Consider the following 213,464-nt stretch of genomic DNA (forward strand, 5'->3'; position numbering starts at 1 on the left):
ACGGATGCGTGTAAGTCATCGCGTAGTGATTCGACAACATCACGAACACCACCGGCAACGTGAAATATGTGTTGTGCACTGAACGCTGCTTGCCACGCTTGCCATAAATGGCGTTGGGCACTTCACCCTTGAGCATCGCGGCGACCATCTTGCGCTGGCCGGGGATGATCACGAAAAACACGTTGGCCGACATGATGGTTGCGAGCGTCGCGCCCGTAATCAAATAAGCAGCGCGTCCGGCAAAAACATGACATGCCAACCACGCGGCGATGATCACGTAAGCGCCAACGCAAATCCCGAGCAACCGGTCGCGATTCCCAAGCAAACGGCACAGCGAGTCGTAGACAATCCAGCCGGCGAGCAAGAACCCCAACGCCGCCGAAACTGCAACGACAGGCCCCATGTCGAGCACGTTTTTATCGATGAGATATGTGCTCGGCGAAAACAGATACAACACCATGAACAGGCCGAAACCGGACATCCACGTGGTGTAAGAGGGCCACTTCGACCAGTGCAGATCCTCGGGCATATTCTCCGGCGCGACGGTGTACTTCTGCATGTTGTAGAAGCCGCCGCCGTGCACGTGCCACAACTCGCCGAACACGCCGCGCTTTGTCGCGGCGGGATCTTTAGCGGGTTTCAAGCTGTTATCGAGCGCCACGAAATAGAAGGACTCGCCAATCCACGCGATCGCCACGATCACGTGCAGCCAGCGCAACGCGAGATTCAGCCAGTCAACAATAAAACCTTGCATGAAACGTCTCCACCACGAATTCTTTAATCAAGCCTCGAAGGCCAGCTCTTGAACGAAACTCCAACGAACCTCAGCTCCCGCGATACGTGCTGTATGCCCAAGGCGATACAAGCAGCGGCACGTGATAGTGCGACGAGGCATCCGCAATGCCGAAGCGCAGCACCACGCGATCCACAAAACGCGGTTCGGGCAGCGTCACGCCATTGGCTGCAAAGTAATCGCCGGCATGAAATACGAGTTCGTATTCGCCGGTGACGAACGCATCGTCTTGAAGCAGCGGTGCGTCGCAGCGACCGTCAGAGTTGGTGTGCGTGGTGAGAAGAGGGCGCCGGGTATCGCCGGCGAGAACGAAGAGTTCGACTTTGATGCCGGCGCCGGGACGGCCGTGCGCGGTATCGAGTACGTGGGTTGTTAGCTTGCCCATTCGCGTTGTCCTTGTAGTGTGCGAGGAGCGGCTGCGCATCGAACCGTCTGGAACAGACTTGAGCGGCGGATCGAGGCTCCACAAACGTGGCTACATACCCGTCGGCGTGAGTGGATGCGCGCCGTGTTCAGCATTGTAAAAAGTTGCAGTGACCGTGACGCGCGCGATAAGCAAGATAATCCGCAGCACATGAGCGAAAACCCTGAAACCGACGTTACAGCGTTCAGTCGTTCCAACCCTTTTTCATCGCTTCCCGCCGATGCTACCCGCGCCAAAATTCACGATCATATTGAGTCTGTGAAGACAACTATGGCGGCCTTCGCATTGTCAGCGGTTTTTTGGCTGGTGACAGTTGTGCCTTGCACAGCGCGGCTGGCTGGCATCCCGAAGACGGCGATCGACGCTGGGTAACCGGGTAAATGCGTGAGGTTGAGTGATATCTTCGCGCCCTCGGAAAACAGTGAAGTAGCGGAGATCGACATGCAACAGAAGCAAAAAACCTTGCTGGTGAAGAATGCGCAGGTGCTCGTGACCATGGACGACGCACGCCGCGAGATTCGCGATGGCGCATTGTTCATCGAAGGGAACCGGATCGTGGCCGTCGGTCCGACGAGTGAATTGCCGCAGGAAGCGGATGAAGTGCTCGACATGTCGGGCCACCTGGTGATTCCGGGTCTCGTCAACACGCATCACCATATGTATCAGAGCCTGACGCGCGCCGTGCCGGCTGCGCAAAATGCCGAGCTGTTCGGCTGGCTCACCAGTTTGTACGAGATCTGGGCGAACCTGACGCCCGAGATGATCGAAGTATCGACGCTGACGGCCATGGCCGAGTTGCTGCTTTCGGGCTGCACCACGTCGAGCGATCATCTCTACATTTATCCGAATGGCGCACGGCTCGATGACAGCATTGCGTCGGCACAGCAGATCGGCATGCGGTTTCACGCGGCGCGCGGCAGCATGAGCGTCGGGCAGAAGGATGGCGGATTGCCGCCTGATTCGGTCGTCGAGAAGGAAGACGCGATCCTTGCGGACACGCAACGCCTGATCGAAACCTATAACGACGAAGGCCGTTACGCCATGCTGCGCGTGGTCGTGGCGCCGTGTTCGCCGTTCTCGGTGAGCCGCGAACTGATGCGCGATTCGGCGCTGCTGGCTCGTGAATATGGGGTATCGATGCATACGCATCTGGCCGAAAACGTGAACGACGTGAGCTACAGCCGTGAGAAGTTCGGCATGTCGCCGGCCGAGTATGCAGAGGATCTCGGCTGGGTCGGGCCGGACGTATGGCACGCCCATTGTGTGCAGCTGGACCGCGCGGGTATCGAACTGTTTGGGCGCACGGGGACGGGCGTCGCGCATTGTCCGTGTTCGAATATGCGGCTGGCATCGGGCATTGCCCCCATTCGTTCGATGCGCGATGCGGGCGTGAGCGTGGGAATCGGCGTGGATGGATCGGCATCGAATGATGGCGCGCAAATGATCGCCGAAGTGCGGCAAGCGATGTTGCTGCAACGCGTGGGTTTCGGGCCGGACGCCATGAGCGCGCGCGAAGCCCTGGAAATCGCGACCCTAGGTGGCGCCAAAGTGCTGGGCCGCGACGACATAGGCGCGTTGGCCCCCGGCATGGCAGCGGATTTTGTGTCCTTTGATTTACGCCATCACGCGTTTGCGGGCGCATTGCACGATCCTGTTGCCGCGCTGGTTTTTTGCGCGCCGTCGCAGGTATCTACAAGTGTTATCGATGGGAAAGTGGTCGTGCGTCACGGTCAATTGACGACCGTCGATCTGGGTCCGATCGTCGAGCGTCATAACCTGCTGGCGGGAAAGCTGATGGAAATGGCCCGCTAGCAATCAAGGCACATCGATCAACGAGCGCGTCGCATCGGCGACGAGGTGACGGAGCCACCGCACTTCGTCGGAGTAATGGCAGCGCTCGTGCCACAACTGGTAGTACTGCATCGGCGGAAAGTCGAGCGGCGCGGGCACTACGGTCAGCGGAAGGAACTTCGCGTAGTGATCGGCGAAAAGCCGCGTGGTCGTGAACACCAGATCCGACTTGATCAGCACGTACGGCGCGAGATTGAAGTAGGGCAGCGTGACGACTACATGGCGCTTCAGGCGCTCGCGGGCGAGATGGACATCGATTGCGCCGCGCTGACCAACTGAATACGGCGTCGGCGCGAGATGGGGCGCGTTCAGATATTGATCGAGCGTAAGCGCGCCGCGCCTTGCAAACGGATGATTGGAACTGACAAGGCACACGATCTTGTCGACAAAAAGATTCGAGAGATGCAGTTGTTCCGGCGGCTCGGGCCAGTTGCCCACCACGATATCCAGCTTGCCTTCTTCCAGCGCGAGTTCGTAGTCGAAAGCGGGACCAAGCGAATGGAATTCGAGCGTGGCGTTAGGCGCGGCGATCCGGAACCGCTCGACTACGGTAGGCACGAACAGCACGTTCAGGTAATCCGGACAACCAATCCGGTAACACCGCACGGACGTGGATGGTTCGAAATTATGTTGCTGGACCTTGATGCGTTCAATTTCACGCAGCGCGTTTTGCGTGGGTTCGAGCAGGCGCAGACCGTATTCGGTCGGGACCATGCCGGCCTTGCCGCGCACGAGCAGCGGATCGCCGGTGATATCGCGCAGACGTCTGAGCGCCGCGCTGATGGCCGGTTGCGACTGATTCAACTTCACGGCCGCGCGCGTGACGCTGCGTTCCATGAGGAGGGTGTGCAGGACGCGTAACAAGTAAGTATCGATTGCTTCGCGTTGCTGACTCATGTTTTCTCCAATATACGGTCTAGCTGATAGACCAGGGTGCGGGACATATTGTTTTTAATATGACACATTTATGGCGTCAAGCCAGGCATACCCCGAGCGCGTTCGTTGCAAGCGCTGCAATGGCGGGTTGTTGCTTGAAAGTGACTTCGGAGTGAACTTATCGCGCGCACTATTTTGAGCAATCGACGCCCCGCACCGTTTTGGGTATCTTTTCCTCGCAGACTGCATGTTTCCGTTGCTGTCATACCGGTCACCCCGGTTTTGCGCAATTTCCGCACTTTCTGAGTCCATATGGGCGACGCTATTTCCTCATCCATTCAGCCCGGCGACGCACGTGTTCCGCGCCTCGCGTTACGCGGCATCAGCAAGCAGTATCCCGCCGTCAAGGCCAATGACGACGTAACGCTCGTCGTCGAACCGGGCGAAATCCACGCGGTGCTCGGCGAAAACGGCGCCGGCAAATCGACGCTGATGAAGATCATCTACGGCGCGGTGCGGCCGGACGAGGGCGAGATCCAGTGGAACGGCGAGACGGTCGAGATCGGCAGTCCGGCGGCGGCGAGGAAGCTGGGTATCGGCATGGTGTTCCAGCACTTCTCGCTGTTCGATACGCTGACGGTCGGCGAGAACATCGCATTGGCGCTTGACGATAAATTCGACCTGAAGAGCTTGAGCAAGCGTATTCGCGAGGTGTCGGCCGATTACGGACTCGATGTCGATCCGCAACGGCACGTGCACAGTCTTGCGGTCGGCGAACGGCAACGCGTAGAGATCGTCCGATGCCTGCTGCAAAACCCGCGTCTGTTGATCATGGACGAACCCACATCCGTGCTCACGCCGCAAGCGGTGAAAAAGCTCTTTACGGTGCTTCGCCGGCTGGCGTCCGAGGGATGCAGCATTCTCTACATCAGTCACAAACTCGATGAAATCCAGGCGCTGTGCCAGACCGCGACGGTCATGCGCGGCGGCCGCGTAACGGGAAGTGTCGATCCACGCAAGGAAACGCACGCATCGCTCGCGCAACTGATGGTCGGGCATTCGCTGCCCGATTACACGCGCCGCGCACACACTCCGGGCGAAGTGAAACTCGCAGTGAAGAACCTGTCGGTGGAAAGCGCCGATCCGTTCGGCACGTCGCTCAAGGATGTTTCGTTTGCGGTGCACGCAGGCGAGATCTTCGGCATTGCGGGTGTATCAGGTAACGGACAGGCTGAGTTGCTGGCCGCGCTCTCAGGCGAGATCCGCGACAAAAACATCGCGCCCGATGCCATCACGATCGTCGGCCAGCCCGCCGCGCGATACCGCGCCGGCGGCCGGCGCGCGCTCGGCTTCGCCTTCGTGCCTGAAGAACGGCTCGGACGCGGCGCGGTGCCGGCCATGTCGCTCGCAGAAAACGCGCTCTTGACCGGGCATCGCGAACACATGGTGCGCGGAGGCTGGATCAGCACGAAGTCGATGCGCGCGTTCGCCGACCGCTGCATCAGCGCCTTCGATGTCCGCTGCGGCGGCAATGGCGCGCTTGCGCAAAGCCTGTCGGGCGGGAACTTGCAGAAGTTCATCGTGGGCCGCGAGATCTTGCAGGAGCCCAAGGTGCTCGTCGTCGCGCAACCGACATGGGGCGTCGATGTCGGCGCCGCCGGTTTTATCCGGCAACAACTGCTCGACCTGGCCGCGCGCGGCGTGGCGATCCTGGTGATATCGGAGGAACTGGAAGAACTCTTCGATATCTGCGACCGCCTCGCTGTTCTGGCTCGCGGCAAACTTTCTCCGGTCCGTGAAACCGGTCTTACCAACGCAGAAGAAATCGGCCTCTTCATGGCCGGTCTCTTCGATGGCAATCGCGCCGACCCCGTCGCCCTCGACACCACGGCACCGACATCATGAATTTTCCGTATCGACTCGAAGCGCGGCCGACGCCGTCGCGCGCCATGCAACTCGCCGTGCCGGTGGTGGCCGCCGTGCTGACGCTGATTATCGGCTTCCTGATTTTTACGTTCGTTGGGCAAGACCCCTTGCGCGCGATGCACGGGTTTTTTATCGAACCGTTGTCTAACGTGAATGGTTGGTCCGAGCTTGTCTTGAAGGCTTCGCCGCTGTGTCTGATCGCGCTGGGTTTGGCGGTTGGGTATCGGGCGAACGTGTGGAACATCGGCGCGGAAGGGCAGATGCTGCTTGGCGGGATCGTCGCGGGTGGCATCGCGATTCATCTCCCCGATGCCACTGGCTGGTGGATCCTCCCGCTGATGATGATCGGCGGCGTGATCGGCGGCATGGTGTGGGCCGCGATTCCCGCGTTGCTCAAAAGCCGTTTCAACACCAACGAAATCCTGACGAGCCTGATGCTCACGTACGTCGCCACGCAGTTGCTGATCTATCTGGTGAGCGGTCCGTGGCGCGACCCGGAAGGCATGAACTTCCCCATCTCCGCCATGTTCAGCGATGCCGCCCAATTCCCGCGTCTCTACAGCGACTGGGGCTGGGCGTGGCTGAAGGGAACGCGGATCAATGCATCGGTGTTTCTGACGGTGATCGCGATCCCGCTCGTGTGGTTGTTCATGCGCAAGAGCTTCGCGGGGTATCGCATGAACGTCGGCGGTCTCGCGCCGCTGGCCGCACGCTACGCCGGTTTCTCCGATAAAAAAGCCATCTGGACGTCGCTGCTTTTGAGCGGCGGCCTGGCGGGGCTGGCCGGCATGGGCGAAGTCGCGGGGCCGATCGGACAATTGCAGGCCGGATGGTCGCCGGGGTATGGCTTCACCGCGATCATCGTCGTGTTTGTCGGACGCTTGCATCCGGTCGGGATCGTGCTGGCGAGTCTTCTGATGGCGCTGCTTTATCTCGGCGGCGAAGCGGTACAGACGTCGTTGCAGCTGCCGCAGGCGCTCGCCGGCGTGTTCCAGGGATTGCTGCTGTTTTGTCTTCTGGGCGCGGATTTGTTCGTCAACTATCGGGTGCGCCGGCGGGTCGTCGCGCACGCGCATTCCTAGATAAATACATGGACATCAATCAAGCCAGTTCGCTTGCATCCAGTGCGGTCGTCGCGGCCATTCCATTGATGTACGCCGGCGCCGGCGAACTCGTCGCGGAGAAGTCGGGCGTGTTGAACCTCGGCGTGGAAGGCATGATGCTGATGGGCGCCGTCACCGGATACGCCGTGACCGCAATCACCGGCAACCCGTGGCTGGGGATCTTGGGCGCGGTCGTCGCGGGCGTACTCATGTCGCTCGTGTTCGCGTTCCTCACCATCACCATGCTCGCCAATCAGGTCGCGACGGGTTTATCGCTGACAATATTCGGGATCGGATTTTCGGCTTATATCGGCAAGCCTTATACGTCGGCAGCGGTGCGCGCTTCCATCGACGTTCTGCCGATACCCGGTCTCGCCTCCATTCCCGTCATCGGGCCGGCTTTTTTCATGTTGACGCCATTGGGATATCTCGCGTTCATCATGTTCGGCGTGATCGGCTGGTTCCTCTACAAGACGCGCGCCGGGCTCGTGCTGCGTTCGGTCGGCGAGTCGCCATCGGTGGCGCATTCGGTCGGCTTTCCCGTGGTCGGCGTGCGCTATGCCGCGACGCTATTCGGCGGCGGCATGGCGGGCATCGCCGGCGGCTATTACTCGATCGTCTACCTGCACTTGTGGCAAGAGCAGTTGACCTCCGGTCGCGGCTGGATCGCGCTCGCGCTGGTCGTGTTCGCGACGTGGCGGCCGGGCAGATTGCTTATCGGCGCGTTGCTGTTCGGCGCCGTGATGGCGCTGCAGTTTTACGCCCAGGCCATTGGCGTGCCGGTTCCGACCCAATTTCTCGCGATGCTGCCGTACCTTGCGACCATCGTCGTGCTGGTGCTGATCTCGCGCAATCCGAACACGATCAAGCTCAACGCACCGGCGTCCCTTGGCAAGCCGTTTTTCGCGGCGAGCTGAGCGCCGGTTATTTGATTCCTTGCACCACGATTTTCATAAACAACATCGACACATCGACAGGAGAATCACGATGAAAAAAAGCTGGCTGAACACGTTGGGCGCGGCGGGCGCTGTGGGCACAATGCTCGCGCTCTCGGCCACGATGGTTGCTGCCCCGGCGCGGGCCGCCGATGCACCCGGCATTGCGTTCGTGTATCTCTCCAATCCCGGCGATGCAGGCTGGACCTTTGCCCACGATGCCGGCACGAAGGAGATCGAAGCCAAATACGGCAACAAGATCAAGATCACGCGGGTGGAAAACGTGCCGGAATCGGCGGACTCCGAGCGTGTGTTTCGCGACCTCGCCGCCAAGGGCAACAAGGTGATTCTGGGAACGAGCTTCGGGTACCAGGACTTCGAACTGAAAGTGGCGCGCGATTATCCGGACATCACTTTTCTGACCGCGACGGGTTACAAGAAGGCGAAAAACTTCGGCGTCTACGATAACCGCATGTATCAGGGCGCATACCTCGCGGGTGTCGCGGCCGGTTATGTGACGAAGACGAATACGCTGGGATTCGTGGCATCGGTGCCTATTCCTGAAGTGATCCGCAACATCAACGCGTACACCCTGGGCGCGCGCTCAGTGAATCCCAAGATTCATACGAAGGTCATCTGGATTAACAGCTGGTTCGATCCGGGCAAGGAAAAGCAGGCGGCGGAAACGCTGATTGGACAGGGCGCCGATGTCCTGTTGCAGAACACCGATTCGAACGCGACGCTGGCGACTGCCGCCGAGAAAAAGGTGTACGCATTCGGCTGGGATTCGAACATGAAGAAATTCGGTCCGAGCGCGCATCTGGGTTCGGTGGTGTCGCACTGGGGCGTCTACTACAACACGATGGTAGAGCAGCTTCTGGCGGGGAAGGTCAAGACCGATCCGGTGTGGCTGGGCATGCCGCAGAAGGCGGTTGATATCGAAGACATGAATACGGCCGTAGTCCCCGCCAAAGCGATGCAGGCAGTCCAGGCGAAGCGCGAGGAACTGCAAGGCGGCAAATGGGATGTCTTCATGGGGCCGGTCAAGGACCAGACGGGCGCGGTGAAGATCGAAGCCGGCAAGAATCTGACCGATCCGGAATTGCAGCGCATCAACTGGTATGTAGAAGGCGTGGACGGCGCGTTGCCGAAGTAAGCCGACGCTCGACTGTTAGCAAGAGTTACTTGTTGCGTGTCAACATTCACGTCACATGAAAAGGCCGCGCTCTGGATGGAGCGCGGCCTTTGTTGTCTGCGTCGCGATTAATCTTAATCGTCGATTCGCAGTCCAACTTTAAGGGTTACTTGCCAGTAGGCTACCTTGCCATCTTCGATCTGGCCACGGGTCTCGGTGACCTGGAACCAATGCAGGTTGCGGAGTGTTTTCGATGCTTTTTCCAGCGCGACGCGCACGGCATCGTCGCTGGATTGGGTGGAGGAGCCTGTCAGTTCGATTTGCTTGTAGACGTGATCGGTCATGGGTTCTCCTGGTTTTGTTCGGCTTTTCCGCTGGGCGGGCTTGAGTTGCGCTTAAGTGTTTCAGCAAGTCTTGAGCCTAGGGGAGGGGAGCTGGCGCTGGGGCAGGTGGGTTGATGCTGGGTTGCTGCTGCTTGGGCTTTCGCGCGTTCTGTCTTAGTTGTTCTCTTTAGCACTATTAGCCACTGTGCGTGGCGGCACTTCATTTCTTTGTCCAACGGCGACAAAGAAACGAAGCAAAGAAAACGCCTCTCCACAATCGGCTCATAAGTGTCCCCAGCGTGCAGTGACAACGTTTTGGTACCCCAAAAGCACGCTTGGCGAATAACCGTGAACACTTGAAACCCTCCCCCTCCGTTCACGGATACCCACACGCTTCGCCACCAGTGTGGGAATCCGTTAATACGAAAATCTAGCCTACGCATAACAACTGAATAGCCCACAACAGGTTCAAGCACCTTGAACCCAAAGCCTCGCTACCGGCGCGGCCGACCCTTTATTTTGGGCGCTAGCGCGCGCAGCGCGGAAGCCTGGTTAACGGATTCCCACACTGGTGGCGAAGCGTGTGGGTTGCCTTTGACGGAGGGGGAGGGTTTCAACAGGACGAGGTTATGCGCTGAGCGTGCTTTTGGGGTCCCAAATCGTTGTCACTGCACGCTTAGGACACTTATGTGCCAATTGTTGGAAGGCGTTTTCTTTGCTTCGTTTCTTTTTCGCCGTTGGAAAAAGAAATGAAGTCCCGCCACGGACAGTGGCTAATAGTGCTAAAAAAGTCAGCCAGGACGGAACGCGCGAAGACCTTAAAAGCAGAACCCCCGTCCCAAGTGCCAACGCTACCTTAACCTTGATGCAGCATCTCCCGCATCCTGCCGCCGCGCCCCCCGCCTCGCGCGGGAACTCGCCGTTGCGCCGAACTCGCTCAAAATCTGCGTCCGTGCCCGGCTGGCAAAAACCAAAAACCCAAACCCGTTAGCCTCATACCAATACCCGCCGTTCTCAAGTCCATCAAGCGGCTGCTCCAGCGCATTGGTAATGCACTCAATACACCGCCTGTGCAATTCCTCTACCGCCGGGTACGGCGGCTGCGCGCCCCGCACGCTGCACAAAAGCACATCGAGCCCCGGCAGGACGTGCGCGTACAACACCGGTTCATCCTGGGCGCGAGCACGTGCGATCTTCGTATCGAGTTGGCCGAACGGCTTGAAATGCCTAAGCACGGCGAGGAAAGACTCGTCGCCATCGACCTTCGCGCGTCTACGCTTTTTCGGGAAGGACATAAAAATTCGCCTGAAAAAGAATTGCAAAAAACGCTGCGTCCTCATGCGGCCACTCCCGTCTGGCGGGCCGCTCGTTTGTCTGGACACGTCGATCTTTTATAGCACATCGAAGTGGTGGATTCACGGCGATTCAGGATAAGGGCGCCGCACCCGGGTCACTCGACCTCTCGTGCAACGCCGCACGAATCTTGCCGAAAACCCTGCTGCGGCTCGCATGGCATTCATGTCTCAATAATAGACCTACGAAACGCCGCTGCGCCAAAAATCGCAAGGAAAATTCAAGCGAATGTCACGAACCGGCATCGCCGCAACAGTGCATACAGAAAACAAAAAACCCGCGGCTATCAGCGCGGGCTTTTGTGTATCAGCCCTGAATCAACCCAGGACGCCAATTGAAAAAACGGCTTCAGACGCGCGGCGAACCCTTCAGAGAGTCGCGGATCTCACGCAGCAACAACACGTCTTCCGGCGTTGCGGGAGCCGGCGCAGCCGGTTCGTTCTTGCGCAAGCTGTTGATGAACTTGACCATCAGGAAAATGATGAACGCCAGGATGATGAAGTTGATCAACACCGTAATGAACGACCCGTAGCCGAACACGGCGACACCCGCAGTCTGCAAGTCTTTGTACGAACCGGGATTACCCTTGAATGTCGGCGGTATCTCACCCAGCTTGACGAACAGGTTCGAAAAATCGAGCCCGCCGGTTGCCAGCCCGACGACCGGCATGATCAGATCCTTCACGATCGAATTGACGATGGTAGAAAACGCGCCGCCGATAATCACACCGACTGCCAGATCCATCACGTTGCCCTTGAGGGCGAAGGCCTTGAATTCCTGAATCATGCTCATGCGTTGCTTCCTCCGTTTAAGTTCATAAGAATCGGCAGCAAGGGATGTGCCATTTGAATCGGATCTAAACGATCGTCCGAAACGCTGCTGCAACCGGACTGGCGCGGTTCGGAACACCATTAATTGAAACGGATAATGACAATGATAGCGAATCGATTGCGTGCCCGTCCCCGGTTTTTTTAAGCGATAGGCCGATCAGACAGGGTTTCTGCGTGATCCTCAGGATTTCTCCGGGGGCGCCGCCTTTACGCGTCCGGTGGCGATTGCCTGTACGAACGCGGCGTGATCGGCAACGGTCTGCGTGCCGTAACTCTCGGCCCATCGCGCGTACGCGGCGTCCAGCCGGTCCGAGCTGCCGCAATAACCGGCAATCAGCGCGGCATCGCCCGTACGGGCATGGGCGCGTGCAAGCAACAAGCCAAGACACCACGCGTAGAAATCGAACGTGGCGCCATGCAACCAGTCGACGGGGATTGATCCGCGCATGTTTTTCATCTGCCGGACATAAAAGTCGCGCCCCGAAATGGTCGTCCATCCAAGCAACGGGTCCGACGAACTTTGCAAAAGACGCTGCCCGTGCACGACGCGCCGTCCCTGATGATTGAACGGCTCGGGCATGGCGGGCACGAAGGGCGCAGCGGCCGGCACGATGCCTTCCTTCACCTGCATGAACAACGGATCGCCGTGCGCGCGCCCGAGCAGCAACAGCAAATATGCCCGCGTTCCCACACTGCCGACGCCGACCACCCGATGCGCGACATCGACAACGTCGTAGCGCTCGAGCATCGTGCGCCACTCGCCGGCGATTGTTTGCGTGTACCCGCGCAATCCTTCGATCACATGGTTCGTCTCGGCTTTGTCGAGCCGCGTGAGAATTGGCGGATCGTCGCGAAATCGCCAGCTCTTTCCGTCCGGTTCCGCGACGCGCGCAAGCATGGTCGCGTGGCTGCGCTTCGTCGCCCGCTCGACGGCTTTCGCGATCGTCGCTTTTTCGGCGGAATCGAGCGTGACGGGCGCTTCGATATGCAGGACACTCGCGTAGGAACGCATCTGCCAGAGGTCGTACGCGGGTATCTGCCATAACGCCGCCATCGTCGTCCGATAACCCGCGCAGGCAGAACGCACGGCGCGTTCGCGGCCACTCGCATCCACGCTGTTCTCCCGCGCCGCCACGTTGATGCTCGCCGTCAGCCGCCTCAGGTCCCATTCCCACGGCGAAACAATGGTTTCATCGAAATCGTTCAGATCGAACACCACGTCTTGCCGCGGCGTGCGAAAGAGGCCGAAATTGTTGAGATGCGCGTCGCCGTCGATCATCACGTGATGCCCAATGGACGGCGTTCTTGCCAGATCCCAGGCCATCACGCTCGCCGCGCCGCGCAGGAACGCAAACGGTGAAACCGCCATGCGCGCCATGCGCAGCGGTACGAGCCGCTCCTGCCGGCCCGCGTTGTTCGCGAGCACGCGCTCGACCGGGTCGGGACGATCGCGTTCGGCCTGCGGTCCGGCATGGGCGTCGAAGGGAATGGTATCGCGCAACGATCGGCCGAGCGCCCGGCTTTCGTCGGCGGTACCGTTCGAAGAACTGGCCGGCGCAGTCGTCGCGGAGACGGAGCGAGTGGGCAAAGGAAGGCCTCGTGATGGACGTAAATGAACCACGCTCTGAGCACGATGCGCGCCATCCCCGGTCGGACTACGGCGAATAACGGGCACGCAACCTGCTAAGAATTACTTCCCATGGGCGATGCCGGGCGACGCAATCCGGAACTCGACTAATTCCGGTGCCTAAACGTTTCCCGAGGACACCCGAACTCAAGCTACACGCATGAACTTCTGAATGCATCACCTCTAATACCTGGACACTCGCATACATGGCTCACGATATCCGCATTGCCGAAGGTTCGCCGTTTCCGCTGGGCGCAACCTGGGACGGCGAGGGCGTCAATTTCGCATTGTTCTCTGCGAACGCCTCGAAAGTCGAACTCTGCCTCTTCGATCAAACCGGCGAAAAGGAACTCGAGCGCATCGAATTGCCGGAATACACCGATGAAGTCTTCCACGTCTACCTGTTTGGACTGAAACCGGGCGCTGTCTATGGATATCGCGTGCATGGTCCGTACGAACCGGAAAACGGGCATCGATTCAATCCAAACAAGCTGTTGCTCGATCCGTACGCGAAGGCGCATGTTGGCGAGCTGAAATGGGATCCGGCGGTCTTCGGCTATACGCTCGATGACGACGGCGAAGACCTGAGTTTCGATGAACGTGACAGCGCACCGTTCATGCAAAAGTGCCAGGTCGTCGACCAGAGCTTTTCGTGGGTTCACCCGACGCGCGTTCGCGTGCCCTGGGAACAGACCATCTTCTACGAAACCCACGTACGCGGTTATACGAAGCGTCATCCGGCCGTGCCGGAACATTTGCGCGGCACGTTCGAGGGTCTCGGCACGAAGGAAGTGATCGAGCACATCAAGAGCCTCGGCGTGACTTCGGTCGAACTGCTGCCCATTCATGCGTTCGTGAACGACAGCCATCTCACCGACAAAGGTCTCACCAACTATTGGGGATACAACACCATCGGCTTTTTCGCCGCCGATCCGCGCTTTTTCGCTCAGGGCCCGGGCGCGATCTCCGAATTGAAGCAGATGATCGACCGTTTCCACGAAGCCGGCCTCGAAGTCATCCTCGACGTGGTCTACAACCACACGGCCGAAGGCAACGAACGCGGCCCGACGCTCTCGTTCAAGGGTATCGACAACGCTTCATACTATCGTCTGCCTGACGACAAGCGCTACTACATCAACGATACCGGCACGGGCAACACGCTCAACCTCTCGCATCCGCGCGTGTTGCAGATGGTCACCGACAGCCTGCGTTACTGGGTCACGGAGATGAACGTCGATGGATTCCGTTTCGATCTCGCGACCATCCTTGGCCGTGAGCCCTACGGTTTCGACGAAGGCGGCGGTTTCCTCGACAGTTGCCGGCAGGACCCGATCCTCTCCAGCGTCAAACTCATTGCCGAACCGTGGGATTGCGGCCCCGGCGGTTATCAGGTCGGCGGTTTTCCGCCGGGCTGGGCCGAATGGAACGACAAATATCGCGACACCGTGCGCGAGTTCTGGAAGGGCGAGGAGGGCGTGGCGGCAGAACTCGCCACGCGCATCACGGGCTCGGGTGACAAGTTCAACCACCGCGGACGCCGCCCGTGGGCGAGCGTGAACTTCATCACCGCGCACGACGGCTTCACGTTGAACGATCTCGTCTCGTACAACGAGAAGCACAACGAGGCGAACGGCGAGGACAACAACGACGGAAGCTCCGACAACCGCTCGTGGAATTGCGGCGTGGAAGGTCCGACCGACGATCCTGAAATCCGCGCGCTGCGCGAACGTCAGAAACGCAACATGCTGGCGACGTTGCTGTTCTCGCAAGGCACACCGATGATCCTCGCCGGCGACGAATTCGGCCGTACGCAGCAAGGCAACAACAATGCGTACTGCCAGGACGACGACATCAGTTGGGTGAATTGGGATATCGATGAAGACGGCCGCGCCCTCAACGATTTCGCGCGCAAGCTCACAACCTTGCGCCATACGTTGCCAGTGCTGCGTCGTGGCCGTTTCCTGACTGGCGAGTTCCACGAAGACCTGCAGGTCGCCGACGTCAAATGGTTCAGCCCATCGGGCGACGAACTTACGCCCGAGCAATGGGACGATCCGGCGATGCGCTGCTTTGGCCTGGTTATCGATGGCCGCGCCCAGGCAACCGGCATTCGACGCCCGGCATCGGACGCGACGTTGTTGTTGGTTGTCAACGCGCATCACGACGTGGTCGATTACACGCTGCCGGAAATTCCCGGGAGCGACCAGTGGAGTTGCCTGATCGATACCAACGCCCCAATTCGCGAAGAACTCGAAGACTTCGATTCGGGCGGCGTGTACCAGGTGACCGGACGTTCGTTGTTGTTGTTCGCGCTGCACGCGCGCGGCGCAACGAAGCGCATCTTCAAGCGCCTTGAAGAAGCGCTGACGGACGAGGTCGAGCCGGAAGGCGGCAACACGATCTGACGAGCGGGGCAGGCACGTTCCTGCGAGAGGCGGGGCGCAACGGCTATCATGCGGGTCATGAACTTTATCCAGCCGTTGCCGCCCCGTTTCTGCTCGCTCCTTTCGATCATTCCGCGTGTCCATCATCGCGCCCGTAGAACATGATGTTGGCGGCGCTTTTGCATGTCGCCGATTGGGATCAACTCGAGCGGATCTGGGAATTCGTCGTCGGCTTCTTCAAATTCCTGTGGGCGCTGCTGAGGTTTCTCGGCGGCGGATAAATAAAAAAAACGCTGGGCGATTCGCATCGTCCAGCGTTTTTTGTTTGGCGCACCACAAACGGCTCAGCTGTTGTTATCCCAGTTGCCTGAATCGTTGCTGCCGAGATCGACGCCACCGCCACCGTCGCTCCAGTCGTTGGAGCCATTGCCGAAATCCAGGCCGCCGCCATTGTTGTTGCCGCCGCCGCGGCGACGCAATTCGTCATCGACATCCACCGGAACATCGCGTTCGATCACGCGTTCCCGACCACCGCCGGAAAGCGCTTCACCGAGCAAAACGCCGCCCAGCAAACCGCCCAGGCCGCCACCAAAACCGCCGCCGCCTTGCTGCACGATGACCTGCGGTTGTTGCTGCGGATAAGGCGAATAAGGCGGCTGTCCTGGCGGCGTGCGCCCAAAACGCTCGGCTTCCTGCGCGTAGACCGACTGGTTGTCGTTCGGGTTTGCAGCCGGCGCCGCCGCACGAGGATCGGGCCGTCCTTCCGAACGCGCCCGCACGCTGTCGATCTGATTCGACAAATCCTCGATCGCGTAGGGCGGCACGGGATTTTTCGAATTCGACAACGCTTCTACCATCTGCCGCAACTGAGTCTCGATGCCTTCGACTTCCTTGAGCATCGCTTCGTGACCCGGTTGCGTCGATAAACGCACATCAAGCTTGAGCGAGCGGACATCGTTGAGCAATTCCGTGGCGCGCTTGAGTTGCGTGCGGCGATCGGTATCGGCCTGACCGTCTTCATTCGAACGCGCGCGTTTCAGACCCCAGCGCAACACAAGCGCAATCCCGGCGATCACGAACGCGAGCAGCACCCACATGCCCATGGACGGGCCATGTTTTTCCGGCGCCGCTACCGCGCCCTGGTTGAACGGATTGCGCGTCACCGATGTCACCGCATTGCCCGAGCGCTCCTGGCTCACATTCGCCGATGAATTCACGCGTTCAGCATCGGAGCGAATCCGCGCTTCCGTGGCATTAAAGCGCGACGGATCGGTGAACTTGATTGCGGGGTCGAGCGTCTTCGCCTGTTGAATCTGAGCGAGCGCGTCGGCCGAGCGGCCTTCACGATCGAGCACCTGAGCGTACAAATAGTGCGCCTTGGCGTTGTTAGGATGCGCCTGGATCACTTCGTTCAACTGGGACTCGGCCTGGCTCCAGTTGCCTTGCGTCATCGACTGCTCGATCTGGCCGGCGCTCGGAACGGCAAACGCCGCAGCCGAAACCAGCATCAGCGATGCAGCCACTGCCATCACATATTTTTTCATCAGCGGACCGGGGCGTTCGCACCCGTCTCCATTTCGTGCGACATGTCGATGCAATATCCGGATGTTGCCCGCAACAGCTCGATGAGTTTTATCGGCCGTTGCGTCGTGGAACGTATTAACTATCTATACGACCAGGCGGCGCAAGTTTCGCGCCGTCTACATTGAACCAGCTATTGCGCCGGCGTATTGATCTGCTTCTTCAGCGCTTCAAGGCGGTCTTCAACAGACGGTCCGCGGGTGAGCGCCGCGAGTTTGTCTTCGAGCGCTTTGCCGCTCTTTTGATCGGCCGAATTCAGCCGGGCATCGGAACGTGCATTAGACAGTTGCACCTTGTCTTCCAGCTTTTGAAAGTCTTCCGACAGGTTCTTTCCGCCAATCCCGCCAAGCGCCGTTGCCGCCACGTCTTTTGCGGTCGCGATCTGCTGCTTCGCCTGCAGGATGTTCGAGCGCGAATTGAGCTCGTTGCGGCGCTGGCGCATATCCTCGATTTGCTGCTTGAGATGATCCGTCGACGGCACCAAAGTCGCCAGTTCGCCGGCCAAGGCGTCACGCTCCGATTCGGCATTGGCTTGCGCGCTCAACGCTTCGCGGGCCAGCGCTTCGTCGCCGCCTTGCAGCGCACGTTTGGCGCCTTCCTCGTACTTCTTGGCTTTTTCGGCCGCAACATCGCGCTTGCTTTGCTGCGTGGCGACCTGTGCCTCGATTTCGATCAGCGAGTTCTCCGCTTTCGCGATGCTGTCGTCAAGTTCGCGCACGATCTGACGAGCGTCTCGCGACGGGTCCTGCACGGTGTCGGCGGCGTCGTTCAGCAGGCCCTTGACGGTGCGCGAGATGGAATCCAAAAGCGACATGAGTTTCCTCCTGAAAAATGATTCGGGTGCCTTGGGGTCTTTCAGAGAACCCTTTGGCAAGCCGTACTGCAACGTTCATGAACATTCGATGAACGCATACTTTAAAGTTGCTCGAACGCGGCACGCATTGCGCCGCGCGTCGGTTAAGTCGGGCCGGGCGCGCTAATTGCAAGCTCGCCGATACACTTTGTTGCGAGCTTCTCCGCCGGTCCATGGCGCGCGTTACTTGACGGTGTACCCTGGCCAGCGCATTAGAACATGCACCGGCTTAAACCGGGCTTAACAAGCTCGGCAATCATCACGGTACACCATGCGCGCCCGTACGGAAAATTCACGCTTCCATCACGCTTTACTTCACGTATCGGATCGCTCATGTCGAAGACGTTGATTGTCGCGTTCGCTGTTACCGCTGTCGTGTTCCTGGTTCTCGACGCCATCTGGCTCGGCGTGATCTCGCGAAACATCTATCAGCGCGAAATAGGGGCGCTGCTGCTGCCGAAACCGAACTTCGGCGCGGCAGCGATTTTCTATGTAATTTACATAATAGGGATGGTCTATTTCTGCGCCGTGCCGGGCATAGCGGAAAACAGCGTCATGCGCGGATTGATCAGCGGCGCGCTGTTCGGGGTAGTCGCATACGCAACATACGACCTGACAAACCTGGCGACGCTCAAGGGCTGGAGCACGACGCTCGTTTTCATCGATATTGCGTGGGGCGCCTTTGCAAGCGCAGTTGCAACTGCCGCCGCCGTAGCCGTGACCACGCGGGTTGCGGCTGTTACCTGAGACGCTCGCGGTCAGGAACGTCCCGAAAGGGACGCGTCTTCGTCGGATGGGTCCGAAGCGTCAGATACGTCAGATACGTCCGATGCATTCGAAGCGTCTGTCGGCGCAAGACCCTCTGCCTTTTCCGCCGCCAACGTGCGTTTGCTTGCTTCTCTTGCGACGTGTGCTGCGTCCCGCGCTTCGCGCGCGGCGGCGCGTTCGGCAACCTGCCTAAGCGCGACATTCAGCGGATCGGGCGTTTTCGGTGCGCGAAGCTTGTCGACGAGACCCGCTACTTTGACCTGCTCACTAGTTGCATTGAAGCCGAGGACAGCGCGCCGCATGAGTTCGCTGACGCTGATGCCCAGGCCATCAGCCGTGCTGGTGATCGCAAGTTTCTGCGCCGGGGTCACGAATACAACGATACGTTCGCTGGGTTTGGTAGTCATGAGCGCCTCACATGCAGGGGCCACGCAAGCACGGCCGGTCGACATCCGTCAGCAGCACGACAGCGGCACGCAAATGTGCGCCGCCGCCGTGGAGTCAGGCAAAATCGCGCAATCAATGCTTCCATCATATCGGTTTGACGCGACCGCGTGCTTGCATGCATGTACCAGCGCGGCGTCTTCGAGACAGGTGCAAGAGAGGCGATGCATCAACAACTTGCATTCTGCAGATGAGAGTGCTAAATCCGCGCTCGGAGCGCTGTGCGGCAGCGCGCGCAGTGCACGAAAAAGCGGAAACGCTTTCCGATTTGTCTGGGGAACCCTTCTTCTTACAATGGATTTACTTACAAAAAAATCGGGCTTTGCCCGGTGCTCGACCCTCAAATTCTTTAAAATGCGCTGTCATTCCGTGCGGGGCTGTAGCCGTTGCAGTTTTTCTTACAACGCCATAACAACCTCGCCACAGGAACGCGCGGCTCGTCCGGGGACATCGGCGTGCAACGTAGCGGTTCAACGCAAACCTGAACCGCTGCCTCATCGATGATGACGACGGCTGCACATTCGGCTTCAAGGCGCAAAGGGCCCATGGCTCTCTGAAAGCCTCAACATTCATCGTCACGCGGCGGGTTGGCGTGGCGCACCGGGCGCCCCAGAAGCGCACCGTTCAAATCCAGTCATGCCAATCATCAAACGACCTAATTCCTCGAACACGCCACGCGATGACCGGGATCAAGACGGTCCCTACCGATACCGCCAACCCTCCGACCGCAAACCCGCCAGGCCATCCATAGTTTTGCGCCTGATGCTGTGGTTCGTCGGGCTGATCGCCGTGATGGCCGTCGTGGGCGCGTTGATCGTGGGCTACGCGCTGGTGGTGATGGGGCCGAACCTGCCGTCGCTCGATGCAATCACCGATTACCGGCCGAAAGTGCCGTTGCGCATCTATACCGCGGATCATGTGCTGATTGGGGAGTTCGGCGAGGAACGGCGACGCATCGCGCGTTTCGATGAGATCCCGGATCAAATGAAAAAGGCCGTGCTCGCGATCGAGGATTACCGCTTCTATGAACATGGCGGCGTGGATTTCATCGGCATTGCGCGCGCGGGCGTGAGCGATATCCTGCACGGCGGCGCATCGCAGGGCGCGAGCACGATCACCATGCAGGTCGCGCGCAACTTCTTCCTCTCCAGCGAAAAGACCTATACGCGCAAGATCTACGAGATGCTGCTTGCGTACAAGATCGAACGCGCGCTCACCAAGGACCAGATCCTCGAGCTGTACATGAACCAGATTTATCTGGGCGAGCGCTCGTATGGATTTGCATCGGCGGCGCGGGTCTATTTCGGCAAGGACCTGAAGGACCTCACGCTTGCCGAATGCGCGATGCTCGCAGGCTTGCCGAAGGCGCCGTCGGCGTATAACCCGGTAGTCAATCCGAAGCGCGCGAAGATTCGTCAGCAATACATCCTGAAGCGCATGCTCGACCTGAAGTTCATCACGCAAGAGCAGTTCGATCAGGCGAGCGCCGAGGAACTTCATGCGCGCGTGGCGGGCACCGAGTACAGCGTGCACGCGGAATACGTCGCGGAAATGGTGCGGCAGATGATGTACGCGCAGTACAAGGACGAGACCTATACGCGTGGTTTCTCGGTGACGACGACCATCGATTCCGCCGATCAGGACGCGGCCTACCGTGCGGTCCGTAAAGGCGTGATGGATTACGAGCGACGCCATGGGTATCGCGGGCCGGAAGGCTTCGTCAACTTGCCGGCAAATCCGGATGATCGCGATGAAGCCATCGACGACGCGCTCGCCGATCACCCGGACAACGGCGACATCATCGCGGGCGTGGTGACGTCGGTGAATCCGAAGCAGGTCGTGGTGGAATTCGTCAATGCCGATCCGGCAACGGTCACCGGCGACGGCTTGCGATTTGTCGCAACCGGTTTGCGTAGCAACGCGCCGCAAGCAGTGAAGATCAAGCCGGGTTCCATTGTGCGTGTGATGAAGGACGCAAAGGAAAACTGGACGATCACGCAGTTGCCGCAAGTGGAGGGCGCGCTCGTTTCGCTCGTGCCGCAGGACGGCGCGATCCGCGCGCTGATTGGCGGCTTCGACTACAACAAGAACAAGTTCAATCACGTGACGCAAGCCTGGCGTCAACCGGGCTCGAGCTTCAAGCCGTTTATCTATTCGGCATCGCTGGAAAAGGGGCTTGGACCGGCAACGATCATCAACGACGCGCCGCTGTATTTCCCGCCAACGTCGCCCGGTCAGCAAGCGTGGGAACCGAAGGACGACGATCAGCCCGACGGCCCCATGTCCATGCGCACGGCGCTGCAGAAGTCGAAGAACCTGGTGTCGATCCGGATTCTTTCGTTCATCGGCACGAAGTACGCGCAGGATTACGTCACGCAAAAATTCGGTTTCGATGCCGATAAAACCCCGCCGTACCTGCCGCTTGCATTGGGCGCGGGTCTAGTCACGCCGTTGCAACTCGCGGGCGGTTATTCGGTGTTCGCCAATGGCGGCTCACGGATCAATCCGTACCTGATCGGTGAAATCGCCGATGCACGCGGCACGGTGATATCGCGTGCGAATCCGCTGCTCGCAGGCAACAACGCGCCGCAAACGCTCGAACCGCGCAATGCTTACGTAATGAACAGCTTGCTGCATTCGGTCGCAACCGCCGGCACGGGCTCGGGCACGAACGTGCTCAAGCGCAATGACCTGCAAGGCAAGACAGGTACGACCAACGACGCGAAGGACGGCTGGTTCGCCGGTTACCAGCATCAACTCGTTGCGGTCGCCTGGATGGGTTACGACCAGCCGAAGTCGCTTGGCGGCCGCGAGTTCGGCGCGCAGCTTGCACTGCCGATCTGGGTCGAGTTCATGCAGCGCGCGCTCGCCAAGATCCCGCAGCAGCCGATGGAAATGCCCGATGGCCTGACGAGTGTCGACGGAGAACTTTTCTTCGCCGATAAAACCCCGGGCAATGGGTTCGTTGCGAGTATCGGCATGGATACGGCGAATCCGGCCGAAGGTTCCAGCGACGCCGTGGGTGGTGTCGGCCCAAGCGGCATGACGCCGCCGCCACCGCCGCCGGACGTTGCGCCGGCCGAGCGCCAGGAGATCATGAATCTCTTCAAGGGGCATTGACCGAGTTCTGAGCCCTTAAAAAAAAACGCGCCGCAATCTGATTGCGGCGCGTTTTTTTAATGGCGTTGCGAGCTTACTTGCCGACTGTCGATGCCGGCTTCACTGCGCATTGTGTATCGATAGTCGATTGATCCGCGAACGTCAGCTTGAGCGGAATCGTGGTGCCGACCTTCAGCGGCTTGGGCGCGTCCTCCAGCATCAGGTGATAGCCGCTCGGCGCGAACGCGAGCGTGCCGTGCGCGGGCACATCGGCAGAATCGACCATCGCCATGGTCGACGTGCTGCCGTTGCTGCTGGACTTATGCAACATCGCCATGCCGAACGCAGGGGTTTCGGCGCCGGTGAGCGTGGCGGGTTTATCGCCATTATTCGATACCACGAAATATCCGGACGACGGCAGGCTCGCCGGCATCAGGCGGACCCAGCAATCGTGGGCGGTGAGCGTGGCGGCTTGCGTATTCGAGAATGCCACTGCGCTCACTGCAAGCAAACCAGCGCGTATCAGTGTTTGTTTTTTCATGGTTGTGCTGCTCACTTCACGTTGAAAAGATAATGACCTTGCGTACGATGCCCGTCTTCGGCCACCGCGGTCCATTCCACCTGGTACGCGCCGGTCTTGAGGTCGCCGAGCGCTACGCTTATATGCTTCTTGTTGCTGGTATCGACGGCTGACTTTGCGCTGTTGACCTGCTTGCCTGCTGCATCGACAACAATCAGCGTGCTGAATGTCGGTTCCAGGCCTTCGGAGAAATCGATTGCGACTTCATGCGGTGCTTCGACGGTGGCGTCGGGCGCCGGGGTTTGCTGCTTTGGAAGCGCGTGGGCCATGGCGAATTGAGCCGTGGCAAGAAGGGCTGCTGCAAGCGCGCCGCGCGTGGCGAACCTTGCGACGTTTGAAATAGACGAGTTCATGCTGATCCTGTTTGCGCGAGAGAAAGCGCCGGCCATCGGCCGGCGGCAGTGCGGAAAATCAGACCAAGAAGGGCGGCGCCCTGGGTTGCGCCGCGAACAAGGGCGCAAACGGTGCAACCGGTTGAGGCGCAGCGTTGACTGGAACGATTGCCGCAGCAACATGCGCGGGCAGGGTGTTGATCGAAGGCGGGGCCGCAGGGGAGTGTGCTGTGAAGTTGCAGTAACCGCACGCGTCCCAATGACCTGCGATCGAGCGATGCGCAGGCGGGTGCTCGGACGGCAGGTTAGCAACTTGCGTCCGGAATTCCGTTATCGCGGAACAATGCGCGCTGAAGATCGCGTTTGCGCGAGCACTGGATACAAGCGCTTGCGACACAGCCGGCGCGAGCGTTGTCATCAGAATGGCGAGCAATCCGATGAGGCTGCCGAACTTGCGGACGAGGCGACGGCGCATGAGTCTGACGATGGCTTCCAAAGCGAATGAGCCGTCGATTATGCCACGCGTGTCAAAGGGAATTTGTGCGCTTGCGTTGTGTCCGCTGCGGCTAAACGCGGCATGGACAAACCTCGGCCAAGGCCTTCGACGAGGGCTTGTTGCGGTCGCGCGGCCTCAAACGAAAAAAGCCCGGAGAACCGGGCTTTCAACTTTTAATCTTGGTTGCGGGGATAGGATTTGAACCTATGACCTTCGGGTTATGAGCCCGACGAGCTGCCAGACTGCTCCACCCCGCGAAAAAGATTATAGGGGAACGGGCGCCGCAGTGCAACATGTTTGTCACGCTCGATTGCTCGATGAAGCCAAGCAAATAAAAACGCGGCGGCATACCTCCTTGCAGAGACATGCCGCCGCGCTTAAGTCGCTTGCGTCAGGAACGCTTGATCGTTGCTTAGAAGCCGAACGCGAAACCTGCGCCGCCTGTGGATTCTTCGCCGGTCGTCGAACCGCCGATCGTCAGAACCATGTTGGTGCCGAAGCGCTTCTGGAAGCCGACCGCGATAGCAGCCTTGTCACGATAAACACCCGTGCCGGCCGCAAAGCGATTGTCCTTGTCGGAGATTGCTGCCGCACTGCCCGCCATCATTGCCATCGCGCTGCTCATTGCGCCAACGCTGTTGATGTGGTTGTTCTGAATCGAGAGGCTGCTGTTCATGTCGGCGCGAAGTGCGTCGGTGTAACCCTTCGCCGACTTCACACCCGTGTTCACGGACTGCTGCATCTGGTTCACGTTGACTGCATCGGTGCCGTCCGTACCGGCGGCGACATTCGTGATCTGACGCTGACCGCCCGCCGCTGATGTACCGACGGACACCGAATTCGCACGGTCCGCGACCGAACCCGAGCCGAGCGCAACCGAGTTCTTCGCCGTAGCCGATGCATTCGCGCCGACCGCAACCGCATTCGCGCCGCTCGCCACCGACGATGCGCCCGAAGCCACTGCGTTTGTGCCGGAAGCCACTGCGTTCGCACCCGATGCAACCGAATGCGTGCCGCTCGACGTTGCCGCTTCCGTGTCGCGGCTGCCATCGGCGGAGAACATTGGGTTGTATGCGCCGTTGGCGAGGTTGGTGACGCGGCTGATCATGTCGTTGATCTGACCAAGGTTGACCGCGTCCATCGTGTTCGTGCCTGCTGCCACGTTATGCAAGGCCGTACCTGATTCATTGCCGTTACCGAGCGTTGCGTTGCTGTAATCCGGCGTGCCGTCCGCGTTGGTGTCGTACTTGATCGCGGCTGCGCTCAGCGTGCTCACGCTATTCGATACCGCGTTGAGCTGCCCGACGTTGGCTGCATCGGTCGTTGCCGTGCCTGCTGCGACGTTCGTGATCTGACGCTCGCTGCCTGCTGCACCGACCGATACCGAGTTGTCGCGATCCGCGACCGAGTTCGAACCGAGTGCCACCGAGTTCTTGCCCGACGATACAGCCGCGCCGCCGATTGCCACCGAATCCGCGCCGGTCGCCGATGAATCGGCGAGCATCGAGTTCGAGTGGAAGTACTTGATGCCGCCGCCGTTGCTGATGTTGTTCGTGAAGTCTTGCAGCGCGGAGACGTTCTTGTTCGTTGCGAACAACTGCGAGCCATTTACGGCGTCCGTGCTGTCTTCTGCCAATTCACCGGCTTTGACGTTCGTCAACAACGTCGGCCCCTTCGCCGATGTGCCGCCGAGCGTGATCTGCTCGTAGTTCGGCTTGCCGTTTTCGTCTGTGTCGTACTTGACTGCGAAGCTGTCGAGCGTGCCGAGGTTATCGGAAACAGCGGTCAACTGGCCAACGTTGACTGCGTCCGTCGATGCTGTACCCGCCGCGACGTTGGTCACCTGGCGTTCCTTACCTGCCGCGCCAACGGATACCGTATTGGCGCGATCAGCCACCGAGTTCGAGCCAAGCGCCACCGCGTTGTTCGCCGATGCCACCGCTGCGCCGCCGACTGCCACTGAATCCGTGCCCGTCGCCGATGAATCGGCGAGCTTCGAGTTCGTATGGAAGTACTTGATGCCGCCGCCGTTGTTGATGTTGCCTGCGAACGTCTCGAGCGAGCCAACGCGCTGATTGGTCGAATAGAGCTGCGAGCCGTTGATGGCGTCCGTGCTGGTCGAGCTCAGGTCACCAATTTTCAGGTTCGTGAGTTTGGTCGGATTGGACGCGCTGGCGCCGCCGAGCGTCACGCTTTGATAGTTCACCGAGCCATCAGCATTGGCGTCGTATTTGACGGCCGAATCGGAGACGGTGTTGAGCTGGGCAACGTTGACTGCGTCGGTGAACGCCATGCCTGCTGCCACGTTGGTGATCTGGCGTTCCTTGCCAGCCGCACCGACCGAGACCGTATTTGCGCGGGTCGCAGCGGAGTTGGCGCCGATCGCGATCGAATTGTCCGCCGATGCAACCGCTGCGCCGCCAATAGCAACCGCATCCGCGCCCGTCGCCGATGAATCGGCAAGTGTCGAGTTCGAATGGAAGTACTTGATGCCGCCGCCGTTGTTGATATTGGTGGCGAAGGTTTCGAGCGAGCCGACGCGCGTGTTCGTTGCGTTCAACTGCGAGCCGTTGACAGCGTCGGTGCTGGTCGTGCTCAAAGCACCCGCGGCAACGTTTGAAATCGTCACGAGTTTCGATGTGCCGACGCCGCCGAGCGTGACGTGCGACTTGTCGGTTGTGTCGTAGGCGACCTTGTTGTTGAGTTCGGAATCGATCTTGGAAATGGCGGCGCCGACAGTGCTCGACTGTGCGCCCGCAACCGTGTACGACGGTGCCTGAACCGTGCCGTCTGCGTTGACCTTTGCTCCGCCGCCAAGGAGCGAAGTCACGTTCTGAAGCTGTGTCACGTTGACTGCGTCGTAGGCTTGCGTGCCCGCGGCGACGTTCGTGATTTGGCGCTGACTTGCAGCCGAGCCGACCGACACTGTATTGGCGCGATCAGTCGCTGAACCGGCGCCCACTGCCACCGAGTTCTCAAATGCCGCCGTTGCCGATGCGCCCAGTGCAACCGCGTTGGCGGCCGTCACAGACGACTTCGAGCCGATGGCCACGCCTGCTGCTGCGTTCGAAACTGTGCCGGACAAGTTGACGGAGTCGTTCGAATCCGATGTTCCCGCTCCGCCGTACGGGTTAAAGGCGAAAGAGTGCGCGGAATTCACCATGTCGCCGGTGTCTGGAGCAAGCAAGACGCTCGTAGTCGATGCGCTGTCGATCGACACCGCGTTACTGCCGATAGCAATAGACGATATACCCGCATTGACGATTTGTGAACCAATTGAGATCGCATCGTCTGCCGTGCTTTGATTCTTGGAACCGATGGCGATGGACTCGTTCGGACCACTGGATACGGCCTGGTAACCGATTGCCGTGGTGTTGATTCCGCTCGATACAGATCCGGCGCCAATCGCGGTGGCGTTTGTTCCGGATGCAATCGAATCAACACCGCTCGATTTGACGTGGAAGTATTTGCCGGAGCTGTCGGAGAGTGCCGTCAGTGCGTCTCCAACATTGGTGTAATTCGTTCCCTTGATGGAATACGTCGGGCCGGTGACGGAACCATCTGCGTTAAACGAGCTTGTGCCGCCCAGCGCGTTGACAAGCGGCGTAAGCTGGCTGACGTTGACCGCATCATTCGCTTGCGTGCCGCGTGCGACTTGCACGAGTTGACGCTGCGTGGCCGAGTTGCCAATTGAAACCGTATTCGCGCGATCAGCTACAGCGCTCATGCCGATCGCGGTCGATGCTGTCGCCGAAGCGGTAGCGTGCGAGCCAAGGGCCGTGGATTGGAGTCCTGATGCTTTTGATAGCGCACCAAAACCGGAAGCGCTCGATGCATTCGCGGTCGCATTTGATCCAACCGCCACACTGCCGAGACTTCCTCCGTCGTTATGTACAGCACCGCTGGATGCTACCGCATTGGCTCCAATACTGATGTCGTTCACACCAGTCGCTCTAGCGCGGCTGCCGAGAGCGACACCAAAATCATTGCTTGCAGCTGTGCCAACCCCAATCGCAATTCCGTTGTTGACGTCTGAATCGTCGACTTGCCCGCCGTCAAGCGTGACAGAGGCGGACACGCCACTTGCTGCTCCCAATGTAACTGCCGACGCGAGCACGGCCTTGGCCAAGCGGCCGGTCCCTTTACCGCGCGCAGCTGCGGTCTCCGACACCGCGACCCAAGCGCCGATCGATTCATTCCAGACGGACTTATAAACCTTGTTCATTTTGCATTCCTGCGTAGAGTTAATTCGGATCCTTGACTCAAACACGCTGAGAGATCTGGCTGAAGCTGCGTGTCGAGCGAGAGCCGGTGTCGAATCCGAACGGACCCGCCGATGGCTGCGTGGACTAGGTTTGAACTCTAATTAGTGAGATGGAATGCCCTAATGAGAAAGCTCCTAAATCGTAATCCGGTGAAAGATAAACAACAAAATCAGGGCCCCGAATTAATGAGATAGAACGTGGACCGTGAATAAAGGTTAACTATCGTTGAGCTATTGGGCGAATCCCGAACAAGAAAGAGACGAAACTCAATGGTCGTCACGAAGCATTTCGATGACGCGCCTACACAGTTTCCTTTCCCAAGTCATGTCACAATTTGTGCGGTCGCTTCGACCATCGAATTCTTTGCAATGGAAATATCGCTTATGAACATCGCTCAAGATCTGCAAACGATCGCTCACCAAGAGAAGACCCTTGTGTTTCCCCATTTCGATTCTGATCGCGCGTGGCAGATCGGCTCCCAGCTTCGCGAGATGGCAGTGGCGCGGGGCGCTGCAATGGTGATCGACGTCCGCACCTTCGGCCAGCCGCTCTTTTTTGCCGCCCTCGACGGCACCACGCCCGATAACGTTCGCTGGGCGCAACGCAAGGCGCGCACGGTCGAGCACTTCCGCGTGAGTTCGTACGCCGTTGGTCTTGGATTGCAACAGGCATCCACAACGCTCGCCGATAAATACAGTCTCCCCGCGGCGGAGTTTGCATCTCATGGCGGCGCGTTTCCGCTGACGGTGAAGGGGGCGGGCGTGATTGGCGTGGTGACAGTGTCGGGCTTGCCGCAGCGCAAGGATCACGAGTTTGTGGTCGAGGCGCTGTGCGCGGTGCTTGGTCACGACGCAAGCACGCTCGCGTTTCAATCGGACAAGGTGTAAAGCGATGCGAACTTCCGCTTATGCACTGCTCGCGATCGCGATCGTTGCCGAGGTCGTGGCGACATCGGCTTTACGGGCGTCGGACGGGTTTTCGCGGCTCGTGCCGTCGGTGATCGTGGTGATCGGCTACGGCATCTCGTTTTATCTGCTTTCGCTGACACTGAAGTCATTGCCCGTCGGCATCGTCTATGCAGTGTGGTCAGGAGCGGGCATTGTGCTGATCACGCTCGTCGCCGCGCTTCTGTTCAAGCAGATCCCCGATCTGCCCGCCGTCCTCGGTATGGGCCTGATCGTGGCGGGCGTGATCGTGTTGAACGTGTTTTCGAAGGTCAGCGCGCACTAGCAGTTCGCTGCGGTGGCCGAGATGCTTTAATTGCAGCGAACAACCATCGAACGATTTTTTACATTTGCCGATATCACGTTCGTAATGCCGCCGCCGGTCGGCCCGCCTTCCTCGTTGTCCTTCGATACGATCGTGTACCCGGTCGCACCGCACTTGTCGCCGGCCATGACGTAGCAGCTTGCCCACGTCGTGCTGGCATCCGCGCCGCTGCAGTTGATGGCGTAGCCGGACTGACCATCGGGAAGATGGATCAGGGATGCATCGTTGGACGATGCACAGCCGCCAAGGCCGAAAACGCCTGCGGCGCAAAGCGCGAGGCCTGCCGGCAGCGCGCGCGCCCAAATCTTGTTAGGCGACATGCGCCATGCGAATTGCGTCATTCTGTTCCTTTGTGACCAGTGGCCAAGTCGTTTCCTGCGCGCATTTTCCCACACGCCGATACCTTCAGGAAAAAGCGCTGTCTTTGATGTACATCAAATAACGTTCCGAACGTGGCTGGCGCGGGCCTTGCGGAGTCAAAGCAGCCTTATCTTTTTACATTCGGCATCGCACGAGCGCTGGAAGAAAATGCAACCGGATGCAACCAGCAAGAACTAATTGCAGGGCAGCGGACCTTACGGTATTCATGGACATCGAAAAGACGTTTAAAAAACTACGAGAGGACAACCATGGCAGAACGCGTTACAGGCCCGTATCGCGGGTATTACATCAGTGCTGCGGCACGTCTGACGCCAACCACCGAGCAGGCTGACGAGCCCATCTACGTGGGTACTGTCAGCGTTGCGCAGGGCGGCCCCGACAACGTGCACCGATTCGAGACCATGGTCGATCTCGGCGACTCACAGCGCTTTGCGACTGAGGACGACGCGCTTGGCCGGGTCGAGGAGGCAGCGCGCGTGTACATTGACAAGTTGTTGCAAAACACCTGATGCGCACGCTCAACATCCGTCACCCGGCAATGCGCTGCGTGGCCGAGGCGCTGCTGGATCTTTTTCCGAGCGGCGCGGATATCAGCGAAATCGGCACCGACGCGAAGCCCTGTCTTTTCGTGAGCTGGCGCACGACCGGTACGGCCGGCCAGCCGGGCAATATTGCATGGGGCGTTCACTACCGTTTCGAAGCCGAGGCGTTGAGCCTCTTCGACCTTGCCCCCGAACCTGCCCAGCAGCGGTTTTGCGCACAGGTAAGGGACATGAGCCGCCACCTCAAATTCGATTACGCCGACCCGGACGCCCTCTCGCTAAAGATCGTGGAGGTCGAGGCCGAGATGGTCCGCGAGTGCATGAGCGCGGCGTAGCGCCGGGGTAGACCGCCTCCATGCGCTGCGAGTACTATCGATGTCGTTTCTGTTCCTGCGTCTGAGGCAATCATGAACATCCAGTTTCCGGCCGACGCGCCCGCATATCGCGATACCAATCTCACCGTGGTGTTTCCTGCGCTGGTCGACGGCGAGCGCGTGCCGTGCGCAATCTCCGTGGAAGCACTCGAAGATCATTTCGGCGTGGAGAGCTACGACAGCAACGGCTGGATTCGCGCCTTCGACGCCGCCCGCCCGAAAATCGAAGCGGTCGCGCGCGAGCATTTGTCGATCACTCGAGGCGCGCCAGTGCTGTTGAAAAGCGGACATTTTCCTCCCGGCGCGGTGTCTTCCTGAACACCGTTCACGTTTGAATTGACTTGACCGTCATCTCGCGGAAAATGCGTTGATGGCCAGTTCCAAACACCATCTGTCCGATCAGCCGCTGCTTCGCAGCCATATCCTCGACGCCGCGCGTTCAATCGTCGTGCGTCAGGGGTTCGACGCGCTCTCCATGCGCAAGCTCGCGGACGTTGTCGGTTATTCGCCCGCGTCGCTTTATCTGCATTTCTCGGGACGCGACGCAATCGCTCACGCGCTGGGCGCCGAAGGCCATGCCGGGTTGCTTGCTGCGCTGCATTCGTACGATTCGACTTTGGATGCCGTCGAACGCGTCAAATCGATGGCGCATGCGTATGTCGAGTTCGGAAGGGCGCATCCGGAGGTGTATCGGCTGATTTATATGCAGAACGCCGCTTATTCCGAGGCTATATTCAATGATGCGTCGGCGTCCGGCGAGACCGCGCTTTCCGTTTTTGCACACGCGCTGGATGTTATTGGGCCCGCGCCTGGGCCCGCACCGCTTTCCGCCGAAACCTTATGGGCGGCCTTGCATGGCATCGTGTCGCTGAGCTTGACCGCTTCGAAGTATCTTTCCGCGCCGGCGGACGTCCTTATCGATTCAACGCTCGATCTTTGTTTGTCCGGCGTCAAGAAAAAACCCGTGCGCCGGCAACCGGGCGCGCGCGCCGGCTGACGATCGCCGCCATACTTTCCAGTTCTCCTGATCCACCGAACTTGTATTCCATATGACCGAGACAATCGAAGAAATCCGTATCGAACGCGCGCAGGGCATTGGTTTTATCGCGCTGAACCGGCCGAAGGCGCTCAACGCGCTGTCCACGCCGATGATCCACGCCATCCGCCGCGCGCTCGAATCCTGGCGCAACGATGACTCCGTGCATGCAGTGGTCGTCTACAGCCCGCATCCTCGTGCGTTTTGCGCGGGTGGAGACATCCGGTTTCTCTATCAGTCGGCAAAAGCGGGTGAGCAAGCCGCCATCGACGAATTTTTCACCGATGAATACCAGCTGAATCACGCGATCTTCACGTATCCGAAGCCGTATGTCGCGTTGCTCAACGGCGTGGTAATGGGCGGCGGCATGGGGATTTCCCAGGGCGCGCGGCATACGGGCGGTTTGCTGGTCGTGACCGAATCCACGCGGATGGCGATGCCGGAGACGCGTATCGGTTTGTTTCCGGATGTCGGCGTGAGCTGGTTTCTTGCGCGCACGCCGGGCGCGATCGGGCGTTACCTGGCGGCCACGGGCGCGACCATCGATGCCGCCGATGCCCTCTACGCCAATCTCGCCGATGTCTACATGGACGAAGGCGCGCTCGCCAGCCTCGTGGATACGCTCAAGCAGAAGCGCTTTGCGTCGGGCGCCGAGGTGGTGAAGTTTATAGAAGGAGAAGGGCGTGCGGACGCGGGCAAGACGAGCGAGCTTGAGGCGAATCGCGCGTATATCGACACACATTTTGCATCGGGGAATGGTGCGGCGTGCCTGAAATCGCTGGAGAACGCCACGAACGGCGCCGAACGCGAATGGGCGGCGCATACGGCGGCCGAGTTACGTGAGCGTTCGCCGTTGTCCATCGACATGTCGCTGGAACTGATCGACCGCGCCAAAACCTCGACCATGGCCGAGACGCTCCGGCGCGACCTAGGCTTGACGCGCGCGACGTTCGACCATGGCGATGTGATGGAAGGTATCCGGGCGCGCATTGTCGATAAGGACAATCAGCCCGTGTGGAAAGTGACGCGCGTGGAGGACGTGACACGTGAAGCGGTGCTGCGGATGTACGAAAGTCCATGGGCCGCGGCCGATCATCCGCTTGCTGGCCTGGCGGATTAATCCGCGTCGCTGCCGGCTGTGAAGGCGCGCATGAAAACGAGCGCGCCCCAGCCCCACATCGCATTCGATGCAAACCCGAGCGCCAGTCTCGGCATCATGTTGCCGCTAGGCCAGACGCCGCGCAGCGGATCGAGCACGAATACGCTCGCGGCCGTCAGCACGATACCCCCGAACACCAAGGCGCCGATCCATGGCGCGGTGCGGTCGGGCGCGACACGCAGCAGCCACGCCATCAGAATGCCGAAGAATCCGCTCCACAAAGCTGCCACGATGAATTCGGGGATGCCCAGCGGCAGGAACGGGGCGGTGGAGTAACCGGCTGCATCGATAACGCCGGCCGCGTGCAAGATCGCAATTGTCGATTCACGGAAAAACAGGGCGGCGAGAAAGCCCGCGACGAACGGCAGAATGACTTTTTGCATTGAAAAAACACCGCTTGAGACGCGAGCCGCGGCCGCGCCAATTTTTTAGAGTGGCGTCATTATAGGGTCGGGCATGCCGCTTAATGGTGCAATCGGGGGCGCCTTTGCGGTGGATGCAACGGAGTCCTTGCCGCTCTACTTGGCGATCGCGTCGCTAGCCGGATTGTTGTGCAGCATCCTGTTGCTGTTGGCAGGCAACGCCGGTCGTTTTGTCGGCATGTTGTCGGGGTTGTTGGGTCGAGCGCTTTCTGAATCAGATGCCGATGGCGGCTTGACCATCGAAGCGGAGTCGGCGGGCTTGGCGGTCTGTGCTTGTGCGGCGGCCATGAAGAATGCTGCCGCGAGCGTAAGGCCAAACGAGGTTATGAAGGCGCGGGATTTCATGTGTATCTCCAGGGCGGCGCGTGTTTTGATCGAGCGTGGAGAGCGCTGCCGGTTGCTTTTGTGACAGCGCGGAACGCAGAAGATTCGTTTCGGCACCGAGGATCGCGGATCCCGGTGCCATTCCAGGCGTTACTGTAAAATTAGGTATCTGGCGCAAAAACTGCGCCCCACGCCCCGAACTCAGCAGTTTTCATGTCAATAGCATCAAAAATCAGCCCCCGCCGCGTCAGCGTGGCCCCGATGATGGACTGGACCGACCGGCATTGTCGTTCGCTCCATCGCATGATCTCGCGCCACACGTGGCTTTACACGGAGATGGTTACGACTGGCGCCTTGCTGCACGGTGACGTTGCACGCCATCTGGCGTTCACACCCGGCGAAGCGCCTGTCGCGTTGCAGCTCGGCGGCAGCGAGCCGGCCGATCTCGCCCATAGCGCGAAGCTCGGCGAACAATGGGGATACGACGAAATCAACCTGAATTGCGGCTGTCCTTCCGAGCGCGTCCAGCGGGGTGCGTTCGGCGCGTGCCTGATGAACGAGCCGCAACTCGTTGCCGATTGCGTGAAAGCGATGCGCGATGCGGTATCGATTCCGGTCACCGTCAAACACCGGATTGGTGTGGATGCGGTCGAGGATTACGCGTTCGTCCGCGACTTCGTGGGTACGGTTGCCGACGCGGGTTGTGAAGTGTTTATCGTCCATGCGCGCAACGCGATCCTCAAAGGCTTGAGCCCCAAGGAAAACCGCGAGATTCCGCCGCTGAAGTATGAATACGCCTATCAGTTGAAGCGTGATTTTCCGCATCTGGAAATTTCGATCAACGGTGGCATCAAAACGCTCGATGAAGTCGAGGAGCACCTCAAGCACGTCGATGGCGTCATGCTTGGGCGCGAGGCGTATCACAATCCGTATGTGCTGGCCGGTGTGGATTCGCGGTTCTATGGCGCTTCGACGGCCATTCGTTCCCGTGAAGAGATCGAGGCGGGGCTGATCGAATACGCACGTGCTGAAGTGGCGCGCGGAACGTATCTTGGTAGCATCACGCGGCACGCGCTGGGTTTGTATCGTGGCGCGGCGGGTGCGCGCGGCTGGCGTCGGGTGCTGTCCGACAGCCGTCGGCTTGCAACCGGCGATCTGGCCATCTTCGATGAAGCACGCACGCATCTACGGGAATCTGCCGAATTGATCGAATAAGGGACTAGGCAAACCGAATCTTTGTTCGTATAATCTCGTTTCTCGATTCAGCAAGCCTGTTTTTGGTGCGCCAGAGAGGAAGTAAGTCAGTGGTGGCTGTAGCTCAGTTGGTAGAGTCCAGGATTGTGATTCCTGTTGTCGTGGGTTCGAGCCCCATCAGCCACCCCAAAGGTTTTAAAAGCGGGCACTGTGAGAAATCGCAGTGCCCGTTTTCATTTTGAGGCACGGGTTTTTCCCTTGTGCCCACTCACCTCGGCCCCCGCATCCCGGTGCAAGCTGAACAAGTCAGCCACGCCCAGCAGTCCCACCGCCGCCACGATCAGAAACGCGACGCTGAAATCCGCCGGAGTCACCGTCTGCGAATCGTGGCCATGCATCCATTCGGCCAGCCTCAGCGCGATCGCCCCCAACGCGACGCCCACCCCCATCGTCAGTTGAAACAGCGTGCTCGATAACGCCGATGCACCGCTCATCTGCGCCTTGGGGACATCGGCAAAGCTGAGCGTGTTGAGCGCAGTGAATTGCAGCGAGCGCGACAATCCGCTCGCGAACAGGACAACGACGATGATCCACGTCGGCGTCGTGGGCGCGATCAGGCTCATTACCGCCAGCGATATCGCCGCGATCACCCCATTCACGAGCAGCACGGAACGAAAGCCGTAACGCCGGACGATGGGCGTGGTGACGAGTTTCATCAATAAATTGCCGGCGAAGACGGACAAGGTCAGCAGCCCAGATTGAAACGCATTCAGCCCGAAACCAACCTGGAACATCAGCGGCAGCAGGAAAGGCACGGCGCTGATCGATACGCGAAAGAGCGACCCGCCGCCCATCGCGACGGCGAAGGTCTTGATCTTCAATGACTTGAGATCGACGACAGGTTCCGGTGTACGCCGCAGATGCAACCACGCGCCTGCGCTCGCCAGCACGCCGGTAGCAATCAGCGCGCTTGCAAAGGCCCACGGCGTGCCGTTTCGGCCGATGAGTTCCATCGCGTAAAGGAGGGTCGTGCACGCCAGACCGCACAGAACGAAGCCCAGGAAGTCGAAACGGCGGCCGGCCTGTTCGCGGGTGTTGTCCAGGTAACGAAGCGCAAGCGCGAGACCAATGATTCCCAGCGGCAGATTCAGATAAAAGATCCATCGCCAGGACGAGTATGTCGTGATGAAACCGCCCAGAGGCGGACCGATCACCGGCGCGACGAGACCGGGCCACGTGATGATCGAGATCGCGCGCATCAGACCGTCCTTGGGCGTCGCGCGCAGCACGGCGAGCCGGCCGACGGGCACCATCATCGCGCCGCCAATACCCTGAAGCACGCGCGCGGCGGTGAACATCGGCAAGGTGGATGTGAGGCCGCATAGCACCGACGCCACCGTGAACACGGCTATGGCGCTGCCGAATATGGTGCGCAAACCGAAGCGGTCGGCGGCCCAGCCGCTAATGGGGATAAACACGGCGAGCGTCAGCAAATACGACGTGATGCCCAGGCTCAGGTCCACTGGATGCAGCCCGAACGACTGCGCCATCTGCGGCAGCGCAGTCGCGATGATCGTGCCGTCCAGGTTCTCCATGAAGAACGTGGCCGCGACCAGCATCACGATAACGGACGATCCGCGCGGGTTTGTCGGCTGCGATGCGTCGCGGGTGAGGTTGGGGGCCTGCATTGAAGGCATTCTCCTGCGGCACGAATGTAAGCCAATAAAATATGAACGGAAAGTTTTCCGTCAGGAAAGCGCGATGAACGCGCGAGGCGCTGCAGCAAGGCCCGCGCTATGGTAGCTTCGGCGTCTGGCTCAATGCCTTAAAACCTGAACACAACCATGGGGAAGCGCGCGATGGAGTACCGGAAACTCGGTGGAACGGATGTCAACGTCAGCCTGATCGGACTGGGCACGATGACCTGGGGCGAACAGAACACGGAAGCCGAAGCGCACGCGCAAATCGATGCCGCGCTCAGCGCCGGCATCAACCTGATCGACGCCGCCGAAATGTATCCGGTGCCGCCGCGCCCCGAAACGCAAGGGCGCACGGAAGAGTACATCGGCACCTGGCTGCATGCGCATCCGGCCGAACGCGAGAAGATCGTGCTGGCCACGAAAATCGCCGGTCCGGCGCGTCAGCCGCACAACCCGCGTCATATTCGCGGTGAGAGCAATCAGTTCGACCGAAAGAACCTGACGGAAGCCATCCATTCCAGCCTCGCCCGGCTGCAGACGGATTACATCGATTTGTATCAGCTGCACTGGCCGGACCGCAGCACGATGACGTTCGGACGCGCGAACTATCCTTGGATCGAAGACGAATACACGGTGCCTATCGAGGAGACGTTGAGCGTGCTTGGCGAGTTCGTGAAGGCGGGCAAGATCCGGCACGTGGGGGTATCGAACGAGACGCCTTGGGGTGTCTCGCAGTTCCTCAACGCTGCCGATAAACTCAAGCTGCCGCGCATTGTCAGCATCCAGAATCCGTATAGCCTCGTGAACCGCACATTCGAAGCAGGGCTCTCCGAATTCACGCACAAGGAAGGAGTCGGCCTGCTCGCGTATTCGCCGATGGCCTTTGGCTGGCTGTCCGGCAAGTACGAAGGCGGCGCGCGCCCGGATGGCGCGCGCATCACGCTGTTCGAGCGTTTTCAGCGCTACAGCAAGCCGCATGCAGTGAAGGCGGTCAGCGCCTATGTGGAACTTGCCCGGCGTCACGGCCTGAGCCCGGCGCAGCTTTCGCTGGCGTTCGTCAACAGCCGGCCGTTCACGACCAGCACGCTGATCGGTGCGACTTCGCTTGCGCAATTGCAGGAAAATATCGGCAGTGTGGATGTCAAATTGTCCGATGAGATCCTCGCGGAAATCGATGCCATTCACGAGCGTCAGCCCAATCCCGCGCCTTGATCGGTTCACCGAAAAGTGTCACGTGCGGCCGTTACGCTGGATGGTAGCGGCTGTTCAGCAACTACGAAAAATTACTGTTTGGGTTCGTTTTTGCATGGTTTCAAGCGTAGAGTTGTTGTCTCAATCCGTGTCGTAATCGTCTGTCATAAGCCGCGCCGAGCCTTTGGCGGCGCGCGCTTCGCTGTTCTTTGGTGACGCGCCAGTTCTCATGGCACTACACTTGCTCGAAGGACCCGGTTGCCCGCTGTGGCGCCTCTCGTGCCTCAGCGCGCCCCACGCAAAAGGAGTCGTCGCTCATGCCGCAAACCCCCTCGAATTCGTCCGATCTCGACACCCTCGCCATCAACACCATCCGCACGCTGTCCATGGACGCGGTGCAAAAAGCCAATTCGGGACACCCCGGAACGCCCATGGCCCTCGCGCCGGTCGGGTTTCATCTATGGCAAAACCATCTGCGATATGACCCGGCTGAACCGCTGTGGCCCAATCGCGACCGTTTTGTGTTGTCGGTCGGTCATGCCTCCATGCTGCTTTATTCGCTGCTGCATCTGACCGGCGTAAAGGCCGTCGACCATGCCGGCAATCCGACGGGCGCTCCAGCGGTATCGCTGGATGACATCAAGCATTTCCGGCAACTTGACAGCAAGACGCCGGGCCATCCGGAATACCGGATGACAACGGGCGTCGAAACCACCACCGGTCCGCTCGGGCAGGGTCTCGGTAATAGCGTGGGGATGGCGATGGCCGCGCGCTGGTACGAGGCGCATTTCAACAAGCCGGACGCAAAGATTTTCGACTATCACGTGTACACGCTTTGTGGCGATGGCGACATGATGGAAGGCATCTCGCACGAAGCGGCATCGATGGCCGGACACCTGAAGTTGTCCAACCTGATCTGGATCTACGACAGCAACCGCGTGACTATCGAAGGGCATACGGATCTGGCGTATAGCGACGACGTGGAAACACGTTTCAAGGGATACCACTGGAATACGCTCCATGTGGACGACGCCAACGACGCCGGCGCGCTCGAAGCCGCGTTGAACCAGGCGAAGGCCAGCACCGACAAGCCGACGCTGATCGTGGTGAAGAGCATCATCGGCTGGGGCGCGCCGCATAAACAGGACACGTCGGCGGCGCATGGCGAGCCGCTCGGCGTGGATGAAATCAAGCTCGCGAAGAAGTTCTATGGCTGGCCGGAAGACGCGAGCTTCCTGGTGCCGGACGGCGTGTACGCGCACTTCAATGAAGGCTTCGGTGCACGCGGGAAAGCAGCGCGCGAAGCTTGGCAGAAGAGCTTCGATGAATACTCGAAGAAATATCCCGAACTGGCGAAGGAGTTTGCGCAGATCGAAGAGCACGAGTTGCCGGAAGGCTGGGACGCGGACATTCCGGTTTTCGATGCCGACGCCAAAGGGGTTGCTTCGCGCGAATCGTCAGGCAAGGTCTTGAATGCGATCGCGAAACGTATTCCGTGGATGATCGGCGGCTCGGCAGACTTGTCGCCATCGACGAAAACCGATCTGAAATTCGAGGGCGCGGGAAGCTTCGAGTACGACAACTACGCCGGCCGGAACCTGCATTTCGGCATTCGCGAACACGTGATGGGCGCGATCTGCAACGGACTTGCTTTGTCGAACCTGCGTCCTTACGGCTCGACTTTCCTGATTTTCAGCGACTACATGAAGCCGCCGATCCGTCTCTCGGCGATCATGGAAGTACCCGTGGTTTATGTGTTCACGCACGATTCCATTGGTGTGGGCGAGGATGGTCCGACGCACCAGCCGATCGAACAACTTGCCTCATTGCGCGGCGTACCAGGCTTGAGCACGTTCCGTCCGGGCGATGCCAACGAGGTCGGCGAAGCGTGGCGCTTCGCGTTGAAGCAACCGCAGACGCCGGCTTGTATCGTGGTGTCGCGTCAGCCGATGCCAACCTTCGACCGCTCGAAATATGCGTCGGCGAAGGGCGTGCACAAGGGCGCCTACATTCTCGCCGATGCCGACAACGGCAAGAAGCCCGAAGTCATCCTGATGGGCACGGGTACGGAAGTTGGCGTGTGTGTCGAAACATACGAGAAGCTCAAGGCCGAAGGTATTTCCGCGCGCGTGGTGTCCATGCCGTCGTGGGATGTGTTCGAGAAGCAGGACATGGCGTACAAGGAGTCGGTGTTGCCGCCGGACGTGCACGCGCGTGTGTGCGTGGAGCAAGCAGGGTCGCTCGGCTGGGATCGATATGTCGGGCGTCTCGGTTCGGAGATCGTGATGCATACGTTCGGGGCATCAGCGCCGCTCGCCGACTTGAAGAAGAAGTTTGGCTTTACACCGGACCATGTCTACGAAGAAGCCAAGAAGCAAATCGAACGCGTCAAAACCAGCCATAAGGAGTAAGCGGCCATGCAGATAGGAATCGTTGGACTGGGCAGGATGGGCGCGAACATCGCGCGTCGTCTCATGCGAGGCAATCAGACCTGCGTGGTCTACGACCATAACCCGGACGCAACGCAGGCCGTGGTCGCCGACGGCGCGACGGGCTCGAGCAATCTGGGCGATCTCGTACAGAAACTCGCCGCGCCGCGCACGGTCTGGCTGATGCTGCCGGCCGGCAAGATCACCGAAGATTCCATGAACGACCTGTACGAGATTCTGGAAGCGGGTGACACGATCATCGACGGCGGCAACAGCTTTTATAAAGACGACATCATTCACGCGGCGAAGCTCAAGCAAAAGGGCATTCATTTCGTCGATGTGGGTACGTCGGGTGGCGTCTGGGGACTGGAACGCGGCTATTGCATGATGATTGGCGGCGAGAAAGACGTGGTGCAGCGCCTTGATCCGATCTTCTCCGTGCTCGCACCGGGACGCGGCGACATTCCCGAAACGCCCAACCGCGAAGGCCGCGATGCGCGCGTTGAGAACGGCTACATGTATGTCGGCCCGGTTGGCTCGGGGCACTTCGTGAAGATGGTGCACAACGGCATCGAGTACGGTCTGATGCAGGCGTATGCCGAAGGCTTCGACATCCTGAAGCACAAGTCGTCGACGGATCTGCCGGAAGCGCAGCGCTACGACCTCGATCTCGCCGATGTGGCCGAAGTCTGGCGGCGTGGCAGCGTGGTGTCGTCGTGGCTGCTGGATTTGACGGCGGGCGCGCTGGCAGGGAACGTCACGCTCGATAAGTATTCGAGCGAAGTCGCCGATAGTGGCGAAGGGCGCTGGACCATCGAGGCGGCGATCGAGGAAGCAGTGCCGGCGCAGGTCTTGTCGGCGGCGCTTTACACGCGCTTCCGTTCTCGCGATGGCAACTCGTTCGCCGACCGGATGTTATCGGCAATGCGATTCGGCTTCGGCGGTCACAAGGAGTTCACGCCGGGTTTGAAGTGACCTTAACGTAGAAGTTGAAAAGCCGCTCATGCGTAAGCCGAGCGGCTTTTTTTGGTCATCGCATCATGCGTCGCCGGAACAGAAACGCGCAGATGAAAAACGGGATGATTGCATAAGCCACGAGCACTGCAATATGCAGGATGAGTTGCTCGGGCGGCCGATCCAGCATCGCAGGGCGGATCAACGCAACCGCGTGCGACAGCGGCAGCAACAACGACACGTGCTGAGCAAGCGCCGGCAACTGCGTCAACGGAAAAAACACGCCGGAAAGCAGCAACATGGGCGTGAGCGCGAGCGTCTGGTAAAACATGAAAAAGTCATAGCTCGGCGCGAGCGCGGTCACGATCATCGCCGTGCTTGAAAACGCCAGGCCGGTCAGGACGATTACCGGCAATGCGTAGAGCATCGAGGGGAAACTCGCGTAACCCAGCACGCCCGCGACCAGCATGATCGCAACACCCGAAAGCACCGATTTGCTCGCGGCCCAGACAACTTCGGCCAGCACAATATCGCCGAGCGTCAAAGGCGTATGCATGATCGCCTCCCACGTGCGCTGGACGTGCATGCGGGAGAAGCCGGAATACATGGCTTCGAAACTCGCCGACATCATTACGCTCGACGCCACCGTGCCCGCCGCCAGGAACGCGATGTACGACACGCCGTCCACGTGTCCGACCATCAGTCCAAGTCCGAGGCCGAGTCCGAACAGATAGATCATGGGGTCGGCGAGATTGCCGAACATCGAGGCGATCGCGAGCTTTCTCCACACAAGATAGTTGCGCCGCCAGACCGAAATCCAGTTTGTCGCGTTCGCCGGCATGGACGACAGGAACGGCTCGTGGTCGGGCTTCTGCACTGGCTTTTGTACAGTGCGCGAGGGAACGTTCGCGGCGTTGGTTTGCGGTTTGCTCGACATCGACTAGTCCACCATCTCGCGCCCGGTCAGGCGCAAAAACACGTCTTCAAGATTCGCCGGCCTGTGCAGATAGCGCACGCCCGGACGGCCCTTTACCCGCTGATGCACGGGCGCGGGGTCATCGACATAACAAAACAGCGTTTCGCCGCTGATTTCCATCCGGCCCACGAAAGGCGTGAGTTCATCGCGCAATGCTTGCGGATCGGGGCCGTAGATCTCGATTACGTCGCAGCCGATCACGCGTTCGATCAGCTCGTCCGGCTTGCCTTCCGCGACCTTGCGCCCTTCCTCGATCACACATAGCCGGTCGCAAAGCCTTTCGGCCTCTTCCATGAAGTGCGTAGTGAGAAGAATGGTCTTGCCGCGCGAAAGCAGCGAGCGCAACCGCTCCCAGATAAGGTGACGCGCTTGAGGATCTAGACCGGTGGTGGGTTCGTCCATGACGAGGACATCGGGGTCGTTCACGAGCGCACGCGCGAGCGTCAGCCGCCGCTTCATCCCGCCCGACAACTCGCCGACCCGCGCGTTCGCCTTGCTTTCCAGGCGCGCAAATTCCAGCAGTGACGGAACGACGTCCTCGATTTCGCCCCCGCTCATGCCGAAATACCGGCCGAAGATCAGCAAGTTTTCTCGCACGGTGAAATCGGGGTCGAGATTGTCGAATTGCGGAACAACGCCCACGCGCCGCCGCGCGTAGCGCGCTCGGGACGGGATGGGTTCATCGACCAGGCGAATCGTGCCGGCATCCGGCGCAGCAAGCCCGAGCAGCATCTTGAGCGTGGTTGTCTTGCCCGCGCCGTTGGGCCCGAGCAGGCCGAAGCACTCGCCGGGCTGCACATGAAACGACAGTCCGTCGACTACGGTCTTGTCGCCATAGTGCTTCCGGACATCGATAAATTCGATGGCCGGACTTACCAGCGTGTCCTGGGATAAAACTGCTGCGTCTGCCATGCGTTAGAACTCGGCGTCGGGTCAGGAAACAAGCTGACTAGTTTAATCGATTGCACCAGCGCGGCGCGTCGTTGGACGCGACGTGCACTGCGTGTGCGCATGCGGGCTATTTGGCGGTCCCTAAACGGCTTGCCAGAAATAGTGGTGATCGTCTGTATCGCATGCCCATCAAGGGATTGCGGGTGCTGGCACGCTGCGCGCTTCGGGATTTTCCAACGAAGCACATGCATTAGCGTTTTCCATCGTTGCAAGCGGTTTGGCGACGCACCATGATGACGGCAACGCGACCGGGGTTTTGCCACTTACTTTGCACGGGGCACGACCCGCAACACGTTGACGATTGTTTTTTCGATGCCCTTTGCTGCCACGAGCAGCGCGGAGAACCACCATGGCAAGCTACCGAAAAATTCTGCTGTGCTACGACGGCTCCCGCGAAGGTCGAAAGGCGCTACGCGACGGCGCCAACCTCGCGCTCGAGCTGAAAGCTGAAACGCACTTGCTGGCTGTCGTCGATATGCGCTCCAGCATTGCGCAAAGCGCGGGCCTTCTCACCGATATGGCTTGCGGGCGCTTCGAAGACGCGGCCCGCGACATCCTGCGCGAAGGCGTGGAGTGGCTGACCGAGCGTGGAGTACACGCCGAGGGTCATTTTGCGTTTGGCCATCCTATCGATGAAATTGCCGGACTTGCGCAAAGCCTGCAGGTCGATCTTGTGGTTGTGGGACATCGTTGCCGCACAGGCCTCGCCCGGTGGTGGATGGGCGCTGGCAACACGCCGCTGATGGACCGCGTGTCGTGCAGTATTTTAGTGGCGGTTTCGCCGACTGGATCTACTGCCGAACAGGAAGATGCAGCACATGCCGCAGTGCCTGTGAAGGCCGAAGTCAACGTGTGAAACGACACGGCCGGGTTTGTCGGTTCAAGTCCCGCTCAACTCGATACCCACGAGCTTCCACGAGAATAGGCCATAGCGCCTGAGGACGGCTGAATAGCGCGCGTCTCCAGCGCCGTGCTGGTAATTCACCGCGAACGTGTCGAAGCTTCTATAGCCTGCCGTGGTTGCAGGCGGTTGTTTTGGCGCGGGCTGAGCCGGCGCGCTGGCAACGGGCGGTGGCGTTTGCGGAGAGCCTGGCGCTGTTCCAGCGTTTGCGGAATCCGCCGAAGGCGGGGCTGGCGGTTTTTCACCAGGATCGCCTCGCGGTGGCATGCCGTTCAGGATTGCTGCTACGCCATCTGGCGTGGCGTACGAATCCACGAGTGGCCCGATCAGCGCGGCGCCGATCATTGCGCCTAGCAGCGCTAGCGGATTGCCGCTTTTTTGTACATCGATCTTGCGCGTGAGCAGTTGCCCGACCTGTTCCTTCAGGCTCTCCCGCAGCAGCGGAAAATCGACATAGGTGTTGACTGTTTCGGCGTCACGTGCATCGGCGGCGCGTTTCATCCTGTCGAGCGCGATATAAGGTGATGCATAAAGCAGCCCGAGCACGGCGATGAGCGCAATCACGATCACTGCGGCGAAAACCGCTTTGCTGGTACGAGACATTCGCGATGGAGCCTTTGTGCAATTGAGGTGGGTTACTGCAAATAATCCCATTAACAATCTCAATTGACCGTGCCGCCGCAAAATCTATCCCTCAAACTCACCAGCAACGGGAATCACCCGCACGTCACGCGAGCAGACCGCCCTCGACACCCGCACGTTCTTCGTCGATACAACGGTCGATCATGCGCGACACCGCATCAATATTCCCAACCATAATTACGCGCGACTCACTGCGATAAACCCGCACCGGTGCACGACGCTCGGCTTGCGCGTGCACCGACGAATTTAGTGACACCCGTGCGAACGCCGGTTGCCGTGATGGCAGGACGGGCGGTTCATCGAACATGTCTGGCGTGTTCGTGTCCTTGCGCGTCTTGCAAGAAATCAATGCACGCAAATGGCGGAAGCGACCAAATTCGCGAAATTGCCGGAACGAAAGCGGCGAGCGCGCTACGGGCGCAAAGGAAGCGGACGCAGCCGATAAAAACGAGGCAGAAAACAGACGGGCAAATCGTTCCATGATGTTTCTCCGTGGACAATAGGGCGCGCGCCGGCTCATCGCGGATGCAATGTCCGTCACGCTTTATAAGGCCGGAAATTCAACCGCAGTGCGGCCGGAAGCGAGAGCACCCGCCGCCGCAATGCGGATCAGAAAACAGCATTCAAGACGCAAGAACCGGAACGCGGCCAACAAGTCGGCGGCGCCCGAAACACATCACAACTCGCCGGATCGAATCAGTCCGACAGCAATACCTTCCAGTGCGAATTCATCGCTGCCCGACGCCACGAAAATGTTTTCGTAATCCGGATTCTCAGCAATCAACTCGACCCCATCCGGGCGACGCTTCCAGCGCTTGACCGTCACGTCGTCGCCAAGCCGCGCGACAACGATCTGACCGTCTTTGGCCTCGTTCTTCTTTTGCACCGCAAGCAGGTCACCGTCGAAGATGCCTGCGTCGCGCATGGACAGCCCGCGAACCTTCAGCAGATAGTCGGGTTTGCTGGAGAACAGCGCCGGATCACAGGCGAAATGCTGCGAGATATGTTCTTGCGCGAGGATCGGACTACCCGCGGCCACGCGCCCGACCAGCGGCAAGGACAATTGCATGATGCTCGCATGCGGCAGCGTGAATTGATGAGGGCCGTCATCAGGACCTGGCAGGTTTAACAGCCGAATGCCGCGTGACGAGCCCGCCGCCAGCTCGATCACCCCTTTACGCGCCAACGCACGAAGATGCTCCTCTGCTGAGTTGGCCGAACTGAAGCCGAGTTCTGCCGCGATCTCGGCGCGCGTGGGCGGAAAGCCGGTGCGCTCGATCGCGCGCTGGATCAGTTCGAACACCTCTTGTTGCCGCGCGGTCAGTTTGCTCATCTTGGTCACGTGTCTTAGCCTCTTGTCTAATCGATCATCCACTGTATGGATGAACAGATGCCTGTAGTTTTATACAGTATTCGGCGCTTTTCAAGCTTTACTTTAAGTTCGGCGTCTCCGGCGCCACACAAGAGCCCGAAACGCGACGCTCCAACACCCGTTTACCGGTCGCAACGCCGCTTCCAGCCTTCATTAGCACTTTTTGATCTAAAAGCATGAAGAACAATTATTTTTAATAATGAAAGCCCGTCGATAGACTCGGCCCATCCAACACCATAAGACGGAGAACGGGGAATGCTGAGTCGGAATACGGGATGGGGCGCGCGCGCGAGAAAACTGCTGGCAACGGCCGTGATTGGCGCTGCGTCCGGGGTAGGCATGATCGCGCAAGCGCACGCCGATACGTCGTTTCTCAATGTGTCGTACGACCCGACGCGTGAGCTGTATCAGGACTTCAATCAGGCTTTCGGCAAGAAATGGAAAGCCGAGACGGGCGAGACCGTTACGTTCAAGCAATCGCACGGCGGCTCGGGTGGTCAGGCGCGCTCCGTTCTCGACGGCTTGCAAGCCGACGTGGTGACTTTGGCGCTGGCTTACGACATCGATGCATTGTCGGCCAAGGGTCTCGTCGCGCAGGACTGGCAAAAGCGTTTGCCGGATAACGCGTCGCCGTACACATCGACGATCGTGTTTCTCGTTCGCAAGGGCAATCCGAAGCAGATCAAGGACTGGCCGGATCTGCTCAAGCCGGGTGTATCGATTGTGACGCCGAATCCCAAGACCTCGGGCGGCGCGCGCTGGAACTATCTCGCGGCGTGGGCGTATGCGGAACATCTGCCAGGCGGCAACGCAACGACCGCCAAGGATTTCGTGACGAAGCTATACAAGAACGCCGGCGTGCTGGATTCGGGCGCGCGTGGCGCCACGACGAGCTTTGTGCAGCGCGGCCAGGGCGACGTGCTGATTGCCTGGGAAAACGAGGCATTCCTGTCGTTGAAGGAATTCGGTTCGGACAAGTTCGAGATCGTGGTGCCGTCGGTGAGCATCCTGGCCGAGCCGCCGGTTTCGGTTGTCGACAAGGTCGTCGATCGTCATGGCACGCGCAAGCTTGCCGAGGCGTATCTCAAGTACTTATATAGCGAGGAAGGTCAGGAGATCGCGGCGCGCAACTTCTATCGCCCGCGTTCGACAGCCGTTCCGGCCGCACTCACCAAGCAGTTCCCGAAGATCAAGCTGTACACCATCGACGATTCGTTCGGCGGCTGGACGAAGGCGCAAAAGACCCATTTCGCCGATGGCGGCGTGTTCGATTCGATCTACCAGCCGCAGTAATAGCGGTGGCAGTGAAGGTATGAAATACAGCATCGCCTGCGTTCATCCGCTCGCGATGCTGTAGTCGTAAAAAGCCGCAAGAAACCAGAAACACCACCACGGCCGCACAGACGGTCAGAACCCCGAAGCGCCGTCCCCGCGACGCAACGGTACTGGATGATGGACGCATGACAACTTTCACTTTCCGCAAGCCCAGCGCGCTGCCGGGCTTCGGCCTGACACTTGGCGTCACGGTGGCGTATCTGAGCCTCGTGGTGCTGATCCCGCTCGCCGCGACTTTTGCCAAGACGGCCACGCTCGACTGGGCGACGTTCGTTCGTGCGGTCACGTCGCCGCGTGTGCTGGCGTCGTACCGGCTGACATTTTCCGCGGCGCTTGGCGGCGCGCTGATCAATGCCGTGTTCGGCTTTCTGGTCGCCTGGGTCCTCGTGCGATACACGTTCCCGTTCAAACGTATCGTGGACGCCGTGGTCGATTTGCCGTTTGCGTTGCCTACTTCCGTCGCGGGCATTGCGCTGGCCGCCGTGTATGCGCCCAATGGCTGGATCGGACAATTTCTTGCGCCGCTCGGGCTAAAAGTGGCGTTTACGCCGCTGGGCGTGCTGGTGGCGCTGACGTTCATCGGCTTGCCGTTCGTTGTGCGGACCGTGCAGCCGGTGCTCGAAGACTTCGAGCGCGAACAGGAAGAGGCGGCCGCGTGCCTTGGCGCGACCCGCTGGCTGACTTTCCGCCGCGTGGTCCTGCCGTCGCTTTTCCCCGCGCTTCTGACTGGCTTCGCGCTCGCCTTTGCGCGAGCGCTGGGTGAGTACGGATCGGTGATTTTTATCGCGGGCAACGTGCCGATGAAATCAGAGATCACCTCGCTCTTGATCATCACGAAGCTCGAACAATACGACTACGCGGGTGCCACGGCGATTGCCGTGGTCATGCTGTGCGTGTCGTTCCTGATGCTGCTTCTCATCAACACGCTGCAATGGTTTCTCCAGCGGCGCACGAGCCGCGGCGGCGCGGGTCCGGCGCCTGCGGTGGCGGGTTCGCTCCATGTCGATGGAGCCAAAGCATGAGCAGCGTCAACCAGAAAGCCGCGGATATTGCCGCGCTGCGCGCCATCGAACACAAGCTCGATCCGGTCACCGAACCGCGTGTCGTACGCTGGATCTTGACGACGATCGCGCTGGTTTTTCTGGCGCTGTTTCTCGTCGTGCCGCTTGCCGCCGTGTTTGCGCAGGCCTTCGCCAAAGGCGTGGCGTATTACTTCGATTCGTTGAAGGACCCGGACGCGTGGTCCGCGATCAAGCTCACGCTGATCACCGCAGCCATAGCCGTGCCGCTGAACGTGGTGTTCGGCCTGTCTGCATCGTGGGCGATCGCCAAGTTCGAGTTTCGCGGCAAGGCGTTTCTCACCACGCTGATCGACTTGCCGTTTTCGGTCTCGCCGGTCGTCTCGGGCCTCATCTACGTGCTGATGTTCGGCGCGCAGGGCTGGTTCGGGCCCTGGCTCATCGACCATAACGTGCAGATTATCTTTGCCGTGCCGGGCATCGTGCTCGCAACGATCTTCGTCACGTTCCCGTTCGTTGCGCGGGAGCTGATCCCGCTGATGCAGGCGCAAGGCAACGACGAGGAAGAGGCGGCGCACGTACTCGGCGCATCGGGCTGGCAGATTTTCCGGCGCGTGACGCTGCCCAACGTGAAGTGGGGTTTGCTGTACGGCGTGATTCTCTGTAACGCCCGCGCGATGGGCGAGTTCGGCGCCGTGTCCGTGGTCTCGGGCCACATTCGCGGCCAGACCGACACCATGCCGCTGCACGTAGAGATCCTCTACAACGAATATAACTTCTCGGCGGCGTTCGCCGTGGCCTCGCTGCTGGCGCTGCTTGCGCTCGTCACGCTCGGCCTGAAACTGATCGCCGAAAACCGCATGGCGAAGTCGATAGAAGCCGCGCAAGCCCAGCCCGCCGATGTCCCGGCCGCGGCTTCACTCCAGAACTAGAAGGCGAGGATCACCATGAGCATCATCGTTCGCAATTTGCAGAAGCGCTTTGGCGATTTCGTCGCGCTGGATAACGTCTCCCTCGACTTCCCGGCGGGTGAACTGGTTGCGTTGCTTGGACCTTCCGGTTGTGGCAAGACCACGCTATTGCGCGTGATCGCGGGACTCGAATACGCCGATGCAGGCTCGGTCGTGCTGAACGGCGAGGACGTCGCGGCGGTCGGCGCGCGCGAGCGTCAGGTCGGCTTCGTGTTCCAGCATTACGCGCTGTTCCGCCATATGACCGTGTTTGAAAACGTCGCGTTTGGCCTGCGCGTGAAGCCGCGCAAGGAACGGCCGTCCGAAGCGGTGATCCGCGAGAAAGTGCATGAGTTGCTGAAACTTGTGCAGCTCGACTGGCTGGCGCAACGGTTTCCATCGGAATTGTCGGGTGGACAGCGGCAGCGGATCGCGTTGGCGCGTGCTCTCGCCGTCGAACCGAAAGTGCTGTTGCTCGACGAACCGTTCGGCGCGCTCGATGCCAAGGTTCGCAAGGAGCTGCGCAGCTGGCTGCGCCGTTTGCACGACGACCTGCATATCTCGACCATTTTCGTCACGCACGACCAAGAAGAAGCGCTCGAAGTCGCCGACCGGATCGTGGTGCTCAACCGTGGACATGTGGAGCAGGTCGGCAGTCCGCAAGATGTCTACGATCACCCGCAAACGTCGTTCGTGTACGAGTTTCTGGGGGCGGCCAATCGTCTGAAAGGCACCGTCGATGCACAAGGTTTCGTGGCGCAAGGCGCCGCTCAACCGATCGCCACTGAAGCGAATTTCGCCGGTCCCGCCGTCGCCTACGTGCGGCCGCACGACCTCACGCTGTTCCCGACGGCGTCGGGTCATCGCGATGGCATCGTGGTCGACGTCCGCCGTGTCGTGACACTCGGCGGTTCCGTGCGCGTGGACCTGGAAGGCACGGAAGGCAACGTGCTCGAAGCCGAGCTGGATCGCGAGACGTGGCGTGGTTTGAACCTGAACATAGGCGATGGCGTGACCGCCGTCCCGCGCGTGCTGCGCGTGTTCCCGGCACATTAAGACTACCCAAGAAGAGAGGCTGACATGAACTTCCAGCAACTGCGTTTCGTCCGCGAGGCCGTGCGCCAGAACATGAACCTGACCGAAGTCGCGAACGTGCTGTACACGTCGCAGTCGGGTGTATCGAAGCAGATCAAGGATCTCGAGGATGAACTCGGCGTCGATATCTTCATCCGTCGCGGCAAGCGTCTGACGGGCCTGACCGAGCCGGGCAAGGAAGTGCATCAGGTAATCGAGCGCATGTTGCTCGATGCCGAAAACCTGCGCCGCGTCGCACGCCAGTTTGCCGATCAGGACAACGGCCATCTGGTGGTTGCGACCACGCACACGCAGGCGCGCTATGCGTTGCCGAAAGTCATTCGCCAGTTCACCGAGGTGTTCCCGAAGGTCCATCTCGCGCTGCGCCAGGGCAGCCCGCAGCAGATCGCGCAGATGATCATCAACGGCGAAGCGGATATCGGTATTTCGACGGAAGCGCTCGACCGGTATCCAGATATCGTCACGTTCCCGTGCTATTCGTGGCATCACACGGTGGTCGTGCCGAAGGGGCATCCGCTGGTCGGCCGCGAAAACCTCACGCTCGATGAAATCGCCGAATATCCAATCGTCACGTACGACAACGACTTCACTGGCCGTTCGCACGTCGACCAGGCGTTCGCCAAAGTGGGCGCAATGCCGGACGTGGTGCTGACCGCCATCGACGCCGACGTGATCAAGACGTACGTGGAACTGGGCATGGGAATCGGCATCGTGGCTGCGATGGCCTTTGACGAGAAACGCGATACCGAACTCGTCGCGCTCGACACGCAGCATCTGTTCGAAGCAAGCACCACGCGCGTCGGTTTGCGCAAAGGCGCGTTCCTTCGGGCGTACGCATACAAGCTGATCGAGATGTTCGCACCGCAACTCGACGAAGCGCAGATCGCGGCGCAGTTGCGCGAGGCTGCTTAAAACTCGCTCCGGGCACGCTCCGCTACAATTGCGGCCATGAACTCTCTACACACTTCATTGCCGCAGATCGCCGTCCTTGCTACCGGTGGAACCATCGCGGGCGAGGCGGGCGATGCCGCGAAAACGTCGGGTTACAAGGCTGGTGTTGTCGGCGTCGAAAAATTGCTCGACGCCGTGCCGTCCTTGTCGCAAATCGCGCGGATTCACGCGGAGCAGGTGGCGAGCATCGACAGCAAGGACATGACGCCGGCGCTCTGGGCGACGTTGTGCACACGCGTGAATGCGTTGCTCGGGCAGGACGATATCGACGGCGTCGTCATCACTCACGGCACGGATACGCTCGAAGAAACCGCGTATTTGCTGCATCTGACGGTCAAGAGCGACAAGCCGGTCGTGCTTACGGCGGCCATGCGGCCATCGACTGCGCTATCCGCCGACGGTCCGCTCAACCTGCTCAACGCAGTCACAGTGGCGGCACACAAGGGATCATGGAAGCAGGGCGTGCTGGTGGCGTTCAACAACCAGATCCATAGCGGACGCGACATTACAAAAACCAGCACCTACGCCGTCGATGCCTTCCGGTCTCCAGAAGGCGGCGCGCTCGGCTGGGTGCAGGACGGTCAGGTCGAATATCAGCGCGCGGTCGTCAGGCCGCATACATTAAATACGCCGTTCCGGATCGCGGCTGAGTTGCCTGTGGTCGAGATCGTGGCGAGTTACGCAGGGGCATCGCGCGTGGCGATCGATGCTTTGGTCGCGGCCGGTGCACAAGGGCTTGTGATTGCCGGCACGGGAAACGGCTCGATCCATTCGACGATGCAACAGGCCGTTGCCGATGCCGCAAAGCAGGGCGTGGCAGTCGTGCGTTCGTCGCGGGTCGGTTCGGGACACGTGATGCGCAACGGCGCCGCGCCGGACGACGCTCTAGGTTCAATCACGGCGGGAAGCCTGAACCCGTACAAGGCCCGCGTGTTGTTGATGCTTGCACTCGCCGCGGGTATCGCGCCAAAAGACCTGCAAAGCGTTTTCGATAACTACTGACAACAAAAAAACGCGAACCTCGGTTCGCGTTTTTCGTCAACTCATCAACTGTTTCAGGCCAGCGGCGGAATGCGCAAAACCTGGCCCGGGTAAATCTTGTCGGCGCTCTTGAGCATCGGCTTATTGGCTTCGAAGATCACGTCGTGTTTCGCGCCATTGCCGTAATACTTGTCCGCGATTTTCCAGAGATTGTCGCCTGCGGCCACCGTATGGAACTGCGAGACCGGCGTGGGATTCAGCACGGTCAGGTGATCGTCAACCTTGTCCACGTGCTGTACGTTGCCTGCCGCGACCAGGATCTTTTCCTTGGTCGCCTGATCGGCGGCCTGGCCGCTGACCGTGACGGTGTGCGAAGCGCCATCGTAGGCGACTTGCAGGTTGTCCGCGGTGAGTCCCTGATTGCGGATATACGCCGCAATGGCGTCGCCCGCCGTCTTGTTCAACGCCGCGACGTCCGGCGCTGCCGGTGCGGCCGAAGCGGTTGTCGATACCGCGCCGAACAACTTCTCGCCCGCTTCCTTGATGAAACTGAACATGCCCATGTTCCAACTCCTGTATTAAACCATTGAGACGGCCCGATAAAGCCGAGCCTCTTAGTCGCTTAAGGTCAGGCCAAGTTCGCGGCGTTCAATGGAGGAGTTGTAATACTGTGTCGATGAGCACTTCTTGAAACGAAAAAAAGATCCGGCAGGCGGACACCCGGCAATGACGTCTGACCGACCAAGGCTTCCACGTCACTGCCGGGCGCCGCTAGACGGACCCAACGTTATTGCACTTCTTGCAACCCACCGGAGATCAGCCGGTTTTCAGCAATTCACTTTCCTTCGGTAACCTGATGATTCGACATCAGTTCCAGCGCCCGAACCATGCCCGAGTGATCCCATTCGCGTCCGCCATTGGCCACGCAGACGCTGAACAATTGTTGCGCGCTTGCCGTGTGCGGCAATGCGAGCCCGAGCTTCTTGGCGCTTTCCAATGCCAGGTTCAAGTCTTTCTGATGCAGCTCGATCCGAAAGCCCGGGTTGAACGTGCGCTTGGTCATGCGCTCGCCGTGCACTTCCAGAATCCGCGACGCCGCGAAGCCGCCCATCAACGCTTTGCGCACGCGCTCGGGATCGGCGCCTGACTTCGATGCAAACAGCAGCGCTTCACCGACAGCCTCGATGTTCAGCGCCACGATGATCTGATTGGCGACCTTGCACGTTTGTCCCGCACCGTTATCGCCGATGAGCGTGATGTTCTTGCCCATCACATCGAACAAAGGTTTTGCGCGTTCGAACGCGGTTTCGGGGCCGCCGACCATGATCGTGAGCGTCGCTTCACGCGCGCCGACTTCGCCGCCGGAGACGGGTGCATCGAGGTAATCGCAGCCCAGTGCGTTGATCTTTTTGGCGAACGCCTGCGTTTCGAGCGGGGAGATCGAGCTCATGTCGATCACGAGCTGGCCTTTCTCGAGGCCCTTCGCTACACCGTCGTCGGCGAAGAGGACGTTCGCCACATCGGGCGTGTCCGGAACCATCAACACGATGATCTCGCTGCCGCGCGCGACTTCGGTCGAATTGCCGACCACCGTGCCGAGCGAACGCAGATCGTCGGGCACCGGATATGCGCCGTTCAGGACGAGCGTGTGGCCCGCTTTCTTCAGGTTGCGCGCCATGTGGGCGCCCATGATGCCAAGTCCGATAAAACCGATTGTTGCCATTACGTGTGTCTCCTCCAATTATCGGGTCGCGGCTTTATGCAACCGCGCGAAGTTCGTTCAACCATCCGAGGCCCGCTTCGGTCGTCGTACGCGGTTTGTATTCGCAACCGATCCAGCCTTCGTAGCCGACCGAATCCAGCAGGGCGAACAGGAACGGATAGTTGATCTCGCCCGTGCCCGGTTCGTTGCGACCAGGGTTGTCGGCGAGTTGAACATGCGCAATCGAAGGCAGGTTGCGCTTGATCGTCGCCGCCAGTTCGCCTTCCATGCGCTGCATGTGATAGATGTCGTACTGCAGGAACAGGTTGTCCGAACCGACATCGCGAATCACGTCGAGTCCTTCTTGCGATTTATTCAACGCGAAGCCGGGGATATCGAAGTGGTTGCAAGGCTCGACCAAGAGCCTGATACCTTCTTTCTTCAACGCATCGGCCGCGAACTTCAGGTTTTCGACGATCGTCGCGCGCGCTTCTTCACGACTCACCGAAGCCGGCGGAATTCCGACCAGACAATTGAGCTGCGGCACGTTCAACGCTTTGGCGTATTCGATCGCCTTCGTCACGCCTTCGCGAAACTCTTCCTTCCGGTCCGGCAAACACGCAATGCCGCGCTCGCCGCCTTCCCAGTTTCCGGCGGGCAAGTTATGCAACACGATCTGCAGATTGTTGTCGTCCAGCCGCTGACGCAAATCCGCGATGGAATACGGGTAAGGAAACAGGAACTCCACCGCTTCGAAGCCCGCTTCCGCTGCCGCGGCAAAGCGATCGAGGAAGGGCACTTCGTTGAAAAGCATCGTCAGGTTTGCGGCAAAATTAGGCATGGGTTCTACTCTCTCAGGCTTTGTTTCAGGCGTTCGATGTCGACGCAATCGCTGTCGGCGCGTCCTCTTCGTTTTCGGCGAGCGGCTCGAACTCGTTGATGTTGTCGATCTCCGTGCCCATCGCGATGTTCGTCACGCGCTCCAGGATCACTTCCACGATGATCGGCACCCCGAACTCCGCCAGCATGCCTTCCGCTTTGCGAAGGGCCGGCGCCAGATCTTCCGGTTTGAAGACGCGCATTGCCTTGCAGCCCAGACCTTCGGCGACCGCGACGTGATCCACGCCATAACCGTTCAGATCAGGCGCGTTGATGTTCTCGAACGCGAGCTGCACGCAGTAGTCCATATCGAAACCACGTTGTGCCTGGCGAATAAGGCCGAGGTACGAGTTGTTCACGACTACGTGGATATAAGGCAGGCGGAATTGCGCGCCAACGGCAAGCTCTTCGATCATGAACTGGAAGTCGTAGTCGCCGGAGAGCGCGACGATCGACCGTTGCGGGTCCGCAGCGCGCACGCCGAGCGCTGCCGGAATCGTCCAGCCGAGCGGGCCGGCCTGACCGCAGTTGATCCAGTTGCGCGCCTTGTACACGTGCAGGAATTGCGCGCCGGCGATCTGCGACAAGCCGATCGTCGAGATGTAGCACGTGTCGCGGCCAAACACCTTGTTCATCTCTTCGTAGACGCGTTGCGGCTTCATCGGCACGTTGTCGAAGTGCGTCTTGCGATGCATCGTGCGCTTGCGTTCCTGGCACTCGCCAACCCACGTGCCGAGATCCTTCAGCTTGCCCGCGGCCTTCCATTCACGCGCCACTTCAACGAAGAGTTCGAGCGCGAATTTGGCATCGGATACGATTCCGAGATCCGGTCCGAAGACGCGGCCAATCTGCGTCGGTTCAATATCCACGTGCACGAACGTGCGGCCCTTCGTATAAACCTCGACGCTGCCGGTATGCCGGTTCGCCCAGCGATTGCCGATACCCAGCACGAAGTCCGATGCCAACATGTTGGCGTTGCCGTACCGGTGGGCCGTTTGCAAACCGCACATGCCGGCCATCAGCGGATGGTCGTCGGCAATCGCGCCCCAGCTCATCAGCGTCGGGATCACTGGCACGTTCACGAGCTCGGCGAACTCGACCAGCAGATCTTCAGCAGCCGCATTCAATACGCCGCCGCCGGACACGATCAACGGGCGCTCTGAACTCGTCAGCATCGTCAGCGCCTTTTCGACCTGGGCGCGCGTGGCTTTCGGCTTGTAAACGGGCAGGGGTTCGTACGTATCGATATCGAATTCAATTTCGGCGAGCTGCACATCGATAGGCAAGTCCACCAGCACCGGACCCGGACGGCCCGAGCGCATCAGGTGGAACGCCTGCTGGAACACGCGCGGCACGAGCGCCGGTTCGCGCACCGTGACTGCCCACTTGGTCACCGGCTTCGCGATCGATTCGATATCGACGGCCTGGAAGTCTTCTTTATAGAGACGCGAGCGCGGCGCCTGACCCGTGATGGCGAGAATCGGAATCGAATCGGCCTGAGCGGAATACAGACCGGTGATCATGTCCGTTCCGGCCGGTCCCGACGTGCCGATACACACGCCAATGTTTCCCGGCGACGCCCGCGTATAACCTTCAGCCATGTGCGACGCGCCTTCCACGTGCCGCGCCAGCACGTGGCCGATACTGCCGGCCCGCTGCAGCGCGGAGTAGAACGGATTGATTGCAGCGCCCGGAACGCCGAACGCCATCTCGATGCCTTCTTTTTCCAGCACCAGAACGGCTGCGTCTACAGCTCGCATTTTTGTCATGACTGTCTCCATCCACTTTGTGTTTCGCTGCGTCCCGCCATTGCAGAACGTCGTTTAACGGACTTTATGCGTGTGCCGGAGTGTTGATAAGATCAGCCAGAGTCGTTTGATCCGATACAAAAAGTATGGAACGGCTGTGCAACGGAGACAGAAAAATGGATCGCTTCAGGCAAATAGAGACGTTCGTGAAGGTAGCCGAGGCCGGCAGCCTCGCCGCGGCCGCGTTGGAAGAGGGCGTGTCGCCGGTGATTCTGGGGCGGCGTATCGATGCGCTGGAAAAGCGTCTGGGCGTGAAGTTGATGTATCGCTCGACGCGCCGTCTGGTTGTAAGCGAAGAAGGCGCGGCCTTTCTGGAACGCTGCCGTGGGCTTTTGGCCGACTGGAACCAGGCGGAAAACGAACTCGCCGACGGTCAGCGCACCGTCGACGGCCATCTGATCGTCTCGGCGCCCGCCGCTTTCGGGCGAATGCACGTGGCGCCGCACGCCCCTGGTTTTCTCGCCGATAAACCCGCGTTGCAGATGTCGTTCAACCTGAATGACCGCGTGGCCGACCTGATCCGCGAGGGTTACGACCTGTCGATACGGATCGGCGGGGCGGTGGACCAGAATTTCGTGGCGGTGAAACTCGCTGAAAACCATCGCGTGGTCTGCGGCACGCCCGCGTATTTCAAGAAGCACGGCAAACCGAAATTGCTCGATGACCTGCCGCGCCACAATTGCCTTGCCTTCAACCTGCAGGGCGGTCAGAACCGCGGCTGGTACTTCCGCCGCAACGGCAAGCTGGCAACGGTGCGCGTTTCCGGAAACCTTGATTGCAACGACGGCGAATTGCTCCACCGATGGGTCTCCGAAGGCCACGGCCTTGGCTGGCGCTCGACGTGGGAGATCCAGCGGCAACTGGCGGCGGGCGAACTGGAAACGGTACTCGACGAGTTCGCGCTACCGGACTACGACATCCTCGCCGTATATCCGCAACAGCGCTATGTTCCGGCAAAAGTGCGCTACTTCATTGATTATTTGAAGAAAATTTATGCGCAGCCGGATTACTGGAGCCGCGAGCGCTAACGTCTTTCAACCGCACGGGACCGCCGGGGCGCGCCTAAGCCATTGAAAACACAGCGGAACTGAAGCGCGAATCGCCCAAATCAGTTGTACGGGCATCCATATCCGGCTATAATCGCTGGCTTCTCTCTTGCCGCACCGGTCCGACGCCCGGGTGGCTTTATATCCTCAAGGAGTAACAATGCGTCATTACGAAATCGTATTTATCGTGCATCCGGATCAGAGCGAGCAAGTGCCCGCCATGATCGAACGGTACAAAACCACGATCACGTCGCACGGTGGTTCGATCCACCGCATCGAAGACTGGGGCCGCCGTCAGCTGGCTTACATGATCGAGAAACTCGCGAAGGCTCACTACGTGTGCATGAACATCGAATGCAGCCAGGAAACCCTGGAAGAGCTGGAACACGCATTCAAGTTCAACGACGCAGTGCTGCGTCACCTGATCGTCAAGATGAAGAAGGCCGAAACCGGCCCGTCGCCGATGATGAAGGAAGTGCACCGCGAAGAAGCCAAGAAGGCGGCCAGCCAGCCGTCGACTGAAGCGCAGGCTTAAATAGTCGCCTATACCTATTCATAGGCGTCAAGCCACCAGGATTTAAGTGAACCGGCTGCAACTGACAGCAAGCGTCGTGGAACGCGAACCGGTGCGGTACACCCCCGCCGGCGTCCCCATAGCAAGCTGCACGTTGCATCACTGTACGGAAGTCGTCGAAGCGGGCATTCCTCGCCAGATCGAACTGACACTTCCTGCGGTAGCGGCCGGAGCTGCGAGCGGCAAGCTGGAAAGCCTTGCGATGGGCGTCGAAACGCTCTTCACAGGCTTCATGGCCAAGAAAAACCGCAACGCGCGAACCCTGGTGTTTCACATCACAGAATTGCAGGATATTGGAAAGGACTGAACATGCCCCGCCCGACTGGTAAGAAATTCGACAAACGTCGTCAGCAACAAAACCCGCTCTTCAAGCGCAAGAAGTTCTGCCGTTTCACCGCGGCCAATGTCGAGTACATCGACTACAAGGACACGGAAACGCTGAAGGATTTCGTTGGTGAGAACGGCAAGATCACGCCGGCTCGTTTGACTGGAACCAAGGCTCACTACCAACGTCAGCTCGACACGGCTATCAAGCGCGCTCGTTTTCTCGCGCTCCTGCCGTACACCGACCTGCACAAGGCCTAATCAGACGACGCAATAAGGAAAAGCCAAATGCAAATCATTCTTTTGGAAAAAGTCGTCAACCTGGGCAACCTCGGCGACATCGTGAAGGTCAAGGACGGTTACGCACGTAACTTCCTGATCCCGGGCAAGAAGGCTCGCCGTGCAACGAAGGACGCAATCGCGGAATTCGAAGTGCGCCGCGCTGAACTGGAAAAGGTTGCGGCTGAAAAGCTGGCAGCTGCTACGGCTCAAGGCGAAAAGCTGAGCGGCGCAACCGTTCAGATCTCGCAAAAGGCTGGCGTCGACGGTCGTTTGTTCGGTTCGGTGACGAATGCGGACATCGCAGACGCGCTGAAGAAGCAGGGTCTGGCTGAAGTCGAAAAGTCGCAAGTGCGTCTGGCCGACGGCCCGCTGAAGCTGGTTGGCGATCACGCTGTCCAGATCGCGCTGCACACGGACGTGTTGGTTGACGTAACGGTGTCGGTGCTGGGCGAGCACGCTTAAGCTTCCAGCCAGCCGGGTTTTCTCCTGGCGCTGATGCAAAAGCACAGTAGTAAAAGAAGGGCGGGAACCCTCAACGGTTCCCGCCTTTTTTGTTTTTTCCGTCTCCCGCCGCCCCTTCATTTCGCCGATAATTGCTCCCCATGAACGCACCCTCGAAAGATCCGCAAATGGATGCGCTGAAGGTCCCGCCGCATTCCATCGAAGCCGAACAATCCGTCATTGGCGGCTTGTTGCTCGACAACGCCGCGTGGGATCGCATTGCGGACCTGATGTCGCACAGTGATTTCTACCGCTACGACCACAGGATCATCTACGAGGCGATCGGCAAGCTGATCGCGACCACGCGTCCTGCTGACGTGATCACCGTCTACGAGGCGTTGACGAATACGGGCAAGGCGGAGGAAGTTGGCGGTCTTGCCTACCTGAACGCGCTGGCACAGAACACGCCGAGCGCAGCCAACATTCGCCGATACGCGGAAATCGTGCGCGACCGGGCGGTCTTGCGCCGGCTGGTTTCCGTCGCCGACGAGATTTCCGCTGACGCCTTCAATCCACAAGGCAAGGAAGTGCGCCAGTTGCTGGACGAAGCCGAAGCGAAAGTATTTTCGATCGCGGAAAGCGGCGCGCGCGGCACGCAAGGGTTTCTGGAGATCGGCCCGCTTTTGACGGAAGTCGTCGAGCGTATCGATACGCTTTATCACACTGCGAATCCCAGCGATGTCACCGGTACGCCGACCGGTTTTGTCGATCTGGACCGCATGACTTCCGGTATGCACGGCGGTGAGTTGATCATCGTGGCGGGGCGTCCATCGATGGGTAAAACCGCGTTTTCGATGAATATCGGCGAGTACGTGGCAGTCGAATACGGCCTGCCGGTCGCCGTGTTCTCAATGGAAATGCCGGGTACGCAGCTGACCATGCGGATGCTGGGCTCGGTCGGACGTCTTGATCAGCACAGAATGCGCACCGGCCGTCTCACCGACGAAGACTGGCCAAAGCTCACGCACGCGGTGCAGAAAATGAGTGAGGCGCAAATTTTTATCGATGAAACCGGCGGCCTGAACCCGATGGAATTGCGTTCACGTTCACGTCGCCTCGCGCGGCAGTGCGGCAAACTGGGTTTGATCATTGTCGACTACTTGCAGCTGATGTCCGGATCAGGATCGGGTGGCGAAAACCGCGCTACGGAAATTTCCGAAATCTCGCGTTCGCTCAAAAGTCTCGCAAAAGAACTCGATGTCCCCGTCGTTGCGCTATCGCAGCTCAATCGCGGGTTGGAGCAGAGGCCGAACAAGCGCCCGATCATGTCGGATTTGCGCGAATCCGGCGCTATCGAGCAGGATGCGGACGTCATTTTGTTTATCTATCGCGACGAGGTTTACAACCCCGACAGTCCGGACAAAGGCACGGCGGAAATCATCATCGGCAAGCAGCGTAATGGTCCGATCGGCCCGGTACGGCTCACGTTCCAGGGTCAATACACGAAGTTCGAGAATTTTGCCGGCGCGCAGAATTTCTACAGCGACTAAGGAACTAATTGTGCAACCGCACTCGGATTGATACCAATCCAGAGTGCGGTGGCGTTCCCGCGAAGGTACAATGTGGCGGTTTTATGTCAGCGCCACTTTGAGCCACTTTCCGGGATTTTCATGTTCGGTCGATTCATGCCCACCGAGGGCAAATTTTTCGAAATCTTCAATGCGCACGCGAAGTGCATCGTCGACGCGAGCCACGAACTCGAACTGCTGATCGACAACATGGACCAGATGGAAGTCCATAAGCAGAACGTCCAGACGAACGAAAAACGTGCTGACAAACTCACGCACGAAACCATCGACCTGCTGCACAAGACCTTTATCACGCCGCTCGATCGCGACGAAATCCACAAGCTCATCACGACCATGGACGACATCCTGGACCTGATGGAGGACGTCGCCACCGCAATTTCGCTTTACGACGTGCGCGAATCGACCGCGGAAATGAGCCAGTTGGCGCATATTTGCACGGCGACGTCCGAGCGCGTGCAGCAAGCCGTGCAGCTTCTCGCCGACATGAAGCGCGCTAGCGAAATCCTCAAGATTTGCGAAGAAATTGACCGTCTGGAGTCAGACGCGGACCGTGTGCTGCGCTCGGCCATGTCGAAACTCTTCCGCGAAGAGGACAACGTCAAGACGCTGATCAAGTTGAAGGCAATCTACGAGTTGCTGGAAACGATCACCGACAAATGCGAGGATGTTGCGAACATCATCGAAGGCATCGTGTTGGAAAACGCCTGATTTCAGCCGCGCCACTCACCCGATAAACGATGCATTCGATTCAACTCGCCCTCTGGGCTGTCATTACGCTCGTCGTGGTCGCGCTGGTTTTCGACTTCATGAACGGCTTCCACGACGCCGCCAACTCCATTGCAACCGTCGTATCAACCGGCGTGCTGAAACCTCAGCAGGCCGTGGCTTTTGCCGCCGCATTCAACGTCATCGCGTATTTCATCTTCCATTTGAAGGTGGCGGCGACCGTGGGCAAAGGGACTATCGACCCGGCTATCGTCGATCAATATGTGATCTTCGGAGCGCTGGTCGGGGCCATCGGCTGGAACATCATCACGTGGCACTACGGCATTCCGTCGAGTTCATCGCATGCGCTGATTGGCGGTCTGGTGGGTTCGGCCTGGGCCAAGTCCGGCTGGGGTTCGCTCAATATGGACGGCTTACTCAAGACCGTTTCGTTCATTTTTATCTCGCCGCTGCTCGGTTTCGTGCTCGGGTCGCTCTTCATGCTGATCGTCTCGTGGATGTATTTCCGAACGCCTCCATCGAAAGTGGACCGGCGTTTCAGGCGATGGCAACTGGTATCGGCGGGACTTTATAGCTTGGGCCACGGCGGCAACGACGCGCAGAAAACCATCGGCATCATCTGGATGCTGCTGATTGCCGCCGGCTATGCATCGGCTACGGCCGACGCGCCGCCAATCTGGGTGATCGGCGGATGCTATCTTTCGATGGGACTCGGCACCTTGTTCGGCGGCTGGCGCATCGTGCGCACGATGGGGCAGAAGATCACGAAGCTGAAACCCGTCGGTGGGTTTTGTGCGGAATCGGGCGGGGCAATCACGCTGTTCGTGGCGTCGTTTCTTGGGATTCCGGTTTCGACCACGCATACGATTACCGGCGCGATTGTCGGTGTCGGCGCGACGCAGAAATTCAGCGCGGTGCGTTGGGGCGTCGCAGGAAATATTGTCTGGGCGTGGATTTTGACCATTCCAGCGTCGGCCGTAATGGCTGCCGGCGCGTGGTGGCTTGGCCGCCACTTTTTCTGAGCCAACCGGCCAGTCAAGCTTGAAAAACGGGCGATTGATATCGCCCGTTTTCATTTTCAGATCAGCGGTGCGCCAACGCCGTCCATGGGAATGATCGCGCCCGACACATAACTCGCCTGACGGCTCGCCAGGAACAAAGCAACGTTGGCGATTTCTTCAGGGGTTGCGTATCGGCCGAGCGGCACTTTCGCCTGACTCAAGGCCAACGCTTCGTCGCGCGTGATGCCTTGGCGTTTTGCCTCGAGCGCAAGCGACTCCTCCACGCGTTCTGTCAACGTTGCGCCCGGGTTGATCGCGTTGATGCGAATCCCAAGCTTTGCGTAATGATGCGCGAGACCGACCGTGGCCAGCATGAGCGCCGCGTTTGCCGCACCGCCGGCGATATGAATATCGCTCGCAATCTTTCCGCCCATTCCGATGATATTGACCACCGCGCCTGGCGCACTTTTCGGGTCGGCTTTCAGGCGTTCCGCCATCTTCTTGAGCACGGCCTGTTGCGGATAAATGCACGGGAAGTACTTGGCTTCCATCGCGGCCTTGTAGGCGTCGGCGTCGAGCAGATCTGGATCGTAACGTTTCGCCGCGCCCGCGGAGTTCACGAGGATATCGATTGGGCCAAGCGCGCTCGTGGCTTCTTCCACCACGTCCTGCACGCTATGGGGTTCGTGAAGGTCGGCGCGCGCGAGGTGCACGTGGTGGCCGTCTTGCGCCAGTTGTTCGCGGGCGCGTGCGAGGTTCGCTGCATCGCGCGAAACAATCGCGACTCGTGCGCCTTCCGCTGCAAACGCCTTGGCGCACGCGAAGCCAATGCCCTTGCTGCCGCCGGTGATGAGCACGACTTTGCCGGCAAGTCCCAGGTCCATGAGGTCACTCCTTATCGAGGCTGATATCGGTTAGCAACACACGATAGCAGAGGCCACCCGGACGTGCGCGTAGGGGATGTGCTGAAAGGCGCGTGATGCTTCGAGCTTAATAGCTGCCGTTGGCGAACTTCGCGATAGGGTCATCGGAAGAAGCGGGACGCGTGGGTGCGAGCGGATTGGTCGATGCACGCATCACGTGGACGGCCGGGTCCGAAGCAGGAAGACGCGTCGCAGACGATGGCTGTTGTTCCTGCACCGAGCGCACTTGCTGGGCGGCGAGGCGGGCGGTCGGCGGCGGTGGTTCGAAGGCGTCGGCGGCGGCCGCGATAGGGTCCGGTGAGTTCGATGCTGCTGCAATCGCACTGGATTCTGGTTGCGGCTGGCGAGCGGGCGAGATCGCGTTGGCGGCTTGCGCCTGACGTCGAGCGGCGGAGAGCGCGGATGGCGGTGGTTCGAACGGATCAGAGCCTGGATTCGCGCTCGCCGTGACCGGCGACACTGCGCCCGCTGATTGCGCTTGTTGCCGAGCGGCCGATAACGCCGGGGGCGGCGGTTCGAATTGGTCAGAGGCGCTGGCGGTTCTGCTGCCAGTCGCCGCAACTTGCGTTTGCGACGAACGGCTCGGCGTGCCGTCGGCAGGAGCCGGTGACGCCAGATACGTCGGCGAATCGAATGGCGTTGGGGCCGCTTTCGGCGCTGCGACGCGGCGAATGCCATCGAAACGCTTTGCCCAATAGGGGTTCGTGAGGTAATCAAGCCGGACGGTCCCGCCCGTGGATGGCGCGTTCACGAACCGCAGCTTGCCCACGTAAATTCCGACATGCGAATGCGCGCGCCCCGTGGTGTTAAAGAAAATCAGGTCGCCGGGCGCGACCTCGTCCGGTTCGATGGATTCGCCGCGCGAACTCATGTCGGCGGTCGTGCGCGGCAGATTGACCGAAGCCGCGCGGTCGACCACGTACCGAACCAGTCCGCTGCAATCAAAACCAGCTTCCGGCGTATTTCCACCCCAACGATACGGCACGCCGACGAGCGACATCGCCTGGATGGAGATTTCTTCGCGGCCCACGCTGTGATCGACGAAATTCGGGAAGCCGGATGGCTTGGCGAACGTGCGGTTGGCGGCCGTCGTGCCCGATTCGACCGGTGCACGCGATACCCGCTGCGGCGCGCTGGAACACGCGGCAACGAGAAAAGTGAGCAGCAACAGTGACCAGAATCGGCGCATTGGAGAGGGCGAGCGAGCTTGCTCGCCGTGATGACGGTCTCGCGATACTAGCCCGTCAGCCGGGCCTGCGGCAAGTTTTCTTGATAAGTCACTTGAGGTTTACGCTGTAAGTGCGGTTTCAACGGTGACAAAAAACCACAAAAAAAGCCCGGCAAGCGATGCTTGCCGGGCTTTCCAAGTGCACTGACGAATTAAAGGATATCGGAAGCGTAATCAGCCAGACGCGAACGCTCGCCGCGCGCCAGCGTGACGTGCCCGCTATGCGTCCAGCCCTTGAAGCGGTCGACCACGTACGTCAAGCCCGAGCTGCCTTCGGTCAGATAAGGCGTATCGATCTGGGCAATATTGCCCAGGCAGACGATCTTCGTGCCCGGACCTGCCCGGGTGACAAGCGTTTTCATTTGCTTGGGCGTCAGGTTCTGCGCTTCATCGATGATCACGTACTTGTCCACGAACGTCCGTCCGCGCATGAAGTTCATGCTCTTGACCTTCAGGCGTGACCGGATCAGCTCTTGCGTCGCGGCACGACCCCATTCGCCGGCGGCATCGTCTGTTTTCTGCAGGACTTCGAGGTTGTCATCGAATGCGCCCATCCACGGCTGCATTTTTTCCTCTTCGGTGCCCGGCAAAAAGCCGATATCTTCGCCGACCGGAACTGTTGCCCGGGTCACGATGATCTCGTTGTAGCGTTTGTCGTCGAGCACTTGCGCGAGGCCGGCGGCCAGCGCCATCAAAGTCTTGCCCGTACCGGCCTGACCCAGCAGCGTGACGAAATCCACATCCGGGTTCATCAGCAGGTTCAGCGCGAAGTTCTGCTCCCTGTTGCGCGATGTAATACCCCACACGTTGTTCTTGTGATGGCTGTAGTCACGCAGCGTTTGCAGCAGCGCTGTCTTGCCGTTGAGCTCACGCACGATGCCATAGAACGACGGCTCGCCGTTCTGCGGCTCGAAGTACACAAACTCGTTGACCAGCATGGACGCGCATTGCGGACCGGTCACGCGGTAATACGTCGTGCCCGTCTTCGTGTCTTGCCAGCTTTCCATGCCCTTCGCGTGCTTCGTCCAGAAGTCCGAAGGCAGTGCGCGCACGCCGGAATAGAGCAGATCCTTGTCTTCGAGGACCTGATCGTTGAAATAATCTTCTGCGGGCAGGCCAAGCGCGTGGGCCTTGATACGCATGTTGATGTCTTTCGACACCAGCACGACCTGGCGATCCGTGCGTTCCTTTTGCAGCGCGCGGACCACGCCGAGAATTTGGTTATCGGCCTTTCCAACAGGCAAACCCTCAACCGGTTCGATATCCGTCAGCGTGGTCTGGAAATAGAGACGACCGGTTGCATCGCGGTTACCCAGGGCGGAAAGCGGCAATCCAGCCGACATCTCGCCGACGTGAGCGACCAGTGCATCCAGCGTGCGGCTGACCTGGCGCGCATTGCGCGCCACTTCCGACATGCCTTTCTTATGGTTGTCGAGTTCCTCGAGCGTCATCATGGGCAGATAGACGTCGTGCTCCTCGAACCGGAACAGCGATGACGGATCATGCATCAGCACGTTTGTGTCGAGCACGAAGAGCTTGCCGATCTCGTTTTCCGGCTGGCCGCGCTGACGGCGCTTTTGCTGCACGCGCGGTTGCGCGGCGGCTACTACCGGAGTAGCGGGCGCCTCGGAATGCACGCGGGCCTGGACCGGCTGCGTTGTCTCGACCTGTTCGGCCGGTGCTGAAGCCGGCTGCAGCAAGGCTGCGGTCTGCTTGGTGCGACGCGTGCGCGCGGCGGGCGCGGTATCGGAAGCTTCGACGGCCGAGCCTTTCGCGGCATTCGCGAGCGTTTCGCTAGCGATTGCGCGCAACGTGTTTGCTGTGTTTGCGGCAGCTGGGCGCGAAACGCCTACGGGAGCGGCGAAATCGGTGTCGGTCTCGGCGGTGGCCAGATCGCCGTCGCTCGCCTGCTTCTTCGATGTTCGGGCAGGCCGGGCTTTGGCTTTGTATTCTTCAGACGGCAGGAGGTTGCCGAGCTTGACGGGTGCGGTAGGCAAAGGCATGGTTTCCCTCGAAAGGATCGGATCGTATGTCGTGCGTCGCCTGTCGCATCCTGCTGGGTAGGCCTGTAACAAACAGGGCCTGACTTTGATGCAGTTTGCGCCCGGTGACGCGCTTCGGTTTCGAAAACGCCGGTTCGCCTAGATTTCGATCGGCTCCTTGGAAGTTGCGTCCTGAAGATCAAACGGGAGTGGAAACGCGCGGACGGCGCGGCGCGCAGCGGCTGAAGGAGCGTCCGCAAACAAAAAAGCCGCCGTCCCGGACGTTGGGACCAGCGGCTCGACAGCGTCTGCTTCCTGACTCCTTTCGTCCTTCGCGCCGCCCGGGAAATACATAAGTCCCGAGGGTTGCGTGTAGCGGAGACCCGTGCCGGCCGCGGGGATTACCGCGCTACACCGGGCGCTACGTAAAGAGAAATGGAGGAAGGGGCATGCGCTCATTGCGAGTCAATATAACGTGCCTCAAAGCGCTTGTACAGCTTCCACAATCTGCTCGACGTGCCCTGGAACCTTTACGCCACGGAACTCCCGGCGAAGCACGCCGTGGGCGTCGAGAAGGAAGGTCGAACGCTCGATTCCACGCACTTCCTTGCCATACATCTTCTTCATTTTGATGACGCCGAAAAGCGAACAAATGGCTTCGTCGGAGTCGGATACAAGTGTGTAGGGCAGTTCGAGCTTCGCCTTGAAGTTGTCGTGCGATTTCACGCTGTCACGCGATATGCCGATGACTTCAGCGCCTGCCGCCTTGAACCGGTCGTAGAGATCGCGAAATTGCAGGCTTTCGGTCGTGCAGCCCGGCGTGTTGTCCTTCGGATAGAAAAACAGCACGACTTTCTTGCCTTTCAGGCTGGACAGCGAAAAGTCGCCGCCGGTTGCGGGTGCGGTGAAATCGGGAACGGGTTGATCGACTGCGATCGGCACGGAGCTTCTCCTCTTTTTTATCGATGGCGCGTGTCCGGACGCCAGTTTCTGGCGGGCGGGCACGTTGAAACGGTAGTTCGGCGGTCGTGTAGCGGGTGGCGCGGACGAGGGACGCATTTCTGAAAGCCGGTTCCGCTTTTCCGGCGAACACGCTGAGCCGCACAAGGCATCAATCAGGCTGCAGGATCAGTTCGCCCGCGCGGCCGGGAATTTCGCCCCACGAAACAGGGTACGTGGGCAGCGCCGAGCGGTCCAGCGCCGCATGATAGTCGCCCATCGTGCAGAAAGTGTGACCTTGAGCGCTCCAGCCAGCCAGCATTTGCTCGAAAACCGGCGCGAGCTTTTGTCCCTCGAGTTCGGCGTGAAGCGTAAAGACCTGATCGTGATTTTGCTTCGATGTCAGCCCGAGCAGATGCGCGGCCACGTTGCTGACGTCTACGCCGTCGACACCCAGAACCTCATCGAGCGTGGGCAGCGTGGTCGGCATCTGGACGTGGTCCAGGACACGGCCGTCGAGAACAGGAATGTAGGGCGTGTGCCCACGTCCGTCGGACGCGTACTTCATGCCCCAGGCATCGATCTGCTCGAACGCGTAACCGTTCATTTGCCAGCCCGCTGCACCATGCGTGACCGGCGGCGCACCGAAAATCTCGTTGAAACGCGCGTGGCTGCGCTGCATTTGCGCCGCAGTCCACTCGCGATTGCCGGCGCGGACATTGTCCTGCCAGTAGACGTGATCCCACGTATGAATACCGCACTCGAAACCGGCTTCGTGGATGGCGCGCATTTCGGCAACGGCGCGACGCCCGATGTCCGGCCCGGGCAGCAGCACGCCGTACATAAGCGTCTTCACGCCGTAATGCTCGACTACCGACGTTCGCGAGACCTTCTTCAGAAAACCCGGGCGAAACACACGGCGTAGCGCCCAGCCGGTGTGATCGGGTCCGAGACTGAACAGGAAGGTCGCACGGGCGTGATATTTGTCGAGCAGACGCGCCAGATTCGGCACGCCTTCGCGCGTGCCGCGCAATGTGTCGACGTCGATTTTCAGGACGATGCGAGCCACGCGCCGCCCTTAACTCTGGTCTTCAACGAGGCGCCGGGCCGTAGCCACATCGCCGCGATACGCTTCGAAAATCTTGCGCAGCGCGTCGTCCATGGTCGCGACCGGCTTCCAGTCGAGCTCTTCAATCGTGTTGTCGATCTTTGGCACGCGATTCTGCACGTCTTGGTAACCCGCGCCGTAATAAGCGCCCGACGAAGTCTCGACCAGTTGCACGGTCTTCGCGCTCTCCGCGTACTCGCTGATCTCGTTTGCGAGCTTCAGCATCTTGTTCGCGAGCTCGCGCACCGAGAAATTGTTGCTCGGATTGCCGATGTTGTAGATCTTGCCCGTGGCCACGCCGTTCTTGTTCTCGATGATCTTCATCAACGCGCCGATGCCGTCATCGATATCCGTGAATGCACGTTTCTGCGCGCCGCCATCGACCAGACTGATGTTCTCGCCGCGCACGATATGACCGAGGAATTGCGTGACGACGCGCGAGCTGCCTTCCTTCGGCGTGTAGATGGAGTCGAGGCCCGGGCCGATCCAGTTGAACGGGCGAAAGAGCGTGAAGTTCAGGCCTTCCATGCCATAACCCCAGATCACGCGGTCCATCAGTTGCTTCGAGCACGCGTAGATCCAGCGCGGCTTGTTGATCGGGCCGTACGACAGTTGCGACTCTTCCGGATCGAACTGCTCGTCCGTGCACATGCCGTACACCTCGGACGTTGACGGAAACACGAGGTGTTTGCCGTATTTCACAGCGGAACGCACGATCGGCAGATTTGCTTCGAAGTCGAGTTCGAACACGCGCAGCGGCTGTTTGACGTACGTTGCGGGCGTTGCAATCGCGACCAGTGGGAGGATCACATCGCACTTCTTGATGTGATATTCGACCCACTCCTTGTTGATCGTGATGTCGCCTTCGAAGAAATGCATGCGCTCGTGATTCGCGAGGTCGCCCAGGCGATCGCGCTGCATGTCCATACCGAAGACTTCCCAGTCGGTCGTCTCGAGAATGCGCTTGGAAAGGTGGTGGCCAATGAAGCCGTTGACACCCAGGATCAGGACTTTTTTCATGAATGAGGAAGTGATTGAGTGAGTCGGCCGAATTCGGCGGGACTGACGACGCGTTCGCCGCCGGCTGGTGTCTGGCTTTCGTCCACGAATGGTTGCCGTAGTTCACGGATGGCGACGACGCGGCCATCGCCGCATACGCCAAACAGCGCATTATCCTTCACGTGCAGGCCGGGGGGCAAATTCCCGAGTGCCTGCGCGGTATCGGCTGCGATGCCGGGCAGGCCGTTTTCGGGCACGAGCCGGGCTCGTGCAACGATGAAGCGCGCATGGCCAATATCCGTGAATGCGCCCGGATACGGCGGCGCGACCGCGCGGATCAGGTTGTAGACCTGCTGCGCCGGTTTCGTCCAGTCGATGCGCCCATCCTCCGGCTTTCTGCCACCGAAATAGGTGCCTTTGCTAAGGTCGTTCGGCAGATGCGGCGCTTCTCCCGCGATCAGCGCGGGCAACACGCGCCAAAGCGTCTGCTCGGCGGCGACCGTGGTTTTGTCGAAGACCTGGCTCGCAGTGTCGTCCGGGAGAATGGGGACGGGCGTCTGGGCCAGAATCGCCCCGGCGTCGGGTTTAGCGGCCATTTCATGCAACGTCGCGCCGGTTTCCGTTTCACCGTTCAATACGGCCCAGTTGGTGGGAACGCGACCGCGATATTTCGGCAGCAACGAGCCATGCATGTTGTACGCGCCGCGCGCGGCAAGCGCGAGCACGTTGACCGGCAGCATATGCCGGTAGTAGAACGAGAAGATGAAATCCGGCGCGAGCCCGGCGATGGTGGCGTACAACTCGGGCGATTTGGGATCGGTGGGCGTGATCACGTTGATACCGTGATCGGCGGCTACCGATTTCACGCTGCCAAACCAGATGTTTTCGTCTGGATTGTCTTCGTGTGTGACGACCAGCGCCACGTCCACGCCACGCGCGAGCAACACCTGCAGGCAACGCACGCCGACGTTGTGATACGCGAATACGACCGCGCGCGGTTTCATAGAGACGACCTCATGACGGATCGACCTCGCGTGTGATCGCGGCGACGGCTTCCTGGCGCGGCTTGGTGCGCGAAATCTGGCCGTCGCGTTCTTCCAGGATGGTCTGCACCAGGTAACGCGGCCGCGCCCGAACCTGCTGATAAATCCGGCCGATATATTCGCCGAGCAGCCCCAGCGCGAAGATGATCACGCCGAGCATGAAGAACGTGATGGCGAACAGCGTGAACACACCTTCAACTTCCGCACCGAACATGAAGCGCCGGACCAACAGCAGCAGGAAAAGACCCGCAGATCCCACGGAAAGAATCACACCTATAAACGACAACCATTGCAGCGGCACGACCGAGAAGCCGGTCACGAGATCGAAGTTCAGGCGGATCAGGCTGTACAGCGAATACTTCGATTCGCCCGCAAAACGCTCTTCGTGCGCGACATCGATTTCGATGGGATTTTGCGAAAACGTGTAGGCGAGGGCCGGAATGAAGGTGTTGATTTCGCCGCAACGGTTGATGGTATCGATGATATGGCGGCTATAGCCGCGCAGCATGCAGCCCTGGTCAGTCATGCGGATGCGTGTGATGCGTTCGCGCAAGCGGTTCATCAGCCGCGATGCTTTTTTGCGCCAGAAGCTGTCCTGCCGCTGCTGGCGGATCGTGCCAACGTAGTCGTAACCATCGCGCATCTTGGCGAGCAGCTTGCCGATTTCCTCGGGCGGATTCTGCAAGTCCGCGTCGAGCGTAATGACGCTTTCTCCGCGCGACTGCTCGAAACCGGCGAGGATGGCCATGTGCTGGCCGTAATTGCCATTGAGCAGGATCACGCGCGTGGTGTCAGGACGCGCGCGGAATTGCTGCGCGAGCAGCGCCGCGGATTTATCGCGGCTGCCGTCGTTGATGAAGATGACCTCGTACGTTGCACCAAGCGCATCGAGCGCCGGATACAGGCGCGAGAAGAGCGCGGCGAGGCCGTCTTCCTCGTTGTACACCGGGACCACGACCGTCAGTTCGGGTCCGGTCGGCAGAAAATCGGTTTGACTCATATTGGCGATGGTTCCGCTAGATATCCGTGATCAATTGATGCTGCGCCGGCCGCGGCGCGGCTTTTTCTTATTTGGTGTGCGCCGCGCAGATTTCATCTACGGCTTGCACGACCCGCGTGACGTCGTCCTGGGTCATCTGCGTGAAAAGCGGCAAGGTCACCGTCGATGCGCCGTACTTTTCGGCGTGCGGGAACATGCCTTCGTGAAACCCGCGCGCCCGGTACAAGGTGAACAAATGCAGCGCCGGGTAATGCACGCCCGTGCCGATGCCGCGCTCCTTCATCTGCCCCATGAACTCCGAGCGCGTGAGCGACAGCCGTTCGAGCGGTAGGGCAATCTGGAACATATGCCAGTTGCTGTCGGTGAAGTTCTGCACCGGTAGTTGCACGCCCGTGCGCACGGCCGAGCCGTTGGCGAAATTCTCGAAGTATGCGCGCGCCAGTTCACGGCGTTTCTCCGTAAAACGCTCGACGTGCTTCAACTGCCCCAGACCGACGCGAGCGGCGACGTCGGTGAGATTGTATTTGCCACCAAGCAGGTCGCAATCCATACCGTCGAAGCCCGTGCGGGTGATGCCCTGCAGCCGGTACTTTTGCGCAAGAGTCGCTTCTTCCTCGTTGTTCAGGACAAGCGCGCCGCCCTCGATGGACGTGACGTTCTTGTTCGCGTGGAAACTGAACGAAACAATGTCGCCGAACGAGCCGATTTTCTTGCCGCGCCACGTGGAACCGAAGGCTTGCGCCGCGTCTTCGATCACCCGCAATTTGTGCTCGCGCGCAATGCCGTAGAGCCTGTCCATGTCCACGGGCAACCCCGAGAGATACACCGGCAGGATTGCCTTGGTACGCGGCGTGATGGCTTTTTCCAGCAGATCCAAGTCGATATTGCGCGTGACCGGATCGATGTCCGCGAAAACCGGCGTCGCGCCCGTTTCGATAATCACATTGCTGGTCGACACCCAGGTCATTGGCGTGGTGATGACCTCGTCGCCTTCGCCCACGCCCGCAATGCGCAAGCCGATTTCCATGGTCGCGGTGCCGGAGTTGAACGTGCGCACCGGACGGCCACCGCAGTAATCGGACAGTTCGGCTTCGAATTGCGTGTTTTGTGGTCCGGTCGTGATCCAGCCGGAACGGAGTACTTCGGCGACGCCCTGGATCGTCTCTTCGTCAATCTCGGAGCGCACGAACGGCAGGAAAGGCAGCGTTTTGGAGGTCACGTTCTGGGTCATGGAGTCTCTGCGTAAAAAGTGGGACAGCGAGGTGCGGACAATCGCGAAGCCGATGCTAGCTGCGAGTCAACACCACCACGCCAATCAGGATGATGCCGATACCGACCAGACGCTGCATCGACAATATTTCACCAAACAAATACCACGCCGCGAACGCGTTCACTACGTAACCCAATGAAAGCATGGGATAAGCCACAGAAACGTCGACCCGCGATAACCCTACGATCCACACCACGACGCTGAACACATAGCAGGCGAGGCCACCGATGATCGGCCATTGCGTCGCGATCTTCAGGCCGATCGGCACAATGTTCGACGGCGTGAACTCGAAATGCCCAACGTTGTTCACACCGGCTTTGAGCAGCAACTGCGCGCCGGCGTTCAACATGACGCCGGTGATGATGCAAATGAAGGATATAGGGTTCATCGTGGACCGTAATAGTGGTTTTTATCGGCGCATTGCGGTGCAGCATCGTTGTACGAAATGGCCTGTCGAAACGCCGCGCCATTGTTTCAAGGCTGCGGCTTTTCCACAATGACCCGCCGGTCGTCGCGCGCAATCACTTTCATCGGCACGTTTTTCGCGAGCAAGTCGTCATACTGGCCGGGCGGCATTAGTGCGAGAGCATACCGGTCGGCATTCCAGCGCTGAATCCAGGCATCGACGGTCGGCAGCCACTTCTGCGGCTCCGTCGTCACGCCGAACTGCAGCTCGTCGGGCTCCTGGACCATGATCATGGTGTGTCCAAGATAGAACGGCATGGTGTGATCGAGCTTGGCGACCGAGTAGAACGGCGTGTCGGCGGGGAGTCTTGCCATGGCGGCCTTGACGGCCGGCACCAGCTTCACGCCGGAACTTTCGCGGCCGAAGACATCGTGTCCGGTTCCGGCAATCGTCCCGATCAACAGCCAGGCCGCGCCCAACAATACAACGCCCCCGATCGAACTGCGGCGGTTGTACCAGATGGCGGCGAGCGTGACTACGAACGCAACGGCGAGAGCGGCGTACACCCAAAGCTGAAATTCACGGTAAAGGTAGTTGGGTGTATGACCGCTCCCCATTCGACCCAGAAAGATCGCGCCGAATGCCGCGGCGACCAAAAACACAGCGTAGCCGATCAGGTGCCGGCTCCATTGCACGCGCGTCAGCAAGGGCAAATAGATGGCAATCAGCAACGCGATCGATGGAGCGATCGGCAGCGTGTATGACAGAAGTTTTGAATGCGACGCGCTGAAGAACAGGAAGATGAAGGCCGTCCAGACCAGCAGCAACGTGACCGGCGCGAAACCGTTTGGCTGGCGCGGCACTTTCACTGCATGGCGTGCGCTCTGGAAAGCGACAGACAGCCAGGGCAGGAATCCGACAATCAGCACGGGTACGAAATAGTAGAACGCGCCTGGCCGGTTCTGTTCAGGCGTCAGATAGCGCTGGAACTGCTGAACGATGAAAAAGAAGTTCAGAAACTCCGGGTTCTTCATCTGTACGAGGACGAACCAGGGCACGGAGATGATCGCAAACAGAATCAGGCCGCTACCCATGTAAAGGCGCTTCCAGAGGGCCCAGTCGCGCGCGATCAAGGTGTACAGCACCAGAACCGCCCCTGGCAGAATCAACCCGACCAATCCCTTTGACAGTAGCGCGAGCGCCATGCCGGCCCAGCAAAGCCACATCCAGAGCCGTACCCGACTGGCGGGCAGGTTGGGGCACTGGGCGAGCAGCAAGCCGCAAAGCGTCAATTCCATCCAGAAGGACAAACCCATGTCGAGCGTGTCGAAATGGGCCATCAGGTTCCAGTACGGCGAGGTTGCGAGCACGACGGCCGCGCAAAACCCCGTCACGCCGTTGAATACCCGGGCACCGGTATAGCCGATCAAAAGCACGCCGGCAAAGCCTGTCAGTGCTGTATAGAGCCGCGCTTGCCATTCGCCGATCCCAAACCATGCGAACGTCAGCGCGTTTGCCCAGGTTTGCAGCGGCGGTTTTTCGAAATATTTGTAGCCGTTGTAGCGAGGCGTGATCCAGTCGCCGGTCACGAACATTTCGCGGGCCATTTCCGCGTAACGGCCTTCATCGCTCGGAACGAGATGGCGCAGGCCGAGCGGCGCGAACCAGATCACGGCGAGTGCGGCGATCAACAATAGAAGCGAGAGGCGGGTGAGCGGTAGCCGGTAAGGCGTATCGTTCATAGAAGTCGACCTGTCCAGTGCCACTTGTGCGGCGAAAAGCAAATTCAAAAAGGGGCTCGAGTGTGACGCATCGAGACTTAAGGGCGGCTTAGGCAGGCTCCAGATATCAGCATGCATACGCTCGGTGAACACACGCAGGTTCCGCTGCTTCGACACTGTGCACAAGCTGGCCGAATGGGCGGGTAGGTGAAGAAGCGCGCGGCGTTTCGGCTTTTCGTCGAAGAGCGAGGGTCCAGGCCGTTGCGACACAGCCGCCGGGCGGCAGTTTATCGTACTGGGGCACCAATCCCGCGCCTGGGCGTTTGGACGGGGTGTTGAACCGGTTCAGCAAGCGCGGACTATGCTTCGAGCAAGAGCGCGGCCGCGACCCGGCGGCCTTCGGACATCAGAATGTTGTAAGTGCGGCATGCGGCGCCGAAGTCCATCGTTTCAACGCCAATGCGCTGCTGCGTGAGTCTGGCCGTGAGGCGCGGATGGGGGAAACGCAGCCGGGAGCCGCTGCCGAACACGACGACTTCAGGCGCGAGTTCGAGCAACGCATCGAAATTCTCGGGCGTGAGCGCCTCGAATGACGTGACGGGCCACTGGATCACAGGACTTTCCGGCATCACGATGATGCTGCCTTCGTGGCGCTGAAGATTGATCGCGACGTAATCGGCGCCGTAACTCGTGATGGTGTTGAGCGCGCCGCTGGCTTCCTGATGTAATTTCAAATCGATTGTCCGACAAGCGGGTTGATGGCAAGGAGCGACTGCATACATTTGCGAAAGTCACGCTTAATCCGCTAAATTATAACTTTTCAGCCGTTTGCGGGTTGCGAGCCCCGACGGCGCAGTGCTTCGCGTGCCGCCACAAGCAGCTTGCCGACACCCGAAAAAAGGGCGTTTTCCCTTGGCCGAATGGCCAAAAATCACACGTTTGAGCCCAAACCCGCCTTTATCCGGCGCATTTTCGCTAGACTGCCTGTTCTGCGCTGCCTTCCGGAATTTCGAAGTTTCTGCCTGGCATTGGCGCCATGACGTCCACCCGGTCCCATGTCGTTGCCGCATTTCCGACCGGATCTCTTGCGTGGGCGCGATTGCGACCTTGGTGGAATGCTTCGCAGCGCAGGCTGCAATGCCCTTTGTTTGTGTCCTTCGCCGACCTTGGCCGCCGACTGCACCTAATAACCAACAGAGCCTGATTCAAGTAACCGAGTGAGCCTTCCCGCCGTGAAACCGATTCTTAAGTCCAATAAATTACAGAACGTCTGTTATGACATTCGCGGCCCCGTGCTCGAGCATGCGAAGCGTCTCGAGGACGAAGGCCACCGGATCATCAAGCTCAATATCGGCAATCTGGCCTCGTTTGGTTTCGACGCGCCGGACGAGATCATTCAGGACATGATCCGCAATCTGCCGACGTCGTCGGGATATTCGGACTCGAAGGGCGTGTTCGCCGCGCGCAAGGCGATCATGCATTACACGCAGCAAAAGGGCGTGCTTGGCGTGGAGCTGGACGATATCTACATTGGCAATGGCGCGTCCGAATTGATCGTGATGGCCATGCAGGGCTTGCTCAACGACGGCGACGAAGTGCTGCTGCCCGCGCCCGACTATCCGCTCTGGACGGCGGCGGTAAGCCTGTCGTCAGGCACGCCCGTACATTATCTCTGCGACGAATCCGCCGACTGGATGCCCGATCTCGACGACCTGCGCTCGAAGATCACGCCGAACACGAAGGCGCTTGTCATCATCAATCCGAACAACCCGACCGGTGCGCTGTATTCCGACGCGTTGCTGACCGAAATGATCGAGATCGCGCGCAAGCACGGCCTGATCATCTTCGCCGACGAGGTCTACGACAAGATCGTCTACGACGGCCGCAAGCACACAGCGGTCGCGGCGTTGTCCGAGGACGTGCTGACGGTGACGTTCAACAGCTTGTCGAAGAGCTACCGGGCGTGCGGTTATCGTGCGGGCTGGATGTTCATTTCCGGCCTGACGGGCGAAAACCGCCGTGTCGCCAACGACTATATGGAAGGGCTCGGGATTCTCGCGTCCATGCGCCTGTGCGCGAACGTGCCGGGACAGTACGCCATCCAGACGGCGCTGGGGGGGTATCAGAGCATCAACGACCTGATCCTGCCGGGCGGGCGCCTGTTCAAGCAGCGCGAGCTCGCCTACGACATGCTGACGGCCATTCCCGGCGTGAGCTGCGTCAAGCCGCAAGCGGCGCTGTATATGTTCCCGAAGCTCGACCCGAAGATGTACCCGATTGTCGACGACCAGCAATTCATCACGGATCTGTTGCTTGAAGAACGTACGCTGCTCGTGCAGGGCACGGGTTTCAACTGGCCGGCGCCCGATCATTTTCGCGTGGTGTTCCTGCCGAACGTGGACGATCTGGCTGATTCGATCAACCGTATCGCGCGCTTTCTCGATGGTTATCGAAAGCGTCACTCTGTCTAATCCTCTCTTAAAAGACTTACGCTGCAATGGAACCGATCAAAGTTGGCCTGCTGGGCTTCGGCACGGTCGGCAGCGGCACCTTCACGGTGCTGCGCCGCAATCAGGAAGAAATCAAACGGCGCGCCGGACGTGGCATTGAAATTTCGCGCATTGCCGTGCGCACGCCGTCCAAGGTGACGGGCGCCGAGGGTATCGAGATCACGACTGACTTCAATTCAGTGGTGGACGATCCTTCCATCGATATCGTGGCCGAAATGATTGGCGGCACGGGTGTGGCGCGTGACCTGGTGCTGCGCGCGATTGCGAACGGCAAGCACGTGGTGACGGCGAACAAGGCGCTGCTCGCCGTGCACGGCAGCGAGATTTTCGAAGCCGCCAGCAAGAAAGGCGTGATGGTGGCGTTCGAGGCAGCGGTCGCTGGCGGCATCCCGATCATCAAGGCGCTGCGCGAAGGGCTGACGGCCAACCGGATCGAGTACATCGCGGGAATCATCAACGGTACGACGAACTACATTCTCTCGGAAATGCGCGATCGCGGGCTCGATTTCGCGACCGCATTGAAAGCGGCACAGGAACTGGGTTACGCCGAAGCCGACCCGACCTTCGACATTGAAGGCGTGGACGCGGCGCACAAGGTCACGATCATGAGCGCGATCGCGTTCGGTGTGCCCGTGCAATTCGACCGCGCGTATGTGGAAGGCATCAGCAAGCTCGATGCAATCGATATTCGCTATGCCGAAGATCTGGGTTACCGGATCAAGCTGCTGGGTATCGCGCGCCGGACGGAAAAAGGTATCGAATTGCGCACGCATCCCACGCTGATTCCGGAAAAGCGCTTGCTCGCCAACGTGGAAGGCGCAATGAACGCGGTCGTCGTCCATGGTGACGCTGTGGGCACCACGCTTTATTACGGCAAGGGCGCAGGCGCTGAGCCAACGGCGTCGGCGGTGGTCGCGGATCTCGTGGACGTGACACGCCTGCATACTGCGGATCCTGAGCATCGCGTGCCGCATCTGGCCTTTCAGCAGGACAGCCTCGCGAATACGCCGATCCTGCCAATCGAAGAAGTCACGAGCAGCTATTACCTGCGCTTGCGCGTGGCGGATGTGACCGGCGTGCTCGCCAATATCACGCGGATTCTCGCGGACAAGGTGATCTCGATCGATGCCTTGCTGCAGAAGGAATCCGAACACGTCAACGGCGAAGACAAAGGCGAGACCGACATCATCCTGCTCACGCACGAAACGGTCGAAAAGGAAATCAACGCAGCGATCATGCAGATCGAGGCGCTCTCCACGGTGGTTTCGAAGGTAACGAAACTGCGCATGGAAGGAATGAAATAAGGCTTCGAAAATGAACTACATCTCGACCCGCGGCGCCGGAATAGGCGAGCGCCACACTTTCTCGGACATCCTTCTTGGCGGCCTCGCCAAGGACGGCGGCCTTTATTTGCCCGCGGAGTATCCGCGTGTCACGGCGCAGGAACTGGACGCATGGCGCTCGCTGTCTTATGCCGATCTCGCTTACGAGATCCTGCGCAAGTTCAGCGACGATATCCCCGAGGAAGACCTGCGTTCGCTCACACGGCGCACTTATACGGCTAGTACGTACAGCAACGTTCGCGATCACGAAAGCGCTTCGCAGATCACGCCGATCAAGACGCTTGGCGTGGAAAACGGCACGACGCTATCACTGCTGGAGTTGTCCAACGGACCGACGCTCGCGTTCAAGGACATGGCCATGCAGTTGCTCGGCAATCTGTTCGAGTACACGTTGGCCAAGCATGGCGAGACGCTCAACATTCTCGGCGCGACTTCCGGCGACACAGGTAGCGCCGCTGAATATGCGATGCGCGGCAAACAGGGCGTGCGTGTGTTCATGCTTTCGCCGCATCAGAAAATGAGCGCGTTCCAGACTGCACAGATGTTCTCGCTGCAGGACCCGAACATTTACAACCTGGCGGTGGCCGGCAATTTCGATAACTGCCAGGACATCGTCAAGGCTGTATCGAACGATCACGCGTTCAAGGCCGCCAACAAGATCGGCACGGTCAATTCGATCAACTGGGCGCGCGTGGTTGCGCAGGTCGTCTATTACTTCAAGGGCTATTTCGCCGCGACGAAGTCGAACGCCGAATGCGTGTCGTTCACGGTGCCGTCGGGTAATTTCGGCAATGTCTGCGCGGGGCATATTGCGCGGATGATGGGCTTGCCAATCGAGCAACTCGTCGTCGCCACGAACGAAAACGACGTGCTGGACGAATTTTTCCGCACGGGTGTTTATCGTGTGCGTACGGCCGCCGAGACGTATCACACTACGAGCCCGAGCATGGATATCTCGAAGGCATCGAATTTCGAGCGTTTCGTGTTCGATCTGCTCGGCCGCGACCCCACTCGCGTGTTGCAACTTTTCCACGACGTCGAGGAAAAAGGCGGTTTTGATCTGGCAGCAAGCGGAGACTATGCGCGCGTAAAGGAGTTCGGTTTTGTGTCGGGCCGCAGCAGCCATGCGGATCGCGTGGAAACCATTCGCGACGCATTCAACCGATACAACACCATGATCGACACCCACACGGCCGACGGCCTGAAGGTGGCGCGCGAACACCTGAAGCCGGGTATTCCAATGATCGTGCTGGAAACCGCGCAGCCAATCAAATTCGGCGAGACCATCCGGGAAGCCTTGCAGCGCGAGCCGGAACGTCCGGCAGCTTTTATTGGCATGGAAGAATTGCCACAGAAATTCGATATCGTGAGCGCCGACGCGGGCGTGGTGAAGGCGTACATCGCTGAGCGCGTATAGGCTCGGGACACGCGGCGGCGGGCGGTCCGGAGGGCTCCGCCGTCTGATTCCGCTGCAACGCCGCAAATCGTCGCAAAAACTGCTAAAATTGCAGGTTTTTCGCCGTACACCATTCAAAAGGACGCGCTGTGCTGTCTACTGCCAACATCACCATGCAATTCGGGCCGAAGCCCCTCTTCGAGAACATTTCGGTCAAGTTCGGGGAAGGAAATCGCTACGGCCTGATTGGGGCGAACGGCTGCGGCAAATCCACGCTCATGAAAATCCTGGGTGGCGACCTGGAACCGAGCTCGGGCACCGTAATGCTCGAGCCGAACGTGCGCCTGGGTAAATTGCGGCAGGATCAGTTCGCGTATGAAGACATGCGTGTGATCGACGTCGTGATGATGGGTCACACGGAGATGTGGAACGCCATGTCCGAGCGCGACGCCATTTATGCGAACCCGGACGCGACCGACGACGACTACATGCACGCCGCGGAACTCGAAGCGAAGTTCGCGGAATACGACGGCTACACGGCTGAAGCGCGGGCAGGCGAACTGCTTTTGGGAATCGGCATTGCGATCGAAGACCATATGGGACCGATGAGCAACGTCGCGCCAGGCTGGAAGTTGCGCGTGCTGTTGGCTCAGGCCCTGTTTTCGAAGCCGGACGTGCTGCTGCTCGATGAACCGACCAACAACCTGGATATCACCTCAATCCGCTGGCTGGAAGATGTACTGAATCAGTACAACTCGACCATGGTGATCATTTCCCACGATCGGCACTTTTTGAACCAGGTCTGCACGCACATGGCGGACATGGATTACGGCACGCTCAAAGTGTATCCGGGCAATTACGACGACTACATGCTGGCTTCGGCCCAGGCGCGTGAACGTCAGGCCAGCGCGAATCAGAAGGCGAAGGATCGCGTGGCCGATTTGCAGGACTTCGTGCGCCGCTTTTCTGCGAACAAATCGAAGGCGCGCCAGGCAACCAGCCGTGCAAAACAAATCGAAAAGATCAAGATTGAGGAGTTCAAGCCTTCGTCGCGTCAAAACCCGTTCATTCGTTTTGAATTCGAGAAGAAGCTGCACAACATCGCGGTCGTGGCCGACGGCATCACCAAGAAGTACGACCGGACCATCTTCAATCACTTCAACCTGAGCGTGCAACCGGGCGAGCGGATTGCAATCATTGGCGAGAACGGTGCGGGCAAGACCACGCTGCTGCGCGCGCTGAAGGGCGCGATCGAGCTGGACGGCGGCACGGTCAAGTGGGCGGAAAACGCGCTGGTTGGCTACATGCCGCAGGACACGTACGAAGAGTTCCCGAAGGACGAGACGCTGACAGACTGGGTGGATCAGTATCGTCAGGACGGTGATGATGACCAGATGGTGCGCGGGACGCTCGGCCGTCTGCTTTTCAACGCGGACGACATCAAGAAATCAGTGAAGGTGCTCTCGGGTGGCGAAAAAGGCCGCATGATCTGGGGCAAGCTGATGCTCGGCCGTCCGAACGTCTTGTTGATGGATGAGCCGACCAACCACATGGACATGGAATCGATCGAGTCCTTGCAGATCGCGCTCGAGAAGTATGAAGGCACGCTGATTTTCGTGTCGCATGACCGCGAGTTCGTGAACGGATTGGCAAACCGCGTGATCGAAGTGAAAAACGACGGCACGATTCGTGATTTTGGTGGCACATATGAAGAGCTGCTGGCGAGCCAGGGCATTCAGTAAAACTGTAGTCGAGTAGCCACCGCAAACGGCCCGCTTCGTAAGGAAGCGGGCCGTTTGTGTATGTGGAAAGTGAACCCGAAATCCGCAACAAAACAAACCGCAAACACGTTCACTTAAACGAAACACGGCGTAGTTGAACTTGGTTGATAAAACGCAACGTGCGTTTGTCTAACCTCCTGCAAGCTCAAAACTTTTGACGCAGGAGTTGACCCCCACATGACGCCTCTTTCCCCCCTGACCATCCGCGGCCGCACCTTGCTTCCTGTTGTGCAGGGAGGCATGGGCGTTGGCGTGTCCGCGCATCGGCTGGCCGGTTCGGTTGCGAGAGAGGGCGCAATGGGCACGATCGCGAGCATCGACTTGCGTCATCATCATCCCGACCTGATGGAGCAGTGCCGGCAGGACCCGGTTCTCGCAACGCTCGAAGCCGCGAACCAGACAGCGCTGCGCCGGGAAATCATTGCGGCCAAGGAACTCAGCGAAGGCCGTGGCATGGTTGCCGTGAACGTGATGCGTGCGGTCGCTTCCTACGCCGCGGCGGTGCAAACGGCGTGCGAAAGCGGCGCTGATGCCATCGTCATGGGCGCGGGGTTGCCGCTCGATCTGCCGGACATGACCCAAGGCGTCGATATCGCGCTGATCCCCATTCTTTCGGATAGCCGCGGCATTGCGCTGGTGCTCAAGAAGTGGATGAAGAAAAACCGTCTGCCAGACGCCATCGTGATCGAACATCCGGCGCACGCGGGCGGCCATCTAGGCGTGGCGAGCGTGGAGGACATCTCGAGTGAGCGTTTTGATTTCGCGCGCGTGATCGAGGAAACCATGCTGACCTTCGATGCACTCGGCCTCAGCCGCACGCAGATTCCGCTGATCGTGGCGGGGGGCATCGACAGTCACGCCGCCGTTCGTCACTGGCTTGCTGCCGGCGCGTCCGGCGTGCAACTCGGAACGGCGTTCGCTGTGACGGAAGAAGGTGATGCGCATCCGGAATTCAAGCGCATTCTCGCCGATGCAAAACCTGACGACATTGCCGAATTCGTGAGCGTGACCGGTTTGCCGGCGCGCGCCGTAAAGACGCCCTGGCTCGTGAAGTACATGCGTCAGGAAACAAAGATCCGCGAGAAAATCGGCACGACACAGCAAGTATGCGAGACCGGACTCAATTGTCTGGTTGCTTGTGGCTGGCGTGACGGCATCGAGAAATTCGGGCATTTTTGCATCGATGCCCGTCTGTCCGCGGCCCTTCGTGGCGATCGCCAGACCGGGTTGTTCTTTCGCGGACGCGAGGCGCTGCCGTTCGGTTCGGCGATTCGCACCGTGCGCGAATTGCTCGACTTGCTGGTCGCGGATATTCGTCCTGCGGCGCTGCCTGCCTGACGGCGCCTATACAGCCCGGAATCAGGCCTTGTCGCGTGTGAAGCGCATCGCCGAGCCTTCGCGGTTGATGCGCTCCCAGATCGCGCGCTTCTCGTCGTCGCTGAGAAATACCCAATTTGAGACTTCGAAGGCGGTGCGGCCGCAACCCTTGCAGATGTCGTCGAAGAGAGTCGAGCACACGCCAATACACGGGCTGTCGGGTAGATCGTGAAGATTCGATGCCATAAGACGCCTGTAAAGCGGACGCCGCCTATGTCAAAACGGCAGCGCTCGCGCGAAAAGTGAACCCGATTTTACCGCGCAATGCTGTATCCGATACGCGCGATCCAGTGTTGCCGCTGGTTGTAGTCGAGAATGTCTTCGCCGTAACCGTTGAAATATCCCACCCAAAGATAACCGCCCCAGGCGCTGTTGATCAGCTTCGCGAGCGGGTACGTGAACTGGGCATCGACGCTGCCGTATTTTGCTTTGGTCCCTTTGCGCAAGGTCGCCGCGAGTTGCCAGCTTTCCGGGCTGCCATATTTGACAAGCAGGTCCACATAACCGCGATAGTCCTGGATATCTTCGTTGCCGCTCTTCGTGATGTAGTAGTAAATCTTCGGCGATATGGTCAAGTGGTTCGAATTGACATCGCCGAAATCCCAGCTCGGACGTACGAACGCAATGTTGATCGCGCGCGAATCGGCGCCGCTCTTGCCGTTCGATTCATGGCCAATACCCGCCGTCACGCCCATGCGCGACCAGAGCGAACTCTTCCAGCCCGTGTCCTGCAAGTAGTAGAACAATTGCGGCTGATAGCTGGTGTCGCGAAAGGGCGCGGATTCCGCGGACAAGTCCCAGATCGATGTCTGCGTGTAAGCCAGATACAAGTTGTCAAGGAAACTGCGCGAGCGCGGATCGTCGGGCAGCATTAGCCGGTACTTGAAGCTGAACTGGAATTTGGCGAGGTTGTCGCCGTTCTGGCCATCGGCGAAATACATGGGCTCGAACGTCGATAACCGGCCGCTCAACATGCGGTCGCTGGTGGGCGTCGGTACGGCCGATGTATTGGCCGCTGCTTCAGCGCTCGCCAGTTGCTGAGGCGTTTTCGCCTGAGTCTCGGCGGTTTCGGCGGCGACTACTTGAGCCTGCTTCTCGCCGCGATTGAGCACGATCAGCATTGGCGATGAATCGAAACCCACTGGATCGACCTTCACCGTGCCACGGGCCGTTTCAGGCCAGGGCGCCGAGTATCGGACCTTTCTGTACTGACCGGGGCGCAGGGTGAGTTTGTCGGGTACGTTGGCTTCGCGTTCGAGCGCCAGGGGTTTGGGCGGCAGGTCGCCGTTTGTCAGCGTGACGGTCAGGTTGCGAGGGACATCGACAGTGAGAGACTTCTTGTCGTCGTCGCTGTAGAGAAGCGTGAGTTCCAGCGGTTGCTGGGCAGCGGCTTCCCGAACGGGTTGCAGCACCGAGACAGTTGCATGCGCCGTCGCTGCCCAGCAAAGGCCTGCGCCTAGAGCGGCGGCGAGCGGGGTGAAACGGAAAACGCGGGCAATATCGCGCTCGGGCAAGCGGTTGATGAACTGCAATGGGCCTCGGGCCATGAAACGATCGTCCTTGTTGCGTAGATTGGCATCGGGCGCGGCGATGCGGCAAGGGACGACTAAACGATTCTCCTTGCCGTCTTTTAGCGCGGCTCACATCCGCAAAACGTCGCTGCTTGCACGCGTCGCCGGGCATTTCTTACCCGGCGATGGTCGTGGAACGCAGAATTGTAGACGCGATGAGGGTCTATCCCGACGTGCGGTGCAAAAAGGCCAACTAGAGCAAGAAGCGATCCTGGGCGGAAGAAATTGCGTGATTTGGCAACGGGCAATCGCCGGGTTCGACGTGTTTTCAGACGTTCCAGGTTCACACGTCGGTGACCAGCTGCCACAGCAAAGCGACGTTCAGCACCACGATGATTCCGGCACACATCCAGGCGAGTGCGAGCGGAATGCGTTTGACGCGCCAACGGCCCATGAGGCCAGCATCGGAGGCGAAGCGCACGAGGGGAATGACCGCGAGCGGCAACTGCAGGCTCAGCACGACCTGGCTTGCTACCAGCAGCTGGTTGGAACCATGTTCGCCGAATGCACCGACTGCCAGCAGCGCCGGTCCGATTGCGAGCGTGCGGGTGAGGAGTGCCCGCGCCCAACGGGCAATTTTCAGTTGCAGGAATCCTTCCATCACCGCCTGGCCGGCGAGCGTGCCGGTGACGGTCGCGTTCAGCCCACAGGCCAGCAGCGCCGCCGCAAAAATGATGCTTGCCCATTGGCTGCCGACGAGCGGGGCGATCAGGCGGTGTGCATCGGCGAGATCGCTCACGTCGTAGTGACCACTCGCGTGAAAAACGGCCGCCGCTACGATCAACAGCGACGCGTTCACCGTGAAAGCCAGGCTAAGCGATGCGAACGTATCGATGTTCACGCCTTTCATGGCGTCGGAGATGGCTACGTCGTCGCCGTTTTTCGCGTGATCCTTGACCAGCGCCGAGTGCAGGTAGAGGTTGTGCGGCATCACGGTCGCGCCGAGGATACCCGCCGCGAGCCAGATCATGCCGGCATCGCGCAAGAGCGCCGCTGGCGGCGCGAGGCCGGCCAGCGCGCCACGCCAGGATGGATTGGCAAGCGCAAGTTCGACCACGAAGCAAAAGCCCACGAAAAAGATCAACGTGGTGATCACGATTTGCAACGGGCGTTGGCCGCGGCTTTGCAGCGCGAGCATGGCGAAGGTGCCTACGGCGGACATCAGCACCCCGACCGTCAGCGATACCCCCAGAAGCAGTTGCAAGGCCACGGCGCTGCCGACGACTTCGGCGACATCGCACGCAATGATCGCGATCTCGCAGGTGATCCAGAGAAAAACGGTGGTGCGGCGGCTATAGCGCGCGCGGCACAATTGGGCGAGGTCCCGTCCGGTGACAACACCGACTTTCGATGCCACCCATTGCAGCAGCAGCCCCATCAGACTCGCGGCCAGCACCACGCTCAGCAATTGATAGCCGTACTTCGCGCCGCTTCCAAGCGCTGTCGCCCAGTTTCCCGGGTCCATGTAGCCGACTGCGACCAGCGCACCCGCGCCGACGAAGGAAAACCAGCGCCCACGGACACGCGGAGAACCGTCGGGCGGGCCGCCGCGATGATCGAGCTCGGGGATGGGTTCAGACGGCGGGTGGTCCGCAGAGCCGGTCTGGTCGAGAGCGGACGAATTCGTGTTCATGCAGTTCTGGGGCCTCTTTCCGGTACGGGAAAGTGAAGCGGATGAAAAAATGGCGAGTCCTGCGCTTACGTTATTGCGGCCTGCTGCAGCGCGCGCCGCGACAAGCTGTCCAGCAACCACCGTTCCGCTTCAAATAGACCTGGATGGCGCGACAAAAGCCTTTCAATTCGATAACAACGAGAGAACCTACGAATAATGACATTACGCAAGCAAACATGCTTTTAGATTCAATGGCGGCATTGTGGTCTTTACGAAGTTCGTGCAGGGCGACGCGCAGTCTCCAGCCACAACGCATCACCCTGCGCCAGTGCTTGCCGGTAGTGACGCCGTGCCTGTGAACTTTGCGCGACAATTGCTCCCAATTGTTTTTTGGTGCGACGCATTTTGATGATAGTTTTCGTTTTTTTGCAGAGTCTCGATTGAGCTCGCAACACAGGGTTCATTGGGGCGAGGGTGGTCAATGGTCGGCAAGTCGAAAGGACGGAGAAACTGATATGGCAGAAAAATTGGCGGACCAGTTGTCAAAGCGCGCGGGCGCAGCGGCGCTTGCGATGGCCACTCTGGCGACAGCCGGTGCAGTGGCCTTGACGGTGCCCGTGGTGGCATCGGCGAAAGACACGCAGCTCAACGTCTACAACTGGTCGGACTATATTGCCAAGGACACCATTCCGAACTTCGAAAAGCAGTCGGGCGTGAAGGTCAAGTACGACAACTACGACAGCGACGACACGCTGCAGGCCAAACTGCTCACCGGCAATTCGGGCTATGACATCGTGGTTCCGACCAGCAATTACGCAGGCAAGCAGATCGCCGCCGGCATTTTTTCTCCACTCGATAAATCCAAGCTGCCCAACCTCAAATATCTCGATCCGGATCTGATGGCGCTGGTCGCCGGCGCCGATCCGGGCAACCAGTACACGGTGCCCTGGGCGTACGGAACGACGGGTCTCGGCTACAACGTGACCAAAGTCCAGCAGATCCTGGGCAAGAACGTTCCGCTCGATAACTGGGACATCCTGTTCAAGCCGGAGAACATCTCGAAACTGAAGGCGTGCGGCGTGTCTGTGCTCGATGCGCCCGACCAGATGTTCGCGGCGGCGCTGCATTACATCGGCAAGGATCCGATGAGCACGAACCCGGCCGACTATCGCGCCGCGCTCGCAATGCTCAAGAAGATCCGCCCGTACATCACGCAGTTCAACTCGTCGGGTTATATCAACGATCTGGTGGGCGGCGATGTCTGCTTTACCTACGGCTGGTCCGGCGACGTGGTGATCGCCAAGCACCGGGCGGTGGACGCGAAGAAAGCGTTCAAGATCGAGTACTACATCCCGAAGGGCGGCGCGCCAGTGTGGTTCGACGTCATGGCGATCCCGAAGGATGCAAAGAACAAGGAAGCCGCGCTCGAATGGATCAATTACATCGAGACGCCGCAGGTTCACGCCGCGATCACGAACGAGGTGTATTACCCGAGTGCGAACAAGGAAGCGCGCAAATTCGTATCGAAGGACGTGGCGGAAGATCCCGCTGTTTATCCGCCGCAAGACGTGATCAAGACGCTGTTCCTGCTCAAGCCTCTGCCGCCGGAAATCCAGCGTTTGCAGACGCGGTTGTGGACGGAGCTGAAGTCCGGCCGATAAGTCATTGGAGCAGCAAGGCATACGATTCACGCGAGGCCCCCGGTTATCCGGGGGCTTTGTTCGTCGCTGGATCGAATGTCGGTACAGGAGCAGGCGTAGTGGAACGAGGCAGCACGAACGCGCAAATGCGCAGGAGTTGGGCAGCAGATCATGAGTGAGCAGTGGAGCGCGGTGCCTTCCGGGCAAGGTGGTCAAAGCGGTGCGGGAATTCCCAATGGCCGCCGGCCGGAACCCGGCATGCGCAGCCCGGACTGGGCCGAAGAGAACTTTGTACGGATCGTCGATGTCGTCAAGAAGTTCGATGAAACCGTTGCGGTGAAGGGCGTGAATCTGTCGGTGAAGAAAGGCGAGCTGTTCGCGCTCCTCGGCAGTTCCGGTTGCGGCAAGTCCACCTTGCTGCGCATGCTCGCAGGGCTCGAGTCGGTGACATCGGGGCAGATATTGATCGATGGCGAAGATCTTGCGGCCATGCCGCCGTATCGGCGGCCGACGAACATGATGTTCCAGTCGTACGCGCTCTTTCCACATATGTCGGTGGAAGCGAACGTTGCGTTCGGGCTGAAGCAGGAAGGCGTGCGTGGCGCGGAATTGAAGGAGCGCGTGCATGCGACGCTCGAACTCGTGCAAATGGCGCGCTACGCTCAGCGCAAACCGAACCAGTTGTCCGGCGGACAGCAGCAGCGCGTGGCGCTCGCCCGCAGTCTTGTGAAGCGCCCAAAGCTGCTGCTGCTCGACGAACCCATGTCCGCGCTCGACAAACAGATCCGCCAGCGCACGCAGATCGAACTCGTGAATATCCTCGATAAAGTCGGCGTCACGTGCATCATGGTCACGCACGACCAGGAAGAAGCCATGACGATGGCCGGCCGGATCGCGGTGATGAGCGAGGGCGAGATCATCCAGACGGGCACGCCGCACGAAGTCTACGAGTATCCGAATAGTCGTTTCACGGCGGAGTTCATCGGCTCGACCAATCTCTTCGATGGCAACGTGGTCGAGGACGAACCCGATCACGTATTCGTGGAGTCGAAGGACTTGCCTTCGCGCTTGTACGTGAACCACGGGATCACCGGGCCGCTCGGCATGCCGGTCACGATTTCGGTCAGGCCCGAACGCATCGCGCTGACGCGCAAACCGCCCGAAGGCGCTTACAACTGGGGACGCGGCACGATCGCGAATATTGCGTATATGGGCGGCTACACGCTGTATCACGTGAAGCTCGACAGCGGCAAAGTGGTGGTGGCGAACCTGTCGAGCCTGACGATCGGCGAACTCGAATCGCCCACTTGGGACGACGAGGTCTATGTACGCTGGTCGGCGTCGGCTGGCGTGGTGCTCACAGCATGAAGGCGCTGCATTCAATACGGCAACGGTTCGGCTTTTCCGGACGGACGGCAGTGATTGCCGGGCCGTATCTGTGGCTCGTGCTGCTGTTTCTCGTGCCGTTCCTGCTGGTCGTCAAGATCAGTTTCTCCGATTCACGCCTCGGCATTCCGCCTTATACGGAACTGACGGCGTTGAAAGAGGGCGTGCTGAGTATCGCGCTGGATTTCTCGCATTACGCGTTTCTCCTGACGGACAGCCTGTATTTCGCAACGTACATGAACTCGCTGCTGGTCGCGGGGGTATCGACGTTGCTTTGCTTGCTGATTGGCTATCCGATGGCGTATTACATCGCGCGATCGAATCCGGCGACGCGGAATTTGCTGATGATGGCCGTGATGCTGCCGTTCTGGACATCGTTTCTGATACGGGTTTATGCGTGGATCGGGATTCTCAAGAACAACGGTTTGTTGAATAACTTCCTGATGTGGACGGGGATCATTCATTCCCCCATCGAGTTGTATCACACGAATATCGCGGTTTATATCGGCATGGTGTATTCGTATTTACCGTTTCTCGTCATGCCGCTTTATGCGCATCTGGTGAAAATGGATTTGACCTTGCTGGAAGCTGCTTACGATCTTGGCGCGAAGCCCTGGAAAGCGTTCTTGCAGATCACGTTGCCGCTTTCGAAAAACGGGATCATTGCCGGGTGTTTGCTGGTATTCATTCCGGCAGTGGGCGAATACGTGATTCCGGAATTGCTCGGCGGCGCGGATACCTTGATGATTGGCCGCGTGATGTGGAATGAGTTCTTCGATAACGCCGACTGGCCCATGGCGTCTGCCGTCACTTGCGCGATGGTCCTGCTGTTGCTCGTGCCCATGGCGGTGTTCCAGTACTACCAGGCGAAGCAGCTGGAGGAGAAACCATGATCCAGCCCAGCCGCTCGCTCCGCTTTACGTTTCTCGGTATCGGATTCTTGTTTCTCTATATTCCGATCATCAGCTTGGTCGTGTATTCGTTCAACGAATCGCAACTGGTCACGGTGTGGACGGAGTTTTCATTCAAGTGGTATCGCGCGCTGGTCCATGATGAAGAACTGATCAATGCGGCGTGGTTATCGATTCGAATTGCGGTTTTTACGGCGTGTGCGTCGGTTGTGATTGGGACATGGGCCGGTTATGTGCTCGCGCGCATGGGCCGGTTTCGCGGCTTTACCCTGTATGCGGGAATGATCAACGCGCCATTGGTGATTCCCGAGGTGATTCAGGGGATATCGCTGCTATTGCTGTTTGTGGAAATGGCGAAGGTGTTCGGCTGGCCTGCAGGGCGCGGATTATTCACGATCTGGATTGGACATGTGATGCTGTGTATTTCCTACGTCGCGATTATCGTAGAATCGCGGGTCAGGGAATTGAATCCGTCGATTGAAGAAGCAGCGCTCGATCTTGGCGCCACGCCATTAAGAGTGTTTTTCTCGATCACGTTGCCGTTGATATCGCAGGCATTGGTAGCGGGGTGGCTGTTGTCGTTCACGCTTTCTATCGATGACCTCGTGTTGTCCGCGTTCTTGTCCGGACCGGGCTCGACCACGTTGCCGCTGGTGGTGTTTTCGCGCGTCCGGCTCGGGTTGAATCCCGAAATGAACGCGCTTGCCACCTTGTTTATTGCGTTTGTGACGGTTGGCGTGATTGGCGCCAACTACGTCATGCAGAGGAACGAGCGAAAGCGGCTGACCAACGTGCTTTAGCGGTTTTGATCGGCCATCGAAAGATGTTTGTTCAGCGTCGCCGGGTCGGTGTTCGTGCCGCACAGCAGGACCCCGACGCGTTTCCCCTCCAGTGTTTCGCGCAACGGCCCGAGGAGCGCTGCCGTCGCGGCGGCGCATGCCGGCTCCACGGCCAGCTTCAGCTCGTTGAACAGGTGGAGCATGGCGTGGCGCAGGTCGTTGTCGGTGACCGTCACTAGCCGGTCGATATGCCGCCGGCACAGCTCGTAGCTATATTCCTCGGTATGCGGTGCCATCAGTGAATCCGCGATGCTCTGCATTGCGCCCATCTTCACCGTGTGGTTCGCCGCGAAGCTCTGGCCCATTGCATCGGCGCCTTCGGGCTCGACGCCGAATACATGTATGGCCGGATTCGCGAGCCTGAATGCCAGCGATACACCCGCTGCCAGCCCGCCGCCGCCGATGGGCAAGATCACCGCATCGAGATCGGGCGCCTGCGAAGTCCATTCGTAACCCAGCGTGGACGTCCCCAGGACGGTCCGGTATCCGTTGAACGGATGCACGAAATAGCGTCCTTCCTCGGCTTCGATCTTCCGCACGATCTCGAACGCTTCCGCGCCGTTTTCCGCCATCACGACTTCGGCGCCGAAACGCCGGCACAGCGCAATGCGTGCCGGGCTCGCCGTCTTGATCATCACGACCTTCGCGCCGATCTCCAGCCGCATTGCGGCATACGCGACGGCCACAGCATGATTTCCCGCCGATACACACGTCACGCCCGCGTTGCGTTCGCTCTCGGACAACGCCAGGAGATGCGAGAACGCGCCGCGCGTCTTGAACGTGCCGCCAACCTGCAGCAGCTCGAACTTGAAGTTGACCGGCGTGCCTTCGAGGGTGGGGAAGTCGTGACGCTCGAAGGTCGGCGTGCGCGCGACCCACGGCGCGAGCGCCATGTGCTGCCCGGCGATGTCGTCGAGGGTTGGGATCGGCGTGCCGTCGATGGTCTGGTCGGGGTGATGGGCTGTGGACATGGCGATATGCGTGTTTCTATTCCGGCGTTGAGGAGGAACGATTCGAAGCTGCGTTTTTGTCTTCCAGGAAGCTGGACTTGTCCATTCCATTGACAAAAATGCATGCGTCCATCGCCGCTTGCTTGATATGGTCGAGGTAGTCGGGAAGACGGATATTTTCGCTCATACCGGCGCCGCTTCTGCTAACACTTGCTCTCGAAATTTAACCGGGAGATCGCCCGGCGTGAGCAGATCAACGGCCACGCCGAGCACTTCCTCCAATTCCATTTGCAAGCCGCCCAGGTCGAACAGCGTTGCACCGGGGAGGGCGTCGACCAGCAAGTCAAGATCGCTGCCATCCAGATCAGTGCCATGCAGAACGGAGCCGAACACACGCGGGTTAGCTGCGTGAAAACGGCCAAGCGCTTCGCGCACAGTATTGCGTTTCGGATCAAGGGCGGCGGAGGGTCTCATCGTGTCAACGCGCCTGCGCCTCAACCGACATGCTGTGAATGAACTTGCCCAAAAACGCCTCGCAAGCCACGAGCTGTTCCAGCGATACATATTCGTTCGCCTTGTGCGCCTGTTCGATGTTGCCCGGCCCGCACACAATGCTCGGCACGCCGGCCAGCTGAAACAACCCCGCTTCCGTGCCGTACGCAACCTTGCGCTTTTCCTGATTCTCCGTCAGCGCGCGCACGAGCTGCGAGATGGCCGCTTGCTCGGATGCATCCAGCCCCGGCGCCGCTGCAATCTTCGAGAACTCGATCGCCGCGTTGGCGTGTTCCTTTTGCATCTTCGGCAGCAGTTCTTCGCGCGCGTATTTTTCGATGCGCTGATAGATCGGTTCCGGATCGAGCGTCGGCAAGTTGCGGAATTCGAACGCGAAGTTGCATTCCGCCGGCACCGTGTTGATCGCGTTGCCGCCGCTGATCGTGCTCGTTTGCGCGGTGGTGAAGGGCACGTCGTACTGTTCGTCGAACGGACCTTGGGCCCGGAATTCGTCGGCGATATCGCGGATGTAGCAGATCAACCGCGCCGCATATTCGATCGCGTTCAACCCCTTCGGCGTCAACGATGAATGCGCCGCGAACCCGCGCACGCAGCAGTTATAGGCGTTGATCCCCTTGTGCGCGATGATCGGCCGCATGCTCGTCGGCTCGCCGACAATGCAGCCTTCCGGACTCAAGCCGCGCTTTTGCAAATCGGTGATCATCAACGGTGCGCCGGCACAGCCGATTTCTTCATCGAAGGAGAGAGCGAAGTGAATCGGGCGCGCGAGTTTTGTCGCCTGCATCTTCGGCAGCAACGTCAGGGCCGCGCCGATAAACCCCTTCATGTCGCACGTGCCGCGACCGTACAGCAGGCCGTCGCGGACCTCGGGCTTGAACGGATCGCTGTCCCATTTCTGGCCATCGACCGGCACCACGTCCGTGTGTCCCGACAGCACGATGCCGCCGTTCGTCGCGCCGTCATGCGCGGGAACGGTCGCGAACAGATTGGCCCATTTGCCGGTCGGGTCGGTGGTGAGCGTGCTTTCGACGCCCGCCGCGCGCAGCTCGTCGCGCACGGTTTCGATCAGGCCCATGTTCGGGTTGCGGCTGACGGTATCGAAGGAAACGAGCTTCTTGATCCAGGGCAGCGACGCCGGTTCAGAGGAAGGTGTTTGGGCGACGGAAGCCGTCGATTCAGCGATCTGCGACATGACACTCTCCTTGATTTTCAGTTTTCGATGATACCGAAGAACAATAAAAACTAACGCGAAGGCGCGATGGCGGCGGCCGGTTTCTGCTGCCGTACCGGCGCGCCGAGCGCGCGCAACGTTTCCTTGACCGTGGAAATACGCACGGCGAGATCCGGACTACGCACTTCAATGCGCAGCTTGTCCTGGCCCGCGAGCTTGATGTGCTTGTTCTTCTGCACCATCTCGATGATCTTCATTGCATCGATAGGCGGGTTCGGCACGAACTGCAGCGAGATCACGTGCTCGGCGGCATCGATCTTCATGATGCCAAGCGGTTTCGCGGCAAGCCGCAACTTGTGGGTTTCGACCAGCGCGTTCGCTTGCGGCGGCAGCTTCCCAAAACGGTCGATGAGCTCTTCCAGGATCGAGTCGATGGCATCGCTCGATTCGCAATTGGCCATGCGCTTGTACAGCGACAAACGTTCCTGCACGTCGCCGCAATAGTCGGCGGGGAGGATCGCGGGTGCGTGCAGGTTGATCTCGGTCGTGGCGGCGAGCGGCGCGTTCAGGTCCGGCTCGCGGCCTTCCTTCAGCGCGCGCACGGCGTCGTTGAGCATGTCGGTGTAGAGCTGGAAGCCGATCTCGTGGATCTCGCCCGATTGTTTGTCGCCGAGCACTTCGCCCGTGCCGCGAATTTCCAGATCGTGCATCGCGAGATAGAAGCCCGAACCCAGTTCTTCCATTTGCTGGATCGCTTCCAGCCGGCGCTGTGCCTGTTTGGTGAGCGCGGCCGGATCGTGCACGAGCAAGTATGCGTACGCCTGATGGTGCGAGCGCCCGACGCGGCCGCGCAACTGATGCAATTGCGCGAGGCCGAATTTATCGGCGCGATGAATCAGGATTGTGTTCGCACTCGGCACGTCGATCCCGGTTTCGATAATCGTCGTGCACAGCAGCACGTTCGCGCGCTGGCCGACGAAATCGCGCATCACGCGTTCGAGTTCGCGCTCGTGCATTTGTCCATGCGCAACCGCAATGCGTGCTTCGGGCACGAGTTTTTCGAGCATCGAACGGCGGTTCTCGATGGTTTCGACTTCGTTGTGCAGGAAATAAACCTGGCCGCCGCGTTTCAGTTCGCGCAGCATCGCCTCGCGAATCACACCGTCTTCCTCGCGGCGCACGAACGTCTTGATTGCGAGCCGTTTTTGCGGCGCGGTTGCGATGATCGAGAAGTCGCGCAAGCCCTCCAGCGCCATGCCGAGCGTGCGGGGAATCGGCGTCGCGGTGAGCGTGAGGACATCGACTTCCGCGCGTAGCGCCTTCAGCGCTTCCTTCTGGCGCACACCAAAGCGATGTTCCTCGTCGATGATCACGAGGCCCAGCCGCTTGAACACGACATCGCCGGAAAGCAGCTTGTGCGTGCCGATGACGATATCGACGGTGCCGTCGTTGATTGCCTGGATCGATCCCGCCACTTCCTTCGTGCTCTTGAAACGGGACAACTCGGCGATCTTCACGGGCCAGTCGGCGAAGCGGTCGGTGAAGGTGTTCGTGTGCTGTTCGGCGAGCAGGGTGGTCGGCGAGAGAATCGCGACCTGTTTGCCGCCAAGCACCGCAATGAACGCCGCCCGCAGCGCCACTTCCGTCTTGCCGAAACCCACGTCGCCGCACACCAGACGGTCCATCGGCTTGCCACTCGTCATATCGCCGATAACCGCCGCGATCGCCGCGGCCTGATCGGGCGTCTCCTCGAAGCCGAAACTCTCCGCGAACTTCGCGTAGTCGCGCGCTTCGAGCGGGAACGCGTGACCCTGGCGCAGCGCCCGGCGCGCGTAAAGGTTGAGCAATTCGGCGGCGGTATCGCGGATCTGCTGCGCGGCCTTGCGTTTCGCCTTGTCCCACTGGCCGGAGCCAAGCGTATGCAAAGGCGCCGTATCCGGGTCCGCGCCGCTGTAGCGCGAAATCACGTGAAGCTGCGCAACCGGCACGTACAGCTTGGTTTCGTTCTGATACTGCAGATGCAGGAACTCGGTTTCACCTTCGCCGAGATCCATCGAAACGAGACCCATGTAGCGCCCGATCCCGTGCTGCGTATGCACCACAGGGTCGCCGATCTTCAGCTCGGAAAGATCGCGCACCATCGAATCGACGTTGCTTGCCTGTTCCTGGCGGCGTCGTCCGGCGCGGCGCGTGAGCTGTCCGTAAAGCTCGGTCTCCGTGACGATCGAGATGCCTTCGCCGGGCAGGACGAAGCCGTTCGCGAGCGGCGCGACGCCTAGAGAAAACCTGGCGTCGCCGGTGAGCCATTGCTGGAACGTGTCGTCGATCGCGCCGCGCAAGCCGTTGTCGGCGAGAAGCTGCTGGATCGTCTCGCGCCGTCCGGCCGATTCCGTGGCGAGCAACACGCGATTCGGCGTTTGCTCCAGGTAATGGCGCAACGCGAGCAACGGGTCCTCAGCGTGCCGGTCGACGGCAAGACCCGGCAACGGCACCGCCCAGCCGCCTTCGGGCGAGGGCGGAAACTTGATCTGCGCAAACGGTTTGGCGAAGGAAAAGAAATCGTCGTCGGAGAGAAAAAGGCGCTTGGGTTCCAGTAACGGCCGTTCACGGTCATGCGACAGGAAGTTGTAGCGCTGCTTCGTGTCGTTGGTGAAGCGTTTGATGGCCGCGTCCATGTCGCCGACAAACGCCAGTTGCGCGTTCTCGGGCAAATAATGGAAAAGCGTGGCGGTTTCATCGAAGAACAAAGGCAGGGAATACTCGATACCCGCCGCAGGCACGCCGTTGCCGATGTCCTTGTATATCGACGAACGGCTTGGATCGCCCTCGAAAACCTCACGCCAGCGACTGCGGAAGGCAGTGCGGGCGGGTTCATCGAAGGGGAATTCGCGGCCCGGCAGCAGGCGAACGTCGCGAACCGGATACAGGCTGCGCTGCGTATCGGGATCGAAGGCGCGGATGGAATCGACCTGATCGTCGAACAGATCGATCCGGTAGGGCAAAGGCGAGCCCATGGGGAACAGATCCAGCAACGATCCACGCACGCAATATTCGCCCGGACGCACGACCTGACTTACGTGCTCGTAGCCGGCGAGCGTCAACTGGCTCTTGAGTTTCGCCTCGTTGAGCCGCTCGCCCTGCGTGAACGAAAACGTGTACGCTGCCAGAAACGACGCCGGCGGCATCCTGTACAACGCCGTGGTGGCGGGCACGAGCAGGATGTCGCATCTGCCTTCGCCCAGATCGTGCAGCGTTGCGAGACGCGCCGAAACCAGATCTTGATGCGGCGAAAACGTGTCGTACGGAAGTGTTTCCCAGTCGGGCAGCAGCCGCACGCGGGCGTCCGGCGCGAAGAACGGAATTTCGACGGAAAGACGCTGCGAATCCACTGCGCTTGCGCACATGACGACCAGCAATGGGACGTTTTCGCGGTTCGCGAGGTGATAACGCGCGAGCGCAAGGGCGTCCGAGGAACCGGTGGCGCCGTCGAAAACAAAGCGCTGACCGGCCTTGACGAGTGCGATGGGAGACGTTGACTGCAAACTGACGGCTTTTGAGGGCATAAAGTGTGCGGGGAACCGTTCGCGTGCGAAAGTGCATGCGGGACCGGCATGGTCGCGATAGACCTATTATAAAATCCGGGCTTCACTTTTGACTTGGGCGTTTTCAACTCGTGACTTCCCGCCTGTTCGCCCTCATCCCTTGCGCCGGTACCGGCAGCCGTTCCGGCGCACCCATGCCAAAGCAATATCAGACCGTCGGCCGCCATCCGATGCTGCGATATTCGCTCGCCGCCTTCGATGCCTGCTCGGAATTCGCCCAGACGCTCGTGGTCCTGGCGCCGAACGATCACCACTTCGATGACCGCCGTTTCGCCGGCCTGCGGTTTGCCGTGCAACGCTGCGGCGGCGCGAGCCGGCAGGCGTCGGTGTTCAACGGGCTTGCCGCGCTTGCCGGTTTTGGCGCGCGCGACGACGACTGGGTCCTCGTGCACGACGCGGCACGCCCGGGCCTCACGCCCGAAATGGTCCGCAAACTCGTGGGCGAACTAAAGAACGATCCCGTTGGCGGGATTTTGGCGCTGCCGGTGGCGGATACGTTGAAACGCATCGAGGCTGAAGGCGCGGCGCACGACGAAGGGCGCATCGCCCGCACCGAATCGCGCAATGGCTTGTGGCAGGCGCAGACGCCGCAAATGTTCCGGCTCGGCATGTTGCGCGATGCAATCACGCGTGCCCAGCAAGACGGCCACGATCTCACCGATGAAGCCAGCGCCATCGAATGGCTCGGCCATGCGCCGCGTTTGATTCAGGGAAGTTTGCGCAACTTCAAGGTGACCTACCCTGAAGATTTTGCGCTTGCGAGCGCGATGCTGGGCGCTGCCTGATTTTCAATTTGCTCACCCGCTTAACCTTTTAGGATTTATCGATGGATTTCAGAATCGGACAAGGCTACGACGTTCACCAGCTGGTCGAAGGGCGGCCGCTGATTATTGGCGGGGTGACTATTCCCTACGAGCGAGGTTTGCTCGGGCATTCGGACGCCGATGTCCTGCTGCACGCAATCACGGATGCCTTGTTCGGCGCGGCCGCAATGGGCGACATAGGCCGCCATTTCCCCGATACCGATGCCGAATTTTCGGGCGCCGATAGCCGCGTTTTATTGCGCGAGGCGTTTTCGCGGGTTTCGGAGGCGGGCTTCGCGATCATGAACGTCGATTCGACGGTGATTGCCCAGGCGCCGAAGCTCGCGCCGTTTATCGAGGCAATTCGTGCGAATATCGCGGAGGATCTGGAATTGCCCTTGAGTCGCGTGAACGTCAAGGCCAAGACCAATGAGAAGCTGGGCTATCTGGGACGAAAAGAGGGCATTGAAGCGCAGGCGGCGGTGCTGTTGATGCGTACGGGAATTGATGCTTGAACGCTGTTTTTGATAGGCGCGCCGGAGACTCCTCCAGCGCGCTTCTTTGACCTACTTTCCTTCAGCAGTAATCGCCAATTGAGCTGCGACGATCACCGCGGCAATGCGCCCGACATCGCGCAGTTGCGTCGTGCTCATGCCTTCGCCGACGAGATTTTCGTAGTGCGATTTCACGCAGAAATGGCATTTCCCGACAATCGACGCCGCCAGCGCAAACATCTCGAAGCGCCGCTTGTCCAGGCCGCCGTGCGTTGCATAAGCGTTCATCCGCAGGTTGGCAGGCTGCGTTTTCAGATCCGCGTTATCGGCCATTTCCAGATACGGGTACCACACGTTGTTCATGCCCATCAACGCGGCTGCGGTCAACGCGCCGTTCGCTTCTTCGGCAGACAACACGCCCGACTCGCGAATCAGGGCCACGATCTTCGTAGCTTTCGCGGCATAAGCGGCCGCGAGCGCCACGCCCACGGCGTCATTGCCTTCCAACGATGACCGCGCGATCGTTCCGTCTACATTCAGCCGGATGTCCTTTGCATAATCGGGAATCAGTTCTTTAATCGATGCGAGGAATTCCATAAATTTCTCCTATCCAGTAACCGATAAAAAAGCCCGCCGGCTCGAGCTTACTCGCAGTCAGGCGGGCTGGGGCGCTAAGGCATGAAGGCCTCGCCGCCTTGAATGCAACTTACAGCGTCGTACCGCCGACAGCGCGGTTGCACGGGCAGAGTTCGTCTGTTTGCAGTCCGTCAAGAATCCGCAGGACTTCTTCCGGATTGCGGCCGACGTTCAGGTTGTTCACCGAAACGTGCTGAATCACATTGTCCGGATCGATGATGAACGTTGCGCGCAACGCCACGCCGGCTTCCTTGTCGCGCACGCCCAGCTGGTCGATCAATTCGCCCTTTACGTCGCCGAACGAGTAGTGGTTCAGCTTGCTCAGGTCTTTGTGTTCGCGGCGCCATGCCAGTTTCACGAATTCGTTGTCGACGCTGCCGCCGAGCAGCACTGCGTCACGGTCAGCGAAGTCGCTGTTCAGCTTGCCGAACTCGACGATTTCCGTCGGGCAAACGAACGTGAAGTCCTTCGGGTAGAAATACAGGATCTTCCACTTGCCAGGAAACGACTGTTCGGTAATTTCTTCGAATGCCGAAACGCCATTTTCTTCGTGATTGTTGAAACCCGGCTTGGCAGCAGTAACGGTGAAAGCTTCGACTTTATCGCCCACGGTCTTCATATGAATACTCCTGTGCTCGTTGGAAGAAAAACCAAGACTACCTGATCGCTGTAACGCTCACATGACGCAGCATTAACTCAAGGCCGATGAACTGGCGAGAGCGCTGCGTTGAACGAATTCCACTATAGCCCTATTGGGCAATGGTATCAATAGATTTTGACTAACACCCCAAATAGCTTTTAACGAATGGACCGATAGGTATTTGAAACAATGGGGCGCGTCAGGAACGCAGCGTTCGCTTTTCCATAGCCGGGAAGTCGATGGTGACTTCAAAACCGGGAAATGGCGCGCGGTTGCGCAGCCGCAGCGTGCCGCGCTGGCGCGTTACCAACCGCTGCACGATCGCCATGCCCAATCCGGTTCCGTTGGCCTGCGTGCGGGCTGTATCGACGCGATAAAACGGCCGCGTGATCAGCGCGACCTGGTCTTCAGGAATGCCGCGCCCCTCGTCCGTCACTGATAACTCCACACGCCCGTGGTTCACCCGCGTCTGCAGCGTGATGCGCGCGACGTCGTCGGCGGCGCTGCGGCCGTATTTGCGCGCGTTCTCCAGCAGGTTGCCGATCACGCGGCGCACATCGGTTGGATCGCCCTCGATGATCGCGCCCGGCGCAAGCTCGGTTTTCATCACCACGCCTTCTTCGGTCAGGAAGCGCGCGGTCATCTCGCCGCCGATCATAGAAAGGTCCACGGCTTCGGCCATGCGCTGCATTGGCCGCGCGTAGTCGAGAAAACGCCCGATGATCATGTCCATCTGTTCGATGTCATCGACCATCGCGAGTTTCGTCGCTTCGTCGGACGGGCTCATCTCGGTTTCAAGGCGCAGACGCGCGAGCGGCGTGCGCAAGTCGTGCGAGATGCCGGCGAGCATCAGCGCGCGATCGGCGTCGAGTTGCTCGAGGTCCTGCACCATCTGATTGAAACTTCGATTGGTTTCGGCGGCAACACCCATGCCGCGCTCAGGCAACGGCTCGGGCGACTGCCCCGAGCCCACCTTGCGGGCGGCGAGCGCGAGGCGCGCGAACGGCCTGTTGACGAGACTGGTGATGAACGCCGCGCCGAACAGCGACAACGCCAGCGCAAAGATGCCCCAGCCGGCCCATTGCAGGCCTGTGACGGTATCGAGCTGATCCCGGTCGAGCGCGACCCAATAATCGTCGTCGTCGATCTTGAAGCTGATCCACACGCCCGGAATGTCGTTCACCGACTGCGCGATCACCGTGTCGTTGCCAAGGCGCCCCCGTACATCGCGTTCGATCAGCCGGTTCAGTGATTCATCCGGCTGGAGGCGGTATTTATCCGTGGTTTCGCGCGGATACACGCGCACGCCTTCATTGCTCTCAAGATCCTGCAGCAGAGCGCGGCGCAGATCGGGATCGGAATAAAGGAGGGCGGTGCGTGTGAGCTTGACCACGGCGACGAGCTGCAACGCCACGCGCTGCGCGCGCGGCTCGCGCTCGATTACCCGAAAGCTCTGGAACCACGCGGCAATGCTCACCGCGATCAATAGCGCGATAAGGGCGAACGTCCGCCAGAACAGGCCGCCGAACGCGAGCGTCAGTAGCCGCCTGTCAATCCGCATGGGTCGTTGATGCTCGTGCTTGTGGCGCGCATGAAGCGCGTTTGCGAGGACTCAATCAGAACTCAACTGGTACTCAATTCTCAAGCCGCGCCGTCTGGGATGAAGACGTAGCCCAGACCCCACACCGTCTGGATAAACCGCGGGCTGCTCGGATCCGGCTCGATCAGCTTGCGCAAACGGGAAATCTGGACATCGAGACTGCGGTCGAACACTTCGTATTCGCGCCCGCGAGCCAGTTCCATCAGTTTTTCACGTGACAGCGGCGCACGCGGATGCCGCGCGAAAACCTTCAACACGGAAAACTCACCCGTGGTCAAAGGGATTTCCTGACCGTTCTTGGTCAGCGTGCGCGTCGCGAGATTCAGCGCAAACTCACCGAATTCAAACACTTCGGCGGTTTCGGACGGTGCGCCCGGCAATTCCGAGGGCGACTGGCGCCGCAGCACGGCGTGAATTCGCGCTACAAGCTCACGCGGATTGAACGGCTTAGGAAGGTAATCGTCGGCGCCCATTTCGAGGCCGACAATACGATCCACGTCTTCACCCTTCGCCGTGAGCATGATGATCGGCGTGCGGTCGTTGCTGCCGCGCAGACGCCGGCAGATCGACAGGCCGTCTTCCCCCGGCAACATCAGGTCGAGCACGAGCAGGTCGAAACGTTCGCGAACCCAGAGCTTATTCATCGACGGCGCATTTTCAGCGACATAGACATTAAAGCCCTGTTCGCCGAGATAACGCCGTAAAAGATCGCGCAAACGGGGATCGTCGTCGACTACGAGTATTTTTGAGGGATTTTTGGTTTCCATGTCGGCATCTTAGCGCGATTAGAAAGAGGAGCGAGTTTGCGTGAATTATAAGGTAACAGATAGTTACAAAATTTACGGGGACTGTGGCACGGCGTAAAGGTTCTATGCGTACACTCCTTTACCTAAGCCCGTCATTCGGTAGATACTCCATTAGTACAACGATTGCGCGTCAGCATCATGGCGGCATGACCGTCCACCTTGCCTGCCACGCAAGCACGCCAAAGAGCCTGAGACTGTCCGGTTGTCGAGCAATGAAGGGAACAACATGAAGGGAGCGCGGCGGCGCAAACCTGTGCGCAACATGCGCATCATCCGACTAACGCTAATCGCTAGCGCGTTTTACGCCGTGTTTGCCGTGCGCAGTGTTTTCGCACAACCATCCCAATCCTCTAATCGCAATGCGTCGGCTTTTGACCGGCCAGATTCGTCGTGGGCGTCGTCATCGAGTTATTTGAATTCAGATGTTGGTGAGAACCCGAATTCCAGCGGTTCAGGCGGTTCAAATACGCGCGCTCAAAAAAATCGCAGTTTCGATGGCCGGCTTATGCGCGCCCAGCATCGAATGGGAAAACAGCCGGGGAATACCCACGCGCAGCAAATGCCTGTCATGCAACCGCCGCCTGTCGACCCGCAGCCGCCCGAACGTCCTCCGAGGCATGGCGTAATGACCGCCGATGAACGCAGGCTCTTGCGCCAGCACATCGAAGAGGCGGTGCGGGACCTATATAAGCGGTGAGCGCCATCCGTTTGCTGCCTGCCGTTCATAAGGCAGGGACCGGCCTGTGAACCGGCGCGATTTTCTTGCCGCTGCCACCGCGCTCGGCGCCTGCGCTCTTGCGCCGCCGACGCTTGCCATGGCTCGACAATCTGATCTTGAACATCACGGCAAGTTACTGATTCTGGTCGAGCTGAACGGCGGCAACGACGGCTTGAATACCGTCATTCCATTTGCTGATCCGGATTATCTGGCCTTGCGTCCGGGCATCGGTATCCGTCGGGATCTTGTTTTGCAGCTGGACGAGCGCACCGGCCTTCATCCTTCCATGCAGCCGCTGTTGCCTGTCTGGCGCGACGGCCAACTCGCAATCGTGCAGGGCGTCGGTTATCCCGGGCACAACCGCTCGCATTTTCGATCGATGGAAATCTGGGACACCGCGTCGCATGCAGATCAATATCTTCGCGATAGTTGGGTCACGCGTGCGTTCGGTGCGCAAGCGGAGTCGTTTTCGGGCGGCGCTCTTCCGTTTGCAGCCGCAGTCAAGACCGTAATGCAAGCGCTTGCAGCCGGCCAAGCCGTATCGGTGATCCGTTTCACACTCAGCGGCTTCGATACCCATCACAACCAGCCGGTACAACACGCGCGATTGCTCAAGCAGTTATCGGAGGGATTGGTGGCAATACGAGCCGCGCTGATCCAACTCGGCCGCTGGAACGACGCGCTCGTCATGACCTGCGCCGAGTTCGGCCGGTGCGCGCGGGAAAACGAAAGCAGGGGCACCGATCACGGCACGGCCGCGCCACATTTCGTCATGGGCGGGCGCGTGAACGGCGGTTTGCTCGGCGCCGCGCCTCTGCTGAAAGAACTCGACGCCAACGGCAATCTGCCAATGAACGTGGACTTCCGGCAAATCTATGCAACTGTTCTCGGACGTTGGTGGGGCATGGATGCCGGCCCAATCCTCGGCGCCAGGTTCGAGACCTTGCCGCTGCTGCGCGTCTGACCTAGCGAACTCGCCAGGTAATCCACAATTTGCGGATCGGCGTGAGCGCAATGCGCTGATGCAATACCTTGAAATCCTCACGCTCGATTTCATCGAGCAAAGCCAGCGATAACGCCGCATGCGAGCGCACAACGCGCTGAGTCGGACGTTCGTCGGCGGGAATGGCGGCCAGCGCCTGATTGAGCGCGTCGCGGGCACGTCCCGTCTGGAAGCGCATCAGTTCGGTGAACGCGTCGCTGTATTTGCGGTTGATCACGTCGGCCGCCGTGACGCCGAAGCGTTGCAGTTCGTCGATGGGCAAATAAATCCGGCCGTGACGCGCGTCGTCGCCGATATTCTCCACGCGTTCGGCGAGCATCAACGCCGAGCCGAGTGCCATGGCCCAGTTCGGAACATTCTCGGGGTGGCGCGCCGTAGCCCGCGCGATGATCACCGCAAAGGCGCCGCCCGCGTTATCGAGGTAACGCCGAAGACCCGCCCAGTCGATATACCGCGCTTGTTCCAGATCCAGCTCGAAGCCGTCGACCATATTGCCGATAAACCCGCGGCCTTCGTCGTCCAGAACCGGCGTACCGGCCGCATGCGCGGCAATGGCCTTCGTGACCGGGTGTGCCGGCTCGCCGCCGAAGAGGCTCGCAAGTTCCTTCTGCCACCAGGCGTGTTTGGTCCGGCCGATGGTCGGATCGCTCGTCTCCTTGGCCGTTTCCTCGAGTTCGCGACGCAGCGCGTGAAGCGCCGTCAGGAGCGCCTGGCGCGAAGCGGGTGCGCGGCGCAGCGCGTAGTAGGTGCTGGAGCCATCGGGTGCGGCTTTTTGCTGGCAGTAGTCGTCGAAGTTCACGGCAATGAAGTGAAAACGGCGCGAAGCCGATAAAATCCCGCCCAGAAAAAAAGCCATTGAAATTCAATGGCTCTGGCTGTTCTGGCGCAAGGACGTGTAGGGGAGGACGGTTAGTCTGTTATACCGGCGCCGGAACCAGATCGTGCGCAAGTGTTCGGGCGAATTATCGCCCGGATGGGAATGTGCCGCAAGGCGCGCGGGCTCGCTGGGGCAAGCGGGGCGCGACGGCGTCAGGGCCGCGCCACACACGAGAAATACTTAGAATGCCGAATCAAACCCTTGCTTCTTCGGGCTCGCAAATGACATCGAATTTAAGCAGGGTCGTCGGTCCGAAGGTGTTGCTGATCGCCACATCGGCTGCATCACGGCCGCGCGCCATCAGCACGCGCCCGATCCTTGGCGCGTTGTTGCGTGCATCGAAGGTCTGCCAGCTTCCGCCTATATACGCCTCGAACCACGCGGCGAAATCCATGGTGGCGTAGGGCGGCGGCAGACCGACGTCGCTGATGTATCCCGTGCAATAGCGCGCGGGGATGTTCATGGCCCGGCACAATGTCACCGCCAGATGCGCGAAGTCGCGGCAGACACCCTGGCGCTCCTGATGGGCCTCGAACGCGGTTTTCGTCGGCCGCGCGTGCGCGTAATTGAAGACAATATGGTTGTGGACGAAGTCGCAGATTGCCTGCACGCGCGCGCGTCCCGGCGGCGTATTGCCGAACTGTTTCCACGCGACGTCAGAAAGCAGATCGGTTTCGCAATAACGGCTGCCGAGCAGGAACACGAGGCATTCATTGGGTAGTTCTTCCACCGGGTGCTGCTCGCCATTCGGCCCCGGCTGTTCGAATTCGCCGGAAACTTCCAGTAACGCGGAAGTCGACAGCGATATCCGTCCGGTCGGCGCCACCAGCCGGCTGCACAGGTTGCCAAAGCCATCGCGATACTGCGAGATCGGCACCGGCGGATTGACCGTCAGCACGTCTGCGAGCAACACCTGCGGCGCAACGGAAAAATGTGTGTTCAGCATGAGCAGCATTGGTGTCGGTTGCGGACACTCATAGACCAGTTCGTAGCCAACGCGGAGTTTCATGGGAGCTACCTTTTGCTGTGAACTATGAAAGAAGACGTCACTGGTTCTCGGTCACACTGACCTCGACATCGAGGCTGCGAAACGATCCGGGCTCGCCATTCCAGGTTCCCCATAGGGGCAGGGCCTGATGGTGATCCCATGCGACCGCGACGCGGATCAGATGACGATTGCCAATGATGCTGTTTGTCGGGTCGAAATCCACCCAGCCCGCGCCCGGAAGATAAATCTGCAACCACGCGTGCGTGGCGCCGCCGCCGCGCGTGGTGTCGCGTTCCGGCACGAAGATGTAGCCGCTGACAAAGCGCGCCGCCAGACCGAGCGATCGCACCGCATCCATCATCAGCACCGCGAAATCGCGGCAACTGCCGCTGCGCAGGCGCAAGGTATCGGCGGGACGGTTCACGCCTTTTTCAGTGCGCCGGACGTACTTGAAATCGTCGTTGATCTCCTGCGTCATTGCCCGCAAGAGCGCCATCGTTCCGGTACTTTCGCCGGGCGCGAGAAACCGCCGGGCCCACGCGTCGACATCGCCGTCCGGTTCCGGCCGATTGCGCGCGTTGACCAGATCGGATGCCTCCTCGTTCGTGTACGCGAACGGAAACGTGAGGGCATAACGTTCGAGCGCGTAGTCCGGCTGCGGCGACTCGAAATGTTCGAGCGTCACTTCGCTTTCGAAGGTCAGCTCGGTTGCCTGCGTGTCGAACGTGGCGACGGCGACCGAGTTATCGAAGACATCGTGCAGCCAGCGCAGTCGCGCGGGTTCCGGCGTGATCTTCAACTGCGTGGTGACCAGCCGCAGATCGTGGCTGGACCTTGGCCTGAACATCATTCGATGCTCGCCGAAATCGACCGGCTCGGAGTATCGATACACACTCGTATGCCGGACTGTAAAACGTTGCGGCTCGTTCACCTGACGAATCTTCCCAAGTTCACGCTCGCTGGCCGCAGGGTGCTTCCGAGCAACCACACCGCGGCTTTTGCAGCCTGTTTGTTGAAATCCATGGTGGACCCTTTATTGCAGCGGCCGGACGTTCCGGTCGCCAGAATTCAGGATACACGAGACAGTTCTGGCGAAAGAATTCGTTTGTGACCCGATGTGCAGCTAAATGTGCGCGGGAGGAGGGCTACGGCGAGGAGGCGCGTTAGTCCGGCAAATCTGTCTTATGCGGCAACGGGATCGGTAATGCGCGGCAAGTCGATGCGACCAAGGCGCAAGCGCGCGATCAGTGCACCGGTCAGCACAGCCGCGTGCATGCTTGCGCCCGTCGTGGTCGCGGTGGTCGCGGTGGCCGTGGCGGTTGCGGCGCTCAGCGTCAACGCAACGAGCGCCTGGACGTCTTGTCGCGCGATGGCATCGAGTAGTGGTTCGACGCCCTTTTCGACACCCGGCGTGGCATCCGGATGATTGCGCCGTCGATCATCCCGCACGCGATCCTTCGCCCGATGCACGATCTGCCGGCAATGCACCGGGCTGCGGTCAAGAATCCTCGCAATGCTCGCGTAGTCCTTTTCAAACGCCTCGCGCAGCAAAAATGCGACGCTCTCTTCGGCCGACAAGCGCTCAATCACGAGGCGCATTCCGTACGACAAATCGGACGCCTGCTCGGCAAGGGCCTGCACAGAGGGCATTTGTTCATGCGTTTCGAATGCCTCGAGCAGCCGCGAATCCTGCGCGGAACGCCGCAAACGGTCGATGGCCGTCCGTTTGGCAACCGTCGTGAGCCACGCGGCGGGCGTTTCGAGCGTATCGGTGCCCCCGTCCCGCTGATGCAGATGCCACTTCACGAACGTGTCCTGCACGACGTCCTCGGCGTCCGCGCGCACGCCGAGAATCCGGTAGGCCAGCGAAAACAGCCGCGAACGCGACGCCTCGAAAATGGCCAGCTGTGCTGTGTCCCCATGCGATCCGATATCAACGCTCATGCGTTTCTCCTTGTTGCGCTTTGTCGTCCATGACGGTTTATGACGGCCGGCGGGAGGCGAACGTGACAGTCTGCGGCAAAAATATATCCCGGCTGCGAATGTCACGCACGATCGGCGGCGCGCGTCATATCGGGTGGATCTTCCCGTAACCGGAATCACCCAGGAACCGCAAAGCTATGAATCCGCTGAACCTTGGCCTCGTGCCGACCGTTATTGAACAATCCGGGCGTGGCGAACGCGCCTATGACGTCTATTCGCGGCTGCTGCGCGAACGCATCATCTTCATGGTTGGACCGGTGACGGACCAGACGGCGAGTCTCGTCGTCGCGCAATTGCTGTTTCTCGAAGCCGAAAATCCGGAAAAGGACATTTCGCTGTACATCAATTCACCGGGCGGTTCGGTCTATGACGGCATGGCAATTTTCGACACCATGCAATTCATCCGTCCGGATGTATCGACGTTGTGCACGGGTTTCGCTGCGAGCATGGGCACCTTCTTGCTCAACGCCGGCGCGAAGGGCAAACGCTACGCGCTGCCGAACGCGCGCATCATGATCCACCAGCCATCGGGCGGCTCGCAGGGAACGGCGGCGGATATTGCCATTCAAGCGCAAGAGGTGCTGCATCTGCGCCGACGGCTGAACGGGATCATGGCGGAGCGCACGGGGAAAACCGAGGAGGAAGTCGCCCGCGATACCGACCGCGATAATTTCATGTCAGCCGATCAGGCGCGGGACTATGGTTTGATCGACGAGGTGTTGCAGCAGCGGGTTTGAGACGCGTTTTCGGCCTATCCGGCGCCGGAAACGACGAAGCCCCGCAACTTTCGCTGCGGGGCTTCGTTTTCAACCTGGTGCGTGAGGTCGGACTCGAACCGACACGACATTGCTGCCGTCAGGACCTAAACCTGGTGCGTCTACCAATTTCGCCACTCACGCGTGTCTTTTCCGGCGCCGTGCGCTACAAGTGCGCACGCCGCTGAGCCCGGCATTCTAACCGAATTGATAGCCAATGTCTGCAGGACGGCGTTTCGTGCTCTCCCTGCGTCGCGAGATCCGCATTGCGTGCCACGAACGACGTGCCTACAATCGCAACTCATTCTCGTTTGTATCACTTCGACACCTTTTACATCGATGAACCGCACTTCGCGCAATCGCTTCGTTGCATGGCTCGGCATTGCCGCCATGTGGCTTGCCATTGTCGCGCCGGTGGTCAGCCAGACGCTGGCTTCCCGCGAAGCGCGTTTCGATCTCATCGCGGCCCTGTGTTCCGTCGATACCCCCGGTCAAACCCAGACCGCATCGCCGGTTCCCAAAGAACTACAAGCAGAAGAGCACGCCGGACATCACATGTCCGCCGACTCGCTCGATGCCTGCTCGTACTGCGGACTGCTCGCGCACAACGTACCGCTGGCCTCCGCGCCTGCTGCAGCGCTTCTGCGCATCGAACGCGTCACCCGGCTTGCCGCAGAACCGGCCGTACACGCCGTTCATGTCAAGTCGTTCAATGCCGCCTCGCCGCGCGCGCCTCCCGTCGTTTCCTGAAGTCCGTCGTCAGAGCCCGTTTGCCGTGACCTTGCGCGCCGTTTGAGTGCGTGCGTCCGGCCGGCCTCTCGTCCACTCATTCAGGATTTTCTTCGATGCTCAAGCTCCTCAAGCGAGCACGGCAGCCTTCCGGCCGCCGTGCCGCCGTGCGTGCGCGCACGTTCAGTTTTCATCGCCATGCATGCTTGCCGATTTCGCTGATGGCGCCGGCCTTTGCGCTCGCCGCTCCAACTGCGGCCGTGCCGGAATCGCCGTCATCCGATCGGACCGAAGCGGATGCCGTTCAACTCGTGCCCGTGGTCGTTACCAGTTCGGCAAGCCCTTCCGCACGCTCGCCGCTCGACCCGGATTTGCCGTCCACAACCGCCACCGTTACCGCCGAACAGTCGCAATACTGGAACGTGGTGACAGCGGAAGATTTACTGAAATATGTGCCGAACATGGCTGTGCGCAAGCGTTTCATAGGCGATGTGAATTCGCCCATCGCCGTACGCGGCACGAGCAATTCGCAAACGGCACGCGGTCTCGTCTACGCCGATGGCCTCCTGCTCAGCAATTTCCTCGGCAACACGTTCACCTTCGCGCCGCGCTGGTCGATGGTCTTTACAGACAACATCGAACGCACCGATGTGATCTACGGCCCATACTCGGCGCTGTATCCCGGCAATTCGATCGGCGCGACGGTCGCGATCAGCACGCGCATGCCGCAGAAATTTGAAGCCGATGCCCACGTCCAGGCGTTCAGCCAGCATTTCGATTTGTTCGGCGTGAACCGCAGCTTCAACGGGACGAATTCGTCGGCGACCATCGGCGATAAAAACGGCAAGCTCTCCTGGCTCGTCGGCGTCAACCATCTGGAAAACACGGGCCAGCCGCTGCAATTCGCGACGCTGGCGGCATCGAATGTGCCGGCCCGTGCAACCGACCGGCCGGTGACCGGCGCCATTTTCTACAACGACCAGAACAACGCGCGAACCGCGGTTCTGGGCGTGACGGCCGAGGGCATAGAACGGACGTTTCAGGACCAGTTCAAGCTGAAGGTCGCGTATGACTTCACGCCGACGTTGCAAGCGGGTTTTACGGTTGGTTACTGGCATCAGAAATACAACAGCGATACGCAATCGTTTCTTCGCGATGCCGCCGGCAACACCGTTTATAGCGGCCTCGTGAACATCGGCGGCTACGAATACAACGTCCCGGCCGCGACGTTCGCGCCGAGCCAGGGTTCAAGCGAAAACTTCCTGTACGGGTTATCGCTGAAAACGCGCAACGCCACGGGATGGAACGCCGAAGCGGTGGCATCGTATTTCGATATCACGCAGAGCATCGCACGGACCGCGAACTCGGGCGTGCCGGGCGACGGTCCAGGCACGATCGCTTTCGGCGATGGCGCCGGCTGGAAGACGCTCGATTTGCGCACGACGTGGACGCCTGCATCTGCCACGGCCGGACTCGCCGCGCATTGGCTGTCGTTCGGTTACCACTACGACGATTATTTCCTCGACAACGAAACCTACAACACGGCGGCGTGGCGCGACGGCGGCGGGACATCGTTTGCAAATGCTTTTGGCGGACGCACGCAGACGCAAGCCGTCTACGCGCAAGACGCATGGCGCTTCTTGCCGCGCTGGAAGTTCACCTACGGGGCGCGTTACGAGAACTGGAATGCGTACGACGGTTCGCGCGCGATCGGCGCCACGTCACTCAACTACAGCGATGTGAGCCAGAGCCACTGGTCGCCGAAGGCGTCGCTTTCCTTCGATGCCACGCAAGACCTCTTGCTGCGTGCATCGATAGGACGCGCCTACAGATTCCCCACCGTCGGCGAGTTGTTTCAAGGACAGATCACGGGTTTGTCGATCGTCAATAACAACCCGAATCTCAAGCCTGAAGACGATCTCTCGAAGGAGTTGACGGCCGAGTGGACGCACGGAAACGGGGTGTATCGGTTCACGCTGTTTCAGGACGATGTGAAGAACACCTTGTTCAGCCAGACAAACACCACGGTGATTCCGAACATCACCAATTTCCAGAATATCGACAAGGTGCGCTCGCGCGGTATCGAGACGAGTTACGAAGGTCAGGACGTGCTGATTCATGGCCTCGATCTGACTGCGGGGGTCGCCTACACCCAGTCGAAGATCATCGCGAACAGCGGCAACCCGGCGTCCGTGGGCAAGTATTTTTATCGGATTCCGTTGTGGCGCGCGAATGTGGCCGCGACGTGGCGTGCGACGAGCCAGAGCGCCGTGACGGTAGCCGCACGATATTCGGGCCGCGAGTACAACACGCTCACGAACACGGACACGAACCCGAATACCTACGGCGGCACGAGTACGTACACAGTCGTCGACGCCAAGTTCACTTTCCGTCCGACCAAGCGAACCGAGCTTGGAATCGGCGTCGACAACCTCTTCGATCATCGCTATTACGTGTTCCATCCGTATGCGGGACGGACGGTTTATGTCGAAGGGCGTATCGGAATCTAAGCCTCTATAAAAGGACAACTCACATGCAATCCGCTTCTTTTACCGACGCCCGCGTGCTCGCGCGGCATCGAACGCTCTGGCGCTGGCACTTCTATGCCGGCTTGTTTGTCATGCCGTTGTTGCTCGTGCTTGCGATCACCGGCACGTTGTACTGCTTTCAGCCGCAGATCGAGCCGTTGCTATATCACGATCGAATGATCGTCGATACACGCGCCGAGCCGCGTTTGAGCCAGGAAGTTCTGCTTGCGAAAGCGAAGGCCGCCGAGCCAGCCGATGCCACCCCGACGACCGTCGTCATCAACAGCGACGCCCGCCGCAGCGCAGAGTTCGTGTTCAGGCTGCAATCGGGCGGCAGCGAAAGCGTTTATGTCGATCCATATAGCGGCTTGGTGCTCGGACGGCTGAGCGTCGAGAACCGGTTGATGAAGCAGGTCCGCAACATTCATCGCGGCTTGTTGCTCGGCAAGACCGGCGAGATCGTGATGGAGCTGGCCGGTTGCTGGACGCTCGTGATGATTGCAACGGGCATGGCCTTATGGTGGCCAAAAGCACAGCAGAAAGGCGGCCGTTTTGTGCCGCGATTATCGTCGTTGAAGGGGCGCGCGTGGTGGCGGGAATTGCACGCGGTCGGTGGCGCCTGGCTCGCGATCGGCGCGTTGTTTTTCGTGTTGAGCGGCTTGCCGTGGTCGAGCACGTGGGGCAAGCAATTCAAGGCGCTCGCGACATCGGCGCAACTGGGTTATCCGCAAGGGGCGTGGGGTAAGGCGCACGTCCATTCCGCAACCCCCGCGCCGGCGATGAACATGGCCGATCCATCCATGGCCGGCATGAAGATGGATGACCTGCCGCTGCCGCAAACACCCTGGGCGGTCGGCGCCACGCACGTGCCGGACAGCGCCGCCGATGCAACCGCTGCCACTATCCCGCTCGACCAGGTAATCGGAATCGCGGCACAAGCGGGCGTCAAGAGCGGCTACGACATCGCCTTGCCGACCACGCCCCAAGGCGTGTACACGGTCTCCTACTTTCCAGCCGATCCTCAAGATGAACGCACGCTTCATATCGACAGATACAGCGGCCAGATCCTCTCGGACATCGCGTATCGCGATTACGGACGCGTGGCGCAATGGATTTCATACGGGACTTCGCTGCACATGGGACGGTATTTCGGCGTCGCAAATCAGCTGCTTGCATCGGCAATATCGCTTGGGCTCGCCGCCATGACCGTCAGCGGTTTCGTGATGTGGCGCAGACGCAAGCCCGGCCGGGCGGTAGGCGCGCCATCGCGGCCGGTCTTGAACCCGCCGATGCGCGCGTGGGTGATCGGCTTGACGGCGCTCGGCATCGTCTTCCCGCTGATGGGGCTGACGATGCTGGTCGTGTGGTTATCGGATCGCGTGCTGTTCAGTCCGGGAAGGATCGCCAGCACGCGATGATTCAGGACGCCTTCGATCCGAACTTCAAACGCGCCAGTTGCTCGGCTTCGTTGGCGAGCAACGTCGCGGCGTCACGAATGGCGACTTCGAGCGTGATCGGACCGGGCGCAGGCGAAAAGCAGCCGCTGAAATGCTCCGATAACCGCGGCAACGCCGCCGGATCGATTGCGCCCGACAGCAATGACGCTTCGACGCCATGCGCCCGCGCATGCTGGCACGCTATGAACGGCGCCTTGCCATGCAGCGTTTGCACATCCGAGCGTCCTTCGCCGGTGATCAGCCAATGGGCGCCGTCGAGCGCGCCATCGAGACCCACTTCGCGCGCGACCACTTCGGCGCCCGCTTCGAAACTCGCGCCCAGCATGTGCAGCGCGAAGCCGAGACCGCCAGCCGCGCCCGCGCCAGGTTTATCGCGCGCCTCGATGTGAAGCGCCGGTTCCAGCACGTCGGCGAAATGGGCGAGGGCGGCATCGATAGTCGGGATCTGATCGGGCGTCACGCCTTTTTGCGGCCCGAAAATCGCCGTTGCGCCGTGTTCGCCGGTGAGGGGATTGTTCACATCGGACATCCCGGTGAAATCAGCTTCATGCACACGCGCATCGAGCCCCGTTGTATCGATGCGCGCAACTCGCGCAAGTTGCGACGGCACAGGATCGAGCGCGTTGCCGTCTGCATCGAAGAGCTTCAGGCCGAGGCCTACGAGCAACCCTGCGCCGCCATCGTTCGTGCTGCTGCCACCCAGCGCCACGTAGAACTTGCGCACGCCAAGATCCAGCAAGGTGCGAATCGCTTCGCCCATCCCGAGCGTGCTGCGCTCGGCGACCGGCACGGCCATGCCATCCGGGTCTGTGATGCCCACGACTTCCGCCGTCTCCACGATCGCGCTGCCGTCGGCGAGCAGGCCGGTCGCGGCATCGCGCCGTTTCGACGACGCCCCGCGCACGTTGATCACGCGGCGCTCGCCGCCGGCGGCAAGCATGGCGTCGAGCGTGCCTTCGCCGCCATCGGCCATCGGCACGATCCGAATGACAGCATCCGCACGGGCGCGCCGAATGCCGCTCGCAATTGCTTCGGCGACGTGTTCCGCGCTAAGCGATCCCTTAAACGAATCGGGCGCAATGACAACGACAGGGGACGTGGAGGAATGGGAGAGGGGCATATTGTCTCGTGTTATGGAATTTGCTTGAAATCTATCGGCATGGGGCGGATTAATCAAACCTTATGCCTCCTGCGCATGCTTTCGATGCGCGCGGGAAATGGAAGGCACGCCAAGCCGATCGAATCAAAACCTGCCCGTCACACCGTGCCACACCTGAAAAACACGCTGAAAAAGCGCAAAAACGAGTCCGTTTCGACGGTATTTGTACGCGTCTACCCTCAACCGGCGTGGCGCTTGCAAATAGTTTGGTAAAATGTTTGGCTCTGTTGACTCAAACCGGCCTAAGCGGATGTATGCGCGGATGCATGCGCGGTTTCCTGTCCGGCTTGCTGAACGCCTCTGCGAGCCGCTGGCATTTCAGGAACCGTGCAGGAACCGCCAGATGCTGAGCGCCTTGCGCGGCGCGAGATCGAACAAGAACTGACCCGATACACGAACCCGAATACTCGATTTACTCTAGGACGATAGAAGCCATGGCTAACGTTGTTGAAAACCTCGGCAAGCTCGAACGCCGTGTGACGATTTCCCTGCCGAAAGATACGGTGCAAAAGGAAGTGGATTCGCGTATCCGTCAGCTGGCGAAGAACGTGCGCATGCCGGGCTTCCGCCCGGGCAAGGTACCGCTCAAGATGGTCACGCAGCAGTACCAGGGCCAGGTCGAAGCCGAAGTGCTGAGCGACAAGGTCGGCAAGGAATTCTTCGACGTCACGCGTACGGAAAACCTGCGCGTGGCTGGCCAGCCGAGCTTTGCACCGAAGGTTGCCGAAGGCGAAGTCGCTCAAGACTACGCGTTCGACGCAACGTTCGAGGTGTATCCGGAAGTGAAGATCGGCGACGTTGCAACGGCTGAAATCGAGCGCACGGTCACGAACATCTCGGAAGCGGAGATCGACCGCACGCTGGAAATCCTGCGCAAGCAGCGCGTGCATTTCCACGCACGCGGCGAAGGCGGCGAGCATGGCGACGGCGGTGCGGATACGGCAGCCAAGGACGGCGACCGCGTGACCATGGACTTCGTCGGCAAGCTCGACGGCGTGCTGTTCGAAGGCGGCAGCGCTGAAGACTTCACGTTCGTGCTGGGCGAAGGCCGCATGTTGCCGGAATTCGAAACCGCGGCGCTCGGCCTGAAGGTCGGCGAATCGAAGGAATTTGATCTCAAGTTCCCGGACGACTATCACGGCAAGGACGTGGCCGGCAAGACGGCTCAGTTCACCATCACCATGAAGAAGATCGAATGGCCGCATCTGCCGGAAATCGACGCTGACTTTGCCAAGTCGCTCGGCGTGGAAGACGGCGACATCACCAAGATGCGCGGCGAGATCAAGGACAACCTGGAGCGCGAAGCCAAGCGCCGCACGCAGCAAATCGTGAAGAACCAGGTCATGGACGCGCTTCTGAAGATTTCCGAACTCGATGTGCCGAAGGCGCTGGTCGAGCAGGATCAGGAGCGTCTGGTTGAAATGGCTCGCCAGGATCTGCAACAGCGCGGCGTGCCGAACGCGGCCGACGCTCCGATCCCCGCAGAAATGTTCGCTGAACAAGCCGAACGCCGCGTCAAGCTGGGCCTGGTTCTGGCCGAACTAGTCAAGGCAAACGACCTGCAAGCGAAGCCGGAACAGATCCGCGCTGAAGTCGACGAATTCGCGAAAAGCTACGAGGACCCGAAGGAAGTCGTCCGCTGGTATTATTCGAACCAGCAGCGCCTCGCCGAAATGGAAGCGTACGTCGTGGAAAGCAACGTCGTCGAATTCGTGCTCGGCAAGGCACGAGTGAGCGACAAGGAAGTAAGCTTCGAAGAATTGGCCAGCGCGACGGCGCAAGCGTAAGCAGCGTCGGGAAGGCGTGCAGGGCCGTCGGGGTGACGGGCCGGCACGCCTTTTTTGCGTTTATGCAGGATTGACGTTTTCGGCGCCGGTTTGCAAGTCATTGCAAGTCACTGCGTTTGGCCCTATCTAAGGATGTTGCTTGTCGTTCAGTATCCCTATTCCGAACAAGGAAATTGCATGACCTATCGCGCTCAATTACTGGACTCGCTCGCGTCGAACGCGCCGCATGATTTCGAAACCAAGGCGCTGGGTCTGGTGCCGATGGTTGTTGAAACAAGCGGTCGTGGCGAACGTGCCTATGACATCTATTCGCGTCTGCTGAAAGAACGTGTCGTGTTTCTGGTCGGCGAAGTGAACGACCAGACGGCAAACCTGGTGGTCGCACAGTTGCTGTTCCTCGAAAGCGAAAATCCGGACAAGGACATCAGCCTGTATATCAACAGCCCGGGCGGTTCAGTATCGGCCGGCATGGCGATCTACGACACCATGCAATTCGTGAAGCCGGACGTCGCCACGCTGTGCATGGGGCTCGCCGCCAGCATGGGTGCTTTCTTGCTGGCGGCTGGCGCCAAGGGCAAGCGCGTTGCGCTCCCGAACGCTCGCGTGATGATTCATCAGCCGCTGGGTGGCGCACGTGGTCAGGCATCGGATATCGAAATTCAGGCTCGCGAAATCCTGTACCTGAAGGAACGTCTGAATCAGTTGTTGTCGCACCATACTGGTCAGCCGGTCGAGCGTCTTGCACGCGATACCGACCGCGACAACTTCATGTCGGGCGACGACGCGCAGGCTTATGGCCTCGTCGATCAGGTCCTTCACAAGCGTCCTTGAGCTTTACCGCGCCGGGCTCGGGGAATAACCGGTCCGGACGTATCGTTTTGATAAGGTAGGCGTCGCGGATCGGGACTGAAGCGGTCTGGTTCGCGGCGGGGACGCAGCAAGGTAGCCCGGCGCACTATGCTGGAGCCGACGCGCGAAATGGCGTTAAAGCACACGCCACACACGCTTTCACCCACTGCACGTGCCGTTTCTGCGTAGGTGAATTGAGCGGCGTATTATGTAATCGAGTGTCCGGAGGCTCACACATCCATGGCGGACAAAAAAGGTTCAAACAGCGAAAAGCTGTTGTATTGCTCGTTCTGCGGCAAGAGCCAGCACGAGGTCAAGAAGTTGATTGCCGGTCCTTCTGTGTTCATCTGCGATGAATGCATCGACCTGTGCAACGAAATCATTCGCGACGAAGCGGCGGGCGCGGCGGAAGAGGCTGGTCTGACGAAGTCGGATCTGCCGAGTCCGCAGGAGATCAGCGAGATCCTGAATCAGTATGTGATTGGTCAGGACCGCGCCAAGCGCATTCTTGCCGTGGCGGTTTATAACCACTACAAGCGTCTCAAGCATCTCGAGAAGAAAGACGATATCGAGCTATCGAAGAGCAACATCTTGCTTATCGGACCCACGGGTTCGGGCAAGACCTTGCTCGCGCAGACGCTCGCACGCATGCTGAACGTTCCCTTCGTTATTGCAGATGCAACCACGCTCACTGAAGCGGGTTACGTTGGCGAAGACGTCGAGAATATTATTCAGAAACTGCTGCAAAACTGTAACTACGAAGTCGACAAGGCGCAGCGCGGCATTGTTTATATCGACGAAATCGACAAGATCAGCCGCAAGTCGGATAACCCTTCCATCACGCGCGACGTGTCGGGCGAGGGCGTTCAGCAAGCGCTGCTGAAGCTGGTTGAAGGTACGATGGCTTCAGTGCCGCCACAAGGCGGGCGCAAGCACCCGAACCAGGATTTCATCCAGGTCGACACCACCAACATCCTGTTCATTTGCGGCGGCGCGTTTGATGGCCTGGAAAAGGTCATCATCGACCGGACGGAAAAGACAGGAATCGGCTTTGGTGCTAGCGTCAAGAGCAAGATTGATCGCGACGCAGGCGAAGTGCTTCGCGAAGTTGAGCCGGAAGATCTGATCAAGTTTGGTTTGATTCCTGAACTGATCGGCCGTCTGCCAGTTGTCGCTACACTCGGCAAGCTAGACGAAGACGCACTGATCAAGATTCTGACTGAGCCGAAGAACGCGCTGGTGAAGCAGTATCACAAGCTGTTCAACATGGAACGGGTGGATCTGGAGATCCGTCCTGCCGCGTTGCAGGCAATTGCCCTCAAAGCGATTCGCCGCAAGACGGGCGCGCGTGGTTTGCGCTCCATTCTGGAACAGGCGTTGCTGGACGTGATGTACGAGTTGCCGACCATGAAGGGCGTCAGCAAGGTCATTGTGGACGACAACACAATCGACGGCGACGGCAAGCCGCTGTTGATTTACGAAGATACACCGAAGGTAGCAGGTTCTAACTGAGGTTGGGCTGTGTGTCGGCGAAAAGCCGTTCATGGCAACGTGAACGGCTTTTTGTTTATTTTTCGGATATCTTGTGGACGTTACTGACACGTTACTGAGGCGAATTTTTTCGATTCACTGATCTTTTCCCACACGCTTAAGGCTTGCAATCCATTTTGACGGCCTTATTTACGACTGAACTGATTCCACTACTGGGGAAATGAAAATGTCAGGAACCCAACTCCTCCCGCAGGAACGCATTACTCTCCCGCTGCTCCCGCTGCGTGACGTAGTCGTTTTCCCGCACATGGTGATTCCGCTCTTTGTTGGACGACCCAAATCGATCAAGGCCCTCGAAGCTGCGATGGAAGGTGGCAAGCACATCATGCTTGTTGCACAGAAAACCGCCGCGAAAGACGAGCCGACCGAAAAAGACATGTACGAAGTGGGATGTATCGCAAACATCCTGCAAATGCTCAAGCTTCCCGACGGTACCGTTAAGGTGCTCGTGGAAGGCTTGCAGCGTGCCAAGACGCTCACGATCGAAGAACAGGAAACGCAATTTTCCTGCGACGTGATGCCGCTCGAACCCGACCATGCCGACAGCGCCGAAACTGAAGCGCTGCGCCGCGCAATCGTGTCGCAGTTCGATCAATACGTGAAGCTCAACAAGAAGATCCCTCCTGAGATCCTGACGTCGCTGTCGGGCATCGACGAAGCAGGTCGTCTGGCCGATACCATCGCGGCGCATCTGCCGTTGAAGCTCGACCAGAAACAGCACATTCTGGAAATGCTTCCGGTTGTCGAGCGCCTCGAACATCTGCTTGCGCAGCTCGAAGCCGAGATCGACATTCTTCAGGTCGAAAAGCGTATCCGTGGACGCGTGAAGCGTCAGATGGAGAAGAGCCAGCGCGAGTATTATCTGAACGAACAGGTCAAGGCGATCCAGAAGGAATTGGGCGAAGGCGAGGAAGGTGCCGATCTCGAGGAACTCGAGAAGCGCATCACCAACGCGCGCATGCCGAAGGAAGCCAAGAAGAAGGCTGACGCCGAGTTGAAGAAGCTCAAGCTGATGTCGCCGATGTCGGCTGAAGCGACCGTCGTGCGTAACTACATCGACACGTTGATTGGTTTGCCGTGGCGCAAGAAGAGCAAGGTCAACAACGACCTCTCGAATGCGGAACGCGTGCTCGACGAAGATCACTTTGGCCTCGAGAAGGTCAAGGAACGGATCCTCGAGTATCTTGCGGTTCAACAACGGGTAGAGAAGGTCAAGGCGCCTATCCTGTGTCTCGTCGGGCCTCCGGGCGTCGGCAAGACCTCGCTGGGCCAGTCGATCGCGCGTGCAACGAACCGCAAGTTCGTGCGCATGGCGCTTGGCGGCGTGCATGACGAGTCCGAGATTCGCGGTCACCGTCGCACGTACATTGGGTCCATGCCAGGCAAGATCCTGCAAAGCCTCGCGAAAGTCGGCGTGCGCAATCCGCTTTTCCTGCTCGACGAAGTCGACAAGATGGGCATGGATTTCCGCGGCGACCCGGCCTCCGCTCTGCTTGAAGTGCTCGATCCGGAACAGAACCATACGTTCGCCGATCACTACATTGAAGTGGACTTCGACTTGTCGGACGTGATGTTCGTAGCGACGTCGAACTCGCTGAATATTCCGCCGCCGTTGCTCGACCGGATGGAAGTGATTCGCCTGTCGGGTTACACCGAGGACGAGAAGGTCAACATTGCGCAGAAGTATCTGTTGCCTAAACAGACGCGCAATAACGGCCTCAAGGCCGGTGAAATGGATCTCACGGAAGAAGCGATCCGCGACATCATCCGTTACTACACGCGTGAAGCCGGCGTTCGTTCGCTCGAACGCGAAATGTCGAAGATCTGCCGCAAGGTCGTGAAGATGCTTCTGCTGAAGAAGGCGGAAGGCGCGGTCAAGGTCGACGGCAGCAATCTCGACACGTTCCTCGGCGTGCGCAAGACCGACTTCGGTCTGGCCGCGAAGGAGAACCAGGTCGGTCAGGTAACGGGTCTCGCGTGGACGGAAGTGGGCGGCGATTTGCTGACCATCGAAGCCGCGGTGATGCCGGGTAAGGGCAACATCATCCGTACGGGCTCGCTCGGCGACGTGATGAAGGAATCGGTCGAGGCTGCACGCTCGGTGGTGCGTTCACGCTCGCGTCGTCTGGGGGTATCGGATGAGGCGTTCGAGAAGAAGGACATCCACATCCACGTGCCCGAAGGTGCGACGCCGAAGGACGGTCCGTCTGCAGGTATCGCGATGACGACGGCGCTCGTGTCCGTGCTGACCGGTATCCCGGTTCGCGCCGATGTTGCGATGACCGGCGAGATCACGTTGCGTGGCGAAGTGTTGCCTATCGGCGGATTGAAGGAGAAGTTGCTGGCGGCGCATCGCGGCGGCATCAAGCTCGTGCTGATCCCTGAAGAAAACACGAAGGATCTCGCTGAGATTCCGGACAACGTGAAGAACGCGATCGAGATCGTTCCGGTTCGCTGGATCGACAAGGTACTCGAGCTTGCGCTCGAACGTGTTCCTGCCGCATTGCCCGAAGAAGAAGCGAAACCCGCAACACCTGCGGTTGCCGAGAAGAAGGAAGGCCCTGCAACGGGCGAATTCGTAAAGCATTAATGGTGGTTGCTGGTTGAGAAAGTAAAAACCCGCGGGTGCTCCCCGCGGGTTTTTTATTGCGCGCTCGATACGCGAATAATGCGACGCGGATCAGGCTCAATCCCGGTTGACACGCGTGTTTCGGCTACTTCTAATGACCGCCGCATATAGGGCTCAAGCCCTGTGCCGAAAGCAATTGGCTTCTTGAAGCATCGCCCAACCACATACCATCATCGGGGGAGCACAATGAACAAGACAGAACTGATCGACCATATTGCGCAGCAGGCGGATATTTCGAAAGCAGCGGCCGGACGAGCGCTCGAAGCTGTGATCGGCGGCGTGAAGACGACGCTGAAAAAGGGCGGATCGGTAACGCTCGTGGGCTTCGGAACTTTCGCCGTTGGTAAGCGCACCGCGCGCACGGGCCGCAACCCCCGCACGGGCGACGCGATCAAGATCAAGGCCGCGAAGGTCCCCAAATTTCGTGCTGGCAAAGCGCTAAAAGATGCGCTAAACTAGCGGACTCGCTGGGTACGGAACGGTTTTAAAACAGTTTCGAGTCCGGCAGAAACGCACAAAGTTTGCAAAGCGGGGTGCTTAGCTCAGTTGGTAGAGCGGCGCCCTTACAAGGCGTAGGTCGGGAGTTCGAGCCTCTCAGCACCCACCACCGTTTTGCAGGCACAACGTGCATTAAAAAACCCACATGGCTTTTGGCTCTGTGGGTTTTTTGTTTTCCGAAAATCGAGAGCGATGCACGGCATCGCTTCAGTACCGCTCAGTTCAGCCAGGCGGGCTTGATGATACGCGGTCTCCAGCCACCGCTATCGCGCTGACAAATTTCCCGATGATCTGCGCCACCTCGACCGGTGCTTCCAACGGCGACAGGTGGCCCGTTCCAGGCAAGATATGCATTGCCGCGTGCGGAATACGCGGCAGCAGTTCCGTCTGCAGCGTTGCGACAGAATCGACCTGATCGTACTCACCAGAAATGACGATCGTCGGCACGTTGATCGATGTGACCTCCGCGGTAATGTCTTCGCACATCGCCATGTTTGGCCAGGCCGCCTTGGCTTGCGGTGCAGACTTCAGGCTGTCCTCGATGACTTGCTCACGGAGAGCGGCGTCAAGCGGTCTTGCGGTCAGGACATGATCAATGACGAATTCGACTGATTCGCGCGATTGATATGCGCCGGCCAACGTAGCGCGTTGCTCATCCGGAAGGAGTGTTGGAGACGGAGGCGAAGGGGCCACGAGCACGAGGCCTTCGAGTCCGCTTGGCCGACGCGATGCAATGAGTTGAGCGACCTTGCCGCCCATCGAATGGCCGACCAGAACGTAGCGCTGCAGACCCAGCGCCTCGATGACGCCTTCGGCATCGGCGGCAAGATCGGCAATGCTATATCTATCGGCTGGTGCATCGGAAGCACCCCAGCCACGAAAATCCATGGCGACGATTCGATACCGGTCGGCCAACTCGCTCGCCACCCGGTCCCATGTCCGCGACGAGCCTCCGTAGTAATGCAGAAACACCAGCGCCAATTCGCCGCTGCCTTGCTGCGTGACGTGAATCCGCGTGCCGTTCGATCTGATTTTCATTTGCGTGCACCTTCTCCTTTAGCTGACATCCGAATGGTAGATTCAAGGCCACCATTTGATAATTGTCGGAATCGTGTACTCAGTCGATAATCCTGCTATCGAATCAGGGCGCGGGGTAAATGAGCATGGATCGAATGACTAGCCTCGGCGTGTTCGTAGCCGCAGTCGAGGAAGGTAGCTTTGCTGCTGCGGCACGCCGTTTTGGGCTATCGGCAGCAATGGCCGGCAAGCATGTAAGTGCAATCGAGGCGGACGTGAACGCGCGGCTGCTCCAGCGCACCACCCGGCGCTTGAGCCTGACCGATGCCGGCCAGACCTACTACGAGCGCTGTAAGCGGATTCTCGAAGCGTTCGACGAAGCGAATCGCGAGGCGGGAGATTCGCAAGGTACGGCGCGTGGGCTACTGCGCGTTGCGGCACCGGTCACATTTGGCGCCATGCACCTGGGCGGGATTGTTGCGCGTTATCTAGAGGACCATCCGCAAGTGAACGTGGAGGTGACACTCGGCGATCGCTACGTCGACCTGATCGAGGCAGGCGTGGACGTTGCAATCCGGATCGGACGGCTGCAGGACTCGGGACTCGTGACGCGCCGGCTTGCGCCATGCAGGATGGTCATGTGTGCGTCGCCCGCATATCTGGAGCGTCATGCAACGCCCCACATGCCCGAGGACCTGCGAAGCGCGCAGCGACTTGCATTCAGCGAGGCTGTCTCGGCTGATGACTGGACCTTGCTCGATGCGAACAACCACGCGCATGTCGTTAACGGACCATGCCGGGTGGCGGCCAACAATACACAAATGCTGCTCGCCGCCGCGCTCGCCGGAGCCGGCATTGCGTATGGCCCGACCTTCGTATTCGGCGAACACCTCAGGCGGGGCGAACTCGTGGCGCTGCTGCCGGCCTATCGCGCGGCTGATCTGGCGATTCAAGCGGTCTATCCGAGCGCGCGGCGCATACCGCTGAAGGTACGCCGGTTTGTCGATTATCTTGCCGTGACGTTTGGCGATGAACCTCCTTGGGACCGCAGGGAGGGGTTCTAGAAAAGTCGCTGTTGACCGGATGTTCCGGAATCAGGAATTGTATGCAGCGCGCCGGCCACTGGCGGTTCCATTAAAGAGGCCGGAATCGTGTACATGCTAGACGTCACGAGAAGCAGAGAAAAAACGCCGCCAAACGTTTGCGATATATGGAATCGCACGGAAGACAAAGAGCCCTAACGCGCTATCTATCGTCAAGGCTTGGCGTAGATGTCGTTGATGTTGGCGAACGACTGGGTTTCACGACGGAACGTGAGCCGCTCGGTCGCACGTCGGCGCGCAATGAATCTCTGGGTATCCGCACGCCGGCTCGCAGTAACGCTGACCCCCGCCGCAGGGGCTATGATTGCGGGTCCGTTGGCAGGCGTGCCGGTCTGCGCCACCGCGCGCAGCAGCATGTCGCGCGCCTCGGAATCCGAGACGTCGCTTGCCAATGCATCGCCCGCGGCTCGCAGCACGCATGGAGTGTCGCCGGCTTTCTCGCATGCGCGCGCAAGTCCAATCGCCGCGTCCCGGGCAAGTTCGCGCTGAATCAACTCGTTTGTGATTTGCCGGACATCGCCGCGTTTGCTTTCGCTTGCCGGCAACATCGCGAGGCGCGTGCGGGCGTCGCGCAGCTCGCCGCGTAACATCGCGAGCCGGGCGGCATCGATCGTGCCCGTCAGATCGAGCGATGCGGTTTTCGGGCCGAAAGGCACGTCGATCAGGGGATCGGGCGCGAGCCGCGGAATGCTGTTCTGCGCGACAGGCTCTGCTGCCAGTTCCGAGTCTCCACGTCCCGATACTGGGCCGAAGGCAATGTACAAGCCGCCCGCAAGCAACGCGACGAGGGCCGCGCCAATCCCTGCACGCCAAAGCGTGCGGCCGGATTCGCTGCTCGCCGCGCCGGCAGCGTCGGTCTCGTAGGGGGCGGGCTCTTCGACGCTTGGGTAAGCAGAGTCCATCGAAGCGCGCTTCTGCGCGAACCGGTCACGCAACGCGCCTTCACTTGACGCAGGTACGACGGCGGTTGCTGTGGCGGCCGTAATGGCGGAATGCGGCTCGAGTGCCGCGCTGCTTACGGACAGCGCGTTGCAGCGTACGCAAGCGGTATCGGGCGAGTGCAGCGCGTTGCCGCACGTCGGGCAGTAATCAGTCGGATCGATAATGGGCACAGTCGGGTCGCATCAGGAGGCAAAAGCAAATCGCTTAAGACAGATATTAACGGTTTGCGGCGGACGGCGAACGTTCGACTCAAGCATGATCAATGCCGACATGTACTCGGGCGCACACACCAGTACCGCTAAAGGGTTCCCAGCGAGAGACGCGCCAAACCGTAAGAGAACGCCTGTAGAAAATAACCACGCTTTTGAAATTATGTCGCGGCGATTGCACGACGACTTATCGAAGCGTCTCGATTTCCAGCTGTGGAACGTTCACTCGAGGCTCGTGCCGTGGCGTCTGGTCCGTGTGATGAACCGCCAGCGTTTGCCGATGCACGATCCTCTCAAACGCCGCAAGCACGCGCGCGCAAGTAAGTGTCTCGCGCCACCACCTATTTTTCAGGAACGCGCTCGGCACCCATTGCCACGGCAGTACTACTTCGACATTGCCCCAGGCAGGCCGCCATTTCTCTGATACATTCCTGCGCCGGAACACGCTCACCGAAGGAATGCCGAGATTCGACGCAAGATGCCCGATGCCCGAATCATTGCCGATAAACCAGCCGGACTCATACACGTACCCCGCCAGTTCGCTCAGGTCCTGAATCCTCGGCGCGACGATACCCTTTTGCCGCAAGCCTCGCCAACGCTCCCGCTCATGAGGCGCCAGAATGAAAACGACTTCCAGTCCCCGCGCTTTCAGTTGCATCGCGACCTTCATGAAACGGGCAGGTAGCCAGCGCTTGTCGCCTGTGCTCGCTTCCGGATGGATGATGACGCGGTTCGCGTGGCGTCTGTGCACGAGTCCCGCAAGCGCGGTCATGCCGTTATGCGACGTTGCTTCGCGCATGCCGAGCTCGTCGCGGCAGTAATGCATGAAGCGCTCTGCCATCGATCCTTGTCTGTTTCCGTATTCAACGTCATGCAGCGTAATGACACGATCGTGCAGGTCGGCGAGCCTTGGCAGCGGTTGCTGCGGCTGCATTTGAAATACGGCTTCGAATTGCGCGAAGGTTTCCCTGATCTTGCTGTAGTGCGGAAGGGGCAAGATCCGCGCGTGCGGAAACCACGCGCGAAGTGCATGAGCCGGAGCACCGAACACGGTTACATCGATGCCGTGCCTGATCAGATTCTGCACGATCACCATGCAGACGAGCGAATCGCCGATCGCATTCGACATCGAGAATGCCACGCGCCGAAAAGGCAGGAGGCCACGTGAAGGCGTTAAAGCCATCGGGTTTTGCTGGTAGGAATGTTCACGCTGCCTGAATGCCTGAATTCGTCGTTGGGCTGAGAGGGCGCTTCGATTGCGTGTATCGAAACGTTTTTGATCGCAGCGGGACCAACATGATAAGCGCCATTGAGAAAACGCTCACGGGTCACCGCCGACGAACGCCGTGAGGAAGCGAACCAAAAATTATTGTTCAATGAAAATGGCGACTTTTTCCAAGCCCCTAACGTTTGATTTCTTTCATTGCCACTACATGACCATCTATCAGCGACTCAAGGATTTGAATCTGGAATTGCCCGCCGCGCCCAAGCCCGCCGCGTCATACGTGACTGTTGTCGAGGCGTCGAACCTGATCTTCGTTTCGGGGCAAGGGCCGCTTGTCGGGCCGCAGCCGGTTTATACGGGACGTATCGGTGAAACGCTCACGCAGGAGGACGGCTACAAGGCGGCGCGTTTATCAGCGATGAACGCGCTTGCCGCGCTCCATGCCGAGATTGGATTGGACCGTGTGCTGCGGATCGTGAAGCTTACGGGATGGGTCAGCAGCGCCCCCGATTTTTATTTTCAGCATCGCGTGGTCGATGGCGCGTCCGACCTGTTGATCGAACTCTTCGGTGAGAATGGCTTGCATACTCGCTGCGCATTGGGAGTGCATGTTCTGCCGTTCAACATACCGGTCGAAATCGAACTGGTGGCGGCGCTGAAACCAGGGTCGGTTCGAGATGAAGCCTAAAACCATTTGCGGGCTTTCGCGCTGTAAGGTGTGCATCGGTGAACACCCTTAGGACCACGGCCATCCGTGCAAACAACCGCGCTTAACGGTTAGCATGTAGCGCCTCGCCGATAAAAAATACCTGGCATACAGGAGGAGACAAAAGCATGCGCAAGATGCGTTGGATGGTCGTATTTCTTTGCTTCCTTGCTATCGCGATCAACTACATCGATCGTGCAAATCTCGCGGTCGCAGCGCCGCAGATAGAGAAGGCGCTCAATATAGGTCCCGCGCAAATGGGCCTCGTCTTGAGCGGCTTTTTCTGGACCTATGCGTTCATGCAGATGCCGTTCGGCTGGTTCGTCGACAAGATCGGCGGGCGCATTGCATTGCCACTCGCTGTTGGATGGTGGTCCGTGTTCACCGCGCTGACCGCGGCGGCCACGAGCGTGGCCGGCATGTTCGGCTGCCGGCTGATGCTGGGCGTGGGCGAAGCGGGCGCTTACCCCGCATGCGTGAAACTCGTCGCGCAATGGTTCAAGCCGGCGCAGCGCGCGTTCGCAACCAGCATCTTCGATAGTGGTTCGCGGGTCGGCTCGGCGCTTTCCATTCCGGTGGTGGCGCTGATCATCAGCAGCTTCGGCTGGGAAGCATCGTTCATCGCGACAGGCGCGCTCGGCCTTGTATGGGTGCTGGGCTGGTTCGTCATCTATCGCAATCCGTCGCGCGGTGACCTGACGGGTCCCGAAGATGCGGCGCCCGTAATTCGCGAAAAAATACCCGGCCAAAAAATCACGTGGCTTTCGCTCTTCAGGCACCGCACGCTGTGGGGCATGATGCTCGGCTTCTTTTGCCTGAACTTCGTGATCTACTTTTTTATCACGTGGTTTCCGAGTTATCTCGTGCAGACCCGTGGTTTCTCGTTGAAGTCGCTCGGCACGCTCGGCATGATTCCCGCATTGATCTCCATCCCAGGCGGCTGGCTGGGCGGCATTGTTTCCGATGCGCTATACAAGCGCGGCTGGAGCCTCACCAAGGCACGCAAGACCTGCATGGTGGGCGGCATGCTGTTGTCGTCGGTGATCACGGTGTCGGCATTCACGACGAGCACGGCCTTGATGCTTGCGTGTTTCGGCATTGCATATGGGAGCCTGGCGTTCGCGGCGGCCAGCATCTGGTCGCTTCCCGGCGATGTTGCGCCAACGCCGGATCACGTTGCATCGATTGGCGGCATCCAGAACTTTGCTTCGAATCTCGCGGGCATCGTCATCACGACGTTCACCGGTTTCATGGTGCAACTCACGAAGGGCTCGTTCACCGTGCCGCTGGTTGTCGCGGGCGGTTTCTGCGTGCTCGGCGCATTCAGTTACCTGGTGATCGTGGGGAAGGTCGAGCCGCTGCATTTACCCGATGACCCATCGCACGATTTGGCAGCATCGCAAGGTATTGGCGGCCACTGAAAACGCATCTTTTCATCCCGATATAAAAATCTTCGCACCGCCGGAAATTTCGTTATATACTTCGTCCCCGATTGATTGAAACGGTTGCGGAGCAAGGCTGACAAGGGGGTTGTCCAACTTTTCGGCAGATCGCTTTCCGGTTCGGATCATTGAGGTAAGCAGCACAAAATGGAGTGGTAGTTCAGTTGGTTAGAATACCGGCCTGTCACGCCGGGGGTCGCGGGTTCGAGTCCCGTCCGCTCCGCCAACATCTTGTTTCAAGCAGCATCAAAGCAATTTCTCAAAGCCCGCCCATAGCGGGCTTTTTGCTTTGTGCGCGTCCATTGAATAGCCTCGATCGTGGACGGCGGCGATTCGTCATCCAGTATCATTAACGAACCCGGTTAATGACTTCAGCACGATGCCCGACGACCACAAACCCCCGGCTTCAGCGCCGCCTCGCATGGCCGATGTAGCGCGTATTGCCGGGGTCTCCAAGATGACCGTATCGCGAGTCCTCGCCGGCAGGCCGGTGGGCGCCGCCACGCGCGAACGCGTGCTGAGCGTGGTCAACGAACTGGGTTACGTGGCGGACGCGGCGGCGGGGGCTTTGTCGTCGGGGAAATCATCATTTGTCGCGGTACTGGTGCCGTCGCTGTCGAGTTCGAATTTCTCCGATACCGTGCGCGGCATCAACGACGTGATCGAACCGGCCGGCATGCAGTTGCTGCTCGCCAACACGGACTACGAATTGCCGCGTGAGGAGGAACTCGTGCGCGCGATGCTGCGTTATCAGCCGCGCTGCATCGTGCTGACGGGCAGTCATCACACCGTGGAAACGCATTCGTTGCTCGCCCGCGCACGCATTCCGATTATCGAAACATGGGATATGCCGGTCAATCCTATCGACCGCGTCGTGGGGTTTTCTAACGTCGATGCGTCGCGCGCGATGGTGCGTCATCTCTACGAGCGCGGGTATAAGCGCATCGCGTTTGTGAGCAGCGCGTCGAAGCTGGATAGCCGTGGTATCGATCGTCGTCGCGGGTATTTGAAGGAGGTGAAGGCTTCCGGCTGCGAACCGCGCGATATCACCAAAAGCGCGTGGACCACGACCATGGCGCACGGCGTTGCAATGGCGCACGGCGCGGCCGCGTTGCAACAGTTACTCGAACGCTGGCCCGATACCGATGCCGTCATGTGCGCCAGCGACATCCACGCGTTCGGCGCGGTGATGGCGTGTCATCGGCTGGGCTTATCGGTTCCGCGGGATATCGCCATTGCGGGGTTCGGCGACTTCGAAGTCTCGCGGCATTGCTATCCCACCATCACGACCGTTTCAGTCGATGCATACGGTATTGGCCGGGCGACCGGCGAGTCCTTGCTCGCAGCCCTGGACGAAGCAGAAGGCGATGAAAAGCGGGACAAGACGCGCGGCGTAAAGACGACGCGTGCGACGAAGCGCAAACCGTCGCCGCCCGTGGTCGAGATTCACTACGAAGTCGTGCCGCGCGAGAGCACGTAGCGCGCTCGCGCGGTTGCTGTTCGGCTAGTGGTTGTGCCGCGATTCGCCGCGCGTTTCGACAATGTTGAGATACAACGTCGCCGGTTCCAGGCACGCGCCGCTGCCTTGCTGTCCCACCATGCTCCGGTAGATCTCTTCCCACGGCGTCATGTTCTTGAGCACCGGCGGTTTCCACGCCGCACGCCGTTGCGCGAGTTCCGCTTCAGGAATCATCAGATCGACCTTGCGCGTCTTCAGATCGATGCGAATCTTGTCGCCCGAAACGAGCAAAGCAAGCCCGCCGCCAACAGCCGCTTCCGGCGACACATTAAGAATCGAAGGGCTCGCCGACGTCCCGCTTTGCCGGCCATCGCCGAGCGTAGGCAACGTATCGATACCGCGCTTGAGCAACGCCGCCGGCGGCTGCATGTTCACCACTTCTGCGCCGCCCGGGAACCCGACCGGACCACAATTGCGGATGACGAGGATCGAGCGTTCATCGACACCCGTTGCCGGGTCTTCAATGCGCGCGTGATAGTCCTCCGGGCCTTCGAACACGACGACCTTGCCCTCGAACACGTCGGGATGGTCGGGGTCCGCGAGAAAGCGTTTGCGGAAGGCTTCGTCGATCACGCTGACTTTCATCACGGCGCTGTCGAACAAGTTGCCCGAGAGCACCACGTAACCGGCCGATTCCCTCAGCGGGTTTTCATACGCGCGGATGACTTCGCGATCCGGCGCGGGAACCGTGGCCAGATCTTCGGCCAGCGTCTTGCCGGTGACGGTGCGCACGGTTGCGTCCAGGCGGCCGGCGTTGAAGAGTTCCTTCATCACAGCCGGCACGCCGCCTGCGCGATGAAACGCTTCGCCGAGAAACCGTCCCGCCGGCTGGCAATCGACCAGCAGCGGCACCTCGGGCCCGAGCCGTTGCCAGTCTTCCAGCGTATGGTCGATACCCATATGCCGCGCAATCGCGATCATGTGGATCGGACAATTCGATGAAGCGCCAAGCGCCGCCGCCGCGACGACCGCGTTCTCGAAAGCGCCCTTGGTCATGATGTCCGATGGCCGAAGATTCTCGCCGACCATCTCCACAATGCGCTTGCCGGTTGCGTAAGCCATCCATCCACGTTCGCGATGCGGCCCGGGAATCGCCGCGCATCCAGGCAACGACATGCCGAGCGCTTCGGCGAGCGAGTTCATCGAAAGCGCGGTGCCCATGGTGTTGCAATGTCCGACCGACGGCGCCGACGACGCCACCATATCCATGAATCCCGGATAGTCGATCTCGCCCGCCGACAGCCGTTTGCGCGCGTCCCAGATTACCGTGCCGGACCCGGCGAGCTTGCCGTGATACCAGCCGTCGAGCATCGGGCCGCCGGACAGGACGATCGCCGGAATGTTGACCGTCGCTGCCGCCATCAAACATGCGGGCGTGGTTTTATCGCAGCCGGTGGTCAGCACGACGCCATCGATGGGGTAGCCGTGCAGAATCTCCACGAGCCCGAGATAAGCCAGGTTGCGATCGAGCGCGGCGGTCGGCCGTTTGCCGGTTTCCTGGATCGGATGCACGGGGAATTCGAGCGGAATGCCGCCGGCGTCTCGGATGCCGTCGCGTACACGTGTGGCGAGATCGAGATGATGGCGATTGCACGGCGCCAGATCGGAGCCCGTCTGCGCAATGCCGATGATCGGCTTGCCCGACTGCAACTCTTCGCGCGTGATGCCGTAGTTCATGTAGCGCTCGAGATAAAGCGCGGTCATGCCGGGGTCAGAGGGGTCGTCGAACCAGCGGCGGCTGCGAAGACGGTTTTGTGGGGTGTTTGATTGATTCGACATGCTTGTCTGTCCGTTTTAATTGTATGGGGAGTCAGTGATTCGATCGATGCTCAACGCGTGCGAAACTCAGTCACGAGCGGCGCGCCATCGAAAAACGCTTTTAAATTTTCACGCACCAGTTGCGCCATCGCGCCGCGCGTCTCGACGGTCGCGCTGGAGCGGTGTGGCTGCAGCACGACGTTGTCCAGCGTGAAAAATCGCGGATCGATTGACGGCTCGTTCCAGAATACATCCAGCGCGGCGCCGCGAATACGGCATTCGCTTAAGTATTCGAGCAATACGGGTTCATCGACAATACTTCCTCGCGCGATGTTCACCAGGATGCCATTGGGGCCGAGCGCGTCGAACACGTCGCGGCTTACCAATCCCTGACTTTCCCGGTCCGCTGCGGCGCAGATCACGAGAAAGTCCGACTCGCGCGCAAGGGCCACGGCGCTGTCGCAATACGTGTAGTCGACGTCATCGAACCGAACGCGATCGTGATAGGCAACTGTCATGTCGAACGCGGCGGCGCGCCTGGTAAGCGCCCGTCCCACACGGCCGAGCCCGAGGACACCAAGCCGCTTGCCGAACATGCGCGTGGCGAGCGGTATCGCGGCTTTGCCCCATTGAGCGTCGCGCACGATGCGATCGTTTGCGGGGATCTGGCGCGCAATCGAAAGCAGCAGGCCGATGCCCATGTCGGCGACATCGCCGGTCAGCACATCGGGCGTATTCGTCACGCGAATGCCTCGCTTGGCTGCATGCGCGAGATCGATTGCATCGACGCCAACGCCATACGACACGATGATTTCGAGCGCTGGCAACGCGTCGATCAACTCGGCGCTCGCACCGGCTTCACCGTTGGTCGCGAGCGCGCGAATTCTCGAGCCGACTTCTGCGAGCAGTGCGCCGCGATTCGTGCAATCCGACAAGACATGCAGCGTGTAATGACGCTCCAGTTCGGCCATGTCGCGCTCCGGATACCGGACGACTACCAGTAAATCCGTCTTGTGCATGCCATCTCCCCATGTTAGATTTGATTAATGGTTACCGGTAACCATACCGCACGATGAAACGCGTGTCCAGCAGTTGATCATTTCAAGGTAGCGAGACGATGGCGAATTCAAAGGACCGAGCAGAGGGGATTGCCTTCCTCGGGATCGGCTTGATGGGGGAGCGGCAAGCCCGCGTGCTGCTCAAGGCAGGTTACCGGCTGACGGCGTGGAACCGTACCCGCGACAAAGCGGAGCGTTTGCAAGCGGACGGGGCGCGCATTGCGGACTCGCCGGTCGATGCCGTTCGCAATGCCGACATCGTGATTACGATGCTTGCAAACGGCGAGACGGTGCACGACGTCCTGTTCGCTCAAGGCGTGGCGCAGGCGCTGAGCGCTTGCGCGGTCGTCATCGACATGAGTTCGATCCGCCCCGACCAGGCGATCACTCACGCGCGCCTGCTTGCACAACGAGATGTTCAACATATCGATGCCCCCGTTTCAGGCGGCACGAGCGGCGCGGAAAACGCGACGCTCGCGATCATGTGCGGCGGCGATGCACAGGTTTTCGAGCGGGTATCGAATGTGTTGCGCTGCATGGGGCGGCCCGTGCTGATGGGCGCGCACGGTACGGGCCAACTCGCCAAGCTCGCGAATCAGATGATCGTGGGAACGACTATTGGCGTGGTGGCGGAGGCGTTGTCATTGGTCGCGAAGGGCGGCGCGAACCCTGCAATGCTGATCGAAGCGCTCGCAGGCGGTTATGCCGACAGCACCATCCTGCGCATTCACGGCCGCCGCATGGTCGATGAGAATTTCGAGGTCAGCGGCCGGTCGAGCTCGCAACTCAAGGATCTTCACAACGCGTTGCGCGCGGCGCAGGACGCTGGGGCATCAATGCCGTACACGCAACTCAGCGCACAGCTTTTCACGTCTCTCATAGAACAGCACGGCGATATCGATCACAGTGGAATTGTGAAGATCATCGGCGCGCACGCAGCTTAAAACCGCGGCATAAAACCGCTTCATCCCAAACGTCCGCGCGTTCCGACACGGACGAAATACAAATATATAAATAGCCGGGATTCAACCAACCGGCAAACCGATTTGCAAAGGAGACGCAAATGGATTTGCAGCACCCCACGATACCTTCATCGCCGCTCGCCGATACCGCCATCAAGGCGCCGGTTTCTCCACAGCAATTGCGCCGCGCGATCCTGACAGGCGCGGTTGGAAGCGCCCTCGAATACTATGATTTTGCAATCTTCGGACTTGCATCGGCGCTGGTTTTCAGTCACATCTTCTTTCCGGCGCTGGGGGCAAAAGCAGGGCTTCTGGCGAGCTTTGGCACATACGGCGCCGGCTTTCTCGCGCGGCCTTTCGGTGGCCTGTTCTTTGGTTCCATCGGCGACAGGAAGGGGCGCAAGTTCGTTCTGCTCGTGACCATCGCGATCATGGGGGCATCGACCATGTTGATCGGCTTGCTGCCAAGCGGCACGATCGGCGCGATATCGCTGGTTGTTCTCCGGCTCGTGCAAGGGTTCGGCGCCGGCGCGGAACAGGCGGGGGCATCCACTCTCATGGCCGAAGTCGCGCCCGTCAAACAGCGCGGCTTCTTTGCGGCGCTGCCCTTCGTCGGCATCTTCGCGGGGCTGGGTCTCGCGACGGGCACGTTCAGCATCATGCAGCACGTGCTGGGCGAAGAGGCCATCCTGGCCTGGGCGTGGCGCATTCCGTTTGTATCGAGCGTAGTGCTGATCGGCGTCGCGGTCTGGATCCGGTTGCGCTTGCGTGAAAGTCCAACGTTCCTGAGCCTCGAAGGCGCGCACGCCGTCATCAAGTCGCCGATGAAAACCGTCATCACGCACGCGCGCCGTCCCGTGCTTGCCGCCACACTGATGCGCTTCGCCGAGCAGGGCGGATCGACCATCTACACGACGGTGGTCATCGCGTTCCTGGGCGGAACGGTTGCGGCGAAGATGGGCCTGAAACCGTCCGAACTGAGTTCGATCGGCACGACGGGCGCGCTGATCGCGAGCATGGCCAGCGTCATCACCACACCGATGTTCGGCGCGTTGTCGGATCGCATCGGGCGCATTGCGGTGTATCGGGGCGGCGCGATCTTCATGCTGCTGTGGTCGGTGCCGTCGTGGTACATGGTGAGCACGGGCAAGCCGCTATGGGTCGACATCGCGATGTTCGGCGGCCTCGCGCTTGGCGCAAACAGCATGCTCGGCGCGCAATGCGCCCACTTCTCCGAACTCTTCGGCAACCGCTACCGGTATTCGGGCGTGGCGCTCGCGCGCGAACTGGGCGCGGTGCTGTCGGGCGGAATCGCGCCCTTGCTCGGCATCTACCTGATCGGGCTCTCCGATGGCGCGTTCTGGGTCATGGGCATCTACATGGCGGTTTTGTCGGCGATCACGCTGGTCGGCGTGTCCTTATCGACGGAAACGCGCAGGCGCGACCTGACCTTGCTGGACGACGCCGTGCACTGATTTCATTGCGCAAAACGGGCGCAAACCATTGTTGCGAATCCCGTTTTGGCGGGGCGTTTATCGCGGGCAAACAGGGGGCCAGAAGGGCGCGGATGTTATACTTCGCGCGCTTTACAGAGTGCCCGTTCGTTGACCGAGCGTACTTTCGAGGTGCAACGCGGTTCATCGAATCGTGCAACGCCTTGACTGATAAGGCTCACCGGCAGGAGGTCGTACCTCGTCCACACCGGCCGAATTCACGAGAAAGGCGAACTCCGGTTCGCCTTTTTTATTGCCCGCTGCTGTAACATCGGGCGTTTCGTATTAGGCAGAATCGTCACGCATGCTCGACTTTTTCCGTAACCACCAACGCCTGATGATGGCCCTTTTGATCCTGATCGTCGTGCCGGGATTGGGTATCGTGGGTGTCCAGGGTTTCAGCAGTTTCTTCGACGAAAACGCAAACGTCGCCAGCGTCAACGGCCACAAGATCACGCGTGTCGAATACGACGGCGCAATGCGCCAGCAAGTCGATCGCGCGCGTCAGATGCTCGGCGCGCAGTTCGACCCGAAGATGTTCGAATCGCCGCAAATGCGCGCGTCGCTGATCGACAGCCTCGTTCAACAGCGCGTTCTCGCCGACGAAACCCAGCGCCTGCATTTGACCGCATCGGATCAGGCAGTGCGCCGCGCGCTGCTCGCCGACCCGACGATCGCATCGTTGAGAAAGCCCGATGGTTCCATCGACCTGGATCAGTATAAGCAACTGCTCGCCATGCAGGGCATCACGCCCGAGCAATACGACGAGCGCGTACGTTACGGTCTTGCAACCGATCAGCTTCCCTCGAGCATCCAGTCGACCGCGTTCACGTCGAAGACGCTCGCGCAGAGTTTGACCGAGATCGCCGAACAGCGCCGCGACGTGCAGGGCCTCGCGTTCCGCACGGCCGATTACACCGCGAAGATCCAGCCGACCGACGCCCAACTTAAGGCGTATTACGACGCGCATAGCGCAGAATTGAAGACGCCGGAATCGGCAAGCATCCAGTATTTGGTGATGTCCCCGGCGACTTTGGCAACGGCTATCAAGCCCACGGACGCCGATCTCAAGAAGTACTACGACGACAATATCGCGCGCTTCAAGACGCAGGCCGAAGTGCGCGCGAGCCACATCCTGATCACGGCACCGAAGGACGCAAGCGCGGCGGACAAAGCCAAGGCGAAGGCGCAAGCCGACGCGTTGCTAGCGCAAGTGAAGGCGCATCCGGACCAGTTCGCGCAGATTGCGCAGAAGGAATCGCAAGATCCGGGTTCGGCATCGAAGGGCGGCGATCTGGGTTACTTCTCGCACGGCATGATCGCGGGTGGCAAGGCATTCGACGACGCTGCGTTCGGCCTGAAGAAGGGCGAGATCAGCGGCGTGGTGCAGACGGATTTCGGTTATCACATCATCCAGGCAACGGACGTGAAGCCTTCCGCCACTCAGTCGTTCGACGAAGTGAAGGATCAGATCACGCGTGACGTCACTGCTACGCAAGCGGCGAAAAACCTGGCGGAGCAAGCCGAAGGTTTCACGTCGATCGTCTACGAAAAATCGAAGACGCTGCAACCCGCCGCCGATAAATACAAGTTGCAGATCCAGACCGCGACGGTAGGACCGAAGCCCGATCCGAAGTTGCCTGCTGACAGCCCGCTGAACAATCCGAAGGTCCTGAACGCCATCTTCGCAGCGGACGCGGTGAAGGAACGCAACAACACGCAGGCTATCGATATCGGCAACAGCACGCTGATCGCGGCACGTGTGACGGACTACAAGCCATCTGCTGTACCAGCGCTGGATACGATCAAGGACGCTGTGCGCACCAAGGTCATCGCAGAGCAGGCAGCCGAAATGGCGCGCAAGGACGGCGCGGCGAAGCTTGCCGACGTACAGAAATCGAACTCAACGGCTGGTTTTTCATCGGTGGCGAAGGTTTCGCGTAACGACGCCCAGGGCGTTCCGCCCGCGGCGCTCGCTGCAATCTTCAAGGCGGACTCGTCGAAGCTGCCAACCTACGTGGGCGTCGATCTCGGCGCCGACGGTTACGCGATTTATCGTGTGAACGGGATCGAGAAGCCGGAGCCGGTTGCCGCAGACCGTCTGACGGGCGCGCAGCAACAAGTCGCGCAGGTTTATGCGCAGGCTGAGATGGAGTCGTATCTGGATGCTTTGAAGGCGCGCTCGAAGGTAAAGATCAATGCGCCGACCTCGAACGCACCGGCAGAGCAGCCGCAATAAGCTGAACTGAAGGCAGTAATAAAAAAGCCCCGCTGGCCAAAACCAGCGGGGCTTTTTTGCGACTAAATGCGATTTACAGGCAAGCCTGGATGTCGCCGGTGGCGTCGCTGCCACCTGCGCCTGCAGCGCGGAAGCCGACCCATGAACCCGGGCCCGAATAGTTCGGACGCACGACGGCGGCGGCGCCGTTCGGCGGTTGCTGACCCGGAACGTAGACATCGGCTGCCATGTCGTTCGCGAGCGTGTCCTGCGAGACTACTTGTTGCTGTGATTTATCGGCCCATTTCTGCGCGATACATTGTGCGACGACCTTGGGCGGCTGCTGGCTCGTGCCGACCTGGCTGACGTTGGCGGGCGGTTGAGCGGCGCAAGCCGAGATCGCGACGGTCATAGCGAGAATTGGTAAATATTTCACGTTACCTCCTTTCAATGCGCTCACATGCGGAGCCGGGGTTTTTCAGGGTTACGCGAAAATGTGATGCTTCAATCGTGGCCTTTCTTCGCGCATGGCTGAAAGCCGGCTGGACGACGCATGACGGGGTTTAAACGTGAATCGCTTCAAGACGGCTAAATCCCCATCATTTCGATGGCGTGCCCAGCAATGGTCTCAAAACTGGCCAGACGTTGTTCAATAGCAAAGGCTGGGCCTGAGGGGTCGGATGAATTTGATCGGCCTGGAACATCTCGGGCTTGTTCTCTATGCCTGCAAGCAGAAACGGCACGAGCGGCACATGCTTTTCCTTCGATAATTTTTCGTACACGCCATGGAATTTTTGCGAGTAGTCCGGGCCATAGTTAGGCGGAACGTACATGCCGACGAGTAAAACCTTCGCGTTCACGGCCTGCGACTTTTCGATGATCGAGCGCAAGTTGTCTTCGGTGGTGGCAAGCGGGACGCCACGCAAGGCGTCGTTGGCGCCCAGTTCCACGATCACTACCTTCGGCTTGATCCGGTTGAGCGCGGCGGGCAGGCGGGCAAGACCGCCGCTGGTCGTGTCGCCGCTGATGCTTGAATTGGCAACGCTATAATCGAAGCGCTCTTGCGTGAGCTTCTTGCGCATCAGATTGACCCACCCAGTGTCGCGCGGCAGGCCGTATTCCGCAGAGATGCTGTCGCCGAGAACCACAATGGCTGGCGCAGCCGCGGGCGCGGCCATGGCAGTATTAGCCAAGGCATCGGCCGCACGTGCCGGCGCCGTGGCCGCGCATCCGACCATCGCCAGCAGCGCCAATGTGGCGCGTGGTGTCCAGTTCACCTTAAGTCTCTCCATGCCAAACAATATCGAACCAGTCATTGAAGTACGGGGTTTAAGCAAGCGGGTGAAGGACGCGACAGGTGAATTGATCATCCTCGATCAGATCGACCTGTCGATAGAAAAAGGCAGCAGCGTCGCAATCGTCGGCGCGTCAGGCTCAGGCAAGTCTACTTTGCTCGGGCTGCTTGCGGGTTTGGACAGCGCGAGCAGCGGGTCGGTTCGTTTGCTCGGGCGCGACCTCGGAGCATTGAATGAAGACGAGCGGGCGGCGTTACGCAGTGGATCGGTGGGATTCGTGTTCCAGTCGTTCCAGCTGATGCCGCATCTGACCGCGCTGGAAAACGTGATGCTGCCGTTGGAATTGCGAGGCGGCGTACCGCATAAAGAGATCACTTCGCGCGCACGCGATTTGCTCGAACAGGTTGGATTGGGTCAGCGGACCGCGCATTATCCGAAGCTTTTGTCGGGCGGCGAGCAACAACGCGTGGCGCTCGCGCGTGCGTTTGTAACGCACCCGGCCATTCTTTTCGCCGATGAACCCACAGGCAGCCTGGACGCTGCGACGGGTTACGCGATCATCGACCTGATGTTCGAGATGAACAGACGCAACGGCGCGACGCTGATCCTCGTCACACACGACACCGAACTTGCCGAGCGCTGCGATGCGACGGTGACCATTGAAGCCGGGCGAATCGTGAACGGTTTGAGCGTATAAAAACAAAAGGCGTCTCGTGTGAACGAGACGCCTCATACGGCTTAGATGCCCTTCAATGCAGCCTGCGCCCGCGCGATCAACGCCGATGTCGACGAGTCGTGCTTCGCGGGATCGGCCTTCGAACTGGTGATATCGGCTTCAACGACCTTGCCGAGAATCTTGCCCAGTTCCACGCCCCACTGATCGAACGAGTTGATGTCCCAGACCGCGCCCTGGACCAGCACCTTGTGTTCGTACAGCGCGATGACAGCGCCGAGCGTTTCCGGCGTGAGCGCATCTAGGATGATCGTGGTGGTCGGACGGTTGCCCGGGAAGCTCAGATGGGTCGCGAGTTCTTCCTTGCCCGGTCCTGCAACCTTCTTCGCTTCTTCAAGCGTGCGTCCGAGCATCAGCGCTTCACTCTGCGCGAAGCAGTTCGCGAGCAGCTTTGCGTGATGATCGATGAGCGGATGCTCTGGCTTCAGCACCGCGATGAAGTCGACGGGAATCAGCGTCGGGCCCTGATGCAGCATCTGATAAAACGCGTGCTGACCGTTCGTGCCCGGTTCGCCCCAGATCACGGCGGCGGTCGGGTAATCGACCATGGTGCCGTCGAGCCGCGCCGACTTGCCGTTGCTTTCCATCTCGAGTTGCTGGAGATACGACGAGAGATACCGCATGGCTTGCGAATACGGCGCAACCATCACGCTTTGCGACTCGAAGAAATCGCGGTACCAGATGCCAATCATGCCCATCAGCACGGGCAGGTTGCGCTCGAACGGCGCGGTGCGGAAATGCTCGTCCATCGCATGCGCGCCCGCCAGCAGTTTCTCGAAGTTTTCCGGACCGACCGAGATCACGATCGACAAGCCGACAGTCGACCAGAGCGAATAACGGCCGCCGACCCAATCCCACATCTCGAAGACGTTTTCTTTCGCGATGCCGAACTTGACCACTTCCTCCGGATTCGCCGATACACCCACGAAGTGCTTAGACAACGCGTCTTCCGGGCAGCCGCTCTTCACGAACCATTCGCGCATGGAACGCGCGTTCGTCATGGTTTCGAGCGTGGTGAACGTCTTCGATACAACGATGGCCAGCGTCTCTTCGGCGTTGATGTCCTTGAGCACGTTGTAGATGTCGGCGCCATCGACGTTGGAGACAAAATGCGTCTTGATCTCCGGCAGCGCGAGGTGCTGCAACGCATGCACGACCATCTTCGGGCCGAGATCCGATCCGCCAATGCCGATGTTCACCACATGGCGGATGCGCTTGCCGGTGTAGCCGGTCCACGCGCCGTCGCGAACCTTGTTCGCGAACGCGGCCATCTTCGCTTTTTCGGCGCGGATTTCCTTCTGGAATGGCGAGTTGTCGTCGGTGGAACGCAGCGCCGTGTGCAGCACCGCGCGATGTTCCGTCACGTTGACGATATCGCCGGCGAACACCGCGTCGCGCTTCGCGGCGACATTGGCTTGCTGCGCCAGTTCGACCAGCAACTTGAGCGTGGCTTCAGTGATGCGGTTCTTCGAGAAGTCGACGGAAATGCCGCCGCCATCGAAGGTCAGGCGCTCGGCACGTGATGGCTTGGTGTCGTTTTGCGGCGCGAACCAGTCGCGCAGGCGCTCGTCACGGATGGCATCGTAATGCGCCTGGAGCGCCGGCCAGGCAGGAAGCGAATTGAGCGTCATAACGGTCCGTTTGTCAGTGGGTGGCGGAAAGTGTTGATCATCGCGCGCGGCCGGATCGGGTTCACGTCGGTCGCCTCACGCGAAACAACAAGTATAGCCACGATGGATGAACGAATGCTTGCTTGAGCGTCACGGCGTGCTATCGGCCTGCCATGTTTAGTCACGAAGGGTAGAACAGGCGATTAAGGAGGCTACGAACCTTTGGCGCGAGTTCGCCCGCCGTCAGGCCCGCGGGTCCTTGCCCTTCGCCCGTGAGTGTCTCGGCGGCCAGTCCATGCAAATAAACGCCTGCGAGCGCTGCCTCATACGCAGGCAAGCGCTGCGCGAGGAATGCGCCGATCAATCCACCCAGCACGTCGCCAGTGCCGCCAGTTGCCAGCGCGGCGTTGCCCGTCGGATTAACCGATACGCGCCCGTCCGGCGACGCCACGATCGTCCCCGTTCCCTTCAGTACGGCGACCGCCGCAAAACGCGCGGCCAACTGGCGCGCCGCCGCGATCCGGTCGGCCTGGACCTTCTTCACATCGGAGCCCAAAAGCCGCGCCGCCTCCAGCGGATGAGGCGTCAGTACGCACGGATCGCCGCGCGTGCCGCGTTCGGCGACCTTGGCCGCCAGTTTTTCATCGGATGAAATCAGGTTCAGCGCGTCGGCATCGAAGAGTTTGGGGACATCGAGCGCAAGGACGTCGGCCAGCACCTTTTTCGCGCGCTCGCTTTGGCCCATGCCGCAACCCACCGCCAGCGCGTCCATCTTGTCGAGCGAAAACTGGTCGATGTGATGCAGCATCAGTTCCGGATGCGGCGGATCGTAGGGCGGCGAATCCGTGCCGATGAACGCCACGTTGACTTTGCCGGCGCCGCCGTAGAGCGCCATGCGTGCGGCGAGGATGGGCGCGCCGCACATTCCAGTATCTCCGCCAATGACAGCCAGCGTGCCGAACGTGCCTTTGTTGGTCGCGAAGTCGCGCGGCGGAAGATGCGGGCCGAACAATGACGGTGCGTTCAGCACGACCGAGGGTTGCGCGGGCGCATCGACATCAAGATCCGCGATATAAACCTTGCCCGACAAATCGCGCCCGTCGCCGGTGAAATGCCCCGGTTTCCCGCCGATGAACGTGATCGTGTGTGTCGCGCGAACGGCTTGCGCCCGGCCGTCGTTGCTGCGGCTCACGGGCTCGCCGGTGTCGCTCGACAGGCCGCTCGCGATATCGAGCGCGAGCACGTTGCCGGATGCCCTCGAACGTTTCGATAAACGCGCCGCAATGTCCGCGAATACGCCTTCGAGCGGCCGTCCGAGCCCGATGCCGAACATGCCGTCGACAAGCCAGCCGAAGTCATCGAATGAAGGGGGAATGTCTGTTGTGATTTTCACGCCGGCCTGACGGGCTTCGTCGAGCGCCCAGCGGGCGTCGTCGGGCTTGACCTCGACGGGCATGCACACTTCGACATCAATGCCCGATTGTTTCAGGCGCGCCGCCATCACCAGTGCATCACCGCCGTTGTTGCCGGGGCCCGCCGCGATCCACACCGGCCGCTGCGAGCCGCTGTCAACGACGAACTGCGCCGCTGCCGCGCCGGCGCGCGCCATCAGCGTGTTAGCGAGCAACGATGCCGCCGCACGATGTTCGAGCGCGCGGAGTTCGTCGAGCGTCAGGAGGGCGATCGCGCGACCGCACGGTTCAAAGTACGGCGAAGAAGGTGAATTGAAAGCGGAGTCAGTCATGGCGGCAGCGTTGGATAAGTGCTCGGACCCGCCGCAATTATTGCGCCCAAATGGGCCGTCGGGGGCTTATGTCTTCTGTTCCACCTCGACGCCCGCTGCTAGAACCGGTCGAATCTCAACGCCCTGAGCGTTCGTTCGGGCACGTCGGGTTCTTCGTGGGAGATGAGTGCGGCGATCACTTTCGCGGCTCCGCAAGCGATACCCCAGCCTGCCGGGCCATGCCCCGTGTTGATGAATACCCGCCCGTTCGAGGTTGCGCTCACAACAGGCAGTCCATCCGGCGACACCAGCCGGACTCCGTCCCAGGCACGTGCCGCCGACACCTTCGCTGCGCCCGGAATCCAGTCGTGCGTTGCTTGCCCAAGCAGGGCGAGCGCCCGATGCGTGAGGCTCTCGCTCATCGGCTTGCTGGCTTTGGCGATACTCTGCAACACTGCGCCGCCGGTTACGCGCATGCGCTGATTGATCCGCGTCATCGCGATGCGTTTCACGGAATCGACGATTGTCAGGTGAGGTGCGCGTTCTTCGTAAGCGATCGGCGCGGTCAGCGTGTGCAGGCGCAGTGGATGCAAGGGCAGCGACATTCCCAGCGTGGCAAGCAGCGCCGGGGTTCCGGTGCCAGCGGCCACGACAATGGCATCCGCACCGATCAACTCAACCTCGCGCGACTTGCTGCCTTTATCCTGAGCGCTGTAAAGCGGCGCCAGTTCCACAGCGGCGCGCTGCGACTCGGCGCGAATGGCGGTGACTTCGCGGCCCAGCCGGAACTGAACGCCGTCGTCCTCAAGCACTTGCTTGAGCAGCTTCGTGAACAACGGGCAATTGGCCGTGCGCGCGTCGGGCAGCAGCACGCCGCCAGCCAGCGGCGGATCTTCCGGTATGGACGGCTCCGCGGCAACGCACTCCTCGGCGCTGAGCATGCGGTGCGGCGTTTCGAAACTCTGCAGCAACTTGATTGCCGAATCCGCCAGTTCCAGGTCGCGCTCGTTCCGGAAGACGTGCAAGACGCCGGTGCGCTGTTCAAAGTCGAGCGGGAACTCGGCTTCGATCTCCGCGATGACATCGTGGGAAACATCAACGAGCGGTCGCAAGGCGCCGTACTGGGTGGCGAACCGATGCGGATCGTGAAATTCCGTTAGCTTTTTGGCGAAATCACGCGTTTCCGAATCGAAGCCCGGTTTGAACACAACGCCGGTTTTTGCAGCACGGCGCGTCTGCATGAAGGTCGGCCCGAACCAGACGTCGAGCGGTGAGGGCAGGACGGCGCCGCCGTGACCATAGGTCGCGCCTTGGGCGACCGTGGCGTGGCGCTCGACCACGCAGACGCGGTGCCCGGCCGCACGCAACTGATACGCGGTGGCGATGCCGCCAATTCCGCCGCCGATGACAATGACATCCATGATTCGTTTTCGCCCGAAGGCGCAAGACCTTGACTGGTTCGCGAGCCGGTGCCCGCAAGAAGTGCAGGCGACGGGACCATCTGGCCCGGGTTATCGTCCGGGCCGCCCGGATTTCTCGCGGAAGAGGCGAGCCGGCGCATTGATACTGCTTTGGTACACAAGGGACCGGTGCGCCGGTTGGGGAAAGCGCGCCATGATAGCGCCAAACGCTCCTGGCCGGGACGCTGTGGGGCGCCCCAAAACGGCACGACGAGACTGTGAAGGGCGCGGGAGTCCAGGCTTGGCGAGGTTTGCGGCGTGGCGGGCGGGACTGGTCAAAAACTATCCCGTCTTTATTGAGAGATTGCCGCTCGTCGTTCAAACGTTTCACGCATGGCCGCGAGGCCGTTTTCGAGACACTTCCGGGTTATAATCGGGGTCTTCCCATCGCCAAATGCGGCAATCCCGCAAGCGGCTCCGACGTCTTTCGTCCCGACGTCTTCTCAGCACCGTGACAATGGCAAACTTCTCGTGTTTCCCCGGCGCTTCGGCCCTTTCCGATTTCCGTCAAACCCGCCTGCTCGAAACACTGACGCGCATCGACCCGAATATTGTCGGCGTGCGCGGCCAGTTTTTGCATTTCGTGAACTCGGCCGAACCGCTCTCCGATGAAGACAGCAACCGCATCCACGCACTGATGCATTACGGCACGCCGTTCGATGCCGGCAGCGATCGCGGCGCGCACGAAAGCTTCATGGTCGTGCCGCGTTTTGGCACGGTATCGCCGTGGGCGAGCAAAGCGACCGACATTGCGCATCATTGCGGCTTGGCGCAGGTTCGCCGGATCGAGCGCGGTATCGAATACACGGTTCTGCTGAAAAGCGGCTTGCTCGGCACGGGCATTGGCGGCAAGAAGGCGTTGTCCGAACAGGCGCGCGCCGAAGTGGCTGCCGCGCTGCACGACCGCATGACCGAAAGCGTGGCGCCATCGCGTGACCATGCTTTGCATCTGTTCGATGAACTCCCGGCCCAGCCCTTGCAAGCCGTCGATATCCTCGGCCATGGCCGCAGCGCGCTGGAAACGGCAAATGCGGAACTGGGTCTCGCACTCGCCGACGATGAAATCGACTACCTGGTCGATTCGTTCAAGCAGTTGCAGCGCAATCCCACTGACGTCGAACTGATGATGTTCGCGCAGGCCAACAGCGAACATTGCCGTCACAAGATTTTCAACGGGCAGTGGACCATCGACGGCGAGCCGCAGGACATCTCGCTTTTCAACATGATCCGTAACACCGAGAAGCTGAATCACGCCGGCACGATCGTCGCGTATTCGGACAATTCGGCGATCATGGAAGGCGGCACGGCCGAGCGCTGGTTCCCGCGCGGATCGAACGAGCAATACGGGCGCCACACCGAACTCACGCATACGCTGATGAAGGTCGAAACGCATAATCATCCGACCGCCATTTCGCCGTTTGCGGGCGCTGCAACGGGCTCGGGCGGCGAGATCCGCGATGAAGGCGCGACCGGCCGCGGCGCGCGTCCGAAAGCCGGCCTGGCGGGTTTCACGGTTTCAAATCTCGATTTGCCCGATGCACGCCAGCCGTGGGAAAACGCCCGCGACAGCGCAGTGCCGGTGCCGCAGCGCAATCCGTCGGACAAGAATGAGCCCTATGGCCGGCCGGAGCGCATTGCATCGCCGTTGCAGATCATGATCGATGGCCCCATCGGCGCGGCTGCGTTCAACAACGAATTCGGCCGGCCCAATCTGGGCGGTTATTTCCGCGCGTATGAGCAGAACGCAGCGGGGCGCGTGCGCGGTTATCACAAGCCAATCATGATCGCGGGCGGTATCGGCAATATCTCGGACCAGCATACGCACAAGATGGATTTGCCGGCGGGATCGTTGCTGATCCAGATTGGTGGTCCGGGCATGCGGATCGGCATGGGCGGGGGCGCGGCCAGCTCGATGGCGACCGGCGCGAACACCGCGCAACTCGACTTCGATTCCGTGCAGCGCGGCAATCCGGAAATCCAGCGGCGTGCGCAGGAAGTCATCAATGCGTGCTGGCAACTGGGTGCCGAGAACCCGATTCTGAGCATCCACGATGTGGGCGCGGGTGGTTTATCGAATGCGTTCCCTGAACTGGTCGATGGCGCCGATAAAGGCGCGCGGTTCGAATTGCGTCGTGTACAACTGGAAGAATCCGGTTTGTCGCCGCGTGAAATCTGGTCGAACGAAGCGCAGGAACGATACGTCCTGGCAATCGCGCCGGAAAGCCTTCCCGCCTTCGAAGCCATTTGCACGCGCGAACGTTGCCCGGTGGCCGTGGTCGGCGTTGCGACTGAAGAGCGTCAACTGAAGCTTATCGATGAAGAAAAGAACGCCGATCAAGCGCTCGAACCCGTCGATATGCCCATGGAAGTCCTGCTCGGCAAGACGCCCAAGATGCATCGCGATGTAAAGCGCGAAGTGCTGGCGTTCGAACCCGTGGATGTCACCGGACTCGTGTTGTCGGAGATCGCGGTGAGCGTGCTGAAGCATCCCACGGTCGCCAGCAAATCGTTCTTGATCACCATCGGCGACCGGTCGGTGGGCGGCACGACCGCGCGCGACCAGATGGTCGGCCCGTGGCAAGTGCCTGTTGCTGATTGCGCGATCACCACCATGGATTACGCCGGTTTCCGTGGCGAAGCAATGACCATCGCCGAGCGCACGCCGCTCGCCGTGATCGACGCGCCCGCATCGGGCCGCATGGCCGTGGGCGAAGCCGTGACGAACATTGCTTCGGCGCCTATCGAGTCGTTGAACAAGCTGAAGCTCTCCGCTAACTGGATGGCCGCATGCGGCAGCCCCGGCGAAGATGCAGCGTTGTTCGATACCGTCAAAGCGATCGGCATGGAATTGTGCCCGGCGCTTGGAATCAGCATTCCGGTGGGCAAGGATTCGCTGTCGATGCGCACCAAGTGGCAGGACGCGACGGGCGCGGCGAAGGAAGTCGTGTCGCCGGTGTCGCTGATCATCTCGGCGTTCGCGCCGGTCGAAGACGTACGCCGTCAGCTCACGCCGCAATTGCAGCGTGGCACGGACACGGTGCTGATATCCATCGACCTGGGTCGCGGCAAAAACCGTCTCGGCGGCAGCATCCTGGCGCAGGTCACGCAACAGATTGGCGACGCGGTTCCTGACGTCGATGACGCCGAGGACCTCAAGCGTTTCTTCAACGCCATTCAAGCGCTGAACGCTGCGGGCAAGTTGCTCGCGTATCACGATCGTTCCGATGGCGGCCTGTGGGCGACCGTCTGCGAAATGGCGTTTGCGGGGCACGTGGGTGTATCGCTGAACGTGGATATGCTGATCCTCGATCCCAACCACGAATCCGATTATGGCGATGCCAAGGACTGGGCGAAGCAGACCAGTGGGCGTCGTGAGGACCGCACCATTCGCGCGTTGTTCTCCGAGGAACTGGGTGCCGTGATCCAGGTGCGTCTGGCCGATCGCGATGCTGTGCTTGCCGCGTTGCGCGAGCATGGGCTGTCGGCGTGTTCGGAAGTCATCGGCAAGCCGAATGATCGCGATGTCATCGAGATCTATCGTGATGCGAAGAAGGTCTACGATGCGCCGCGCCACGAATTGCAGCGCGCGTGGAGCGAGGTGAGCTGGCGCATTGCGCGGTTACGCGATAACCCCGCGTGTGCCGATGCCGAATACGACGCGTTGCTCGATGCCAACGATCCGGGCATCTCGCCGGTTCTGACGTTTGATCCGGCGCAGGATGTATCGGCGCCGTTCGTCGGCAAGGGCGCGCGTCCGCGTGTCGCGATCCTGCGCGAGCAGGGCGTGAACTCGCATCTGGAAACGGCATACGCGTTCGATCGTTCGGGCTTCGATACCCACGACGTCCACATGAGCGATTTGCTGGAAGGCCGCGTGACGCTGGCCGACTTCGCGGGCGCGGTTGCCTGCGGCGGTTTCTCCTACGGCGACGTGCTGGGCGCAGGCGAAGGCTGGGCCAAGACGATCCGCTTCAATCCGCGTCTTGCAGATATGTTTGCCGAATTCTTCGGCCGGACCGACACGTTTGCGCTGGGTATCTGCAATGGTTGCCAGATGATGAGCAGCCTTGCATCGATGATCCCTGGCGCCGATGCATGGCCCAAGTTCACGCGCAACAAATCGGAGCAGTTCGAGGCGCGGTTTTCATCGGTTGAAGTGCAGAGTTCGCCGTCGATTTTCTTCGCCGGCATGGAAGGTTCGCGACTGCCGGTCGCTGTTGCACATGGTGAAGGCTTTGCGGATTTCTCGCAGCAGGGCGACAAGTCGAACGCTTTGGTCGCGATGCGTTTTGTCGATAACCAAGGCGCCGCGACCGAGCGTTATCCGTTCAATCCGAACGGATCGCCGGAGGGGATTACGTCTGTGACCACGCCCGATGGACGCTTTACGGTGCTGATGCCGCACATGGAACGTGTCCACAGAAATGTGCAGATGAGCTGGACGCCGAACGACTGGACCGCCGATGCCAGCCCGTGGTTGCGCGTGTTCCAGAACGCGCGGCGCTGGGTGGGTTAAGCGCACAAAAAAAGCCGCTCGAAATATCGAGCGGCTTTTTCACTTCTGCACTAGAGCAAGATCATTTGATCGTGGCCTTCTTGCGCAAATCCTCTTCGAACTTGGCCAGCTTCTCTTGCTGAATCTGCTGCGCAATCTGCGCTTTAACCTGCTCCAGCGGCGGCGGAGCGACATCACGAACGTCGTCCAACCGGATGATGTGCCAGCCGAATTGCGTCTTCACCGGTGTATCCGTCATTTCGCCCTTCTTTAGTTTTTCAGCCGCCGCGCCAAACTCCGGCACGTAAGCCTGCGGGCTGGACCAATCAAGATCACCACCGTTCTTGCCGGATCCCGGGTCCTTCGAATACTGCTTCGCCAGATCTTCAAAGCTTGCGCCAGCCTTGATCTTCGCGATCAGGTCCTTGGCCTGCGCTTCATCCTCGACCAGGATGTGATGCAAGTGATATTCCTTGCCGCCGCCAGCTTGCTTGACCATCTCGTCGTAACGCGCCTTGATCTCGGCATCGGTCGGCGCATTCGCCTTCACGTAGTCCTCGATCAACGCCCGCAACACCACCGTCTGCTGGGCCACTGCGATCTGCGCCTTCACGTCAGGACGCGTGGCGATACCGCGTCGCGCCGCTTCCTGCATCAGGATCTCGCGATTGACCAGTTCCTGGCGCACGGCGGCCTGCAATTGCGGCGTGTCCTGCTGGCCTTGCTGAACGAGTTGCGCGACGAGGGCGTCGACGCGGGACTTCGGAATCGGCGTGCCGTTGACCACGGCAATGTTCTGAGCGAAAGCAGGTGCTGCCGCGAACGCGGCCAGCAATACCCAAATACGGGGGTTTTTTAGAATCATCGAGGGTTCCTGATCAGGACGAGGGCTGGAGTTTCTGGAATGAATTGACGGTGTCTCGAAACGTGAGTCCGTAGTAGCGCGCAGGCTTACTCGAACTGGTCTGCAAATTCTTCAGGCGTATAAGCCTTGATGGCAAGGGCATGAATGCCTCGCCGCATCTCGTCGGCCAGCGCATCATACACCAGCCGATGCCGCGCCACGCGTGGCTTCCCGGCGAATCCGGCGGCCACGATAGTCACCGTATAGTGACTTCCCGCCGATGCCCCGGCGTGCCCGGCGTGCGCCGCGCTGTCGTCATCGATATGAACGGATTGTGCATTGAACGCCGCGTTCAGCCGCGCTTCGAGATGCGCAATCTTGCCTTCGGCGGACGCGTTGACGAAGTTATCGGTGGAACCCGGATCGCTCATTTGCCTTCGTCCTCTTTCATGTACTTCGCGAGCCACAAACTCTGCGCGACGATAAACACCAGCAAGCATCCGGTCGCGCCGAACAACTTGAAGTTGACCCATTGATCGGTGGTGTAGTTGTAGGCCACGAACAAATTCACTACGCCTAGGATCGCGAAAAACACGGCCCACGCGAGGTTCAGCTGACCCCAAACGCGATGAGGCAACACGATCTGCTTGCCCATCATCGCTTCGATGAGATTCTTGTTGAAGATGCCCTGCGACACGATCAGCGCTCCTGCGAAGAGCCAGTAGAGCGCGGTGGGTTTCCACTTGATGAACGTATCGTTGTGCAGCACGAGCGTTGCGCCGCCAAATACAACCACCACGCCCAGGCTCACCCACAACATGGGATCGACCTTGCGATGCCGGAACGCAACCCACGCAATCTGCACGAGCGTGGCGACAATCGCGACCGCGGTGGCGGTGTAGATGCCCCAGATCTTGAATGCGACGAAGAAGAGGAGGATCGGAAACAGATCGAACAGAAATTTCATGTCGTTGGGACGGGGAGGGGCATCGATGTGAAAGCGCACGTGCGCCGGACGTGACCGGGATCGAATCGTGTTCGGAGCCGGCCCGGGAAGACGCGCGCGGTTTAGGTGACCGTTAGTAAGTGACCGCTAAATAACCGCTGATCTGACCGTAAGGCGAGGGCACAGAAAAAAGCGGCTTACCGGAGTAAGCCGCGTTGTACTTACTTGGGTTCGAATTGTAGCGCAGCCGAGTTGATGCAGTAGCGCAGGCCGGTTGGCGCAGGACCATCCTCGAAAACGTGGCCCAGATGCGCGCCGCAATTGTTGCACTGGACTTCGATGCGCAACATGCCGTGCGTGCGGTCCGTTTTTTCCTTGACGACTTCGCCGTTGATCGGCTTGAAGTAGCTCGGCCAGCCGCAACCGGCATCGAATTTCGTGTCCGATTCGAACAGCGGTGTGCCGCAGCACACGCAGTCATAAATGCCGCGTTCCGTGTGATCCCAGTATTCGCCCGTAAACGGCCGCTCAGTGGCGGCGTGGCGCGTGACCTGATATTGGATATCGGTCAGTTCCTTTTTGTACGTGGCGTCGTCTTTTTGCAGCGGAGCAGCGGGTTCCTTCGTGAGGTCGTCTCGGTTCATCGTTTATCTCCAGAGCGGTAGAGCGGCTTTGATATCCGGCTCAAGTATTTGGGGGCGGTTTCAGGAAGAACAACTGACTTCCAGATCGCTCGCCCAGTCAGGCGGCAGGCCGGCATAGGCTTCGAATTCGGGTTGTTCACTGAAGGGATGGCGCAGCACGCGTGCCAGCCGTTCGACTTCCGAAAAATCCTTTTCTTTCGCGAGGCGGATGGCGTTTTCGGCCAGATGATTGCGCAGGACGAATTTTGGATTCACGGCGTTCATAGCCGCAGCGCGATCTTCGTCCGTGCGTGTTTCCTCCGACAAACGCTGGCGGTAGTCGTTCGCCCAGACATCGAAAGCGGCGCGGTCGAGGAACAGATCGCGTGCGGGTGCGTCGCCGGATGCATCCGCTTTGCGCAGTTTTGCAAGGTTGCGGAACGTCAGCGTGAAATCCGCGCGATTCGCGTTCATCACTTCGAAGAGGCGGTTGGCGAGTTCATCGTCGCCATCGCGGATCTCGGCTAGGCCGAGTTTTGCGCGCATACGCTGTTCGAGCGCTGGCGCAAACCGGTCGCGAAAGCCTTCGAGAACGCGCTGCGCGTCTTCGATGATCTTGTCGTTGCGAACGGTTTCGTCGTATTGCGGACCGAGCAGCGGCACCAGCGCCTGCGCCAGACAAAACAGGTTCCAATAACCGATCTGCGGCTGCATCTTGTACGCGTACCGGCCTTGCGAATCCGAGTGATTGCAAATATGGTTTGCGTTGAATCCATCGATAAACCCAAACGGACCGTAGTCGATGGTCAGCCCCAGGATCGACATGTTGTCGGTATTCATCACGCCGTGGCAGAAACCGACGGCTTGCCAGTCCGCCATGAGGTCGGCGGTGCGCAAGGTGACTTCGCCGAGAAGCGCGAGGTACGGGTCTTCGGCTTCGCGGCTTTGCGGATAAAACCGGTCGATCACGTGATCGGCGAGCTTGCGCAATTCGTCCACGCGATCGTTCGTGTAGAAATGCTCGAAGTGGCCAAAGCGCACGAAACTTGGCGCCACGCGCGTCACGACGGCCGCCGTTTCCATGGTCTCGCGGCGTATCGGCTGGTCCGAGCCCGTCACGCACAACGCGCGCGTGGTCGGAATCCCAAGATGGTGCATGGCCTCCGAGCACAAATATTCGCGTATGGATGAACGCAGTACCGCGCGGCCATCGCCCATGCGCGAATAGGGCGTGCGTCCCGCGCCTTTAAGCTGCAGTTCGAGCCGTTTGCCGTCGTGTTCGATCTCGCCGAGGCCCATCGCGCGGCCGTCGCCCAGCTGGCCGGCCCAGACGCCGAACTGGTGCCCTGAATAAACCGATGCATACGGCAATTCATCCGCCGGAAGATCGCGCGAGGTATTCCCCGTGAAATATTCGATAAACGCCGGATCCTGGGCGTTTGCCGCATCGAAGCCGAGTTGGGCTGCGGTATCGGCGGAAATGCCGACCAGATATGGTGCGGGCAAAGGCGAGGCGGGCAGGCGGGTGAGGAACGCGGAACCGATCGCCACAAACGAGTCGCGCCGGTCAGTCTCGATGGATTCAATCAGTTCGTTCACAGCGGCGGAGCCAGCCAGTTCGGCTTCTGCAGCGGCACCGACAGCCGTACCGCTTGGGGAAAACGACATATTGAGCACCTCATGGTTAACCGATATTGTAAATCCGCGCCCGCGCCGCTGCAGGAGCGCGCTCTTAGCCTTATGCGCATTGGCTTTGAGACAGAAATCAGATATTGCTGATTTAAGAAAGACTCAGCAAGAAAGACCCAGCATCAAACCCCGTGCATCCGGACTTGTGAGGAACTAGCCCATGACGTCGCCGCTTTTCGGCCAGATGATGGATGTACCGCTGCTCGCTTCATCGCTGATTTCACACGCTTCGCGCCATTTCGGCGATACCGAGATCGTTTCCCGCCGCATTGAAGGCGACATTCATCGATACACCTGGCGAGATTGCGAAAAGCGCGCAAAGCAGCTTGCGCAGGCGCTGATCGGGCTGAATGTGCAGCCGGGCGAACGCATTGGCACGCTGGCCTGGAACGGGTATCGGCATCTGGAGTGCTATTACGGCGTGACCGGCATGGGCGCTGTCTGCCACACGATCAACCCGCGGCTGTTTCCGGATCAGATCGCGTTCATCATCAATCATGCCGACGACGAATACGTCGCCTTCGACATGACCTTCACTGCGCTCGTGGACATCATCGCGCCGCAATGCCCGAACGTGAAAGGCTGGATCGCCCTCGGCGATGAAGCTTGCATCAGCACCCATCTCGCCGATATGGCCACGCCCGTCACGAGCTACGAAACGATGCTCGCGAAACACGATGGCGATTACGAATGGCCCGTACTCGATGAACGCTCGGCATCGTTTCTTTGCTACACATCGGGCACGACGGGCAATCCGAAGGGCGCGCTCTACACGCATCGCTCGACTGTGCTGCACGCGTTCGGCGCGGCGCTTCCGGACGCCATGGCCTGTTCCTCGCGCGACGCAATCTTGCCCGTCGTACCCATGTTCCACGTCAACGCTTGGGGCATTCCGCACGCGGCGCCGCTGGTTGGCGCAAAGCTCGTACTGCCCGGCAATTGTCTCGATGGCAAGTCGCTCTACGAGTTGATGGAAGCCGAAGGCGTGACGTATTCAGCCGGCGTGCCGACCGTCTGGTTCGGTTTGCTGAATTACGTGAAACAGGCGGGCGTGCGCTTCAATACGTTGCAGCGCACGGTCATTGGCGGCTCGGCGTGCCCGCCCGCAATGCTGCGTACCTTCGAAGACGATTATGGCGTCGAGGTCATCCACGCCTGGGGCATGACAGAAATGTCGCCGCTTGGCACGCTCGCCAAGCTCAACTGGAAACAGCGCCAGCGTTCACCGGAAGAACAGCGGCATCTGCGCGAAAAGCAAGGCCACGTGATGTTCGGCGTGGACATGAAAGTCGTCGGCGATGACGGCGCTGAACTCCCGTGGGACGGCAAAGCGTTCGGCGACTTGTACGTGCGCGGGCCGTGGGTCATCGACCGGTATTTCCGGAAGGACGATTCGCCGCTCGTCGATGGCTGGTTTCCAACGGGCGATGTCGCGACCATCGACGCCGATGGTTTCATGCACATCACCGATCGCAGCAAGGACGTGATCAAGTCGGGTGGCGAGTGGATCAGTTCGATCGACCTGGAAAACATCATGATGTCGCATCCGCAGGTCGCGGAGGCGGCGTGCATTGCGTGCTCGCATCCAAAGTGGACGGAGCGGCCGTTGATCGTGGTCGTGCTGCGGCCGGACGCGACCGTCACGCGCGAAGAATTGCTCGCGTACTACGACGGCAAGGTGGCGAAGTGGTGGTGCCCGGATGACGTTGTTTTCGCCGATGAACTCCCCCATACGGCAACCGGCAAGCTGCAGAAGCTGAGGTTGCGCGAGTTGTATCGTGAACATGTGCTGCCGACGGTTGGTGAAAGCGTCGATTAAGTTTTGATTTATCGGGCTGCCGTCGTGCAGCCCTTTTTCCTTCCCGCCTCCTCATCCCGCAGCAACAAAATTGAACGAGCGTTCGTTTTTGTGTATTCTTGCCGGATCGCTCGAATCAAAGCGTCTCGTTTAACGCATCACAATCACAGCAACGCATGAATCAGCGCCTTCCGGCTTTTTGCCGGAAGATAGATGGCGCACCGAATGGAGGAAGACGAAATGGCAGTGGATTACACGACCCGCGACGGCATTGCCGTCATCACGCTGAATAACCCGCCGGTAAATGGTCTCGGGTTTTCCACGCGGCTTGGCATCGTTGAAGGCATCGAGAAAGCGCAGGCCGATGCGTCGGTCAAGGCGATCGTTCTGACGGGCGCCGGCAAGGCGTTTTCCGGCGGCGCCGATATCACCGAATTCAATACGCCGAAAGCGACTCAAGAACCCACGCTGCATACGGTCATCAAGGTCGTGGAAGGCAGCGCCAAGCCTGTTGTCGCAGCAATCCACAGCGTCGCGATGGGTGGCGGCCTCGAGCTTGCGCTTGGCGCGCATTATCGGATTGCGTCGGCGGGGGCGCAGATCGCGCTGCCCGAAGTCAAGCTCGGCCTTCTGCCGGGCGCGGGCGGCACGCAGCGTTTGCCGCGCGCGGTTGGTCTGGAAACGGCGTTGAACATGATCGTGTCGGGCGCGCCGGTGATGTCGGAGAAACTGGCTGCGTCTGGCTTGTTTGACGAGATGGCCGAAGGCGATCTGCTGGACGACGCGATCAAGTTCGCACAGAAAGTTGGCGCGCGGAGCGGACCGCATCCGAAGGTGCGTGAGCGCAAGATCGAGCATCCGAACGCGGAAGGTTTCATTCAGTTCGCGCGCAACATGGTCACGCCGATGGCAAAGAATTTCCCGGCGCCGCTCAAATGTATCGATGCAGTCGCGGCCGGCGTCAAGCTCGGTTTCGATAAAGGCCTGGCCGCCGAACGCGAATGTTTCGTGGCGCTCGTGCAGACGCCAGAAAGCCGCGCATTGCGTCACGCGTTCTTCGGCGAACGCGCGGCGAGCAAGATCCCTGACGTGCCATCGAACACGCCGGTGCGCAAGATCGAACGCGTTGGCGTGATCGGCGCGGGGACGATGGGCGGCGGTATCGCGATGAATTTCATCAACGCCGGCTTGCCGGTGACGCTGCTTGAAACGAAACAGGAAGCGCTCGATCGCGGCCTCGCGACGATTCGCAAGAATTACGAAAGCGCGGTGAAGAAAGGCCGTTTGACGGCCGAAAAGCTCGAAGAAAGGCTTGCGCTGATCACGCCGACTTTGGCATATGACGATCTGAAGGAAGCTGATCTCATAGTCGAAGCTGTGTTCGAGGAACTCGGCGTGAAGGAGCAAGTGTTCTCGAAGCTCGATCAGGTGGCGAAGAAGGGCGCGATTCTGGCATCGAATACATCCACGCTCGATGTCGACAAGATCGCTGCATTCACGAAGCGTCCCGAAGACGTCGTCGGCATGCATTTCTTCAGCCCGGCCAACGTGATGAAGCTGCTCGAAGTGGTGCGCGGCGCGAAAACGTCGAAGGACGTGCTCGCCACCGTCATGCAGCTTGCCAAGAAAATCAAGAAGACGGCCGTGGTTTCGGGCGTCTGCGACGGGTTTATCGGCAACCGGATGATCGAGCAGTATCTGCGTCAGGCGCTGTTCATGCTCGAAGAAGGCGCGCTGCCGGCGCAGGTTGATCGCGCCATCGAAAAATTCGGCTTTGCGATGGGACCGTTCCGCATGAGCGACCTGGCGGGCAATGACATCGGTTGGGCGATTCGCAAGCGCCGGTATCAGGAGAAGCCGGACCTGAAGTATTCGAAGATCGCGGATCGTTTATGCGAGATCGGACGCTTCGGGCAGAAGACCGGCGCGGGCTGGTACGACTACAAGGCCGGTGACCGGACGGCGCATCCATCGAAAATCGTGGACGAGATGATCGTCGCGTATTCGAAGGAACTGGGCGTCGAGCGCCGCAAGATCTCCGATGACGAGATCGTCGAGCGCCTCGTGCTCGCGCTCGTCAACGAAGGCGCGCTGATTCTGGAAGAAGGGATTGCATCGAAGGCATCGGATATCGACATGGTCTATCTGACCGGTTACGGTTTTCCGCTGCACCGCGGCGGCCCGATGTTGTACGCGGATACGATCGGCCTCTACAACGTCGAGCGCGCGATGCGCAAATACGCGGCGCAGCCCAATGGCGATGCATGGAAGCCCGCCGCCCGCGTGACCGAACTGGCAGCGCAAGGCAGTGGTTTCAATAACTGAGAACCGCAAAGCGAGGCATCAATGAAAGGCGCAGACGAAGTCCTGCTCGTGATCGATGTACAGAACGATTTCATGCCGGGAGGCGCGCTGGCCGTGGCTCATGGCGATGAAGTCGTGCCCGTGATCAATCGGCTTGCCGGCAATTTTTCGCATGTTGTCGTGACGCAGGACTGGCATCCGGCGAAGCACGTTTCGTTCGCCGAGCATCACGCCGGGCGCGCGCCTTTCGACATGACCACGCTTGACTACGGCGAGCAGGTTCTGTGGCCGACGCATTGCGTACAGGACACAGACGGCGCGGCGTTGCATCGCGACCTTCACGTGCCACACGCACGGCTTGTGATCCGCAAAGGGCATCACGTGGACGTGGACAGCTACTCGGCGTTCATGGAAGCCGATCGCGTCACGCCGACGGGCCTCACGGGATATCTGCGCGACATTGGCGCGAAGCGCGTGTATTGCTGCGGATTGGCAACGGATTATTGCGTCGCGTGGTCCGCGCTCGATGCTCGCAGCGCGGGGTTTGAGGCCGTTGTCATCGACGACGCCTGCCGCGCGATCGATCTCAATGGATCGCTCGAACGCGCGTGGGCGCAGATGGCGGCGGCGAGTGTGTCGCGGATCAATTCGGCCGAACTGACGCGCTGAACACCATCAACATTATTCGTATTCGAAGTGGAGACAGGAATGACTGACGCGGTAATCGTATCGACGGCACGCACGGGCCTTGCCAAATCCTGGCGCGGCGCATTCAACATGACGCACGGTGCGACGCTCGGCGGCCACGTGACGCAGGCGGCTGTCGCGCGCGCGGGCATCGATCCGGCGCGTGTGGAAGACGTGATCATGGGTTGCGCAAATCCGGAAGGCGCGACGGGGATGAACATCGCGCGGCAGATCGCATTGCGCGCCGGTTTGCCGGTGAGCACGCCGGGCATGACCGTGAACCGCTTTTGCTCATCGGGGCTGCAAACCATCGCGCTCGCCGCGCAGCGCGTGATTGCCGGCGAAGGCGATGTGTACGTGGCAGGCGGCGTGGAATCCATCTCGTGCGTGCAGAACAAGATGAACCAGCACATGCTTTTCGATGGCTGGTTGAAGGAACACAAACCGAGCATCTACTGGTCGATGTTGCAGACCGCCGAGAACGTCGCAAAGCGCTACGAAATCTCGAAGGAACGTCAGGACGAATATGGCGTGCAATCGCAATTGCGCGCGGCGGCTGCCCAGGCTGCGGGAAAATTCAACGACGAGATCGTGCCGATCACCGTGCTCGCCGGCATCGCGGACAAAGCCACGGGGCGCGTCTTCACAAAAGAAGTGACGCTTTCCTCCGATGAAGGCATTCGCGCCGATACGACGCTCGAGGGGGTATCGAAGATACGCACCGCGATGCCTGGCGGCGTGATCACGGCGGGCAATGCGAGCCAGTTTTCCGATGGCGCATCGGCTTGCGTGGTGATGAATGCGTCGGTGGCGGAGAAGGAGGGGTTGCAGCCGCTCGGGATTTTCCGGGGCTTCGCGGTCGCCGGTTGCGAGCCGGATGAGATGGGTATCGGACCGGTGTTCGCCGTGCCCAAATTGTTGAAGAAGGCTGGCCTGAAAGTCAGCGATATCGACTTGTGGGAGTTGAATGAGGCGTTTGCTGTGCAAGTGCTGTATTGCCGCGATACGCTGGGCATTCCGGCAGACCGCTTGAACGTGAACGGCGGCGCGATTGCTGTGGGGCACCCCTATGGCGTGTCGGGCGCAAGGTTGACGGGACACGCGTTGATCGAAGGAAAAAGGCGCGGCGCGAAGTTTGTTGTGGTCACGATGTGCATCGGCGGCGGGCAGGGCGCGGCAGGGTTGTTTGAAGTGGTGTGATAGGGCGGGCGGCTGGGGTTTTTAACCTTGGCCGTTCGGCATATTGCCGGGCGCGAGCCTCCGCCCGACAACAAGCCATCGGATTCATCGGGTGGTTGCAACGTGATTGAGTAGAGGCAACTGGCGCAACCGGATGCAAACAATGAATCCGGCCGAACACCGCGCAAGCGGTCCGCACATAGCCAGAAAACGTTCTCAATCTCATGGCTTTACGTTGTCCAAAGCATTTTCTCGCGGCGTCCAGAGTGCAAACGTGCGCATGATCGTAGACGACGCCAGCGCCAGGGCGTTGTGTATAGCGACATCGCGCTACACGGGGCTCGAATATGTAATCGCCTTTGATATGTTCACGGGCGAGGTGATCGGGCAGCGTTCTGGAGAGCGGGATAGCGCGGGGTTTTCTCCCGCAACACGAGAGGCAGCACTTGATTCGCACCGCAAGCTAAAGGTTATACACAGCCACCCGCAAGACGATCCGCTCTCACCAACGGAGGCCCGGTATCTGGATGAAGCGAGTACCGACTTGTGCTGCAGGGCGTTGGCGAAAAGTCGTGAGTCGCGTGAATTGGTCAGGGACTTCAGACAAGCCACCCATGGGTGGCTTTTTTATTGTTGCGCCCGCCGTGGGTTTTACCTCTGAGTAAGAAGCTCTGGAATCTGTTAATTTTATGCATTGAGCATAAACCCGCGAAACTAACAAACCAAGGTGAGCACGTTGTTACGACACATCGTCATGTGGAAATTGAAGGAAAGCGCCGAGGGTGGCACGCGCGCTGAGAACATCGTCAAGCTGAAGGCGAAACTCGAAAGCTGTCGCAGCATCGTTGCAGGCCAGGGACACTTCGAAGTCGGCGTGGCGCAGGACGGCTACGAAGCCACGTGCGACGTGATCCTTGTCTCCGATTTCGATAACAAGGAAGCGCTCCACGCGTATCAGGTCCATCCGAAACACGTGGCAATCAAGGACTTCGTGGCGGCGGTGCGTGAATCGCGTCAATGCATCGATTACGAAGTCTGAGCCCATGACCGATTCCTCCATGCTTCCCGAAAGCCCGTTCATCGATTCACTTGGGGTTCAACTCATCTCAGCCGAAGACGGCGCGAGCGAAGTGCTGCTGGCGCTGACTCCCACGCACATGAACACATGGGGCATTGCACACGGCGGCGTCACCATGACGCTTGCTGACGTCGCTCTTGCAATGGCTGCGCGCAGTCTGGCGGGCACGGGCATCGGCGTTGTGACGGTCGAAATGAAAGTCAACTTCATGGAACCGGGCCGCGGCGAGCTTCGCGCATTCGCGCGTGTGCTGCATCGGTCAACGACCATGGCGTATTGCGAAGGCGAGATCCGCGACAGCGAAGGACATTTCGTCGCGAAAGCCCTTGGTACGTTCAAATACATGCGTCGTCTTGCCGTCGGCCGCGATATTGCGCAACAACGCCTTCGAACCGATCCGTCGGCGAAACCTGGTCCGAGTGACGCCTGAACTTCACGGGCGTCACAAAGACCGCACAGGAGCATCACGATGTCCGAAAACGCTTCAATCAATCGTCAGATCCTCCTTGTCTCACGTCCAGAGGGCGCGGCGAGCGTCGATAACTTCAAGCTCGTCGAGACGCCCCTTGCGCCGCTCGCCGATGGTCAACTGCGCGTGCGAAACCACTATCTCTCACTTGATCCCTACATGCGCGGCCGTATGGACGACGCAAAGTCGTACGCTGCGGCGCAAGCACTCAACGAGGTGATGGTCGGCGGGACGGTGGGCGAGGTCGTGGAATCGAAAAACCCGAAATTTACGGTCAGTGACAAGGTGGTCGGCACCTACGGCTGGCAGGAATTTGGTACCTCGGATGGCAAGGGTTTGCGCAAGGTCGACGATAGCCACATCCCGCTTTCAGCTTTTCTCGGTTCGGTTGGCATGCCTGGGGTGACGGCATGGCTTGGCTTGAACAAGATCATCGAACCGAAGGCGGGGGAGACGGTGCTCGTCAGCGCAGCGAGCGGCGCGGTGGGAAGCGTGGTCGGCCAGTTGGCCAAGACCGCGGGATGCCGCGCAGTGGGCATCGCGGGTGGTGCGGACAAGTGTCGTTATGTTACGGAAACGCTCGGCTTCGATGCGTGCATCGACTATAAAGCGGGCAATCTGTACGAGGACCTGAAAGCGGCGCTGCCCAATGGTGTGGATGGCTATTTCGAAAACGTCGGCGGCGAAGTGCTCGATGCCGTGTTGCCACGCATGAACGCCTTTGGCCGCATCGCGTTGTGCGGAATGATCGCCACCTACGACGGCTCGCCGATGCCGCTTAAGAAACCCTCGCTTTTGCTCACACAGCGATTGAAGGTTCAGGGGTTCATTGTCAGTGAATCGCCGGAAGTGTGGCCCGAAGCGCTCGCCCAGCTCGGCGGTCTCGTGGCGCAGAAAAAGCTGCAGTATCGCGAAAGCATCGCGCAAGGACTCGAACACGCGCCCGAAGCGTTTCTCGGCTTGCTCAAGGGCAAGAACTTCGGCAAGCAGCTGGTCAAGCTGATCTGAATCCGGATTGCATCGAAGAGGAGACGCAGTGAATCAATTCGACGGCAAAGTGGCGGTGATTACGGGCGCGGGCAGCGGCTTTGGCCGTGAGTTTGCAAAAAAAGGCGCGGCGCTGGGCATGAAGCTCGTGCTTGCCGACATCGATGTAAAAGGACTCGCGGAGACCGTCGACATGGCGCGCGCCTTGGGCGCAGCAGCGCTGGGCGTTCCGACCGACGTCTCCGATGCAAATCAAGTCGATGCCCTGGCACGCACGACAACCGACACTTATGGCGCCGTGCATCTGCTTTTCAATAACGCAGGGGTGGGCGCGGGCGGCTTCGTGTGGGAGAACAGCGCGAACGACTGGGCGTGGGTGTTCGGCGTCAACGTGATGGGCGTGGCGAACGGCGTGCGCGCGTTCACGCCGTTGATGCTCACGCAGAACGAACCGGCGCATATCGTCAATACGGCGTCTGTTGCGGGATTGCTGTCCGCGCCTGCAATGGGCGTGTACAACGCATCGAAGCACGCGGTCGTCGCGCTGACCGAGACGCTTTATCACGACCTGAAGATCGTCGGCGGCCCCGTGGATTGTTCGTTGTTGTGCCCGGCATTCGTTCCCACGGGCATTGCTCAGGCGGAGCGCGCGCGGCCCGAGGAACTGCGTAACGAAGAACCCATGACCACATCGCAACGGATGGCGGTCAAGCAACTTACAAAAGCAGTGGAAGGCGGCAAGCTGAGCGCGAAAGACGTGGCGGAAATCACCTTCGACGCGGTCCGCGAACGCCGGTTTTACGTGCTGACGCATCCGAAGATCCTCGCGTCGGTACAACTGCGGTTCGATGACGTCGCCCAGATGCGTAATCCGACCGATCCGCTTTCATTGAAGCCCGAGGTGCGGGGGCGGGCTTGAGCGCTGGTGTGTCATCATCGCGAGCTTTCAACGTGATCCATTTTCCATGCCGCTGAATCCTGCCATTGCCCAGGTCCTCGAACTCATCGCGAAGGCAAAGCGGCCGCCGTTTCATACGCTGACTGCCGCCGCCGCGCGCGCATCGTACGAACGCAGCGCGCCGATCATCGACATCGCGCCGGCGCCCATGTTCGATATCCAGGATCTCGACATTCCCGTGCGCGACGGCGCATCCATCCGGGCGCGGATTTTCCATCCAGTAGAACCGTCGTGGACGGCCCCGGCGCCGACGCTCGTGTACTTTCATGGCGGCGGTTTCGTAGTGGGCAGTATCGATACCCATGCCGCGCTGTGCCGGCGCCTCGCGGCGGATTCGGGATGCGCGGTGGTATCGGTGGATTACCGGCTCGCGCCCGAGCACAAATTCCCGACCGCCGTCCACGATGCCTTCGACGCCCTTACGTGGCTCCACGCGCAAGCGTCATCCTTGGGTCTCGACAGCGCGCGTTTTGCCGTTGGCGGCGACAGCGCGGGCGGCACGCTTGCCACGGTCTGCGCGGTGCTCGCCCGCGATGCGGGTATCGCCTTGCGTCTGCAATTGCTGATCTACCCGGGCGTGAGCGCGCGCCAGGACACGCGCTCGTACGCGCAATTCGCGGAAGGCCATGTGCTGACGGCGAAAACAGTTCAATGGTTCTTCGAACACTATCTGCGCGATGAAAACGATCGCGACGACTGGCGTTTCGCGCCGCTCGACGCGCGCGGGGAAATGCCATCGTTTGAAGGAATCGCGCCCGCGTGGATCGCCGCCGCCGATCACGACCCGCTCTTCGATGAAAACATCGCCTACGCAGCGAAACTCGAACGTGAGCACGTGGCTGTCGAGCTAGTGCGCTACGAAGGCATGACGCACGAGTTCTTCAAGATGGGCGGCTTGGTGCCGGACGTCGCGAAAGCGCACGCGGACGCGGCGAGTGCGTTACGCCGGTATCTGGGCATCGAAGATTAGGGCGTAATAACGAACCCGTCGTCTCGCACGAAGTTTCCCGGGCGGACGATCTTGTGCGAGCCGTCGTCGTCGCTGAGTTCCTTGATCTGCAGCGTGAGCTGCTCGCCAGCGGATGCAACACGCAACGCAGTCGTGCTCCGCGTCCCATACCCGTCCGACTCGATAAACGCCGCCGACAACACACGCTCACGTTCAATCGAAACACCGGTGGAGGGCAGCAGGGCGTCATCGGCGATATGCGGGTTGCGCATTGTCTCGATCAGCATATCCAGCGATGGCTGAACCTGATCTTCAGCGTGGACCAGATCGCGCAGCGCGTCGCGTTGCGCAACGAGCTTCGGCCACGGCGTATTGAGCAAGCTATTCGATAACCCGTGAATGCCGGCGTCGAGCAGCGCAGGCGGCGCATCGGCGCGATTGCCGTACCACGCCAGTTCGCGCCGCGTGAAATCCCCGACGATCAAATTGAAGCCGTTATACAGATGCCCGTTGCGGGCGACTTGCGAAAGATAATCGAGTGGCTTTAAACGCTCGCCCGAAAGGAAATCGCTCACCAGCGTGCCGCGGGTCGGCGCGCCGGGGCGCACTTCGGACGGCGCCCGGTAGTTTGTCAACGCGGCGAAGCGACCGTCGCGCGTCACGCCCAGCCACGTTCCGCCACCTGTGAGATCGCGCCCGGCAAGCATGTCCGGCGCATCCTTCCACCAGTGCATCGGCACGGTTTCGCGGCTGTAGAACTCATCGCGATTGGCGGCGAGCGTGAGCATCGGACGATTCAGCTTCGACGAACCCGCGTCCGGCTGCCAGTCGAAGACGATCAGACACATGAACGCGCCTCAGACTTCGGTCGGCAAGGCGTACGGCAGCGCCGAGAACTGCAGCGCCGGGCCATCAGCCGCGCCGACATGCACCGATCCGTTTTCCAGCGCCACGAGCTTGATTTCCACCAGCGCATCCACGCCGCCTTCAGGCGCGGCGGCTACGTTGACCACGAGGCCGCAAGGCTGGCCGGGGTCATCGGAGTGGAAAAGTTCGTCGCCGGGTTTGGCCGATTCCACGTGCGCGAGCGATGTCCGCCGCTTGATGGTGCCGCGATACTGGCTACGGGCAACCACTTCCTGCCCCGGATAGCAGCCTTTCTTGAAGTTCACGCCGCCGAGTACGTCGAAATTGACCATTTGCGGGACGAATTGCTCGGAAACCGGCAGCGTGATACGCGGTTCGCCGGCGTGGATGTCGAGCCAGTCCCATACCTCCGCGTTTGCGCGCGTCAGCTTCTTCTCCAGCTCGGCGAGATGCGCATCGACTTCGGCTTTCGGACCAACCCACAGGAAACGCGGGCGGCCGGCGGCGTCGGGAACACGGATCAGCGAACCGAGCGGACCATCCACTTTGACATGCACACCGTCGGGCATGGCATCGAAGAGATGTGACAGCGCGTGGCGTACATCGCCGGCAAAACCCACGGCGGTGAGCGACGGCGTGGCGTCCACCAGCTTGGCTTTTGCGCGCATCACGAACATGGACAGGCGCTTCTGTACCGTGGCCTGCAAGTCGGCGGCGATCATCAGGCGCACCGCGTCCCCCGCACGCCACATCAGGAACGACGCCATCAAACGGCCTTTCGGCGAGCAAAACCCGGCCAGACGCGCCGTCGACGCATCCAGATGCTGGACGTCGTTCGTCAGTTGCGTGTGAAGAAAAGCGGCGGCGTCGTCGCCGGTTGTGTCGATGAAACCGAACTGCGTGAGCGGCGCGAAAATGCCGCCGGTAAGCACAGCTTGAAAAGGAGAACCGGTCGAGGAATTCATGGACCTGACTTGGGCGTGGGCGAACAAGTATTATATGGGTCTTACTTAGAGCGTGTTTCGCATGTCCCTTTTGAAGAAATGTCTGGTCGCGGCGGTCGTCGCGGTCGTGGTTGCAGGTGCGCTCGTCGCGGGCATGTTCAGGTGGGCGAACAGCCCGGTCGACCTGGCCTCGCCCGAACTCGATATCACCATCAAGTCCCACAGTACGCTGAAAAGCGTGAGCATCCAGCTCGATCGCGGCGGCGCCCACATGCGGCCCGAGCTGTTCGTGCTGATGACGCGCGTGCTGGGTCTGTCGTCGCAGCTGAAGTCCGGCAATTACGCGTTCAAGGAGGGCATCACGCCCTACGAGATGCTGCAGAAGATCGCGCGCGGCGACGTGAACGAATACGTGGCGACGATCATCGAAGGATGGACCTTCCAGAAAATGCGCAACGAACTGGACGGCAATCCGGCGCTCCAGCACGACACCGCAGGCATGACAGATACCGATTTGCTGAAAGCCGTCGGCGCGCCGGACGACCTGATCGCGAAGGCAAGCGCGGAGGGCCTGTTCTTCCCCGACACCTATCTCTTCGATAAAGGCACGAGCGATATCGCCGTCTACAAGCGCGCGTACAAGCTGATGCAGATGCGCCTGACCGAAGCCTGGAACACGCGTGCGCAGAACCTGCCGTACAAGACGCCTTATGACGCGCTGATCATGGCGTCGATCGTGGAGAAAGAGACGGGGCGCGCCGCCGACCGGCCTTTGGTTGCGGCCGTTTTCGCTAACCGGCTGCGCATCGGCATGCCGTTGCAGACTGATCCGTCGGTGATCTACGGTTTGGGTTCGGCTTACGGCGGCCGGCTCAAGAAGAAAGATTTACAAACCGACACTCCGTACAATACCTACACGCGCATGGGCCTGCCTCCCGGTCCGATCGCGTTGCCCGGCGTCGCGGCGCTGGCGGCAACGGTCAATCCTGCATCGAGCAGCGCGCTTTATTTCGTGTCGCGCGGCGACGGCAGCAGCTTCTTTTCAGACAATCTCGGCGACCACAACAAGGCCGTCGACAAGTACATCCGGGGACAATGATGGTGCGCGGCAAATTCATCACGTTTGAAGGCATCGACGGGGCGGGTAAGACAACGCACCTCGGGTGGTTCCGCGAGCGTCTGGAAGCGAAGATCGCATCGACTGGCCATTCGGTCGTGATGACGCGCGAACCCGGCGGCACGGCGCTCGGCGAGAGCCTGCGCGAATTGCTGCTCAACCAGCCGATGGACCTCGAAACCGAGGCGCTGCTGATGTTTGCGGCACGCTGCGAACATCTCGCGCAGGTGATCGAACCGGCGCTCGCGCGGGGCGACTGGGTGTTGTCGGATCGTTTTTCCGATGCCACGTTCGCATACCAAGGCGGCGGCCGTGGTTTGCCGCGCGACAAACTGGAAGCACTCGAGCGATGGGTCCAAGGCGGGTTTCAACCGGATCTGACCGTGCTTTTCGATGTTCCTACGAGTGTCGCCAGCGAGCGCCGGGGCGCAGCGCGGGCGCCGGACAAGTTCGAGAGCGAGTCTGATTCCTTCTTCGGCCGCACGAGAGCGGAATACTTGCGGCGAGCGGCGGAATCCCCGGAACGATTTGCAGTGATCGATGCAACGCAGACGGTTTTGGATATTCAGAAAAAACTTGAAGAAGTCGTGTCAAATATTTGATTTGAAAGATTTTTATGAAATTCCTCAAGTTAATTCAAACTCTTAACTTCGTGTCATAAGCTCCTGATTTAAAAAACTTCATGATCTATCCGTGGCAAGCCGATGACTGGGCGCATCTCGATCAACTCCGCGCAAGCTGGCCACACGCGTTGTTGCTACATGGGCGGGCGGGTATCGGCAAATTGCAGTTCGCGCAGCATCTGGCGCAAAGCCTTTTGTGCGAGGCGCCGACCGCAACGCGCGAACCGTGCGGTCACTGCGTCGCTTGCCTTTGGTTCAGCCAGGGAAATCACCCGGACTATCGCGCGGTGCTCCCTGAGGCACTTGCCGGCGAACTGATCAGCGACGACAAGCCGGACGCCGATGAAGGCAAGAAAACCAAGGTCCCGAGCAAGGAAATCAAGATCGACCAGGTCCTTGGCCTGATGAACTTTTTCAGCCTCGGATCGCACCGAGGCGGCGCGCGGGTCGTGTTGATCTATCCGGCCGAATCCATCAACGTGTTCGCTGCCAATGCCTTGCTCAAAACGCTGGAAGAACCGCCCGCGGGCGTGGTGTTCATTCTGGCGACGGCGCGTATCGACCGGTTGTTACCGACCATCATCAGCCGATGCCGCCAATGGCCGATGACCCTCCCGGCTACCGAAGCTTCCGTGGCATGGCTCGCGCAGCAAGGCGTGCAGCAACCTGCGGCGCTGCTCGCAGAAGCAGGCGGTGCGCCGCTGACGGCGCTGGCGCTCGCCAACGACGAAAACCGTGCCCTCCGTGATTTCGCGCTGGCGCAACTGGCAGCGGGTCCCGCCTGCGACGCATTTGCGTGCGGCGAGAACCTGCAGAAACTGCCCGTTCCGATGGTTCTCGGCTGGCTGCAGCGCTGGCTGTACGATTTGCTGGTGCAGAAGACCGCCGGCCGGCCGCGCTATTTCCCGGCGGCGTCGAAGGCACTGGAACGCTGCGCCGCGCAGGTCGATGCGGACCGCTTCTCCCGCTATCAAAAGTTGGTGACGCGTCAGCGCGCGGTCGAAAATCACCCGCTCAACGCACGGCTCGTCTTCGAAGAGCTGTTCCTGGGCTATCGCGACGTGTTCAACGTTGCCTGACCAACCCCTCAACATTCGTAAAACGCACCATGACTCTCAATTTCCGCGACGCCGTTCTCGATGATCTTCCGGGCATCGTGGCTATCTATAACTCCACGGTGCCTTCGCGTCTCGTGACAGCTGACCTTGAACCGGTGACGGTCGAAAGCCGTCTCGCCTGGTTCCACGCTCATGGACCGAAGGCCCGCCCGTTATGGGTCGTGGAAGAAAACGGCGCGGTTGTCGCGTGGCTGAGCTTTTCCGATTTCTATGGCCGTCCGGCCTATCTGCGGACCGCCGAAGTCAGCATCTATCTTCATGAGAACACGCGCGGACGGGGTTTGGGTACCCAACTGCTGGAAGCTGCCTTGCAGCGCGCGCCAGAGCTGGGTATCGATACGTTACTGGGTTTTGTGTTCGGCCATAACGACCCGAGCTTGCGCCTCTTCCGCCGCTTCCAGTTCGATGTCTGGGGCACGCTGCCGCGCGTCGCGGTGCTGGATGGCATCGAGCGCGACCTCGTGATCCTCGGCCGCCGGCTAAGCGCGCCGTCCGCCAGCTAAATCAGAGCTTTATTGGAACCACCACGGAACCACCATGTTCGTCGATTCACATTGCCACATCAATTTCGAGGGTCTCGCCGACCGCCTGCCCGAAGTGCTCAGCAAGATGCGGGAGCTGAAGGTCACGCATGCGCTGTGTGTATCGGTGGATCTGGAAACGCTGCCTTCCGTGCTCAAGATCGCGGAAGAAAACGAGCATATCTATGCATCGGTGGGCGTGCATCCCGACCACGAGGACGCGCAGGAACCGAGCGTGCAGGATCTCGTCGAACTGGCGCGCCATCCGAAAGTGGTCGCGATCGGCGAAACGGGGCTGGATTATTACCGGCTGGAAGGGCGCAGCATCGCCGATATGGAATGGCAGCGCGAACGATTTCGCACGCATATCCGCGCTGCGCACGAGACGGGCAAACCGCTCATCATTCACACGCGTTCGTCGTGGGAGGACACGCTTAGGATCATGGCCGAGGAGCGCGCGAGCGTGCCAGGCGGCGTGATGCATTGCTTTACCGAGTCATGGCACGTCGCGCAAGCCGCGCTTGAACAAGATTTTTACATTTCGCTGTCAGGTATCGTCACGTTCAAGAGCGCGAAGGACGTACAGGATGTCGCGCAGCGCGTGCCGCTCGAGCGTTTGCTGATCGAGACCGACTCGCCTTACCTCGCGCCAGTGCCGTATCGTGGAAAGTCGAATGAACCTGCGTACGTAAGTTATGTCGGACGTTTCATCGCGCAATTGCGAGAAATGCCGGAAGACGCGCTGGCAGCGGCCACGACCCGCAATTTCTTCAAGCTCTTCAAGATCCCCGAGCCTGTAGAAAACTAAGCCGGCCGGACGCCTCCGTTGCACCAATTATTAGATTCAATCAGTAATCCCCAAGGAACACATGCTTAAACTTTCGACGGTTTCATCTTCGACATCTTTCAATCGCCATACATCCGCGCGCGGCCGGACGTGGCGCACGCTGGTTTCCGGCGTGGTTCTGACGGCCGCTGCCATCGCGCAACCGGTTTTTGCAGCGCCCGCCGATTCCATGATCAAGGCAGTGAAATTCGACGACGTGTCTGCCGTCAAAAAGCTGCTGGCGCAGGGCGTGGATCCGAATCTCGTCGATAACACCGGCGCACCGCTGCTCGTGATCGCGGCGCGTGAGAAGTCGGACAAGGTCGGCAAGCTGCTTGCGGAAAATCCGAAGACCGACCTCGAAAAGCTCGACCCCGCCGGCGAAAACGCGATGATGCTCGCTGCGCTCAACGACGACCTCGACTTCGTGAACATGCTGATTTCGAAGGATGCGGAAGTGAACAAGAAGGGCTGGACGCCGCTGCATTACGCCGCGACCAACGGCCATGACGACGTGGTCAAGGTTCTGCTCGACCATTCGGCGTACATCGATTCGGGTTCGCCCAATGGCACCACGCCATTGATGATGGCGGCGCGCGGCGGCCATCTGTCCACGGTCAAGCTGCTGCTCGACGAAGGCGCCGACTTGCGCGTGAAGAATCAGATCGGCATGACCGCAGTGGACTTCGCGAAGCAATATCACGAGAAGGATGTGGCGGAAGGCTTGGCGGCGCGTCTGGCGTCGATGCAGGCAACAGGCGCTGCGGGCGCATCCGGAGCCCCGCAAACCGGTACAAACAGTGCAAAATGACGCACTCGCGGGATGACGGCCGGAAATTCAAACCGGTCGTCTCCTGCAATACGAGGAACAGCTTAAACAAGCCGGGACCAAGCCGAAGGCGCTGCAAAGCGCGGGGAGGGCCACACCCGGCAACCGCCAAACATAAGAAAGGATCATCATGCTGCGGGTTTTAGTCATGGCCGGGGTGCTTGCGTTTCCGCTCAGTGCGGCCGCGTTCACCGGCAACGATCTGAACATGCTTTGCACCAAGACGGACACCGCTTCGCGCAGCGCATGCGCGGCTTACATAGAAGGCGCCGCTGACGGCATCTACAACACAATTGAAGCAATTGGCGGAACGTCCGGCCCGCAGGTTGGACAGTATTTTTGCCTTCCCGTCGATGTAAAACCGCAAGAGTTGACTGACGCGGTGCGCAAATTCATCGCCGACAACCCGGCTCAGGGCAACTTCAACGCGACCACCATGGTTTCGCTCGGGCTTGGCAAAGCCTTTCCGTGCAAGGCGGAGAAGTAAGCGTCTTCAGTTTCACGTCATTTGAATGTCCGCCGGTCGACCGGCGGGCACGGCATTTGCTGCACCGCAATACACCGGTAACGTAGCCGGCTTCCCGCAAAATCCCGTCGTATCCACCTTTTCAAGGCTGATTCCACGACGACGATGATCAATTTCGACTCCTTCGAGCGCATTGCTTCGGCGCCGCTCAACACCTGGCCCGGCGCAATTGTCGTCGCTGCACTTGCCGTGCTGTTTGCCATCGGCGTTCACCGGGTGGGCGCGCGGATTCTCGTGCGTATTGCGCGGCCGTATCCGTTGATGAGCGTGGTGCTGCGTTTCATCGATAAACCCGCGCTCGCGCTTCTCATCATCCTCGCGCTCGGCTTCGTGCTGGTCGAAGCGCCGGATTCGCTGCCTTTTGCCACGGCGCTGCGCGATCTGCTGACCCTTGCGTTGATCGTTGGGCTGACATGGCTCGCCGTGCGTTCGGTCGGCGCTGTCGCCGAAGCACTGGTTCAAGCGCATCCGCTCGACTCCAAAGACAATCTCCAGGCGCGCCGTATCCATACGCAGGCGCGCGTGCTGGCGCGATCCGTGATGGTGGTGATCGTAATCATCGGGTTTGGCGGCGCGTTGATGACGTTTCCGGCCGTGCGGCAGATCGGGGCGAGTTTGCTGGCGTCGGCGGGGGTGGCGGGACTGGTTGCCGGTATTGCCGCAAGGCCCGTGTTGGGTAACCTGATCGCCGGCTTGCAGATCGCATTGTCGCAACCCATCCGGCTCGATGACGTCGTCGTGATCCAGGGCGAATGGGGACGCGTCGAGGAGATCACGGGAACGTACGTATCCGTCCGGATCTGGGACCAGCGGCGCATGATCGTGCCGTTGCAATGGTTTATCGAAAATCCGTTTACCAACTGGACGCGCAATAGTTCGCAGATCATTGGAACGGTGTTTCTCTACGTCGATTACCGCATGCCGATGGCGCCATTGCGCGAAGAACTCGAACGCATATTGGAACACGCGCCGGAATGGGACGGCCGCGTACAAGTGCTTCAAGTCACCGACGCCACTGAAAAGTCGATGCAGATTCGCGTTCTTGTCAGTTCCTTCGATTCCGGCCTGAACTTCGACCTTCGATGCCGCGTGCGCGAAGGTTTGCTGAACTTCGCGCAGGCCGAGTTTCCACAATTCCTGCCGCGTACCCGGGCGGACGTGGCGCCGGAAGGCGAGCACGTCGATTTCGTTGCGCCGCTGGACCGGACGCAGGCGAGCAGCGCGATCCGGCCGCCGGTTCGCGGGACAGCCAACACGGAAGCCGACCCGGTGGCAAGCCGGGGAGAACGGCACGGCCCGGATCCGTCGGCGCATTCGGCGGCATCGACCGCTAAACCGGCGCCCGAACCTGCCGAGCCCGTCGGCAGCGGCGAGCGGCGCTGACCTTCATTTGCCCTCCCGGAAACGCGGACAAAGTTTGAACTGACGCCGCCGCCCAAGGCCAAACTCACTACTATTTCGAGATAGATCCTGAACATCCGGACGTCACGAATCAATAAAAGGGACTGTCAAGCATGAGCCGTCTAGTGGTTGTATCGAACCGAGTTGCGTCACCCACCGAAACCAAAGGCTCCGCCGGCGGCCTCGCCGTTGGGGTGTTCGGCGCGCTGAAGGACAGCGGGGGCGTGTGGTTCGGCTGGAGCGGCGACGTGGTCAGCGACACCGTCGCAAACCAGGGTCCGAAGCTCGAACAGGACGGCGCGGTCACCTTCGCGACCGTTGGCTTGCCCAAAAAAGACTACGACCAGTATTACCGCGGTTTTTCGAACGCGACGCTTTGGCCGGTTTTTCACTATCGAAATGATCTGGCTGTTTACGATCGCGAGGAGTACGCCGGATACAGAAGGGTGAACTCGTGGCTCGCGCATCGCGCAATCAAGCTGCTACAGCCGGACGATGTCATCTGGGTTCACGATTACCATCTGATCCCGTTTGGCGAGGCGCTGCGCTCCGAAGGCGTGACGAACCGAATGGGTTTTTTCCTGCATATCCCGTTTCCATCGCCGCAAATCCTGCTCAACATTCCGCCGCACGAGGAACTGGTCAAGTCACTGTGCTGCTACGACGTCGTGGGTTTCCAGACGCCGGGCGACCAGGCTGCGTTTCATGATTACATCGTGCGCCACGCACACGGCACTGCAACGGCCGACGGCCAGGTTGAAGCGTTCGGCCGCAAGCTGAAAACGGGCGTGTATCGGATCGGCATTTTCCCCGATGAAATCGCCGAACAAGCCAAGCGTGGCGAAGCGCGTCAGGACGTGATGGACCTGAAGCAGAGCCTTGAAGGGCGCAAGCTGATCATGAGCGTGGACCGGCTGGATTACTCGAAAGGACTGGTCGAGCGATTCAAGGCTTTCGAGCATTTTCTGGAAAAGTCTCCGGAATGGCGCGGCAACGTCACGCTCGTGCAGATCGCGCCGCCAACGCGCTCAGATGTCGATACTTACCAGCAGATCCGTCACAACCTCGAATACGAAGCAGGGCGTATCAACGGGCGGTACTCGGGTCTCGACTACACGCCGATTCGCTACATGAACCAGCGTTATGACCGGTGGAAGCTGATGTCGCTCTTCCGCGAATCGCAGATTGGTCTGGTCACGCCGTTGCGCGACGGCATGAACCTCGTCGCGAAGGAGTACGTCGCGGCGCAGAATCCCGACGATCCGGGCGTCCTCGTCCTGTCCCAGTTCGCCGGCGCCGCCGACGAAATGACCGGCGCGGTGATGGTGAATCCCCACGATATTGTTGGGATGAGCGAAGCGATCGGCCGAGCGTTATCGATGCCGCTTGCTGAGCGCCGCGAGCGCTACGAAACCAACATGAAAATGCTCCGCAAGTACGATCTCGGCGTGTGGCGCGACTCGTTTCTAGCCGATTTGCGAGGCGTCGATCAAACCAAACCGGCTTCCAGGAAAAAATAACAACGCGTCTCGACTACAGGCTGCCCGCGCCCAAGTAACGTTGCAAAACGAGTGTTTCGTGACTGTAACAGCGTCATGAAAGTGAAAGTTTTGCCAACATCGGTGCATTCGCGGCCAATAATGCGGGTGTCGTCACTGCGCGTGGAATTTTCGCGCGCGACGACCGGCGACCGTCCTTATCCGGCATTGCACCGGTTAAAGATCACGGCGACGTAAGACCGAGTGGAGACGAGAACAATGAGAATTGCACAAATAGCACCCCTGACCGAGTCGGTGCCGCCAAAGCTTTACGGGGGAACGGAGCGGGTCGTGTCGTACATCACCGAGGCGCTGGTGGAACTCGGGCACGACGTCACGCTGTTCGCTTCAGGCGACTCCCAGACCAAAGCAAAGCTGGAAGCTGTCTGGCCGCGCGCGCTGCGCCTGGACCCGGCTATCCGCGACCGGATCGCGCCGCACATGCTGCTGATGGAAATGGTCCGCCGCCGCGCCGATGACTTCGACGTGCTGCACTTCCACATGGATTACTACTCGTTCTCGCTTTTCAAGCGCCAGGACACGCCGTTCGTGACCACGCTGCATGGGCGGCTAGATCTGCCTGAGCAGCAACCGATATTCAACACATTCAATACGGCGCCAGTGATTTCGATTTCGGATTCGCAGCGCCACCCGTTGCCGCAGGCCAAATGGCTCACGACGGTTTATCACGGGCTGCCGGAAAAGCGCTACATGCCGCAGCCGGTCGAGCAAACCTATCTGGCGTTTCTCGGGCGGATATCGCCGGAAAAACGCGTCGATACCGCCATCCGCATTGCGGGACGTTGCGGCATGAAGATCAAGATCGCGGCAAAGGTCGACTCAGCCGATCGCGAATATTTTGAACGCGAAATCGCGCCGTTGATGGAATTGCCATACGTGGAGTTCATCGGTGAAATTGACGATCACCAGAAAGCCGACTTCCTCTCGGGCGCCCATGCGCTGTTGTTCCCGATCGACTGGCCCGAGCCGTTTGGCCTTGTGATGATCGAATCCATGGCGTGCGGCACGCCGGTCATCGCATTCAACCGCGGAGCGGTGCCGGAAGTGGTGGACGAGGGCGTGTCGGGGTTCATTGTCGAGGACGAGATCGGCGCGGTTGCCGCCGTGAACCGGCTGCACACTATTTCGCGTGCGGGCGTGCGCAAATGCTTCGAGGAGCGCTTCACGTCGCACAGGATGGCACAGCAATATGTGGATGCGTACCAGGCCGTTGTAAGGGCGCAAAAGCGTTCGCGTTTCAAGCTCATCGACAGCGCCACGAGCTAAAAAGAAGTCATAAAGAAAACCGCCGCGCACACGACTTTTCGGGTCGTGCTGCGCGGCGGTTTTTTGCTGCGTTGGTCCTGCAAGCCAGCCTGAAAACTTAGATGGCCAGACGCGAGACCTTCGTGCCTTCCAGCGACAGGTTGGCCATCAGGCCGGCGTTCGTAAGCACGAACACTTCGACCGGCGCGGTTGCCGTCGTGGAATCGATATTGCCGTTTGCGCCCATCTTGACCAGCGCCACCGATGCATCGCCGCCGACCGACCAGCCGTCGGTATTGCGGAATTTGTCGAGTGCGTCCTGCGTCATGAACAGGAAGATGATCGACTTCGATTGCGCACCAGCCTGCAGACCGATGGAACCCGAGGTCGTGCTGTAGTAGCCGACCGAGCTGCCGCCCACTCGCAGCGCGCCCTTGCCGTATTGCGCGCCCACGATAAAGCCTGCCTGGATCACCGACGGGAACACGAGCACGCCACGCGCCTTGCCCACGAGTTCGCGTGAGCCCTTCGCCGTGACATACAGGCGCTGCATGGTCGCATCGATATCCGCGTCGATAGAACGGCGTGCGTCCGAGTCGCCGGCCGTCTTTTGTGCGCCCTGGTTCGACGTCGTCGTGCAACCGGCCAGCGCGAGGCCGCCCATTGCAAGTGCGGCGGTCGATTTGATCATGAAGTTTCGTCTTTGCATCGTTTTCTCCATCGTGGTTTTTTGGGAAACCCCATCTACGAGTGTTCCAGCAGGGCGATTTATAACACAGCAGGTCGTTTAGCAACACCTCGGTGGATCGCGCAAACCCTTGCCCCGCTTGGGCTTCAGCACGATAGCACGATTCGGTGAGGTAATTTTGACCTGGACCGGCCTGCACCTTGGCCGAGCGAGAACCCGCTTGTTTGTGCGAAACATTTGTCGTTCTCGTCAGGCAATTCCCTACTGCGCAAAATCCGCGCCACCTCCGGGAAAAGCACCGAAGTACGGTCAAACTTACCCATGAAAATAAGTTTGATAGCTCCGCTGATTTCCTCGAAAAGATGCTGATGTGTTGTCGCAGCGCAAATGCGTAGTGTCATTGTTTGGCTATGCCCGCAGGCTTGTGTGCCGGATCGTGCGCGGTTTTGGCATCCGTTTTCTTCAAGGGATGCCGCAGCGAACGGCGAATCACACCGATGATCGCGCCTAGCACGAAGAGCGTGATGGCCGGCACGACCCAATACCCGACGAAAGCCGTCCAGAGGTAGCCGAACAGAACGTGTTTGCGGGTTGCATATTGCGCGTTGGCTTGCTGGTCCAGCGCAGTCTTCGAGGCCAGGACGTCTTGTGGACATCCAGCGGTGCGCGCTTCATCGACCGAACCGTGGCAGCGCTGAATGGCGGGCAGGGCGCGCTGGGCGTCGGTGAACGTCCACGTGGAGAGCGTATGTGACAGGTCCGCAGAATCGTAGGCGAGTTGCTCGCGGATTTCATTGGCGGCCACGATCATTACCGGGACCGCCCAGAAAACAATCAGGACCAGCCACCGCCTGAACCAGCGGTTTTTATATCGCCACACCATCCTCGGGCCTCCGTCCGTTGCAATGCTGCAAACCGGCAAGACTGGCGGACCGATGGCGCTTGAGTGTCGTATTTGTGTTGTAGGGCGGGCCGCCTCCGCGTCATCTTATGAGATAAAACGCGTGGCGCGTAGCAGCAGCGTAGGTGCACTGCAATATGATGGGCCGAGGGTTTTCCCGTTTTTTGGGCTATTGGCTCGGCCGTGTTTTTATCGGTGGCTCAATAAAAAAGCCGCGTGCCCGAAGGCCCGCGGCTCTTGCTGCATCGACTTGCGTCACCTCGGCGCGACTAACCCTTGTTGCTCAGACAGTCTTTCATGAACGCCTTGCGTTCATCGCCTTTCTTGCCCGTAGCCGTCTTGTTGCAGGCCGTCATTTTCTGCTGCTGGGTCATGGGTGCAGCTGCAGCAACTGGCGCCGATGAAAGGCAGTCCTTCATATACGCCTTGCGTTCGTCGCCTTTCTTGCCCGCGGCTTGCGTGTTGCAAGTGCTCATTTTCGATTGCTGGCTGTTCTGCGCGAATGCCGGCGTTGCGGCGAAGCTCACGCTTAAGGCGGCTCCCAGTGCCAACGCTGTCATGGTTGCCCGGATCTTCATGGCGATGCTCCCTTTTTAGATGGATGACGTGCTGCGAGGTGACGCCGGTCGTGGATCAAAACTGGCGTATGCCGGACGGCTTTCCGTGTTTCGGCGCCTCATTATGGCAAAAAGCCCTACAAATGCCGTACGGTTTCGTACCGATACAGCATGAAAACCTGCGCTCGCGCGTCGGTCCGGCGGCGCTTGACCAATGTCGCGGTCTTGACGCCACCAAGGTTGTAAGCTTGTGCTTCACGATGACGGCAATTGACTGCCTCAGGCTTACAATTTTCCGATGCACACGCCCCGCTGTGCGCAGACGAAGCTGCGTTGCAGCGTCGCCACATCGTGCCTCGGGCGTGTGGTGTGGTGATTCAAATCGTCGCATCTGCGCTTTAGCCTGAGGCCGTGCGATGCTCCACCCGTCGCCGATCCGCTTGTTCAAACCGTTCCAAGGAGTCGAGTATGTCCAGTCCCTTGTCAGATCACTACAAAGGTTTTGAGATCAGCGTCCAGGCGTTGCGCCGCGCGAAAGAACGCGACGAGCCCGACGACGGTCCGCGCCATTTTGATATTGTCGTGACCATTTCGCGAAGTTCAGCCGGCGAGAGCGGCAGATCGGAAATGTTCGGCGTGCCTGACCAGGAACCGTTCGAAAGTCCTATCGATGCAACACGGGCCGGGATCGACTACGCGCGCAAGATCATCGACAAGCAGGTGGAAGGCCAGTCCGTCGACGAACTCTGAAGGCCGCGTCATGTGAGTGTTTTTTGTGCCTTGGCTCGCTGAAATCAGGGGCATCAGCAATTGCGGCGTACCGGGGAAACGTCCACGCTTCGGGCAATTGCTGTCGGCCAAACGGCTGGCCGGCGCGTTCTAGACGTTCTATGCCGTTTTATCCAACAACTCGAACAATCCAGGAGATTCGTTGCATGAACTCACATGACAAGAACTTGAAACCCGCGCTGCGCCGCCGCTTTCTTGGCGTTGCGCTGTCGATTGGCGCATGTGCCGCGCTGCCGTTATCCATTTACTCGAGCGCCGCCGCCGCGCAAGCCGCGCACAAGCCGAAGGTCGCGCTCGTGATGAAATCCCTCGCGAACGAGTTTTTCCTGACCATGGAAACCGGCGCCAAGGACTACCAGAAACACAATCCGAACCAGTTCGACTTGATCACGAACGGCATCAAGGACGAGACGGATACCGCCAACCAGATTCGCATCGTGGAGCAGATGATCGTCTCCAAGGTCGATGCACTCGTGATCGCCCCGGCTGATTCGAAGGCACTGGTTCCGGTGATCAAGAAGGCGGTGGACGCCGGGATCATTGTGGTGAACATCGACAACAAGCTCGATACCGACGTGCTCAAATCGAAGGATCTGAACGTGCCGTTCGTCGGTCCGGACAATGCCAAGGGCGCGCGTCAGGTGGGTGAGTATCTGGCCAAGCAGAAGCTCAAATCCGGCGATGAGGTCGGCATCATCGAAGGCGTTTCAACGACTACGAATGCGCAGCAGCGCACGGCGGGTTTCAAGCAAGCCATGCAGACTGCAGGCGTGAAGGTGGTCGCATTGCAATCGGGCGATTGGGAAATCGACAAGGGCAACGCGGTTGCATCGCAGATCTTAAACGCTAACCCGAACGTGAAGGCACTGCTTTGCGGCAACGACAACATGGCGATCGGCGCCGTGTCCGCGGTGCGTGCGGCGGGCAAGGCCGGCAAGGTTCAGGTCGTGGGTTACGACAACATCAACGCCATCAAGCCGATGCTCGCCGATGGCCGCGTGCTCGCCACCGCCGATCAATACGCTGCGAAGCAGGCCGTTTTTGGCATCGATACCGCGTTGAAGGCCATTGCCGACCACAAGAAGCAATCGGAACTCTCGGGCGTGGTTGAAACGCCGGTGGACCTCGTTACCAAAAAGTAGTAAGCATCTACGTGAAAAACAGGATTCGTCTGTCGAATTCTGTCTAAAATCTCAAGAACTGGGCATCGCTGCCGATAATTGAAGGCATAGCCAGGTTGGCAAGGCAGCTTTCATCGAACGCTCAGGCGATGCTCAGCATGGTTTTTACTGGCGCGAAAGACCGGGAGACGCTAGCTGGAGTGGCTTGCCTGCAAACGATTGCGGCATGCTCCGCCCAACAAGGCGCCGGTCAGCAGCAGCGGGAAGGCGATGGACACTATTGTGGGAACTGCCCCGGTCTTGACCGTGAGCGGTGTTGGCAAGACCTATGTGGAGCCAGTGCTGACGGGCGTCACGCTGGATCTGCGCGCGGGCGAAGTGCTGGCATTGACCGGCGAAAACGGCGCGGGCAAGAGCACGTTGTCCAAGATTATCGGTGGACTGGTCGATCCAACCACCGGTTCGATGACGCTCGGCGGCGCGCCGTACGCACCGGCGAGCCGCAAGGAAGCCGAGGCGCTCGGCGTGCGCATGGTGATGCAGGAGCTCAATCTCCTGCCGACGCTATCGGTTGCGGAGAACCTGTTCCTCAACCGTTTGCCCCAGCGCAAGGGTCTGAAGTTCGGCTGGATCGACCGTGCTGCGTTGCGCGAGGACGCACACCACGCCATGCAGCAGGTCGGACTGGATGCAATCGATCCCGGCACCTTGGTCGGCGAACTGGGGATCGGGCATCAGCAGATGGTGGAGATCGCGCGCAATTTGATTGGCGATTGCCGCGTGCTGATCCTCGACGAACCCACTGCCATGCTGACGGCGCGCGAAGTCGATCTGCTGTTCGAACAGGTCGAGCGTCTGAAGGAGCGGGGCGTGGCGCTGGTGTACATCTCGCACCGGCTGGAAGAATTGCGGCGGATTGCGGGGCGCGCAGCCGTGTTGCGCGACGGCAAACTGGTTCACATCGACGACATGGCGAACCTGACGAGCGACCGGCTCGTCACGCTGATGGTGGGACGTGACATTGGCGAACGGATCGATCTGGGCGAACGGAAGATCCGGGACGTTGCGCTGAAGGTCGATGGCATGCGCCGCGCCGATGTGGTCCGCGACGTATCGTTCGAAGTGAAAGCCGGCGAGATTTTCGGCATCAGCGGCCTGATTGGCGCGGGCCGTACCGAGCTGATGCGGCTGATCTACGGCGCGGACAAGGCCGATGGCGGCGTGGTATCGGTGGCGCATAAAGGCGCGGCGCTCGCACCGGTGAAGATCGCATCGCCCGCCGACGCCGTGAAGAACGGCATTGCGCTGATCACGGAGGATCGCAAGGGCGAAGGACTGCTTTTGCCGCAGCCGATCGCCGCGAACATTTCGCTCGGGAACATCGGCGCGGTATCGAGCAAGGGTTTTGTCGATGGACGGCGCGAAGCCGCGCTTGCCCAGACGCAGATCGACGCCATGCATATACGCGCGGCGGGCCCGTCGCAGCCGGTGTCGGAGTTGTCGGGCGGCAATCAGCAGAAGGTTGTGATCGGGCGTTGGCTTGCACGCGACTCCACAGTGTTGCTCTTCGATGAACCCACGCGCGGCATCGACGTCGGCGCGAAGTTCGACATCTATGCGTTGATGGGCGCGTTGGCGCTGGAAGGACGCGCGCTGGTGGTGGTATCGAGTGACCTGCGCGAGCTGATGCTGATCTGCGACCGGATTGGCGTGATGTCGGCGGGGCGGATGACCGGAATCTTCGATCGCGATGACTGGACGCAGGACATGCTGCTCGCCGCGGCATTTGCGGGCTACGCAAAACGCGATGAGATTCTTCAGGAGCCCATCGTGCCGGACGCGAAAGCGCCGCCTGCCGAGACGGGTGAAGTCGAACGGTGAACCGGGTCCCGCCTTGCTTGGCATAGCGGGTGCTTGACAGAGATGCCTCGGGCGGAGTTGGGACCGCTCAGTGCTCCGAACGAGCGGATGCATGTCGGACGTTACGTTACGCATTTGCTTGTCTGCGGGCGTAGCGGGTAACAAAGAGAACACTCAGCCGCAGGCTGCGGACGTAGCAACATAAAAAGCCGGCACGGGGATTCACGCCGGCGGACGGCCCAGGAGGGTCGCGAAACCAGAAGGGAACGGGTGCCATCGGGCGGTGGGCTGTCAAGGCCCATGCGCGTTGCGGGTACCAACTAAAAGAGCAAAAGCAAGACCAAAAGTCAGAGAGAAGGACCAAGTATGGCGACGATCAAAGATGTAGCGGCCATTGCGGGCGTTTCGTTCACAACCGTGTCTCATGTGGTGAACAACTCGCGGCCTGTATCGGCTGAAGTCCGGGTCAAAGTCGAGCGTGCAATCCGGGAGCTGGACTACGTGCCTTCGGCGGTAGCGCGTTCCCTCAAGGCGCGCAACACGCTCACCATCGGCTTGCTGGTGCCGAACGCGACCAACCCGTATTTCGCGGAACTGGCGCGCGGCGTGGAAGATGGATGTGCGAAGAACGGCTATTGCATGTTCTTCTGCAATTCCGACGACGACCCCGCCAAACAGCGCAGCTACCTTCGCGTGTTGCAGGAAAAGCGCATCGACGGGCTGGTGATCGCATCGGCGGGAGAAGATGCGGTGCTCGCTCAAAGCCTGGCGGGTGCACGTGAACCCCTGGTGATCCTGGACAGGAACATCGAGGGGGTATCGGCGGATCTGGTGCAGATCGATCATGAGAAAGGCGGATATCTCGCCACGCGTCATTTGCTGCAACTCGGGCATTCGCGCGTTGCCTGCATTACCGGGCCGATCGCCACGGCGGTCAGCGCAATGCGCGTGCACGGCTTTATTCGCGCGATGGCCGAGCGCGGTATCGAGATCGAGCCGAATGCGATTCAGCAGAGCGCATTTTCGGCAACGGGCGGTTATGAAGCCGCGTCGCAACTCTTCGATACGTTGAGGCCGACCGGGATTTTCGCGTGCAACGACATGATGGGCGTCGGCGCATTGCGGGCGGCGGCGGAGCGCGGGATCAACGTGCCGAAGGATTGCTCGATCATCGGATTCGACGACATCGAACTGAGCCGATACACCTATCCGGCCTTGTCGACCGTAGGGCAGTCCGTGCGGGAACTGGGTGAGCTCGCGGCGCAAACGCTGATTGACCGGATTGCCGGAAAGGTGCCGGCGAGCACACGCAGGCGCGTCGTGACGCCGCATATGATCTTGCGGGAATCGACTGGAGTCGTGCCGCAGGGCGAGGTGAGCGAGACCGCGCGCGGGCATTGATCGAAACACGTTGGGCGAAAACGGGCCGGCTTCATGCCGGCCCGTTGCTTTTTGGGCCTTTGCAGAAAAGGCCGCTTCGGAATCGGCGGCAGCTGATTGAAAGCATGATGGCGTTCACCCTATCCAGATAAACACCTACTACATTCGAATATCTGGATCACATTCGTGTCAATCGAGCTCCAAAACTGCACGATCGATTCATCTGATGAAACATCATTTCAAAATTTTCCTAAAGTGCGTGGCTTACACGCCGTAAAACCTGAGCAAGCAGGCGCGTTTGGGTCATCGTGGAAACGAGATGGACCGACCACCGCCGCCGATCATTCAAACACGCGGCTTCAAGGAAAATCATGAACATGAGTCTCACGATCAAGGCCCGTCTCGGTCTTACGATGGCCTTCCTCGGCCTGCTGCTTGTAGCAATCGGCGGCCTGGGCCTTTATGGCATGACGCAGGCGAACCGGGCCTATCGCGACACGTTCGAAAACCAGATGCCCAGCGCGAACGCCGTGAGCAACGCGGAACTCTATTCCGCGCGCGAGCGCCTGGTATTTGATCGCGCAGCCTTTCTGGCCGGCACGCCTGAGGTTGCATCGACCATCGAACGGGGCACGTTGATGCGCTCCAAGGCCGACGGCTTCTGGAAAAAATATTCCGAGCTTCCGGCGGTCGACGCTCACGAGAAACAGCTTGCGGATGCATCGAACGCAAAGCGCCTCGCGCTGCAGAAACTGATCGATGGCGGGTATGAGGCGGTGAGAGCCAACGATCAGGCGCGCATCGTCGAATCGGCCAAGGCCATGCAGGCGACCTACAACGAACTCTCGGGCGCCAACGACGCGCTGCGCAAGTTCCAGTTCGATGCCGCGCGCCAGGGCTATGACGCGGCCCAGGGCGCTGCATCGACGTTCGAAACGCTGAGCCTGACCGCAATCGTGATCGGGCTCGCCGCCGCCGCGTTCTCGTGGTTCGCGCTGCGCCGTGCAATCGGCCGGCCGCTCGACGAAGCGATCGAACATTTCGATGCGATCGCCGCCGGCGACCTGCGCCGTCATGTCAACGTCACGTCCCGCGACGAAATGGGTCTCCTGATGCAGGGCCTTGCGCGCATGCAGACGAGCCTCGTTGCGACGGTGCGTAGTGTGCGCTCGGGCAGCGAATCCATCGCGTCGGCGACCAAGCAGATCGCAGCGGGCAATATCGATTTGTCGTCGCGTACCGAGGAGCAGGCGTCGGCGCTGCAAGAAACGGCGTCGAGCATGGACGAATTGACCGGCACCGTGAAGCAGAACGCCGATAACGCTCGCCAGGCCAGCTCGCTCGCGGCAAACGCGTCGGAGATTGCGAACAAGGGCAGCCGCGTGGTTGCGCAAGTCGTCGGCACGATGGGCGATATCAACCAAAGCTCGGCGAAGATCGCGGACATCATTACGATCATCGAAGGAATCGCGTTCCAGACGAACATTCTTGCGCTCAACGCGGCAGTCGAAGCGGCGCGCGCCGGCGAGGAAGGACGCGGTTTTGCTGTCGTGGCGGGCGAAGTGCGCAGCCTGGCGCAGCGCTCATCGGCGGCGGCGAAGGAGATCAAGGGTCTTATCGATACATCGGTGGAGCGTGTGCAATCAGGCACGTCCCTGGTCGATGAAGCCGGCCGCACGATGGCCGAGATCATCGGCGCCGTGCAGCGCGTGACGGACATCATGGGCGAGATTGCAGCGGCATCGGAAGAGCAAAGCAGTGGTATTGAACAGGTTGCGCGCGCCGTCACGCAAATGGACGAAGTCACGCAGCAGAACGCGGCGCTCGTGGAAGAAGCTGCTGCAGCGGCGCAATCGCTGGAAGATCAGGCGGCGAAGCTGCGCGAAGCCGTGGCCGTGTTCCACCTCAACGATGACGGTTCGGTGGTCGTCGGCGCCGCCCGTACGGCGCCGCGCAATGTGTCGTCGCCGGGCGCGGCGAAATTCCGGCCGTCCGTGGCGCTCAAGGCCAAGCGTGCAACGCCGGCCAAACCCGTGGCTGCAGCGGGGCGGCCGTTGGCAGCGGCCGGTGGGGACTGGGAAACGTTCTAAATCTGGTCTAAATGCAGGCCTGTCGACGCGCCGCGATTTTTTGCGGCGCGTTTTCGTTTGCGGCGCGTTTGGTGCGCGGCGTAGTCGCCGTAAAGCCTCCAGGGGAAGTTTTAAACGATCGTGTGAAATGGGATATCGACGGTGTAATGAGGGCGCGCATCCGATTCGCGGCCATTGCCAACTTCCCCGTACACTGTGCGCTGCATCCGATAACCATTTCAGGACATGCCATGACCGAATCCACTCTTGCTGCGCAACTCGTGCAGGCCCGCCGGCAGCGAACGCTGATCGAGGACCTCGAGTCGGCAGATATTCCGGCCGATGCCAACGCAGCCTACGCCATCCAGCATGAAGTCCTGTCGCTGACGGGCGCCCGGATCGGCGCGTGGAAAGTTGGCGCCCGGTCGCCCGGTGCGCAGGCGAACACGGCGCCTATCGATGCAGAACTCGTTCACACGTCGCCCGCGCGTATCGCGCACGCGTCGTTTTTTCGCGTGCTGATCGAGATGGAAATCGCGTTTCGTTTTTCTTATGCACTGCCTCCGCGCGCCGAAGCTTACAGTCGCAGCGAGGTATTTGCGGCGCTTGGCGGCATGGCGGTCGCGCTCGAAGTCGTCGATAGCCGTTTTGCGCAGTGGCCGAATCTCGCGCCGCTCGCGCAACTGGCCGATTCACAAAACAACGGCGCACTGATCGTAGGCAAAATGGAGCCGTATGAGGTGATTGCGCCGGGCTTCGATTTCTTGTCGCCGCAACTCGAACTGAGCGTTGATGGCGTCTCCATCGTGCCGCCGAGCGCGGGAAATCCGGCTGGAGACCCGCGCGAACTGCTGGTGTGGTTCGTCAATCATTGCAGCACGTACGGCCATACCGTGCAGCCGTTCTGGACGATCACCACCGGTTCTTACACTGGGGCGCGCCGCATTGAAGGGCCGGGGGTGGTCAGCGGGCGCATTGATCGCATTGGCGATATCGAATTGACGCTGGAGTAAGCATTGCGTGCCTCAAGCGCGCATGAACGAAGCTTTAACAGATTTGTAACGCTGCATGCTTTAGCTAATGCAATGTCGAAACCACACCACACGAAGGCACTCGATGAGTGCCTTTTTTTATTGTTTAAATCCCTTTGCGCATCTCGGGTATTGCATCCATGAATGACGTATGTGAGCGCACAAAAGCTGGGGTTACGGCGGTCAACCAATGAGATTGCGAGTCGTTGTGTAAGAAAGAGATCTGCGTAGTGTTGTATCGATGAGAAGGGTTACTGAATGGCGGCGCGCACCATGTTGGTAAAAAGGGCATAGGGTCTGCATCGTTTAGGCTCTGATGCGCGTATATACGCATGCAGCCAGGTAACCGACCCGCCGATACAGATCCTTTATACCGGTGGATAACATGTGGATGAGTCTGTGGATGAGCGGTAGATAAGCGGAGGATAACCGGACGATAAGCAAGAAGCACAAACGCGGCGCGCAACTCGTCTGCGGCAGCAGCAGCCGGGCACTTGGGCTGCTAACGTGTCGCATGGGTCCAGGGCTTGTACAGCAAGGCTGTGCAGCTATTGCCGAAGACGTTTCGCGAGTCGGGATGATGATTGTAGGTGAACGAAAATATTCCACCAAGCTAGGAATACTTCGAAGCAAATCAGCAACGCATTTGCATGAAAAAAAATTCGAATAGGTTTAGGATGAACTGAAGCGATGTTGTTCTGATTAGGCGCGCCGCGCACACATTGCTTTCTGACTTCGGCGAGGAGGTAGCATGGATATCTACAGCAGTTTCGCGACCCGCTTCGAAAAAACCCGCGAGGAGGAATTCTCGCTCGAAGAGTATCTCGCGCTCTGCAAAGACGATCCTGCAACGTATGCAACAGCGGGCGAACGGATGTTGGCGGCTATCGGGGAACCGGAGTCAGTCGACACGCGCACGGACCCGCGTTTATCGCGTGTGTTTGCAAACAAGGTGATCAAGGTGTATCCGGCATTCCGTGAGTTCTACGGAATGGAGGAAGTGATCGAGCAGGTGGTGTCGTACTTCCGGCATGCGGCTCAAGGGCTGGAAGAGAAGAAGCAGATCCTGTATTTGCTGGGTCCTGTCGGCGGCGGCAAGTCATCCATTGCCGAACGTCTGAAGCAACTGGCCGAGCGTGTTCCTTTCTATGCAATCAAGGGTTCACCTGTCAACGAGTCGCCTCTTGGCTTGTTCGACTACGACGAAGACGGTCCCATCCTCGAAGAGCAATACGGCATTCCACGTCGTTACCTCAAAAACATCCTGAGTCCGTGGGCTGTGAAACGCCTACACGAATTCAACGGCGACATCCGCAAGTTCCGCATCGTTCGCCGCTATCCTTCCATCCTTCGTCAGATCGGTATCGCCAAGACCGAACCGGGCGATGAAAACAATCAGGACATCTCGTCGCTCGTCGGCAAGGTCGACATTCGCAAGCTCGAAACCTATTCACAGGACGACGCCGACGCCTACAGCTATTCCGGCGGCTTGTGTCTTGCGAATCAGGGTTTGCTCGAGTTCGTCGAAATGTTCAAGGCGCCAATCAAGGTCTTGCATCCGTTGCTCACCGCGACCCAGGAAGGCAACTTCAAGGGCACGGAAGGCTTTGGTGCAATCCCGTTTGACGGCGTGGTGCTGGCTCACTCGAACGAGTCCGAATGGAAGACGTTCCGCAACAACAAGAATAACGAAGCACTGCTCGATCGTATCTTCGTGGTGAAGGTGCCGTATTGCCTGCGCTATGGCGAAGAGATGAAGATCTACGAGAAGCTGCTGCGTAATTCTTCGCTGACAAACGCCGTGTGCGCGCCGGGCACGTTGAAGATGATGGCGCAGATGGCGGTGCTGACGCGCCTTCATGAGCCGGAGAATTCCAGCCTCTTTTCGAAGATGCAGGTCTATGACGGCGAGAATCTCAAGGACACTGATCCGAAGGCGAAATCGTTCCAGGAGTATCGCGATTTTGCCGGTGTCGATGAAGGCATGAACGGGGTATCGACTCGTTTTGCGTTCAAGATTCTCTCGCGGGTATTCAACTTCGATTCCACCGAAGTTGCAGCCAATCCGGTGCATCTCATGTACGTGCTCGAACAGCAAATTGAACGCGAGCAGTTCCCGCCGGAGACCGAACAGAAATACCTGTCGTTCATCAAGGACGTGCTGGCATCGCGCTATGCCGAATTCATCGGCAAGGAGATTCAGACGGCGTACCTGGAGTCGTATTCCGAGTATGGCCAGAACATCTTTGATCGATATGTGACTTATGCCGATTTCTGGATTCAGGACCAGGAATTCCGCGATCACGATACCGGCGAAAGTTTCGACCGTGCGTCGCTGAATGCGGAACTGGAAAAGATCGAGAAACCTGCCGGCATCAGCAACCCGAAGGATTTCCGCAACGAGATCGTGAATTTCGTACTGCGGGCGCGGGCGGCAAACGGCGGCAAGAATCCGGCGTGGATCAGCTACGAGAAGCTGCGGGTGGTGATCGAGAAGAAGATGTTCTCGAACACCGAAGAGCTCCTGCCGGTGATCTCGTTCAACGCCAAGGGATCGGCTGAAGAACAGCGCAAGCATGAGGATTTCGTCAACCGCATGGTCGCGAAGGGTTACACGCCGAAGCAGGTTCGTCTCCTGTGCGACTGGTATCTGCGGGTTCGCAAGTCATCGTAATGCATGGCAGTGCGTTCAGTCTTGAGCCAAGGAGGCAATCTGTTCCCAAGCGAAACCAGGCAAAACGTGATTGAATCAGTAGTGTGTTGCTAGTTCTATAGTCATATGTTCGCGTGACGCCGGCATCCAGCCGGTGAAACGCGAGCACCTTGGCGAGTGCTGATGGGTTCATAATGAACTACGGACGCGTCGCTTCCTCGCCAATTACGCGGGAGACTGGATGTGCTGCATCAAATCATCGACCGCAGGTTAGCCGGTAAGAACAAGAGCATTGCCAACCGCGAACGCTTTTTGCGTCGTGTCAAAAACTACATCCGCCGCGCGGTGTCGGACGCCGTTCGAGACCGTAGCATCAAGGACATCCAAAGTACGCAAAGCATCACGATTCCGAAGAAGGACATCGCCGAACCGTCGTTCCGGCATGGGCCTGGCGGAAAGCGTGAGCTCGTGCATCCGGGCAACGCCGAATACATTCGCGGCGACAAGATCGCGCGTCCGAATGGCGGCGGAGGCGGCGGCGGTAAGAGCGCAAGCAACGAAGGCGAAGGGCAGGACGACTTCGTGTTCGAGCTTTCGCGCGAAGAATTCATGCAGTATTTCTTCGATGACCTCGAGCTGCCGCGTCTCGTGAAAACCCAGTTGGCCGCAGTGCCGACGTGGAAGAACGTGCGCGCGGGGTTTTCGGCGGAAGGCACGCCGAACAATATCGACGTCGTCCGGTCGCTACGCAGTGCGCTTGGACGCAGGATTGCGCTGGGCTCGCCTTTGTCACGTCAGTTGCACGAGATGGAGCGCCAGCTCGAAGTGCTCCTGGACGAGAAGGGTGACCCCGAAGAGATCGCGCGGCTCGAAGCCGAGATCGTGATCATGAAGGGGCGCATTACGCGGATTCCGTTTATCGATCCGTTCGATTTGCGCTACGTGAACCGGACCAAGCAGCCAACGCCGTCCAGCAAGGCCGTGATGTTCTGCCTGATGGATGTGTCCGGCTCCATGGACGAACAACGCAAGGACCTGTCCAAGCGCTTCTTCATTCTTCTGTACCTGTTCCTGAACCGCAATTACGAGAAGATCGAAGTGGTCTTCATCCGGCATCACACGCGTGCGGAAGAAGTAGACGAAGAAACGTTTTTTCATTCGACGGAAAGTGGCGGCACGGTGGTATCGAGCGCGCTGGAGTTGATGAAGAAGATCATGGACGAGCGTTATTCGCCTTCGGAATGGAACATCTACGGCGCCCAGGCATCTGACGGCGACAACTGGACCGACGATTCACCCAAGTGCCGCAAACTTCTCTCGGAAGACATCCTGCATAAGGTGCGGTATTTCGCGTATATCCAGGTCGCGCCCGAAGAGCAGAACCTCTGGGTCGAATACGCTCATCTGGCTCAAAGCGCGCCGGAACTCGCGATGAAAAAGGTCGAATCGGCTGCGGATATCTATCCGGTCTTTCGCGAACTGTTCGAAAAACAACAGGCGGCTGCATGACGACAAGGCATTTGAACAACGAAGCACGTGGATATCATCTGAAACCTGGCGAAGAACTGAAAGCACAAGACAGCGCGCCGCAAAAGGCCAGGAAGCCGCGCGCGAGCGCGACGCCGGAAGGAGACACCATGAACGTGGCGGAAAAGAGGCCGTTGCCGTGTCCGTCGGACTGGACCTTCGAACTCATCGAGGAGTACGACACCGAGATCGCGCGTGTCGCGCAGCGCTATGGGCTCGACGTCTATCCCATCCAACTCGAGCTCATCAGCGCCGAGCAGATGATGGACGCGTATGCGTCGGTGGGCATGCCGGTGAATTATCGGCACTGGTCCTTCGGCAAGCATTTTCTGTCTACGGAGAAGAGTTACAGACGCGGGCAGATGGGTCTTGCGTACGAGATCGTCATCAACTCGAACCCGTGTATTGCGTACCTGATGGAAGAGAACACGATGACGATGCAAGCGCTCGTCATCGCGCATGCGGCTTACGGGCATAACTCGTTCTTCAAGGGCAACTATCTGTTCAAGTTGTGGACGGATGCGCACGCGATCATCGATTACCTGGTTTATGCGAAGAATTACATCGCGGAATGCGAGGAGCGGCACGGGATTGATCGAGTGGAGGAGTTGCTCGATTCATGCCACGCGCTGATGAACTACGGCGTTGACCGGTACAAGCGGCCGCAGAAATTGTCGCTGGCCAAGGAAGCTGCGGCGCGGCGTGAACGTGAAGCGTATCTGCAATCGCAAGTGAATGAACTCTGGCGCACGTTGCCGAACAAGAAGGCGACGACCACCGAAGAAATCGAAAGCCGATATCCGCCCGAACCGCAGGAAAACCTGCTGTACTTCGCGGAGAAAAATGCGCCCTTGCTCGAACCCTGGGAGCGTGAGGTGATTCGTATCGTGCGCAAGGTCGGGCAGTATTTTTATCCGCAGCGGCAAACGCAGGTCATGAACGAAGGCTGGGCCACGTTCTGGCATTACACGCTGCTCAATACGCTGTATGCGGAAGGCCGGCTTGAGGACGGCTTCATGATGGAGTTCCTCCATTCGCACAGCAACGTGGTGTATCAGCCGCCGGTGACCAAGCAGTATTACAGCGGCATCAATCCGTATGCGCTCGGTTTTTCGATGATGAGCGATATACGCCGAATCTGCGAAAACCCGACGGACGAAGACCGCGAATGGTTTCCTGAGCTTGCCGGCAGCGACTGGCTGGAAGCGCTGCACTACGCCATGCGCAATTTCAAGGACGAGAGTTTTATCGCGCAGTATTTGTCGCCGCATTTGATCCGGGAAATGCGTCTGTTCTCGATTCTCGATGACGACATGCGCGACTCGCTGGAAGTATCGGCAATTCACGACGAAAGCGGGTATCGATACGTGCGGCAGGCGTTATCGCGTCAATACGATATGCATCACCGGGAGCCGAATATCCAGGTGTATTCAGTGAACACGCGGGGTGATCGAAGCCTCACGCTGCGCCATTTCATGACCGATAACCGCCATCTCACCAATGACAGCGAGGAAGTCCTGAAGCACATGGCCCGGCTGTGGCAGTTCGACGTCTACCTTGAAAGCGTCGATGAAAACGGCACGGTCAGGAAACGCTTCGACTGCAAATATACGGGCGCGGAACGGCGTTGAGTCTCGTTGAACGCTTGAACAAAACGGCTCGCTGAATCATTCAGCGAGCCGTTTTTTATTGGCCGTGCACTCAGACCTTATCGATGGTACGCGTCCCTTCAGCCTGTCCTTCTTCGTTTTGCGTGAACAAGTCCCATGCCGCCATGAACAACGCGGCGATCAATGGTCCGATCACGAACCCGTTGATACCGAACAGGCCCATTCCGCCCAAAGTCGAAATCAGGACGACCCAGTCCGGCATTTTCGTGTCCTTGCCAACGAGAATGGGGCGCAAGATGTTATCGACCAGACCGATGATGACCACGCAGAACGCGATCAGGATCACACCTCGCCAGATGTCGCCGGTGAGCAGGAAATAAGCCGCCGCCGGCGCCCAGACGAGCGCGGCGCCGATGGCCGGAAGCAGCGACAGGAACGCCATCAGCACGCCCCAAAGCAACGAGCCCTGGATGCCGAGAAACATGAAGATCATTCCGCCGAGAAAACCCTGGGCGGCGGCAACGGCGATATTGCCCTTCACGGTTGCGCGTACCACGGTCGTGAACTTGGCGATCAGATGCTGTTTGGGCGCTTCATCGAGCGGCAGCGCGCGGCGGATGCGCCGGCCGATTTCACCGCCGTCTCGCAGCAGGAAAAACACCAGATACAGCATCACGCCGAAGCTGATCACGAACTGGAACGTGTTCTGACCGATGCTGAAGGCCTGCGTGGCAACGAACTGGCTGATCGCCGCGGCGCCGTCGGTGAGCCGTTTCTGGATGCTCGGAATATCGGTCAATCCGAAGCGGCCAAGCAGCGTTTGCACGGACTTCGGCAGCGCGTGAATGGCTTCCTGGAAGTACATCGTGAAGTTGGGCTGTCCTGACTTGATTTGCGTATAGGCGAGGCCGATTTCCTGGACCAGCGTGGCCGCAACGAAGCTGAGCGGCAAGATCACGATCACGATTGTCAGGCCAAGCGTTGCAAACGCAGCCAGATTGCGGCGCTTGCCGAACTTGGCGGCAAGGTAGCGCTGCATCGGCTGGAACAGTATGGCGAGAATCGTGCCCCAGAAGATCGCGCCGAAGAACGGCGTCAGGATCCAGCAAAGCGCAACCGTGACAACGAACAGCAGGATGTGGAAGAACTTCTGGTGAACCGAGTGGTTATTCATAAGTGCCCTGAGGGAAGCTGGGAAACGTGAAGTGGGTGCGGCAAGCTTCCATGCCGGCGCCCCTTAGCAAGAAGATGGCCCGATGCTAGCACGCGCGAGTTTTAGCTCGTCCGGTGCAATGTCTGCAGCCATCTCAAAAATGGTTATAATTGAGTGTTCACTCATTTAATCCGCAAGATAACTTCGATGGCCCGACCCAAAAGCGACGACAAACGCAATGCGCTACTTCTCGCCGCGGAGCAGGTGTTTGCCGAGCGCGGATTGGCTGCGGCGCCTACTTCGGCCATTTCCAGGCAGGCGGGCGTCGCCGAGGGGACGTTGTTCACGTATTTCCGCACGAAGGACGACTTGGTCAACGCGTTGTACCGGTCCATCAAACTCGAACTCGCCGATGCCCTGATGGCGCATTTTCCTCGGCAAGGCCCGGTGCGGGACCGGCTCGAGTACCTGTGGAACGCGTTTGTCGATTGGGGCGTCGCGAACCCGCAGCGCCTGAATGTGCTCGACCAGTTGTCGGTCGCGGATATCGTCACGGATGAATCCAAGGCGGTCGGCTACGAGCCGTTTGCCGAAATTGAAGCGCTCGCGCAGCACAGCATCCGGACTGAGATATTGCAGGCTTATCCATGCGAATTCATTGCGGCGAGCATGAAGGCGCTGGCCGAGACCACCATGGGATTCATGAACGCTTATCCCGCTGAGTCAGGGCTGTATCGCAAGATTGGCTTCGATGTGTTCTGGCGAGGCGTCGCGCGCAAGGCGGATTGATCGGATGCAGTTTCGTGGAAACAAGGCTTTTTTGTCGCTGATTTAATGACTGATTACTCACGCAATTAAATTCGAAAGGGTATGCAAATGAGCACATGGACTACTGCAGATATTCCGCCGCAGACCGGCAAGCGTGTTGTCGTCACGGGTGCGACCGGCGGATTGGGATATGAGACATCGCTCGAACTGGCGCGTGCGGGCGCCGAGGTGATTCTCACGGGTCGCAACGAAGCGAAAGGCCGTACAGCGCTCGACCGTATCCGCCGCGAAGTTCCGGACGCTCGGATCAGCTTCCAGATGATCGATCTGGCAAGTCTGAAGTCGATTTCGCGCGCCTCGGAACATCTGCTCGCCGAGGGCAGACCTATCGATATCCTCGTGAACAATGCCGGCGTGATGATGCTGCCGCAACACGAGAAAACCACTGATGGCTTTGAACGCCAGTTCGGCACCAACTATCTGGGTCACTTCGCGCTGACCGCGCAGTTGCTGCCGCTGCTGCAAAAAAGCGCCGCGCCGCGCGTGGTGAATTTGAGCAGCATCGCGCACAGGCGGGGGAAGGTCTCCTTCGATAACCTTCAGGGCGAGCGCGTGTACAAAGCGTGGCCTGCTTACGAGCAATCGAAGCTCGCCATGCTGATGTTCGCGCTGGAACTGCAGCGGCGCAGCGACGCAAACGGCTGGGGCATTATGAGCAACGCCGCGCATCCGGGATTCGCGCGGACAGACCTGATCGCGAACGGACCCGGGACATCGGGCGTGCTGGCCGTCGCCAGCCGCCTGATGTCGCGGTTCGTGAGCCACAGCGCGGCCGAGGGCGCGTTGCCCACGCTCCTCGCCGCGACGGCGCCGGAAGCACGCGGCGCCGCGTACTATGGGCCGAAGGGTTTTCAGGAACTGACCGGCGCGCCATCGGAAGCGCGCATTTCCCCGCAGGCCACCAACGCCGAGATCGGCGCGAAGCTCTGGGATGTATCGGTGAAACTCACGGGTGTCGAGTGGGGTGAGAAGCCGGGTGAAAAGCGTGGTGTTCAAACGCCGGAGAAAGTATGAAAGTCATCGTTTTTGGCGCGACAGGCATGGTCGGGCAGGGCGTATTGCGGGAATGTCTGCTCGACGCAGACGTCGAGCGCGTTGTCGCTGTCGGGCGCAGTACCACGCGGCAACTGGATCCGAAGTTCGCGGAGATCGTGCACGGCGATCTGTTCGATCTCTCCGCGATCGAGGACCAGCTGACCGGTTTCGATGCCTGTTTTTTTTGCCTCGGCGTGTCGTCGTTCAGAATGAAAGAGGCCGACTATGCGCATCTGACCTACGACCTGACGTTCGGCATCGCGCGGGTTTTGTCGCGGCTCAATCCCGCAATGACGTTCTCGTATGTCTCGGGTTCAGGCACGGATTCGACCGAGCGCGGGAAGTCCATGTGGGCGAGGGTGAAGGGGCGCACCGAAAATGCGCTGTTGCGCATGCCGTTCAAGGCGGCCTATATGTTCCGCCCGGGAGCAATCCAGCCGATTGACGGCATCCGTTCGAAGACGCCGATGTATCAGGTCGCCATATCGATCATGCGCCCATTGTTTCCACTGCTGAGGCGCTCGTTTCCGAACGCAATTACCACCACGCAGCAACTCGGCCGCGCGATGGTCGTCACGGCGAAAGAGCGTGGGCCGTCGAGAACATTCGAGCCGCGCGATATCACGAAGTACTAGATTCGCTCGTGCCGGCCGGGCCGGCACTTTCCCGGATCAACGCGCGGCATCGCCCCAGCGATATTCCTTCGTCGCGTCGTCGAGTTTCGCTTTCAACCCGCCGTCCAGCTTGAGGTCGACGGCGGCCAGGCTATCGGTCAGTTGCTCGGGCTTGCTCGCACCGATGATGGCCGATGTGATCGCCGGATTCGCCAGGACCCACGCTACCGACGTTTTTGTCAGCGACTCGCCGGTTTCATCCACGATTTTCTGCAGGTTCGCGATGGTCTCGAACTCGCGCTCGTGCCAGTAGCGTTGCGAATACATCTCGCCAGCCTTGCCGACTGTCCCGGTGAAACGGCCGTCGGCGGGTTTGGCATCGTGCTTGTGCTTGCCGGTCAACAAACCGCCAGCGAGCGGGTTATACGGAATCACGGCGATGTTTTCGTCGGCGGCGAGCGGCAGCAGTTCGCGTTCGATCTGACGGAAGAGCAGGTTGTATCGCGGCTGGACGGAGATGAAGCGCGCAACGCGCAGGAAGTCCGAGCGTCCGAGCGCGGTTGCAAGCCGATAGGCCAGGAAATTCGACACGCCGATATAACGCGCCTTGCCATGACGCACGATAGTGTCGAGCGCCTCGAGGGTTTCATCGAGCGGCGTTTCACGATCGTCGCTATGCAGCTGGTACAAGTCGACGTAGTCGGTGTTCAGCCGTTTCAGCGATGCGTCGATGGCGTCCAGCAAGTGCTTGCGCGATGCACCCTGGTCCCATGCCATCGGGCCCATCTTGCCGACGGCTTTCGTCGCGAGGATGAATTCGCTGCGGCGCGAGGGCGTGTCCTTCAGCCATCGGCCGACGATTTCCTCAGTGCGGCCCGAATGCGTTTCGTCGGCGCCGAGCGGATAGACATCGGCGGTATCGATGAAATTCACGCCCGCTTCCGCGGCGCGATCCATGATGCTGCGCGACACGTTTTCTTCGGTCTGCAAGCCGAATGTCATGGTGCCGAGGCACAGGCGCGAAACGGTCAGGCCAGTCTTCCCAAACTTACGATATTCCAAGGCGAACTCCTCGAGCGATTGACCAGGTTAAAGATTGAACAAGCTTAAACGCTACGGCCGATGCTTGCAGACGAAGGACTTATGAGGTTGCAGGTTGAGCCGTGCCACGCGGGACGGTATCGAGGAACCGGAATACGATGGCGGACGCCAAGGTGACCACGCCCACGCACACGAACGCAATGCGAAAGGCCAGCGCCGCGGAGCCGAGGCTCGTGGAAAAGACAGACACGAGGCCGCCGCCAATCGAAACACCCAGGCCGATCGCGAGCATCTGCACCATCGAGAAGAGGCTGTTGCCGCTGCCTGCATCCTTGATCGACAGGCCTTTGAGCGTGACGCTGTTCATCGCGGCGAACTGCATGGAATTGCACGCACCGAACACGGCGAGAATCGCAATCTCGATGACAAGCGGCGTGCTCAACGAGAACGAAGCGAAGCCGACTATCGATGCCCCGACAAGAATCGTGTTCCACAGCAGGAAATTGTCGTAGCCGTAGCGCTTGACGAGCGGCGTGATCCATCCCTTCGCAACCGTGCCTGCAAACGCTGCGGGCAGCATCATCAGGCCCGAATGCAGCGGTGTGTAGCCGAGCTGCAATTGCATCAGGAGCGGCAAGAGAAACGGCACGGCGCTCGATCCCACCCGGCACAGCAAATTGCCGATCAGCCCGACGCTGAAGTTCGGCTCGCTGAACAAGGACAGCTTGAACAACGGATTGGCGCGGCGCCTTGCGTACGGAATGTAGGAGAGCGCGGCGACGGCGGACACCGCGAACAACCCGCCCGACACCAGCACCTTGTGGGTCTGCGCGGGGCTGTCGAGCGCCATGGAAAACGCAACCATGCAGAGCGACAACAGCGCGCCACCAATGAAGTCGAAAGGGGGTGCATCGGCGATGGCGTCATCGGGAAGAAAACGCTGCACGGCGAGCAAACCGACCGCGCCGATCGGCACGTTGATCAGGAAGATCCAGTGCCATGAAAACGATTCGACGAACCAGCCGCCGAGCGTCGGGCCGAGAATGGGACCGACCTGCCCTGCAATGGAGATGACCGCGAGCGCGGATACATAAGCCTCGCCGGTCACGCTGCGAAGCACGGCGAGCCGTCCGATAGGCAGCAGCATCGAACCGCCGATACCCTGGATCACGCGCGCGACGATCAGTTGATTGAGCGTTTGTGCGTTCGCGCAGCAAAGCGATCCGATCACGAATAACAGGATCGCGACAAAGTAGACGCGCCGCGTGCCGAAGCGGTCCGCGAGCCAGCCCGAGGCGGGCGTAAGAAGCGCCATGGTCAGCGTGTATGCGACCACGATTGGCTGCATGGCGAGCGGCTGTGCGTGAAGGCTCCGCGCAATGGAAGGCAGGGCGGTATTGACGATGGTCGTGTCAAGCGCCTGCATAAAGAAGCCGACGGCCACGATCCAGAGGAGCGCCGTGTGTGAGTTTTTTGGGGTCATTCTTTTGCTGATGATGCGTTGTAGCGCGGAATTCCGTGCAATGTGAAGATTTTAAGACCATGCGTGGTTATCGGGAACCCCGCTGGCAACATTGACTGCGATCGGAATATTCGATAACAATGGCAAATGCTCAATCCTGTCTGGCTGAACACGTTCGCGACGGTGGCCGCGTCGCATAGTTTTACCGACGCCGGCCGTCAGCTCAGCCTGACGCAATCGAGCGTCAGCGAGCACATCCGGCGTCTGGAGGAGCATGTGGGGCGTCGCCTGCTTGTCCGCGATACCCACTCGCTCGCACTCACCGCCGACGGCGAAGCCATGCTCGTCCACGCCCGGGTGATCCTCGAAGCCATGTCCCACGCCGAATCGCAATTTCGTTCACCGCGATTGCGTGGCCGCGTGCGCCTGGGTTCATCGGACGATATGGCGCTCGGGCCGCTGCCGAGCGTGCTCGCCGCGTTCCGGCGCACGCATCCCGACGTCGAGCTGGAAATCACCATCGGCATGACGGGGCGGCTTTACGAACGTCTGGACGCTGGCGCGATCGATTTGTTGATCGGCAAGAGGCGGCTCGGCGACCGGCGCGGCATTCCGCTTTTTTCCGGAAAACTCGAATGGCTCGCGCGGACCGGGACCGAAGTGGATCTCACGCAGCCGCTGCCGTTGATTCTTGTCGCCGAGCCGAGCGTGACACGCGCCGTCGTGCTCGATGCGCTCGCGGCCGTCGGCGCTCAATGGCAAATGGTCTGCACGAGCAGTTCGTATGCAGGGTGCATTGCAGCGGCGCGCGGCGGGCTGGGGCTTACGGTGCGCTCGAATTTTCTGTCGGGCAGGGGACTAGCGCCGCCGGCGAACCGTGAGGAATTGCCGGAATTGCCGGAAGTCGAGTTCATCGCACTGGCGGCGAAGCATCTGAGCAGGCCGGCTCAAACGCTGCTGGAACTTCTGCAAGACAGCGATCTGCGTGGCGAATGGGCCGGTGAATAAGCGCAGGTCAACGTCAGGCATGCGGCGTGCGAAAGCGCTGGCGCGGCTTGCGCTCGTTATCTGCGGCTTATCTGTGGGATTAATCGGCTTGTAAGCACAAGGTTGTGCAAACACAACGCGCGGCGGATTGGATTCCTTCCAATAAGAAGCTTCTTATATATTGTGCGGCGTCGGCCTAAAACTGGCCTCAGGCTTCAGGCGACAGTCCCATACCGTCCGCGGTAATCAACCTCTTATCGATGCCCCAAGCCACACTCCGTCTCCTGCGTTCCCTCTCGATGATCGCCTTGTTTGCGTGCTGCGCGCACGCGAGCGCGGCGTCATACGTGGTCAAGCACTGCGCCGAGCTGGAAGGCAAGGACGTGCCGGCATCGGTGATCGGATTGCCCACGCGCGGAGCGATCATCACCGATGCTTCATTCGTGGCCGCGGCGGCTCCGCGCAATCGCAACGGCGATTACTGCCGGCTGGTCGGCGTGATCAAGGCGCAACTCGATACCACGCCCGACATCCGCTTCGAGGTGAACCTCCCGGCGCGCTGGAACGGCCGCGCGCTTCAAATGGGCGGTGGCGGTTATAACGGCGTGATCGTGAGCGGCACGGAACCAACGGCGTTTGCGCCGGCTGCATCGCCGTTATCGATCGGGTATGCAACGTTCGGCTCGGACTCCGGTCACGTCGGCAATTCGGGCCGCGCCGATTTCGCGATGAACGACGAAGCCGTGATCAACTTCGGCTACGGGCACCTCAAGAAAACCCATGACGTCGCGCTCGCATTGATCATCATGGGTTATGGGCGCAAGCCCGAGCAGACCTATTTCGCCGGCGGCTCAACGGGCGGGCGCGAAGCATTCACCGTAATCGAACGATATCCCGACGACTACGACGGCGTGATCGCGAACGCGCCGGCCATCAATTTTTCGGGTGTGCGGCTGATCGGGGTGAAAGTCGGGCGTGCATCGTACGGGACGCCGGGCGGCTTTGTCGGCCCCGCGCAGCAAAAGCGCGTGGTCGAGACGGTACTGCACGAATGCGATGGACTCGATGGCGCGCTCGACGGGATCGTCGCAAACGTCGAGGCGTGCCGTGAGCGCGAGCCGAAGATCATCGCGCAGTTGCGTTGCGCAGGCGGACAACGGCCTTCGCAGCGGGACAGTTGTTTGTCGGAGGCGCAACTGGCGACGCTCGAAACCTTGCGCGACGGCTTCACGCTTCCCTACGAACTCGCGCATGGCGTGACACGTTATTACGGATACAACGTGTTCCAGGGCGTCGATTTTTCAAGTGGACTGGGACTCGGCAATTCGGGCGTGCTCGTGCAGCCGCCACGATTCGATGCCAACGGTTATCTGTTCACGCAGGGCGACAGTTATATGAAGTACTTCGTCACGCATGACCTGCGCTTCAACACGCTCGACTTCGACGTGGATCATCCGGGCGATTACAAAGGCCGTCTCGTCGATTTATCTTCCACAGTCGGCGCCATGAACCCGGACATGTCGGCGTTCGTTGCCCACGGCGGCAAGCTGATCACCATGCACGGTCTCGCCGATGAAGTCATCAGCCCGAACCAGACCATCGCTTTTTATCAATCTCTCGTTGCGAAGTACGGGCAGGCCATCGTCGATTCGTTCATGCGGCTTTATATGGTGCCGGGGTTTCAGCACGGCAACGGCGTGTTCATTCCGGCTTGGGACGAGCTAGGCGCGCTCGACAGATGGGTGACGGGCAACATCCCGCCGGAGACGCTGATCGGCTTCGACATAGCGAGCGCCACGAACGGACGCAGCCGGCCGCTTTGCCGCTATCCCGGATATCCGCGATACATTGGGAAAGGCAGCATCAACAGCGCGGCGAGCTTTCGATGTGAGAATCCGTAGCTCGCCGCTTTACAGGCTTAGTGCTACTTGGCCGCTTCCACCTGGCCGCGGATCTCGCCGCCGGGATTCTTCGCCGTATGGACGTTGAAATACCAGTTGCCGGCGAGCAGGTCTTTTGCTTGTGCGTCGGTTAGCGTGGCGCTGCCTTCAATCGGGCTCGGCAGCTTGCTTGCATCGATAGGGATCACCACGCCGGCATTCTTGCCGGCCGGCGCCGGGCCGTGGAAATGCGCCATGCTGGCCGGGCCCGTCAGGTCGGCATAAGTGACCTTCCAGCTCAGCAGTTTGGACGACGTGTCGTATGTGCCATCCAGGTTGCCGTGGCCTTGGCTATCCTTTGGCGGCACTTCGGATGACGCCTTCAGGTCTGCCTTGAGGTTGACGGTATCGGCGAAGGCGAGTGCCGGGACGGCCAGCGTCAGCGAGAGGGCGGCAGCGGTCAGCATACGATTGAGTTTCATGAGCGTTTTTCCTGTTTTTTATGGACCAATGGAACTTCACGACGTTGCTCGACAAGGGCTGTCCGTTGATCCCGGCCGAGTGGTTTCGATAATACGTGTTGCGTCGTCAGTTGCTTTGGGAAACGCCTGTGCCGAAGGGTTTATTCCATCGGCTCCAGGCAGAATTGGCAACGCGTAAAAAAGGCGCCCTCGGCGCCTTTTCTTCAACTACATCTACTGCCTTACGAACGCGTTGCCTCGAACAGAAACCAGACACGTTCCTCGGTCTGGTCGATCCAGTTTTCGATAAGACTCGCCGTCGCAACATCTTCCTTCTCGTCGCAGACGTCGTGCAATTCGCGCATGTACTTCACGAGCGACTCGTTGTCGCTGCGCAGTTCGTTGAGCATGTCGATAGGCGCAACGAAATCCGCGTCGTTGTCAGCGAGGCGCTTCAACGTGGTGATTTGTCCGACCGATCGCAACGTCGTGCCGCCAAGCTTGCGCGCGCGTTCGGCAATCGGGTCGATCATGTCGTAGACGAATTGCGCCTGGTCATCGAGCAACAAGTGGTAATCGCGAAAATGCGGTCCGCTCACGTGCCAATGAAAGTTCTTCGTTTTGACGAAAAGGGAAAACACGTCGGCCAGCAACTTGGTCAGGCCTTCGGCGACTTGCTTGCGCGCGTCGTTTCCCAAGTCGGTTGGTGTGGTTAGAGCGGCGGATGCGGCGCTCGGTTTCTTGGTCGTTGTAGCCATGAATGCTCCAGGGTTGCTGAAATTGGCGGGAAAAGTCTTGTCACCAGCGCACGGTGTTGCACGTCTCATGCCCAAGCGGGAAGTTGGTTCAACGACGTTCAAATTTGCAGGGCGCCCATGACAAGACAGCGTGACCCGCGTTTTCCCCTATGTCTTGCTTGTTGACTCAAAACCGAACCGGCACCACACTCCATATCAAGGTGTGATCACAGGTCACAGATCGCGTAAGGAGTTGTTTAATTCATGGCACAAGGCACAACACGAGCCGCCGCCCGCGAAGCAAGCGACCCATTGCCGCTCGAACTCGTGGCGCGCGAAACCATGGCGGGGCGGGTCTACGCCCAGCTGCGCGAAGCAATCATGACCGGGCGTTTCGCCCCGGGCCAGGCGTTGAGCCTGCGCGGGGTCGCGGAGGCGGTGGGTTCATCGACCATGCCGGTGCGCGCCGCGCTGACCCGGCTGCAGGCCGAAGGCGCGTTGATCGATGGACCCGGCCGCGCGCTCATGGTCCCGCCCATGACGCTCGACTTGCTCGACGAATTGCGGGATGTACGGGTATCGCTTGAGGGGTGCGTCGCGAAACGCGCGGCATCGCGGATGACAGAGGAACATTTAAGTGCGCTGCAAGCCGTCTTCGATGCAATGCACGCGCATGTAGAAGCCGGCGATGTCCCGGCGTATTTACGCAGCAACTTCGAGTTTCACATCGCCATTTACACACACGGCGCGAGCGACCTGACGCTCGCGACGATCCAGAACTTGTGGATGCGCATTGGACCGTTTTTGAACCTGGTGGCGCCGGATATTCCGCACATGAGGTTATCGATGGCGGCGCACAAGAAGATTGTCGATGCGCTCTGGAAGGGCGATGGCGAGGGCGCGCGGGCAGGTATCGAAGAAGACATTGGCGGCGCCGCGGCGGACTTGCAGGAGCGCCTGCAAAGCAGGGAGGCGGCACGCGCGTAGCAGACGCGTGTAATAGACGCGCGTAGCAGACGAGTTTTAGAAAAAAACATCAACGGAGACAAGCATGACGGTTCTGCAAATGTTGAAACCGCACGCGGGATTGCGCGTGCTGGTCACGGGCGGCGCATCGGGTATCGGGCTTGTAATTGCGCGTGCTTTCGTCGATGCCGGATCGCGCGTCCATGTCTGCGACGCCAGCCAGGACGCCATCACCACGCTTCTCAAAGCTGAAGAAAAAGCCGAGCTGAACGCGATCACCGCGACGCTTGCAGATGTTGCGGATCTCGCGGCGGTCGACCGTGTTTTCGATGACGTCGCAACCCAGCTTGGCGGCCTCGACGTGCTGATCAACAACGCGGGCATCGCGGGGCCGACGGGTGGTATCGACGAGATGGATGTGGGCGAGTGGGAGCAGACCATCGGTGTCAATCTCAACGCGCAATTCTATTTCGCGCGGCGCGCCGTGCCGTTGCTGAAAGCTGCGCGCGATGGCGGGTCGATCATCGCGTTGTCGTCGGTGGCGGGGCGGCTCGGTTATGCGTTCCGCACGCCGTATTCAGCGACGAAGTGGGCGGTGGTCGGGTTGACCAAGAGCCTTGCCATCGAACTCGGACCAGACAACATTCGCGTCAACGCCATCCAGCCGGGCATTGTGAAAGGGCCGCGCATCGAACGTGTGATCGCCGCGCGCGCCCAGCAACTCGGCCTCTCCTACGAGGACATGGAGAAGGACTACCTTGCAAAAATCTCGCTGCGCCGCATGACCACGCCGGAGGAGGTCGCCGCAACCGCATTGTTCCTGTGCTCGCCGGGCGGCAGCGGTATTTCGGGGCAGGCCATCTCGGTGTGCGGCAACGTCGAAGTGCTTTGAACACGTCTCTCAATCGTCAAGAGGTCTGAAAGCAATGGCTACCAAGCGCAAGGTCATCATCACGTGCGCGCCCACGGGCGCGATCCATACTCCGTCGATGTCACCCTACCTGCCCGTCACGCCGCAGGAAATCGGCGATGCCGCGCTGGCCGCAGCAAAAGAAGGTGCGGCCATCCTGCACCTTCATGCACGCGACCCCGTCGACGGACGGCCGACGCAGGACCCCGCTGTATTTCAGCAATTCCTGCCGCGCATCAAGGCCGAAACAGACGCGGTGATCAACATCACGAGCGGCGGCAGTCCGCACATGACGGTGGAGGAACGCCTGAAGCCGGCACATCACTTCAAGCCGGAAGTGGCATCGCTGAACATGGGTTCGATGAACTTCGGTCTTTACCCGATGCTCGATCGCTTCAAGGAATTCAAGCACGACTGGGAGCGCCAGCATCTGGCCAACAGTCGCGACCTGATCTTCAAGAACACGTTCAAGGATATCGAATACATCCTGACGTCTTGCGGCGCGAACGGCACCCGCTTCGAATACGAGTGCTACGACATTTCGCACCTCTACAACCTTGCGCATTTCGTTGATCGAGGTCTCGCGAAACCGCCGTTCTTCGTGCAGAGCGTGTTCGGCCTGCTGGGCGGTATCGGGCCGCATCCGGAAGACCTGATGCACATGCGCCGCACCGCTGACCGCCTGTTTGGCAGCGACTATGTGTGGTCGATTCTCGGCGCGGGCCGTCATCAGATTCCGCTTGCGACACTTGGCGTTGCACAAGGGTCGAACGTGCGCGTCGGGCTCGAGGATTCGCTTTGGCTTGAAGCAGGGAAGCTGGCCGAATCGAGCGCCGCGCAGGTCGTGAAAATCCGCCAGGTGATAGAGGGCCTTTCGCTCGACATTGCAACGCCCGACGAAGCGCGCGCCATGCTCGGACTCAAGGGCGCGGACAACACGAACTTCTGAAGCATCCCTTCAACCTTTGACGGCGGAGATCACTGTGACTGTGCCGAAACTCAAAGTAGTCGCCATGCCGACAGGCTGGCTGACCGTCGATCGTTCATCGCAGATCTATGGACGGTATTACGGCCAGCAGATCAAGGTGCCGGTCTGGTCGACGGCGATTGTCGGCGGCGATAAAAAGATCGTCGTCGATACCGGCATCCACGATCCGGGCTGGGTATCGAGCTTCGTGTGTCCGTGCGAGCAGGCGCCGGAAGAACGGCTCGAACGTGCGTTGAAAGAGTATGTGGGCTGGAGCGCGGACGACGTCGATATCGTCATCAACACGCATTTGCATTACGACCATTCCGGCGGTAACACGCTCTTCAAGAACGCCCGTTTTATTGTGCAGGCGAGCGAGTGGGAATACGCAGGCCGTCCGTTGCCCACGCAAGCCACGTTCTATCAGGAGTTCCTGATAGGCCGCGAACCACTCGCTTACTTCAAATGGCAGTTCGTGCATGGCATCACCGATATTGCGCCGGGTGTACGCGTTATCCCGACGCCTGGACACACGCCGGGGCATCAGTCGGTTGCCGTCGATACCGCCGACGGGGTCGTGCTGATCGCAGGCGATTGCGCCAGTTGCATGGAAAACATTGTCGATCTCGTGCCGGTCGGGATCGTTCATGAGACCGCGGCCGAACTCGCATCGCTCAGGCGAATCAGGCAAATCGCGGACTTCGTCATCCCCGGTCACGACCCGAATGTCGTGGCGGGATCTGCAGGCCTTGAACTACCCGCAAGCGCACGTCTGAAGCACGTAGAAAGTTAGTAGTACAGGCATAAATAACCATACGTAGGATCGGAGGAAGACATGAACACGCTGACGAACACCATCCGTCGGGCGGCACGCCTTGCGCTCGGGGCCGCGTTGCTCGCGACGCTGGCGGTATCGCAACAGGCCTCGGCCGCGGAGAAATACAAGGTATTTCTATCGATGAGCTATGTCGGCAACGACTGGCAAACCGAAGCTGCGAACATGGTCAAGGCCATGGCCGCAACACCGGGCCTGAAGGACAAGGTCGATCTCGAAGTGCAGGTTGCCGGCACCGACGCGCAAAAACAGATCCAGCAGATCAATTCGATGGTTCAGGCGGGCGCCAAGGCTATCGTGATCTATCCAATCTCGCCGACCGCGTTGAACCGCGCGATCAAGAACGCATGTTCGAAAGGCGTGATCGTGGCCGCGTACGACGGCGAAGTAACCGAGCCGTGCGCGCATAACGTGACCATCGACCAGAAGCAGGCCGGGACCGTCACGGCGGAATGGCTCGCGAAGACGATCAATGGCAAGGGCAACATCGTGCTGATCAATGGCGTGCCGGGCACGTCGGTGGATCGCGCGCGTACCGAAGCGGCAAAGGCGGTGTTCGCGAAGTATCCGGGCATCAAGATCGTCGCGGAAGGCACGGGCATGTGGAGCCAGGCGACGGCGAAGACGGAGTTGTCGAAGATCCTCGCGACGAATAGCTGGGACAAGATCGACGGCTTGTGGATGCAAGTGGGCTGTTTCACGGCCGCGTCCATGCAACTCGAAGCCGGCATCGCCGACGACAAGGTGAAACCGTGCGCGGGTGAATCGTCGAACGGGCATCGCGTGCAGATGTTGCCGCCGGGAACCGTGAAGGGCGATGGCACGTATCGCTCGATCGGGTATCGGTCGATCTCTTACGGGTCGCCGCCGTACTCGGGCGCGCTGGCGCTGAAGATGGCGGTTGGCAAGCTCGAAGGCAAGGAATTCCCGCCGCACGTGACGCTCAAGCTGCCACTGGTTTTGACGGCCGAATCCAAGCTGTGCAAGACAGGTTCCATCGATGAACTGAAAGCAGGCTGTACTGCGTTCATGCCGGACAAGGTGCCGCCCGGCTGGTTCGCCGACATCTATTCGTCGGAGACGAGCGAGGTTGGTTTCAACGCGGCGCTGACCGGCAAGCCGGACTAAGGAGCGTTTCATGCAGAGCCACTCACAGGCATTGGACGGCGGCTGGGCGATCGATCTGTCGAACGTGACCAAGCGCTTCGGCGCGACCGTCGCGCTGGACAACGCGTCTTTTCGCGTCAGGCGCGGCGCCGTTCACGCGCTGCTTGGCGAGAATGGCGCGGGCAAGTCGACGACCGTCAAGCTGCTCTCGGGATTGATGCAGCCGGACGAAGGCAGCATTTCGATCCTGGGGCAGAGCGTGAACATGCGCGGTCCGAAAGACGCGCATCGTGCGGGTGTGCAGACCGCGTTCCAGGAGATGACGCTTGTGCGCGATCTGACGGTCGCGCAGAACTTGCTGATGTCCTACGAACCGACTGGATGGTTCGGCCGCATCCGTCAGCGCGAAGCACAACGGCAGGCGGCAGAGTGGCTCGAAAAGCTCGAACTGGGCGATGTACGTCCGGGTGCGTATATCCGTGATCTGGCTTTGCCCGTGCGCCAGAAGATCGAGATTGCGAAGGCGCTGGTGCGCAAGCCGGACGTCCTGTTGCTCGACGAACCCACCTCGGCGTTGTCGGGCCGCGATGTGTCGTGGCTTGCACGCCGTATCGAAGAGATGAAGGCGCGGGGCGTGACGTTCGTGTTCATCACGCACCGCATGCAGGAAGTGCGCGAGTTCTGCGACAGCCTGACGGTGTACAGGAATGGCCACGACGTAGGCGCATTCGAAACGTCCGCCATCTCCGACGACGAGGTCATCCGCCTTGTCATCGGACGCTCGATGGAAGCCAAATATCCGCCCAAGGTCGCGTCTCCCGCCGTGCTCGAAACACCCGCGATGGAAGCGCGCGGCATCAAGGTGGACGCCGTGGTGAACGACTTCGACCTTTCGTTGAAGGCAGGCGAAGTGCATGGCATCGCGGCGCTCCAGGGCATGGGGCAGCGCGAAATTTTCGAGGCGCTGTTCGGTGCGGAGTTTATCGATGCGGGCCAGATTCTCGTCGATGGAAAACCGGTCACGCTGACCTCGACGGCGGACTCGTTGAAGGCAGGGATATCCACGAGTTTCCTGCCCGAAGACCGCAAGACCGAGGGCCTGTTCCTGAGGCTTCCCGGCGGAGAGAACGTCTCGTTGCCGGTCATCAAGCGCTTTACGCGTTTCGGTTTGATCGACCGCAAGCGCGAACAGGCGGCCATCAAGCGTGCGCTCGCGCAAATGGAAGTGAACCCGCGCGCGGTGTACAAACCGTGCCTTTCGTTCTCCGGCGGCAATCAGCAAAAGATCGCGATGGCGAAATGGTTGCTTACGCAGAGCCGCGTGTGGCTGATGTTCGATCCGACGCGCGGCATCGATGTCGGGACGAAGCATCAGATCTTCGTGCTGATGCGCGCGTTTGCGGCCGCCGGCGGCGCCGTGCTGTTCTATTCCACCGATGTACCCGAGCTTGTGAACGTGTGCGATCGCGTGACCGTGGTGTATCGCGGCCGCAATGTGGCCGAGCTCGAGGGTGAAGCGCTCACCGAAGAGAACGTGATGCGCAAGATGCTTTCGAGCTAACGCGCAGCGAGTCGGATCAAGCAACCAGAGGTCGATCATGAAAATTGCAATTGCGTCACCCGATAGCGAGATCGTGCGGCCAGGCGCGCACGTCGGTTTGCGGGCGCGCATCGATCATTATCGCGGGCTGATCATCGCCATTGGCGCGCTCCTCGCGATGCTGATCGCGTGGGTGTCGTTGTCGGCCACGCCGGTCGGCATGTACGACGTCGGCTCCGTGATCTCCAGCAGCACGACGCTCGCGCTTGCTGCAATAGGACAGACCATCGTCGTGCTGAGCGGCGGGTTCGATCTGTCGGCGTCGGCGGTGGTGTCGTTGTCCAACGTGCTCGCCGTGCATTTCGTGCAAGGCACGCCGCTTCAGCAATGGGGCGGTGTTGCACTGATTCTCGCGATAGGCGGCGGTATCGGCTTGATCAACGGCGCGTTGATCGCCTGGTTCCGGCTGCAGTCGATCGTGGTCACGCTCGCAACCATGTTCATGGTGCAGGGACTCACGCTGCTGATCCAGAACAAGCCTGGAGGGAGTATCGGCGAGCAGTTTGGCGGCTTGATCACATCTGACCTGATTCAGGACAAGGTGCCCATGTCAGCAGCCGTGCTGGTGATCGCGCTGCTGGTGTGGACTTTCGTCAAGCGCACGCGTTTTGGTGTGGGTCTTTACGCACTCGGCAGCGATCCCGACGGCGCGTATTCGAACGGCATGCCTGTGCGCGGTTACCGGATCGCGACCTACGCGCTCGCCGGCATGTTCTACGCGGCGGCGGGCCTGTATGTATCGGCACAGACGGGTTCTGCCGATCCGCTCGTCGGCCGGCCGTTGCTGCTTTCCATGTTCACCGCCGTCGTGCTCGGCGGAACGTGGCTGGGCGGCGGACGCGGTGGTTGTGTCGGCACGGTGTTCGCGGCCATGACGCTGATGATCACGGTGAACATCCTGCTCGTGCTGAACGTCTCCGCGTTTTTCACGACCATTGCCGAAGCGGTGATCCTGATCCTGGCCGTGCTGGGATCGTCTATCGGCAAACAATCGGCCGCGCATCACTGCGCGCAGTACGCGAGCCGATGGCTCACGGCCTGGCGGACCGGAACCCGCGCCAAGGATGATCCGGGTGCGCGACGGGTGAAATTCGAAGTCGAGCATTTCCGTCCGATAGAAAACACCGAACTCAAAGGCCATGCTGTATCGGACTGGATAGAACGCAATCGCGAGTGGGTGAAATACGTAGTGCCCGCGTATTTGCTTTTTTTCGCCGTCATCGCGATTACCGGCGTGGTGTATGGACCAGGCGTGCTTGCCAGCGCCAACTTCTACACGAGCTTGCTGACGCTCACGCTCTTCCTCGCGATATTGGGTCTGGGCCAGGGCGCCGTAATTCTCACTGGCGGTCTCGATCTCTCCGTGCCGTGGCTCATCACCTTGTCAGGCGTATTGCTCACCGGGCTTACACATGGACTCAACGATGCCGCCATCTGGGCCGTACCGCTCGTGCTCGGAGCAGGCTTGCTCGTGGGCATCTTCAATGGCGTTGGCGTGGTTGTGCTCGGCTTGCCGCCGATCGTCGTGACGCTTGCCGCCAACGGCTTGCTGCAGGGCATCACGCTGATCTATTGCAATGGCTCGCCGCAAGGCTGGGCGCCATCGGCAGTGAGCAATTTCACGAATGGCCGCTTCGGGCCGCTATCGTTGGCCGCGTGGTGCGTGCCGCTGTTCCTCGCGTTTGCGTTGTTGCTGCTGCATCGCACGGCCTTTGGGCGGCGGGTCTATGCGGTCGGCAATTCGTCCATTGCAGCCAAGCTCTCCGGCGTGCGAGTGGGCGCGACGCTCATCGCCGTGTATTGCCTCTCGGGCTTGTGTTCTGCCGCGGTAGGCCTGTTGCTTGCCGGCTTCAGCAGCCAGGCGTTCCTTGGCATGGGCGACCCGTACCTGTTGCCATCGATCGCGGTGGTGGTGGTTGGGGGCGCCTTGATTACCGGTGGACGCGGCCACTATCTCGGCGTGTTCGGCGGAGCGTTGTTGCTGACCGCGCTCGGCACGTTGCTCGCGGGAACGACCGTGCCGCCGGCTGTGCGCGACATCATCAACGGGCTTGTTGTACTGGCTGCGGTGATCACGTTGCGCGACAAGAAAGCTTGAGAACTCAATGGAGTCGACTATGAGCAGCAAACGCGTTGCGGTGATTGGATCGGGGCGCATTGGACGCGCGTGGGCCATCGTGTTTGCGCGCGCGGGGTTTGAGGTTCGTCTTCACGATGCCGACGGCGCAATGCTCGATGGCGCGATTCCATCGATACGCGAGAGCATCTCAGATCTCCAGGAATATGGTCTGATCGATGAATCCGTGGAGCAGATCGTCACTCGTGTCAGTGCATGCGGAAAGCTTGCCGATGCAGTGCAGGACGTCGATCTCGTGCAGGAGAACATCGCGGAAATCGTGGATGTGAAACGCACGTTGTTCGCCGAGCTCGACAAGCTGACGCGTCCCGACACGCTGCTCGCAAGTTCGACTTCGGGCTTGCCCGCTTCAACATTCACCGAGGACCTTCCCGGTCGCGCGCGATGTCTCGTGGCGCATCCCGTGAATCCGCCGTCGCTCGTGCCGCTCGTGGAGTTGTGCGGCGCGCCCTGGACCACGCCCGAGACGATTGCCCGCGCTCGCGCGATCTATGAAGAAGCCGGTCAGCAACCCGTCACCGTGACGCGCGAGATACCCGGTTTCCTGTTGAACCGGCTCCAAGGTGTCCTGCTCGATGAAGCCTTGAGCCTCTACGCGCGTGGCTACGCGAGCGCCGCGGACCTTGATACCGTGATGCGCGACGGCCTCGGATTGCGCTGGTCGTTCATGGGTCCGTTCGAGACTATCGACCTGAATGCACCCGGTGGCGTAACGGATTACGCGACACGCTACGGCGCGATGTACCAATCGTTTTCGAAGGACAGCGTGCCGTTCGACTGGTCGCCCGAAAGCGTCGCGCGGCTCGATGCTGAACGTCGCGATGTCCTTCCGCGTGACGAAATAGAAAGCCGTAGCCGATGGCGTGACCGGCGGCTGATGGCGTTGCTTGCGCATCGCCGGGCGATAGCCAAGTCCGCCAAGTAGTCCGATAAATAAACAGGAGACAACCATGATCGAAACGCGCCTGATTGTCGATGCGAACAATCATCTTGGTGAAGGGCCGCTGTGGGATGTGAAGGAACAGCGCTTGTACTGGATCGACAGCACGGCCGCCGAGCTCAGCAGTTGCCGCGCCGACGGCAGCGACATCAAGCGTTATTTCGTGCCGCGTCACATTGGATCGATGGCGTTGCGCGAGCAGGGTGGCGCCGTGGTCGCGCTTGCCAACGGCCTGCATTTCTACGACTTCGATGCGCAGACGGTCAAGCTGATCGCCGATCCGGAAAGCGACGACACCGAAACGCGTTTCAACGATGGCAAGGTCGACCGGCGTGGAAGGTTTATTGCGGGGACCATGGCTTACGACTTCGACCGTTACGACGCCGATCGCGGCCAGCGGTCGAGCCGCAGCGGGGCCTTGTACCGGCTTGATACCAACGGTCAGGTCACTCGGCTTGACGGCGGTATCAGTTGCTCGAACGGTCCATGCTGGAGCCCGGACAACCGCACTTTCTATTTCACCGACACCTACGACCGCCAGATGTATGCATACGACTACGACATCGAGACGGGCGCGGTTGCGAACCGGCGCGTGTTTGCATCGGCGAGAGACATGGCGGGCACATTCGATGGCGCCACCGTCGACGCCGAAGGTTATGTCTGGTCGGCGCTCGTGTTCGGCGGCCGCATCCTGCGTTTTGCGCCAGACGGGACGCTTGACCGCGTGGTTCCTTTCCCCGTTCGCAACCTGACGAGCGTGATGTTCGGCGGCCCGGATCTCGACATCCTTTTCGTCACGACCATGGGCCGCCCGATGTGGGGCATTCCGCAAAAAGAGCGCGACAAGGGCGGCTTGTTTGCAATCACCGGGCTTGGGGTGAAAGGCTTGCCTGAGCCGCGATTCGCAGGTTGAAGGCGTGGTGAGCAGACTTGAGCAAAAGCGATAGCGACATGAAATCTTGTCAATATCCAGTGCAGGGTGCCACGCCTATACTGCGTGACCAGAACGGTGATTGATCCAACCGCTGTCTTTCTGCTGTCTTTCTGGTTAACCCTTTGGATAACGCTCGCTCACTGCCATGTCGCTCATCAATTACATCACGCAAATCCAGTTCGACTTCGGCGCCGTCAAGCTCATCAAAAGCGAGTGCGAGCGCATCGGCATTCGTCGTCCGTTGATCGTGACTGACCAAGGCGTGAAGGCTGCTGGCATAGTCGATACAGTGCTCGATGCGCTCGGTCAGGGTACGTCCGTGCCCCTCTATGACCGCACGCCGCCAAACCCGAACGAAGGCGCGGTACGCGATGCCGTCGCGTTGTTCAAGCAGTCGGAATGCGACGGGATCATCGCGATTGGCGGTGGTTCATCAATCGATCTCGCGAAGGGCGTGGCGGTTTGCGCCACACACGAAGGGCCGCTGCAAAGCTTTGCGGTCATTGAAGGGGGCGCCGCGCGCATTACGTCGGCAACCGCGCCGTTGATCGCGATCCCGACCACGGCCGGCACCGGCAGCGAAGTAGGGCGCGGCGCAATCCTGATTCTCGACGATGGCCGCAAGGTCGGCGTGATCTCGCCCTATGTCGTGCCGAGATCCGCAATCTGCGATCCCGAATTGACGATGAAGCTGCCCGCCGCGTTGACGGCGGCGACCGGCATGGACGCCATCGCGCATTGCATCGAAACCTTCCTTGCACCGGCGTTCAATCCGCCTGCTGACGGTATCGCGCTCGACGGGTTGTGGCGTGCGTGGCGTCATATCGAACGTGCGACGCGTCAGCCCGATGATCGCGTTGCACGCCTGAACATGATGAGTGCATCGATGCAAGGCGCGCTTGCATTTCAGAAGGGACTTGGCTGCGTGCACAGCCTGAGCCATTCGCTTGGTGGCATCAACCCGCGGCTGCATCACGGCACGCTCAACGCCATTTTCCTGCCTGCTGTGATCGCGTTCAATAGCGAGTCCGCGAGCGTGAAGGAGGAAACCAAGCTCGGCCGTCTGGCGCAGGCGATGCAACTTGAATCGGGCGATCAGGTCGGTCCGTCGATCCGCGAGATGAGCCGTACGCTCGGCATGCCTTCGGGACTTGCAGAACTCGGCGTCACGCACGACATGTTCGAGCGAATCATCAGCGGGGCGTTGAAGGATCACAGCCACAAGACAAATCCACGCGAAGCATCGGCGGAGGATTATCGGGACATGCTCGAACGCTCCATGTAACCAGTCTGGCGCGCCGTCCGTGCCAGGGCCGTGTAGTTCGCGGTTGACTCGAAGATTTCACGGTTTGCCGGACGGCTAGTAATTACGTCGCGCTGGCTTTATTGATTTGACATAACATAAATTATCAACAATTTG

The 213,464-nt window shown here is 60.0% G+C and carries 191 protein-coding genes, 5 tRNA genes and 1 pseudogene; 113 read left to right on the top strand and 84 right to left on the bottom strand.

Annotated elements, in window-relative coordinates:
- Together HB633_RS25165 and uraH are read right to left on the bottom strand one after the other, a co-directional pair.
- Positions 1-754, bottom strand: a 754-nt coding sequence (locus HB633_RS25165; RefSeq protein WP_213780826.1) for a urate hydroxylase PuuD, incomplete at its 3' end; no start/stop codon positions are given.
- Between the two features lie 70 nt (positions 755-824).
- Entirely contained in the window at positions 825-1,178 is a 354-nt protein-coding gene (gene uraH, locus HB633_RS25170) for a hydroxyisourate hydrolase (RefSeq protein ID WP_213780827.1), read from the bottom strand.
- A gap of 114 nt (positions 1,179-1,292) precedes the next feature.
- Between uraH and HB633_RS25175 the strand changes: the two genes are divergently transcribed.
- The gene (locus HB633_RS25175; RefSeq protein ID WP_213780828.1) at positions 1,293-1,589 is read left to right on the top strand and encodes a hypothetical protein; all 297 of its coding nucleotides are present in this window, start codon (positions 1,293-1,295) and stop codon (positions 1,587-1,589) included.
- Between the two features lie 69 nt (positions 1,590-1,658).
- Positions 1,659-3,029 (top strand): 8-oxoguanine deaminase, encoded by a 1,371-nt coding sequence (locus HB633_RS25180; RefSeq protein WP_213780829.1) that lies wholly within the window; start codon positions 1,659-1,661, stop codon positions 3,027-3,029.
- A gap of 3 nt (positions 3,030-3,032) precedes the next feature.
- On the opposite strand, the gene HB633_RS25185 is transcribed toward HB633_RS25180, so the two are convergent.
- The gene (locus HB633_RS25185; RefSeq protein ID WP_056352995.1) at positions 3,033-3,965 is read right to left on the bottom strand and encodes a LysR substrate-binding domain-containing protein; all 933 of its coding nucleotides are present in this window, start codon (positions 3,963-3,965) and stop codon (positions 3,033-3,035) included.
- Positions 3,966-4,256: 291 nt separating this feature from the next.
- Between HB633_RS25185 and HB633_RS25190 the strand changes: the two genes are divergently transcribed.
- The 4 genes from HB633_RS25190 (at position 4,257) to HB633_RS25205 (ending at position 9,064) form a co-directional block, all read left to right on the top strand.
- Positions 4,257-5,849 carry an ABC transporter ATP-binding protein gene (locus HB633_RS25190; protein ID WP_213780830.1) on the top strand — a complete coding sequence of 531 codons (1,593 nt, stop codon included), beginning with the start codon at positions 4,257-4,259 and terminating at the stop codon, positions 5,847-5,849.
- On the top strand, positions 5,846-6,952 hold the full coding sequence (locus tag HB633_RS25195) for an ABC transporter permease (RefSeq protein ID WP_213780831.1): 1,107 nt from the start codon (positions 5,846-5,848) through the stop codon (positions 6,950-6,952). The genes HB633_RS25190 and HB633_RS25195 overlap by 4 nt, the downstream gene beginning before the upstream one ends.
- 8 nt (positions 6,953-6,960) lie before the next feature.
- Positions 6,961-7,890 carry an ABC transporter permease gene (locus HB633_RS25200; protein WP_213780832.1) on the top strand — a complete coding sequence of 310 codons (930 nt, stop codon included), beginning with the start codon at positions 6,961-6,963 and terminating at the stop codon, positions 7,888-7,890.
- A gap of 70 nt (positions 7,891-7,960) precedes the next feature.
- A complete protein-coding gene (locus tag HB633_RS25205) occupies positions 7,961-9,064 on the top strand; it encodes a BMP family ABC transporter substrate-binding protein (RefSeq protein WP_213780833.1) in 1,104 nt (367 codons plus the stop codon).
- Between the two features lie 113 nt (positions 9,065-9,177).
- On the opposite strand, the gene HB633_RS25210 is transcribed toward HB633_RS25205, so the two are convergent.
- The 4 genes from HB633_RS25210 to HB633_RS25225 all read right to left on the bottom strand — a co-directional run bounded on the left by HB633_RS25210 (position 9,178) and on the right by HB633_RS25225 (position 13,137).
- On the bottom strand, positions 9,178-9,387 hold the full coding sequence (locus tag HB633_RS25210) for a dodecin (RefSeq protein ID WP_213780834.1): 210 nt from the start codon (positions 9,385-9,387) through the stop codon (positions 9,178-9,180).
- Positions 9,388-10,217: 830 nt separating this feature from the next.
- Complete coding sequence (locus tag HB633_RS25215) at positions 10,218-10,706, bottom strand: hypothetical protein (protein WP_213780835.1); 489 nt, start codon at positions 10,704-10,706, stop codon at positions 10,218-10,220.
- 361 nt (positions 10,707-11,067) lie between these two features.
- Positions 11,068-11,511 carry a large conductance mechanosensitive channel protein MscL gene (gene mscL / locus HB633_RS25220; protein WP_213780836.1) on the bottom strand — a complete coding sequence of 148 codons (444 nt, stop codon included), beginning with the start codon at positions 11,509-11,511 and terminating at the stop codon, positions 11,068-11,070.
- 219 nt (positions 11,512-11,730) lie between these two features.
- Entirely contained in the window at positions 11,731-13,137 is a 1,407-nt protein-coding gene (locus HB633_RS25225; protein ID WP_213780837.1) for a DUF2252 domain-containing protein, read from the bottom strand.
- A 245-nt stretch (positions 13,138-13,382) separates the two neighbouring features.
- Here HB633_RS25225 and glgX point away from each other — a divergent pair, with 245 nt between their 5' ends.
- Positions 13,383-15,581 (top strand): glycogen debranching protein GlgX, encoded by a 2,199-nt coding sequence (gene glgX, locus HB633_RS25230; protein WP_213780838.1) that lies wholly within the window; start codon positions 13,383-13,385, stop codon positions 15,579-15,581.
- Between the two features lie 122 nt (positions 15,582-15,703).
- Here glgX and HB633_RS25235 read toward each other — a convergent pair whose 3' ends face one another.
- From HB633_RS25235 to HB633_RS25245, 3 genes are all read right to left on the bottom strand, one after another.
- Positions 15,704-15,868, bottom strand: coding sequence for a hypothetical protein (locus tag HB633_RS25235; protein WP_213780839.1), 165 nt, complete (start codon positions 15,866-15,868; stop codon positions 15,704-15,706).
- 36 nt (positions 15,869-15,904) lie between these two features.
- Entirely contained in the window at positions 15,905-17,104 is a 1,200-nt protein-coding gene (locus HB633_RS25240) for a tetratricopeptide repeat protein (protein WP_213780840.1), read from the bottom strand.
- 170 nt (positions 17,105-17,274) lie between these two features.
- Complete coding sequence (locus HB633_RS25245; protein WP_213780841.1) at positions 17,275-17,955, bottom strand: PspA/IM30 family protein; 681 nt, start codon at positions 17,953-17,955, stop codon at positions 17,275-17,277.
- 372 nt (positions 17,956-18,327) lie between these two features.
- Between HB633_RS25245 and HB633_RS25250 the strand changes: the two genes are divergently transcribed.
- A complete protein-coding gene (locus HB633_RS25250; RefSeq protein ID WP_213780842.1) occupies positions 18,328-18,741 on the top strand; it encodes a DUF2177 family protein in 414 nt (137 codons plus the stop codon).
- An 11-nt stretch (positions 18,742-18,752) separates the two neighbouring features.
- Here HB633_RS25250 and HB633_RS31040 read toward each other — a convergent pair whose 3' ends face one another.
- The gene (locus tag HB633_RS31040; RefSeq protein WP_255581154.1) at positions 18,753-19,169 is read right to left on the bottom strand and encodes a hypothetical protein; all 417 of its coding nucleotides are present in this window, start codon (positions 19,167-19,169) and stop codon (positions 18,753-18,755) included.
- Between the two features lie 673 nt (positions 19,170-19,842).
- Here HB633_RS31040 and HB633_RS25260 point away from each other — a divergent pair.
- The gene (locus HB633_RS25260) at positions 19,843-22,326 is read left to right on the top strand and encodes a penicillin-binding protein 1A (RefSeq protein ID WP_213780843.1); all 2,484 of its coding nucleotides are present in this window, start codon (positions 19,843-19,845) and stop codon (positions 22,324-22,326) included.
- Between the two features lie 73 nt (positions 22,327-22,399).
- Here the strand turns inward: HB633_RS25260 and HB633_RS25265 are convergent, their stop codons facing one another.
- The 5 genes from HB633_RS25265 to HB633_RS25285 all read right to left on the bottom strand — a co-directional run bounded on the left by HB633_RS25265 (position 22,400) and on the right by HB633_RS25285 (position 27,938).
- A complete protein-coding gene (locus tag HB633_RS25265) occupies positions 22,400-22,846 on the bottom strand; it encodes a copper chaperone PCu(A)C (RefSeq protein WP_213780844.1) in 447 nt (148 codons plus the stop codon).
- Between the two features lie 11 nt (positions 22,847-22,857).
- The gene (gene copC / locus HB633_RS25270; RefSeq protein ID WP_213780845.1) at positions 22,858-23,238 is read right to left on the bottom strand and encodes a copper homeostasis periplasmic binding protein CopC; all 381 of its coding nucleotides are present in this window, start codon (positions 23,236-23,238) and stop codon (positions 22,858-22,860) included.
- A gap of 58 nt (positions 23,239-23,296) precedes the next feature.
- Positions 23,297-23,692 carry a DUF2946 domain-containing protein gene (locus HB633_RS25275; RefSeq protein WP_213780846.1) on the bottom strand — a complete coding sequence of 132 codons (396 nt, stop codon included), beginning with the start codon at positions 23,690-23,692 and terminating at the stop codon, positions 23,297-23,299.
- Positions 23,693-23,893: 201 nt separating this feature from the next.
- A tRNA-Met gene (locus HB633_RS25280) sits at positions 23,894-23,970 on the bottom strand.
- Positions 23,971-24,125: 155 nt separating this feature from the next.
- Entirely contained in the window at positions 24,126-27,938 is a 3,813-nt protein-coding gene (locus tag HB633_RS25285; RefSeq protein ID WP_213780847.1) for an ESPR-type extended signal peptide-containing protein, read from the bottom strand.
- Between the two features lie 423 nt (positions 27,939-28,361).
- Between HB633_RS25285 and HB633_RS25290 the strand changes: the two genes are divergently transcribed.
- Together HB633_RS25290 and HB633_RS25295 are read left to right on the top strand one after the other, a co-directional pair.
- Positions 28,362-28,865, top strand: coding sequence for a heme-degrading domain-containing protein (locus tag HB633_RS25290; RefSeq protein WP_213780848.1), 504 nt, complete (start codon positions 28,362-28,364; stop codon positions 28,863-28,865).
- A 4-nt stretch (positions 28,866-28,869) separates the two neighbouring features.
- Positions 28,870-29,208 (top strand): SMR family transporter, encoded by a 339-nt coding sequence (locus HB633_RS25295; protein WP_213780849.1) that lies wholly within the window; start codon positions 28,870-28,872, stop codon positions 29,206-29,208.
- Positions 29,209-29,234: 26 nt separating this feature from the next.
- On the opposite strand, the gene HB633_RS25300 is transcribed toward HB633_RS25295, so the two are convergent.
- Positions 29,235-29,588 carry a hypothetical protein gene (locus HB633_RS25300; protein WP_213780850.1) on the bottom strand — a complete coding sequence of 118 codons (354 nt, stop codon included), beginning with the start codon at positions 29,586-29,588 and terminating at the stop codon, positions 29,235-29,237.
- 288 nt (positions 29,589-29,876) lie between these two features.
- Between HB633_RS25300 and HB633_RS25305 the strand changes: the two genes are divergently transcribed.
- The 5 genes from HB633_RS25305 (at position 29,877) to HB633_RS25325 (ending at position 32,700) form a co-directional block, all read left to right on the top strand.
- Positions 29,877-30,137, top strand: a complete 261-nt coding sequence (locus HB633_RS25305; RefSeq protein ID WP_213780851.1) for a hypothetical protein — start codon at positions 29,877-29,879, stop codon at positions 30,135-30,137.
- Complete coding sequence (locus HB633_RS25310) at positions 30,137-30,505, top strand: hypothetical protein (RefSeq protein WP_255581156.1); 369 nt, start codon at positions 30,137-30,139, stop codon at positions 30,503-30,505. Before HB633_RS25305 ends, HB633_RS25310 begins: the two co-directional genes overlap by 1 nt.
- A gap of 72 nt (positions 30,506-30,577) precedes the next feature.
- The gene (locus tag HB633_RS25315) at positions 30,578-30,862 is read left to right on the top strand and encodes a DUF1488 domain-containing protein (RefSeq protein ID WP_213780852.1); all 285 of its coding nucleotides are present in this window, start codon (positions 30,578-30,580) and stop codon (positions 30,860-30,862) included.
- Positions 30,863-30,914: 52 nt separating this feature from the next.
- The gene (locus HB633_RS25320; RefSeq protein WP_213780853.1) at positions 30,915-31,541 is read left to right on the top strand and encodes a TetR/AcrR family transcriptional regulator; all 627 of its coding nucleotides are present in this window, start codon (positions 30,915-30,917) and stop codon (positions 31,539-31,541) included.
- Between the two features lie 52 nt (positions 31,542-31,593).
- On the top strand, positions 31,594-32,700 hold the full coding sequence (locus tag HB633_RS25325; RefSeq protein WP_213780854.1) for an enoyl-CoA hydratase/isomerase family protein: 1,107 nt from the start codon (positions 31,594-31,596) through the stop codon (positions 32,698-32,700).
- On the opposite strand, the gene HB633_RS25330 is transcribed toward HB633_RS25325, so the two are convergent.
- Together HB633_RS25330 and HB633_RS25335 are read right to left on the bottom strand one after the other, a co-directional pair.
- Complete coding sequence (locus HB633_RS25330) at positions 32,697-33,122, bottom strand: hypothetical protein (RefSeq protein WP_213780855.1); 426 nt, start codon at positions 33,120-33,122, stop codon at positions 32,697-32,699. The two genes, HB633_RS25325 and HB633_RS25330, sit on opposite strands and share 4 nt — an antisense overlap.
- A gap of 135 nt (positions 33,123-33,257) precedes the next feature.
- Positions 33,258-33,506 (bottom strand): hypothetical protein, encoded by a 249-nt coding sequence (locus HB633_RS25335; protein WP_213780856.1) that lies wholly within the window; start codon positions 33,504-33,506, stop codon positions 33,258-33,260.
- Between the two features lie 192 nt (positions 33,507-33,698).
- On the opposite strand from HB633_RS25335, the gene dusA reads away from it, so the two are divergent.
- Positions 33,699-34,700: a tRNA dihydrouridine(20/20a) synthase DusA gene (dusA, locus tag HB633_RS25340; RefSeq protein ID WP_213780858.1), complete on the top strand. Its 1,002-nt coding sequence runs from the start codon at positions 33,699-33,701 to the stop codon at positions 34,698-34,700.
- Between the two features lie 92 nt (positions 34,701-34,792).
- A tRNA-His gene (locus HB633_RS25345) sits at positions 34,793-34,868 on the top strand.
- A gap of 44 nt (positions 34,869-34,912) precedes the next feature.
- On the opposite strand, the gene HB633_RS25350 is transcribed toward HB633_RS25345, so the two are convergent.
- Positions 34,913-36,367, bottom strand: coding sequence for a DHA2 family efflux MFS transporter permease subunit (locus HB633_RS25350; protein WP_213780859.1), 1,455 nt, complete (start codon positions 36,365-36,367; stop codon positions 34,913-34,915).
- 171 nt (positions 36,368-36,538) lie between these two features.
- Between HB633_RS25350 and HB633_RS25355 the strand changes: the two genes are divergently transcribed.
- The 3 genes from HB633_RS25355 (at position 36,539) to gnd (ending at position 40,974) form a co-directional block, all read left to right on the top strand.
- Positions 36,539-37,591 carry an NADP(H)-dependent aldo-keto reductase gene (locus tag HB633_RS25355; protein ID WP_213781047.1) on the top strand — a complete coding sequence of 351 codons (1,053 nt, stop codon included), beginning with the start codon at positions 36,539-36,541 and terminating at the stop codon, positions 37,589-37,591.
- Positions 37,592-37,887: 296 nt separating this feature from the next.
- Positions 37,888-39,981, top strand: a complete 2,094-nt coding sequence (tkt, locus tag HB633_RS25360; protein ID WP_213780860.1) for a transketolase — start codon at positions 37,888-37,890, stop codon at positions 39,979-39,981.
- Positions 39,982-39,987: 6 nt separating this feature from the next.
- The gene (gene gnd / locus HB633_RS25365; RefSeq protein WP_213780861.1) at positions 39,988-40,974 is read left to right on the top strand and encodes a phosphogluconate dehydrogenase (NAD(+)-dependent, decarboxylating); all 987 of its coding nucleotides are present in this window, start codon (positions 39,988-39,990) and stop codon (positions 40,972-40,974) included.
- A gap of 55 nt (positions 40,975-41,029) precedes the next feature.
- Here gnd and HB633_RS25370 read toward each other — a convergent pair whose 3' ends face one another.
- Together HB633_RS25370 and nodI are read right to left on the bottom strand one after the other, a co-directional pair.
- Positions 41,030-41,830 carry an ABC transporter permease gene (locus tag HB633_RS25370; RefSeq protein ID WP_346730366.1) on the bottom strand — a complete coding sequence of 267 codons (801 nt, stop codon included), beginning with the start codon at positions 41,828-41,830 and terminating at the stop codon, positions 41,030-41,032.
- A 63-nt stretch (positions 41,831-41,893) separates the two neighbouring features.
- The gene (gene nodI, locus HB633_RS25375) at positions 41,894-42,841 is read right to left on the bottom strand and encodes a nodulation factor ABC transporter ATP-binding protein NodI (protein ID WP_213780864.1); all 948 of its coding nucleotides are present in this window, start codon (positions 42,839-42,841) and stop codon (positions 41,894-41,896) included.
- Positions 42,842-43,229: 388 nt separating this feature from the next.
- Here nodI and HB633_RS25380 point away from each other — a divergent pair, with 388 nt between their 5' ends.
- The gene (locus HB633_RS25380) at positions 43,230-43,736 is read left to right on the top strand and encodes a universal stress protein (protein ID WP_213780865.1); all 507 of its coding nucleotides are present in this window, start codon (positions 43,230-43,232) and stop codon (positions 43,734-43,736) included.
- A 24-nt stretch (positions 43,737-43,760) separates the two neighbouring features.
- Here the strand turns inward: HB633_RS25380 and HB633_RS25385 are convergent, their stop codons facing one another.
- The 3 genes from HB633_RS25385 to lexA form a co-directional block, all read right to left on the bottom strand.
- Positions 43,761-44,384: a DUF2939 domain-containing protein gene (locus HB633_RS25385; protein ID WP_213780866.1), complete on the bottom strand. Its 624-nt coding sequence runs from the start codon at positions 44,382-44,384 to the stop codon at positions 43,761-43,763.
- Between the two features lie 124 nt (positions 44,385-44,508).
- Positions 44,509-44,904, bottom strand: a complete 396-nt coding sequence (locus HB633_RS25390; RefSeq protein WP_255581157.1) for a hypothetical protein — start codon at positions 44,902-44,904, stop codon at positions 44,509-44,511.
- A 195-nt stretch (positions 44,905-45,099) separates the two neighbouring features.
- Positions 45,100-45,756 (bottom strand): transcriptional repressor LexA, encoded by a 657-nt coding sequence (lexA, locus tag HB633_RS25395; RefSeq protein ID WP_213780867.1) that lies wholly within the window; start codon positions 45,754-45,756, stop codon positions 45,100-45,102.
- A gap of 294 nt (positions 45,757-46,050) precedes the next feature.
- Here lexA and HB633_RS25400 point away from each other — a divergent pair, with 294 nt between their 5' ends.
- The 6 genes from HB633_RS25400 to HB633_RS25425 all read left to right on the top strand — a co-directional run bounded on the left by HB633_RS25400 (position 46,051) and on the right by HB633_RS25425 (position 52,147).
- Positions 46,051-47,088 carry a sulfate ABC transporter substrate-binding protein gene (locus HB633_RS25400; protein WP_213780869.1) on the top strand — a complete coding sequence of 346 codons (1,038 nt, stop codon included), beginning with the start codon at positions 46,051-46,053 and terminating at the stop codon, positions 47,086-47,088.
- A 167-nt stretch (positions 47,089-47,255) separates the two neighbouring features.
- The gene (gene cysT / locus HB633_RS25405; RefSeq protein WP_213780870.1) at positions 47,256-48,152 is read left to right on the top strand and encodes a sulfate ABC transporter permease subunit CysT; all 897 of its coding nucleotides are present in this window, start codon (positions 47,256-47,258) and stop codon (positions 48,150-48,152) included.
- Entirely contained in the window at positions 48,149-49,081 is a 933-nt protein-coding gene (cysW, locus tag HB633_RS25410) for a sulfate ABC transporter permease subunit CysW (RefSeq protein WP_213780872.1), read from the top strand. Before cysT ends, cysW begins: the two co-directional genes overlap by 4 nt.
- Positions 49,082-49,096: 15 nt before the next feature.
- Complete coding sequence (locus tag HB633_RS25415) at positions 49,097-50,155, top strand: sulfate ABC transporter ATP-binding protein (protein ID WP_213780873.1); 1,059 nt, start codon at positions 49,097-49,099, stop codon at positions 50,153-50,155.
- Between the two features lie 24 nt (positions 50,156-50,179).
- The gene (locus HB633_RS25420; RefSeq protein ID WP_056353073.1) at positions 50,180-51,106 is read left to right on the top strand and encodes a CysB family HTH-type transcriptional regulator; all 927 of its coding nucleotides are present in this window, start codon (positions 50,180-50,182) and stop codon (positions 51,104-51,106) included.
- Positions 51,107-51,142: 36 nt separating this feature from the next.
- Complete coding sequence (locus HB633_RS25425) at positions 51,143-52,147, top strand: asparaginase (protein ID WP_213780874.1); 1,005 nt, start codon at positions 51,143-51,145, stop codon at positions 52,145-52,147.
- A gap of 53 nt (positions 52,148-52,200) precedes the next feature.
- Here the strand turns inward: HB633_RS25425 and lysM are convergent, their stop codons facing one another.
- The 4 genes from lysM to gcl form a co-directional block, all read right to left on the bottom strand.
- Positions 52,201-52,689, bottom strand: a complete 489-nt coding sequence (gene lysM / locus HB633_RS25430) for a peptidoglycan-binding protein LysM (RefSeq protein ID WP_213780875.1) — start codon at positions 52,687-52,689, stop codon at positions 52,201-52,203.
- 272 nt (positions 52,690-52,961) lie between these two features.
- Positions 52,962-53,849, bottom strand: coding sequence for a 2-hydroxy-3-oxopropionate reductase (gene glxR, locus HB633_RS25435; RefSeq protein WP_213780876.1), 888 nt, complete (start codon positions 53,847-53,849; stop codon positions 52,962-52,964).
- A gap of 34 nt (positions 53,850-53,883) precedes the next feature.
- On the bottom strand, positions 53,884-54,669 hold the full coding sequence (gene hyi / locus HB633_RS25440; protein WP_213780877.1) for a hydroxypyruvate isomerase: 786 nt from the start codon (positions 54,667-54,669) through the stop codon (positions 53,884-53,886).
- Positions 54,670-54,694: 25 nt separating this feature from the next.
- Entirely contained in the window at positions 54,695-56,476 is a 1,782-nt protein-coding gene (gcl, locus tag HB633_RS25445) for a glyoxylate carboligase (RefSeq protein WP_213780878.1), read from the bottom strand.
- 155 nt (positions 56,477-56,631) lie between these two features.
- On the opposite strand from gcl, the gene HB633_RS25450 reads away from it, so the two are divergent.
- The 8 genes from HB633_RS25450 to HB633_RS25485 all read left to right on the top strand — a co-directional run bounded on the left by HB633_RS25450 (position 56,632) and on the right by HB633_RS25485 (position 62,519).
- Positions 56,632-57,543, top strand: a complete 912-nt coding sequence (locus tag HB633_RS25450) for a LysR family transcriptional regulator (RefSeq protein WP_213780879.1) — start codon at positions 56,632-56,634, stop codon at positions 57,541-57,543.
- Positions 57,544-57,721: 178 nt separating this feature from the next.
- The gene (gene rpsF / locus HB633_RS25455) at positions 57,722-58,096 is read left to right on the top strand and encodes a 30S ribosomal protein S6 (protein ID WP_056353082.1); all 375 of its coding nucleotides are present in this window, start codon (positions 57,722-57,724) and stop codon (positions 58,094-58,096) included.
- A 46-nt stretch (positions 58,097-58,142) separates the two neighbouring features.
- Positions 58,143-58,442, top strand: coding sequence for a primosomal replication protein N (gene priB / locus HB633_RS25460; protein WP_061999250.1), 300 nt, complete (start codon positions 58,143-58,145; stop codon positions 58,440-58,442).
- A gap of 2 nt (positions 58,443-58,444) precedes the next feature.
- The gene (gene rpsR / locus HB633_RS25465) at positions 58,445-58,720 is read left to right on the top strand and encodes a 30S ribosomal protein S18 (RefSeq protein ID WP_047896822.1); all 276 of its coding nucleotides are present in this window, start codon (positions 58,445-58,447) and stop codon (positions 58,718-58,720) included.
- 27 nt (positions 58,721-58,747) lie between these two features.
- Positions 58,748-59,203: a 50S ribosomal protein L9 gene (rplI, locus tag HB633_RS25470; protein WP_213780880.1), complete on the top strand. Its 456-nt coding sequence runs from the start codon at positions 58,748-58,750 to the stop codon at positions 59,201-59,203.
- 140 nt (positions 59,204-59,343) lie between these two features.
- Positions 59,344-60,732: a replicative DNA helicase gene (locus HB633_RS25475; protein WP_060857247.1), complete on the top strand. Its 1,389-nt coding sequence runs from the start codon at positions 59,344-59,346 to the stop codon at positions 60,730-60,732.
- A gap of 120 nt (positions 60,733-60,852) precedes the next feature.
- Entirely contained in the window at positions 60,853-61,479 is a 627-nt protein-coding gene (locus HB633_RS25480) for a DUF47 domain-containing protein (protein WP_056353092.1), read from the top strand.
- 29 nt (positions 61,480-61,508) lie between these two features.
- Positions 61,509-62,519, top strand: coding sequence for an inorganic phosphate transporter (locus tag HB633_RS25485; protein WP_213780881.1), 1,011 nt, complete (start codon positions 61,509-61,511; stop codon positions 62,517-62,519).
- Positions 62,520-62,575: 56 nt separating this feature from the next.
- Here the strand turns inward: HB633_RS25485 and HB633_RS25490 are convergent, their stop codons facing one another.
- The 12 genes from HB633_RS25490 to HB633_RS25545 all read right to left on the bottom strand — a co-directional run bounded on the left by HB633_RS25490 (position 62,576) and on the right by HB633_RS25545 (position 75,851).
- A complete protein-coding gene (locus HB633_RS25490; RefSeq protein ID WP_213780882.1) occupies positions 62,576-63,382 on the bottom strand; it encodes an SDR family oxidoreductase in 807 nt (268 codons plus the stop codon).
- 106 nt (positions 63,383-63,488) lie between these two features.
- Entirely contained in the window at positions 63,489-64,610 is a 1,122-nt protein-coding gene (locus tag HB633_RS25495) for an NlpC/P60 family protein (protein ID WP_213780883.1), read from the bottom strand.
- A gap of 191 nt (positions 64,611-64,801) precedes the next feature.
- The gene (locus HB633_RS25500; RefSeq protein ID WP_213780884.1) at positions 64,802-66,652 is read right to left on the bottom strand and encodes a PhoH family protein; all 1,851 of its coding nucleotides are present in this window, start codon (positions 66,650-66,652) and stop codon (positions 64,802-64,804) included.
- 459 nt (positions 66,653-67,111) lie between these two features.
- Positions 67,112-67,573: a redoxin domain-containing protein gene (locus HB633_RS25505; RefSeq protein WP_213780885.1), complete on the bottom strand. Its 462-nt coding sequence runs from the start codon at positions 67,571-67,573 to the stop codon at positions 67,112-67,114.
- A gap of 169 nt (positions 67,574-67,742) precedes the next feature.
- Positions 67,743-68,639, bottom strand: a complete 897-nt coding sequence (locus HB633_RS25510; RefSeq protein WP_213780886.1) for a polysaccharide deacetylase family protein — start codon at positions 68,637-68,639, stop codon at positions 67,743-67,745.
- 9 nt (positions 68,640-68,648) lie between these two features.
- A complete protein-coding gene (locus tag HB633_RS25515; protein ID WP_213780887.1) occupies positions 68,649-69,698 on the bottom strand; it encodes a bifunctional UDP-4-keto-pentose/UDP-xylose synthase in 1,050 nt (349 codons plus the stop codon).
- Positions 69,695-70,681 carry a formyltransferase gene (locus HB633_RS25520; RefSeq protein WP_213780888.1) on the bottom strand — a complete coding sequence of 329 codons (987 nt, stop codon included), beginning with the start codon at positions 70,679-70,681 and terminating at the stop codon, positions 69,695-69,697. The genes HB633_RS25515 and HB633_RS25520 overlap by 4 nt, the downstream gene beginning before the upstream one ends.
- A gap of 10 nt (positions 70,682-70,691) precedes the next feature.
- Positions 70,692-71,720 (bottom strand): glycosyltransferase, encoded by a 1,029-nt coding sequence (locus tag HB633_RS25525; protein ID WP_213780889.1) that lies wholly within the window; start codon positions 71,718-71,720, stop codon positions 70,692-70,694.
- Between the two features lie 67 nt (positions 71,721-71,787).
- Positions 71,788-72,939 (bottom strand): DegT/DnrJ/EryC1/StrS family aminotransferase, encoded by a 1,152-nt coding sequence (locus HB633_RS25530; protein WP_213781049.1) that lies wholly within the window; start codon positions 72,937-72,939, stop codon positions 71,788-71,790.
- 67 nt (positions 72,940-73,006) lie between these two features.
- Positions 73,007-73,378, bottom strand: coding sequence for an SMR family transporter (locus HB633_RS25535; protein WP_213780890.1), 372 nt, complete (start codon positions 73,376-73,378; stop codon positions 73,007-73,009).
- Positions 73,379-73,464: 86 nt separating this feature from the next.
- Positions 73,465-75,138 carry a glycosyltransferase family 39 protein gene (locus HB633_RS25540; protein ID WP_213780891.1) on the bottom strand — a complete coding sequence of 558 codons (1,674 nt, stop codon included), beginning with the start codon at positions 75,136-75,138 and terminating at the stop codon, positions 73,465-73,467.
- Between the two features lie 338 nt (positions 75,139-75,476).
- Positions 75,477-75,851 carry an Mth938-like domain-containing protein gene (locus HB633_RS25545; RefSeq protein ID WP_255581158.1) on the bottom strand — a complete coding sequence of 125 codons (375 nt, stop codon included), beginning with the start codon at positions 75,849-75,851 and terminating at the stop codon, positions 75,477-75,479.
- Between the two features lie 498 nt (positions 75,852-76,349).
- Here HB633_RS25545 and HB633_RS25550 point away from each other — a divergent pair, with 498 nt between their 5' ends.
- From HB633_RS25550 to HB633_RS25570, 5 genes are all read left to right on the top strand, one after another.
- Positions 76,350-77,588, top strand: coding sequence for an aminotransferase class I/II-fold pyridoxal phosphate-dependent enzyme (locus HB633_RS25550; RefSeq protein WP_213780893.1), 1,239 nt, complete (start codon positions 76,350-76,352; stop codon positions 77,586-77,588).
- Positions 77,589-77,614: 26 nt separating this feature from the next.
- The gene (locus tag HB633_RS25555) at positions 77,615-78,931 is read left to right on the top strand and encodes a homoserine dehydrogenase (protein ID WP_213780894.1); all 1,317 of its coding nucleotides are present in this window, start codon (positions 77,615-77,617) and stop codon (positions 78,929-78,931) included.
- A 10-nt stretch (positions 78,932-78,941) separates the two neighbouring features.
- Positions 78,942-80,387: a threonine synthase gene (gene thrC / locus HB633_RS25560; RefSeq protein WP_213780895.1), complete on the top strand. Its 1,446-nt coding sequence runs from the start codon at positions 78,942-78,944 to the stop codon at positions 80,385-80,387.
- Positions 80,388-80,515: 128 nt separating this feature from the next.
- The gene (locus HB633_RS25565; RefSeq protein WP_213780896.1) at positions 80,516-82,108 is read left to right on the top strand and encodes an ABC-F family ATPase; all 1,593 of its coding nucleotides are present in this window, start codon (positions 80,516-80,518) and stop codon (positions 82,106-82,108) included.
- A 216-nt stretch (positions 82,109-82,324) separates the two neighbouring features.
- Positions 82,325-83,485 carry a nitronate monooxygenase family protein gene (locus tag HB633_RS25570; RefSeq protein ID WP_213780898.1) on the top strand — a complete coding sequence of 387 codons (1,161 nt, stop codon included), beginning with the start codon at positions 82,325-82,327 and terminating at the stop codon, positions 83,483-83,485.
- Between the two features lie 21 nt (positions 83,486-83,506).
- Here the strand turns inward: HB633_RS25570 and HB633_RS25575 are convergent, their stop codons facing one another.
- The 3 genes from HB633_RS25575 to HB633_RS25585 all read right to left on the bottom strand — a co-directional run bounded on the left by HB633_RS25575 (position 83,507) and on the right by HB633_RS25585 (position 86,728).
- Positions 83,507-83,710: a DUF1289 domain-containing protein gene (locus HB633_RS25575; protein WP_213780899.1), complete on the bottom strand. Its 204-nt coding sequence runs from the start codon at positions 83,708-83,710 to the stop codon at positions 83,507-83,509.
- A 68-nt stretch (positions 83,711-83,778) separates the two neighbouring features.
- The gene (locus HB633_RS25580) at positions 83,779-85,071 is read right to left on the bottom strand and encodes a phospholipase A (protein WP_213780900.1); all 1,293 of its coding nucleotides are present in this window, start codon (positions 85,069-85,071) and stop codon (positions 83,779-83,781) included.
- A gap of 307 nt (positions 85,072-85,378) precedes the next feature.
- Positions 85,379-86,728, bottom strand: coding sequence for an Nramp family divalent metal transporter (locus HB633_RS25585; protein ID WP_213780901.1), 1,350 nt, complete (start codon positions 86,726-86,728; stop codon positions 85,379-85,381).
- Between the two features lie 551 nt (positions 86,729-87,279).
- Here HB633_RS25585 and HB633_RS25590 point away from each other — a divergent pair.
- From HB633_RS25590 to HB633_RS25605, 4 genes and pseudogenes are all read left to right on the top strand, one after another.
- Positions 87,280-88,368 carry a polyamine ABC transporter substrate-binding protein gene (locus tag HB633_RS25590; protein ID WP_213781050.1) on the top strand — a complete coding sequence of 363 codons (1,089 nt, stop codon included), beginning with the start codon at positions 87,280-87,282 and terminating at the stop codon, positions 88,366-88,368.
- A 261-nt stretch (positions 88,369-88,629) separates the two neighbouring features.
- Positions 88,630-89,715, top strand: a pseudogene (potA, locus tag HB633_RS25595) (polyamine ABC transporter ATP-binding protein); the annotation flags it as partial.
- Positions 89,712-90,626, top strand: a complete 915-nt coding sequence (locus HB633_RS25600; RefSeq protein WP_213780903.1) for an ABC transporter permease subunit — start codon at positions 89,712-89,714, stop codon at positions 90,624-90,626. The pseudogene potA and the gene HB633_RS25600, both read left to right, overlap by 4 nt.
- Complete coding sequence (locus HB633_RS25605) at positions 90,626-91,444, top strand: ABC transporter permease subunit (RefSeq protein WP_213781051.1); 819 nt, start codon at positions 90,626-90,628, stop codon at positions 91,442-91,444. The genes HB633_RS25600 and HB633_RS25605 overlap by 1 nt, the downstream gene beginning before the upstream one ends.
- Here HB633_RS25605 and HB633_RS25610 read toward each other — a convergent pair.
- The 5 genes from HB633_RS25610 to mfd are packed head-to-tail and all read right to left on the bottom strand — an operon-like array spanning position 91,441 to position 97,680.
- Complete coding sequence (locus tag HB633_RS25610; protein WP_213781053.1) at positions 91,441-92,460, bottom strand: pyridoxal-phosphate dependent enzyme; 1,020 nt, start codon at positions 92,458-92,460, stop codon at positions 91,441-91,443. The two genes, HB633_RS25605 and HB633_RS25610, sit on opposite strands and share 4 nt — an antisense overlap.
- A gap of 10 nt (positions 92,461-92,470) precedes the next feature.
- Entirely contained in the window at positions 92,471-92,620 is a 150-nt protein-coding gene (locus tag HB633_RS25615; RefSeq protein WP_213781063.1) for a hypothetical protein, read from the bottom strand.
- Positions 92,617-92,907 carry a nucleotidyltransferase domain-containing protein gene (locus HB633_RS25620; RefSeq protein WP_213780904.1) on the bottom strand — a complete coding sequence of 97 codons (291 nt, stop codon included), beginning with the start codon at positions 92,905-92,907 and terminating at the stop codon, positions 92,617-92,619. The genes HB633_RS25615 and HB633_RS25620 overlap by 4 nt, the downstream gene beginning before the upstream one ends.
- A 4-nt stretch (positions 92,908-92,911) precedes the next feature.
- Positions 92,912-94,138, bottom strand: coding sequence for an acetylornithine deacetylase (gene argE / locus HB633_RS25625; protein ID WP_213780905.1), 1,227 nt, complete (start codon positions 94,136-94,138; stop codon positions 92,912-92,914).
- 50 nt (positions 94,139-94,188) lie between these two features.
- On the bottom strand, positions 94,189-97,680 hold the full coding sequence (gene mfd / locus HB633_RS25630) for a transcription-repair coupling factor (protein WP_213780906.1): 3,492 nt from the start codon (positions 97,678-97,680) through the stop codon (positions 94,189-94,191).
- Positions 97,681-97,790: 110 nt separating this feature from the next.
- Between mfd and ispD the strand changes: the two genes are divergently transcribed.
- Positions 97,791-98,504: a 2-C-methyl-D-erythritol 4-phosphate cytidylyltransferase gene (gene ispD / locus HB633_RS25635; RefSeq protein ID WP_213780908.1), complete on the top strand. Its 714-nt coding sequence runs from the start codon at positions 97,791-97,793 to the stop codon at positions 98,502-98,504.
- A 41-nt stretch (positions 98,505-98,545) separates the two neighbouring features.
- On the top strand, positions 98,546-99,037 hold the full coding sequence (gene ispF / locus HB633_RS25640) for a 2-C-methyl-D-erythritol 2,4-cyclodiphosphate synthase (protein WP_213780910.1): 492 nt from the start codon (positions 98,546-98,548) through the stop codon (positions 99,035-99,037).
- A gap of 51 nt (positions 99,038-99,088) precedes the next feature.
- Here the strand turns inward: ispF and HB633_RS25645 are convergent, their stop codons facing one another.
- The 4 genes from HB633_RS25645 to ompR all read right to left on the bottom strand — a co-directional run bounded on the left by HB633_RS25645 (position 99,089) and on the right by ompR (position 102,659).
- A complete protein-coding gene (locus HB633_RS25645) occupies positions 99,089-99,613 on the bottom strand; it encodes a carboxymuconolactone decarboxylase family protein (RefSeq protein WP_213780912.1) in 525 nt (174 codons plus the stop codon).
- A 109-nt stretch (positions 99,614-99,722) separates the two neighbouring features.
- Positions 99,723-100,271, bottom strand: a complete 549-nt coding sequence (locus tag HB633_RS25650) for a peroxiredoxin (RefSeq protein WP_056353153.1) — start codon at positions 100,269-100,271, stop codon at positions 99,723-99,725.
- A 220-nt stretch (positions 100,272-100,491) separates the two neighbouring features.
- On the bottom strand, positions 100,492-101,853 hold the full coding sequence (locus HB633_RS25655; protein WP_213780914.1) for an ATP-binding protein: 1,362 nt from the start codon (positions 101,851-101,853) through the stop codon (positions 100,492-100,494).
- Between the two features lie 80 nt (positions 101,854-101,933).
- Entirely contained in the window at positions 101,934-102,659 is a 726-nt protein-coding gene (gene ompR, locus HB633_RS25660) for a two-component system response regulator OmpR (RefSeq protein ID WP_056353156.1), read from the bottom strand.
- 292 nt (positions 102,660-102,951) lie between these two features.
- Here ompR and HB633_RS31045 point away from each other — a divergent pair, with 292 nt between their 5' ends.
- Together HB633_RS31045 and HB633_RS25665 are read left to right on the top strand one after the other, a co-directional pair.
- The gene (locus tag HB633_RS31045; protein ID WP_346730364.1) at positions 102,952-103,395 is read left to right on the top strand and encodes a hypothetical protein; all 444 of its coding nucleotides are present in this window, start codon (positions 102,952-102,954) and stop codon (positions 103,393-103,395) included.
- Between the two features lie 46 nt (positions 103,396-103,441).
- The gene (locus tag HB633_RS25665) at positions 103,442-104,380 is read left to right on the top strand and encodes a DUF1501 domain-containing protein (RefSeq protein WP_213780916.1); all 939 of its coding nucleotides are present in this window, start codon (positions 103,442-103,444) and stop codon (positions 104,378-104,380) included.
- A 1-nt stretch (position 104,381) separates the two neighbouring features.
- Here HB633_RS25665 and HB633_RS25670 read toward each other — a convergent pair whose 3' ends face one another.
- From HB633_RS25670 to HB633_RS25685, 4 genes are all read right to left on the bottom strand, one after another.
- Complete coding sequence (locus tag HB633_RS25670; protein WP_213781055.1) at positions 104,382-105,218, bottom strand: squalene/phytoene synthase family protein; 837 nt, start codon at positions 105,216-105,218, stop codon at positions 104,382-104,384.
- Between the two features lie 271 nt (positions 105,219-105,489).
- On the bottom strand, positions 105,490-106,305 hold the full coding sequence (locus HB633_RS25675; protein ID WP_213780918.1) for a transglutaminase family protein: 816 nt from the start codon (positions 106,303-106,305) through the stop codon (positions 105,490-105,492).
- Between the two features lie 37 nt (positions 106,306-106,342).
- A complete protein-coding gene (locus HB633_RS25680) occupies positions 106,343-107,215 on the bottom strand; it encodes a transglutaminase family protein (RefSeq protein WP_213780920.1) in 873 nt (290 codons plus the stop codon).
- 251 nt (positions 107,216-107,466) lie between these two features.
- Positions 107,467-108,228 (bottom strand): sigma-70 family RNA polymerase sigma factor, encoded by a 762-nt coding sequence (locus HB633_RS25685; RefSeq protein WP_213780922.1) that lies wholly within the window; start codon positions 108,226-108,228, stop codon positions 107,467-107,469.
- A gap of 176 nt (positions 108,229-108,404) precedes the next feature.
- On the opposite strand from HB633_RS25685, the gene clpP (HB633_RS25690) reads away from it, so the two are divergent.
- Positions 108,405-109,004: an ATP-dependent Clp endopeptidase proteolytic subunit ClpP gene (gene clpP, locus HB633_RS25690; RefSeq protein WP_213780924.1), complete on the top strand. Its 600-nt coding sequence runs from the start codon at positions 108,405-108,407 to the stop codon at positions 109,002-109,004.
- A gap of 75 nt (positions 109,005-109,079) precedes the next feature.
- Here the strand turns inward: clpP (HB633_RS25690) and HB633_RS25695 are convergent.
- A tRNA-Leu gene (locus tag HB633_RS25695) sits at positions 109,080-109,166 on the bottom strand.
- Positions 109,167-109,361: 195 nt separating this feature from the next.
- Here HB633_RS25695 and HB633_RS25700 point away from each other — a divergent pair.
- From HB633_RS25700 to HB633_RS25710, 3 genes are all read left to right on the top strand, one after another.
- Positions 109,362-109,772 carry a DUF2946 domain-containing protein gene (locus tag HB633_RS25700; protein WP_213780926.1) on the top strand — a complete coding sequence of 137 codons (411 nt, stop codon included), beginning with the start codon at positions 109,362-109,364 and terminating at the stop codon, positions 109,770-109,772.
- A 95-nt stretch (positions 109,773-109,867) separates the two neighbouring features.
- Complete coding sequence (locus HB633_RS25705; RefSeq protein WP_213780928.1) at positions 109,868-112,261, top strand: TonB-dependent receptor; 2,394 nt, start codon at positions 109,868-109,870, stop codon at positions 112,259-112,261.
- 23 nt (positions 112,262-112,284) lie between these two features.
- Positions 112,285-113,697: a PepSY domain-containing protein gene (locus HB633_RS25710; protein WP_213780930.1), complete on the top strand. Its 1,413-nt coding sequence runs from the start codon at positions 112,285-112,287 to the stop codon at positions 113,695-113,697.
- Position 113,698: 1 nt separating this feature from the next.
- Here HB633_RS25710 and HB633_RS25715 read toward each other — a convergent pair whose 3' ends face one another.
- Positions 113,699-114,856: a glycerate kinase gene (locus tag HB633_RS25715; protein ID WP_213780932.1), complete on the bottom strand. Its 1,158-nt coding sequence runs from the start codon at positions 114,854-114,856 to the stop codon at positions 113,699-113,701.
- Between the two features lie 24 nt (positions 114,857-114,880).
- Between HB633_RS25715 and HB633_RS25720 the strand changes: the two genes are divergently transcribed.
- The 7 genes from HB633_RS25720 (at position 114,881) to HB633_RS25750 (ending at position 122,318) form a co-directional block, all read left to right on the top strand.
- Positions 114,881-115,108, top strand: coding sequence for a hypothetical protein (locus tag HB633_RS25720; protein ID WP_213780934.1), 228 nt, complete (start codon positions 114,881-114,883; stop codon positions 115,106-115,108).
- A gap of 221 nt (positions 115,109-115,329) precedes the next feature.
- Positions 115,330-116,682 carry a trigger factor gene (gene tig, locus HB633_RS25725; RefSeq protein WP_213780936.1) on the top strand — a complete coding sequence of 451 codons (1,353 nt, stop codon included), beginning with the start codon at positions 115,330-115,332 and terminating at the stop codon, positions 116,680-116,682.
- A gap of 177 nt (positions 116,683-116,859) precedes the next feature.
- On the top strand, positions 116,860-117,513 hold the full coding sequence (clpP, locus tag HB633_RS25730) for an ATP-dependent Clp endopeptidase proteolytic subunit ClpP (protein WP_056353750.1): 654 nt from the start codon (positions 116,860-116,862) through the stop codon (positions 117,511-117,513).
- Positions 117,514-117,771: 258 nt separating this feature from the next.
- A complete protein-coding gene (gene clpX / locus HB633_RS25735) occupies positions 117,772-119,043 on the top strand; it encodes an ATP-dependent Clp protease ATP-binding subunit ClpX (RefSeq protein ID WP_213780938.1) in 1,272 nt (423 codons plus the stop codon).
- A 205-nt stretch (positions 119,044-119,248) separates the two neighbouring features.
- Complete coding sequence (lon, locus tag HB633_RS25740) at positions 119,249-121,672, top strand: endopeptidase La (RefSeq protein ID WP_213780940.1); 2,424 nt, start codon at positions 119,249-119,251, stop codon at positions 121,670-121,672.
- Positions 121,673-121,897: 225 nt separating this feature from the next.
- Entirely contained in the window at positions 121,898-122,170 is a 273-nt protein-coding gene (locus HB633_RS25745; protein ID WP_213780942.1) for an HU family DNA-binding protein, read from the top strand.
- Between the two features lie 72 nt (positions 122,171-122,242).
- A tRNA-Val gene (locus HB633_RS25750) sits at positions 122,243-122,318 on the top strand.
- A gap of 113 nt (positions 122,319-122,431) precedes the next feature.
- Here the strand turns inward: HB633_RS25750 and HB633_RS25755 are convergent.
- Entirely contained in the window at positions 122,432-123,247 is an 816-nt protein-coding gene (locus HB633_RS25755; RefSeq protein WP_213780944.1) for an alpha/beta hydrolase, read from the bottom strand.
- Positions 123,248-123,372: 125 nt separating this feature from the next.
- On the opposite strand from HB633_RS25755, the gene HB633_RS25760 reads away from it, so the two are divergent.
- On the top strand, positions 123,373-124,290 hold the full coding sequence (locus HB633_RS25760) for a LysR family transcriptional regulator (RefSeq protein WP_213780946.1): 918 nt from the start codon (positions 123,373-123,375) through the stop codon (positions 124,288-124,290).
- 191 nt (positions 124,291-124,481) lie between these two features.
- On the opposite strand, the gene HB633_RS25765 is transcribed toward HB633_RS25760, so the two are convergent.
- On the bottom strand, positions 124,482-125,441 hold the full coding sequence (locus tag HB633_RS25765; RefSeq protein ID WP_213780948.1) for a hypothetical protein: 960 nt from the start codon (positions 125,439-125,441) through the stop codon (positions 124,482-124,484).
- 226 nt (positions 125,442-125,667) lie between these two features.
- Entirely contained in the window at positions 125,668-126,609 is a 942-nt protein-coding gene (locus HB633_RS25770; protein WP_255581160.1) for a glycosyltransferase family 9 protein, read from the bottom strand.
- Between the two features lie 304 nt (positions 126,610-126,913).
- Here HB633_RS25770 and HB633_RS25775 point away from each other — a divergent pair, with 304 nt between their 5' ends.
- The 4 genes from HB633_RS25775 (at position 126,914) to HB633_RS25790 (ending at position 130,333) form a co-directional block, all read left to right on the top strand.
- Complete coding sequence (locus HB633_RS25775; protein ID WP_213780951.1) at positions 126,914-127,393, top strand: RidA family protein; 480 nt, start codon at positions 126,914-126,916, stop codon at positions 127,391-127,393.
- A 146-nt stretch (positions 127,394-127,539) separates the two neighbouring features.
- On the top strand, positions 127,540-128,832 hold the full coding sequence (locus HB633_RS25780) for an MFS transporter (RefSeq protein WP_213780953.1): 1,293 nt from the start codon (positions 127,540-127,542) through the stop codon (positions 128,830-128,832).
- Positions 128,833-129,002: 170 nt separating this feature from the next.
- Positions 129,003-129,079 (top strand) — tRNA-Asp (locus HB633_RS25785).
- Positions 129,080-129,274: 195 nt separating this feature from the next.
- Positions 129,275-130,333: a LacI family DNA-binding transcriptional regulator gene (locus tag HB633_RS25790; RefSeq protein WP_213781057.1), complete on the top strand. Its 1,059-nt coding sequence runs from the start codon at positions 129,275-129,277 to the stop codon at positions 130,331-130,333.
- 24 nt (positions 130,334-130,357) lie between these two features.
- On the opposite strand, the gene HB633_RS25795 is transcribed toward HB633_RS25790, so the two are convergent.
- On the bottom strand, positions 130,358-132,151 hold the full coding sequence (locus tag HB633_RS25795; RefSeq protein WP_213780955.1) for an IlvD/Edd family dehydratase: 1,794 nt from the start codon (positions 132,149-132,151) through the stop codon (positions 130,358-130,360).
- Positions 132,152-132,201: 50 nt separating this feature from the next.
- Positions 132,202-133,149 carry a 2-hydroxyacid dehydrogenase gene (locus HB633_RS25800; protein ID WP_213780957.1) on the bottom strand — a complete coding sequence of 316 codons (948 nt, stop codon included), beginning with the start codon at positions 133,147-133,149 and terminating at the stop codon, positions 132,202-132,204.
- A gap of 98 nt (positions 133,150-133,247) precedes the next feature.
- Between HB633_RS25800 and HB633_RS25805 the strand changes: the two genes are divergently transcribed.
- From HB633_RS25805 to HB633_RS25815, 3 genes are all read left to right on the top strand, one after another.
- Complete coding sequence (locus HB633_RS25805; protein ID WP_213780959.1) at positions 133,248-134,132, top strand: NAD(P)-dependent oxidoreductase; 885 nt, start codon at positions 133,248-133,250, stop codon at positions 134,130-134,132.
- A 119-nt stretch (positions 134,133-134,251) separates the two neighbouring features.
- Complete coding sequence (locus HB633_RS25810) at positions 134,252-135,625, top strand: MFS transporter (RefSeq protein WP_213780961.1); 1,374 nt, start codon at positions 134,252-134,254, stop codon at positions 135,623-135,625.
- 322 nt (positions 135,626-135,947) lie between these two features.
- Complete coding sequence (locus HB633_RS25815) at positions 135,948-137,882, top strand: SurA N-terminal domain-containing protein (RefSeq protein WP_213780963.1); 1,935 nt, start codon at positions 135,948-135,950, stop codon at positions 137,880-137,882.
- A gap of 73 nt (positions 137,883-137,955) precedes the next feature.
- Here the strand turns inward: HB633_RS25815 and HB633_RS25820 are convergent, their stop codons facing one another.
- Both HB633_RS25820 and HB633_RS25825 read right to left on the bottom strand, forming a co-directional pair.
- Positions 137,956-138,297, bottom strand: a complete 342-nt coding sequence (locus tag HB633_RS25820) for a hypothetical protein (RefSeq protein ID WP_062000838.1) — start codon at positions 138,295-138,297, stop codon at positions 137,956-137,958.
- A gap of 163 nt (positions 138,298-138,460) precedes the next feature.
- On the bottom strand, positions 138,461-139,039 hold the full coding sequence (locus HB633_RS25825; RefSeq protein ID WP_255581168.1) for an arylesterase: 579 nt from the start codon (positions 139,037-139,039) through the stop codon (positions 138,461-138,463).
- Between the two features lie 112 nt (positions 139,040-139,151).
- On the opposite strand from HB633_RS25825, the gene HB633_RS25830 reads away from it, so the two are divergent.
- Entirely contained in the window at positions 139,152-139,853 is a 702-nt protein-coding gene (locus HB633_RS25830; RefSeq protein WP_056353204.1) for an ABC transporter ATP-binding protein, read from the top strand.
- Positions 139,854-139,894: 41 nt separating this feature from the next.
- Here the strand turns inward: HB633_RS25830 and pgi are convergent, their stop codons facing one another.
- The 3 genes from pgi to HB633_RS25845 all read right to left on the bottom strand — a co-directional run bounded on the left by pgi (position 139,895) and on the right by HB633_RS25845 (position 144,643).
- Positions 139,895-141,520: a glucose-6-phosphate isomerase gene (gene pgi / locus HB633_RS25835; protein ID WP_213780967.1), complete on the bottom strand. Its 1,626-nt coding sequence runs from the start codon at positions 141,518-141,520 to the stop codon at positions 139,895-139,897.
- Between the two features lie 160 nt (positions 141,521-141,680).
- Entirely contained in the window at positions 141,681-143,243 is a 1,563-nt protein-coding gene (locus tag HB633_RS25840) for an NAD(P)H-hydrate dehydratase (protein WP_213780970.1), read from the bottom strand.
- A gap of 98 nt (positions 143,244-143,341) precedes the next feature.
- Entirely contained in the window at positions 143,342-144,643 is a 1,302-nt protein-coding gene (locus HB633_RS25845) for an FAD-dependent oxidoreductase (protein WP_213780972.1), read from the bottom strand.
- A 496-nt stretch (positions 144,644-145,139) separates the two neighbouring features.
- Here HB633_RS25845 and purL point away from each other — a divergent pair, with 496 nt between their 5' ends.
- The gene (gene purL / locus HB633_RS25850) at positions 145,140-149,198 is read left to right on the top strand and encodes a phosphoribosylformylglycinamidine synthase (protein WP_213780974.1); all 4,059 of its coding nucleotides are present in this window, start codon (positions 145,140-145,142) and stop codon (positions 149,196-149,198) included.
- 61 nt (positions 149,199-149,259) lie between these two features.
- Here the strand turns inward: purL and HB633_RS25855 are convergent, their stop codons facing one another.
- The 5 genes from HB633_RS25855 to HB633_RS25875 all read right to left on the bottom strand — a co-directional run bounded on the left by HB633_RS25855 (position 149,260) and on the right by HB633_RS25875 (position 153,258).
- The gene (locus tag HB633_RS25855) at positions 149,260-150,042 is read right to left on the bottom strand and encodes a peptidylprolyl isomerase (RefSeq protein ID WP_213780975.1); all 783 of its coding nucleotides are present in this window, start codon (positions 150,040-150,042) and stop codon (positions 149,260-149,262) included.
- Between the two features lie 86 nt (positions 150,043-150,128).
- Positions 150,129-150,452 carry a BolA family protein gene (locus HB633_RS25860; protein ID WP_213780977.1) on the bottom strand — a complete coding sequence of 108 codons (324 nt, stop codon included), beginning with the start codon at positions 150,450-150,452 and terminating at the stop codon, positions 150,129-150,131.
- A complete protein-coding gene (locus tag HB633_RS25865) occupies positions 150,449-150,988 on the bottom strand; it encodes a septation protein A (RefSeq protein ID WP_056353215.1) in 540 nt (179 codons plus the stop codon). Before HB633_RS25865 ends, HB633_RS25860 begins: the two co-directional genes overlap by 4 nt.
- Before the next feature lie 200 nt (positions 150,989-151,188).
- Positions 151,189-151,611, bottom strand: coding sequence for a peptide-methionine (R)-S-oxide reductase MsrB (gene msrB / locus HB633_RS25870; RefSeq protein ID WP_056353217.1), 423 nt, complete (start codon positions 151,609-151,611; stop codon positions 151,189-151,191).
- A 60-nt stretch (positions 151,612-151,671) separates the two neighbouring features.
- Positions 151,672-153,258: a protein adenylyltransferase SelO gene (locus tag HB633_RS25875; protein ID WP_213780979.1), complete on the bottom strand. Its 1,587-nt coding sequence runs from the start codon at positions 153,256-153,258 to the stop codon at positions 151,672-151,674.
- 181 nt (positions 153,259-153,439) lie between these two features.
- Between HB633_RS25875 and HB633_RS25880 the strand changes: the two genes are divergently transcribed.
- The 9 genes from HB633_RS25880 to HB633_RS25920 all read left to right on the top strand — a co-directional run bounded on the left by HB633_RS25880 (position 153,440) and on the right by HB633_RS25920 (position 163,709).
- Positions 153,440-155,098, top strand: a complete 1,659-nt coding sequence (locus tag HB633_RS25880; protein WP_213780981.1) for a 3-(methylthio)propionyl-CoA ligase — start codon at positions 153,440-153,442, stop codon at positions 155,096-155,098.
- Between the two features lie 219 nt (positions 155,099-155,317).
- Complete coding sequence (locus HB633_RS25885) at positions 155,318-157,402, top strand: 3-hydroxyacyl-CoA dehydrogenase NAD-binding domain-containing protein (protein WP_213781058.1); 2,085 nt, start codon at positions 155,318-155,320, stop codon at positions 157,400-157,402.
- Positions 157,403-157,423: 21 nt separating this feature from the next.
- The gene (pncA, locus tag HB633_RS25890; RefSeq protein ID WP_213780983.1) at positions 157,424-158,050 is read left to right on the top strand and encodes a bifunctional nicotinamidase/pyrazinamidase; all 627 of its coding nucleotides are present in this window, start codon (positions 157,424-157,426) and stop codon (positions 158,048-158,050) included.
- A gap of 39 nt (positions 158,051-158,089) precedes the next feature.
- Positions 158,090-159,268 carry an acetyl-CoA C-acyltransferase gene (locus HB633_RS25895; protein ID WP_213780985.1) on the top strand — a complete coding sequence of 393 codons (1,179 nt, stop codon included), beginning with the start codon at positions 158,090-158,092 and terminating at the stop codon, positions 159,266-159,268.
- 715 nt (positions 159,269-159,983) lie between these two features.
- Positions 159,984-160,286, top strand: coding sequence for a Dabb family protein (locus HB633_RS25900; protein ID WP_213780987.1), 303 nt, complete (start codon positions 159,984-159,986; stop codon positions 160,284-160,286).
- 4 nt (positions 160,287-160,290) lie between these two features.
- Entirely contained in the window at positions 160,291-160,755 is a 465-nt protein-coding gene (locus HB633_RS25905) for a PaaI family thioesterase (RefSeq protein ID WP_213780990.1), read from the top strand.
- Positions 160,756-160,794: 39 nt separating this feature from the next.
- The gene (locus tag HB633_RS25910) at positions 160,795-161,802 is read left to right on the top strand and encodes an NADP-dependent oxidoreductase (protein WP_213780992.1); all 1,008 of its coding nucleotides are present in this window, start codon (positions 160,795-160,797) and stop codon (positions 161,800-161,802) included.
- Positions 161,803-161,830: 28 nt separating this feature from the next.
- Entirely contained in the window at positions 161,831-162,700 is an 870-nt protein-coding gene (locus HB633_RS25915) for an SDR family NAD(P)-dependent oxidoreductase (protein WP_213780994.1), read from the top strand.
- Between the two features lie 46 nt (positions 162,701-162,746).
- A complete protein-coding gene (locus tag HB633_RS25920) occupies positions 162,747-163,709 on the top strand; it encodes an alpha/beta hydrolase (protein WP_213780996.1) in 963 nt (320 codons plus the stop codon).
- Here the strand turns inward: HB633_RS25920 and HB633_RS25925 are convergent.
- Both HB633_RS25925 and HB633_RS25930 read right to left on the bottom strand, forming a co-directional pair.
- A complete protein-coding gene (locus HB633_RS25925; RefSeq protein ID WP_213780998.1) occupies positions 163,706-164,536 on the bottom strand; it encodes an NRDE family protein in 831 nt (276 codons plus the stop codon). The genes HB633_RS25920 and HB633_RS25925 overlap by 4 nt on opposite strands.
- Positions 164,537-164,545: 9 nt before the next feature.
- The gene (locus HB633_RS25930) at positions 164,546-165,520 is read right to left on the bottom strand and encodes a folate-binding protein (RefSeq protein WP_213781000.1); all 975 of its coding nucleotides are present in this window, start codon (positions 165,518-165,520) and stop codon (positions 164,546-164,548) included.
- Positions 165,521-165,581: 61 nt separating this feature from the next.
- On the opposite strand from HB633_RS25930, the gene mltG reads away from it, so the two are divergent.
- The 10 genes from mltG to HB633_RS25980 all read left to right on the top strand — a co-directional run bounded on the left by mltG (position 165,582) and on the right by HB633_RS25980 (position 175,285).
- Positions 165,582-166,598, top strand: a complete 1,017-nt coding sequence (gene mltG / locus HB633_RS25935) for an endolytic transglycosylase MltG (RefSeq protein ID WP_213781001.1) — start codon at positions 165,582-165,584, stop codon at positions 166,596-166,598.
- On the top strand, positions 166,598-167,218 hold the full coding sequence (gene tmk / locus HB633_RS25940) for a dTMP kinase (protein ID WP_213781003.1): 621 nt from the start codon (positions 166,598-166,600) through the stop codon (positions 167,216-167,218). Before mltG ends, tmk begins: the two co-directional genes overlap by 1 nt.
- Before the next feature lie 80 nt (positions 167,219-167,298).
- Positions 167,299-168,318, top strand: coding sequence for a DNA polymerase III subunit delta' (locus HB633_RS25945; RefSeq protein WP_213781005.1), 1,020 nt, complete (start codon positions 167,299-167,301; stop codon positions 168,316-168,318).
- A gap of 29 nt (positions 168,319-168,347) precedes the next feature.
- Positions 168,348-168,860 carry a GNAT family N-acetyltransferase gene (locus HB633_RS25950; protein WP_213781007.1) on the top strand — a complete coding sequence of 171 codons (513 nt, stop codon included), beginning with the start codon at positions 168,348-168,350 and terminating at the stop codon, positions 168,858-168,860.
- A gap of 34 nt (positions 168,861-168,894) precedes the next feature.
- Complete coding sequence (locus HB633_RS25955; protein WP_213781009.1) at positions 168,895-169,686, top strand: TatD family hydrolase; 792 nt, start codon at positions 168,895-168,897, stop codon at positions 169,684-169,686.
- Positions 169,687-169,747: 61 nt separating this feature from the next.
- Positions 169,748-170,515, top strand: a complete 768-nt coding sequence (locus tag HB633_RS25960; protein ID WP_213781011.1) for an ankyrin repeat domain-containing protein — start codon at positions 169,748-169,750, stop codon at positions 170,513-170,515.
- Between the two features lie 148 nt (positions 170,516-170,663).
- Positions 170,664-171,020, top strand: coding sequence for a Rap1a/Tai family immunity protein (locus HB633_RS25965; protein ID WP_213781012.1), 357 nt, complete (start codon positions 170,664-170,666; stop codon positions 171,018-171,020).
- 144 nt (positions 171,021-171,164) lie between these two features.
- On the top strand, positions 171,165-172,442 hold the full coding sequence (locus HB633_RS25970) for a mechanosensitive ion channel domain-containing protein (protein WP_213781013.1): 1,278 nt from the start codon (positions 171,165-171,167) through the stop codon (positions 172,440-172,442).
- Positions 172,443-172,573: 131 nt separating this feature from the next.
- Entirely contained in the window at positions 172,574-173,980 is a 1,407-nt protein-coding gene (gene otsA, locus HB633_RS25975) for an alpha,alpha-trehalose-phosphate synthase (UDP-forming) (RefSeq protein ID WP_213781015.1), read from the top strand.
- A gap of 237 nt (positions 173,981-174,217) precedes the next feature.
- Positions 174,218-175,285, top strand: a complete 1,068-nt coding sequence (locus tag HB633_RS25980; protein WP_213781016.1) for a glycosyltransferase family 4 protein — start codon at positions 174,218-174,220, stop codon at positions 175,283-175,285.
- Between the two features lie 97 nt (positions 175,286-175,382).
- Here the strand turns inward: HB633_RS25980 and HB633_RS25985 are convergent, their stop codons facing one another.
- From HB633_RS25985 to HB633_RS25995, 3 genes are all read right to left on the bottom strand, one after another.
- Positions 175,383-175,973, bottom strand: coding sequence for a YSC84-related protein (locus HB633_RS25985; RefSeq protein ID WP_056353774.1), 591 nt, complete (start codon positions 175,971-175,973; stop codon positions 175,383-175,385).
- Positions 175,974-176,349: 376 nt separating this feature from the next.
- On the bottom strand, positions 176,350-176,835 hold the full coding sequence (locus HB633_RS25990) for a hypothetical protein (RefSeq protein WP_213781017.1): 486 nt from the start codon (positions 176,833-176,835) through the stop codon (positions 176,350-176,352).
- A 287-nt stretch (positions 176,836-177,122) separates the two neighbouring features.
- Positions 177,123-177,431 carry a PsiF family protein gene (locus HB633_RS25995; RefSeq protein WP_056353272.1) on the bottom strand — a complete coding sequence of 103 codons (309 nt, stop codon included), beginning with the start codon at positions 177,429-177,431 and terminating at the stop codon, positions 177,123-177,125.
- Positions 177,432-177,878: 447 nt separating this feature from the next.
- Here HB633_RS25995 and HB633_RS26000 point away from each other — a divergent pair, with 447 nt between their 5' ends.
- The 9 genes from HB633_RS26000 (at position 177,879) to HB633_RS26040 (ending at position 191,471) form a co-directional block, all read left to right on the top strand.
- Positions 177,879-178,160, top strand: a complete 282-nt coding sequence (locus HB633_RS26000; protein ID WP_213781018.1) for a hypothetical protein — start codon at positions 177,879-177,881, stop codon at positions 178,158-178,160.
- 206 nt (positions 178,161-178,366) lie between these two features.
- On the top strand, positions 178,367-179,341 hold the full coding sequence (locus HB633_RS26005; RefSeq protein WP_213781059.1) for a sugar ABC transporter substrate-binding protein: 975 nt from the start codon (positions 178,367-178,369) through the stop codon (positions 179,339-179,341).
- A gap of 249 nt (positions 179,342-179,590) precedes the next feature.
- Positions 179,591-181,201, top strand: coding sequence for a sugar ABC transporter ATP-binding protein (locus HB633_RS26010; RefSeq protein WP_213781019.1), 1,611 nt, complete (start codon positions 179,591-179,593; stop codon positions 181,199-181,201).
- Between the two features lie 345 nt (positions 181,202-181,546).
- Positions 181,547-182,581 carry a LacI family DNA-binding transcriptional regulator gene (locus tag HB633_RS26015; RefSeq protein WP_213781020.1) on the top strand — a complete coding sequence of 345 codons (1,035 nt, stop codon included), beginning with the start codon at positions 181,547-181,549 and terminating at the stop codon, positions 182,579-182,581.
- 350 nt (positions 182,582-182,931) lie between these two features.
- Positions 182,932-184,650 (top strand): methyl-accepting chemotaxis protein, encoded by a 1,719-nt coding sequence (locus HB633_RS26020; protein ID WP_213781022.1) that lies wholly within the window; start codon positions 182,932-182,934, stop codon positions 184,648-184,650.
- Between the two features lie 230 nt (positions 184,651-184,880).
- Positions 184,881-185,642: a hydratase gene (locus HB633_RS26025; RefSeq protein ID WP_213781023.1), complete on the top strand. Its 762-nt coding sequence runs from the start codon at positions 184,881-184,883 to the stop codon at positions 185,640-185,642.
- A gap of 769 nt (positions 185,643-186,411) precedes the next feature.
- Entirely contained in the window at positions 186,412-188,334 is a 1,923-nt protein-coding gene (locus HB633_RS26030) for a PrkA family serine protein kinase (RefSeq protein WP_056353292.1), read from the top strand.
- Positions 188,335-188,556: 222 nt separating this feature from the next.
- Positions 188,557-189,822 (top strand): DUF444 family protein, encoded by a 1,266-nt coding sequence (locus HB633_RS26035; RefSeq protein WP_213781024.1) that lies wholly within the window; start codon positions 188,557-188,559, stop codon positions 189,820-189,822.
- A complete protein-coding gene (locus HB633_RS26040; RefSeq protein ID WP_213781026.1) occupies positions 189,819-191,471 on the top strand; it encodes a SpoVR family protein in 1,653 nt (550 codons plus the stop codon). The genes HB633_RS26035 and HB633_RS26040 overlap by 4 nt, the downstream gene beginning before the upstream one ends.
- A gap of 70 nt (positions 191,472-191,541) precedes the next feature.
- Here HB633_RS26040 and HB633_RS26045 read toward each other — a convergent pair whose 3' ends face one another.
- A complete protein-coding gene (locus HB633_RS26045) occupies positions 191,542-192,624 on the bottom strand; it encodes an AI-2E family transporter (RefSeq protein ID WP_213781027.1) in 1,083 nt (360 codons plus the stop codon).
- Positions 192,625-192,810: 186 nt separating this feature from the next.
- Between HB633_RS26045 and HB633_RS26050 the strand changes: the two genes are divergently transcribed.
- From HB633_RS26050 to HB633_RS26060, 3 genes are all read left to right on the top strand, one after another.
- The gene (locus tag HB633_RS26050) at positions 192,811-193,392 is read left to right on the top strand and encodes a TetR/AcrR family transcriptional regulator (protein ID WP_213781028.1); all 582 of its coding nucleotides are present in this window, start codon (positions 192,811-192,813) and stop codon (positions 193,390-193,392) included.
- 87 nt (positions 193,393-193,479) lie between these two features.
- Positions 193,480-194,445, top strand: coding sequence for an SDR family oxidoreductase (locus tag HB633_RS26055; RefSeq protein ID WP_213781029.1), 966 nt, complete (start codon positions 193,480-193,482; stop codon positions 194,443-194,445).
- Entirely contained in the window at positions 194,442-195,101 is a 660-nt protein-coding gene (locus HB633_RS26060) for an NAD(P)H-binding protein (protein WP_213781030.1), read from the top strand. The genes HB633_RS26055 and HB633_RS26060 overlap by 4 nt, the downstream gene beginning before the upstream one ends.
- Positions 195,102-195,137: 36 nt before the next feature.
- Here HB633_RS26060 and HB633_RS26065 read toward each other — a convergent pair whose 3' ends face one another.
- Both HB633_RS26065 and HB633_RS26070 read right to left on the bottom strand, forming a co-directional pair.
- Positions 195,138-196,142, bottom strand: coding sequence for an aldo/keto reductase (locus tag HB633_RS26065; RefSeq protein WP_213781031.1), 1,005 nt, complete (start codon positions 196,140-196,142; stop codon positions 195,138-195,140).
- A 79-nt stretch (positions 196,143-196,221) separates the two neighbouring features.
- Complete coding sequence (locus HB633_RS26070) at positions 196,222-197,604, bottom strand: DHA2 family efflux MFS transporter permease subunit (protein ID WP_213781032.1); 1,383 nt, start codon at positions 197,602-197,604, stop codon at positions 196,222-196,224.
- A 126-nt stretch (positions 197,605-197,730) separates the two neighbouring features.
- Between HB633_RS26070 and HB633_RS26075 the strand changes: the two genes are divergently transcribed.
- Both HB633_RS26075 and HB633_RS26080 read left to right on the top strand, forming a co-directional pair.
- Positions 197,731-198,591: a LysR family transcriptional regulator gene (locus tag HB633_RS26075; protein ID WP_213781033.1), complete on the top strand. Its 861-nt coding sequence runs from the start codon at positions 197,731-197,733 to the stop codon at positions 198,589-198,591.
- A gap of 278 nt (positions 198,592-198,869) precedes the next feature.
- Complete coding sequence (locus tag HB633_RS26080) at positions 198,870-200,471, top strand: tannase/feruloyl esterase family alpha/beta hydrolase (RefSeq protein WP_255581163.1); 1,602 nt, start codon at positions 198,870-198,872, stop codon at positions 200,469-200,471.
- A gap of 23 nt (positions 200,472-200,494) precedes the next feature.
- Here the strand turns inward: HB633_RS26080 and HB633_RS26085 are convergent, their stop codons facing one another.
- Positions 200,495-200,917 (bottom strand): CHRD domain-containing protein, encoded by a 423-nt coding sequence (locus tag HB633_RS26085; protein WP_056353789.1) that lies wholly within the window; start codon positions 200,915-200,917, stop codon positions 200,495-200,497.
- Positions 200,918-201,153: 236 nt separating this feature from the next.
- Positions 201,154-201,669, bottom strand: coding sequence for a DNA starvation/stationary phase protection protein (locus HB633_RS26090; protein ID WP_213781035.1), 516 nt, complete (start codon positions 201,667-201,669; stop codon positions 201,154-201,156).
- 243 nt (positions 201,670-201,912) lie between these two features.
- Between HB633_RS26090 and HB633_RS26095 the strand changes: the two genes are divergently transcribed.
- The 10 genes from HB633_RS26095 (at position 201,913) to HB633_RS26140 (ending at position 213,329) form a co-directional block, all read left to right on the top strand.
- Complete coding sequence (locus tag HB633_RS26095) at positions 201,913-202,635, top strand: GntR family transcriptional regulator (protein ID WP_255581164.1); 723 nt, start codon at positions 201,913-201,915, stop codon at positions 202,633-202,635.
- Positions 202,636-202,699: 64 nt separating this feature from the next.
- Positions 202,700-203,506 carry an SDR family oxidoreductase gene (locus HB633_RS26100; protein WP_213781036.1) on the top strand — a complete coding sequence of 269 codons (807 nt, stop codon included), beginning with the start codon at positions 202,700-202,702 and terminating at the stop codon, positions 203,504-203,506.
- Between the two features lie 34 nt (positions 203,507-203,540).
- Positions 203,541-204,473 (top strand): 3-keto-5-aminohexanoate cleavage protein, encoded by a 933-nt coding sequence (locus HB633_RS26105; protein ID WP_213781037.1) that lies wholly within the window; start codon positions 203,541-203,543, stop codon positions 204,471-204,473.
- 34 nt (positions 204,474-204,507) lie between these two features.
- Positions 204,508-205,284, top strand: coding sequence for an N-acyl homoserine lactonase family protein (locus HB633_RS26110; RefSeq protein WP_346730365.1), 777 nt, complete (start codon positions 204,508-204,510; stop codon positions 205,282-205,284).
- A gap of 42 nt (positions 205,285-205,326) precedes the next feature.
- Entirely contained in the window at positions 205,327-206,454 is a 1,128-nt protein-coding gene (locus HB633_RS26115) for a sugar ABC transporter substrate-binding protein (protein ID WP_213781038.1), read from the top strand.
- A gap of 10 nt (positions 206,455-206,464) precedes the next feature.
- A complete protein-coding gene (locus tag HB633_RS26120; protein WP_213781039.1) occupies positions 206,465-207,994 on the top strand; it encodes a sugar ABC transporter ATP-binding protein in 1,530 nt (509 codons plus the stop codon).
- Positions 207,995-208,031: 37 nt separating this feature from the next.
- Positions 208,032-210,131, top strand: a complete 2,100-nt coding sequence (locus HB633_RS26125) for an ABC transporter permease (RefSeq protein WP_213781040.1) — start codon at positions 208,032-208,034, stop codon at positions 210,129-210,131.
- Between the two features lie 19 nt (positions 210,132-210,150).
- Positions 210,151-211,095 carry a 3-hydroxyacyl-CoA dehydrogenase gene (locus HB633_RS26130; protein ID WP_213781042.1) on the top strand — a complete coding sequence of 315 codons (945 nt, stop codon included), beginning with the start codon at positions 210,151-210,153 and terminating at the stop codon, positions 211,093-211,095.
- A 25-nt stretch (positions 211,096-211,120) separates the two neighbouring features.
- Positions 211,121-212,023: an SMP-30/gluconolactonase/LRE family protein gene (locus HB633_RS26135; protein WP_213781043.1), complete on the top strand. Its 903-nt coding sequence runs from the start codon at positions 211,121-211,123 to the stop codon at positions 212,021-212,023.
- A gap of 166 nt (positions 212,024-212,189) precedes the next feature.
- Positions 212,190-213,329, top strand: a complete 1,140-nt coding sequence (locus HB633_RS26140; protein ID WP_213781044.1) for an iron-containing alcohol dehydrogenase — start codon at positions 212,190-212,192, stop codon at positions 213,327-213,329.
- Positions 213,330-213,464 lie beyond the last annotated feature (135 nt).

The sequence above is a fragment of the Caballeronia sp. dw_276 genome (assembly GCF_018449635.1).
Classification (GTDB): domain Bacteria; phylum Pseudomonadota; class Gammaproteobacteria; order Burkholderiales; family Burkholderiaceae; genus Caballeronia.

Bases quoted from the DNA above. Each gene is read 5' to 3' on its own strand.
- HB633_RS25535 (WP_213780890.1), bottom strand. From the start codon at position 73,378: ATGAACCCTATATCCTTCATTTGCATCATCACCGGCGTCATGTTGAAC.
- HB633_RS25415 (WP_213780873.1), top strand. From the start codon at position 49,097: ATGAGCATCATCGTTCGCAATTTGCAGAAGCGCTTTGGCGATTTCGTC.
- pncA (WP_213780983.1), top strand. From the start codon at position 157,424: ATGAAAGGCGCAGACGAAGTCCTGCTCGTGATCGATGTACAGAACGAT.
- HB633_RS26115 (WP_213781038.1), top strand. From the start codon at position 205,327: ATGAACACGCTGACGAACACCATCCGTCGGGCGGCACGCCTTGCGCTC.
- HB633_RS25485 (WP_213780881.1), top strand. From the start codon at position 61,509: ATGCATTCGATTCAACTCGCCCTCTGGGCTGTCATTACGCTCGTCGTG.
- HB633_RS26010 (WP_213781019.1), top strand. From the start codon at position 179,591: ATGGACACTATTGTGGGAACTGCCCCGGTCTTGACCGTGAGCGGTGTT.
- tig (WP_213780936.1), top strand. From the start codon at position 115,330: ATGGCTAACGTTGTTGAAAACCTCGGCAAGCTCGAACGCCGTGTGACG.
- HB633_RS25700 (WP_213780926.1), top strand. From the start codon at position 109,362: ATGAACCGCACTTCGCGCAATCGCTTCGTTGCATGGCTCGGCATTGCC.
- HB633_RS25240 (WP_213780840.1), bottom strand. From the start codon at position 17,104: ATGAAAAAATATGTGATGGCAGTGGCTGCATCGCTGATGCTGGTTTCG.
- HB633_RS26100 (WP_213781036.1), top strand. From the start codon at position 202,700: ATGACGGTTCTGCAAATGTTGAAACCGCACGCGGGATTGCGCGTGCTG.
- clpX (WP_213780938.1), top strand. From the start codon at position 117,772: ATGGCGGACAAAAAAGGTTCAAACAGCGAAAAGCTGTTGTATTGCTCG.
- HB633_RS25995 (WP_056353272.1), bottom strand. From the start codon at position 177,431: ATGAAGATCCGGGCAACCATGACAGCGTTGGCACTGGGAGCCGCCTTA.
- HB633_RS25770 (WP_255581160.1), bottom strand. From the start codon at position 126,609: ATGTCGAATGCGATCGGCGATTCGCTCGTCTGCATGGTGATCGTGCAG.
- mfd (WP_213780906.1), bottom strand. From the start codon at position 97,680: ATGCCCTCAAAAGCCGTCAGTTTGCAGTCAACGTCTCCCATCGCACTC.
- HB633_RS25910 (WP_213780992.1), top strand. From the start codon at position 160,795: ATGTCCGAAAACGCTTCAATCAATCGTCAGATCCTCCTTGTCTCACGT.
- HB633_RS25390 (WP_255581157.1), bottom strand. From the start codon at position 44,904: ATGGAACGATTTGCCCGTCTGTTTTCTGCCTCGTTTTTATCGGCTGCG.
- HB633_RS26000 (WP_213781018.1), top strand. From the start codon at position 177,879: ATGTCCAGTCCCTTGTCAGATCACTACAAAGGTTTTGAGATCAGCGTC.
- tmk (WP_213781003.1), top strand. From the start codon at position 166,598: ATGGTGCGCGGCAAATTCATCACGTTTGAAGGCATCGACGGGGCGGGT.
- glgX (WP_213780838.1), top strand. From the start codon at position 13,383: ATGGCTCACGATATCCGCATTGCCGAAGGTTCGCCGTTTCCGCTGGGC.
- HB633_RS25830 (WP_056353204.1), top strand. From the start codon at position 139,152: ATGCCAAACAATATCGAACCAGTCATTGAAGTACGGGGTTTAAGCAAG.
- HB633_RS25450 (WP_213780879.1), top strand. From the start codon at position 56,632: ATGGATCGCTTCAGGCAAATAGAGACGTTCGTGAAGGTAGCCGAGGCC.
- HB633_RS25685 (WP_213780922.1), bottom strand. From the start codon at position 108,228: ATGAGCGTTGATATCGGATCGCATGGGGACACAGCACAGCTGGCCATT.
- gnd (WP_213780861.1), top strand. From the start codon at position 39,988: ATGCAGATAGGAATCGTTGGACTGGGCAGGATGGGCGCGAACATCGCG.
- HB633_RS25185 (WP_056352995.1), bottom strand. From the start codon at position 3,965: ATGAGTCAGCAACGCGAAGCAATCGATACTTACTTGTTACGCGTCCTG.
- HB633_RS25920 (WP_213780996.1), top strand. From the start codon at position 162,747: ATGCCGCTGAATCCTGCCATTGCCCAGGTCCTCGAACTCATCGCGAAG.
- HB633_RS25885 (WP_213781058.1), top strand. From the start codon at position 155,318: ATGGCAGTGGATTACACGACCCGCGACGGCATTGCCGTCATCACGCTG.
- HB633_RS25320 (WP_213780853.1), top strand. From the start codon at position 30,915: ATGGCCAGTTCCAAACACCATCTGTCCGATCAGCCGCTGCTTCGCAGC.
- HB633_RS25480 (WP_056353092.1), top strand. From the start codon at position 60,853: ATGTTCGGTCGATTCATGCCCACCGAGGGCAAATTTTTCGAAATCTTC.
- HB633_RS25275 (WP_213780846.1), bottom strand. From the start codon at position 23,692: ATGCGCCGTCGCCTCGTCCGCAAGTTCGGCAGCCTCATCGGATTGCTC.
- glxR (WP_213780876.1), bottom strand. From the start codon at position 53,849: ATGGCAACAATCGGTTTTATCGGACTTGGCATCATGGGCGCCCACATG.
- HB633_RS26060 (WP_213781030.1), top strand. From the start codon at position 194,442: ATGAAAGTCATCGTTTTTGGCGCGACAGGCATGGTCGGGCAGGGCGTA.
- lon (WP_213780940.1), top strand. From the start codon at position 119,249: ATGTCAGGAACCCAACTCCTCCCGCAGGAACGCATTACTCTCCCGCTG.
- HB633_RS25675 (WP_213780918.1), bottom strand. From the start codon at position 106,305: ATGAAACTCCGCGTTGGCTACGAACTGGTCTATGAGTGTCCGCAACCG.
- HB633_RS26125 (WP_213781040.1), top strand. From the start codon at position 208,032: ATGAAAATTGCAATTGCGTCACCCGATAGCGAGATCGTGCGGCCAGGC.
- HB633_RS26025 (WP_213781023.1), top strand. From the start codon at position 184,881: ATGACCGAATCCACTCTTGCTGCGCAACTCGTGCAGGCCCGCCGGCAG.
- HB633_RS25525 (WP_213780889.1), bottom strand. From the start codon at position 71,720: ATGAGTCAAACCGATTTTCTGCCGACCGGACCCGAACTGACGGTCGTG.
- HB633_RS31040 (WP_255581154.1), bottom strand. From the start codon at position 19,169: ATGACTACCAAACCCAGCGAACGTATCGTTGTATTCGTGACCCCGGCG.
- HB633_RS25795 (WP_213780955.1), bottom strand. From the start codon at position 132,151: ATGTCGAATCAATCAAACACCCCACAAAACCGTCTTCGCAGCCGCCGC.
- HB633_RS25490 (WP_213780882.1), bottom strand. From the start codon at position 63,382: ATGGACCTGGGACTTGCCGGCAAAGTCGTGCTCATCACCGGCGGCAGC.
- ompR (WP_056353156.1), bottom strand. From the start codon at position 102,659: ATGGAAACCAAAAATCCCTCAAAAATACTCGTAGTCGACGACGATCCC.
- HB633_RS25500 (WP_213780884.1), bottom strand. From the start codon at position 66,652: ATGCCTTTGCCTACCGCACCCGTCAAGCTCGGCAACCTCCTGCCGTCT.
- rplI (WP_213780880.1), top strand. From the start codon at position 58,748: ATGCAAATCATTCTTTTGGAAAAAGTCGTCAACCTGGGCAACCTCGGC.
- HB633_RS26095 (WP_255581164.1), top strand. From the start codon at position 201,913: ATGGCACAAGGCACAACACGAGCCGCCGCCCGCGAAGCAAGCGACCCA.
- HB633_RS25815 (WP_213780963.1), top strand. From the start codon at position 135,948: ATGCTCGACTTTTTCCGTAACCACCAACGCCTGATGATGGCCCTTTTG.
- nodI (WP_213780864.1), bottom strand. From the start codon at position 42,841: ATGGCAGACGCAGCAGTTTTATCCCAGGACACGCTGGTAAGTCCGGCC.
- HB633_RS25745 (WP_213780942.1), top strand. From the start codon at position 121,898: ATGAACAAGACAGAACTGATCGACCATATTGCGCAGCAGGCGGATATT.
- HB633_RS25980 (WP_213781016.1), top strand. From the start codon at position 174,218: ATGAGAATTGCACAAATAGCACCCCTGACCGAGTCGGTGCCGCCAAAG.
- HB633_RS26085 (WP_056353789.1), bottom strand. From the start codon at position 200,917: ATGCTGACCGCTGCCGCCCTCTCGCTGACGCTGGCCGTCCCGGCACTC.
- HB633_RS25520 (WP_213780888.1), bottom strand. From the start codon at position 70,681: ATGAAACCGCGCGCGGTCGTATTCGCGTATCACAACGTCGGCGTGCGT.
- HB633_RS25575 (WP_213780899.1), bottom strand. From the start codon at position 83,710: ATGGCATCGAATCTTCACGATCTACCCGACAGCCCGTGTATTGGCGTG.
- HB633_RS25865 (WP_056353215.1), bottom strand. From the start codon at position 150,988: ATGAAATTTCTGTTCGATCTGTTTCCGATCCTCCTCTTCTTCGTCGCA.
- HB633_RS25615 (WP_213781063.1), bottom strand. From the start codon at position 92,620: ATGAGCGAAAATATCCGTCTTCCCGACTACCTCGACCATATCAAGCAA.
- dusA (WP_213780858.1), top strand. From the start codon at position 33,699: ATGTCAATAGCATCAAAAATCAGCCCCCGCCGCGTCAGCGTGGCCCCG.
- rpsF (WP_056353082.1), top strand. From the start codon at position 57,722: ATGCGTCATTACGAAATCGTATTTATCGTGCATCCGGATCAGAGCGAG.
- HB633_RS25540 (WP_213780891.1), bottom strand. From the start codon at position 75,138: ATGAACGATACGCCTTACCGGCTACCGCTCACCCGCCTCTCGCTTCTA.
- HB633_RS26015 (WP_213781020.1), top strand. From the start codon at position 181,547: ATGGCGACGATCAAAGATGTAGCGGCCATTGCGGGCGTTTCGTTCACA.
- HB633_RS25570 (WP_213780898.1), top strand. From the start codon at position 82,325: ATGACGCCTCTTTCCCCCCTGACCATCCGCGGCCGCACCTTGCTTCCT.
- mltG (WP_213781001.1), top strand. From the start codon at position 165,582: ATGTCCCTTTTGAAGAAATGTCTGGTCGCGGCGGTCGTCGCGGTCGTG.
- HB633_RS25845 (WP_213780972.1), bottom strand. From the start codon at position 144,643: ATGGATGTCATTGTCATCGGCGGCGGAATTGGCGGCATCGCCACCGCG.
- HB633_RS25265 (WP_213780844.1), bottom strand. From the start codon at position 22,846: ATGAAAAAACAAACACTGATACGCGCTGGTTTGCTTGCAGTGAGCGCA.
- HB633_RS25875 (WP_213780979.1), bottom strand. From the start codon at position 153,258: ATGTCGTTTTCCCCAAGCGGTACGGCTGTCGGTGCCGCTGCAGAAGCC.
- cysT (WP_213780870.1), top strand. From the start codon at position 47,256: ATGACAACTTTCACTTTCCGCAAGCCCAGCGCGCTGCCGGGCTTCGGC.
- HB633_RS25810 (WP_213780961.1), top strand. From the start codon at position 134,252: ATGGATTTGCAGCACCCCACGATACCTTCATCGCCGCTCGCCGATACC.
- HB633_RS25350 (WP_213780859.1), bottom strand. From the start codon at position 36,367: ATGCAGGCCCCCAACCTCACCCGCGACGCATCGCAGCCGACAAACCCG.
- HB633_RS25285 (WP_213780847.1), bottom strand. From the start codon at position 27,938: ATGAACAAGGTTTATAAGTCCGTCTGGAATGAATCGATCGGCGCTTGG.
- HB633_RS25315 (WP_213780852.1), top strand. From the start codon at position 30,578: ATGAACATCCAGTTTCCGGCCGACGCGCCCGCATATCGCGATACCAAT.
- HB633_RS25955 (WP_213781009.1), top strand. From the start codon at position 168,895: ATGTTCGTCGATTCACATTGCCACATCAATTTCGAGGGTCTCGCCGAC.
- HB633_RS26140 (WP_213781044.1), top strand. From the start codon at position 212,190: ATGTCGCTCATCAATTACATCACGCAAATCCAGTTCGACTTCGGCGCC.
- HB633_RS25295 (WP_213780849.1), top strand. From the start codon at position 28,870: ATGCGAACTTCCGCTTATGCACTGCTCGCGATCGCGATCGTTGCCGAG.
- lexA (WP_213780867.1), bottom strand. From the start codon at position 45,756: ATGAGCAAACTGACCGCGCGGCAACAAGAGGTGTTCGAACTGATCCAG.
- HB633_RS25705 (WP_213780928.1), top strand. From the start codon at position 109,868: ATGCTCAAGCTCCTCAAGCGAGCACGGCAGCCTTCCGGCCGCCGTGCC.
- gcl (WP_213780878.1), bottom strand. From the start codon at position 56,476: ATGACAAAAATGCGAGCTGTAGACGCAGCCGTTCTGGTGCTGGAAAAA.
- HB633_RS25235 (WP_213780839.1), bottom strand. From the start codon at position 15,868: ATGCGAATCGCCCAGCGTTTTTTTTATTTATCCGCCGCCGAGAAACCT.
- purL (WP_213780974.1), top strand. From the start codon at position 145,140: ATGGCAAACTTCTCGTGTTTCCCCGGCGCTTCGGCCCTTTCCGATTTC.
- HB633_RS25175 (WP_213780828.1), top strand. From the start codon at position 1,293: ATGCGCGCCGTGTTCAGCATTGTAAAAAGTTGCAGTGACCGTGACGCG.
- HB633_RS26045 (WP_213781027.1), bottom strand. From the start codon at position 192,624: ATGAATAACCACTCGGTTCACCAGAAGTTCTTCCACATCCTGCTGTTC.
- HB633_RS25300 (WP_213780850.1), bottom strand. From the start codon at position 29,588: ATGACGCAATTCGCATGGCGCATGTCGCCTAACAAGATTTGGGCGCGC.
- HB633_RS25400 (WP_213780869.1), top strand. From the start codon at position 46,051: ATGCTGAGTCGGAATACGGGATGGGGCGCGCGCGCGAGAAAACTGCTG.
- HB633_RS25790 (WP_213781057.1), top strand. From the start codon at position 129,275: ATGGCCGATGTAGCGCGTATTGCCGGGGTCTCCAAGATGACCGTATCG.
- clpP (WP_213780924.1), top strand. From the start codon at position 108,405: ATGAATCCGCTGAACCTTGGCCTCGTGCCGACCGTTATTGAACAATCC.
- HB633_RS25585 (WP_213780901.1), bottom strand. From the start codon at position 86,728: ATGAACACGAATTCGTCCGCTCTCGACCAGACCGGCTCTGCGGACCAC.
- HB633_RS25205 (WP_213780833.1), top strand. From the start codon at position 7,961: ATGAAAAAAAGCTGGCTGAACACGTTGGGCGCGGCGGGCGCTGTGGGC.
- HB633_RS25200 (WP_213780832.1), top strand. From the start codon at position 6,961: ATGGACATCAATCAAGCCAGTTCGCTTGCATCCAGTGCGGTCGTCGCG.
- HB633_RS25425 (WP_213780874.1), top strand. From the start codon at position 51,143: ATGAACTCTCTACACACTTCATTGCCGCAGATCGCCGTCCTTGCTACC.
- HB633_RS25930 (WP_213781000.1), bottom strand. From the start codon at position 165,520: ATGAATTCCTCGACCGGTTCTCCTTTTCAAGCTGTGCTTACCGGCGGC.
- HB633_RS25860 (WP_213780977.1), bottom strand. From the start codon at position 150,452: ATGAGCGATCCGGGTTCCACCGATAACTTCGTCAACGCGTCCGCCGAA.
- HB633_RS25580 (WP_213780900.1), bottom strand. From the start codon at position 85,071: ATGGCCCGAGGCCCATTGCAGTTCATCAACCGCTTGCCCGAGCGCGAT.
- HB633_RS25190 (WP_213780830.1), top strand. From the start codon at position 4,257: ATGGGCGACGCTATTTCCTCATCCATTCAGCCCGGCGACGCACGTGTT.
- HB633_RS25385 (WP_213780866.1), bottom strand. From the start codon at position 44,384: ATGTCTCGTACCAGCAAAGCGGTTTTCGCCGCAGTGATCGTGATTGCG.
- lysM (WP_213780875.1), bottom strand. From the start codon at position 52,689: ATGGGCATGTTCAGTTTCATCAAGGAAGCGGGCGAGAAGTTGTTCGGC.
- HB633_RS26130 (WP_213781042.1), top strand. From the start codon at position 210,151: ATGAGCAGCAAACGCGTTGCGGTGATTGGATCGGGGCGCATTGGACGC.
- msrB (WP_056353217.1), bottom strand. From the start codon at position 151,611: ATGAACCGAGACGACCTCACGAAGGAACCCGCTGCTCCGCTGCAAAAA.
- HB633_RS25180 (WP_213780829.1), top strand. From the start codon at position 1,659: ATGCAACAGAAGCAAAAAACCTTGCTGGTGAAGAATGCGCAGGTGCTC.
- HB633_RS25515 (WP_213780887.1), bottom strand. From the start codon at position 69,698: ATGAAAAAAGTCCTGATCCTGGGTGTCAACGGCTTCATTGGCCACCAC.
- hyi (WP_213780877.1), bottom strand. From the start codon at position 54,669: ATGCCTAATTTTGCCGCAAACCTGACGATGCTTTTCAACGAAGTGCCC.
- HB633_RS25945 (WP_213781005.1), top strand. From the start codon at position 167,299: ATGATCTATCCGTGGCAAGCCGATGACTGGGCGCATCTCGATCAACTC.
- HB633_RS25555 (WP_213780894.1), top strand. From the start codon at position 77,615: ATGGAACCGATCAAAGTTGGCCTGCTGGGCTTCGGCACGGTCGGCAGC.
- HB633_RS25355 (WP_213781047.1), top strand. From the start codon at position 36,539: ATGGAGTACCGGAAACTCGGTGGAACGGATGTCAACGTCAGCCTGATC.
- HB633_RS25985 (WP_056353774.1), bottom strand. From the start codon at position 175,973: ATGCAAAGACGAAACTTCATGATCAAATCGACCGCCGCACTTGCAATG.
- HB633_RS25760 (WP_213780946.1), top strand. From the start codon at position 123,373: ATGGATCGAATGACTAGCCTCGGCGTGTTCGTAGCCGCAGTCGAGGAA.
- HB633_RS25210 (WP_213780834.1), bottom strand. From the start codon at position 9,387: ATGACCGATCACGTCTACAAGCAAATCGAACTGACAGGCTCCTCCACC.
- HB633_RS25600 (WP_213780903.1), top strand. From the start codon at position 89,712: ATGAAGGCGCTGCATTCAATACGGCAACGGTTCGGCTTTTCCGGACGG.
- HB633_RS26050 (WP_213781028.1), top strand. From the start codon at position 192,811: ATGGCCCGACCCAAAAGCGACGACAAACGCAATGCGCTACTTCTCGCC.
- HB633_RS26080 (WP_255581163.1), top strand. From the start codon at position 198,870: ATGATCGCCTTGTTTGCGTGCTGCGCGCACGCGAGCGCGGCGTCATAC.
- clpP (WP_056353750.1), top strand. From the start codon at position 116,860: ATGACCTATCGCGCTCAATTACTGGACTCGCTCGCGTCGAACGCGCCG.
- HB633_RS25420 (WP_056353073.1), top strand. From the start codon at position 50,180: ATGAACTTCCAGCAACTGCGTTTCGTCCGCGAGGCCGTGCGCCAGAAC.
- HB633_RS26070 (WP_213781032.1), bottom strand. From the start codon at position 197,604: ATGACCCCAAAAAACTCACACACGGCGCTCCTCTGGATCGTGGCCGTC.
- HB633_RS25950 (WP_213781007.1), top strand. From the start codon at position 168,348: ATGACTCTCAATTTCCGCGACGCCGTTCTCGATGATCTTCCGGGCATC.
- HB633_RS25965 (WP_213781012.1), top strand. From the start codon at position 170,664: ATGCTGCGGGTTTTAGTCATGGCCGGGGTGCTTGCGTTTCCGCTCAGT.
- HB633_RS25840 (WP_213780970.1), bottom strand. From the start codon at position 143,243: ATGACTGACTCCGCTTTCAATTCACCTTCTTCGCCGTACTTTGAACCG.
- HB633_RS25195 (WP_213780831.1), top strand. From the start codon at position 5,846: ATGAATTTTCCGTATCGACTCGAAGCGCGGCCGACGCCGTCGCGCGCC.
- HB633_RS25715 (WP_213780932.1), bottom strand. From the start codon at position 114,856: ATGCCCCTCTCCCATTCCTCCACGTCCCCTGTCGTTGTCATTGCGCCC.
- HB633_RS25310 (WP_255581156.1), top strand. From the start codon at position 30,137: ATGCGCACGCTCAACATCCGTCACCCGGCAATGCGCTGCGTGGCCGAG.
- HB633_RS25710 (WP_213780930.1), top strand. From the start codon at position 112,285: ATGCAATCCGCTTCTTTTACCGACGCCCGCGTGCTCGCGCGGCATCGA.
- cysW (WP_213780872.1), top strand. From the start codon at position 48,149: ATGAGCAGCGTCAACCAGAAAGCCGCGGATATTGCCGCGCTGCGCGCC.
- HB633_RS25650 (WP_056353153.1), bottom strand. From the start codon at position 100,271: ATGAAGACCGTGGGCGATAAAGTCGAAGCTTTCACCGTTACTGCTGCC.
- HB633_RS25260 (WP_213780843.1), top strand. From the start codon at position 19,843: ATGCCAATCATCAAACGACCTAATTCCTCGAACACGCCACGCGATGAC.
- HB633_RS25475 (WP_060857247.1), top strand. From the start codon at position 59,344: ATGAACGCACCCTCGAAAGATCCGCAAATGGATGCGCTGAAGGTCCCG.
- HB633_RS25215 (WP_213780835.1), bottom strand. From the start codon at position 10,706: ATGAGGACGCAGCGTTTTTTGCAATTCTTTTTCAGGCGAATTTTTATG.
- HB633_RS25855 (WP_213780975.1), bottom strand. From the start codon at position 150,042: ATGATTCTAAAAAACCCCCGTATTTGGGTATTGCTGGCCGCGTTCGCG.
- mscL (WP_213780836.1), bottom strand. From the start codon at position 11,511: ATGAGCATGATTCAGGAATTCAAGGCCTTCGCCCTCAAGGGCAACGTG.
- HB633_RS25330 (WP_213780855.1), bottom strand. From the start codon at position 33,122: ATGCAAAAAGTCATTCTGCCGTTCGTCGCGGGCTTTCTCGCCGCCCTG.
- HB633_RS25905 (WP_213780990.1), top strand. From the start codon at position 160,291: ATGACCGATTCCTCCATGCTTCCCGAAAGCCCGTTCATCGATTCACTT.
- HB633_RS25290 (WP_213780848.1), top strand. From the start codon at position 28,362: ATGAACATCGCTCAAGATCTGCAAACGATCGCTCACCAAGAGAAGACC.
- HB633_RS25990 (WP_213781017.1), bottom strand. From the start codon at position 176,835: ATGGTGTGGCGATATAAAAACCGCTGGTTCAGGCGGTGGCTGGTCCTG.
- ispF (WP_213780910.1), top strand. From the start codon at position 98,546: ATGGATTTCAGAATCGGACAAGGCTACGACGTTCACCAGCTGGTCGAA.
- HB633_RS25800 (WP_213780957.1), bottom strand. From the start codon at position 133,149: ATGCACAAGACGGATTTACTGGTAGTCGTCCGGTATCCGGAGCGCGAC.
- HB633_RS26020 (WP_213781022.1), top strand. From the start codon at position 182,932: ATGAACATGAGTCTCACGATCAAGGCCCGTCTCGGTCTTACGATGGCC.
- HB633_RS25780 (WP_213780953.1), top strand. From the start codon at position 127,540: ATGCGCAAGATGCGTTGGATGGTCGTATTTCTTTGCTTCCTTGCTATC.
- HB633_RS25895 (WP_213780985.1), top strand. From the start codon at position 158,090: ATGACTGACGCGGTAATCGTATCGACGGCACGCACGGGCCTTGCCAAA.
- HB633_RS26075 (WP_213781033.1), top strand. From the start codon at position 197,731: ATGCTCAATCCTGTCTGGCTGAACACGTTCGCGACGGTGGCCGCGTCG.
- HB633_RS25755 (WP_213780944.1), bottom strand. From the start codon at position 123,247: ATGAAAATCAGATCGAACGGCACGCGGATTCACGTCACGCAGCAAGGC.
- HB633_RS25590 (WP_213781050.1), top strand. From the start codon at position 87,280: ATGGCCACTCTGGCGACAGCCGGTGCAGTGGCCTTGACGGTGCCCGTG.
- HB633_RS25960 (WP_213781011.1), top strand. From the start codon at position 169,748: ATGCTTAAACTTTCGACGGTTTCATCTTCGACATCTTTCAATCGCCAT.
- HB633_RS26055 (WP_213781029.1), top strand. From the start codon at position 193,480: ATGAGCACATGGACTACTGCAGATATTCCGCCGCAGACCGGCAAGCGT.
- HB633_RS25245 (WP_213780841.1), bottom strand. From the start codon at position 17,955: ATGTCGCTTTTGGATTCCATCTCGCGCACCGTCAAGGGCCTGCTGAAC.
- copC (WP_213780845.1), bottom strand. From the start codon at position 23,238: ATGAACTCGTCTATTTCAAACGTCGCAAGGTTCGCCACGCGCGGCGCG.
- HB633_RS25325 (WP_213780854.1), top strand. From the start codon at position 31,594: ATGACCGAGACAATCGAAGAAATCCGTATCGAACGCGCGCAGGGCATT.
- uraH (WP_213780827.1), bottom strand. From the start codon at position 1,178: ATGGGCAAGCTAACAACCCACGTACTCGATACCGCGCACGGCCGTCCC.
- HB633_RS26030 (WP_056353292.1), top strand. From the start codon at position 186,412: ATGGATATCTACAGCAGTTTCGCGACCCGCTTCGAAAAAACCCGCGAG.
- pgi (WP_213780967.1), bottom strand. From the start codon at position 141,520: ATGACGCTCAATTCGCTTCCTGCCTGGCCGGCGCTCCAGGCGCATTAC.
- otsA (WP_213781015.1), top strand. From the start codon at position 172,574: ATGAGCCGTCTAGTGGTTGTATCGAACCGAGTTGCGTCACCCACCGAA.
- HB633_RS25825 (WP_255581168.1), bottom strand. From the start codon at position 139,039: ATGGCCGCGCCCGCGGCTGCGCCAGCCATTGTGGTTCTCGGCGACAGC.
- argE (WP_213780905.1), bottom strand. From the start codon at position 94,138: ATGTCGCAGATCGCTGAATCGACGGCTTCCGTCGCCCAAACACCTTCC.
- HB633_RS25805 (WP_213780959.1), top strand. From the start codon at position 133,248: ATGGCGAATTCAAAGGACCGAGCAGAGGGGATTGCCTTCCTCGGGATC.
- HB633_RS26120 (WP_213781039.1), top strand. From the start codon at position 206,465: ATGCAGAGCCACTCACAGGCATTGGACGGCGGCTGGGCGATCGATCTG.
- HB633_RS25620 (WP_213780904.1), bottom strand. From the start codon at position 92,907: ATGAGACCCTCCGCCGCCCTTGATCCGAAACGCAATACTGTGCGCGAA.
- rpsR (WP_047896822.1), top strand. From the start codon at position 58,445: ATGCCCCGCCCGACTGGTAAGAAATTCGACAAACGTCGTCAGCAACAA.
- HB633_RS26135 (WP_213781043.1), top strand. From the start codon at position 211,121: ATGATCGAAACGCGCCTGATTGTCGATGCGAACAATCATCTTGGTGAA.
- thrC (WP_213780895.1), top strand. From the start codon at position 78,942: ATGAACTACATCTCGACCCGCGGCGCCGGAATAGGCGAGCGCCACACT.
- HB633_RS26090 (WP_213781035.1), bottom strand. From the start codon at position 201,669: ATGGCTACAACGACCAAGAAACCGAGCGCCGCATCCGCCGCTCTAACC.
- HB633_RS25645 (WP_213780912.1), bottom strand. From the start codon at position 99,613: ATGGAATTCCTCGCATCGATTAAAGAACTGATTCCCGATTATGCAAAG.
- HB633_RS26105 (WP_213781037.1), top strand. From the start codon at position 203,541: ATGGCTACCAAGCGCAAGGTCATCATCACGTGCGCGCCCACGGGCGCG.
- tkt (WP_213780860.1), top strand. From the start codon at position 37,888: ATGCCGCAAACCCCCTCGAATTCGTCCGATCTCGACACCCTCGCCATC.
- HB633_RS25925 (WP_213780998.1), bottom strand. From the start codon at position 164,536: ATGTGTCTGATCGTCTTCGACTGGCAGCCGGACGCGGGTTCGTCGAAG.
- HB633_RS25970 (WP_213781013.1), top strand. From the start codon at position 171,165: ATGATCAATTTCGACTCCTTCGAGCGCATTGCTTCGGCGCCGCTCAAC.
- HB633_RS26040 (WP_213781026.1), top strand. From the start codon at position 189,819: ATGACGACAAGGCATTTGAACAACGAAGCACGTGGATATCATCTGAAA.
- HB633_RS25380 (WP_213780865.1), top strand. From the start codon at position 43,230: ATGGCAAGCTACCGAAAAATTCTGCTGTGCTACGACGGCTCCCGCGAA.
- HB633_RS25305 (WP_213780851.1), top strand. From the start codon at position 29,877: ATGGCAGAACGCGTTACAGGCCCGTATCGCGGGTATTACATCAGTGCT.
- HB633_RS25250 (WP_213780842.1), top strand. From the start codon at position 18,328: ATGTCGAAGACGTTGATTGTCGCGTTCGCTGTTACCGCTGTCGTGTTC.
- HB633_RS25495 (WP_213780883.1), bottom strand. From the start codon at position 64,610: ATGCGCCGATTCTGGTCACTGTTGCTGCTCACTTTTCTCGTTGCCGCG.
- HB633_RS25335 (WP_213780856.1), bottom strand. From the start codon at position 33,506: ATGAAATCCCGCGCCTTCATAACCTCGTTTGGCCTTACGCTCGCGGCA.
- HB633_RS25655 (WP_213780914.1), bottom strand. From the start codon at position 101,853: ATGCGGATTGACAGGCGGCTACTGACGCTCGCGTTCGGCGGCCTGTTC.
- HB633_RS25775 (WP_213780951.1), top strand. From the start codon at position 126,914: ATGACCATCTATCAGCGACTCAAGGATTTGAATCTGGAATTGCCCGCC.
- HB633_RS25880 (WP_213780981.1), top strand. From the start codon at position 153,440: ATGACGTCGCCGCTTTTCGGCCAGATGATGGATGTACCGCTGCTCGCT.